Annotated in this window: 190 protein-coding genes, 5 tRNA genes, 6 pseudogenes and 2 riboswitches (1 of these 203 running past the window's edge); of the genes and pseudogenes, 114 read left to right on the top strand and 87 right to left on the bottom strand. The window is 59.7% G+C overall.

All coding sequences use genetic code 11. The annotated features are described in order from the left end of the window. From FYJ43_RS12340 to FYJ43_RS09760, 6 genes and pseudogenes are all read right to left on the bottom strand, one after another. Positions 1-147 (bottom strand): annotated as a pseudogene (locus FYJ43_RS12340) (PH domain-containing protein); its annotated part reaches 324 nt to the left of the window's first position; the annotation flags it as partial. Positions 148-297: 150 nt separating this feature from the next. Then, a pseudogene (locus FYJ43_RS12335) lies at positions 298-516 on the bottom strand (PH domain-containing protein); the annotation flags it as partial. A 239-nt stretch (positions 517-755) separates the two neighbouring features. Continuing rightward, positions 756-1,244, bottom strand: coding sequence for a PH domain-containing protein (locus FYJ43_RS09775; protein WP_326833535.1), 489 nt, complete (start codon positions 1,242-1,244; stop codon positions 756-758). A gap of 126 nt (positions 1,245-1,370) precedes the next feature. After that, the gene (locus FYJ43_RS09770; protein ID WP_154564262.1) at positions 1,371-2,357 is read right to left on the bottom strand and encodes a ribonucleotide-diphosphate reductase subunit beta; all 987 of its coding nucleotides are present in this window, start codon (positions 2,355-2,357) and stop codon (positions 1,371-1,373) included. Between the two features lie 34 nt (positions 2,358-2,391). Next, the gene (locus tag FYJ43_RS09765; RefSeq protein ID WP_154564260.1) at positions 2,392-4,956 is read right to left on the bottom strand and encodes a ribonucleoside-diphosphate reductase subunit alpha; all 2,565 of its coding nucleotides are present in this window, start codon (positions 4,954-4,956) and stop codon (positions 2,392-2,394) included. After that, complete coding sequence (locus FYJ43_RS09760) at positions 4,953-5,105, bottom strand: hypothetical protein (RefSeq protein WP_154564258.1); 153 nt, start codon at positions 5,103-5,105, stop codon at positions 4,953-4,955. The genes FYJ43_RS09765 and FYJ43_RS09760 overlap by 4 nt, the downstream gene beginning before the upstream one ends. Next, a riboswitch (cobalamin riboswitch) is annotated at positions 5,070-5,273 on the bottom strand. Its footprint overlaps the gene before it by 36 nt. A gap of 249 nt (positions 5,274-5,522) precedes the next feature. Here FYJ43_RS09760 and FYJ43_RS09755 point away from each other — a divergent pair. After that, positions 5,523-6,464: an alpha/beta fold hydrolase gene (locus FYJ43_RS09755; RefSeq protein WP_154564256.1), complete on the top strand. Its 942-nt coding sequence runs from the start codon at positions 5,523-5,525 to the stop codon at positions 6,462-6,464. A gap of 66 nt (positions 6,465-6,530) precedes the next feature. Here the strand turns inward: FYJ43_RS09755 and FYJ43_RS09750 are convergent, their stop codons facing one another. The 3 genes from FYJ43_RS09750 to FYJ43_RS09740 all read right to left on the bottom strand — a co-directional run bounded on the left by FYJ43_RS09750 (position 6,531) and on the right by FYJ43_RS09740 (position 9,397). Continuing rightward, complete coding sequence (locus FYJ43_RS09750) at positions 6,531-7,631, bottom strand: NADH:flavin oxidoreductase/NADH oxidase (protein WP_154564254.1); 1,101 nt, start codon at positions 7,629-7,631, stop codon at positions 6,531-6,533. A gap of 69 nt (positions 7,632-7,700) precedes the next feature. Further along, positions 7,701-7,988 carry a YciI family protein gene (locus FYJ43_RS09745; RefSeq protein WP_154564252.1) on the bottom strand — a complete coding sequence of 96 codons (288 nt, stop codon included), beginning with the start codon at positions 7,986-7,988 and terminating at the stop codon, positions 7,701-7,703. A 215-nt stretch (positions 7,989-8,203) separates the two neighbouring features. Beyond that, a complete protein-coding gene (locus tag FYJ43_RS09740) occupies positions 8,204-9,397 on the bottom strand; it encodes a MarP family serine protease (protein WP_154564250.1) in 1,194 nt (397 codons plus the stop codon). Positions 9,398-9,532: 135 nt separating this feature from the next. Between FYJ43_RS09740 and idi the strand changes: the two genes are divergently transcribed. After that, on the top strand, positions 9,533-10,126 hold the full coding sequence (idi, locus tag FYJ43_RS09735; protein WP_154564248.1) for an isopentenyl-diphosphate Delta-isomerase: 594 nt from the start codon (positions 9,533-9,535) through the stop codon (positions 10,124-10,126). Positions 10,127-10,134: 8 nt separating this feature from the next. Here the strand turns inward: idi and FYJ43_RS09730 are convergent, their stop codons facing one another. The 5 genes from FYJ43_RS09730 to FYJ43_RS09710 all read right to left on the bottom strand — a co-directional run bounded on the left by FYJ43_RS09730 (position 10,135) and on the right by FYJ43_RS09710 (position 14,868). After that, on the bottom strand, positions 10,135-11,049 hold the full coding sequence (locus FYJ43_RS09730) for an isoaspartyl peptidase/L-asparaginase family protein (protein WP_154564246.1): 915 nt from the start codon (positions 11,047-11,049) through the stop codon (positions 10,135-10,137). Between the two features lie 127 nt (positions 11,050-11,176). Next, complete coding sequence (locus FYJ43_RS09725) at positions 11,177-12,553, bottom strand: sensor histidine kinase (RefSeq protein WP_154564244.1); 1,377 nt, start codon at positions 12,551-12,553, stop codon at positions 11,177-11,179. A 50-nt stretch (positions 12,554-12,603) separates the two neighbouring features. Continuing rightward, a complete protein-coding gene (locus FYJ43_RS09720) occupies positions 12,604-13,296 on the bottom strand; it encodes a response regulator transcription factor (RefSeq protein ID WP_326833557.1) in 693 nt (230 codons plus the stop codon). Between the two features lie 2 nt (positions 13,297-13,298). Continuing rightward, on the bottom strand, positions 13,299-14,309 hold the full coding sequence (locus FYJ43_RS09715) for a type 1 glutamine amidotransferase family protein (protein WP_154564240.1): 1,011 nt from the start codon (positions 14,307-14,309) through the stop codon (positions 13,299-13,301). Positions 14,310-14,346: 37 nt separating this feature from the next. Next, positions 14,347-14,868: a low molecular weight protein-tyrosine-phosphatase gene (locus FYJ43_RS09710; RefSeq protein WP_154564238.1), complete on the bottom strand. Its 522-nt coding sequence runs from the start codon at positions 14,866-14,868 to the stop codon at positions 14,347-14,349. Positions 14,869-15,006: 138 nt separating this feature from the next. Here FYJ43_RS09710 and FYJ43_RS09705 point away from each other — a divergent pair, with 138 nt between their 5' ends. After that, entirely contained in the window at positions 15,007-16,977 is a 1,971-nt protein-coding gene (locus FYJ43_RS09705; protein ID WP_326833534.1) for an ABC transporter ATP-binding protein, read from the top strand. Further along, positions 16,970-18,862, top strand: coding sequence for an ABC transporter ATP-binding protein (locus FYJ43_RS09700; protein WP_326833533.1), 1,893 nt, complete (start codon positions 16,970-16,972; stop codon positions 18,860-18,862). Before FYJ43_RS09705 ends, FYJ43_RS09700 begins: the two co-directional genes overlap by 8 nt. Before the next feature lie 98 nt (positions 18,863-18,960). Here the strand turns inward: FYJ43_RS09700 and FYJ43_RS12495 are convergent, their stop codons facing one another. The 3 genes from FYJ43_RS12495 to hemG form a co-directional block, all read right to left on the bottom strand. Further along, a complete protein-coding gene (locus tag FYJ43_RS12495) occupies positions 18,961-21,066 on the bottom strand; it encodes a bifunctional metallophosphatase/5'-nucleotidase (RefSeq protein ID WP_154564236.1) in 2,106 nt (701 codons plus the stop codon). 281 nt (positions 21,067-21,347) lie between these two features. Beyond that, a complete protein-coding gene (locus FYJ43_RS09690) occupies positions 21,348-22,637 on the bottom strand; it encodes a TIGR04053 family radical SAM/SPASM domain-containing protein (protein WP_154564234.1) in 1,290 nt (429 codons plus the stop codon). Then, positions 22,634-23,986 (bottom strand): protoporphyrinogen oxidase, encoded by a 1,353-nt coding sequence (gene hemG / locus FYJ43_RS09685; protein WP_229771732.1) that lies wholly within the window; start codon positions 23,984-23,986, stop codon positions 22,634-22,636. Before hemG ends, FYJ43_RS09690 begins: the two co-directional genes overlap by 4 nt. 298 nt (positions 23,987-24,284) lie before the next feature. Between hemG and FYJ43_RS09680 the strand changes: the two genes are divergently transcribed. The 7 genes from FYJ43_RS09680 (at position 24,285) to FYJ43_RS09650 (ending at position 32,265) form a co-directional block, all read left to right on the top strand. Then, positions 24,285-25,340 (top strand): thiamine pyrophosphate-dependent dehydrogenase E1 component subunit alpha, encoded by a 1,056-nt coding sequence (locus FYJ43_RS09680; RefSeq protein ID WP_195839973.1) that lies wholly within the window; start codon positions 24,285-24,287, stop codon positions 25,338-25,340. Beyond that, complete coding sequence (locus FYJ43_RS09675; protein WP_154564230.1) at positions 25,340-26,338, top strand: alpha-ketoacid dehydrogenase subunit beta; 999 nt, start codon at positions 25,340-25,342, stop codon at positions 26,336-26,338. Before FYJ43_RS09680 ends, FYJ43_RS09675 begins: the two co-directional genes overlap by 1 nt. A gap of 41 nt (positions 26,339-26,379) precedes the next feature. Next, a complete protein-coding gene (locus FYJ43_RS09670) occupies positions 26,380-27,783 on the top strand; it encodes a dihydrolipoamide acetyltransferase family protein (protein WP_195839972.1) in 1,404 nt (467 codons plus the stop codon). Positions 27,784-27,990: 207 nt separating this feature from the next. After that, entirely contained in the window at positions 27,991-28,725 is a 735-nt protein-coding gene (locus FYJ43_RS09665) for an ABC transporter ATP-binding protein (protein WP_154564226.1), read from the top strand. Next, on the top strand, positions 28,725-30,086 hold the full coding sequence (locus FYJ43_RS09660) for an ABC transporter permease (protein WP_154564224.1): 1,362 nt from the start codon (positions 28,725-28,727) through the stop codon (positions 30,084-30,086). Before FYJ43_RS09665 ends, FYJ43_RS09660 begins: the two co-directional genes overlap by 1 nt. Then, positions 30,083-30,787 carry a hypothetical protein gene (locus FYJ43_RS09655; RefSeq protein WP_154564222.1) on the top strand — a complete coding sequence of 235 codons (705 nt, stop codon included), beginning with the start codon at positions 30,083-30,085 and terminating at the stop codon, positions 30,785-30,787. The genes FYJ43_RS09660 and FYJ43_RS09655 overlap by 4 nt, the downstream gene beginning before the upstream one ends. Positions 30,788-30,993: 206 nt before the next feature. Continuing rightward, entirely contained in the window at positions 30,994-32,265 is a 1,272-nt protein-coding gene (locus FYJ43_RS09650; RefSeq protein ID WP_154564220.1) for a threonine/serine exporter family protein, read from the top strand. Positions 32,266-32,275: 10 nt separating this feature from the next. On the opposite strand, the gene FYJ43_RS09645 is transcribed toward FYJ43_RS09650, so the two are convergent. Next, positions 32,276-32,959: an EcsC family protein gene (locus FYJ43_RS09645; RefSeq protein ID WP_326833532.1), complete on the bottom strand. Its 684-nt coding sequence runs from the start codon at positions 32,957-32,959 to the stop codon at positions 32,276-32,278. Between the two features lie 50 nt (positions 32,960-33,009). Further along, positions 33,010-33,423 carry a hypothetical protein gene (locus FYJ43_RS09640; protein WP_154564218.1) on the bottom strand — a complete coding sequence of 138 codons (414 nt, stop codon included), beginning with the start codon at positions 33,421-33,423 and terminating at the stop codon, positions 33,010-33,012. A 96-nt stretch (positions 33,424-33,519) separates the two neighbouring features. Here FYJ43_RS09640 and FYJ43_RS09635 point away from each other — a divergent pair, with 96 nt between their 5' ends. Continuing rightward, positions 33,520-34,506: a nucleoside hydrolase gene (locus tag FYJ43_RS09635; RefSeq protein ID WP_154564216.1), complete on the top strand. Its 987-nt coding sequence runs from the start codon at positions 33,520-33,522 to the stop codon at positions 34,504-34,506. Positions 34,507-34,572: 66 nt separating this feature from the next. Here FYJ43_RS09635 and arsA read toward each other — a convergent pair whose 3' ends face one another. Next, the gene (gene arsA, locus FYJ43_RS09630) at positions 34,573-36,348 is read right to left on the bottom strand and encodes an arsenical pump-driving ATPase (RefSeq protein ID WP_154564214.1); all 1,776 of its coding nucleotides are present in this window, start codon (positions 36,346-36,348) and stop codon (positions 34,573-34,575) included. A gap of 27 nt (positions 36,349-36,375) precedes the next feature. Beyond that, positions 36,376-36,855: an arsenite efflux transporter metallochaperone ArsD gene (gene arsD, locus FYJ43_RS09625; protein ID WP_154564212.1), complete on the bottom strand. Its 480-nt coding sequence runs from the start codon at positions 36,853-36,855 to the stop codon at positions 36,376-36,378. 116 nt (positions 36,856-36,971) lie between these two features. Between arsD and FYJ43_RS09620 the strand changes: the two genes are divergently transcribed. Together FYJ43_RS09620 and FYJ43_RS09615 are read left to right on the top strand one after the other, a co-directional pair. Beyond that, positions 36,972-37,319, top strand: coding sequence for an ArsR/SmtB family transcription factor (locus tag FYJ43_RS09620; protein ID WP_154564210.1), 348 nt, complete (start codon positions 36,972-36,974; stop codon positions 37,317-37,319). A 26-nt stretch (positions 37,320-37,345) separates the two neighbouring features. Continuing rightward, entirely contained in the window at positions 37,346-38,719 is a 1,374-nt protein-coding gene (locus FYJ43_RS09615) for an FAD-dependent oxidoreductase (RefSeq protein WP_154564208.1), read from the top strand. A 1,701-nt stretch (positions 38,720-40,420) separates the two neighbouring features. On the opposite strand, the gene FYJ43_RS09610 is transcribed toward FYJ43_RS09615, so the two are convergent. The 3 genes from FYJ43_RS09610 to FYJ43_RS09600 all read right to left on the bottom strand — a co-directional run bounded on the left by FYJ43_RS09610 (position 40,421) and on the right by FYJ43_RS09600 (position 42,522). Continuing rightward, positions 40,421-41,062, bottom strand: coding sequence for an MBL fold metallo-hydrolase (locus FYJ43_RS09610; RefSeq protein ID WP_195839952.1), 642 nt, complete (start codon positions 41,060-41,062; stop codon positions 40,421-40,423). 24 nt (positions 41,063-41,086) lie between these two features. Then, positions 41,087-41,716 (bottom strand): hydrolase, encoded by a 630-nt coding sequence (locus tag FYJ43_RS09605; protein ID WP_154564205.1) that lies wholly within the window; start codon positions 41,714-41,716, stop codon positions 41,087-41,089. 617 nt (positions 41,717-42,333) lie between these two features. Further along, positions 42,334-42,522, bottom strand: coding sequence for a hypothetical protein (locus FYJ43_RS09600; RefSeq protein WP_154564203.1), 189 nt, complete (start codon positions 42,520-42,522; stop codon positions 42,334-42,336). A gap of 306 nt (positions 42,523-42,828) precedes the next feature. Here FYJ43_RS09600 and FYJ43_RS09595 point away from each other — a divergent pair, with 306 nt between their 5' ends. From FYJ43_RS09595 to FYJ43_RS09565, 8 genes and pseudogenes are all read left to right on the top strand, one after another. Continuing rightward, complete coding sequence (locus FYJ43_RS09595; RefSeq protein WP_154564201.1) at positions 42,829-44,115, top strand: hypothetical protein; 1,287 nt, start codon at positions 42,829-42,831, stop codon at positions 44,113-44,115. Between the two features lie 671 nt (positions 44,116-44,786). Further along, positions 44,787-45,026: pseudogene (locus FYJ43_RS09590) on the top strand (recombinase family protein); the annotation flags it as partial. A 39-nt stretch (positions 45,027-45,065) separates the two neighbouring features. Continuing rightward, positions 45,066-45,227 carry a hypothetical protein gene (locus FYJ43_RS09585; protein ID WP_154564197.1) on the top strand — a complete coding sequence of 54 codons (162 nt, stop codon included), beginning with the start codon at positions 45,066-45,068 and terminating at the stop codon, positions 45,225-45,227. Continuing rightward, the gene (locus FYJ43_RS12610; protein WP_154564195.1) at positions 45,224-45,457 is read left to right on the top strand and encodes a recombinase family protein; all 234 of its coding nucleotides are present in this window, start codon (positions 45,224-45,226) and stop codon (positions 45,455-45,457) included. The genes FYJ43_RS09585 and FYJ43_RS12610 overlap by 4 nt, the downstream gene beginning before the upstream one ends. Positions 45,458-47,296: 1,839 nt before the next feature. Then, the gene (locus FYJ43_RS09575) at positions 47,297-48,184 is read left to right on the top strand and encodes an alpha/beta hydrolase family protein (protein WP_154564193.1); all 888 of its coding nucleotides are present in this window, start codon (positions 47,297-47,299) and stop codon (positions 48,182-48,184) included. 260 nt (positions 48,185-48,444) lie between these two features. Beyond that, a complete protein-coding gene (locus FYJ43_RS12635) occupies positions 48,445-49,056 on the top strand; it encodes a class III lanthionine synthetase LanKC N-terminal domain-containing protein (protein ID WP_456064355.1) in 612 nt (203 codons plus the stop codon). 722 nt (positions 49,057-49,778) lie between these two features. Further along, on the top strand, positions 49,779-50,660 hold the full coding sequence (locus tag FYJ43_RS09570; RefSeq protein WP_154564191.1) for an ABC transporter ATP-binding protein: 882 nt from the start codon (positions 49,779-49,781) through the stop codon (positions 50,658-50,660). A 41-nt stretch (positions 50,661-50,701) separates the two neighbouring features. After that, a complete protein-coding gene (locus FYJ43_RS09565) occupies positions 50,702-51,460 on the top strand; it encodes an ABC transporter permease (protein WP_195839950.1) in 759 nt (252 codons plus the stop codon). 670 nt (positions 51,461-52,130) lie between these two features. On the opposite strand, the gene FYJ43_RS12490 is transcribed toward FYJ43_RS09565, so the two are convergent. Beyond that, entirely contained in the window at positions 52,131-53,042 is a 912-nt protein-coding gene (locus FYJ43_RS12490) for a GIY-YIG nuclease family protein (RefSeq protein ID WP_326833531.1), read from the bottom strand. Positions 53,043-53,597: 555 nt separating this feature from the next. Here FYJ43_RS12490 and FYJ43_RS09555 point away from each other — a divergent pair. From FYJ43_RS09555 to FYJ43_RS09545, 6 genes and pseudogenes are all read left to right on the top strand, one after another. After that, positions 53,598-53,804 carry a hypothetical protein gene (locus tag FYJ43_RS09555; protein ID WP_154564187.1) on the top strand — a complete coding sequence of 69 codons (207 nt, stop codon included), beginning with the start codon at positions 53,598-53,600 and terminating at the stop codon, positions 53,802-53,804. A gap of 90 nt (positions 53,805-53,894) precedes the next feature. Beyond that, entirely contained in the window at positions 53,895-54,524 is a 630-nt protein-coding gene (locus FYJ43_RS12315) for a recombinase family protein (RefSeq protein ID WP_326833530.1), read from the top strand. After that, positions 54,524-54,790 carry a hypothetical protein gene (locus FYJ43_RS12310; RefSeq protein ID WP_229771728.1) on the top strand — a complete coding sequence of 89 codons (267 nt, stop codon included), beginning with the start codon at positions 54,524-54,526 and terminating at the stop codon, positions 54,788-54,790. Before FYJ43_RS12315 ends, FYJ43_RS12310 begins: the two co-directional genes overlap by 1 nt. Further along, positions 54,765-54,860 (top strand): annotated as a pseudogene (locus tag FYJ43_RS12485) (hypothetical protein); the annotation flags it as partial. The gene FYJ43_RS12310 and the pseudogene FYJ43_RS12485, both read left to right, overlap by 26 nt. A gap of 45 nt (positions 54,861-54,905) precedes the next feature. Then, positions 54,906-55,532, top strand: coding sequence for a recombinase zinc beta ribbon domain-containing protein (locus tag FYJ43_RS12085; protein ID WP_326833529.1), 627 nt, complete (start codon positions 54,906-54,908; stop codon positions 55,530-55,532). Continuing rightward, entirely contained in the window at positions 55,529-55,924 is a 396-nt protein-coding gene (locus FYJ43_RS09545) for a hypothetical protein (protein ID WP_154564185.1), read from the top strand. The genes FYJ43_RS12085 and FYJ43_RS09545 overlap by 4 nt, the downstream gene beginning before the upstream one ends. A 188-nt stretch (positions 55,925-56,112) precedes the next feature. On the opposite strand, the gene FYJ43_RS09540 is transcribed toward FYJ43_RS09545, so the two are convergent. The 8 genes from FYJ43_RS09540 to FYJ43_RS09505 all read right to left on the bottom strand — a co-directional run bounded on the left by FYJ43_RS09540 (position 56,113) and on the right by FYJ43_RS09505 (position 65,257). After that, positions 56,113-56,186 (bottom strand) — tRNA-Gly (locus tag FYJ43_RS09540). A gap of 61 nt (positions 56,187-56,247) precedes the next feature. Next, complete coding sequence (locus tag FYJ43_RS09535; protein WP_326833528.1) at positions 56,248-56,856, bottom strand: hypothetical protein; 609 nt, start codon at positions 56,854-56,856, stop codon at positions 56,248-56,250. Between the two features lie 305 nt (positions 56,857-57,161). Then, a complete protein-coding gene (locus FYJ43_RS09530) occupies positions 57,162-58,460 on the bottom strand; it encodes an alpha-L-fucosidase (RefSeq protein WP_229771693.1) in 1,299 nt (432 codons plus the stop codon). Then, a complete protein-coding gene (locus FYJ43_RS09525) occupies positions 58,454-59,395 on the bottom strand; it encodes an ROK family protein (protein WP_154564181.1) in 942 nt (313 codons plus the stop codon). The genes FYJ43_RS09530 and FYJ43_RS09525 overlap by 7 nt, the downstream gene beginning before the upstream one ends. Further along, positions 59,392-61,446, bottom strand: coding sequence for an ABC transporter ATP-binding protein (locus tag FYJ43_RS09520; protein WP_154564179.1), 2,055 nt, complete (start codon positions 61,444-61,446; stop codon positions 59,392-59,394). The genes FYJ43_RS09525 and FYJ43_RS09520 overlap by 4 nt, the downstream gene beginning before the upstream one ends. Position 61,447: 1 nt before the next feature. Then, the gene (locus FYJ43_RS09515; protein WP_154564177.1) at positions 61,448-62,389 is read right to left on the bottom strand and encodes an ABC transporter permease; all 942 of its coding nucleotides are present in this window, start codon (positions 62,387-62,389) and stop codon (positions 61,448-61,450) included. Next, complete coding sequence (locus tag FYJ43_RS09510; RefSeq protein ID WP_154564175.1) at positions 62,386-63,345, bottom strand: ABC transporter permease; 960 nt, start codon at positions 63,343-63,345, stop codon at positions 62,386-62,388. The genes FYJ43_RS09515 and FYJ43_RS09510 overlap by 4 nt, the downstream gene beginning before the upstream one ends. Before the next feature lie 115 nt (positions 63,346-63,460). Then, entirely contained in the window at positions 63,461-65,257 is a 1,797-nt protein-coding gene (locus FYJ43_RS09505) for a peptide ABC transporter substrate-binding protein (RefSeq protein WP_154564173.1), read from the bottom strand. A gap of 190 nt (positions 65,258-65,447) precedes the next feature. Between FYJ43_RS09505 and FYJ43_RS09500 the strand changes: the two genes are divergently transcribed. Both FYJ43_RS09500 and FYJ43_RS09495 read left to right on the top strand, forming a co-directional pair. Continuing rightward, complete coding sequence (locus FYJ43_RS09500) at positions 65,448-66,641, top strand: ROK family transcriptional regulator (protein WP_154564171.1); 1,194 nt, start codon at positions 65,448-65,450, stop codon at positions 66,639-66,641. Then, a complete protein-coding gene (locus FYJ43_RS09495; RefSeq protein WP_154564169.1) occupies positions 66,641-68,161 on the top strand; it encodes a M81 family metallopeptidase in 1,521 nt (506 codons plus the stop codon). Before FYJ43_RS09500 ends, FYJ43_RS09495 begins: the two co-directional genes overlap by 1 nt. A gap of 487 nt (positions 68,162-68,648) precedes the next feature. Here the strand turns inward: FYJ43_RS09495 and FYJ43_RS09490 are convergent, their stop codons facing one another. From FYJ43_RS09490 to FYJ43_RS09475, 4 genes are read right to left on the bottom strand one after another with little or no spacing between them, the layout of a single operon-like run. Continuing rightward, positions 68,649-69,464 carry a carbohydrate ABC transporter permease gene (locus FYJ43_RS09490; RefSeq protein ID WP_154564167.1) on the bottom strand — a complete coding sequence of 272 codons (816 nt, stop codon included), beginning with the start codon at positions 69,462-69,464 and terminating at the stop codon, positions 68,649-68,651. Next, positions 69,461-70,363, bottom strand: a complete 903-nt coding sequence (locus FYJ43_RS09485) for a carbohydrate ABC transporter permease (RefSeq protein ID WP_154564165.1) — start codon at positions 70,361-70,363, stop codon at positions 69,461-69,463. The genes FYJ43_RS09490 and FYJ43_RS09485 overlap by 4 nt, the downstream gene beginning before the upstream one ends. 5 nt (positions 70,364-70,368) lie before the next feature. Further along, on the bottom strand, positions 70,369-71,679 hold the full coding sequence (locus FYJ43_RS09480; RefSeq protein ID WP_154564163.1) for an ABC transporter substrate-binding protein: 1,311 nt from the start codon (positions 71,677-71,679) through the stop codon (positions 70,369-70,371). After that, positions 71,676-73,766 carry a glycoside hydrolase family 36 protein gene (locus FYJ43_RS09475; RefSeq protein ID WP_229771691.1) on the bottom strand — a complete coding sequence of 697 codons (2,091 nt, stop codon included), beginning with the start codon at positions 73,764-73,766 and terminating at the stop codon, positions 71,676-71,678. The genes FYJ43_RS09480 and FYJ43_RS09475 overlap by 4 nt, the downstream gene beginning before the upstream one ends. Positions 73,767-73,950: 184 nt before the next feature. On the opposite strand from FYJ43_RS09475, the gene FYJ43_RS09470 reads away from it, so the two are divergent. Genes FYJ43_RS09470 through FYJ43_RS09460 form a run of 3 tightly spaced genes read left to right on the top strand, consistent with a single transcriptional unit; the run spans position 73,951 to position 77,753 of the window. Beyond that, positions 73,951-75,333, top strand: a complete 1,383-nt coding sequence (locus tag FYJ43_RS09470) for a glycoside hydrolase family 16 protein (RefSeq protein WP_229771690.1) — start codon at positions 73,951-73,953, stop codon at positions 75,331-75,333. Next, positions 75,309-76,328 (top strand): LacI family DNA-binding transcriptional regulator, encoded by a 1,020-nt coding sequence (locus FYJ43_RS09465; protein ID WP_154564161.1) that lies wholly within the window; start codon positions 75,309-75,311, stop codon positions 76,326-76,328. The genes FYJ43_RS09470 and FYJ43_RS09465 overlap by 25 nt, the downstream gene beginning before the upstream one ends. An 18-nt stretch (positions 76,329-76,346) precedes the next feature. Beyond that, positions 76,347-77,753 carry an amidase gene (locus tag FYJ43_RS09460; RefSeq protein WP_154564159.1) on the top strand — a complete coding sequence of 469 codons (1,407 nt, stop codon included), beginning with the start codon at positions 76,347-76,349 and terminating at the stop codon, positions 77,751-77,753. 203 nt (positions 77,754-77,956) lie between these two features. On the opposite strand, the gene FYJ43_RS09455 is transcribed toward FYJ43_RS09460, so the two are convergent. The 4 genes from FYJ43_RS09455 to FYJ43_RS09440 all read right to left on the bottom strand — a co-directional run bounded on the left by FYJ43_RS09455 (position 77,957) and on the right by FYJ43_RS09440 (position 82,496). Next, positions 77,957-79,471, bottom strand: a complete 1,515-nt coding sequence (locus FYJ43_RS09455) for an acetyl-CoA hydrolase/transferase family protein (RefSeq protein ID WP_154564157.1) — start codon at positions 79,469-79,471, stop codon at positions 77,957-77,959. A gap of 255 nt (positions 79,472-79,726) precedes the next feature. After that, positions 79,727-80,515: an aldose epimerase family protein gene (locus FYJ43_RS09450; RefSeq protein WP_154564155.1), complete on the bottom strand. Its 789-nt coding sequence runs from the start codon at positions 80,513-80,515 to the stop codon at positions 79,727-79,729. 16 nt (positions 80,516-80,531) lie between these two features. Continuing rightward, entirely contained in the window at positions 80,532-81,389 is an 858-nt protein-coding gene (gene serB, locus FYJ43_RS09445) for a phosphoserine phosphatase SerB (protein ID WP_154564153.1), read from the bottom strand. A 102-nt stretch (positions 81,390-81,491) separates the two neighbouring features. Then, entirely contained in the window at positions 81,492-82,496 is a 1,005-nt protein-coding gene (locus tag FYJ43_RS09440) for a class I SAM-dependent methyltransferase (protein WP_154564151.1), read from the bottom strand. Between the two features lie 274 nt (positions 82,497-82,770). Here FYJ43_RS09440 and FYJ43_RS09435 point away from each other — a divergent pair, with 274 nt between their 5' ends. The 4 genes from FYJ43_RS09435 (at position 82,771) to FYJ43_RS09420 (ending at position 89,024) form a co-directional block, all read left to right on the top strand. Then, positions 82,771-83,655 carry a pyruvate, water dikinase regulatory protein gene (locus FYJ43_RS09435; protein WP_154564149.1) on the top strand — a complete coding sequence of 295 codons (885 nt, stop codon included), beginning with the start codon at positions 82,771-82,773 and terminating at the stop codon, positions 83,653-83,655. Positions 83,656-83,938: 283 nt separating this feature from the next. Then, positions 83,939-86,590, top strand: coding sequence for a pyruvate, phosphate dikinase (gene ppdK / locus FYJ43_RS09430; RefSeq protein ID WP_154564147.1), 2,652 nt, complete (start codon positions 83,939-83,941; stop codon positions 86,588-86,590). A gap of 170 nt (positions 86,591-86,760) precedes the next feature. Continuing rightward, the gene (locus FYJ43_RS09425; RefSeq protein ID WP_154564145.1) at positions 86,761-88,152 is read left to right on the top strand and encodes an FHA domain-containing protein; all 1,392 of its coding nucleotides are present in this window, start codon (positions 86,761-86,763) and stop codon (positions 88,150-88,152) included. Positions 88,153-88,307: 155 nt separating this feature from the next. Beyond that, positions 88,308-89,024, top strand: coding sequence for a ThuA domain-containing protein (locus tag FYJ43_RS09420; RefSeq protein ID WP_154564143.1), 717 nt, complete (start codon positions 88,308-88,310; stop codon positions 89,022-89,024). Positions 89,025-89,032: 8 nt separating this feature from the next. Here the strand turns inward: FYJ43_RS09420 and deoC are convergent, their stop codons facing one another. From deoC to FYJ43_RS09405, 3 genes are read right to left on the bottom strand one after another with little or no spacing between them, the layout of a single operon-like run. Further along, the gene (deoC, locus tag FYJ43_RS09415; RefSeq protein ID WP_154564141.1) at positions 89,033-89,707 is read right to left on the bottom strand and encodes a deoxyribose-phosphate aldolase; all 675 of its coding nucleotides are present in this window, start codon (positions 89,705-89,707) and stop codon (positions 89,033-89,035) included. Positions 89,708-89,761: 54 nt separating this feature from the next. Further along, the gene (locus tag FYJ43_RS09410; RefSeq protein WP_326833527.1) at positions 89,762-91,270 is read right to left on the bottom strand and encodes a sensor histidine kinase; all 1,509 of its coding nucleotides are present in this window, start codon (positions 91,268-91,270) and stop codon (positions 89,762-89,764) included. 10 nt (positions 91,271-91,280) lie between these two features. Continuing rightward, positions 91,281-92,012: a response regulator transcription factor gene (locus FYJ43_RS09405; protein ID WP_154564139.1), complete on the bottom strand. Its 732-nt coding sequence runs from the start codon at positions 92,010-92,012 to the stop codon at positions 91,281-91,283. Between the two features lie 411 nt (positions 92,013-92,423). Here FYJ43_RS09405 and FYJ43_RS09400 point away from each other — a divergent pair, with 411 nt between their 5' ends. From FYJ43_RS09400 to FYJ43_RS09360, 9 genes are all read left to right on the top strand, one after another. Continuing rightward, positions 92,424-93,569 (top strand): inorganic phosphate transporter, encoded by a 1,146-nt coding sequence (locus FYJ43_RS09400; RefSeq protein WP_154564137.1) that lies wholly within the window; start codon positions 92,424-92,426, stop codon positions 93,567-93,569. Further along, positions 93,566-93,799, top strand: a complete 234-nt coding sequence (locus FYJ43_RS09395) for a hypothetical protein (RefSeq protein WP_154564135.1) — start codon at positions 93,566-93,568, stop codon at positions 93,797-93,799. Before FYJ43_RS09400 ends, FYJ43_RS09395 begins: the two co-directional genes overlap by 4 nt. A 244-nt stretch (positions 93,800-94,043) precedes the next feature. Continuing rightward, positions 94,044-95,897 (top strand): molecular chaperone DnaK, encoded by a 1,854-nt coding sequence (gene dnaK, locus FYJ43_RS09390; protein ID WP_154564133.1) that lies wholly within the window; start codon positions 94,044-94,046, stop codon positions 95,895-95,897. Positions 95,898-95,981: 84 nt separating this feature from the next. Further along, positions 95,982-96,614: a nucleotide exchange factor GrpE gene (grpE, locus tag FYJ43_RS09385; protein ID WP_154564131.1), complete on the top strand. Its 633-nt coding sequence runs from the start codon at positions 95,982-95,984 to the stop codon at positions 96,612-96,614. A 76-nt stretch (positions 96,615-96,690) separates the two neighbouring features. Next, positions 96,691-97,833 carry a molecular chaperone DnaJ gene (gene dnaJ / locus FYJ43_RS09380; RefSeq protein ID WP_154564129.1) on the top strand — a complete coding sequence of 381 codons (1,143 nt, stop codon included), beginning with the start codon at positions 96,691-96,693 and terminating at the stop codon, positions 97,831-97,833. 1 nt (position 97,834) lies between these two features. After that, positions 97,835-98,296 carry a heat shock protein transcriptional repressor HspR gene (locus FYJ43_RS09375; protein ID WP_154564128.1) on the top strand — a complete coding sequence of 154 codons (462 nt, stop codon included), beginning with the start codon at positions 97,835-97,837 and terminating at the stop codon, positions 98,294-98,296. Between the two features lie 99 nt (positions 98,297-98,395). Beyond that, positions 98,396-99,334, top strand: coding sequence for an SGNH/GDSL hydrolase family protein (locus FYJ43_RS09370; RefSeq protein WP_154564127.1), 939 nt, complete (start codon positions 98,396-98,398; stop codon positions 99,332-99,334). A gap of 330 nt (positions 99,335-99,664) precedes the next feature. Then, a complete protein-coding gene (locus FYJ43_RS09365; RefSeq protein WP_154564126.1) occupies positions 99,665-100,708 on the top strand; it encodes a zinc-binding dehydrogenase in 1,044 nt (347 codons plus the stop codon). 175 nt (positions 100,709-100,883) lie between these two features. After that, positions 100,884-102,461: an aspartate:alanine exchanger family transporter gene (locus tag FYJ43_RS09360; RefSeq protein WP_154564124.1), complete on the top strand. Its 1,578-nt coding sequence runs from the start codon at positions 100,884-100,886 to the stop codon at positions 102,459-102,461. Between the two features lie 3 nt (positions 102,462-102,464). Here FYJ43_RS09360 and FYJ43_RS09355 read toward each other — a convergent pair whose 3' ends face one another. The 5 genes from FYJ43_RS09355 to FYJ43_RS09335 all read right to left on the bottom strand — a co-directional run bounded on the left by FYJ43_RS09355 (position 102,465) and on the right by FYJ43_RS09335 (position 109,282). Beyond that, positions 102,465-103,829, bottom strand: a complete 1,365-nt coding sequence (locus FYJ43_RS09355) for an amino acid permease (RefSeq protein WP_326833526.1) — start codon at positions 103,827-103,829, stop codon at positions 102,465-102,467. Positions 103,830-104,080: 251 nt separating this feature from the next. Beyond that, the gene (locus FYJ43_RS09350; protein WP_154564122.1) at positions 104,081-106,498 is read right to left on the bottom strand and encodes an ABC transporter permease; all 2,418 of its coding nucleotides are present in this window, start codon (positions 106,496-106,498) and stop codon (positions 104,081-104,083) included. Further along, on the bottom strand, positions 106,495-107,235 hold the full coding sequence (locus FYJ43_RS09345; RefSeq protein WP_154564120.1) for an ABC transporter ATP-binding protein: 741 nt from the start codon (positions 107,233-107,235) through the stop codon (positions 106,495-106,497). The genes FYJ43_RS09350 and FYJ43_RS09345 overlap by 4 nt, the downstream gene beginning before the upstream one ends. A 139-nt stretch (positions 107,236-107,374) precedes the next feature. Beyond that, a complete protein-coding gene (locus FYJ43_RS09340; RefSeq protein ID WP_154564118.1) occupies positions 107,375-108,049 on the bottom strand; it encodes a response regulator transcription factor in 675 nt (224 codons plus the stop codon). 30 nt (positions 108,050-108,079) lie between these two features. Beyond that, positions 108,080-109,282, bottom strand: a complete 1,203-nt coding sequence (locus tag FYJ43_RS09335; RefSeq protein ID WP_154564507.1) for a sensor histidine kinase — start codon at positions 109,280-109,282, stop codon at positions 108,080-108,082. Between the two features lie 229 nt (positions 109,283-109,511). On the opposite strand from FYJ43_RS09335, the gene FYJ43_RS09330 reads away from it, so the two are divergent. The 3 genes from FYJ43_RS09330 (at position 109,512) to FYJ43_RS09320 (ending at position 112,595) form a co-directional block, all read left to right on the top strand. Then, entirely contained in the window at positions 109,512-110,702 is a 1,191-nt protein-coding gene (locus FYJ43_RS09330) for an Nramp family divalent metal transporter (RefSeq protein WP_154564505.1), read from the top strand. Positions 110,703-110,822: 120 nt separating this feature from the next. Beyond that, entirely contained in the window at positions 110,823-111,767 is a 945-nt protein-coding gene (locus FYJ43_RS09325; protein WP_195839949.1) for a fructose bisphosphate aldolase, read from the top strand. 75 nt (positions 111,768-111,842) lie between these two features. Beyond that, positions 111,843-112,595 carry an HAD-IIB family hydrolase gene (locus tag FYJ43_RS09320; protein WP_326833525.1) on the top strand — a complete coding sequence of 251 codons (753 nt, stop codon included), beginning with the start codon at positions 111,843-111,845 and terminating at the stop codon, positions 112,593-112,595. A 6-nt stretch (positions 112,596-112,601) separates the two neighbouring features. Here FYJ43_RS09320 and brnQ read toward each other — a convergent pair whose 3' ends face one another. Next, positions 112,602-113,957, bottom strand: a complete 1,356-nt coding sequence (gene brnQ, locus FYJ43_RS09315) for a branched-chain amino acid transport system II carrier protein (protein ID WP_154564114.1) — start codon at positions 113,955-113,957, stop codon at positions 112,602-112,604. 162 nt (positions 113,958-114,119) lie between these two features. Between brnQ and FYJ43_RS09310 the strand changes: the two genes are divergently transcribed. The 4 genes from FYJ43_RS09310 (at position 114,120) to clpB (ending at position 120,193) form a co-directional block, all read left to right on the top strand. Continuing rightward, positions 114,120-115,100, top strand: a complete 981-nt coding sequence (locus FYJ43_RS09310; RefSeq protein WP_326833524.1) for a carbohydrate ABC transporter permease — start codon at positions 114,120-114,122, stop codon at positions 115,098-115,100. After that, positions 115,097-115,996, top strand: a complete 900-nt coding sequence (locus tag FYJ43_RS09305) for a carbohydrate ABC transporter permease (RefSeq protein ID WP_154564112.1) — start codon at positions 115,097-115,099, stop codon at positions 115,994-115,996. The genes FYJ43_RS09310 and FYJ43_RS09305 overlap by 4 nt, the downstream gene beginning before the upstream one ends. Positions 115,997-116,078: 82 nt before the next feature. Next, positions 116,079-117,437 (top strand): ABC transporter substrate-binding protein, encoded by a 1,359-nt coding sequence (locus FYJ43_RS09300; RefSeq protein ID WP_326833523.1) that lies wholly within the window; start codon positions 116,079-116,081, stop codon positions 117,435-117,437. A 182-nt stretch (positions 117,438-117,619) separates the two neighbouring features. Next, positions 117,620-120,193, top strand: a complete 2,574-nt coding sequence (gene clpB / locus FYJ43_RS09295) for an ATP-dependent chaperone ClpB (protein WP_154564110.1) — start codon at positions 117,620-117,622, stop codon at positions 120,191-120,193. Between the two features lie 40 nt (positions 120,194-120,233). Here the strand turns inward: clpB and FYJ43_RS09290 are convergent, their stop codons facing one another. Together FYJ43_RS09290 and FYJ43_RS09285 are read right to left on the bottom strand one after the other, a co-directional pair. Then, positions 120,234-122,354, bottom strand: a complete 2,121-nt coding sequence (locus tag FYJ43_RS09290) for a LamG-like jellyroll fold domain-containing protein (protein ID WP_326833522.1) — start codon at positions 122,352-122,354, stop codon at positions 120,234-120,236. Positions 122,355-122,545: 191 nt separating this feature from the next. Beyond that, positions 122,546-122,923 carry a YchJ family protein gene (locus tag FYJ43_RS09285; RefSeq protein ID WP_154564108.1) on the bottom strand — a complete coding sequence of 126 codons (378 nt, stop codon included), beginning with the start codon at positions 122,921-122,923 and terminating at the stop codon, positions 122,546-122,548. A gap of 103 nt (positions 122,924-123,026) precedes the next feature. Between FYJ43_RS09285 and FYJ43_RS09280 the strand changes: the two genes are divergently transcribed. The 3 genes from FYJ43_RS09280 (at position 123,027) to FYJ43_RS09270 (ending at position 125,516) form a co-directional block, all read left to right on the top strand. Beyond that, the gene (locus FYJ43_RS09280) at positions 123,027-124,067 is read left to right on the top strand and encodes a glycine betaine ABC transporter substrate-binding protein (protein ID WP_154564495.1); all 1,041 of its coding nucleotides are present in this window, start codon (positions 123,027-123,029) and stop codon (positions 124,065-124,067) included. Then, positions 124,064-124,861, top strand: coding sequence for a spermidine synthase (locus tag FYJ43_RS09275; RefSeq protein ID WP_154564106.1), 798 nt, complete (start codon positions 124,064-124,066; stop codon positions 124,859-124,861). Before FYJ43_RS09280 ends, FYJ43_RS09275 begins: the two co-directional genes overlap by 4 nt. Positions 124,862-125,030: 169 nt before the next feature. After that, positions 125,031-125,516, top strand: coding sequence for a hypothetical protein (locus FYJ43_RS09270; protein WP_195839970.1), 486 nt, complete (start codon positions 125,031-125,033; stop codon positions 125,514-125,516). Positions 125,517-125,542: 26 nt separating this feature from the next. Here the strand turns inward: FYJ43_RS09270 and FYJ43_RS09265 are convergent, their stop codons facing one another. Then, positions 125,543-126,271, bottom strand: a complete 729-nt coding sequence (locus FYJ43_RS09265; RefSeq protein ID WP_154564104.1) for a VTT domain-containing protein — start codon at positions 126,269-126,271, stop codon at positions 125,543-125,545. 113 nt (positions 126,272-126,384) lie between these two features. Here FYJ43_RS09265 and FYJ43_RS09260 point away from each other — a divergent pair, with 113 nt between their 5' ends. The 3 genes from FYJ43_RS09260 to fbaA all read left to right on the top strand — a co-directional run bounded on the left by FYJ43_RS09260 (position 126,385) and on the right by fbaA (position 128,731). Continuing rightward, complete coding sequence (locus tag FYJ43_RS09260) at positions 126,385-126,972, top strand: TrmH family RNA methyltransferase (RefSeq protein WP_195839948.1); 588 nt, start codon at positions 126,385-126,387, stop codon at positions 126,970-126,972. A gap of 141 nt (positions 126,973-127,113) precedes the next feature. Beyond that, positions 127,114-127,596, top strand: a complete 483-nt coding sequence (locus FYJ43_RS09255; protein WP_326833555.1) for a hypothetical protein — start codon at positions 127,114-127,116, stop codon at positions 127,594-127,596. A 109-nt stretch (positions 127,597-127,705) separates the two neighbouring features. Further along, positions 127,706-128,731, top strand: a complete 1,026-nt coding sequence (gene fbaA, locus FYJ43_RS09250; protein ID WP_154564102.1) for a class II fructose-bisphosphate aldolase — start codon at positions 127,706-127,708, stop codon at positions 128,729-128,731. Positions 128,732-128,785: 54 nt separating this feature from the next. On the opposite strand, the gene FYJ43_RS09245 is transcribed toward fbaA, so the two are convergent. Both FYJ43_RS09245 and FYJ43_RS09240 read right to left on the bottom strand, forming a co-directional pair. Continuing rightward, positions 128,786-129,217 carry a hypothetical protein gene (locus FYJ43_RS09245; protein WP_326833554.1) on the bottom strand — a complete coding sequence of 144 codons (432 nt, stop codon included), beginning with the start codon at positions 129,215-129,217 and terminating at the stop codon, positions 128,786-128,788. Positions 129,218-129,730: 513 nt separating this feature from the next. After that, positions 129,731-130,576 carry a sulfurtransferase gene (locus FYJ43_RS09240; protein WP_154564098.1) on the bottom strand — a complete coding sequence of 282 codons (846 nt, stop codon included), beginning with the start codon at positions 130,574-130,576 and terminating at the stop codon, positions 129,731-129,733. 130 nt (positions 130,577-130,706) lie between these two features. On the opposite strand from FYJ43_RS09240, the gene FYJ43_RS09235 reads away from it, so the two are divergent. The 4 genes from FYJ43_RS09235 to FYJ43_RS09220 are packed head-to-tail and all read left to right on the top strand — an operon-like array spanning position 130,707 to position 134,437. Next, positions 130,707-132,200, top strand: a complete 1,494-nt coding sequence (locus FYJ43_RS09235) for a methylmalonyl-CoA carboxytransferase subunit 5S (RefSeq protein ID WP_154564096.1) — start codon at positions 130,707-130,709, stop codon at positions 132,198-132,200. A gap of 15 nt (positions 132,201-132,215) precedes the next feature. After that, on the top strand, positions 132,216-133,790 hold the full coding sequence (locus FYJ43_RS09230; protein WP_154564094.1) for an acyl-CoA carboxylase subunit beta: 1,575 nt from the start codon (positions 132,216-132,218) through the stop codon (positions 133,788-133,790). A gap of 26 nt (positions 133,791-133,816) precedes the next feature. After that, positions 133,817-134,059: a hypothetical protein gene (locus FYJ43_RS09225; RefSeq protein ID WP_002550299.1), complete on the top strand. Its 243-nt coding sequence runs from the start codon at positions 133,817-133,819 to the stop codon at positions 134,057-134,059. Positions 134,060-134,074: 15 nt separating this feature from the next. After that, positions 134,075-134,437, top strand: a complete 363-nt coding sequence (locus FYJ43_RS09220; protein WP_002550326.1) for a biotin/lipoyl-containing protein — start codon at positions 134,075-134,077, stop codon at positions 134,435-134,437. A 169-nt stretch (positions 134,438-134,606) separates the two neighbouring features. Here the strand turns inward: FYJ43_RS09220 and FYJ43_RS09215 are convergent, their stop codons facing one another. Both FYJ43_RS09215 and typA read right to left on the bottom strand, forming a co-directional pair. Further along, positions 134,607-134,960 carry a L,D-transpeptidase gene (locus FYJ43_RS09215; RefSeq protein ID WP_154564487.1) on the bottom strand — a complete coding sequence of 118 codons (354 nt, stop codon included), beginning with the start codon at positions 134,958-134,960 and terminating at the stop codon, positions 134,607-134,609. 1,305 nt (positions 134,961-136,265) lie between these two features. After that, entirely contained in the window at positions 136,266-138,128 is a 1,863-nt protein-coding gene (typA, locus tag FYJ43_RS09205) for a translational GTPase TypA (protein ID WP_154564092.1), read from the bottom strand. A gap of 398 nt (positions 138,129-138,526) precedes the next feature. On the opposite strand from typA, the gene FYJ43_RS09200 reads away from it, so the two are divergent. The 5 genes from FYJ43_RS09200 (at position 138,527) to FYJ43_RS09180 (ending at position 143,399) form a co-directional block, all read left to right on the top strand. Next, complete coding sequence (locus tag FYJ43_RS09200; protein WP_154564090.1) at positions 138,527-139,048, top strand: DUF3151 family protein; 522 nt, start codon at positions 138,527-138,529, stop codon at positions 139,046-139,048. 133 nt (positions 139,049-139,181) lie between these two features. Beyond that, positions 139,182-140,813 (top strand): MFS transporter, encoded by a 1,632-nt coding sequence (locus FYJ43_RS09195; protein ID WP_154564088.1) that lies wholly within the window; start codon positions 139,182-139,184, stop codon positions 140,811-140,813. Further along, entirely contained in the window at positions 140,810-141,712 is a 903-nt protein-coding gene (locus FYJ43_RS09190) for a DUF4862 family protein (protein ID WP_154564086.1), read from the top strand. Before FYJ43_RS09195 ends, FYJ43_RS09190 begins: the two co-directional genes overlap by 4 nt. Then, positions 141,709-142,677 (top strand): dihydrodipicolinate synthase family protein, encoded by a 969-nt coding sequence (locus FYJ43_RS09185; RefSeq protein ID WP_154564084.1) that lies wholly within the window; start codon positions 141,709-141,711, stop codon positions 142,675-142,677. Before FYJ43_RS09190 ends, FYJ43_RS09185 begins: the two co-directional genes overlap by 4 nt. Positions 142,678-142,709: 32 nt before the next feature. Next, complete coding sequence (locus FYJ43_RS09180; protein ID WP_154564082.1) at positions 142,710-143,399, top strand: N-acetylmannosamine-6-phosphate 2-epimerase; 690 nt, start codon at positions 142,710-142,712, stop codon at positions 143,397-143,399. A gap of 145 nt (positions 143,400-143,544) precedes the next feature. On the opposite strand, the gene FYJ43_RS09175 is transcribed toward FYJ43_RS09180, so the two are convergent. Continuing rightward, the gene (locus tag FYJ43_RS09175; RefSeq protein ID WP_154564080.1) at positions 143,545-144,309 is read right to left on the bottom strand and encodes a FadR/GntR family transcriptional regulator; all 765 of its coding nucleotides are present in this window, start codon (positions 144,307-144,309) and stop codon (positions 143,545-143,547) included. Between the two features lie 69 nt (positions 144,310-144,378). Here FYJ43_RS09175 and FYJ43_RS09170 point away from each other — a divergent pair, with 69 nt between their 5' ends. From FYJ43_RS09170 to purB, 6 genes are all read left to right on the top strand, one after another. After that, the gene (locus FYJ43_RS09170; protein WP_326833553.1) at positions 144,379-145,338 is read left to right on the top strand and encodes a GNAT family N-acetyltransferase; all 960 of its coding nucleotides are present in this window, start codon (positions 144,379-144,381) and stop codon (positions 145,336-145,338) included. A gap of 122 nt (positions 145,339-145,460) precedes the next feature. Next, entirely contained in the window at positions 145,461-146,759 is a 1,299-nt protein-coding gene (locus tag FYJ43_RS09165) for an adenylosuccinate synthase (protein ID WP_154564076.1), read from the top strand. Between the two features lie 84 nt (positions 146,760-146,843). Then, positions 146,844-148,040 (top strand): LLM class flavin-dependent oxidoreductase, encoded by a 1,197-nt coding sequence (locus FYJ43_RS09160; RefSeq protein ID WP_154564074.1) that lies wholly within the window; start codon positions 146,844-146,846, stop codon positions 148,038-148,040. A 1-nt stretch (position 148,041) separates the two neighbouring features. Next, positions 148,042-148,698 carry an NAD(P)H-dependent oxidoreductase gene (locus tag FYJ43_RS09155; RefSeq protein ID WP_154564072.1) on the top strand — a complete coding sequence of 219 codons (657 nt, stop codon included), beginning with the start codon at positions 148,042-148,044 and terminating at the stop codon, positions 148,696-148,698. A gap of 108 nt (positions 148,699-148,806) precedes the next feature. Then, positions 148,807-150,114, top strand: a complete 1,308-nt coding sequence (gene purD, locus FYJ43_RS09150) for a phosphoribosylamine--glycine ligase (protein ID WP_154564485.1) — start codon at positions 148,807-148,809, stop codon at positions 150,112-150,114. After that, complete coding sequence (gene purB / locus FYJ43_RS09145; protein WP_154564070.1) at positions 150,111-151,544, top strand: adenylosuccinate lyase; 1,434 nt, start codon at positions 150,111-150,113, stop codon at positions 151,542-151,544. The genes purD and purB overlap by 4 nt, the downstream gene beginning before the upstream one ends. Positions 151,545-151,629: 85 nt before the next feature. Here purB and FYJ43_RS09140 read toward each other — a convergent pair whose 3' ends face one another. The 3 genes from FYJ43_RS09140 to ahpC all read right to left on the bottom strand — a co-directional run bounded on the left by FYJ43_RS09140 (position 151,630) and on the right by ahpC (position 154,810). Further along, positions 151,630-152,568 (bottom strand): hydrogen peroxide-inducible genes activator, encoded by a 939-nt coding sequence (locus FYJ43_RS09140; protein ID WP_326833521.1) that lies wholly within the window; start codon positions 152,566-152,568, stop codon positions 151,630-151,632. A gap of 6 nt (positions 152,569-152,574) precedes the next feature. Next, complete coding sequence (ahpF, locus tag FYJ43_RS09135) at positions 152,575-154,149, bottom strand: alkyl hydroperoxide reductase subunit F (RefSeq protein ID WP_154564068.1); 1,575 nt, start codon at positions 154,147-154,149, stop codon at positions 152,575-152,577. A 97-nt stretch (positions 154,150-154,246) separates the two neighbouring features. Next, positions 154,247-154,810 (bottom strand): alkyl hydroperoxide reductase subunit C, encoded by a 564-nt coding sequence (gene ahpC, locus FYJ43_RS09130; protein ID WP_154564066.1) that lies wholly within the window; start codon positions 154,808-154,810, stop codon positions 154,247-154,249. Positions 154,811-154,943: 133 nt separating this feature from the next. Between ahpC and FYJ43_RS09125 the strand changes: the two genes are divergently transcribed. Both FYJ43_RS09125 and purQ read left to right on the top strand, forming a co-directional pair. Continuing rightward, a complete protein-coding gene (locus tag FYJ43_RS09125; RefSeq protein ID WP_154564064.1) occupies positions 154,944-156,122 on the top strand; it encodes a phosphoribosylaminoimidazolesuccinocarboxamide synthase in 1,179 nt (392 codons plus the stop codon). 2 nt (positions 156,123-156,124) lie between these two features. Continuing rightward, positions 156,125-156,799 carry a phosphoribosylformylglycinamidine synthase subunit PurQ gene (gene purQ, locus FYJ43_RS09120; RefSeq protein ID WP_154564062.1) on the top strand — a complete coding sequence of 225 codons (675 nt, stop codon included), beginning with the start codon at positions 156,125-156,127 and terminating at the stop codon, positions 156,797-156,799. 59 nt (positions 156,800-156,858) lie between these two features. Here purQ and FYJ43_RS09115 read toward each other — a convergent pair whose 3' ends face one another. The 7 genes and pseudogenes from FYJ43_RS09115 to FYJ43_RS09085 form a co-directional block, all read right to left on the bottom strand. Next, entirely contained in the window at positions 156,859-157,812 is a 954-nt protein-coding gene (locus FYJ43_RS09115; RefSeq protein ID WP_154564060.1) for an N-acetylglucosamine kinase, read from the bottom strand. A gap of 164 nt (positions 157,813-157,976) precedes the next feature. Further along, positions 157,977-158,243 (bottom strand): hypothetical protein, encoded by a 267-nt coding sequence (locus FYJ43_RS09110; protein ID WP_154564058.1) that lies wholly within the window; start codon positions 158,241-158,243, stop codon positions 157,977-157,979. A gap of 360 nt (positions 158,244-158,603) precedes the next feature. After that, positions 158,604-159,233 carry a hypothetical protein gene (locus FYJ43_RS12080; protein ID WP_229771688.1) on the bottom strand — a complete coding sequence of 210 codons (630 nt, stop codon included), beginning with the start codon at positions 159,231-159,233 and terminating at the stop codon, positions 158,604-158,606. After that, positions 159,230-159,373: a hypothetical protein gene (locus tag FYJ43_RS09100; protein ID WP_154564056.1), complete on the bottom strand. Its 144-nt coding sequence runs from the start codon at positions 159,371-159,373 to the stop codon at positions 159,230-159,232. The genes FYJ43_RS12080 and FYJ43_RS09100 overlap by 4 nt, the downstream gene beginning before the upstream one ends. 45 nt (positions 159,374-159,418) lie before the next feature. Next, positions 159,419-159,844 carry an adhesin gene (locus FYJ43_RS09095; RefSeq protein WP_229771687.1) on the bottom strand — a complete coding sequence of 142 codons (426 nt, stop codon included), beginning with the start codon at positions 159,842-159,844 and terminating at the stop codon, positions 159,419-159,421. A 287-nt stretch (positions 159,845-160,131) separates the two neighbouring features. Then, complete coding sequence (locus FYJ43_RS12075) at positions 160,132-160,716, bottom strand: adhesin (protein WP_195839947.1); 585 nt, start codon at positions 160,714-160,716, stop codon at positions 160,132-160,134. After that, positions 160,713-162,627 (bottom strand): annotated as a pseudogene (locus FYJ43_RS09085) (PKD domain-containing protein). The gene FYJ43_RS12075 and the pseudogene FYJ43_RS09085 overlap by 4 nt, the downstream one beginning before the upstream one ends. 449 nt (positions 162,628-163,076) lie before the next feature. Then, a riboswitch (cobalamin riboswitch) is annotated at positions 163,077-163,139 on the bottom strand. Positions 163,140-163,457: 318 nt separating this feature from the next. On the opposite strand from FYJ43_RS09085, the pseudogene FYJ43_RS09080 reads away from it, so the two are divergent. After that, positions 163,458-164,935: pseudogene (locus FYJ43_RS09080) on the top strand (acid phosphatase). 53 nt (positions 164,936-164,988) lie between these two features. Here FYJ43_RS09080 and FYJ43_RS09075 read toward each other — a convergent pair. Both FYJ43_RS09075 and FYJ43_RS09070 read right to left on the bottom strand, forming a co-directional pair. Next, complete coding sequence (locus tag FYJ43_RS09075) at positions 164,989-166,389, bottom strand: dihydrolipoyl dehydrogenase family protein (protein WP_407643736.1); 1,401 nt, start codon at positions 166,387-166,389, stop codon at positions 164,989-164,991. Between the two features lie 509 nt (positions 166,390-166,898). Continuing rightward, positions 166,899-168,251, bottom strand: coding sequence for an MFS transporter (locus FYJ43_RS09070; RefSeq protein WP_154564052.1), 1,353 nt, complete (start codon positions 168,249-168,251; stop codon positions 166,899-166,901). Between the two features lie 552 nt (positions 168,252-168,803). Between FYJ43_RS09070 and pepN the strand changes: the two genes are divergently transcribed. Then, a complete protein-coding gene (gene pepN / locus FYJ43_RS09065) occupies positions 168,804-171,338 on the top strand; it encodes an aminopeptidase N (RefSeq protein WP_154564481.1) in 2,535 nt (844 codons plus the stop codon). 19 nt (positions 171,339-171,357) lie between these two features. Here pepN and FYJ43_RS09060 read toward each other — a convergent pair whose 3' ends face one another. Beyond that, the gene (locus FYJ43_RS09060; protein ID WP_154564479.1) at positions 171,358-172,656 is read right to left on the bottom strand and encodes an MFS transporter; all 1,299 of its coding nucleotides are present in this window, start codon (positions 172,654-172,656) and stop codon (positions 171,358-171,360) included. A gap of 141 nt (positions 172,657-172,797) precedes the next feature. On the opposite strand from FYJ43_RS09060, the gene purL reads away from it, so the two are divergent. Continuing rightward, positions 172,798-175,050, top strand: coding sequence for a phosphoribosylformylglycinamidine synthase subunit PurL (purL, locus tag FYJ43_RS09055; protein WP_326833520.1), 2,253 nt, complete (start codon positions 172,798-172,800; stop codon positions 175,048-175,050). A 31-nt stretch (positions 175,051-175,081) separates the two neighbouring features. Here the strand turns inward: purL and pabB are convergent, their stop codons facing one another. Further along, complete coding sequence (pabB, locus tag FYJ43_RS09050; protein ID WP_326833519.1) at positions 175,082-177,154, bottom strand: aminodeoxychorismate synthase component I; 2,073 nt, start codon at positions 177,152-177,154, stop codon at positions 175,082-175,084. Between the two features lie 99 nt (positions 177,155-177,253). On the opposite strand from pabB, the gene FYJ43_RS09045 reads away from it, so the two are divergent. The 9 genes from FYJ43_RS09045 to FYJ43_RS09005 all read left to right on the top strand — a co-directional run bounded on the left by FYJ43_RS09045 (position 177,254) and on the right by FYJ43_RS09005 (position 187,384). Beyond that, the gene (locus FYJ43_RS09045; RefSeq protein ID WP_154564048.1) at positions 177,254-178,597 is read left to right on the top strand and encodes a dipeptidase; all 1,344 of its coding nucleotides are present in this window, start codon (positions 177,254-177,256) and stop codon (positions 178,595-178,597) included. 182 nt (positions 178,598-178,779) lie between these two features. Then, positions 178,780-180,021: an MFS transporter gene (locus FYJ43_RS09040; protein WP_154564046.1), complete on the top strand. Its 1,242-nt coding sequence runs from the start codon at positions 178,780-178,782 to the stop codon at positions 180,019-180,021. A 102-nt stretch (positions 180,022-180,123) separates the two neighbouring features. Further along, a complete protein-coding gene (gene purF / locus FYJ43_RS09035) occupies positions 180,124-181,611 on the top strand; it encodes an amidophosphoribosyltransferase (RefSeq protein WP_326833518.1) in 1,488 nt (495 codons plus the stop codon). After that, positions 181,608-182,675, top strand: coding sequence for a phosphoribosylformylglycinamidine cyclo-ligase (gene purM / locus FYJ43_RS09030; RefSeq protein ID WP_326833517.1), 1,068 nt, complete (start codon positions 181,608-181,610; stop codon positions 182,673-182,675). The genes purF and purM overlap by 4 nt, the downstream gene beginning before the upstream one ends. 135 nt (positions 182,676-182,810) lie before the next feature. After that, positions 182,811-183,014, top strand: coding sequence for a DUF3073 domain-containing protein (locus FYJ43_RS09025; protein ID WP_195839969.1), 204 nt, complete (start codon positions 182,811-182,813; stop codon positions 183,012-183,014). A gap of 15 nt (positions 183,015-183,029) precedes the next feature. Next, positions 183,030-183,986: an alpha/beta hydrolase gene (locus tag FYJ43_RS09020; protein ID WP_154564042.1), complete on the top strand. Its 957-nt coding sequence runs from the start codon at positions 183,030-183,032 to the stop codon at positions 183,984-183,986. Between the two features lie 145 nt (positions 183,987-184,131). Further along, complete coding sequence (locus tag FYJ43_RS09015; RefSeq protein WP_154564040.1) at positions 184,132-185,439, top strand: ABC transporter substrate-binding protein; 1,308 nt, start codon at positions 184,132-184,134, stop codon at positions 185,437-185,439. Between the two features lie 152 nt (positions 185,440-185,591). Continuing rightward, positions 185,592-186,491, top strand: coding sequence for a carbohydrate ABC transporter permease (locus tag FYJ43_RS09010; RefSeq protein ID WP_154564038.1), 900 nt, complete (start codon positions 185,592-185,594; stop codon positions 186,489-186,491). After that, positions 186,488-187,384 (top strand): carbohydrate ABC transporter permease, encoded by an 897-nt coding sequence (locus tag FYJ43_RS09005; RefSeq protein WP_154564036.1) that lies wholly within the window; start codon positions 186,488-186,490, stop codon positions 187,382-187,384. Before FYJ43_RS09010 ends, FYJ43_RS09005 begins: the two co-directional genes overlap by 4 nt. 188 nt (positions 187,385-187,572) lie before the next feature. Here the strand turns inward: FYJ43_RS09005 and FYJ43_RS09000 are convergent. The 4 genes from FYJ43_RS09000 to FYJ43_RS08985 form a co-directional block, all read right to left on the bottom strand. Then, positions 187,573-187,646: transfer RNA gene (locus tag FYJ43_RS09000), tRNA-Phe, on the bottom strand. A gap of 61 nt (positions 187,647-187,707) precedes the next feature. Beyond that, positions 187,708-187,781, bottom strand: a tRNA-Asp gene (locus tag FYJ43_RS08995). A 316-nt stretch (positions 187,782-188,097) separates the two neighbouring features. After that, positions 188,098-188,173 (bottom strand) — tRNA-Glu (locus FYJ43_RS08990). A 159-nt stretch (positions 188,174-188,332) separates the two neighbouring features. After that, positions 188,333-189,514, bottom strand: coding sequence for a C40 family peptidase (locus FYJ43_RS08985; protein WP_154564034.1), 1,182 nt, complete (start codon positions 189,512-189,514; stop codon positions 188,333-188,335). A 478-nt stretch (positions 189,515-189,992) separates the two neighbouring features. Between FYJ43_RS08985 and FYJ43_RS08980 the strand changes: the two genes are divergently transcribed. Continuing rightward, positions 189,993-190,066: transfer RNA gene (locus FYJ43_RS08980), tRNA-Lys, on the top strand. A 161-nt stretch (positions 190,067-190,227) separates the two neighbouring features. Continuing rightward, positions 190,228-191,007, top strand: coding sequence for an HAD-IIA family hydrolase (locus FYJ43_RS08975; protein ID WP_154564032.1), 780 nt, complete (start codon positions 190,228-190,230; stop codon positions 191,005-191,007). 55 nt (positions 191,008-191,062) lie between these two features. Here FYJ43_RS08975 and FYJ43_RS08970 read toward each other — a convergent pair whose 3' ends face one another. After that, entirely contained in the window at positions 191,063-192,565 is a 1,503-nt protein-coding gene (locus FYJ43_RS08970; RefSeq protein WP_154564030.1) for a patatin-like phospholipase family protein, read from the bottom strand. A 28-nt stretch (positions 192,566-192,593) separates the two neighbouring features. Next, positions 192,594-193,559 (bottom strand): L-lactate dehydrogenase, encoded by a 966-nt coding sequence (locus FYJ43_RS08965; RefSeq protein ID WP_154564028.1) that lies wholly within the window; start codon positions 193,557-193,559, stop codon positions 192,594-192,596. Between the two features lie 159 nt (positions 193,560-193,718). Here FYJ43_RS08965 and FYJ43_RS08960 point away from each other — a divergent pair, with 159 nt between their 5' ends. Both FYJ43_RS08960 and FYJ43_RS08955 read left to right on the top strand, forming a co-directional pair. Then, a complete protein-coding gene (locus tag FYJ43_RS08960) occupies positions 193,719-194,654 on the top strand; it encodes a cation diffusion facilitator family transporter (RefSeq protein WP_326833516.1) in 936 nt (311 codons plus the stop codon). 77 nt (positions 194,655-194,731) lie between these two features. Further along, positions 194,732-195,190, top strand: coding sequence for a deoxycytidylate deaminase (locus FYJ43_RS08955; RefSeq protein WP_154564026.1), 459 nt, complete (start codon positions 194,732-194,734; stop codon positions 195,188-195,190). A gap of 68 nt (positions 195,191-195,258) precedes the next feature. Here FYJ43_RS08955 and dhaM read toward each other — a convergent pair whose 3' ends face one another. From dhaM to FYJ43_RS08935, 4 genes are all read right to left on the bottom strand, one after another. Beyond that, entirely contained in the window at positions 195,259-195,684 is a 426-nt protein-coding gene (dhaM, locus tag FYJ43_RS08950; protein WP_154564024.1) for a dihydroxyacetone kinase phosphoryl donor subunit DhaM, read from the bottom strand. Further along, positions 195,677-196,333 carry a dihydroxyacetone kinase subunit DhaL gene (gene dhaL / locus FYJ43_RS08945; RefSeq protein WP_154564022.1) on the bottom strand — a complete coding sequence of 219 codons (657 nt, stop codon included), beginning with the start codon at positions 196,331-196,333 and terminating at the stop codon, positions 195,677-195,679. Before dhaL ends, dhaM begins: the two co-directional genes overlap by 8 nt. Next, positions 196,321-197,322: a dihydroxyacetone kinase subunit DhaK gene (gene dhaK / locus FYJ43_RS08940; protein ID WP_154564020.1), complete on the bottom strand. Its 1,002-nt coding sequence runs from the start codon at positions 197,320-197,322 to the stop codon at positions 196,321-196,323. The genes dhaL and dhaK overlap by 13 nt, the downstream gene beginning before the upstream one ends. A 90-nt stretch (positions 197,323-197,412) precedes the next feature. Continuing rightward, a complete protein-coding gene (locus FYJ43_RS08935; RefSeq protein ID WP_154564471.1) occupies positions 197,413-198,690 on the bottom strand; it encodes an MFS transporter in 1,278 nt (425 codons plus the stop codon). 209 nt (positions 198,691-198,899) lie between these two features. On the opposite strand from FYJ43_RS08935, the gene FYJ43_RS08930 reads away from it, so the two are divergent. From FYJ43_RS08930 to FYJ43_RS08915, 4 genes are all read left to right on the top strand, one after another. Further along, entirely contained in the window at positions 198,900-199,787 is an 888-nt protein-coding gene (locus FYJ43_RS08930) for a 1,4-dihydroxy-2-naphthoate polyprenyltransferase (RefSeq protein WP_154564018.1), read from the top strand. A gap of 134 nt (positions 199,788-199,921) precedes the next feature. Continuing rightward, complete coding sequence (locus FYJ43_RS08925) at positions 199,922-200,224, top strand: hypothetical protein (protein ID WP_154564016.1); 303 nt, start codon at positions 199,922-199,924, stop codon at positions 200,222-200,224. Continuing rightward, the gene (locus tag FYJ43_RS08920) at positions 200,218-200,916 is read left to right on the top strand and encodes an ABC transporter ATP-binding protein (protein ID WP_326833515.1); all 699 of its coding nucleotides are present in this window, start codon (positions 200,218-200,220) and stop codon (positions 200,914-200,916) included. The genes FYJ43_RS08925 and FYJ43_RS08920 overlap by 7 nt, the downstream gene beginning before the upstream one ends. Position 200,917: 1 nt before the next feature. Further along, positions 200,918-203,203: an ABC transporter permease family protein gene (locus FYJ43_RS08915; protein WP_154564014.1), complete on the top strand. Its 2,286-nt coding sequence runs from the start codon at positions 200,918-200,920 to the stop codon at positions 203,201-203,203. Positions 203,204-203,305: 102 nt separating this feature from the next. Here FYJ43_RS08915 and FYJ43_RS08910 read toward each other — a convergent pair whose 3' ends face one another. From FYJ43_RS08910 to FYJ43_RS08900, 3 genes are all read right to left on the bottom strand, one after another. Next, entirely contained in the window at positions 203,306-205,093 is a 1,788-nt protein-coding gene (locus tag FYJ43_RS08910) for an ABC transporter ATP-binding protein (RefSeq protein WP_154564012.1), read from the bottom strand. 108 nt (positions 205,094-205,201) lie between these two features. Continuing rightward, a complete protein-coding gene (locus FYJ43_RS08905; RefSeq protein WP_326833514.1) occupies positions 205,202-206,953 on the bottom strand; it encodes a TM0106 family RecB-like putative nuclease in 1,752 nt (583 codons plus the stop codon). Position 206,954: 1 nt separating this feature from the next. Continuing rightward, the gene (locus FYJ43_RS08900) at positions 206,955-207,710 is read right to left on the bottom strand and encodes a demethylmenaquinone methyltransferase (protein WP_326833513.1); all 756 of its coding nucleotides are present in this window, start codon (positions 207,708-207,710) and stop codon (positions 206,955-206,957) included. A gap of 96 nt (positions 207,711-207,806) precedes the next feature. Between FYJ43_RS08900 and ccmA the strand changes: the two genes are divergently transcribed. Both ccmA and FYJ43_RS08890 read left to right on the top strand, forming a co-directional pair. Continuing rightward, a complete protein-coding gene (gene ccmA / locus FYJ43_RS08895) occupies positions 207,807-208,460 on the top strand; it encodes a heme ABC exporter ATP-binding protein CcmA (protein WP_195839946.1) in 654 nt (217 codons plus the stop codon). Further along, a complete protein-coding gene (locus tag FYJ43_RS08890) occupies positions 208,457-210,178 on the top strand; it encodes a DUF6297 family protein (RefSeq protein WP_154564008.1) in 1,722 nt (573 codons plus the stop codon). The genes ccmA and FYJ43_RS08890 overlap by 4 nt, the downstream gene beginning before the upstream one ends. Positions 210,179-210,214: 36 nt before the next feature. On the opposite strand, the gene FYJ43_RS08885 is transcribed toward FYJ43_RS08890, so the two are convergent. Continuing rightward, positions 210,215-211,399, bottom strand: coding sequence for an isochorismate synthase (locus FYJ43_RS08885; RefSeq protein WP_154564463.1), 1,185 nt, complete (start codon positions 211,397-211,399; stop codon positions 210,215-210,217). Positions 211,400-211,592: 193 nt separating this feature from the next. Continuing rightward, on the bottom strand, positions 211,593-212,078 hold the full coding sequence (roxP, locus tag FYJ43_RS08880; protein WP_154564006.1) for an oxygenase RoxP: 486 nt from the start codon (positions 212,076-212,078) through the stop codon (positions 211,593-211,595). Positions 212,079-212,345: 267 nt separating this feature from the next. On the opposite strand from roxP, the gene FYJ43_RS08875 reads away from it, so the two are divergent. The 16 genes from FYJ43_RS08875 (at position 212,346) to FYJ43_RS08800 (ending at position 230,674) form a co-directional block, all read left to right on the top strand. Then, the gene (locus FYJ43_RS08875) at positions 212,346-213,608 is read left to right on the top strand and encodes a geranylgeranyl reductase family protein (protein WP_326833512.1); all 1,263 of its coding nucleotides are present in this window, start codon (positions 212,346-212,348) and stop codon (positions 213,606-213,608) included. A 99-nt stretch (positions 213,609-213,707) separates the two neighbouring features. Continuing rightward, on the top strand, positions 213,708-214,091 hold the full coding sequence (locus tag FYJ43_RS08870; RefSeq protein ID WP_154564004.1) for an NADH-quinone oxidoreductase subunit A: 384 nt from the start codon (positions 213,708-213,710) through the stop codon (positions 214,089-214,091). Positions 214,092-214,186: 95 nt separating this feature from the next. After that, complete coding sequence (locus FYJ43_RS08865; protein ID WP_154564002.1) at positions 214,187-214,744, top strand: NuoB/complex I 20 kDa subunit family protein; 558 nt, start codon at positions 214,187-214,189, stop codon at positions 214,742-214,744. Then, positions 214,741-215,565 (top strand): NADH-quinone oxidoreductase subunit C, encoded by an 825-nt coding sequence (locus FYJ43_RS08860; protein WP_154564000.1) that lies wholly within the window; start codon positions 214,741-214,743, stop codon positions 215,563-215,565. Before FYJ43_RS08865 ends, FYJ43_RS08860 begins: the two co-directional genes overlap by 4 nt. Beyond that, entirely contained in the window at positions 215,565-216,866 is a 1,302-nt protein-coding gene (locus tag FYJ43_RS08855; protein ID WP_154563998.1) for an NADH-quinone oxidoreductase subunit D, read from the top strand. Before FYJ43_RS08860 ends, FYJ43_RS08855 begins: the two co-directional genes overlap by 1 nt. Beyond that, entirely contained in the window at positions 216,863-217,648 is a 786-nt protein-coding gene (gene nuoE / locus FYJ43_RS08850) for an NADH-quinone oxidoreductase subunit NuoE (protein ID WP_154563996.1), read from the top strand. The genes FYJ43_RS08855 and nuoE overlap by 4 nt, the downstream gene beginning before the upstream one ends. Then, positions 217,645-218,979, top strand: coding sequence for an NADH-quinone oxidoreductase subunit NuoF (gene nuoF / locus FYJ43_RS08845; RefSeq protein ID WP_326833511.1), 1,335 nt, complete (start codon positions 217,645-217,647; stop codon positions 218,977-218,979). The genes nuoE and nuoF overlap by 4 nt, the downstream gene beginning before the upstream one ends. Continuing rightward, positions 218,976-221,414: an NADH-quinone oxidoreductase subunit G gene (locus FYJ43_RS08840; RefSeq protein WP_154563994.1), complete on the top strand. Its 2,439-nt coding sequence runs from the start codon at positions 218,976-218,978 to the stop codon at positions 221,412-221,414. The genes nuoF and FYJ43_RS08840 overlap by 4 nt, the downstream gene beginning before the upstream one ends. Next, a complete protein-coding gene (nuoH, locus tag FYJ43_RS08835; RefSeq protein ID WP_154563992.1) occupies positions 221,411-222,733 on the top strand; it encodes an NADH-quinone oxidoreductase subunit NuoH in 1,323 nt (440 codons plus the stop codon). Before FYJ43_RS08840 ends, nuoH begins: the two co-directional genes overlap by 4 nt. Next, on the top strand, positions 222,733-223,329 hold the full coding sequence (nuoI, locus tag FYJ43_RS08830; protein WP_154563990.1) for an NADH-quinone oxidoreductase subunit NuoI: 597 nt from the start codon (positions 222,733-222,735) through the stop codon (positions 223,327-223,329). Before nuoH ends, nuoI begins: the two co-directional genes overlap by 1 nt. Then, positions 223,326-224,180, top strand: coding sequence for an NADH-quinone oxidoreductase subunit J (locus FYJ43_RS08825; RefSeq protein ID WP_154563988.1), 855 nt, complete (start codon positions 223,326-223,328; stop codon positions 224,178-224,180). The genes nuoI and FYJ43_RS08825 overlap by 4 nt, the downstream gene beginning before the upstream one ends. Further along, the gene (gene nuoK, locus FYJ43_RS08820) at positions 224,177-224,476 is read left to right on the top strand and encodes an NADH-quinone oxidoreductase subunit NuoK (RefSeq protein ID WP_154563986.1); all 300 of its coding nucleotides are present in this window, start codon (positions 224,177-224,179) and stop codon (positions 224,474-224,476) included. The genes FYJ43_RS08825 and nuoK overlap by 4 nt, the downstream gene beginning before the upstream one ends. Positions 224,477-224,486: 10 nt before the next feature. Further along, positions 224,487-226,373, top strand: a complete 1,887-nt coding sequence (gene nuoL, locus FYJ43_RS08815) for an NADH-quinone oxidoreductase subunit L (protein ID WP_326833510.1) — start codon at positions 224,487-224,489, stop codon at positions 226,371-226,373. A gap of 17 nt (positions 226,374-226,390) precedes the next feature. Next, a complete protein-coding gene (locus tag FYJ43_RS08810) occupies positions 226,391-227,884 on the top strand; it encodes an NADH-quinone oxidoreductase subunit M (RefSeq protein ID WP_154563984.1) in 1,494 nt (497 codons plus the stop codon). Continuing rightward, on the top strand, positions 227,881-229,497 hold the full coding sequence (gene nuoN / locus FYJ43_RS08805; protein ID WP_326833509.1) for an NADH-quinone oxidoreductase subunit NuoN: 1,617 nt from the start codon (positions 227,881-227,883) through the stop codon (positions 229,495-229,497). The genes FYJ43_RS08810 and nuoN overlap by 4 nt, the downstream gene beginning before the upstream one ends. Before the next feature lie 202 nt (positions 229,498-229,699). Further along, positions 229,700-230,674, top strand: coding sequence for a polyprenyl synthetase family protein (locus FYJ43_RS08800; protein ID WP_326833508.1), 975 nt, complete (start codon positions 229,700-229,702; stop codon positions 230,672-230,674). Positions 230,675-230,686: the final 12 nt, after the last annotated feature.

Below are 230,686 nucleotides of genomic sequence, written 5' to 3'. Positions count from 1 at the left end.
TTTCCATGCCGTGTCCAGCTGCTTCCAGACCACGCCGACGATACTGACAAGCACCGCAAGAATGGCGGCTATGCCAAGGGGCTGATCTGCAGCGATGCTTAAAACAATCGAGGCGATGAAAAGGGCTGCTTGAATGACAAAAGTCATTGACAAGAATCCTGCTATGAGAGCACGGCTTGCCGTGATGCTTACGATTTCTTGGTCGTCGGATCGTCGATCCCACCACTGGGATCCAATCCCGTCTCCTGTGAGGTGCTCCGTTGCCTCGCGGTGGGCACGTGAGATGAGTAGGTCGCGCAGTTCGTAGGCGTCACGACGCTTGAGGAACTCGAGCTTCTTGGAATCAGATGCCCCGACATCAATACTTAGACGTGCTAAACCAACAATCCTTGCGGCAAAGGGTTGGATGACGTCAATACCCTGGATTTTTGACAAGGATAACCGATCAGACTCGTGGGTAATGAACCGGTGTTCAATGCAGATTTCGTTGTCGTCAATTCGGAACCTGGTAGTCATCCAGACAAAGGTTCCAAAGACGATTTGTATAATGGCGACTACAACGACGATACCGCCTGCAATCCCAAGATCGCGAAACGACATCGAGCGGATGTTGCTGGTATTCCCGAGTATCTCTCGCAACACAACGACTGTCGCGGCGGCAATAATCATCCAACCCCGTACCAGGGGAGTCGCCCAGTGGGGCCGCTGATCGACAACCTCCTCGGCATCCCGCGCTTCGCTGACGTTGTCCTCGGTCATAGCGCGGCGTCCTTGTCCCCAGCCATGTCGGTAATGCGGTCGCGCAGTGCGCGGGCTTCTTCGACCGGTAGTCCATCAATAGAGGCACTCGTGGCTGTGGCAGCAGTGACGAGTTGAACTGACGCCACCGCCCAATGCCGGTCGACGGGGCCGGCATTGACTTCCACCGCTTGCATGCGACCGTAGGGGACGATCACCATCTTACGGAACCACGGTCCGGAACGAATGCACAGATCGCTCCCACGCTCGCACCACCCCATCGCGGCTACCACGGCGGGCATCCGGGAGCACCTCCATCCAGTGAAGGCCACGCCGACTATAGCGGCGAGGATGCCTACCCACCACGTGACGAAGAATCCCAGCGCAATGCCGATAACGACTGTCAGGACGCCCCAGGTCAACAAGACCATGAGCCGCTTGATGGTCACATAGTTCTTGGAGACTGGATGCCACTCGCCTCCGGGAGGGGTAAAGAGCTCGTCCACGGCAATGACTCTAACAGCGGACGATGTCGGCCCCAAAAGTACTTTTGGGGCCGACATGAACGTGCATGGTGTGGCGACTCCCTGCACGTTTCCTTCACGCCACGGCTATCGTTCGAATCGTGTGCTTTACCGATTACCGGTGGCGTGGGCATTGACCTCATATGAGGTATTGGTAGCCTCGAAGAAATTCACAAGTTGCAGAGTGTCATTGGCTGTAGCCATCCACTTAGCGGGGTTAGAGGCATGGTATTCCGGCTCGAACCCGAGCTCTTCGAGACGACGATCTGCCAGGTATTTGACGTAGTCATTAACGTAATCAGCGTTCATCCCGAGGATGCCCCGAGGAAGCATGTCGTGATTATACTGCGCCTCCATCTCGACCCCTGTCACGATCATGTCGTGGATTTCTACTGCGAACTCGTCAGTGGCGATCTCGGGGTTTTCTTCGAGCACCGTTAAGATGAGATTCATCCCAAATTTCAAATGTAAGGATTCGTCACGGACGACCCAGTCTATGAGGGAACCAAAGTTACGAAGTAGATTCCGCTGACGGAACGACAATGCGACCATGAACCCGGAGTAGAACCAAATCCCCTCGAGGATGATGTTGTACGCAACCAGGTTGCGCACGAAATCTTGCTTACCCGCCACGGTTGTGATGTCGAGAGTTTGCTCGGTCATCCGCCTAATAAACGCGACTTCGAATGCCTCTTTGCGGGCCATGGAATGGACGTGAACGTGGGATCGGTAGGCCTCGTCACGGTCAATCGGGAACGTCTCAAGGACGTACTCGAAAGCCATGCAGTGGTTTGCTTCCTCCCACATTTGCTTGGCCAAGTATAAATGACATTCCGCAGCGTTGACGTAGGGATAGACGCCGAAGGCTAGGGCCTTGTTGACAAGCAATTCATTGGGGTTGAAGTAGCTCATGAGGTGAGTCAGAGCATGGTGCTCGTCCGGGGTCATCCGTGCGAAATCAGCGAGGTCCTCATCAAGCTGGATCTCGTTAGGGAACCATGTGTTCGCCACAGCCTGGTTGTAAAGGTCATAGGCCCAGGGGTAAGTGACGGGCTTGAGTAGTAACCCCTCTTGAATTCCAGAGCCAAGAATCATAGGTGGTCTCTCTTTCAGCGGGCGGTAGAGATGGTCACTGACAGGATTCGCACTGCTGACGCTCTTGCGGGTCGACAGGGCACGCGGTGCCGTCGATGAGATCGAGGGAGACTGGCTCAAAACCATCGAGCTCCTCGGTGACCTCTTTCTGGATCTGTGCAGTGCGTGACGACCGGCGCACTGCGGTAGCGAATCCGCGACGCGGGCCACTGCGATGTCCAGCGGCCTTGTTGACGGCCACCGTCGACTGCTCAGCAGTATGGCGAGGCAGCATATGCAGGTAGTACGTCGTCTTGACGCCCATTCGCCACGCCGCGGTGTATAGATCCTCCATATCGCTGACCGACCTTGAGGCCAAATAGATATTGCGGCTAATGGCCTGGTCGACCCATTTTTGCGCCCGGGCAGCTACGTTGAGATAGGCAATTGGGTCCAGCGTGAAAGAGGTGCGGTAGAGGCGTCGCAAAGATGCCGGAATGCCCTCGATCTCACTGGGATCACCCTGGCGGCGCAGTAATTCTTCACGCACCGATTCCCACAATCCTAATTCCTTGAGGTCGGCGACGAGATTGCGATTAACTTCGAGGAATTTCCCGGCTGAGGTGGCTCGGGAAAACATCTGGGAAAACTGCGGATCGAGGCCGGGAGTCGTGCCTGCGATGAGCCCGATTGACGCCGTCGGGGCGATAGCCATCACCGTGGCATTGCGCATACCTGCCAGTACCTTGGCTCGCAGCGCATCCCAGTCCATCCGCGTCGTCCGGTCGACGTCAACGGGGATGCCACGGTCATGTTCAAGAGCCGACAACGTGTCTATTGGAACCATCCCGCGTGACCACCCCGACCCTTCAAATTTCGGGTAAACCCCACGCTCAGTGGCTAAGTCGGCGGAGGTGTCGATGGCATGCCAGCTGATGAACTCAATGACCCGGTCGACGATCTCGCAAGCTTCTGGGGAGTCGTAGGGCACTCGGATCTGCTCCAGCATGTCCGTTAGGCCCATAACCCCTAGACCGATTGCGCGGTTCTCATCGTTGGAGCGTTGAGCTTGTGGCACGCCAGAGGCGGTGATGTCGACGAGGTTGTCGAGGTGACGCACCGCCAGACGCGTCGTAGCCGCCAATTGTCCCCAGTCCAGACGGCGCTTGCCGCGCGGGCCGACGAGGTGGGCCGCCAAGTTCACCGATGCGAGGTTGCACACCGAGGTGTGGTCGCGGTCCTGGGGCAAGCAGATTTCGGTACACAGGTTTGACGAGTGGATCGTCCCGGTGTTGGTGTTTAACGCCCGGGTATTGACGCTATCTTTCCACGTCAGCCACGGGTGCGACGTCGTCTGAAGGCTGACGAGGATAGCTCGGAACTGTTCCCGGGCAGTCGTGCGCCGAAAACGCTTGATCTTGCCCGCCTCTGCTTGTTCAACATACTGGGCGTAACGCTTGGAGAAGTCCGATCCGGTGAGCTCGGTGAGGTCCGGGGTTTCGGCAGGATCGAAAAGGTACCAGTCTTCGTCTTTAGCGACTCGCTTCATGAACTCATCGGAGATCCATACCGCTGTGTCGGCAGTGCGGGTGCGTCGGTACGGGTCACCAGAGTTTTGCCGCAGATCAAGGAATTGCGGGAAATCCAGATGCCAGTTTTCCAGGTAGAAACACAGAGCACCGAGTTTCTTGCCACCTCGAGAAACCGCACGCAACGTGGAGTCGATGGTGTGCATGAAGGGGATCGGCCCGGTAGATGTGGTGTTGTTCGAGCGGATGGGGGAGCCTTCGCAGCGCAGGTCCGACATCGACAAGCCGATGCCGCCGGTACCCTTGGTGATCCACATGACATCCCGGATTGTCTGGGCGATGTGCTCTATATCGTCCTCGGTGCGCATGACAAAGCAGTTCGACAGTTGTCCCGATGGTGTGCCCGCATTGACGAGAGTGGATCCCGCCGCCAGGTGACGCAAATTACTCATAGAGTCATAGAGGGTTAGCGCCGACGACGTGGGGTCATCCTCGGTCAGGCTCAAGCCCATTGCCACACGCATCCAGAAATACTGCGGCACCTCTAATGCCCGCATATCGGGTGTGCGCAGGAGATAACGGTTAACCATGGTGCGTACGCCGGTGAACCCGATGAGGTCGTCGCGGGCGGGGTCGAGGGCGGCGGCAAGGGCGTCGAGGTCGAACATGCGCCCCAGCCGCTCGTCAAGGTGACCACCGGCGACCAGCCTGTCAATTGTGCGCGGGAAATAGTTGCGGTGCAGGTCGCGCACACGTTCCGGATCGACGTCACCCAGATCGTCATGGGTATTGCCGAAGACCTCTTTGTAGAGTTTCTTGACGGCAATCCGGCTGGCAATGGTGTCAAACGCCGGATCGTCCTTCGCGTTACCCAAAGCTACCTGAATGACAGCTTCGTCGAGGGCGTCGGTGGCTATGCCGTCGAAAAGAGTGATCTCCACCTCTGCTTGCAGCAGGGTTGCCCGAGCGACGGCGTCATCGAGCCCACGGGCTGAGTCGATGATGGAGGCGGCGACTTCGTTGCCGTCGTAGGGAGCCAAGGAACCGTCGCGCTTACGGACGCGGATAGTAGAGATGGGGTCGGCGCTCATTGCAATTCCTCCGTGCGATGCCGTAGGCACGCGACCTGGCGGAATGCGGCAGGGGCAACAGTCCCCACTGAACGCTGCGATACTTCCCGCGAGATCGCGAACCGGGCCCCGCGGTCGCGGGACCACACCTGGCAGGTCTTCGGACTCACGAGCTCGTCCTCGTCGGACACCTACTGGCCGTCGCTTCCCATGCCGAAGCACAGTGCGTCATGACGGCGGTCGTTCTCGCATACCGCTGCGGGGCAGCTCCGGATTCGCACCGGATTCCCTCTTGGCCTGACCCCTGGAGGTCAGGAACCACGTGCATCGTCAGTGTATATCGACGTCACCAGATCATGGAAGCTCGCACCGAGGTCACGCACATATGCCGGTTAGGAAGGCCGTATGGGTGCGTCGGCGGAGCTCCACGCGCACCAATAACCATTGTCTATGACGTGGCGTGCACGCTTTTGCGCACCGGTGGGCATCAGCGGTATGAGCGAATAGCCTCACTAGGTACGGGCCGACTGACAATGACGCGTCAGCGTTCCCCGTCCGACAATGTTGTGCATGATTAGGAGGCCGCCATGGCGCTCATCGAAACTCCTTTTGCCTCGCGAAACGATCGTGACGAGATCCAGGCGTGGATTTATACCCCGGCAACGACGCCGCGCGCGGTCGTCCACCTCATCCATGGATTGGGTGAGCATTCCCGTCGCTACATTCATCTCATTAATGCGTTCTTGGACGCCGGATTCATCGTCGCCGCAACTGATCATGCCGGCCACGGGCGCACTGCGGCCCTATCGGGGGTATGGCAGGACGCTGGCGATAATGGTGACATTGTCGTGCGCGACGACGAGCTTCAGCTTGCCGAGGTCGTCTCACAGCGGTTCCCCGGCCTGCCCTACGTGGTATTCGGACACTCGTGGGGGTCGATTATTGCCCGCGACGTCGCGAGCGCCAGGCCCGATCCACTCGCCGGACTCGCGCTGTGTGGTGTGGCAGCACAAATCCCATCCTGTGATGACCCCGACATGCTGGCTGCTGTCAATAAAGCCATTGCAGAACACGGAGATCAGTCCATCGCTCCCGACGACCTCGTGAATCGCTTGTTCGGCAGCTTCTTCGAGCGCATCCCCAACCCACAGGCCGCCAACGAGTGGGTTGCCTGCGATCCGGGCGTGTGCCAGGACCATGCGACAGACCCGTTCAATAATTTCGGGGCCCCCATGACCCTGCGGTTCTTTAAGGCCTTTCTTGAGTCGTATCTGCGCACCAATGATCCGTCGTGGATCACACCACTGCACAAAGACCTTCCGGTGCTCATCTTGTCCGGTTCGGAGGACCCGGTCAGCCACTATGGTGAGGGCGCGTTGCATGTCGCCAACGACCTGCATCATGCTGGCCTGCACGATGTGCGCTCTCTCATTATTGCGGGTATGCGTCACGAAGTGCACAACGAACCGGAGTCGCGCGCTTTCGTTGAGCAGGAATTGGTCACCTTTGTGGAGCACTGCATCGGCTGACGATGCGAACTGGGCCCGGGCTCAACAGCCCGGGCTCTTTTCAGCTGCGGTGGGCGACGCCGACCGTCACCGCCAGGCACCACGGAACCTCGCCGGGTGCCACGGGGCATCCTCGTTAGGCACGCCGAGTTCGTGGGCGGCACGTAGCGGCCAGTTGGTGTCACGCAGGGCCGCCCGACCAACCATGATGGCGTCGGCACATCCCTTCGTCAGCAGTTCCTCGGCTAGCTCCCCGGTCCAGATCATCCCGACAGTGGCGGTGGGAATGCCAGCTTCGGCGCGCACGCGAGCTGCTAAGTCAGCTTGGTACGCCGGGGCCACCGGGATGGGGGCTGACGAATTCCCGCCGGAGGAGGCGTCGATCAGGTCCACGCCGACCGACGCGAAACGGCGCGACAACTCAATTGAGTCTGTGACGCTCCAACCATCGTCGCGCCAGTCAGTGACCGAGAGGCGGGCCAGTAGAGGCATGTCGTCAGGGATGGCTCCGCGTACCGCCTCGGCTACCGCCAGCGGCAAACGAACCCGTCGATCGTAGTCGCCTCCCCAGTCGTCGGTACGGGTATTCGATAGCGGCGAGTAGAACTGATGCAGTAAGTAGCCGTGGGCGCTATGGATCTCCACGGCATCGAATCCTGCGGCCACGGCTCGCGACGCCGCAGCCCGAAAATCGTCAATAACCTTGGAGATACCGTCCTCGGCAAGGGCGGTGACGGGTAATCCGGCGTATTGCTGACCGTCAGCGGGTTCAGTAGTCGGACCGACGGGAATCCAACCGCCCCGCTCGGGAGGAATGACCTCGCCATGGAAACCTGGCCACCATTTCTGTGTGGAGGCTTTTCGACCCGCGTGGCCTAGCTGGACAGCGATCTTGCCACCTAGCTCGTGGACAGCGTCCGTGACGGTGCGCCAGGCGGCCACCTGGTCGTCATTCCACAATCCGGTGTCACAAGGGCTGATGCGACCTTCTGGGCTCACCGCCGTGGCCTCGGCCACGATGAGGCCGAAACCGCTGGCAGCGAAGGAACCGTAATGGACGAGGTGCCAGGTGCCGGGAATCCCGTCGTGAGAATCCACTGCGTACTGGCACATCGGCGGTAGCCAGGCACGGTTGCGAACCGTCAATCCACGAAGGGTGAGGGGTTGGAAAAGCAGAGGTGACGTCATGGCTCCATGACACCACGCTGGTCAACCCCTCACCTGCAACCGTCAGGCTATGAGTCGGTAAGCCGGGCTTCAGAACTGGTGGTCATGGTGGTGGTAATTCGGCTTCCACTCACGCACGGAAGCCACGCGAACAGCCGTCTTGGGGTAGGGATCAGCCTCCAATAAGCGATCGAGGACGTCACGGTCAGGCACGGTGTAGATGAGCACTGCACCGCTGCCGTCGGCTAACGGGCCGGCGTTAACCAGTTGGCCACGCTCTCGCATGACGTCGAGGTTTTCGAGATGGGCAGGGCGTGCAGCCATGCGCTCGGCGGAATGGGTGGGATCGTAATGGGTTTCGACAATGAAAACAGCCATGCAGGGCATCCTAATCGCGTCCCGGGAGCGTGTGGTGGCCATGATGTTCCCCACAGGTTGGCATGCCACCCTACGTTGCAAGTAGGGCCGGTTCGAACCGGATTGCCACACCAATGAAAAGGCCTTGTCAACTATGATTTGGGGCGGTTGGTGGGCCAAGCGTGCGCGACGTCACGGGGCATTCTGGTTGGTTGGGTGGCCAAGGTTTTTCGAACTCAGCCGACACTGCACCGTCCCGTTGACGCTACCGTGGAATCATAGCTGCCCGATGTTATGAGCTGACGCGTTTCTCGATTGGTGAGGGCATACCCGGTTTGCAGCTGCGATGTGGATCGGGCGAAGATCGTGCCTGCCACTTTTCCGTCAGTGGTCAGCAGCGGGCCGCCAGAGTTGCCCGGCTGCACGGTACCGCGCAAAGACAGAATCTCGCGAACGACGACTTTGTCGCCATAGATGTTCTCGCCGCGAGCAGTCATCACCCCACGCACTCGCGCAGCTCCAACGGTGTACGGCCCATCGAGGGGAAATCCGGCGATGACGGTCGATTCACCAGTGCGTACCGATGAGGCCATTGTCAGGGCGGGGGCTCGGAGTGTGGGCACAGCGAGCACAGCTAGGTCGAGATCGGGGTCGTAGACGACGACCCTCGCGGGCAGGCGGGGTCCGTCGCCACCCACCTGCACCGTCACTTCGTCAGACCCGGCGACAACATGGGCGTTTGTCACCACACGGTGTGGGGAACTCACCCATCCGGTGCCCTCCGAGGCTCGATCACATTGGCGAGCCAGCGACCTCACCTTGACGATGGATCTGGCAGCCTGCTGGGTCCCAGAGCCACTGGTGGCGGAGTCGTCGGGAACGTCACTGGGTAGACCGGGGTCCGTGCCAGTAAAGACCTTCGGAAAGGTATCGGCCACCTGTCCGACAAGTCGCGCTGCGCCGTGAGTGACCTGTGGCGGAATTGCGCGGTTGGTGGTGCCAATGATTGCTGACTCGTCGATAGCTTGGGTCCAGCGGGGAGGCAATATAGGGGCCAAGGCTGATGCCCCTACCGCGACGACTAGGGCGGTAGCGGCAGCGGACAACACCATGCCGCCAAGCCGATCGAGGACCCCCATTCCAGCTTCATCGGAGGTCTGGCGCATCTGGCCGGCGAATCCAACACACAAACCATGGATGATCTCGGCGACGACGAGGACGACACTAATGCGCAGCAGTCCGGTCACAAACCACGACGATGATCCGCGAGCCACCCGGGGAACGATTTCTCCCGATGTCCACAGCCCCACCCAGACTCCGCCGATTAAACCGAGCAGGCTGGCGACCCCGGCAATCGCACCCCGTCTCCATCCGTGTAGGGCGCGCAAGATGAGAATTACCGCGAAGATGATGTCGAGGGTGTGCGTCATGGCTCTCCCGTCAGAGGTGGATGGACGAAATGACACATGCTCCTCATGGTGCCTGTGAGGCGGCGTTAAGCCAATGGTGGCAAGCCTGAGTGCATTTGACTTCGCTGAACTTGCGGTTATTGGTAACTTGACATTATGAGTCATGGCGAGGCAGAAGACACGAGCGCGGGTTCCGGCCACGATGATCTCGTCATCCTGCTCGACGACAACGGCAACCACATCGGAACTGCCCCCCGGGCCACTGTCCACAGCCAGAACACCCCGAGGCACCTCGCCTTCTCGTGTCATGTTCTTGACGTCGGAGGCCGAGTGCTTCTGACCCGTCGCGCCCTGACAAAGGTGGCCTGGCCGGGGGTGTGGACCAATACCTGTTGCGGACATCCGCGCTTGGGGGAGACGACGATTGACGCCGCCGTGCGTCGCACCCATCAGGAGCTTGGGCTCGACCTTGATCCGCGTCGAATGCGCGTCGTCCTGCCAGATTTCTCCTATCGGGCCACCGACGCCGGAGGCATTGTTGAAGACGAGTTTTGTCCGGTCGTTGTGGCGCGGCTATCTCTGCCAGAAGAGCTCGTCGAACTCAACCCAGACCCTGATGAGGTAGAAGAGGTTACCTGGGTGGGCTGGCAGGACATGTACGACTTGGCCCGGTCGATGCCGGCTCTGCTGAGTCCGTGGGCCGTCGAACAGATATTGGAGTTTGGCCCCGATCTTCCGATAGTGCGCTGAGTATCGCGTTACACCGAGGTAAGCACGTCGCCGTGGTCTGGCCACGCAGCCAGCATCGACGCTGAGACGTGGCACACCACCAGCCGTCCGCAAGAATCGACGGCGATGAGACCGCCAGTTGCCGGGGCGTCGTCAGTACAGCGCGATGACACTTCGTCGGTGAGCGCACCCAGGGCGGCATGGTCAACGGGTTGCCCTGCCAGTCTCATGCGTGCGTCGACTTCATGGGCCACAGCTCCTTGCAAAAATGCCTCACCGTCGCCGGTACAGCAGACTGCCACGACTCCGTTGCGGGCGAATGTGCCAGCTCCAATGACTGGGGAATCACCGATGCGGCCCACTGATGAAGCGACGATCCCGCCGGTCGAGGTGGCTGCCGCCAGATGGCCGTGGCGATCTCGGGCGACAGCCCCGACGGTGCCGTGCCGTGGTGCGCGTTGCCGTCCAGCTAGCACCCGTTCCAACTGAGCACGGCGGGCTGAGGTGACGAAGTATTCCGGTGGCTCGACGTCAAGACCCCACTCCCGACACACCTGCGCTGGGGGGTCACACAGCAGTACATGAGGCGAATCGGTGAGGACTTTTAGAGCCAGCTGAATCGGGTTGCGGGCGTGATGCGAACAGCACACCGCCCCGGCACGCCCATCCCCAGTCATGATGGCTGCGTCGGCTTCGACGGTTCCGTTTTCGGCAAGAGCCCCACCCCGCCCGGCATTGAACAGTGGGTCATCTTCCATGGCCATGACGGCTGCGATGACGGCGTCGCGAGCACTAACGTCGAGGGCTCGCTGACCGGCGGCAAAAGCCTGACGCAGGGAGTGGCGGAAGTTCTCGGCTTCCGTGCCGGTGCGGGATGGGACATTTCCAGCTCCGCCGTGGATGACGAGGGTAGGGCCGGGCTGGTTGACGACGTGGCTGGTCATATTTCCATGGTAAGGACGGCTACTTGTCCACCGGCGATAGCCCCACCTGTGGGAACGACATGGATGTGTTTTCCCCAGCCACGCGGGTTTTCCACAGGCATCTTGTGGAAAACCCGCATGGCTACGATCATGAAGACGCCGTGGATTCCTCACCTGGAGGTTCGGCCCGCGGCAAATACATGGTGAACATGGCACCGCCGCTGGGAGCGCGCGACGCCTTGATCCAGCCTTGGTGGCTGGTGACGGTATGCGCCACAATTGATAAGCCGAGACCAGTTCCTGGGGTGTTGCGGGCGCGATCAGAGCGGTAGAACCGGTCGAAGATATGAGGCAGATCGGCCTCCGCTATCCCGGGCCCTTCATCGCTGACGACAACAGTGTCGCCTTCCATCGTCACCGTCACGGTGCCTCCAGCGGGGGAGAACTTCACCGCATTGTCGAGCAGGTTGGTGACAGCTCGCTCTAAGGTTGCCTCGTCACCAAGGACAAGGTGGGGTTCCACATGAACATCGAAATTCAGGTTCGGGCCGCGTCGGCGTCCTCGCTCGACGGCTTTAGATACCGCATCTGACAAGTCGAAATACTCCGGACGCGGGGGAGGGGCGTCCTCGCGTGAAAGCTGGACGAGGTCACCAATCAGACTGGAGAACTCACCGAGCTGGGCGGCAACGTCGTCAAGGATCTCTCCGCGTGCTTCGTCTGGAAGCATATGGCTTTGTTGATCGGCCATGAGTAACTCGACGTTCGTGCGCATCGAGGTCAGCGGGGTCCGCAATTCGTGGGAGGCGTCAGCAATGAGCTGTTTTTGGCGTTCTCGGGAATTCGACAACGACGACAACATGTTGTTGAACGAGACGGCAAGGTCTCCGAGCTCATCATGGGAGCGGATCCGGATGGGCGTCAGGTCTTCGGTGGTCGTGACGTTGTGAACAGCCAGCGAGAGATCGCGCAACGGGCTTGTTGCAGAGTTTCCTGCCACGTACCCGGCGATGGCGGTGAGCACGATGCCCACGACACCGGTGCCGACGAGAACGATCCACAGCGACCCTAGGGTGGCCCGGGTCCCGGTGAGGTCTTGGCCCGTGACGAGGGCGTAATGGACGCCATCTGAGGTGAAGGGGATCGCGACGATGCGCACCGGGACGCCTTGGGAATCGATAACAGTGTGCGCCTTAACCCCGATCCCAGTGCGGGCGACGGCGAGTTCTTGAGGGCCTGTGGTGACGGTGACCTCAGCACCAGGGGCGGTCGTAACCTGACCGTCAGCGCGTACCAAGATGAGGGTGGTGTTCGTGGCTGCCAGTGAACTGGCCTCTAAACCACCGAGGTTTTGGGGATCGGCAGCGACACTAGGTGAAATGGTGGTCGCCATCCGAGTGAGCTGCTCGTCAAGCTCGCTGTACAGCGAAATGCGTGTCATAAGCCAGGCTGACAAGGACGTGAGGGCGACCGCGACGACGACAGACGCCGATACCAGGAGGCTGACCCGGCGCCCCATGGTCATACGTAAAGGGCGCGGACGCCAATCGAGTAGCCTCCGCCACCAGCGACGGATCACGAATTCGCTTCCCGCAGGACGTATCCAACACCACGAACGGTATGGATGAGACGGGGCTCGCCATTATGTTCGGTCTTGCGGCGCAAATATCCGATATACACCTCAAGAGAGTTAGCGGTAGTCGGAAAGTCGAATCCCCACACTTCGTGGAGCAGCCAGGACCGCTCCAGCACCTTCTCCGGGTTTTGAAGGAAGACAGTCAGCAGGGCGAATTCAGTGCGCGTCAAACTGATGCGACGATGCCCGCGAGTGACTTCGCGGGAACCCGGATCAAGGGTGAGGTCAGCGAAGGACAACTGCTCGGGGGCTTCGTCGGGCTCCGGCTCGGGGCGGGAACGTCGAGTAAGGGCGCGTAGTCGCGCGAGGAGCTCGTCGAGGGCGAAGGGCTTGACCATATAGTCATCGGCACCAGCGTCGAGGCCATCGACCCGGTCGCCGACAGCGTCGCGGGCGGTGAGGATGAGAATGGGGACGTCATTGCCATTACTGCGCAGCATCCGGGTGGCCTCCAAGCCGTCCAGACGCGGCATCATGACGTCCATAATGACCGCGTCGGGGTGGCTCCCGGACAAGTGGGCAAGAGCCTCGACGCCGTCGGCGGCGCTATCGACCTCGTAGCCACTGTATTGCAGGGATCGGGCGAGAGATTCGCGCACCGCGCGGTCGTCATCGACAACGAGAATATGCATGCTCATAGCCTGACCTCCTCGTCAGGAGTTTGCGAGGCGGGGTTGGCGTCGTCGGGGGCCGCGTCGTTGGCCACAGCAGGCCGTGTGGTGTCGGGTTTTTCCTGCCGGGCGCGGCGTCTTTGTTCAGCGCGTTGCCGGGCAGCCTTTTCACGTTCCTCTTTGTCGTGAGCGGCACGGGTGGCGGCGGCCACCTTGGCCAGGCCCTCGAAACGGAGCCTTGGTGGGGGAGGAGCTGATGCTGGGGTGACAGTGTGCTGGGAGCGGACCAGGATGCCGTTGACCTCGCGGGTGAACCACCGAACCAGTCCCTGTCCCATGACGTCGGTATGGCCGGTCGAAGCGTCGACCCGTAGGCACGTGGCCTCGTCAACAGCGACCGCAGCGGGCACCATCCCATTCTCAATAGCCGAGATGAGCAGACCGTCGCCAGAAAGGGTGTCGTTGTGGGTAGTGACAGTCAGGCTGATGAGTCCGAGGCCCTCCATAAAGGTGACATCGTCACGTCCTTGCGCCCCGGCATGTTGACCAGCCTGACGGCCACGTAGCTTCCAGCCGCCCGCCAAGGCCGTGACGCTTGGGGCCATTGCTCCGGCCGAGAAGCCGAGCCACGGGGCACCCGCGCGCACCAACATGGATAATTGTTCGGCTGCCGGAGCGAGACCGTTGATGTAGCTGGCAACGGCACCGCCGCCGACGACGATTCCCGCCAGCGTGTCGAGGCCGTCAGGAAGGCGGAAAGACTCGTTGTCAGACCACAGCGGCGTTGCCGGGTCACCGGTGGTAGGGGCGGTGCCGGGGCCATCGAGGAAAATCGTGAGGATGTTCGCGTCAGCCCACCGAGAGGTGACGATGCGCGTCAGCTCTGCGGCATAGTCGCTGGACTCAGAAGCTGGACCAGCTACGACCACCGCAACTGGAGCGTTCGCATTGTGATGGCGAGCTTGAGAGACGAACTCGTCGTAGACTTCTACCAGTGAGTCGTCGCACCCTCCGCCGACCAAGAACAAACTCATGGGGACAGCCTATAGTGCCCTGCCCTCATGGCTCGGGTTACCGGACCGATGAGCGAGCATCCGTTCGGGATAGTGAGCGCACTGCGTCGGTGATTCCAGGCATCGCGGCTTCAATAGCGTCGAGGGTGTCCTCAAAACCGTCGGCGGATCCGTACCACGGATCAGGCAGTGAGGTTCCGGGGTTGCAGGAAGGGTCGTAGTCTCGAAGGAGATGCAGGTTATCTGCGTCGGGAGCCATCCGCTCCATCATCTGAATGTGACGGGGCTCAGCGGCGATGACGAGATCAGCCGCCATGATTTCGGCTTCGTCAATCTGGTGGGCGCTGTGACCTGAGCAGGGGTAGCCATGGGCTGTTAAGACCGACTGTGCTCGCGAATCCATGGGGCCGCCGTGCTCTTCATCGCTGACCCCGGCGCTGGTGATGTGGGCATCCAACCCCTCGCTGGCGAAAACCTTTTTGGCGACGTACTCGGCCATCGGTGAACGGCAGATATTGCCCCAGCACACGAAGATGATCGAAGGGATGATTGCTTTGCTCACGGTGGGGTTCCTTCCCATGGACGGTCGGGTCCAGTGTGCCCGATGGGGGCGGGTACCGCGGCGGGGCGCTCGCTGTTGGAGTATTTTTGCGCTCCCGGTCTCGAATTTCAGACTGTCGGCTCAACCTGCAGTATTCTCAACGTCATGAATTCCTGAGTGAGGAACATCGCAGCCCCGCTTTCGCGGGATGGCCAGCACATCAGCCAACTCACCGGGAGATTTATGCCCATCACAGCGTCACATAACACCACAGCGGATCCTTCCGTCGGCATCAGCGACGAGGTACGCACCCTCTACGCCGACGCGCTCATCCGCGAACCAGCCCTCGCCCCGCCTTCGAAGCACGCCAACAGATTGGTCAACCTGTGGCGTGCTCGCACATACATGCGGCCTTATATAGGTCGATTCAGCGTCATGGTGGTTTTTGCGTTCCTCTCGACGATCGCTGGAATCCTCGTTCCTTTACTGACGCGGCGCATCATCGACGGTCCCGTTGCTCACTCCGACCACCGTGGCTTGTGGCTTTTGGGCAGCGCTGCGATCGGTGTCGGAGTCGTCGAGGCTGTTTTCATGTTCTTGCGGCGGTGGGTGGTGGCCCGAGCCACCCTCGGCGTCGAGGCGGGTATCCGGTTAGATATGTACGCCAAATTGCAGCGTCTGCCGCTCGGATTCCACACTCAGTGGGAGTCCGGGCAGTTGCTCAGCCGCATTATGAACGACCTTTCGACGGTCCGCCGTTTCTTGGGATTCGGGCTGCTGTTCATCATCATGAACACGTTCCAAATCATCGTCGTCACCATCCTGCTACTACGGATGTACTGGCCGCTGGGCATCGTGGTGTTGGTTTCTGCGGTGCCGATCGTGTGGCTGTGCCTGTGGAACGAACGCCGTTACGTCACCATCTCGCGCACCATCCAAGATCAGACCGGTGACGTCGCCTCGGCTGTCGAAGAAGCAGTGCATGGGCTGCGTGTCATCAAAGCTTTTGGGCGTTCGGAGCACGTTTATCAGGGATTCGACGACAAATCGACCACGCTGTGGCAAACCAGCCTGGATAGGGTGAAATTGGTATCAGCCTTCTGGACCTTCCTTGAGGCCATCCCCACCCTCACCCTTATCGTCGTGCTCGCTATCGGTGCCTACGCGGCGGCTCACGGCCACCTCACCTTGGGTACCCTGGTGGCCTTCATCACCTTGATGCTGAGTCTCATCTGGCCGATCTCGTCGCTGGGTTTTCTGCTCTCAATGACCCAGGACGCTATGACGGCCGCTGACCGTATTACCGAGATTTTTGACGCCCCCGAGACCATCCATGACGGTCCTCGCCACATTGATGACGCCCGTGGTGAACTCGTTTTCGACGACGTGTGCTTCCACTACCCCGATTCCGACTCCGACGTCTTACGCCACGTCAACCTCACCATCGCCCCAGGAGAAACCATCGCCTTAGTCGGCGGTACCGGCTCGGGCAAAACGACCCTGACTGCGCTCGTCCCGAGGCTGACCGACGTCACCGGGGGTGCCATCCGCATCGACGGGGTTGACGTGCGCGACCTCGAAGTAGAAAACCTGCGCAGCATTGTCGCGACGGCGTTTGAGGACGCCACGCTGTTTTCGATGAGTGTTCGCGAAAACCTCACGTTGGGTCGCCCACAGGCCAGTGACGACGAGATCGCCGAGGCCATCGAGGTCGCCCAAGCTGGATTCGTGTGGGATCTGCCGTGGGGTCTAGACACCCGGATCGGTGAACAGGGGATGAGCTTGTCGGGCGGTCAGCGTCAACGTCTGGCTCTGGCAAGGGCAGTCCTCGTCAATCCGCGCATTCTCGTCCTCGACGACACCCTCTCGGCTCTCGACATGAACACCGAGGCCCTCGTCGAAGCGGCGCTGAAGCGGGTGCTCGTCAAGGTGACGGGAATCGTCGTCGCCCACCGAGCCTCCACCGTCTTGCTAGCTGACCGCGTCGCTTTACTCGAAGAAGGGACGATTACCCATGTTGGCACCCACAGCGAGTTGTTGGCCACAGTCCCGGAATATCGGGAGCTGTTGAGCGCCGACTACGACGCCGAGCAGGGAATGTCGGGCGAAGTTGTGGATTTTTCGGGAGAGGAGGCTGATCGTGCCTGACGACAAGGTAGAGCACGGCAAGACTCCCGCGATTGCCACAGCCAGCCAGAAGCGCGTCGCAGATACATCCACCGCCCAAGACTGGCGCGGCGTCGCCAACGAAGAGGCCAACGAGGTCTCGGCTCAAGCCGCTGGGTTACTCAAGGCTCGCTCCCGAGCCCTGCTGTGGTCCCTGCTTCGGCCTTACAAGACTGTGGTATGGGTGTTGCTGGCGGCCATCATTGTCGAAAACATCGCCCGGCTGGCATCTCCGTGGCTGGTTCGTCGTGGCATCGACCTGGGTATTCCCCCTCTCATGCATGGCGGATCGGCGAGGAACCTCATCGCTACCGTCGTGGCGATGCTCGTTGTGCTTGCCGTTCAGGTAGCGACCCGCATTTACTTCCTGCGGGTGTCGGGCCGAATTGGCCAAGATGTGCTGTTGGAGCTGCGTCGTCGGGTTTTCCGTCACTTCCAAGCCCTCGACGTCACCTTCCATGACACGTACACCTCGGGGCGAGTTGTCTCTCGGATGACAAGCGACATCGACGCTATTGCCGAGCTCATGGAAGAAGGGTTCGACGGTCTCGTGTCGGCTGTCCTCACCCTCGTCGGGACCGGCGTCATGCTGCTGGTGATGGACTGGCGTTTGGGCCTCGTCTGCTTGACGTCGCTGTTCTTTGTCGCCTTGCTGGTGAAGTGGTTCTCGTCGGAGTCGAGCCGCACCTTCCGCAAGGTGCGCAACGCGTCGGCCCAGGTCATTACGCAGTTCGCGGAGACGATGACTGGCATTAAGGCAGTGCAGGCATACCGTCGTGAGCCGCGTAACCAAGAGATCTTCACTGAGCTAGCCGACCGCTACCGTGGCATCAACGTGCGGTCAATGAGGCTCTTCGCGATCTTCATGCCCGGCATCACCCTGGTTGGAAATCTCACTGTCGGCCTCATGTTGCTCATCGGTGGTTACTTTGCGCTGCGTGGCTGGACGACGATCGGCGTGCTGACGGCTTTTCTGCTGTACCTGCGTCAGTTCTTCGAGCCCCTCAAAGACATCGGCCAGTTCTACAACACTTTCCAGTCAGCGTCGTCTGCGCTGGAGAAGCTTTCGGGTGTGCTGGAGCAAGAACCGGCGGTCGCTGAACCGAAACAGCCGGTTGGTTTAGGAACCGTTGACGGCACGGTAGATTTCAACCATGTTGCGTTTGGATATACATCCGAACGTGAAGTCCTGTCCGACCTCGACCTACACATCCCCGCAGGCCAGACGGTTGCTTTAGTGGGGACGACGGGTGCGGGCAAGACGACGATCGCCAAGCTCATCTCGCGTTTCCACGACCCGGAGCGCGGGACAGTTCGGCTGGATGGCCACGACCTGCGTAACCTTTCCGACGCGGACTTGCGGCGAGCGGTCACCATGGTGACTCAGGAAAACTTCATCTTCGCCGGGACCATCGCCGACAACATTTCGTTTGGTCGTCCCGACGCCACCCGCGCGGACGTCGAGGCTGCCGCGCATGCGGTGGGCGCCGACGGGTTTATTAGCGCCTTCCCGGACGGGTACGACACCGATGTTTCTCAGCGCGGTGGGAGACTATCGGCTGGCCAGCGTCAGTTGGTGGCTTTTGCCCGGGCTTTTCTAGCCGACCCAGCTGTACTCATCCTTGACGAGGCAACCTCCTCATTGGATATTCCCTCGGAGAGGTTGGTGCAACGAGCGCTACGAACGATTCTGGCTGACCGCACCGCCATCATCATCGCGCACCGGTTGTCGACAGTCGAGATCGCCGACCGGGTGCTCGTGCTTGAGCACGGGCAGATCCAGGAGGACGGTTCACCGGCTGAATTGGAGGCTCGGGGCGGACGCTACGCCCAGCTACATCAGGCATGGCTGGAGTCGCTCGGCTGAGCTGGCGTAGAGCCCGCGGATGCCCAGCCTTGGCCTGATTCAAACACGACACAACCCCGGCCTGCTAGCCGGGGTTGTGTTGACGTCGGGAGCAGTCGTCACACGCCGGTGCTGGGGAGTCCAGGCCTGTTGCTGCGTGAGCTGTCACCAGGGCCGGTGACACCAGAGGTGACGCCACTTCGGGTGGCATCAGAGCCGCCGGGGGTCGAGACGCCACCAGGCGTTGAGTTCCCAACAGTTGGTACGGAGATCACGGCGGCGAAGCGCACTACGGTGCCCGAATCCGGGAAAGTGAACAACACAGTGGCGGGTCCGCTGACAAGGCCCTTATCGGTTGGCACTGTGACGGTAACCGACGACGAGCCATCCTTCACCGGTGCGGTGGCGACGTCGACGGTTGTGGTGCCCTGGACGATCTGAGCCTTCATGGTTGTGTTGGCTACCGCACCCTTGGACGTGAAATCCACAGTGTCGGGAGCGACAGCCTTCGCAGCGGGCTTCCCGAGGGTGAAGGTGGCGTCCTTCGACATGCCCTCGTGCAGCGAGGTCGTCAAGGAGACAGCGCGTTTGGCGAAGTCGGGCTTGAGGGTCTTGTGGGCCTTGATCCAATCCACCCACGCGGAGAGGTCGATCTTGCCGCTATCGACGGGCTTGGAGCCCTTGGCAAGCTCGGTGAAGTTGTCACCTCCGGCGATCAGGAAGGAACCGGAGCCAACGGTATAGGTGGCGTTGGGATCCATCGGCTTGCCGTTCACCCACACAGAGGTGATGCGGTCGCCCTCCTTGCGGGACTCATCGTAGGTGTAGGTGACGTTTGAGGACACCCCGAGCTGTAGGTACGGACGCGACGGGACCTCGCCGTTTTCGTCACGCTGCCACTGCTGCTCAAGGACTTTCTTGAACTGGGCACCGGTGATCTTGGTGGTGGTCAACGTATTCGCGAAGGGGAGCACCTGGGCTGCCTGCTTGTAGGTGATGTCGGTGTCGAGCAGAGAGGCGCGGGTCCCGCCGGGGTTTTGCAGACCGATGAAGTTCGGATCGTCCTTGCCTAGGGTGTCCTTGAACATGTCGGCGACCATATTGGTCATCGTCGATTCTCGGTCGCGGACGTTAGCACCGAACTCTTGGTCGGACTCGTTGGACGGGGTGGTGATCGGGGCGCTCGCATGGCCAATGACGGTGGCGCCAACACTGTCCGACTTGGCCTTGGCGTCGTCGTATATTGAGGAAATTTTGGCGATCGTCGGGTCGTCGGCCGGAGTTTTAGCCGGGTCGATGATTGAGGCGTCAGTGGAGCACAGTTTCTTTTGCTGCGAATCCCACGCCACCTTCACTTTGGCCAGATGCTGGCCGTAAGAGCCGGCCTGTAGTAGCGGGGCGCCGGCGTTGTCCTTCCACGAGTACACCTGGTGGGTGTGGCCGTTGAAGACGAGGTCGACGTCGCTAGATGTGGTGGCGTAGATCGGCGCGAAGTTGCCGCCTTGGCTGGCAGCATCACCGGACCCGTCGGCGGCACCCTCATGGTATTCGGCAATGACGATGTCAGCCAGGCCTTCACTCTTGAGGCGCTTGGCTTCGGCGTTGACGGCCTTGACTGGGTCACCAATGGTGAGGTTAGAGATGCCGGCGGGGGAAACTAAGGAGGGGAGGTCGTGGGTGACGGCACCGACGACACCAATGCGCACCCCATCTTTGACGATGACCGTTGACGCCTTGAGGGGAGCCGCTACGGTCGTCGTGCCCTTCTCATAGACGTTGGCACCTAAGTAGGGGGTACCGATGTGCGGTACGACGCGGTCGGCTAGATCCTTCCAGCCCTTGTCGAACTCGTGATTGCCGACGGTATTGGCCTCGACTCCCGCAGCCTTGAGCATGTCGATCGTCGGCTCGTCGTTGAGAGACCCAGACTCGAATGTTGAGCCACCGACGTTGTCGCCAGCATTCAACAACAACACCTTATCGGCTCCATTGGCATTGCGATCCTCGACGACCGGGGAGAAAAGGTTGGCCCCGGTAGCAATGCGACCGTGGAAATCGTTGAAGTTGAAAATGTCGACGTTCTTGTCCCCATTGCACGACGCGGCCGCCGGGGACGGGGTGTCACTGGTGCTCGGTGCCGCGATAGCTGGATTGACAGCAAAGCTGCCGACGGTCACGCATAGCACCGACACGCCAGCAATGTGAGCCCTGCGTCGGTGATTCATGGGTCCTCCCTGGACTTGTCCTATACCTCAGGCATCCAGCTTCGCTTATGCGTGGTCGGCCCTGCAATGGGTTCGGCGAATTTCGCCATCAAGAATTCACTCGATGGACACCATGACGTGAACGTGGCTATCAGCGTGACGCATCGCGGCGACGGACGTGAGGCCGTGCCACATCGTTTCCAAAACGCGGCAGACGCCGTAATGATGCAGGTGCCGTAATGATGCCCACGTTGTCATAGTGCAGACGCCGCGACGATCACGGCGTCTGCGATGGCTCGCCATTAGACCCGAGGAATCCCCTCGACGGGGACCCCGTCGGGGAGTTCGCCGTCATAACCCGGCGGCACATAGGCGCAGGAAGGGTCGGAGGCGAGGTAATCACCGGTCATGGCGTACGCGGTAGAACGGGACCCACCGCAGAAATGGTTGAAATTACATGCGCCGCACTTACCAGAGAATCCGCTGGGATTTCGTAGGTTCCGGAAAACGGGAGATTCTCGGTAGATCTCGGGGAAGGGTTTCTCCTTGATCGACCCGCAATGAATAGGCAGGAACCCTGAGGGGTAGACGTCGCCGGTGTGGTCGATAAACGCGAACCCGGACCCGGAATTGATCGCCATCGGGGTTCGCGGCGGGCGCGGATCTGCAATGGTCTCGCCCAGGAGCTCGTTAGTCTCGCGGGTGAGCCACTCGTAGAGCTCGCCGTGGCGAACCGGTCGCTCTGTGCCCTGACGGACGGCTTCGCGCTGGAAGGCAATGCGTCGATACTGAGGGGCCTCAGTGGTCTTAATCGCAATGCGGGTGGAATTATCGTGCAGCCAGTAGAGGACGTCCTCGCGTTCCAAGGGTGAGAGCATATCGAGCTGGGCGCCGCGCCCGGTGGGTACCAGCATGAAGGTGTAGAACATGAACGCCCCCAGGTCGATGGCGTTCTTGAGCATCTGCGGGGCTTCATGGATGTTCTTGGCGGTGAAGACCGTATTGAGCTGGAACTTCATCCCCATGTCGCGAAGCATGTGACAGGCCTCGACGGTGCGGTCAAAAGTGCCTGGGAAACCGCGGAATGCGTCGTGGGTAGCGGCTGAGCCGCCGTCGAGGGACATTGACATGACGGAAACGCCGGCATCCTGCACAGCCTTCACGCGATCGCGGGTAAACAGCGGCGTTACCGACGGCGAGATCGACACGTGCAAGCCCTTGCTGACGCCGTACTCGATGAGGTCAACAAGGTCCGGACGTTCGAAGCAGTCACCACCGGTGAGGACGAGCATGGGGTAGGGCTTCTCATAGCTAGTCAGCTGGTCAATGAGGTCGTGGCCCTGGGCGTTGGTGAGCTGGCCGGGAGCGGCATGATGCTGGGCTTCCGCGCGACAATGCTGACACACTAGGGCGCAGGCACGGGTGACCTCCCAGATGACCATAAAGGGCTTGTCATTAAGGTCGTGCTTGATCTCGCGGACGAGTGGGCTGTGGCCTGGATGACCTCCTGGATGGCCGCCTCCGCCGAGACCTTGTTGTGCAGGCGCAGTGCCAGGCTGGGTTCGGTGGTCAGGACGCGTAGTGATGGTCATGAGTTGTCCTCCTTCGAGGTGATGCGGCGTGCAAGACGGCGGCCAGCAACGATGGCAGTGCCGACTCCGGCGCCGTCGATACCGGCACCTCCAACATGGAGCCCGGTGCCGTCGAGGATCGTGGCGAGCTGGGTCATGCGCTCGCGGTGACCGGGAGCCGGTTGCGGCATGGCACCACGGTGACGCTCAACGACGTAGTCGCGGGGGGTAAGAGTTAGCCCGAGGCGTTTCAGCTCTGCCACGGTCATGGTGACGAGGTCGTCGTCAGAGACGTTGTCGATAGGGGTTCCACCCTGTCGACCCATGGTGATCCGGAAGGTGGGTTCAGAAAGGTGCCACTTCGTCGAGAGATTGGTGACTTGGCGTACGAGGGGCGACCACGCCGAACCGATAAACCAGGTCTGGGATGTGGCGATCGGATGGTCAACAGGGTCAGTGCGCATCACCAGTGTGGCAACCGTGGTGCTCTCGCATCGCAGCAGCAGGTCAGACGCCGGCGGGGACGCGATAGCGAGCAGGGCAGCCGCAACCTTGGCCGGGGTGGCGATGATGACCTCGTCAACAGCAACAGATCCGATGCCGTGTGGGCCAGTGACATCGATGACCCACTCGTGGCCAACCTGACGAATGCCAGTGGCACGGGTATTGGTGTGAACGGTGAGCGTTTCGGCCAGCGCCTCCGGCAATCTCACTAGGCCGTGCCTCCATGTGGCCATGGCGGGAGTATGCAGATTGGAACGCTGTGAACGATGGCGAATCCGCGACCACCATCCGGTGGCATTGCGCTTGAGAGTCCCGGCGATGATGGAGTCGCCCTTCTTGACGGTTTGTGCAAGGGCGGGGGCGGCTACGGCCAGCGAGAACGTGTTGAGGTCAGCGGCATGGATACCACCCAGCAGCGGGTCGACGATGGCGCGTCCCACTTCGTCGCCAAAGCTTTCGGTAATGAATTGACCGACGCTGACGTCGTCGGGGTGGGGGCGAGTATTGAAAGGTTCGAGCCCGGCTCGTAGCAGACCGGCGGGGGAGAGGATGCGCGACGTGATAGTGGGGAGGAACTTCGTGGGCCCTACCGGAGTCACCCCGGCTGGCATCTCGACGACTCCGCGTCGGCTCGATAGCAGCGTGCGCCCAGGGGCAGGGTGGCGCATGGAATCCGCCAGCCCCAGTTCCTCAACGAGCGCAGCAACCCCGGGGGCGCGCAGGGGTACGGCCTCGGCTCCCATTTCAACCACGTTAGAGCCAAGACGACGCGACCTCACCTGGCCGCCGACGCCCTGCCCCGATTCGAGGACGACAGGTCGGTAGCCGTGGCTTTGTAGATGGTGCGCGGCTGTCAGACCCGTCATCCCGGCACCGATGACCGCCACTGTTTTGTTCACGGTTTGAGGGTACGCACGTTCTGACGTCAACCGAAGCTCGGGGTAGGAATGGTGGATAACCTACGGAACGGTAACCTCGTTCTTGGTGGCTCCTTACGGAACCGTAGGTTGCGTTTGGAACTGGACTTGGCGGCGTCCAGAATTGAGGGACGGAGCATTTGACCAGGAGGAAGATGTGACCGAGATTATTTGTGCTGACGAGGCAGACGCGGACCCGTTCGTCCTTCCGGCGCGCCAACACCCCGTCAATCGTCCAGATCCTGCAATGGTGAGGATCCTTGACGAGCACGGGCATCTGACACCGCACCCTAACTTTCCTGCTGGGTTGGGCGACGACGACCTCGTCAAGGCTCTCGAGATGATGGTGATGACGCGACGCCTCGACGTGGAAGGCACTGCTTTGCAGCGTCATGGCGAGTTGGGTTTGTGGCCACCCCTCCTGGGGCAGGAGGCGACCCAGGCGGGTGCGTGGCTGGCGCTAGGGGACGACGATCAGGTGTTTCCTACCTACCGAGAGCAAGGGTTGGCACACGCTATGGGCGTCAGCGTGGTCGACATTCTGGGGGCGTGGAATGGCACCGCTCATTGCGGCTGGGATACCGTCGCTACTCATTTCAGTGCGTACCCTGTAATGATCGGGTCAGGAACCCTACACGCTGTCGGCTACGCGATGGGTGTCCAGCGCGACGTCGAGGCTGGAGGTACTCCGGCGGCCGTACTGGATTTTCACGGTGACGGTGCGATGAGCGAGGGAGACACGAACGAGGCGTATGTCTTCGCGGCTTCAATGAATGCCCCGGTGGTCTTTGTATGCGTCAATAACCAGTGGGCGATTTCAGAGCCGACTAGCGTACAGTCGCCGACGTCTCTTTTCCGGCGTGGTCTCGGTTTCGGTATCCCCGCTGTGCAAGTCGACGGCAATGACGTGATCGCGATGGCAGCCGTGCTGCGATCGGCTCTCGAACATGCCCGTAGCGGACAAGGTCCGGTGTTCGTTGAGGCGTGGACGTACCGGATGGGCGCTCACACCACTACTGATGATCCGACCCGCTATCGCACCGCAGAAGAAGAGTCGACGTGGGATAAGAGTGACCCCATCATCCGGTTGCGTACCTATCTGCAGGATCGCGGTGTTATCGACCAAGCATGGCTCGACGACCTCGCTGAGCGTGAGGAGGCCTTCGGCGCCGAGGTTCGCGCTGCCGCCCACCAGGCTCGGGTGCCCGTGATGGCCGATCTCATGTCAGATGTCTACGTCGAGCCGACTCCTGATGTGTTGGCTGAGGCTGAGGACATCGCCTCATGGCAGGAGGATAAGTGATGAGCGAGAATGTGAGCGCGCGTCCGCAGGGGGAGACCACCCTTGCCAAAGCCATCAATGCCGGGCTGGCTGACGCTTTGTCTGCCGACGATCACGTCGTCGTCATAGGAGAGGATGTTGGCACCCTTGGTGGTGTCTTCCGCATCACTGATGGTCTCAAAGCCCAGTTTGGTGGCCGTCGGGTCATTGATTCGCCACTGGCTGAATCAGGCATCGTCGGAACCGCGATTGGTATGGCTATGCGCGGGTACCGACCGTGCGTGGAAATTCAGTTCGACGGCTTCAGCGCCCCAGCCTTTGACCAGATCGTTTCGCAGTTGGCCCGGTACCGGGCTCGCGTCGGCGGTCGGTGGTCCCTGCCGGTGACGATCCGTATTCCTTTCGGCGGCGGTGTCGGCTCGCCAGAACACCACTCCGAGTCGCCGGAAGGGTTCTACGCGAATACGCCTGGTCTCAAGGTGGTCACCTGCTCCAACCCTGACGACGCCTACTGGATGGTGCGTCAGTCCATCGACAGCCCTGACCCGGTGATTTTCTTTGAGCCGAAGCGTCGGTACTACACCCGTGGCGAGATTGCGCAGACACCCGAGCTGGGGCTGCACCAGGCCCGGATCTCGCGCCCAGGCAAGGACGCCACTGTGATTTGCTACGGGCCAATGGTCGAGACCTGTTTGGAGGCGGCGAAAGAGGCGTCTCAGGAGGGGCGAGAGCTTGAGGTCATCGACTTACGCAGCCTCTCCCCGATCGACATGACGGTCGTCTACGAGTCAGTGAGCCGCACAACGCGGGCGATTGTGGTGCAGGAGGCGCCGCGCACCCAGGGCATTGGTGCAGAGATTGCAGCTCGGCTGGGAGAACAGCTGTATTACGTTATGGAGGCCCCAGTACTGCGAGTCACTGGATGGTCGACCCCATACCCGCCAGCCAAGGTTGAAGGGGAGCACATCCCGGACGTCGACCGCATCCTCGACGCCGTCGACCGCTCCCTGGCCTTCTGACCACCGTCCTCCCGAGAGGTATTCATATGAAGAGCTACCGCATGCCCGACCCAGGTGAAGGACTCACGGAAGGAGAAGTTGTCTCTTGGCAAGTGTCTCCCGGTGACACCGTGAAGATCAACGATGTGCTGTGCGAAGTCGAGACGGCTAAGTCGATTGTTGAGTTGCCTAGCCCGTTTGCCGGTACCGTGGCGAAACTGTGTGCTGAGCCTGGTGAGACGGTGGCTGTTGGGGAGCCGTTGGTCATGATTGACGACGGTTCCGATGACGAGCCGGAGTTCCTCGTCGGCCACGTCGCGGAGGAAACCGGACGTCGACGTCGTCGCCGCAGAGCAGTTGCGGTGTCGGCGCAGCGAGCGCCCGAGGAAGGCGGCTATCCGGTAGAACCAGAACCTCACTATGACGCCGGGGATGCACACACTGACGCCGAGATCGCGCCGCAGGAGCGTTCTGCTGAGCCTCGTGCTCGCGAGGATCCCCCGCGGATGGACCGCACCGCGCACGTCCTTGCCAAGCCGCCTGCTCGACGACTGGCCGCCGACCTCGGTATTGACCTGGCGCAGGTTAGCGGTACTGGTCCGCAGGGGGCGGTGACCAGGAGTGACGTTAAAGCAGCAGCCGAGGCTGGGCATGATGCTGCTCGGGATACCGGCGTTTCTCGTGGTGACGCCGAGCTGGCGAACATGTCGGTGATGTCTCGGCGTCTGCTCGGCGGCGCCCCGACAGAACCCGACGGTCACACCCGCAAGGTGCCGGTGCGTGGGGTGCGTAAGGTTACAGCGAAGGCTATGAAGGACTCGCTGGATACCAAAGCCCTCGTGACGGCCTTCCTCACCTGCGACGTCACCCCGACGATGGAGCTGGTCAACCGGCTGCGCGCCGACCGCCGTTTCACAGGCCTGCGTGTCTCCCCGCTGACGGTGTGGTGCAAGGCGGTGTGTCTGGCGATGGGCAGGACCCCGGTTATCAATGCTGCGTGGGATGACGCTGCCGACCAGATCGTCTTCCGTGACCGGATCAACCTTGGTATCGCTGCGGCGACCCCGCGCGGGCTCATGGTGCCGGTGGTGCGTGACGCCCAGGACATGACGATGCTTGAACTGGCTACGGAAATCACCCGGATTGTCGCGATCGCCAAGGAAGACCGGTTGCAACCGACTGACTACACCGACGGCACGTTTTCGATTACCAACGTCGGGGTGTTTGGCCTTGACGCCGGGACTCCGGTCGTCAATCGGACCGAGTCGGCGATCCTGGTGCTCGGCGCTATCGCTCGACGGCCATGGGTCGTTGGGACCGGTGATGACGAGCGCGTTGTCCCCAGGTGGGTGACGACGATGAGCCTCGGGTTCGATCATCGTCTCATTGACGGTGAGGAGGGCTCGACCTTCCTTCACGACGTTGCGGAAATCCTGTCGGATCCGGCGTCGGCAATGCTGTACTGAGGTAGACCTTGTGGACGGGATGATCCGACAGGAGTGGGAGTGTTCCGTTTGTGTGTCCGGATGACCGCATAGCTATGCTGTACAGATGACCGCATAGCTATGCGGTATCGTGTGTCGACGGGTTTGGCTGAGACGGAATCTCGCAAGAAACCCGTCGACCTTATTCGCTGACATGGCGGAATCCATCTTTACTCGGGGCACACTGAATTGATAGAAATTGAACACCTCTCGCACCGCTACCGTCGTCGTAACAGTCTGGTTGATATTTCTTGTGAATTTGGTATTGGTCTGTGGGGGCTGCTCGGCCCGAATGGGGCCGGAAAGTCGACACTTCTCAGTATCCTCGCGACACTGCGTGAACCGGAGTCCGGCCACGTTCGGGTGAATGGTGTCGATGTCAGCGATGACGTCGACACCATCCGTGCTTTGGTCGGATTCCTGCCCCAGAGGTTTTCCCTCCCCTCGCGCTTTCGTATCCGGCGGGCGGTGGAATACGCGGCCTGGGCGCGAGGCGTTGAACCGAGCGAATGCCGCGCGAGGGCGCGTGCGGCCCTCGATCGTGTTGGGCTTCTCGACCGCGCCGATGAGCGCGTCCAGTCCCTGTCGGGTGGAATGCGTCAGCGACTTGGAATCGCGTGTGCGATTGTCGGCGATCCGGCTGTATTACTGCTTGATGAGCCGACGGTAGGCCTCGACCCGGCATCAAGGATTGGGGTGCGATCCCTCTTCGGTGAGCTCGCCGAAGATCGGACGGTCATTGTGTCGACTCATCTGCTTGAGGATCTCCAGGGCTTCGTGTCGCAACTCGTCGTCTTGTCTGAGGGAAAGCTGGTCTTCGAGGGCTCGTACTCCGAACTGGAATCTGTTGGCCGAGGGCATCCAGTCCGTAACGCCAACGACGCTGAGGCTGGGTACCTCACCCTTCTCGGGGAGGCGGCGTGATGCCCAGGTCGCCCCATGATATGCGTCCGTTGCGTGGTTTTCGCTGCGTGGCATTCCCGTTCACGCCATGGTATGTGGTTCTCGTAACGGTCGGTGGTGCCATGTGCAGCCTTGTGGCGCTGCGAGGCCGATGGGCCTGGGGTGTGTGGCAGGTGCAGGACGTTGTCGTCACGCTCCGGGAATCCAGTATGCTGTGGGCGATTGTGGCTGGCCTTATGGGGGCGAGCCTCGCGGAACGTATGGCACCCTCGGACATGGTTGTGGGGGTTGCTCCAGCGCGGTCCATTCTCGGCATTCACTGGTGCTGGTTCTGGAGGCAGACGGTTGCCTTGCTCACCGGGACGGTCATCGTGGCCGCCCCGCTGGTCGTCAAGGCGTGGCTCAATGCGACTCCGACCGTCGCCGAAGCCTCCGACTTAATCGTCATCCTGCTGTCGTTCGCGGCTCTAGTGGCTGTCGCTCACCTTGTTGCTGCAATGGTCTGCCACCCCATCGTGTGGGTGTTAGCGCCTCTTGTGTGCATCGTCGTGGTCGGATTACCCGTCCTCATGAACGGTCATATCCTCGCCAACACCGGGTATAGCTCGGTGGCTCTCGGATGGTCGCTCGGAATGTCGGAACCAGGTGGCACCCACACTGTCACGCCCGAAGCCGTGGTGGTGCGAGCCCTGTTCTTTCTTATCGTCACTATCTCGTGCATTCTGGCATCCGCCCGCTGGTCACAAGTCCGTTCTGGTGGGTTGACATGGCGTCGAGTGATGCCCTGTGTGGCCTTGATCGCCCCACCGCTCATCATCGCTGCCGTGGGCGTCGTCATGCCGGTACCGTTGTTTCGAAATGCGCCACTAGCTTTTGAGTGTTCGTCGCACGAGGGCGTACGGGTATGCGTCACGCCAGCGCATCGCAGTCTCGCTGCCTCCTACGCGAAACCGGCTCAGCGCGTCGCGTCCGTCATGCCGCACGCGATGGCTTCCCGAGATATCCTGCTTGCCGAGGCTGGATACCACGTACACGGCCAACAACTCGTCATTGATCTCGGAGAACCGACTTCATACCGCTCCGCGCAACAATTATCGGATCTGACGGGTGAGGGGCTGGCTCAATCATTTTCAGGACGGGACGCATGTGCCTTTATGTCCACCTCTGGAGATATGACGTCCCAGCAAATGGAGGCTCTCGGGGCTGTCGATACCGTGGAACGTACCATTCTTCGGTTGGCTGGACTCCCGCACGATGAGCCGACGAGTTCGCAACGAAATAGCCTTGACGGCATGGATGTAACCGCATTCCGTCATTGGTATACGGCGCATCATCGCGCGGTAAGCACGTGTTCGTTGACCTCTAGAGATCTCCACCGATGAGAAGCATCGCGGCTTTCCTGAAGGGGCGCCACGCCATGGCCCTTGTCATCGTGCCGGTGGCGGCCTTCGTCGTGGCCTTTTTCCTGTGGAAGACGAGTCTGTCGCTGGCACCGGGAGATCTGTGGGATCGCCCTGCGACTGGTCCCGAGCTGATCGTTCTGGTGGGTTGTGCCACCATCATGTGGTGTGTCGCATCGGCCATGGATTGGGTCGAGAGGACATCGGTTCGGTCCCTCACGGTGGGGTACGCGTCGATAGGGCTGTGGATATGCGGCTGCGCGGCTGGTCTCCCATTGCTCATGGGATGGGTACTGCGGTCATTGCCCGTCGAGGTCATACCTGATGGTGATTCCGTGCTCATACCGCAGATGCCGACACGGTTTCAGCTGCCGTGGCCGCCATTTATGGGGCTCTCTGTTACGTGCGTGCTGTGTACCGGTATCGCACTATGTGTTACCGGAGTGGTATCGCGGCGGGGTGGGCCGCTGTGCGGTCTTCTAACCTACCTCGTTGTGGTCGTCGCGCAGTCGCACACCTTCCTGCGATTCCTGCCAGGAGGCTATCCAGGGAAAACGGCCGCAGTTGAGGGCAGTGCACCGACAGTGTCTACCGTGGCCGTGGTGTGTGCTGGTGCCTGTGCCCTGCTAGGGGTTATCGGGTATGCATGGGGGCTGGCCGGGGGAAAATCCCTGCGTCCCTGACGACCTTGCGCGAGCGCGCGCCGGGTGGTTGACGTACACCTTGACGCCGCCAGGCCCGACGGTGGTTGCGAGCGACCCCACGGTCGGCCGATACGCGCGCTAACGACGGCAATCACAACTGTCTGCGATGGCGTACGGATGGATGTTCGGTCAGCGGGCGTGCTAAAGGCGCACAGGTGCGCGACTATTGATCCACGGTATCGACGATGGGATCTGACGTGGACGAGCTCGACGACAACGGTGTCCGCCGCCTATTGGCCTATGTAGCGGCGGCGGGGATCGCCGGTGGTCAGCCGGTGCACGAGGTGGAAGCTGATACCCGTAGCGTCGGTCGGTATCTCGGATGTTCCGACGTTCAAGTACAAGGTTGGCCTACGGGGGTGGTGGTGAGTTTGGGAGGTGGCACCCCAGCCACGTTCGAATCGGTGGAAGGGACCATCCGGCTGGATCAGAGTGCTACCACTGCTCGGATCCGTCAGGAGCTTCTTGACGGCACCATCGGCCCAGCTGAGGCCCTTGAACAATTTCGCAGCCTGCGGTCTATCCCGCCGCGCTATCCGAGGTTCGGTCTACACGGCGGCATGGTGTGCGTGGCCTCCGGTATTGCCCTCGTATTGCAGCCGCTGTGGCCCAGCGTGCTGTTTTCGATACTTGCCGGTCAGATCACAGCCGGATTCATGTGGTTATCGGGCAAAAGGAAAGCCCTGGCCGTCCTCACCCCGTTCGTCGCTGCCTTCGCCGTCGCATTGTGTGCCTTCTGGGCGGCCCGACTTGGGCTCATTGAGGGGCCGCTGCGCAGTCTGTTGCCGCCCATTGCGGTGCTACTGCCGGGTGCCCTCATCGTCACAGGAGTCGCGGAACTAGCTGCCGGAGCGATGATGGCAGGTGCGTCGCGACTGGCATTTGGTACTGCGCAATTGGCTATGTTCACGGCGGGTGTGCTCGTCGCCGCGTGGCTCATGAAAGTCCCCGTCGATCAGCTGGGAAACCAGATCGTGCCTTGGCGTGGGCTGTGGGTACCTTTCCTCGGCGTCCTCCTCTTGACTGCTGGCATGAGCCTGATGGAGTCGATACCGGGGCGGCTCATCCCCTGGGTTGCGCTGATGCTGGCCATGACCTTGGCCTTCCAGATCATTGGTCAGACGATCGCTGGGGCGACGTGGGGTGGCGGATTGCTGGGAGCCGTCGTGGCCAGTTTCGGGTCTTCAATAATCGAGATATACCGTCCGCGCTTGCCGCGCCTCGTGCTCTTTCTGCCCAGCTTCTGGCTGCTGGTTCCCGGCTCGTTGGGGGTGGTTTCCCTTACCCAGCTCGGGGCAGGAACTCCAGTGGCTGGTGCGACGGCGTTGGAGTCTGCAGGGATCATCGGCGCGATCGCCTTGGGGCTACTTATTGGAACGACGGCGGCTCGGGCGGTAGGGCTTGTCCGCCGCAGTCGTACCCGTCGGCCCGGAGGGCGTCGTCGACAGACGTTCTGACGCGGACCTATTAGCTTCGAGGACGCCGGGTGGGGAACTGTTTGCGCGCGTAGCGGGCGACACTCCACGTCGTGAACCCATCAGTGGTGGCACCGACTCCGCCGCCCAGGACAGGAACGCGTTTGGAGACGAATACCGGCAACTTCTTGCCGGCAACCTGCCCCATGAGGACATTGACGAGATTGCGGGCAACGACCTTTTCGAGATCGGCGTCACTGACCGGGGCGGTAGCGATACCCATCGGTGTCGTCGGTAGCTTTTTCTCGTGGATGAGACTGTCCACCTCGCGCTGACCCATGAGAGTGGCGAGGATGGCGGTGCGGACCCGCTGGTCGTCGAGATCGTACCCGCGCAGGTGAGCAATGGCCGCCACCATGCGGGCCTGCACGATCGCGACACCGGAGATGTTGGCGGGGATAGTCACAGCCAAGGTGACGAGGCCGCCAAGGTTGGACACAAATCCCTGAGCCCCGGCCATCGCTATGTGCTGATTGACCAAGGAGTTGATTGCCAGCTCGACATCGCCGTCATGCTTTGTGAGGGTCTTACCGGCGGTCTGGCGCGCTCCCGGCACACCCGAGACGCCGTCGATGGCGAATCCGAGAATGCTGCGCAGCAGTGAGACAGCCGCCCCAGGAGCTATGTCGGGGGCTTGGGCGAGCAGTGCTTTGCCGATGTTGCTTCCGATGCCCACGCGGGTCTCCTCTCACTCGACTGTGTTCCAGGGTAGCCGCAGGCGACGGATCAGGATCTCTTCCTGGCGTCGAAAATCTCTTTGGCCAAAATCGCCACGATCCCCACCACCATGACCCATGCCATGTCACCGGTAGCGCCGTACCACGGTTGGATGAGAGCAGTCGCCGCGAGAACGATGAATGCCCAGCCGATAAGGATGAGGGCTGATACCAGCACAGGCCAGCCGCGAGAACGTCCTATTCGCGGCGTGCGGTGCGGCCACAGCTGATTCCGGCTGACGAGGTCCGTCATGATCTCTCCGGGGATGCCAATAAGCAGTACTCCGACGTATATCCGCAGCGACCACCTCCAGCCGACGAAGATTGCCACGATCGCGAACACCAAGGCCATCCATAGCGTGAAGGCGACCACAGCGGCGAGGACCTTTTCGCCGCGAGATGGGGTCTTCTGCGTGTCAGTCATGCTTCCACACATACTCCTTGGATCGTTCAAAGCGCCTTCTTCCCCATCGTGCCTCACCTGACGTCTTCGGGTGGCCCGGTCTCGTAAGGTGCTGTCATGGCCAACCTGACATCATCTACAGCCCTGCCTGTCTTGCTGGATTGTGATCCCGGCATCGACGACGCCTTCGCTCTGGCCTACCTGGCCTGTCGCGATGACGTTAAGACCGTCGGGGTGGTGACGACTGCTGGCAACGTCAGCCAAGACGACGTGTTGCGTAACGCGCTCGGGTTGACCGAGTTGCTCGGAATGAATGCTCCGGTAGCTCGAGGGGCAGACGCGCCGCTCGTCGAGCCCCTCATGACCGCCGAAGAGACCCACGGGCCGCACGGGTTGGGCCACGCTGTGCTGGAGGAATGCGGGCGTCCGGATTCCCGTAGCGGGGCACAACTGTGGGTCGATCTCGCGCACCAGTACCCGGGGAGGTTGGTGGGTATCGTCACCGGGCCGTTGACGAACCTCGCACTGGCGCTGCGGGAAGAACCAGAGTTGCCGCGGTTGTTGCGGAGACTGCACGTCATGGGCGGGGCGATCAATCATCGTGGCAACACCGGGCCGACAAGTGAATGGAACATCGCGGTGGACCCGGAGGCTGCACACGAGGTGTTCGAGGCGTGGGGCAAGGCGTCCCAGCGGGTTGTGCTCGGTGCGCTGCAGGCTACCGAAGCCGTCCGTCTCGACGAGAAGCATCGTCAAGCCGTGGCACAACTGAAAGATCACCCGGTTGGTGCCGTGCTTGCTGACGCCCTGCAGTTCTACTTCGAGTTTCACCAGGCCGACGGTCTGGGATGGTGCGCGTATCTGCACGACCCGCTCGTCGTCGCCAATGCGGTGACGGGCCAGTTTGCCAAGACGAGACCACTGGCCGTCGACGTTGAGCTGACAGGCACGCTGACCCGTGGGCAGACGGTCGGCGACGAGCTGGGGCGCTGGGGCAAGGAGCCCAACGTCGACCTACTGTGCGACGTCGATGCTGAGGGGTTCATTGAGCATCTTTTGACGACGTTGGGTGGTTGGGTTGAAGGCCCATCGTCAGGTCATTGATGCCGTTGTGCACCTGCCGTTACGGCGTCATCCTTAGCCGTGCTGTCGCCGGTGTTGAGTCTGGGGCTAGCGGCCTGCGGCGCGCCCATGGCTGAGTGCCATGAGCTGCTGGCGGCCGACAGGTTCGCGGGTTTGGGTGGGGATGACGGCCATACGGCTACTCATGGCAGCCACCGCGTCGAGCTGCTGCTTTTCACAGCGGGCTCGGGTGGCTAGCAGCGGGCTGGTAGGGCGGGCCGCTGCGAGGGAGTTGTTTACCACCCAGGCCCACGGATGGATACCGGCACGCTCGAGATCAGTCGTCAGTGCCTGCGCTTCAGTCACCGGCGTGGTTTCGGGCAGTGTGACCACGATGATTTTGGTGTAGTCGGGGTCTTGGAGCCGCATGAGCGGGGTCGTGACGTGGTCGCGCTGGTTGCCGTCAAGGTGGCGGGTGATGTCGCGGTGGTAGGAGCCCGTGGCGTCCATGAGTAGCAGCGTGTGGCCGGTGGGGGCGGTGTCGATGATGACGAATTGGTTACGCGCCTTGTTCACTGCACGGCTGAACTGCTGGAATACAGCGATCTCCTCGGTGCAGGGGCTCATAAGGTCTTCGGCGAGCGCGGCGCGACCGACATCGTCGAGCTTGGCCCCCTTGGAAGCCATGACATGATCGCGGTATTCCAAGACGGCTTGATCTGGGTCGATGGCGCTCACGTCGAGGCCGTCCACGTCGTTACCGAGGGTCGTCGTTAGGTGTGCGGCGGGGTCGGTGGTGGTGAGTAGTACCTTCTTGCCACGTTGCACTAGGGCGATGGCGATGGCCGCTGCGACGGTGGTTTTACCAACGCCGCCCTTGCCCATCGCCATGACGAGCCCATGGTCAGCTTCGGCGAGCTGGTCCACAAGGGTGCCAAGGTCGGGCTGCTCCTCCATGGTCAGTTGTTCGGTATTTCGTGCCTCGGTATGTGGAGCATCCTCGTCGTGAAACAGAGTGGTGAGGGCATCCAGGCCGACCATGTTGACGCTTTTCAAACTCACCTTGTCGCAGGGGAGGGCTGACAATGCAGTCGGCATGGCAGCTAACGTCGCCTGCTCGCGGTCGTGGATGGCGCATGAGAGTTCGTCGGTTGTGGATGCGGCTGGCAGTATGCCGTTGACGACGAGGTTCGTGGCGTGGATGTCGAGTTCGGCGAGTTCGTTCAGCGTGCGGGCAACCTCGCGCAGCGTGGAGTGCTGAGGCCGGGCGACGAGCACCAGACGAGTGCTGCTGGGGTCGGTGAGTGTCTCGACGGCGGTGCGGTAGGTGGCGCGATTTTTCTCTAGACCGCTCATAGGTCCCAGGCACGATGCGTCGCCTTTACCGTTGTCGAGGTAACTCGTCCAGCTTCCGGGCAGTTGCAGTAGGCGGATGGTGTGGCCAGTGGGGGCGGTGTCGAAGATGACGTGGTCATATCCGGCGGTGACGTGGGTGTTGGCGAGCAGATCGGTGAACTCGTTGAATGAGGCGATCTCGGTGGTGCAGGAGCCCGATAGCTGCTCGGTGATAGCTTCGATCTCTTTGGCGGGCAGAATGGTGCGGACGGGCGCAAGAATCTTGTTGCGGTAGGCCTCTGCGGCCTCGTCAGGGTCGATCTCCAGCGCATCGAGGCCGGGCACCTGCTCGATCGCGGTCATCTTGTTGCCGATGGTCGTGTTGAAGACCTGCGCAATGTTGCTCGCAGGGTCGGTGCTGACTAGCAACACTCGCTTGCCCTGGCGAGCGAGGTGCACAGCGGAGGCACACGCGATGCTGGTTTTGCCGACACCGCCCTTTCCAGTGAAGAAAAAATGCCGGGGAGGGTTGTCGAGGAACTGTGGCATCACGATCTCCTGGGGGTCCGAGGCGGCTCAGCAGCAGCCGGTGCTGGAGGCTTGTCCACAACAGCCTGCTGATGGTGCCTCGGCCGCCGAATTCGAGCTACAGCAGCTCGTAGATGTCATGAGGGTAATGGGCTGTGGGTTGCAGCAGGCATCGGAGGTGGACTGTCCTGCGGCCGGGTTACAGCACTGAGAGTCCTGGGCGGGCGTCAACCCGGCGTAACGCTCTAGCTCGTCGCGGCGGGGGTGGCGGCCAGTGAGGACGGTGACGTCGTCAACCAGGGTCAAAGGTAGACCTTCGGAACCGGCTGTTTGGAGGAATTGAGCTACCACGGGGTGCTCGGCGAATTGTGCCGGCTCGGTGGCCAGATTGGCACGCTGCACGTCGATCCCTTGTGCCCTGAGGGCATTCACGGCGGCTGTGAAATCGACGAGCTCCTGATCGATGTTCGGGCCGCACACCCCGGTGTTGCAGCACAAAGCGGGCTCGAAGACGCGGATGACGGGCATAAGGGAACCTCCGGACTGGCGTGCCGTGACAATCACAAACACATTGATGACCATCGATATGAATGAGCGTGGCATACATATCGACGGGTGTCAATATGACTGGGTAGAGTATCTGCATGATCGAATTGCTAGAAATCCCGACGAGCGCAACCGACGAGTGCGCGCCGGGCGGTGACACGATCTCGGTGGAACGGGCGGAACACGTGGCGCGTGTCACCAAAGCTCTCGCTGATCCAGTCCGGCTGAGGATTTTGCACCACATCGCGGCTAGCCAGTGCTCGAGCGTGTGCGCTTGCCACCTGCCTGAGGTGTTCGGGGTGACTCAGCCCACGCTGTCCCACCATCTGAAGAAGTTGGTTGAGGCAGGCTTGGTGAACAAGGAGATGCGCGGCAAGTGGGCGCACTTCACCCTTCGGCCTGAGGGATTGGCTGAGCTGCGCGACTACACCGCCATGCTGGCCTGACCTATCGGAGAACTGGAAGGTATCCCATGCACGTGGTGTGCGTTGGTGGCAGTGATGCCGGCATATCTGCGGCGCTTCGCGCCCGCGAACTCGACCCGTCCACGCACGTTACCGTGGTGGTAGCTGACGCGTATCCGAACTTTTCTGTCTGCGGAATCCCTTACTACATCTCCGGTGAGGTTAGCGAATGGCACCGCCTCGCGCATCGCACCCGCACAGACTTGCAAGATGCCGGCCTGCAGCTGCTGCTCGGCACCCGTGCTACCCGCATCGACGTCGATGGACGTGAGCTTGAGGTTGTCAGGCCTGACGGTGGTACGTCGCTCATCAGTTACGATGAATTGGTGGTCGCGACCGGTGCCCAACCGGTGCGTCCACCGATTACCGGACTTGACGTCCTCGGTGCAGCAGATGGCGTCCACCTGCTGCACTCGATGGGCGACATGTTCATCCTTTCTGAGTCGTTGAAGCGTCTGCGGCCGCGCACTGCAATGGTTGTGGGTGCCGGCTATATCGGTTTGGAGATGGCTGAGGGGCTGACCGCTCGCGGCATTGACGTCACGCAGGTCGAAGCGGCCTCTGAAGTGCTGCCCACTGTCGATGAAAAGCTCGGTTCCTTGCTGCATAAGGAGCTGGAACACCACGGAGTTGACGTCCACACTGGCACGAGCGTTACCGGCATCCAGAGGCGTTCTGACGGGCTACACGTGACCGGTCAAGCCGCCGGTGGCGGACCCCTGTCGTGGAATGTGGAACTGGTCCTAGTCGCGGTGGGTGTGCGACCGGATGCCAGTCTGCTTCTGCAAGCGGGCGTCCAGAGCGGGCCCCACGGCGCGGTAATAGTTGATGACACAATGGCTACCGGTGTTCCGCACGTGTGGGCCGCAGGCGACTGCGTGGCCACTCACCACCGCCTGCTCGGCACGACCTACTTGCCGTTGGGCACCACCTCTCACAAACAAGGGCGGATCGCCGGCGAGAATGTGCTAGGCGGTACAGCCCGGTTTGCCGGTAGTCTCGGCACCCAGGTAGTCAAGGTTTTCGATCTAGTAGCGGCTCGCACCGGGCTGCACGACCGCGAGGCGATAGCTGCGGGCTTCGATCCTGCCAGCACCACGACCTTCCCAGACGACCACAAGGCGTACTACCCAGGGGCCCATCCCATCGCTGTCCACGTGACCGGCGACCGCGTTACAGGCCGCCTGCTGGGGGCACAGCTCGTCGGGCACCGCAGCACTCAGGCTGCTAAGCGCGTCGACATCTACGCCACTGCGATCTTCCACGGTATGGACGTCGCCAGTATCAGTGACCTTGACCTTGCCTACACCCCTCCGTTCGGTTCGACATGGGATGCCGTACAGATTGCCTCTCAGGCCTGGGTTGCCCAGTATCAGAGCTAACGCCTAGCGTGGCTGGCCTATTCGGGCGCCCTGCATGATCCGGAGCAGGTCTGGAAAAGGGTAGTACTGCGTAGGTTGGGTTCGGGGATAGTCCTCGCCAATAGGCCATAGGCAGGGGGCTTAGTGTGAAGTCAAAGACTAAGGAGCGAAATTGTCGCCTAACCTACTCTGAGTAGGTGTTTTGTTGTCTCTGGTGCTGGATCCTGGTCCTCCTGCCCATGATCCGGCTGAACTGGGTTGAGGCGGTAGGCTATTTCCAGTTAAGGAGGCGGGTTGCCTGGGCAAGTTTAGAATGAGGAGGCTTCGCCTAGGGTCGTTGAGGCGGCTGGAGCAGGCGCAACGTTTCGATGCCGCGTTGGTTGAGCACATCGACGATTGTCAGTACGGGTTTCGTGCTCCTCCGCTAGTGGTGGGCTTGCTTGGAGAGTGCGACCGAAGGTTCTGAGATGCTTGATGAGTGTCGATTCGTCGCGGGGTCTATTGGGCTGTCTGTCCAAACCTCTTCGTTTCTACGAATGATGATGGTCATCTCGCCATAAGGAAAGAGGTGTACATGCGGTTCCGAGTCAGAGGTAGGGGTTGAAGGAACTGGAGAGTTGGCTCGCGCAGTTGAATGCTTCGATGAAGTCATACTCAACCCCACTCTGTGTCCTTTCACTAAGTTTGCTGGCGTATAGCTGGCGACCTTAATAATGTCCCTACACAATAGGTGACTAACCTTGATTTGTTAGAAAGTGCGAAGACCTGAATAACTAGGATAAATCAATCTCTACATATGCCGATGTGGTTGAAACCGTGCCCATTCCTGGTGAGGGTGGGTATGCGGGTGTGATGCAGCGCGCGTACATGGGATGGATCATGTTATTTCTGAAGGTTTGGCGTACCTAGCTGATGCTCAAACCGACACCATTGCTCAAATACCTAATGAAATCATGTCACAACATACCGTTCAGTCATCAATAAGAATTATCGAAAACCTGTGAGTCATTGACGCAACCAATGAAGTGATCGAGACCTATATTCAAGTTTATGGCACACAAGTCGTGCAGATCGTGGCGACTAATGAAAAGATTTAATTTCCGTCGGAGCTGATCTGAATACCGTGTGGTGGGTAAAGCATGCTTCCTCTTGCCTCGCAAGAACTGCTACCTTGGTTGCGTTCGGTTCCGCAATAGTCGCAACGATATCCGTGAAAGTGTACAAAATTCTGAAAATCAGAAAGATAGTTAAGCTCTATTCTTCTACGGAAAATGGACCTACTTGGGGAAACGAATAGCACACGGTTTTCTGCACTATTAAGCCATGAGAAGGACTTTGCTGGGCGCATTGTTTCCACTAAGAATAATTTCAAGATGGAGTGGGTTCAGATGTAAATCATAAACGCAGGAGAGCAAGCGAAGAGACTTATACTCAACGTCGATGGGGCTGCCAGTGTCCTTGAAAGATTCCGCTGCTTGTTGCGATACTTTCGTTAGCTGGTTTCCACACAGCTGCTTTGGGGGAGCTAACCATTTAATTCAATCTCTATGCTCTGGCATTCTGATCTTGGTAGCTGCATCGATGTCGCCCTCGGTCGTGAGACGGTGGTGATCGAGCCGCTTGAGGTGTCAGGAGCGGGACTCATGGTGGGTAAACGCTGAGCATCCGGCCACGTACTCGGTGATCTGCCCACCGCCTGGACAGATCACCGAGCCAGGGTCGTCAGTGCGGTAGCGTCACCGATTCTCCGGGATTGAGGCTGATAGCCTCACCTCCGTAGCTGCTGGCGATACGGGCGAGGGTCTTCTGGCCAAAATTGCGACCGAGATCGTTGAGCGTGCCGTCGTGGAGCCCGATGACGCGCGCGGGCGTTACCACGCGCAGGTACTCCTCGAGTTGCGGGGTGCTCTGCCATGGGGCTGCTAGAGCAACGATAAGGGTGTCGAGGTTCTTGATGACCGGTCGGGCATCCCCCGGGTGGAGGACAAGGCCCCCGATGAGGTATCCGACGTTGATGATGACGTCGTCATCGATGCTGGCCGTGGCTTGCTCGCGCCCGATAACGCTAACACTCACGTCGCCAACCATGAACTCGTCTCCCTCGCTGACGAGGGTCTGCCGATCGACGTTAGCCTCAAGGCTGAGGTGGGTCGGAGTGTAGACGTGAAGGCCAGGGTTGTCCTCCAGAGCGACTGCAAGGGCCGGGACGTCGACGTGATCAAAGTGATCGTGCGTCACAAGCACCGCGTCAGCGTTCGCAACAGACCCGGGAAAGCCAAACGCACCGGGGTCTACGACGAGTGTTGTAGACCCCGATGTGATTGTGAGCGCGGCGTGAATGCCGCGTGTTAGTGTCAGCGTCATCACGAGCTATTGCCGAGAGGAGTCTTACTCGCCCTTGATGGAGTTGATACCGTGCTCACCGAAGAGGATGTCGGCAAATTGCCCGGCTGTGTCCTGGCGTGCCCAGTCGCGCTGAAGCTCGCAGGCGAGCATAACCCAGCTGATCGGTTGCGCGCCTGCCTCGCGCATGCGCGCCACGGCAAGGTCGTGAGCTTCCTTAGAGGTGCCGCCGATAGCGTCGGCGACCGGGTACACCTCGTACCCGTCATTGAGAGCATCGAGCGTGGGGAGCATCACGCACGCTTCCGTCCACAGGCCACCAATGATGATCTTCTTACGACCGGTCGCCTCGACTGCTTCCTTCAGCTCCTTGTCCTCCCACGAGTTGATCGAAGTGCGGTCGATCGGGACGACATCGGAGCCGAGAACGTCTGTGATTTCGGTGATCGTGGGCCCGTTCTTGCCGGTCTCCACGTTGACCGTTGTGAGCACGGTCGGAATGGAGAAGAGCTTACCCAAGCGTGCCACGTTGGCAATATTGCGCACCATGACCTCTGGGTCCATTGACTTGATGGAGTTGACCTGGGTGGGCTGATAGTCAATGAGGACGAGTACAGAGTTCTCGCCCGTGAGGAGGAAATCCGACTTCTGGTCGCGAATGGGAAGGCTGGTCATGGTTACTCTCCTTTTGATGGCGCTCAGGGTGGGCCGTGGGAGATCCCGCTCAAAGCGAGGTCATTGCGCGGCGAGCATTGCCCCGAATGTATCACCGGCACGGGTACACAGTGAGTGACCTGGCTCAGGTTTGCGCACGGCGGAAGCTGGCAGGAGTTGGGGAGGTGTCAAGCGTGGTTGGCCCGTGGCGGTTCTGGGTGGGGACGTGTGTCACGGGCCGGGGCGGCCTCACTGTGCTCGCGGCACGGTCGGTGGGCTGCATCGTGTTCTCACGGACCTGATATAAATTGCGTGGCGCGCGGGGAGCGACATGCTCGAATTGGGACGCTGCCTGAGAGAACGGACCCTGTGAACGACCTGCCCGCCCTCCTTGTTGTTGACGCCCAGGTTGGCATCCTCCGCATGCTCGACAGTTGACGCTTACTACTCGTTGCGAACGCTTTCATAATGCTGACTTCCCTGTCGTGTGCGTTTATGCGACGAGTATGTTCCCGTGGAAGACTGAACGGCTGAAGCCATTGGGTGAGCCGCTAGGTGACGGCCTGCGCGTCCGAGAGCCCGTCTGGATTGCTGTCAGAAACACTGGGATCGCGTCCCCGCGTTTGGACGACAGGGCGTTAAAGAGTTCGGATGATGACGCTCAGGTGTCCCGTGGTCGCCGCCTCGTGGGTGTGTTCGGCAGTCTTCATGGCGGCACGCGCGATAGTGATGCAGGTCCCGCCGGTACATTTCCGGTGACTGTTCAACGAGGGGAGGCGGTCGACCGCCGCATCCCGGGCCACGGCGAGGAGATCAACGGTCAGCATGTCGGTCATGGTACATATGCCCCACGCGGCGGAGATGATGAAAGACGGACGCAGTCAGCTCGGCACATCGAGCCTCGTGTGCCGCGGAAGTTGTGGGGAGAGGCCGCTACTTCAGTGGGTGAGACGGGGGTGGATGGCGAGGAATCACAGCATGTTCGTGAGCGCAGGAATGAGACTCCCTTGAGGTAAAACCGGGAGTTTGCTGGGAGCGTTGAGAATATAGAACGCGATGTTCATTCCCCTCAATAGGATGACCTCCTACGGTTTAATATCATTGGGAATCCAGCTCGGCTCAAGGAAGTAATGATGAGTGCAATCACAGTGTCAAGCGCAGACGAACTTGCGAAAGCCATCGCAGATGGTTTCATGGACATCCGCGTCGAGGGCACCATTACCGGTTCGCCATCCATCACCCTCCCCGAGGGCGCCACTCTGTCGGGCGGAACGCTTGAGTTCACCGGGAAGGGTGTTCGACTGACGAGGAATAACACGCTCAATGACATCACAATCACGACAGTCGACTACGAGGTTGCCGTTTATAACGACACGAGTCTTGCCAACGCTGGAACTCTCGTCCTCCGCAATGTGACGACCGTTGGCCAGGTCTACCTCGTGGCTGACGATAACCTGCGCATGATTCGCGTGGAGGCGGATCAGGTGCACGTCAAAGCCGCCGATGTGCGCGGACGTTCGCGCCAGCCACACGGCTTTGGAGTCGACGTGCTCCAAGGCGGCTTTACGTTGTGGAATCTGCAGCCGGATGCTGACACGGAGTTCACGGCTACCCTCAAGGGCATCAGCATCGGAACGCCGTTGACGCCGGTCCGTGGCTCGGGTGTATTCCTCGACGGCTACACGGATCGCGAGGGCAAGCTGACTGGCGGCTCCCTGCGGGCCGACTTGCTCGAGACCGACACGGTTATCACCGACGGTGGCATTGTCCAGGGAACGGGTGACAAGATCACCGGAGCCGTGTTCGTCCTCGGTGGTGCCGTCGTCGATCGCGTTGAAAACACTGGTGCGACTACCACCCACGGCGCGAATGACATGGCGCTCGACCTGTGGGGTAAGACGGCGGAGTGGGTGGCGCACGCCCCAGTCACGACCACGGGTGCTTCCGGCATCGGTTTCGTCAACTTTGGCGAGATGGGCCGCCTCGAGATTAACGCCCCAATCGCGACGACGGGCCTGGGCGCTCGCGGATTCAACGTCTACGACGGCTCCGTCGAGTCTGCTACTTTCGATTCCATCACCACCCATGGCGACGGTGCCATTGGCATCCAGGTCTCGAAGCCGACGGGCCCGATCGAGGTGCGTGGCGACGTGCGCACGACGGGCGGCGAGGGTATGAGCCTCGTCAAGGGTGTTCAGATGAAGCTCAAGGCCACGGCGGTCTCCATCAAGCCCGGCGGTGAGGTGACCTCCCTGAAGGTCGGCGGGATAGTGACGACCGGGGGAGCCGATCTTGTGACGCTCGAAGTCCTCGAGGGTGGCTCAATCGGGGAGCTCTCGCTTGGTGACGTGACCGCGACTGGATCTGGCTCTATAGCGACGAGGATCGAGGGCGACGTCCCGGAGAATGGCAGCAAGTAGGGCGGGAAGCAGTTAGCGACTGCTTCATGCCACGGAACGCATTGATGATCTGACCGTGTCAGATCATCAATGCGCGTGTGCTTAGGGGTAGCGTCTTTCTCGTTACCGTTCTTTCGTTCGTGAGTTTGCCCGGCGTAGAGAAGTCCGTCGCCGGTTTCGGTGTCGGTGCCGAACAGTAGGTAGATGCCGGTCTGTGTGGGCTCGGGGCGGTCCTTGGAGTGGGTGATCTCCGTGCGGGGGATGAGGTAGACCTTGCCCACTCAGTTATTCAACGAGCATTTGATTCGCCTGTTAGGTGAGTCGTCCATCAAGAATAATTGCACAGTCCTTGGTGCCGTCACGAGCCACCTCTATCGTTATGTTGAAATGGGCGTGAATACACCTCAAGAGTATCTGTCGCCGTGCTGAGGGGCGCATATTGCTGTCTTGCTTTGTTGGGGTTAAACAAAAACGGGGCTCCTCGACGGTGGGGGCATCTGATGGTGAACTGCTGCAGGTCGGCGAACGTGTAGCAGTATACGCTGGGGTGTCCACAGTATTGGACGAGCGCCGATCCATGCCCAGGTCGGCTGCTACATAGCTACATCAGCGATCACGCAGGCTGGCAGCTCGTCGGTATATACACCGGCGAAGGCATCACCGGAGTATTAATGAAATAACGTGAAGGCTTCACACAAATGATTACCGATGTGCTGGCAGGCGAGATCGATCTCATCGCCACTAAATCGGTGTCCCGGTTCGCCCGTAACGCTGTTGACACGCTTGCCCACGTGCGGTTGCCGATAGATCGGGGAGTGGAGGTGTACTTCGAGATGGAAAACGTTTGGACGCTGGATTCCAAAGGCCAACCATTCATCACACTCATGAGCTCGTTGGTCAGGAAGAATCCCGATCCATCTCCGAGAACGTGACGTGGGGTCACCATAAACTCTTAGCTTGTGGGGGGGGTCATGGTGCCGTATAAGTCCCCGCTTGGTTACAAGAAAGGCTTGGACGGCAACCTTGTCATTGGCAAAGAGCGAGCCCCTGTAGTGCGCGAAATCTATGGCTTGTTCCTGGCCGGGAAATCCGTCCGAAAAATCAAAGATGTTTCGAGGCCGAAGGGTATTTGACGGCGCGCGGGACAACCACATGGCGTGTCGCTACGATCCGTTCGATCCTGTCTAACGAGAAATACACAGGCAATGCTGCGCTGCAAGGAGCGTGCACTGTTGATTTCTTGACCAAGAGCATCAAACTTCACCAACGAAAAGTCGCCCAGTACTACGTCACTGGCTGCTACGAGCCTTTCAACGACCCTGAGGTGTGGGATCAAGTTCAATACGAACTGGCCACGGGGTAGGCAGCGGCTCGAAGCTCTACCTTTTCTGCCCGAGGACCTCGCGGCGGAGACTGCCGCCTACGACTAACTCTTAGGTGCGCCGGTCAGCACGTTCCGGGCAACCCGCTAGACGGCCCTGATCAACCATGCCGTTGTCGACGTGGGCAGCATCGAGTTCTATTTCCGCGACGGATGCGCAATCGACGCCGACCTGGTTCCACGTCGCCTGGCCCGCTTCATATGTGGGCCGGCTTTCGCGCAGAATAGGTGTCTGACTTCGCGAAACGTCAGCACGCCAACGTTGGGCGGAATCCAGGTCCCTAGGGCATATTTGCCAGACGCAACCTGGGCCTTATCAAATGCGAGGTCATAGTGGAGCGGGCGACGGGAATCGAACCCGCGTGTCCAGCTTGGGAATCGGGGCGTGCGTGGTCCCCTGATGGCGCTGTGATGTGACCGCTGGTGACCGGCGTCGGCCGGTGGAATGGGCACGCACGTCGGGCGAGTGTTCGATTAATTGGACGGCACAGCGATGGTCTCGCGTGGTGACGTTGGCAGGGGAGTGTTGAATGGGTGTCGGACGGCGGGTCTGATGCCCTGTCGCTGAGCCCCGCGCGGTTCGTCGGGCTAGGCGGCGTCAGCCTTGAGTCAGTAAGGAAAGCTCTCACTTGCAGAGTCTAGGCGTCTCAGGTTGGGCTGGCCTCTCTCCGTGTGGTATAATAATTTTTGGTTGAAGTTTGGCGAGGACCTTGACATCGCGGTTACCGCGCAGGAAGACTCTTTGGCGTGACCAACGGTGGTCACCAATTTGAGGAGGTTGATCCATTAATCAGGATCGGTTCGTTAGTGCCATGCTCACTGACTTCAACGTTGTCTCGGACTACTTCAACGATCCCGAGGGCACCGTTGCACGTTTTGGTATGGGAGCCCAGGAGAGTGCTGCCTTTGCCGCTAGGGATTTAGACGCGCTCGCGCAGCTCGGTATTGACGGGAATTGCGTCAGCGCAGCCCTCTCGGGCGCGCACAGCCAGACTTGCCCTACCGCAGGGTAAATATTCCAGGCTAGACGGGGGTGCCTGCCTATACCCGCGTCGGTGTAGGCACCCTGCACTCAATCTGGAAATGATCTTGAACATCTTAAGTGCCATCAGTTTCGATCCGGAAGGTGAGTCCACTCTGCTCTGTCAGAGCGGCGGGGCAGCGCATCTCTGTCGCGTTGCTGTTGGTCGTGCCGCCGTGAATGATGCTTACGGATGAGCTATTCACATGGGTATGCAAATTGATGGGCCGCTTGCGGTTGATGCTTCTGGGGACCGATTTATAGCACCTAGAGATGGGTCGCTGTGCGTGTGCGAGTGGACCGGAACTGAAGTCTTCACATTGCGTGTGGGCGCAGAGGTAAGGCCCTTGGCGGTAGTGGGTGATGAGAGGATTCTGACTGTTCATCGCGCTGAAACGGGATTCCACTTGGTATCGAGAAGCCCCGTTGGGGCCCGTACACTGCTCACCTCCCCCTTTCCGCCTGAGCGGGCAATTGCGTCCCCGGCTGGTAGATTAATTGCTCTGTCTATCCGGTGTAGTGCGCCACCTTTCGCTAACGAGTGTGTCGTTATTAGTGAGATGGGTGAGATTTTGTGGCGTGTCGCCGCCATCCCGTCGTCATGGATAGGTGAACGGTTCCTGTTGGCTGCGGCGCAGGCGGCGCCGAATTAAGTGCAGCTTATCGACTTTCAGGAACAGCGTTTGCTAAGGCGATTAACGGCTCCAGCTGAAGTCTCTCGAACGTCCATCTATGCCGGAAACAACGGTCAAATCACACTTCAAAATAGATGCACAGTCTATTTGGGGGAAACTGGCTATATGTCTGGCTATCTGCATTTTCCGTCAGCTCAGAACCAGTTGCGGTTGTGGTCATGCTTTGCCTCCGTTCCGCGCTTGCAATACACAGAAATACGCGGGAATGAAACGCTCGAATCGAGTAGTGATTACACCTTTTGGCATACCTCAGCCGGGACGGTGCGCGGCCTTTTGATAGGACGAGGTGATATGCTTGTCATATTTCTCCCGGGAGGTCCGGACCAACCTGTTCTCGATAGATACACAGCTGCATTTAGTTGGCTGGGCCAGCCGACGGCAACGATGTGGATGCCGGGACCAAGCGGAGCCGACGGTCTGGGGACCGTACACAGAAGGCGGATTGTCGGCGCGTGGGGTGTTCAGGACCTTCGCGAGTTGCGTGCTCTTATTGGCCTGTCTCACGAGCGAGAGTTTTCCTCAGTTCTCTTGGTCAGACATAGCTACGGTGCATACTTAGCGTTGCTTAGTGCTGATGCGCCTCTGGAAGGGATTATCGCCGTTGCCCCATTTGTAAATGTCGAGGATCTGTGGAAAAGCATCGCATCTTCGCGGGTACCTCCGACTGAATGGGGACTCGATTCCCCCAAGAAGCGCTCTATGTGTGGGAAAATCGTGTCGCCCAGTGAACGAAAGACTCGCCATATGTGCGTGATGTGGAGTCCACAAGACACGGTAACCCCGCCAACTAAGGAGCTCCGAACCTATTTGTCTGAGCTGTGTATTATGCCTGGTGATATTTTAGAAGAGCTGTCGTTTGATCATTCTTTGGTCAAGCACAACGATGCTTTATCGGTGCAGCAAGCTATGCAGGAGTTCTTCGATAAAAATTTCGGAATCCGAAGCAGTAGAGATCCAGCATCGAGTCGACGGCACTTTTTGGTGGCTATTTGAGGAATTCGTGCTCGAATGTAATTCAAACGAGTTCATGAGCGCACGAGCATGGCATTTGCTCTATCGGATGATCATTCGTGGATTTAAGTGCCCAAAAGGCGAGAGATTCCGGACCTCGGAATTCGCTCTACTGGCTTCATATTATGGCGTCCCTAGGCTCGGTGATCTAGTAGTTTCTTACAGTCATTGTGTGCTCTGTATTGCCGTGAACGCCGGAAGAGAAGTCTTTGGCAGTGGTCTTACGGTGTGAGTGCAGAGTTATGAATTATGATGAGGCATGTGCGGAAGTAATTAGCTTAGAGAAGGGCTGTCAATCACTCTCGCATACTGGGGTTTGGACGCAAATCGGTGATACTGACGATTTGCCGAGCTTTGGTTTCAAAATACACGTTTCAGCAGGCTTGGACAGCGCTGGGCATGTGTTACTTCTTGTGGCAAAAGCACTTGACGGTGGAGTGACGTTCAAATTTGCACGAGACATGAAAACACTAGCATCCCTAAACATGGGGTTACTTGGTGTCACACAGGCGAGGAAAGTGATAACTATTTACCCTCAGAGTCGCGATCACTTCTTGCGTCTTGTGGAAGTCTTGAAGAAGGCGCTCCGAGGGGAATCTGGGCCGCGCCCACTGAGCGATTCGTCCGTCCCTGAATCGGATTGCTTGTATTTCCGGTACGGGTCATTGCTTGGGCGATCTCACAGGGGCCGCGCTGGTTCCAATGAATTGGATGAGCGTTCCCCCGGGCGGACACTACCCGAAGGAGTTGAGGATCCCTGGGGTAGAAGGGGAAGCGGTGAGCCCGAGGGAGCGGTCGCCCAGACACGACTGTTCGCCGGACGATACTTGGTGCTCCGGGCGCTTTCGATGTGAGCTAAGGGCGGCGTTTTTGAGGCACTTGACTTCTCTGAAGTCCCTGGTTCATGTCTTCCTCGACGGGTCGTACTTAAGGAAGCGAGGGACTTCGCTGAGCGGGATGCCCACGGGGTTGATGCCGTGTCGCGACTGATGCGGCAAAGACGGTTCTTGGGGCTACTTGGTGACCTACCGGGGATGCCTACGGTAACCCATGGGTTCACTGTGGATTCCTCTCATTTTCTTGTGATGGACTTCTTGTATAAGACAGGCAGTCTCCTCAAGGCGGTTTCTGAGCCACCCTATGAGGTTCTCTTTGTTGAGATTGAAGGATTAGTGACGAGAATTCTGAGAGACCTTGTGAATCCTTCTCATGATCGAGGAATAGTCATAAATGACATTTCTTGCGGTAATATCCTCATAGGCGCGGGTACGAGAGATGTAAGTTTCTGTGATTTAGAAGTGGCTAGCTTGCGTACAGGTGCTGACGTCGCCTTTACACCTCCTGGCACCCCTGGGTATGTTAGCCCAGCTTGGTCTGGTCCTTCTCGAGAGCGGGATTTATTTGCTTTAATCAGGACCGGTTTGCTGGCGACGCACCCTCGCTGGCATGCTAGTATCTTGCGGGACGGAACCGGAGGCTGGTGGAAGCCGAAATACTCTTCGAGCGATGCGATTCACAGAATGTGTCGGAGGATTTGTCGAGAAGGAGGATTGGAAATGCGAGAGGTTTTCTGTCTATGATCCCGGCTATCCGCATCGAGCGGTTGCAAAAGCGTTATGGTGAAAAGCTGGTTTTAGATATTCCCCATCTCGAAATCTGCAGTGGCCGGGTTGTCGGCTTATTGGGAGAAAATGGGGCAGGAAAGTCTACGCTGATTGATTTGCTTGGTGGTGTGTCTGAGCCTTCACAGGGGTGCGTTGATACTGCAGATGCACGCGTTGGATGGTGTTCGCAGCGGTTGGTGATTGACTGGTTTGTCAGTGGTTGGATGAACGTCTGGCTTGGCGCCTGTCTTGCTGGGTTGAAGGGAGACCGGGCCAATCTTATAACAGATCAAGCCATAGCCCAGGTCGGCTTAGGTGATGCCAATCTCAAGGCCACTCCTGAAGTTCTGTCAGGAGGGCAGCAGCAGAGATTGATGATCGCGCGGACTTTCGCCATGCAGCCAGATATCTATTTGCTCGATGAGCCCACGGTGGGATTAGATGTACAGAATCTCGAACGTTTTGCGGATCATGTGCGAGACGTCAGGCAGAGTGGTGCGACAGTTGTGATTTCCTCACATGAATTCGAGGCTGTAGAAGATCTTATTGATGATGTCATTTTCCTTGCGGATGGTGTCGTCAAATTTTTTGGCAGTAAGCCGGATTTTGTGGAGCGATTCGTTACCAAAGAGACTATTCGAGTTGTCTTGGATCGGGCTGTCTCGCCAGATGATTTGGGGAAGGTCGAGGGGTTCTCTGTGGAGGTGCAAGGATGCAGCATTATTCTGGATGTGCCACGTGGTACCGACTTCAAGACAGTGTTGGGAGTCTTGCCATCGGGTGTGGATGTCGTAGAATATTCCCGTCAGGCGGTGGGACTTCGCCAAGCAGTAAAGTGGGCTGCTCAACATTAACTTGTACGGTAGCGGGGAAGCGATTTTGAGGAGTCCTGAGGGTGTCTCTGAACTGGGGTACTTCGTTTAATTCATTGCTTCGACTTGAAATTTCCAGCGCTGGTTTAAATAGTTGGCGGCACTGTCTTTCGTTGTGTGTCTCACCGCTTGCTTATTTTTGTTTGCTCGGGTTGGGACTGTCTGGTGTCCTCGGAGGCGGGGACTATTTGCGGTTCGTGGGTCCTGGAATCATCGTAATGCAGGCCTTGTCTGCCTTGTCACAGATGATCTACCGGGTGGTAATCGAGCGGCGCTGGGGCCTTGCTGCGATGAAGCTACAAGCAGGTGTTCCTATGTCCGCGTATGGTGCGAGTCTTTTGGCTCCGCGCTTAATCGTGTTTGCCATACAAGCGTGCGTTGTAGTCATTTGCATGCTTATTGTTGGTTCTGGATTCTCTGTGGTTCCGCTCTTTCTCGGGGTTCTTGCAGGTGCTGTTTGTGCGATTTTTTGGAGTTTGATTGGCATCACGATCACGGGTTTGGTGTCGAACTACCAAACAAGAGACTTTATCGTCAATATTATGATGCTTCCGTTGAGCTTTTCAGCTCCAGTGTTTTACCGTCTTGATGGAGCCCCCGTGTTTGTGCGCATTCTGGCTAGAATTAACCCATTGAGTTATCAAGTGCAGTGGGTACGTGGGATTTTTAACGGAGAACTGCGTCTGTGGGACTTCCTGGTGGTTCTAGCCCTGCTCGTCGTCGCGGGTATCTTTTCTCTTGCGGCCGTCAGGGGTCTTCGTATCGCCAGCTTTGAGGGATAAGAGACGCGGTGGTTCTACTTGTTGCCCTCTCACTCCGACGGTTTAGGTGGGGATCAGAGTTCCGAGATCTGTGCAGCGATTGAGCTCGTCGAATCAGGCTGCCATTTACCTGCGGTATCGCTGTAATCGAGAGTGTTGTGCACACTAGGGTCTCTTCACACTCCAGCGTGTAGGCCGCGTCTGAATCCGCAGGCCTCGAGTAGGGGTCTGGTGAGGCTGCGTAGCCCGAGGGTGGTGGCGCTCAGGTGTTCGAGCTGGCCATTGATAACCTCGGTCGGGCCGTTGCTGGAGCTGTGATGATTTGACGAATGTCAGGATGTCGCCCCGCCCCTTCTCTAGAGTTCGGCCAAGCTTGGCGATCTTCACCGAGACTGCTGGGATGGACTTGATGAGCGCGTCTATCAGGCGTGCCATCACCTGTCGGCCCTCGACCATGCCATCGGAGGTGGTAGCGCGGATACGGGGGCTTCGGTGAATGACGAGCACGGGCTGCTGGTGCTGTGACCTAAGTTTGCTGCGGAAAATTCGTAAAGTATAGCCGGGCTTTTATGCTGCGACTCGCTCCAAGAAATTCATGCTCATAAAACCACTCCGCTGATATCTGATTTCTCAGTCCAACAAACGGGGAGCAGCTCACCCTAGGAGGCGATGTCGGGGCCAATTTTCGCGCTTATAGGTTGGTGGTAGTGGCTTTGAGTTCTGCTTGTTCGAGGTCGCGCAGTGTGATGCCGTCACTGGTTTTCCACAAGACCTTGCCTGAGGTGGATGAACCGGTGAGGAAGTCTGAGGCAGCAGACGGTGAGGTGAAGAGGGTGTCGCGGATCAGCTCACCGCTGTCGCTGATGCGGTCAGCGAATTTTTCTCGGTTCTTGCGTGCTGATTCTGGTGCTGAGTGGGTCATGTCTGCGCGCAGCTGTGCACCCTTCAGGATGACGAATCCGTCGGTGGTTTGCCGTCCGCTACCAGTTGCGCCAGCCGAGTTCAGGAACAGCAACGGTTCCGCACCCGGTGAAGCTGAACGGGACGAAGCCTGTGTGACGGATTTTGCGTCATCGACGGCATCGAAAACCCGGTGCCCCAGTGAACCGATGAGGATTTTTGCCGTCGAGATGAATTCATCGAGGGCGGCTTTCTTTTCCTCAGTTACGTTGCCCGGGGACGGGTCGTTGCTGTTGACGGCCTTGACTCGGTCAGCTGCCAGTGCTTGCTGGTAGAAGGCGTTTTCCAGATAGGAGATTTCGGTGGGGCCGAAGGAGTTATCTGAATCGATGATCAAAATCGCGTGGGTGAAATAGTTCAGTTTCTCTTCACTCAGATGTTCAGCTACCCGGGCCAGCACGCCGTTACCGTTCTTCCGTTCGCGGGCCTGCCCGGCGTAGAGAAACGCGTCGCCGGTTTCGGTGTCGGTGCCGAACAACAGGTAGATGCCCGTCTGCGCCAGTTCAGGGCGGTCTTTGGAGCGTGTGATCTCCGTGCGGGGGATCAGGTAGACCTTGCCCACCCAGTTATCTAACGAGCATTTGATTCGCCCGTTAGGTGAGCCGTCCATCAAGAACAACTGCACAGTCCTTGGTGCCGCCACGAGCCACCTCCTTGTCGCCAACGCACACGGATACACCTCAAGAGTATCTGTCGCCGCGTCGTGGGCGCATGTCGCCGCATTTCTTGGGGCTAAACAAAACGGAGCTCGTCGGCAGTGGAGTGAAGGGACTGTGCTATTAGATGACTCCACTGGCAATCCGACGAATCACTAACCTGCGAAACGCGGGCTGGGGATATAAGTCCATCTCCGAGTTTTGCGGGCTGACCCGAGACCAGGTGCGCTCCTATTGCCAACGACACAACATCACAGCCAGCCCCGACGCCAGCGAATCCGTGTGCGCCTGGTGCGGCTAAGCGCTCGAAGGACGCACATCTCGGGCGAAGTATTGCGCCCCGCATGCCGCTGGGAAGCCTGGTGCCAATCCGTGAAAGCAGGCGGCTCTCGAACAACAATGTGTGCGGGCTGCGGGGACGAATTCACGGTAGTCAAGACGAGCCAAAAGTATTGCTGTCACGCCTGCTATGTGCTTGCTCGTTTCGGTACTCGTGGGGGCCGTAAATAATCGCCCACCAACAGCCTGCGGTTCGTGACGCGATGGCTAGCCCGGATCGTTTCATCAGCGAGCTGCACGCCATCAAGGTCGGCGACATTCTTACCTGCCTGGTGGCTGCGGACCTGCTTCCCGCCAAGGCAGCGTTCGAGATCTACACCCGGCACATGCTCGCTGCGCCGCCGGTGTATCAGTCGCGCCAGTTCTTGGCCACAGCGACTGGATATACACCCGCTTTAGAGCGTGTATAGAACCATGACAATCAATCAAATCCCATTACAAAAAGCCCCACCAGGGCTACGGGTTATCCCTGCGCGACCGGCCCACCTACGGTGGTGCGGGTGGCGGCCTATGCCCGGGTCAGTGATGATTCGGGACGCCTACCGGCATCCTTGGCTGCGCAGGTCTCCCATTATTCGCGGCTCATCCAAGCCACACCCGGTTGGGAATACGCCGGAGTGTTCTCCGATCTGGGCATCACTGGCACGTCGACCAATCGCCCCGGTTTCCAAGACCTCATAACCACAGCACGCGCAGGCCTGATCGGTAGCGTGCTGTGCAAGTCAATCTCGCGGCTTGCCCGAAACACCGTCGACTTACTAGAAACCATCTGCGAACTAAAAGCCCTGGGTGTGGCGGTACGGTTCGAACGAGAAAGCACTGACACCAATACCGCCGATGGTGAACTGTTGCTCACGCTGCTGGCGTCGTTTGCCCAAGAAGAATCCCGCCCCCTGCAACGCAACGTGAAATGGGCGATCCGAAAGCGCTACACGCAAGGCGGCACGAACTCGTTTTGGATCTATGGCTACGACTGGGCCGGGAACGGCTTCGTTATTAACGACGACGAAGCCAAGATCGTGCGCCTGCTGTTCGCCGACTACCTAGCCGGTATTTCGCCGGAGAAGACCGCAACCTGGCTCAATGCGGGCACCGGTCGCGTGGCGGAGGCAGATTCTACGGGTCGGTGATGCGGCGCATGCTGGAAAACGAACGCTACAAAGGCTGCCAGATGCTGCAAAAGACGTTTGCGCCCCGCATCCGCCATTGGCAACGAGTACCGGCGAACTACCTAAATACTGGGTCGAAGGAGCCCTGCCCGCGATCATCGACCCTGAGCTGTTTGACCAGGCGCAAGCCGAGATCGCCCGCCGTCGAGAAATCGGCCCGGCAGCGACCCCGTCGAAAACACCGGGTGCTTCACTGGCAAGATCACCTGCCCAGCCTGCGGGTGTAACTATCAACGCAAAACCCGCACACGCGCCACCGTGCCTGACTACAAATTCTGGCGCTGCTGGAACGCCTGCAAAGGACACGGCAACCCGTGCGGGAGCCACAATCTACGCGAAACCGTGCTCGAAAACCTCATGGCCGACATCCTCGGCCTCGAGCGTTTCGATGAGGATGCCGTCGCAGAGCACCTCGACGTGATCCACGCGTATCCCGATCGGCTCGACATCACGCTGAAGGATGGCACCACCGTCACAGCCATCCCGGCCACCAGACCCCTTGGAGGTGGCGCATCCGAGGGTGAGGCGCTTCAGGCAGTCCTATCTAACGAGAAATACAAAGGCGACGCCCTCTTACAGAAGACGTACACTGCTGATTTCTTGACCAAGACCATCAAGCGTAACGATGGTGAGGTTGCCCAGTACTACGTCACCGGAAACCACGAGCCGATCATCGACCCTGGCGTGTGGGATCAAGTCCAATACGAAATAGCCACCCGTCACGGGGAAGGAAGCGGCTCGAAACTCCACCTGTTTTCTTCCCGCCTGAAATGCGCCGACTGTGGCGGCTGGTACGGATGGAAAACCTGGTCATCGACCACGAACAAACACACCGCGTGGCACTTCAACAACAAACACGCAGGCGACCACGTCTGCCCTACGCCAACGCTTCGTGACCACCAAATCAAGACCGCCTTCCTGGCCGCGCTGTCACAACTCAGCTACCCTCGAGGATCCGGGCCTTCGTGAAGACCTCGCAACCGTTTTTGACACAAACGAGCCTTGAAGCTGAGCGGGAGCACGTGGCCGAGCGGCAGGCTGAACTAGAGGCCGCGTTCACAGCGATGGTGGCACACAACCAGCATGTTGCTACCGACCAGGACAAGTACGCCAAGCAGATCAAACGCATCGAGACCGACTACAACCACGTCACCGACCGATTGAAGAACCTGGAGGGGCAGATCAACGAGCGCCAAGTCAAACACAACGCGCTGCTTGCCGCATACGACCAACTCTCAGCCGCGCCGGTCAGCACGTTCCAGCCAACCCAGTGGACTGCCCTCATCGACCACGCCATCGTCAGGGAAGAAGCCATTGAGTTCTTCTTCCGCGACGGACGTGCACTCACCATCGACCTGTAGAACTGTTCCGCGTAGCCGAGCCCGGCTCATATGAGGGCGGGCATTTTCATGCCCGTAACTAGCTGATGCTCAACTCGCCAACGCGCTGACCAGGGTAAACGTGAACTCGCCAACGCTCGCCGGAATTTAGACCCCCAAGGGCATACTCGCCAAACGCAACCCGGGCCTTATCAAATGCGAGGTCATAGTGGAGCGGGCGACGGGAATCGAACCCGCGTGTCCAGCTTGGGAAGCTGGCGCTCTACCATTGAGCTACGCCCGCAACGTCAAAAGACTTGAGACAGTTTAGCGCACAACGCCAGAGCTGTGCGACCCGGGATAGCTCAATAGTGTTGCGGAACCCTACCGTAACTCACTGCGGCAGTCGGATGCTCGGTTTTGTGGCTAGCCGGGTGCAATGAATCCATCCAACGGCGTACTGACGGCAACCAGACCATGACGCCGGCGGCTATAAGGAATGGCATCCCGATCCACGACACCCAGTTGAGGGTGACAGCTGCGCAGCCGACCGCGATTCCGCCGATGGCGCCCCAACGTACCCACCGGCGTCCAAGCCAGGTACTGACAGCCAGGATTCCAGGCATAGCCACCATCGCGGCGGCGATGGACATCATGGCGGTAGCCAGGAGCACTGATGCCAGGGATCCGGGGCGAGGGTGGGTCCACGTCATGAGGTTCGTCGCTTGGGTAAAAGTCTGCATGTGGATGGACTGCCACCATGCGGTTAGGAGTGCAGCGGTGGCAGTCACTGCTGCAGCGAAATAGAGCCCAGCGGCGGTCTGCCCTGCTCGTGCCGACGATGCGACTTCTTTGGGGTCTTCAGGTGGAGGAAGAGTGGCAATTGTCTCAGCGCTTGCATGCGGTTCTACGCTCGGGGAGACGTCCCCTGGCTCTGCATGGCGGGGCTTTGGGTGCATGGGCTGCTCGGTCACGATCCTCCTACGGGTTGTTCCAGCCTAGACGTAGCGGCCAATCTCGTGAATATGAGTAGTCGGCATGGCTCGCAGGATAGCTTGCCGCGTCACGCCCCATTCTTATGCATGAGTACGAGGTTGCAACGGCTGGGCCCCGGGGGACACGCCCTCAAATACTGGAACCGCTGCGTGCGGACGAACGGGTTGCGCTTCGGTGACTTTTCAGGTTTGGCTTCACCAGGGTCGAACTTGCCGGTTCCATTGCCCTCATCACTAGGAGGTTCCCTCGGGGTCAGTATTGACCACATGATTGGGATCCATCCTCACTCGGTGAGCCTCGCGACCTTGACTGGCTGGTTAACGATCTCACACGGCACAGAGGTCTGCCTGCTCTGGCTGCCGATCCAGCTGACGTCGAAGCCCCTGAGTTCGTCAGGAAGGTGCAGTGCGTCCCCGTCGAGCAGATGGACATAGACAGTTTTTCCACGCTTGACGATGCGCTGGTTACCGTAGATCCCGTTTCCCCAAGGCCGGGTACCCCGAATGGCTTCACCATGGACCCTCATCCACTGCCCAAGTTCCGCCATTGCGGCGGCCTGAACGTCAGGAATTGACCCGTCGGCGCGTGGCCCGACGTTAATGAGCAAATTCCCATTTTTCGCGACGACGTCCACGAGATACCTAACTAACTCAGTGCCACTAAGACTCTCGTCTGCTGATTCTTCCTGGTTATATCCGAAGGAACGTCCTAGTCCGCGTGTTGACTCCCACGGCTCGTTAATCTTGGCGTCAACGTCACGATATTCCCGAGTAAGGAATCCGTGGTGGGGTACTCCCCAACGGTCGTTGAGGACCCCACCAGGTACCTGCTTCAGATAGTGGCTGAATAGGCTGGCGAGTCCGTAGGACTGGCGCCCTTTGCCCGCATCGGGCCACTCGATGTCATTCCAGAGTATGTCCGGTCGGAACCGTGCGATAAGTTCAGTAAGCTGAGCCGCGCAGTATTTGGCGAAGTCAGGGTCATTGCGACGGAAGGTGAATAGCTCGGTATCGGAGGTAATCGCCCCGAAGTCTCCAACATGCCAGTCGAGCGCTCCCGAATAGTAGATGCCGAATCTAAGTCCTGCTGCTCGTGCTTCGTCATGCAAAGCCTTGATGAGATCTTGGTGCGGTCCTCGCTTGGCGGCATTGAAGTTGGTCGTGTCGGTATCCCACAGACAGAATCCGTCATGGTGTTTCGTCGTCGGGATGACATACCCTGCTCCGGCGTCAGCAATTCGACGGATCAGCGCGGCAGGTGCATCTAGGGCGGGGTTCCACCGGTCGGCGAGGTCCTCATAGCTCGTTCCGAGTCCGTATACCTTGTCGTGGTGTAAGCGGGTGGGGGAATTGGGGATGCGCATCGTGTTCGCGTACCACTCGGCGTAGCGGTGATGGGCGTACTCTTGCTCAAGGGGCACCGAGTCGGGACCGGTGGTCGCCCAGGCGGGAATCGAATACAAGCCCCAGTGGATGAAGAATCCGAGTTTGGCATCTCTCCACCATTGAGGCACGTGGGCCTGCGGCCAGTGCGGGGCGTTCACTCCCTGATCCGGGCCGGTGCGTTCGTCGAAGTTTAGCATGGCTTCTTCCATTGGTCGCCGCAGGCTCCAAGACTTGCTGCGCCCATGAGGACCGCGCGCTCACTTAGTGAGGCAAGACGCACCCGCAATTCAGTTCCGGAGATCAACGGGTAGGCCGCCAATACGTCGTGTAGGCCGGGTGAAAGCCACTGCCACGCTCTTGAAACGCCTCCCCCAACGATAACCGTACTCAGATCGAAGAGGGTTGCGGCTTGGACAAGTGCGATTCCTAGGGCTTTTCCAGCTTCGGCGAATATGCGCGGAGCCGCAGCATCACCGTTCGCCGCCCGGCGGGCAACCTCGCGGGCGCCATCGACGGTTTTGGGATCCCGTCCAGTGGCCGCGGCCCAGCGTCGGGCTATGGCTCGTCCTCCAGTGAGCGACTCGAGGTGCCCGGGAACGCCACAACTGCATCGATCGTTTCCTAGCACGGGCATATGTCCGATTTCGGCCGCGGCCCCGCGCCGACCGCGGATCACCTGTCCGTCGAGGATGACGGCTCCGCCGACACCGGTACCAAGCATGACCCCAAGGCAGTCTCGCTCCCCGGTCGCTGCGCCGAACCGTCGCTCACCAATGAGAAAGGCGTTGACGTCGTTTTCTACTTGGACCTTTACCCCTATGGCCTGCTCCAGGCGTTCGCGCAGTGGGTATCCGGTCCACCCCTGGAAAGAGTCGGATGCTCTGCCGATGGAGCCACTGACAGGGTCGACGACTCCTGCAGCCCCTACGCCGATTCGGCACGGATGAGGCCAGCGGGTCTCGACAAGCTCACGTATTCGGGTCACCACTTCGTCGCCATGGATTCGCGCGGGGCTGTCTATTGTCACTGGGTCTCGTACGCTTCCGTCGGAACGAACTTCGGCGATAGTCAGCGTTGTGCCGCCAATGTCGATGGCGATGACCGGTCGATGATAGGCGCCGGGGCCGCTCATGATGCTTCCAAGGCGTCGTGTGGGAGCGGAAAGTGGCAGGCCACTTGGTGTGTGTCGCCGATTAAAGTGGGTTCCTCGGCGCACTTGTCGGTGGCAAATGGGCATCGATTCTTGAATCGGCATCCGGGAGGTGGGTCGATGGCACTGGCTGGCTCACCCTGCAGACGGACGATCTCTTCCACGCGATGAGCTGGGTCGGCAACGGGGATCGCCTCGATCAGTGCCCGAGTATATGGATGACGTGGGTGGTTGACGACCTTGTTAGCTTCACCTATTTCCACGATTTTGCCTAAGTACATCACGGCAATTCGATCCGACATGTATCTGACGACAGACAAGTCGTGGGAGATGAAGATGTAGGTGAGATTCTGCTCCTGCTGCAGCCTGCGCATGAGGTTGAGTACTTGGGCCTGGATTGATACGTCCAAGGCACTGACTGGCTCATCGCAGACAATGAGATGGGGTTCCAACATCAGCGACCGTGCTAGGCCGATCCGCTGTAATTGACCGCCGGAGAACTGGTGCGGGTACTTCGACAAGGCGTTGTCGGACAACCCGATCTTGTCTACGAGATTGTCTGCGGCATCGGCACGCGAGCGCCGGTCTCCGATTTTTTGGATGCTCAGAGGCTCGGAGAGGATCTCGTCTATTCGCATGCGCGGGTCCATAGCGGCGTAGGAATCCTGAAACATCATCTGTACGTTGCGGTGCAAGAGGGTGCGTTCCTTGCGTGACGCCTGGGAAATGTCCTTGCCATTAATGCACACGGAGCCTGACGTCGCCGGTTCCAATGCAGTGATGACGCGGCCTAGGGTCGACTTACCACAACCGGATTCACCGACGATTCCCAGTGTCTCACCCTCATAGACATCAAAGCTGACACCGCTGACGGCCTGTACCCACCCGATTTGACGCCGGATGGCGCCGCTGCTCATGGCGGGGTAGCTCTTGTGGAGATCTTGCACTGAGCACACAACGGGGTGGCTGGACAGGGCTCTCTCCGGCCGTAGGTCGTGTCGGTGCTTCAGCGGTGGCCCTGCCGGATGGAAGCAAGTGTGTAAGTGGTTGGCGGGTTCGTTGCCGCTATTCGGCCCATCAGCTTTACTCAAGGTGACTATGCGTGGACTGGACTGAGTGCAGATCTCAGTGGCCAGCGGGCAGCGGCTAGCAAAGGCGCAGCCCACGATTTTTTCGCGCAGATCCGGCGGCATCCCCGGGATGGTGTAGAGCTCCTCACGGGTATTGGTGGCCTGCTCAGGCAGTGCGGCAATGAGCGAGCGCGTGTACTGGTGCTGGGGATTGATGAAAATGTCTGTGGACGATGCCACCTCGACAATCTGACCCGCATACATGACGGCTACGCGGTCGGCCCGTCCCGCGACCACTCCCAGATCGTGTGTCACCAAGATGATGGCGGTGTTGGACTCCTTCTTGAGGCCGTCAATAAGGTCGAGGATCTGCCTCTGGGTTGTCACGTCCAGGGCTGTTGTCGGCTCGTCCGCGATCAGAAGGCTGGGTGAGCAAGCAAGTGCCATGGCGATCATAACTCGCTGACGCATGCCACCGGACAGCTGATGTGGATAGTCATTGACGATCTTTTCAGGACGTGGCATTCCCACCTTGCGTAGGAGGTCGATAGAGCGTTCCCAAGCCTTCTTCTTCGAAGTCACCTTGTGGATTCTCAGCGCTTCGCCCACTTGGTTACCGATTTTCATCGTCGGGTTGAGTGAAGTGAGTGGGTCTTGGAAGATCATCCCGATGTCCATGCCACGAATACGGCGGGTCTCGTCAGGCGGCAAGCTAGTGAGATCTCTGCCGTTGAAAACGATGGATCCTCCGGTAACCCGTCCACCGTGGGGGAGTAGGCCCATGATGGATAGCGCGGTCATCGTCTTGCCGGATCCAGACTCGCCGACCAGGCCGATCGTCTCACCGCGTCGTACCTCCATGGAACAGCCCCGCAACGGAGTGACTCTGCCACCGCGCACGTCAATAGTGACTTCTAGATCCTGCAAACGCAGCAAGATGTCTTCGGGCTGTGACACATTCATGTCATCTACTCCTCAGCCGAACCTCGAAGGCGTCCCGTAATCCATCACCGACGAAATTAAACGCGACAACCAGAATGATGATTAGTACTCCGGGCGGATATAGCAGCCACCAGTGACCCGAGTAGACCTCGGCGAGCCCGTCGGAAAGCATGCCGCCCCAATTGGCTGCTGGTGGGGGAACCCCGAGGCCGAGAAATGACAGGTATGCGACGTAGAGGATGGCGTCTGCCACTTGAAAGGTTGCATTGACGATGACGGTGCCGATGGCATTACGCACAATGTGAGTGCGTACGGCGCGCAGCGAGCGACCGCCCATGCCACGCATAGCGACGATGTACTCTCGGCTTCGCAGAGCCAGCGACTCACCGCGGATGAGTCGAGCTGGGTTGAGCCAAGCGAATGCGCCAATGATGATTACCAATAAGGGCACGGTCGGTGTGACGATCGTGGCGATGAGCATGAAGAGAAACAAGGCCGGGATAGCCATGAGTGAGTCGACGATTCGCATCATCGCAGCGTCCACCCATCCTCCGACGAATCCGGCTGTGGCGCCCCAAATCGTCCCGATGGTGGTGGCTAAAATGCCGGCTGCCAGGCCGACGATGATGGACGTCTGGCCGCCGAGCATGAGCCGTCCCAGTTGATCGTAGCCCACTGCGTCCGTACCGAGAGGGTGCGTGCCGGAGATGGGTAGGTAGGCATTGGGCAGCTGGGTGTGGACCTGATCGGTTCGCCAGATCGATGGCCCGATGAAGCATAGAGCGACGATGATGAGCAGGGTAACGAATCCTATGAAGGCCAAACGGTTCTCGAAGAAGACCTCCACTCCCTGTTTGAAGAGACTGGTGCGTCTGCTGGTCCGTCTCCCTATGCTGGAACGCGTGGGATGTGCAGGTTTAGAACCTCGGTTCTGAGGATCGGGAATAGCGATCTCGGTGCTCATCGGTCTGCTCCTCCGTAGCGAATCCGCGGGTCGACGACGGCGTAGAGAACGTCTGCAATGAGGGCGCCGAGCACGGTGGCCATTGAGATAATGATGGTGACGGCTAGCAGGATGGGGTAGTCGCGGAACTGGGCCGCTTGCCAGAACAACAGACCCATGCCGGGGTAGTTGAACAGCGACTCCACTACCAGTGCACCGGAAAACAAGGCAGGCAACTGCATGCCGAGTAGGGTGATGATCGGAAACAGCGAGTTGCGCAGGGCATGGACGATGACGACTCTTTTCTCGGTAATTCCTTTGCTGCGGGCGGTGCGGATGTAGTTTTCCTCGAGGTTGTCAACCATTGAGGAGCGCATGTAGCGCGCGTATACGGCCAGCGTGACAATGGCGAGTGTCGTCGTGGGGAGCACGAGCGATTTCCCTTGGCTAAGAACTTCTCCGACACTGAACCCTTGGGGCGCTTCTGGCGGGAAGATCGGCCACACCTGTGAAAAGAGAATGATGAGAACGAGGCCCAGGAAGAACAGTGGTGTGGAATATGCGAGCATGGCGATGACGGTGAGAGCGTAGTCAGCTGCGCGGTTGCGCTTGACGGCTTGGATAGCGCCTATAGGGATCGCGAGGATGATGGCGATGGCTGCCGATATAAGACTGAGGACAATCGTTTTCGGGAGCCGCTGACCGATCGCATCGGCAACTGGCATGTTGAGCCGATAGGAGTGTCCGAATTCCCCGTGGGAGATCTGGATCAGATAGTCGAAATACTGCTTCCATAGGGGTTGGTCGTAACCCATCTGGTGGTTGTATGCGTCGATCTGTGCTTGAGTGGCATCCAATCCCAAAGCCGAGCGAGCTGCTCCGCCTGGAAGTGCGTGAAGGATGGAGAAAGTGATAAGCGTGACGAGTAGCAGCACTACGAGCGCCTGAAAGACGCGCTGCACGATGTATCGGGTCATCCTTTGCTCCCTCCTGAGGTGGGTGGTCGGGGCGTTGGGGTGGGGTCACCGGGGTGTTCCGGTGACGCCGGCTGGAATAAGGCGGGACCAGTAAGTTGGCCCGACCCCAGTGAAGTCATTTGATGGTCCAGTCCTGCGGGTACACGTAAAGCATGGGGTCCTGTGGATCGATGCCCTGGATGTTGGATTTCCATGCCGAGACGCGATTGACCGGGTTCGGCATCCATAGCACAGGTAGGTCTTCTGCCAAGTAGTCGTTGTACGCTTTGAGAGCTGCTCGATCGTTCGAACGCATGGACGCATCAATAAGCTCGTCAGCCTTCTTGTCGGAGTAACTGCCCAGGTTTACCGGGCCACCGCTTTGGAAGAGCCGTTCACCGGACGCGTAGACCGGGTAGTACCACGACGACTGTGAACCGAAGAATGACAGGTCCCACTTGCAGTTCGTGTCGTTGGGTTTGCAGGCTTGCGACTCAGCCACTGAGTCAGGAACTTCTCGGATCTCCAGGTTGATACCGACGTTGGAAAAACTCGACTTGAGCTCGGCGAACATGTGGGTGGTCGAAGTGAAACCGGACTGGGAAATTACGGTGAAAGAGAGCTTGGCGCCCTGCTTGATTCCTTTGCCGCATTCGCCTTCGCCCTCCCCGGCTTTTTGGCAAGTAGTGACTCCGTCCTTAGTGACATTCCAGCCGTGGTCTTTGAGGAGTTTCTCGGCTTTCGCAGGGTTGTAGTCGTATGCGCAGCCTTTGGAGCTTCCGACGGTGCCCGGCTGTTGGGGTACCGGACCGCAGGTGGGAGATGCAGTCTGGTTCCAGATGACCTTGGAGATTCCCTCCTGATCGATGAGGTATTGCATTGCCTGGCGGATATACTTTTGAGCGAAAATCGGGCCGGACTTCGGGTTGTTGAAGTTAAGCGGCATGTAGGTTATCGACCAGCCATACCACGGTTTGACGGTGTAACCCTGTTTCTCGATGTATTTTTGCTGACTCATCGAGCTGGGTGGGATGAAGCCGTAGTCGATGCTCCCGGAACGCAGAATGTTGAACTCAGCGTCGTCGCTGGTGTACGGCTGCATGGTAAAGCTCGAGATATTCGCCTTGTCTTCACCGTCGTAGCCAGGACTGGCGACGAGCTTGGCCTCACCGTTTGGGGTGTACTTTCCGAGCTGGAAGGGTCCGAGAGTCGTCTTCCAGAGTTTGTTAGTGCCGTAGTTCTGTAAGTCTTCTGAGGCTGCACTTAGATATTTGAAGATTGCCTTGGCTCCGGCCGGGGTGCGGTCCTTTTCGCCGGGCTTGTCAGAGTCGCTGGTCTTAGACCAGGCGTGGGCTGGCATTGGCGCAAGTCGGTTCAGTTGGTTGTTGATGAACCACGCCGGGTTGTACTTCTCAGTCGTGGTGATGGTGAAGGTCTTATCGTCAATGATCTTGAAGGCTTTGACGTTGTCGGGGAACTGGCCTTTGCGGTAAGACGCCCATTTGTCGGTGTTATTGGTGACGATGTTCCACCAGAACTCCATGTCACGCGTAGTGAGCTCGACGCCATCGCTCCATGTGCGGTCCTTGAGGGTGATGGTGTAAGTGAGTGAGTCGTCGGACACGGTGGGAAGTTTGGCTACCGAGTGGCGTTCATCGATGTTGAACTCGTTCTTGGCGTCGAGTTTGTAGGAGAACAAGGCGGGGTAGACGAGCTGGGTGAGCATGGCGTTCTCACCCTGTGTCTTTCCAGGCGCGGACACCGGGAGGATCCAGTTAGGCGTGGCGGTGGCGAAGGATACGTTGTCGCCCTGTGTGCTGCCGCTTGCCTCAGATCGACCGGGGTTGCCATTGCCGTACGAGCACGAGGCAACCAACAGAGTTGCTGCCATCGCTGCGGTCATCACTAACAGTTTCTTTCGTGGTTTCTTCATGAGTTCCCTCAGCCTCCGTTGCCTGTTGGGACGAGCCTCTACTACCGCAAGATTAGCTCAAGTTGGCTACTTTGAGTGTTTTGGATGGAAAATAGTCTAACTTTTATTACTTTTGCTACACATGGTTGTAACAACGGGCATACTGTGGGCCGGGACGGCGGGCAGGCGTGATGACAGATTGAGGAAGCTGATGACAGATATTGAGCTCACCAACTTTGGCGCAACGGGTATGAACGAGCACGCACATGATCAGCTGGTCAGCGCCCCTGAGCAGCGAGTCGTTAAGGTTCTCCGAAAGACGCCGGGTCTCACTCGTGCCGAGATTGCCGAGAGCACTTCTATGCCGCGTTCCACGGTGAGCGCGGCGGTGCGGCACCTGCTTGAGTCGCGAGTCGTTGAAGAGTTTGAGTGCGCCGACTCTACCGGGGGTCGCCGTCCCACTAAGTTGCGCGTTGCACCAGCAGTTGGTAATGCCTTTGTTGCAGAACTTGGCCAGCATCATGCCCGGTTGGGGATAGCGTCTCGTGAGGGTGAGCTACTAGCTACCGACGACATCAAGATAGACATAGAGATCGGTCCGGAGAAGACGATCAAAGCCTTGGCAAAGGGGTGGCGAAGGCTTCGTGACGAAATCCCTGGAGCGTTGGTTTCAGCCGGTCTGGCGGTACCCGGCCCGGTCGACGGTAGTGGTCACGTCGTCGGGGCAGCACGGATGCCTGGATGGAGTGGAAAAGACATTGCCGGCATGCTGGCGCAGGAACTCGCGGTGCCATCAGTTATCGAGAATGACGCTCGCGCCGCGGCAATCGGGGAGTGGAACTGCCGCGGACGACACCTGGACTCCTGCATCTACGTCAAAGCTGGCACCGGCATAGGTGCTGGTTGGGTCAGCGGTGGTGTCGCCTACCGAGGCTCGCGCGGTCTTGCCGGCGACATCACCCATCTGCGGGTGCAAACCGATAACCCCCTACCGTGCACCTGTGGTAACTCTGGGTGTTTGGAGACGGTGGCATCGGGGGCTGCGATCTTGCGGCGGCTAGGCCACTTGGGTTCGTCCATTTCCACAACTTCGCAGTTGGTGACTGCCGAAAACAGCGGCGATCCCCAGGCGGTTTCCTTAGTGCGTGACGCCGGAATACGTCTTGGTGAGGTGCTTTCTAATCTTGTCAACTTCCTCAACCCAGTTCGCATCGTGTTGGGCGGTTCAATGTCGCAGATGAGTTCTTTGCTCGCAGGCGTACGCAGTGAACTGTACGAGCGCTGCTTGCCCATGTGCACTGAACATCTCGTTATCGAGACTTCGGCGTGCGGAGCTAATGCTCCGCTTATTGGCATGTCGATACTTGACTCTCATATGCCCATCTCACAGGAAGGCAATCACTGATGATACGTATAGCCATTTGTGGGCTTCATATCGAATCGAGTACTTTCACCCCCTACATGAGCACGGCCGCTGACTTCACGCAGCGTCGTGGCCAGACACTGCTGGAGCGATACCCGTGGATCACTGAGTCCCCGATCCCCGGCATAGACCACGTGCCCCGGGCCATTGCAGGTGAGGAGTGGGATGTGCCGGTAAAACGTCCGTGGAACCGTGGCGTTGAATGGGTGCCGATCCTGCACTGCTCAGCCCTGCCAGGAGGCCGCGTGGAGCGTTTGACCTATGAGAAGTGGCGCGTTGAAATCTGTGACGGGCTGGCGAAGGCTGGCCACTTGGACGGGATCTTCTTCGACATTCACGGAGCGATGAGCGTGCCAGGCTACGACGACGTTGAGGGAGATCTCATTAACGCCATCCGTGACGTGGTTGGCCCCGAGCCGATGGTGAGCGCCTCGATGGATCTGCACGGAAACGTCTCTGAAAAGCTCTTCGCGGGCTGCGATCTACTCACCTGCTATCGGATGGCACCGCACGAGGATGCGTGGGTGTCACGGGAGAGAGCAGCTCGGACATTGTGCGAGCGACTACGTTCCGGGAAGGGGAAACCGATTAAGGCGATGGTCACAGTGCCGATTCTGTTACCCGGCGAAAAGACATCCACCAGGCTCGAACCGGCGGCGTCACTCTACGGCATGGTGCCTGAGGTGGCGGCTCGTGACGGTGTTACCGATGTCGGGGTGTGGATTGGCTTTGCCTGGGCGGATCAGCCCCGCTGCACGGCAGCCGTCGTCGGGTTCGGTGACGACGAGAACAGCGTACGCGACGGGGTGCGTGAGATTGCACAATTCTTCTGGAAGGTGCGTCACGAATTTGCCTTCGTCGCTCCCACAGATGGGATTGAAGAAGCGGTAGATAAGGCGGTGGTGTCATCGCGGCGACCGTTCATTATCTCTGACTCGGGAGACAATCCGGGCGCTGGAGGTGCTGATGACGTGACGATTGCGCTATCTGTATTGCTGGCCCATCCCGAGATCACTGGCGGGGATCTCTCCGCGATCTATGCTTCCATCTATGACCCAGAGGCCGTGAAACTTGCTGACGAAGCGGGCGTCGGGGGCGTCATCGAGGCGGATTTAGGTGGACATGTCGATACTCGTATGCCCGGCCCTGTCCACCTAAGTGCCCAGGTGCGCTGCCTAGTTGATGATCCGGGCGGCCTGCGTACGGCAGTGCTAGGAGTCGGGGGGCTTAGCATTATCGTGACGACTCGGCGCAATCAGTACACGACCCTTGAACAGTTTGAACGGGTACAACTGGACCCTCGGACGACTGACATTGTCGTGGTGAAGATCGGATATCTAGAGCCGGATCTTTATAGCTTGGCCGCTGATTGGATCATGGCGCTCACCCCTGGCGGCGTAGACCAGGACCTTATGCGTTTGGGTTATAACCATCTGCGTCGTCCAATCTTTCCCTTTGACGAGGACATGCAGGATCCAGACTTCACTGGCATTACAGGGTGAGCGCTGTGGAGATTTCGCCAATCAGATCGAGGCGTGCAATCACGCCTCGATCTAGTCGGGTCTATTCAGCTGAGGATGGAGCCTGGCAGTTGTTGGATACTCCCTGGAGTACGAGTTTTTCGTTGGTCTGATTTTAGTTTGTGATTCGGATAAGGTCCGTGAAACTTTGCTGTGCTACCTATTCATGCTTGCTTTAGAGAGCCACTTCCTTGAACCAGCTGATTGACTTGTTGACGCGTCATATCTCTTCGGAGAGTCATTAGCTAGTGTTACTGCGAACTCTGCTGATGAGTGCTGTTGGGCTGAGATGATAACTCTGCGCACCATGTTCGTCCGGTACTTCACTAGTGGTATCTAAGCATGATGTCGCCGGCTATGAGGAAGAGCATTGCGATCGTCTTGGAGCCGGCATGCCGTGGGGTTTGGTGAGATGCTTTCTGTCGAGCATCAGCGAAGGACGGTCAAAGGTCGCAGGCGGTAAGAGGGGTCACTTGACCGCACCCGAAGTGATACCTGAAATAATGCTGCGCTGGAACACAATGAACAGCGCAACAATCGGCAAGCTCATAAGCAGTACGTAGGTGAAAATGAGATGCCAGTTATTGAGGTGTACCCCAGCGCTGGCGACTGTAAACAAATTCAGCGGCAAGGTGTCCATTCGACCGCCTACGATAAAGAAGGCATAGAAGACGTCGTTCCACACGTAAAGGCTGATGAGAATCGTGGCAGTTGCCAGCACTGGTCGCAGCAAGGGAAGGATGACCTTTACAAATACGCGCATAGGTCCAGCTCCATCGATTCGGGCTGCCTCCTCGAGGGATTCGGGTATCGTGCGGACGAATCCTGTGACGAAGAAAATCACCGTCGACAGATACATTCCGACATAGGCACAGATCATTCCAGTGGGGCGGCCAGCCAATCCCAACTGGCGCAGCAGCAATACCAAGGTGACGACTGCTGGAGGTAGGATAATGCCCGAAATTCCCAACGCGTAGATGACGGAGACGAGCTTGCCTTTGCGCCGAGCCAGCACCCACGATGCCATCGATCCGATGACTAAGACGACGACCACCGAGGGTATTAGCAGGAATAACGAGCCCAGATACGCCCAGCCGATCCTTGTCTGGTCGGTGACAGTGGAGATGTTGGTCAATAACTGCCAGTGGTGTGGCAATGACATGTCCGGGGTGAGTGCGTCGGCCTGGGACTTCCCCGCGGTGACGATGACCGTCCACAGTGGTATCCCGACGACGATCAAAGCTAGCAGTGCCGCGCCAATTGGTTGAATGATGCGTTTGGTCATGACATTTTCCCTTCACGGCGACGAAGCATCCCGATCACGGGGAATGCCAAGATCACAACGGCCACGAAAAGCACCAGGCTCATTGTCGTTGCCTGAGCGTAGAGGCCCTGGCCGAAAGTTCGGAAGATGAAGAGATTGAGTAGTTCGGTGGAGCCGCCGGGGCCTCCGCCTGTCGTCGCCTGAACAATGTCAAAGGAGTTCATCGACCCCAGTAAGGCGGTGGCGACGTTGAATGTCACCGCTGGGGCGACGAGAGGTAGGCGGATATGGTGGAATGCCGCCCACCGTGACGCTCCGTCGATGCGTGCCGCTTCGAGCACTTGGGCGTCGATCGTCTTAAGCCCGGCCAGGTACACGAGCATCGACATGCCCATCCACTTCCATGAGTGAATGACGATGCACACGAGCAGAGTCCACGTCGTCGAACCCAGCCAGGAGACTTTCACCGGAGACCCTATGAGCATTCCGAGCATTTGGTTGAGCCCGCCGTCGGGGCGCAGCAACGCTTGAAAAATGTAACCAGTCGCTAGTGCCGAGAGGATCACGGGGATAAAGAAAATTACCCGGACGATCTTGTTGACGAGGGTGTCGCGCTCCAACATCACGGCCAGCACCAGTCCGAACAGATTCTGCAAAACGGCCACGCCAGCTGCGTAAATAAGGGTGATGATCAGGGATTTCCGTAAGCTCCCTGATGCGATGAGATCGGAGAAATTGCTCCAGCCTACTGGGTTGATGGCCGTTTTGAAGCTCGACCAGTCTGTGAAAGCGTAGATGAAGTTGTAGATCGTTGGTGTGAGGAAGAACACCGCGAGCACGGCGAGCGCGGGTACGACGAATCCCCAAGGGTGCGACTGGTTTGCATTGCCGTGTCGCGGTGCGGCTTCCATCGAGGGCATACGGATCAGAATCCCTTCGCGCCGATCGCCTTGGCGAGCTGGGCGAACTGGGACTGAGTCTCTGAAGCCACTTGTGCCGGGGTTTTCGTGCCAGCGATCATGTCACCGAGGTTTTTTGCCAAGTCGGGATTAGCGATGGCAAGAGACTGCATCGAGCCGACTGAGTCTTTGAGGGTAGCGTTCGAGTCGATGAGGGCTTTGGGTACGGAATCGGGCGTTCGAACACCGTTAATGATGGAAACGGTGTTTTGTCTCTTGATGAAGGACGCGTAGCCGTCGGACAACCAGTAGGTGATGAACTGACGTGCCGCAGTCTCCTTCTTGGCATCGTTCGACTTGAAGGCAACCACTGCGTTGGTCTGGTCGGGGATTGACGTTGCCACAGTTCCCGATTTAGAGATGGGGAAGAACCCGATCTTCTTGTCGAGAGTGGCAGTGTCGGTTCGGGCGGCCATGTTGCCCAATAGGCTCGTTACTTGAATGGCCATCGCTGCTTTCCCGTCGAGCAGTGCCTTGGCTTGGTCGTTGAAAGTTCCGGTCTTTATGTCCGAATTGAACAGGCCGTCCTTGATCATGGTGTCGTAGGTGTTGATAGCACCTTGGATCTCAGTGCCGGTGAACTTATCCTCATTTCTGTTGACTTTGTCCCATAGACCGGCCTTGGCGGTGTCGGCCAGCTGTACCTGAACCGCCCACTGGCTGGCCCACCACTCTCCGCCCATCTCGTAGAACGGGGTCTGGCCAGCAGCCTTGAGTTTCTTGGCGATGGTGAGCATCTCGTCGAAATTTTTCGGCACCTGGACGCCGTTCTTGGTGAAAACTTCTTTGTTGTACCAGACGCCCATGACTGAGGGTGCTGAGACGAAGGCGGCGTAGCGGTGCCCGTTCAATGAGCTACCGGCAGCCAGGACGTTCTTGTCAGTTTTCGACTCCCACGGGGCGTCGTCGAGCACCTGCAGATGCTCTTTGGCCCCCAGGCTGGTCAGCATCGACGTCGTCGGTTGCCACATGGCCAGGTCAGGGACGTCACCGGTGGCGACTTTGGTCTGGACACTCTGCTCGTAGGGGTCGGGGAGAGTGACGATCTTGATTTTGGCTCCGGTAGCCTTACTGAAGTCCGCAACGACCTGCTTGGGGATCGATGCCGACGACTGGGCGGCCCACATCGTCAACTCCACATCGTGGAGATTGGTGGTTGCTGACGGCCATGACTCTGATCCTGAGGATTGCGGTGAGCCTGAGCCTGGATCGGAGCAGGCAGTGAGGCACAGCGTCGCGATGGCTCCTACTGCGACAGCCTTGAAGGGGCGATTCATTTCTTCTCCATTTCTGCGACGTCGGTGACGCAATCGTGAAGGTCCCGGACGCGGAAGACCCGGCCGGTTGGTTTGGGAGACGGGCAACTAAGTCGAGGAGAACCCGATGAGTCAGCAATATGAATTCCTGGGTCGGGGACTAGAGAGGCTGGTGGATAAAGAGGCACGAGGTGGGTCCCAGCCAGATCAGGTAAGTCGAGAATTGTCGATTCGGTGCCAGGACGATGCCAGACGATGATCACCCCGTCACGAGACGACTTTTTTCGACGCCCGGTGACGATCCATTCGTCATTCCAGCCGGCAAGGCCGTTCGGCCACCACGGTATCTGGCTGGTGAGATCTGACCGTAAGGCCTTAGCTACCTCCACGCCAGACTGCACGAGAGCCATCTGGTGAGCATTCATGCGATCGACATGACCGGACAGGTAAAAGGTGCCAGCTAAAGAGGTAGTGACAGTAAAGACGATTTGCTCGTCGTCCATGTCCGGCTGTGGATAAGCCCAGTTGGCGGCCTGTTCGGGCAAAATCGTCATTGGTGAATTGGCGGCGATGGGCGGGTAACGCACCGAATCTTGGAGGTCTGATGTCGACTGGATGGCTGCTCGGGCCAACAGGGCATAGTCGGTGGTCATCCCCCCAGATGCGCAGTTCTCGACGACGAGTCCAGGGTGACGACGAGAGAGGTCGGTAAGCCAGGAGGCCCAAGCGCGGCAATGCCCGAGCAAACCGTCACCAGGAGAATCTGCGTCCTCATCGGGGCCAGAACCGACAGAGAAATTGTCATCAATCTTGAGATAGCCGATGCCGTAACTGACCATCCTGTCGATGACGGAATCTAGGTGAGAGCGAGCTTGCGGATTGCGCATGTCCAGACGCACCCGATTCTGTTCGACGATCGGAACTCCTGCACGGCGCATGAAAGCCTCCGGTGGTAGATCATTGACGAGGGGACTGCGCAGACCGACAGCCAGCGGTTCAATCCACAGGCCAGGCGTCATGCCGTAGGAGAGAATGAGATCAAGGGTGCGGCGGAGCCCGCCAGGAAATCGGCGAGGCGAGGGCTCCCAACAACCGACGTCGTCCCACCAGTCTGTGTCGTCGGAGTGCCATCCGGCGTCGATACAGTACACCTCGGCTCCGGTGCGAGCCGCGGCTGGGATGAGCGCCGAGAGTCGTTCGGCTGTTGGATCGGCCATGAGGGTATTCATGTAGTCGTTGAAGACGATCGGAGCTGCTGTGCCACTGCTGCCCCTCAACACGCGGCGGTAGGTGCTTAGTTCGGCTGCCGCGCCCTGCCAGCCGTTATCAGATACCGCTAACGTCACCGTGGGGGTAGTGAAAGTCTCGCCTGGGTCGAGTTGGTGCATCCAGTGGTGCTGAAGGTCAGTCGGCCCGAAGAGGCAGAGGCCCAGGGTCGAAGAGCGCCGGGCTAATTCAACAGTCCAGCCACCGTTGTGCTCAATCTGCCAGCCTACGGTGCGTTCAGAGGCCGGGTCAGTAATAAAGCCGACCGGTTCCCAACGTCCCGATGACCAACCGGACTCAGAGGATAGGATGAAGCGGTCGCGTGGGGATTCTCCATGCAACTCGGTGCCGACGGCCACCAGAAGATCGGACAGGTGGTGATGGGCCCACCGTTGCTCGGCCATCCACGCGCTGGGTGCGATGAGCACATCCAGGTTATCGAGCTCGGCTCCAGACAGGAGGCTGGCGCACATCGCAGAGACGGCAGTGAGGTGGACCGGGAGCTTGCCGTCATTCTGTACGGTTGTTTGCCCGCGCAATGTCCCTGAGGTGGGGTGCCAAAGATCGACGGTGACGGTGAGTTCGGATCTTGGATCATGCTGGGTGATACGGGTGCCGGGCCACGGCGAAGTGAGCGGTTCGCGGTGAACAGGACGAAGACCGGCCCCCACAGCAGTCTGGGTGAGTCGATGGTCGACGAAGCATCGGCCATGTTCGAGGGTGAGGCATTCGACGAGGGGAAGCGCTGCCGTGCCGTCAAGAGCTCCGGCTGCCAAACCGATCGGTTGGTCGGGGGCCATCGCGAGCCGGTACGGCTGGATGACTTGGGTGACGTTGTGCATAGTGGTGAGCTCCTGGTCGGCCGGCATTGGCCGTTGTTCTTGATGCGGTTCACCCTAGGATCCAAAGAAGGGGCCGTCCACAGCGCATGAAAAAGCTGTTTTCACGCGCTCGTGGAGACGAGGGTCATTTGTCGTAGGCTGCATGGCATCCCTCAAGGGGTGACGATGTTGCATAGGAGCACACATGACACTGATCACACGTAGATCAGTCCTCGAAGCTGCCATTCTCACGGCGGTTGTTCCGGTGGTTGTCGGCCACGATCGAGCTGTCGCCACCGGAGCCGATATCGACCTCGGCGACTGGACCCTCCTGGGCGTTGGAGACGAGTTTTCCGATCCGGTCCGCAGTTCGGTTCAGTGGCATCGCGGCCTGTGGTACTCACACTCGGGAAGTGGCCTCTTTCGAGACGCGAACGTGTCCTTCTCTGACGGGCAGCTCCGTTTATCTGCCCGTGCCGAGCGGGTCGATGACTATTCCTACACTTTTGGTGCCGTCGAATCAGTCTTTGACTTGCCGGGCTTGTGCACCTATGTCGAGGTGCGCGCCAAGGTGCTGCCCTCGACCGCCCGGGTACTGTCGGCCATCTGGATGCAGTCATCTGCCCTTGACGGTGGCCCCCTTTTGCTGACCGGCGCCGAGCCAAACCCAGAGCTTGACGTCGAGGAAACTTTTGACTACATGAAGATGAACATTGCGACGCATGTGTGGCCTGATAACACGGAAACCACGCACCGGCGTTTCGGCGGCCACGCCTACCCGGTTGACGTCGACATTTCGCGGGATTACCACACGTACGGTGTCGAACGTCGCGACGGTCGGCTCCGATTCTATTTTGACCGTCACCTGGCGTGGGAAACGAAACCTAGTGACGCTTCTCTGTGGCGGATGTCGCGGCACATGGTCCTCAGTCTCGAAGGGCATTTAGGGGCCCCAGTCGTCAGTCAGCTCCCGGCTAGTTTTGACATTGATTACGTGCGCGCCTGGTACGCCCCGAACCCGACACTAGAGGCTGGCGACTATCGGCTGGCTAGTTTGGACGGGCGATTCTTGGGACTTGACGGCAGCGTCCTTACCTTGCAGACGAAGCCTCAGACTTGGCGTGTTGTCCAGCACGACGACTGCACTTACAGCCTTTCGACTCCTGGCGGTGCTGTCCTCGGTGTCGACGCCGAGGACGGTAAACATGAGGTCGTCGTCGGATCCGGACGTCGGACGACGTCGGATGCCGGGGGTAGTCTCAATCGCTGGCACATGCTTGCAGATGGGGCCGGGCGTACCCTGCACTCAAAGTTCACAGGCTTGCCGATCGTCGTAGCTGATAACAGGGTGATCGAAGGTTCGGATTCGGCCATGGCAGCGGTCTGGACGCTCACCGCTGCGGTTCCCTCGCCCCTTCCCAACCGATCGGCAATATCGATTCCCGTTCCGTCTGCGCCGGCTTGTTCCACCTCAGCAGCCCCCAGATGCGTCCCCGTCGCGCCCTGGTCTCCTGCGGATGCGCCTGCCGAGGGCCGGAGTGTGAACCCGGTATTGTCCAGTACATGGAACGTGACCCGGCCATGGTGAGGCGGCCCTGGTGGCCCCCGCGATTAGCTGACGTCGCCGAGCGTTCCGGCGTCTCCTTAGCAACGGCGTCGCGTGCCTTGGCGCGTCAAAGTGGTGCTGAGGGCACCCTTCCGCGCGCCACTGAGGAGATTCTCACTGCGGCCACCGAGCTGGGGTATCGGCGTGCTGATCCCGACGTCGCCCGGTTGCACGTTCTCGTTTCCGACATCGGCCGCACCGGTTACTGGGCGACGCTCTCGGGTGTGCTAAGCGCGGCCCTGGACCTCGGCGTTGAGACCTCTTTACATGTGCTGGCTGGGTCGCCGATGCAATGCCGTTCCACCGTGCGATGCGCCTTAGACGCTCGAGCCGATGGGGTTGTCGTCCTCGAGTTTGATTCCCCCAGCGTGGCTCTCCTGCCTGGGTTGCCCGTCGATCTTCCGGTTGCTATTGCCGGGGGAAGACCCGAAAAGGGCGAACCCTGGTCTCGTGCGTGGACCGATGATCATGCAGGTGCAGTAATAGCCACAGAATACTTGGCGGGTTTGGGTCACCGTCGCATTGCCTATGTCGGAGTTCCGCCTGCTGGACACCCTGATCCGCGATGTGCGGGGTGGCGCGAAGTCCTGTCTGCTCGAGGCCTCCCATCGCTCGAACCGTTGGCAACTGGGTGGTCAGTTGAGACGGGTATGCACGTTGCACGGGCGGTACGAGCGCACAGGGTGACGGCAGTCTTGTGTGGAAACGACGACTTGGCGATCGGCCTCTTGACAGGGCTTGACAGGCTGGGATTGAGGGTTCCCGAGGACGTCTCTGTCGTCGGCATGGATGATCATCCACACTCGGTGGCCACTCGGCCAGCGCTTACGACGGTGCGGCTTGATTTTGCGGCCGTGGGAGAAGCTGCGGCCCGCCTTGCCCTTGGAACGGATCCCAGCGGAATAGTCGAGATCCCTACGGCCCTGATCGTCCGGGCTTCAGCGTGCCCTCCGGTGGATGACCCCGCCGACCCTTAACGTCGGCATGGTAGGACCATGACTATGGACCCACTGACCGCCCTGGAAACCTCCACCCGCATCGCCGCTGGCGACGTCGGGGTCCTTGAGGTTATTGATACCGCCCTCGAAGCGGCACATGCCGACGAGTGTCACGCGTGGACGTGGATCGATGACACCGGGGCTCGGAACACCGCCCGCGAACTCCAGCATCAGCTCGATGTAGGACAGGTCCGTCCGGGCCCCTTGTTCGGCGTTCCTTGCCCGATTAAGGATCTCAACGCCTTGAGCGGAGCGCCTCGTGCCGTCGGTAGTCAGGCCGTCGGCGGGACGCTGGCAGACTACGACGATGGCATCGTCGCTCGACTCAAATCGGCTGGTGCTATCCCGATCGGGACGACGGCCGCACCCGAATTCGGGCTCCCCTGCTATACCGAGCCGGACGGGCGGGCGGCTACCGTCACCCCGTGGGACCACACCCGGATGGCGGGAGGGTCATCCGGTGGTGCAGCGGCCGCCGTCGGGGCCGGGGAAGTGCCGATCGCCCAGGGATCCGATGGCGGAGGATCAATACGCATTCCGGCGTCATGCTGCGGGGTCGTCGGCCTTAAGCCCAGTAGGGGCCGGGTCTCGTCAGGGCCTTACGGGATTGACGGCCCGGGGCTGGTGAGCAGCGGGGTGCTGACCCGCACAGTGCGCGACACCGCAGCTGCCCTCGACGTACTATCCGGGCCGTGGCCGGGCGACCCTTACTACGCCCCGTCGTCGACAGGGACCTTTCTGTCGGTCTGTGACCGTGACCTGAGACCGCTACACATCGGAATACTGCGCGATCCGGTCATCGCCGATACCCAGGTACATCCGGATGCCCTGACGGCGCTCGACCGGACGGCAGCCACCTTGGAGTCGATGGGCCACATCGTCGAGCAGACGAGTGCCCCCTTTGGCCCTCCCGAGTGGGAATCTTTCCGATGCGTGTGGGAAGTCGGGGCCGCCGCGATTCCGGTTCCGCCCGACCGTGAAGAATTCTGCACACCCATGTCCAGGTGGCTGCGCGACCAGGGCCGACGTCGCAGCGGAGTCGAGCTAGCCGACGCCTTGGCCGGTATCCAGATGGTGACCCGCCGAGTCGGGCAGCATTGGCACAGCTTCGACGTCATCGTCAGCCCGACCCTAGCCCAGCCTCCCTTGCCGATAGGAGCGCTGCGGAATGATGACGATCCGGCGGCTGATTTCGACGCGCAATGCCGTTTCACACCGTGGACCAGCCTATGGAACATTACCGGGCGCCCAGCAATGAGCCTGCCATTGCACACAACGATTATTGACGGCGTAGAACTGCCCATCGGCATCATGCTTGGCGGTCGGCTGTACGGCGAGGCCACTCTGCTGGCACTCGGTTGTGCCCTCGAAAGCGCTCGGGGGCATGAGCGCAGTTTCCGATAACCAAAAATCCCGACTCGCCTACGGTGGCAGCACTGACGTGCCTGTCTCCGGGGCGGGGCGGGATTTTTTGCATGCCTACCGGCGCGCAGTCATGGCTGTGACTACATGGCGTGACGAAAATCGTCACCTCGCGCGGTTACCGCACATAATGATCGCTCCAGAACCGAAACGGCCCTGGAGCGATCATGCAGGATGGTGATAGCTCAGGAGAGCTTCATGGTGCCGGTCTCCAAGAACCGGGTGTGCCACGAATATGCCTCATTCAGCAAATGCGGGGTGTGCTTGAACTTGCAATCACGCAGCGCACGCTCGTAGTAGTCGAGCAGCATCGGCCGGAAATCCGGGTGGGCGCAGTTCTCAATGATCTTCGGCGCGCGCTGGCGGGGGGCCAGGCCGCGCAGATCAGCGATGCCCTGTTCGGTAATGATAACCATGCCGTCGTGCTCAGTGTGGTCGACGTGGGAAACCATCGGGACGATCGCTGAAATGGCACCGCCCTTGGCCGTCGACGGGGACACGAAGGCCGAGATGTAGGCATTGCGGGTGAAGTCGCCAGATCCGCCGATGCCATTCATCATCCGCGAGCCCATGACGTGGGTCGAGTTGACGTTGCCATAAATGTCGGCCTCGATCATGCCGTTGGCACCGATGACACCGAGGCGGCGAATGACCTCGGGGTGGTTCGAGATCTCCTGCGGGCGCAAGATGATGTGGTCGCGGTAGAAGGCCGCGTTCTCGTTCATCTTGTGGGCGTAATCAGGCGACAGCGAGAAGGCTGTGGCGGACGCGACGTCGAGCTTGCCGGCGTCAATGAGGTCGATCATGCCATCCTGAATAACCTCGGTGTATGAGGTCAGGTGCTCCAGATCGGAATGCAGCAGGCCGTCAAGAACGGCATTCGGGATGTTGCCGACACCCGACTGTAGGGGCAAAAGGTTCTTGGGTATACGGCCCTGCTTGACCTCGTTGTCGTAGAAGTCGAGTAGGAATCCGGCAATCTTGCGGGAGTCGTCGTCGATCGGCTTGAACGGGGTGTTGCGGTCAGGGCCATCGGTCTCGATGATGGCCACAACCTTGTTCTGGGGGATGTGGAGGAACTTGTCACCAATCCGGTCACCGGGGTGGGTGATCGGGATGGGCACGCGGTTCGGGGGCAGTGCGAAACCACCGTAGATGTCGTGCATTCCTTCGAGGTCCTCGGACTGCCACGAGTTGACCTCGATGATGATCTTGTCAGCGACCTCGCAGTAAACCGCGTTGTTGCCAACCGATGATGTGAGGACGACGTCCCCGTCTTCGGTGATCCGGGTGGCCTCGATGACCGCGAAGTCGACGTTGCCAAAGAATCCCTGACGCACCATCATGCCCGACTCCGACAGATGAATGTCGGTGTAGAAGGAGGTGCCGTCGTTGATCTTGTTTCGCATCTGCGGATCGGACTGGTACGGCATGCGCCAGCCGATGCCGTCAACGGCGGCAAGGGCGCCGTCGAGTTCAGGAGCGGTCGAGGCTCCAGTGAAAACGTTGACGGTGAACTTCTCTCCACGGTCGTGAGATTCCTGGATGCGCTTGGCCAGTGCACCCGGAAGCGCCTTCGGGTAGCCCGACCCAGTGAATCCACCGAATCCGATCTGGTCACCGTCATGGATGAGGGCAGCTGCGTCGTCTGCACTCATCACTTTCTGACGCAGGGCTGCGTTGGCAATCCGCTCTGACATCTGTCCTCCTGCCGCCGTGCGGCTGGTTGTCGGTGACGGCACACAGCGCTACCCGTGAGCCGTCGAAGAAACACTGTCTCGTTCCCGTCGAAGGCGGTCCGAAACCGTAACATTACTTTATATGGCGACTTGCCAGACGGGGTGGGCCACCCCTGCTATTTGGGATCAAGAGAGCACTGTTGCTCGTCATCAAGGTGCGTGCACGACTCGACGTTCGTCGGGCGCTTCCTTACTGTTGCCGGGCCATGACCATGATCACAATGTCTCGACGCTGATCTGTGTGGACAACGTGAGGCTGCTTCCTGGCAGGAGGCTCACCGCATTCTCCTTGCACATCCCGGTCTCAACGCATACAAAATCGCGCCATGCGCTGGCCGTTGGGTTATCGCTGTGTGCCGACGAGGAGCGTGGGTTCCACACTACGGCGCTGGGACACCGCGTGGTCTCCAGATGGATTCGGCGGTCCCACACCGGATCGACGAGGTCTATGGCTGTGCCCACTCCTTGGATGACGGTGTCGGTGTCGGGGGCGATGGCCAGTTCGTCGCAGTCGAAAGATCCCCGCTCACCGGTTGCGAAATTGTGCCACTCGGTGCCTTGAATTCCCCTGACTCGCGCCTGCGTAGCGTCTGCGACGCGAAAATAGCTATGCCACATTCCCTCGACGGTGCGCGGTGTGTGATCATGGTTGGTGAGGGTGAGCGTCATCTCTAAGGCTGCGTCGGTCATGACGACGTCGTGACGAATCCCGATCGACGCTGTCTCAGCAACTCCGGTGACGCGGAACGGCTCCGTGACTGTCACCTCGAAGGTGGCCCGGCGGGCCAAGCCATGCTGAGGGTCTTGATCATTGTTGGGCCCGTGACCAAACCACGGGGCACACAGCGGGATCCCTCCTCGGATCACGGCTTCGGATTCATCGGCGTGCTCGGGGTCGAACCAGATCACGGGCGTGTCTGCAGGTTGCCAGGAGAGGACCTGACAACCATGTTCTGCCACCTGCCAAGCGCCATCACGCGCTGTATGAATGATTCCGGTGCTCATATGTCCATGATCATGGTTAGTGAGTCCATACGGCGCGGACTGCGTCTATCCGCTCACACCTGATGGTGTTTCGTGCAGCCTCGACGGCTACCGGTTTCGCGCAGAATGCGATTGGTAACCCAGCGATCGCGAACATGTCAAGGTCATTAGCGCCGTCACCGACGGCGATCGTTCGCTCAAGATCGGTTCCGCGCTCTGAGACCCAGCGGCGCAGCCAGGTTGCCTTCGCGGCCCGGTCGATAACGTTACCCGCTACTCGCCCGGTGAGGTGATCGTCAACGACCTCAAGTTCATTGGAGGCCGCGAAATCAGCCCCGATGTGGTCGAGCAACGGGTTAACGAAGGCTGTGAACCCGCCAGACACCAATCCGACGGCGGCTCCAACCTCATGCGCGGCGGCTACAAGCTCAGCCGCTCCCGGTGTGACGATGGTGGCCTTGCGCGCCTCCTCTAGCGCCCCGATATGCAGCCCTTCCAGACACCTCACCCGGGCGTGCAGCGATTCCGTGAAATCCAGTTCGCCAGCCATGGCGCGGGCGGTGATCTCGTGCACTTCGTTGGCCTTCCCGGCACATTCGGCGAGCAGGTCAATGGCCTCAGTGCGCGTGATGGTGGAGTCAACGTCACAGACGATGAGACTAGGTGGCTCGGTGGCCAGTGCACCGTGGGGATGCAGCACGCCGACCCCGTTCGCGGCGGCTATGTCACGCACCTGCGTCATATTGCCCTCAAAAGACATGGCGTATTCGAAAATGTGGGCAGCCCATTCACCAGTGTGCATGCCGCGCATACAGGCGGCATCGGGCCACAGCAGGCTGCCGGGGGCGCGGAGGCTGGAGCGATCGTCGCTGACGAGGATGACGCGAGAGTTCATGAGACCACGGTAGGTGTGTTTGACCGGTTTCGGTGGAAGTCCCGGTCCTCGGCCCGGTGCGAATCGTAAAAGGCGAGTTGTGACAGTCGTCGTGTCTGTGGCTCATCGACGCACTGCCCTTACGACGGTATAGCGACGATTCCGCCCAACGCGGCTAATTGGCCCCACAGTGCGCTGTATGTGCGACGCCCATGGTAAGTGGTTGTTATATACGCACCACAGTGTTCCCGCGGGGCGCAACACTCGCGCTGTGTCGGCCAGCATGGCCAGCGTGGGTGCGTGATCTTGAGCGGTGCCTCTGTGAAAGGGAGGGTTGGTGACGACGACGTCGACGCTCTCATCGGGGATGTCGGCTAGTCCGTCACACCAATGAGTGACGACGTTGAGCCGGTTTGCCTGTGCGGTGAGGGCAGTGGAATCGACGGCCTGCCACGACACGTCGGTGGCGTGGATCGTGGCGTGGGGGAGCCGTCGCGCTAGATGAGCAGCAATAACACCATTCCCGGAGCCTAAATCGACGGCCTGCGAGCCGACGTCGGCTGCGATGGCGTCGAGGTGATCGAGCAGCAGAGACGTTCCGGCGTCGAGCCCGGCAGTATGGAAGACCCCGCCGTGGGCCCGGATTATCAGTCCGTTGACAGTGCTGGTGCGCGGCCATTGCCCGCTAATGGCCGGACGTTCCCGAGGTGACGAGATGTGTAATACGCGCGCTTTGCGCACCCCGAGACTGGCGTGGACGTCGTCAAACCACCGGCCTGCGACGTCATTCATGGACCGGGTCATGTGCTTGATACGCCCACCAGCGACGATGTGGGTCTCGGGTCCGAGGACGCGCCACAGGTTCCCTAGCAATTCATCCAGCTCGTCAAGGCTTGTCGGCAGTCCCATCCACACGACGGGACCACCGGCAGCTTCGTTTGCGGTCAGGGGGTTGAGGCGGATGTTTTCAGGAATATCGGCAAGATCACGGCAATCATCGACCCACGCCCTGCACCTTGTCCCAGCCACTGGCACCAGGGACGGACGTCCCAACACCCACACCGAGTCAGTGTGCGGCGATTCAGCGGTGATGAGCTCGTCTACAGCGTTCTGGGGGGCAGCGTCCATGGCGGCAGTCTCGCAGATGGGGGTTGACGATGCTGGGTGGTCAACAACGTCGTCGGTGCGAAAAATGTCGGTTATGGCGCTCCCAGTGCAGTTTTAGGGCACATGTGGGCAGGTGTGGGTAGAAATAGCACGGCTACAGCAGCCGGCGGTGCGGTGACCCGACGCGGTGGTCGTCATGCTCTCACTGCCGCCAACGGGTGACTCAACGCGGCGGGTGACGCCCGAATAGGGTGGGGAAAGGTGTCTAGCGCAGCGGCAGCTCTAGGATGGCGACATGGCAGAGTCGCCCCTGGAAATTCACGTCATCGCCGATTCGACGGGTGAGACCGCCGTTCGTCTGGCTCGGGCTGCCCGTAGCCAGTTCGAGGGGGTCCATTGGCATATCGTGCGCCATCCGATGATTGGCACTGTTCCGGATATGGTTTCAGCTCTTGAGGCTATTTCTGAGGCTCACGAGGCAGGGCAATGGGTATGTGTCGTGCATACCTTGGTACTACCTGATATGCGCCGAATGGTCTCTGATGCCTGCGAGGAGATGGGGATTCGTGAGGTCAACCTCATGGGCCCGATGCTTGACGCAATGGAGGAGGCGTCGGGCTTAGATGCTGACGCGGTTCCGCGTCGCCCAGTGGGGGTTGAAGCCGACTATTTCACCCGGATCTCGGCGATGGAATTCGCAGTCCGCAATGACGATGGTGCTATTCCGGATCGTTTGACAGAAGCAGATATTTGCCTGGTGGGTGTGAGTCGTTCTGGGAAAACCCCACTGTCGATCTACCTAGGATATTTGGGCTACAAGACGGTCAACGTTCCACTGGTTCCCGGTATTGCGCCGCCAGCCGAGCTTGCTGCGGTGGATCGGTGGCGAATCGTCGGCTTGACGATCGACGCGCAGCGACTGCTGGAGATTCGTGGACGTCGTGTGCGCGGACTGGGCGGTTTCGGTAATGAGGACGGGTACGCTGACCTGGCTGCAATTTATGACGAGCTAGACGAGGTCGGCAAAATTCAGCGCCGGCTGGGCTGCCCCATCATTGATACGACCGGTTTGGCGTTGGAGGAATCGGCGACGAAGGTTATTGACGTGGTCGATCAGCGAGCTAAGACGGCTGGAACTAGGCTGCGCAGGCCGGCCGGTTCATATCGCATGCGCCCGTGATGACAGCTGGATCCGGTGAGGCCGCGGTAGCGGTGTGGCACGCGACGATATTCCCGCAAGTGTCCAAAAATGTCGCCATAGGGCGAACGATTGGTGCAATGCGACGACGGTTTAGTGTTACTCGTCACTCTTAGCCGTTCTCCTCATGAAAATGCGCCGCGAGCGTGAAAGAATGGCCACGCCGACCCAGTTAGGGGCCGGGCCTTGGGCTCGCGGCGTAGTCGCACGGGTCCGAACGCCGTGATTTGATGAACAGGCTGACACAGATCGAAGGAGATCAGTCATGACTGACCGTTACGTGTACGACTTGTCCGAGGGCAGTGCGGAAATGAAGCCGCTGCTCGGCGGCAAAGGCGCAGGAGTTGCCGAGATGAAGCGTCTCGGCGTCCCGGTGCCCGACGGGTTTACCGTCACCACCGAAGCCTGCGTGGACACTATGACGAGGAAGGGTGAGTGGCCCGAAGGTCTGGAGTCCCAGGTGTGGGAGGGCCTTAAGCGACTCGAAGAGCGCACCGGACGCGCCCTCGGCGACAGCACAAAACCGCTGTTGGTCTCTGTGCGGTCGGGCGCAGTGATCTCGATGCCCGGCATGATGGACACCATTTTGAACCTTGGCATCTCTGATGACACTGTTGAGGCCATCGCCAAGGAAGCTGACAATGAGCGGTTTGCGTGGGACTGCTACCGCCGTTTCATCCAGATGTACGGTGAGGTCGTCGAAGGGATCGACGCTCACGTCTATGAGGATGCTCTGACTGCTCTCAAGGAGCAAAAAGGTGTCGAGTCCGACACCGATCTGAGTGCCGACGACCTCAAGGGTCTGGTTGATACCTTCAAGAGGCTCTCGAACGAGCAGCTTGGCGGCAACTGGACGACCGATCCGCGTGAGCAGTTGATGCGTGCCGTCGACGCCGTCTTCCGTTCCTGGCTTAACCCGCGTGCCTTCGTCTACCGCAAGGCCAACAAGATTCCCGATGACTTGGGCACCGCCGTCAACGTGATGCAGATGGTGTTTGGTAACCGTGGTGACACCTCCGCGACTGGCGTTTGTTTCACCCGTAACCCCGCCACCGGAGCCAAGGAGCTCTACGGTGAGTTCCTCGTCAATGCTCAGGGTGAGGACGTCGTCGCTGGTATTCGTACCCCGCGCTCCCTTGCCGAGATGGAAGAAGTGCTGCCAGAGGCCTACCACGACCTCATCAACACCATGAAGAAGATGGAGTCGCATTACCGCGACATGCAGGACATGGAGTTCACTGTCGAAAACGGCAAGCTCTACCTGTTGCAGACCCGAAACGGTAAACGTACTGCGGCTGCGGCCCTCAAAGTAGCTCGTGATCTCGTTGATGAGGGTGTTATCACCAAGGAAGAGGCCCTCATGCGGATCGAGCCTGCTCAGCTCGATCAGCTATTGCATGAGGCTATTGACCCCGACCACACTGAAGAGCCCGTCGCTGAAGGTCTTCCGGCCTCTCCGGGTGCTGCCGTCGGTGAGGCTGTCTTTGACGCCGACGTCGCCGCCGAGCGTGGCGCTAAGGGTGAAAAGGTCGTTCTCATCCGGTTCGAGACCACTCCTGACGACATTCACGGCGTCATCGTTAGCCAGGGCGTCCTGACCGCCCACGGTGGTATGACATCTCACGCCGCCGTCGTCGCTCGTGGTATGGGCAAGCCGTGTGTTGCCGGTGCCCGCGGCATCAAGATTGACGCCAAGGCGGCCACCCTGACCATCGGCGACATTGTCATTCACGAGGGGGACATGATCACCCTCGACGGATCCACCGGCGAGGTCTTTGCTAGCGGCCTTAAGCTCATCCCGCCGCAGATCAATGAGGACTTCCAGGAGGTGCTCTCGTGGGCTGACGAGGTTCGTCGTCTGGGTGTTGAGGCCAATGCTGACAACGCTACCGACGCTGCCAAGGCTCGTGAATTGGGTGCCGAGGGCATTGGTCTGTGCCGCACCGAGCACATGTTCTTCGGAGCTGATCGTCTACCGGCGATGCACGAGATGATTACCGCCGAAACTCCGGAGGAGCGTCAGGCTGCCGTCGACAAGATCCTGCCCATGCAGCAGGATGACTTTGAGGGCATTTTTACCGCGATGAAGGGCCTGCCTGTTACGGTCCGTCTGCTTGACCCGCCGCTCCACGAGTTCCTGCCGAACCTCGTCGAGCAGTCTCTGAAGGTCCAGAAGATGGAGGATCAGGGTGCTGACGCCGGTGAGCTTGACAAGGAGCGTCGTCTGCTAGCCCAGGTCAAGAAGCTGCACGAGCAGAACCCGATGCTCGGTACTCGCGGTTGCCGTCTCGGCATGCTCTACCCGGAGATCCCCGATATGCAGGCTCGCGCGATCATTCGCGCCGTCCTGTCAGTGCTCAAGAAAGAGGGAGAGACTGTTCAGATCCACATCATGATCCCTCTGGTCTTCACCCCTGTCGAGCTGGAGACTCATCGTCGGATCGTCCAGCAGGCCATCGACGAGGAATTCGAGGCTGCCGGTACCAAGGTCGACGTCAAGATCGGCACCATGATTGAGTTGCCACGCGCCGCCCTCATCGCCGACAAGATCGCCGAGGTTGCCGACTTCTTCAGCTTCGGCACCAACGACCTGACTCAGACCACCCTGGGTATCAGCCGTGACGACGCCGAGAATGGCTTCCTTACCGAGTACTTGCGCACCAAGGTCCTTAAGAATAATCCGTTCGCGTCGATCGACCAGGAAGGCGTTGGCCAGCTCGTCGCCGGGGCGGTTGAGAAGGGCCGCAAGACTAACCCAGAGCTGTCCCTGGGCGTCTGTGGTGAACACGGTGGCGATCCGGACTCGATTCACTTCTTCAACAAGACCGGGCTCGACTATGTGTCTTGCTCCCCGTTCCGCGTACCGATTGCTCGGTTCGCTGCGGCTCAGGCTGTGATCTCCCAGCAGGAAAAGTGATCTGAGTCAGATCGCGTCTGACGCGACGTTGCGGCCTCTTCACTGCGATGGAGAGGCCGCATTGCGTCGATGGCGTATCGCTAATTCGTGTCCGATTGGGGGTTCGGTCGACGTGGGGCCCATGATCGCGGAATAATGGCCCCAATCGTGCCCCGACTTCTGGAGGATCAATGTCCCAGACTTTCGGTGCCTGGCGTGCCACCTACACCCCTGGCTCCTGGGTGGTATTGGCCGGGCCGAGTAGCCTCGTCGTCATGCAACCGGCCGCGCCACGCCACTCCGGACTGGTGTCGTCTATCTGGCGGCAGGTAGCCGAGGCTGAGGATCCCGAGTCGCTTGTTGAAACCCTCGCGGCGATCGGACTAGCAAAGATGCCAAGTCTGGGACTGTTCTTCTGGGTGGACGGACAGATGTACTCCATGGCGCGTGGCCAGGTCGTCGTCAAGGATGCATCTACCGGCGAGGTCGTCAACTGTGACGACGGCTTGCTGACCTGGAGCGAGAAGAAGCTCAATCCGGCAACTGTCGTCGTCGAGATGGAGCAGGCCGAGCAGAGGTTGTCGATGCCGCTGTTGCTGGGGGTTGCTCAGGCGAGCAAGCTCATCATTGATGCCACCGGAAACGTTGAGCCTTTCGTCGTGCCAGAAGCCGACGAGATCCATCGCCCACACCTGGGCAGCGACGATGCGGCTAAGCCGTGGACTTTGGCGGGTCATGACGCTGACGACGTCGCTGAGGCTGGCGGGGAGGCCGAATCAGGCGAGATTTCCGACGATGAGGACCACAGTCTCGGGTTCGTGGAGGTTCCGGCACCGGGCGAGGTCACCGAGTCGTCCACCGAGCCCACCACTGACGGCGGCTGGGAGTCTGACGGCGGTGATGGGGTTGGCGCAGACGAGCCCGTCAGTCCCGTGCCGGCGCGTGCTGCCGAACCGGAATCCGTGGAGACCGCTGCTGCCGGGGATGATATAGCCCCGGTTCGTGCGCAAGATGAGGTCGGCGTCGACGAGTCCCGCAACGAATCAGCGCGCGGTGACGGTGATATTCATACTGGTGTTGAGCCCGTGGGAGTGCAGCCGGAATCCGCGGACGTCGTTGCAGCCCTCGCGCCTGGTACCGCCGCTGGCCAGCCCGATATGCCCCGCCAATTCGAGCAGTCCGATTCCCGCCTCCGTGATTGGCGCGTCTCGTCGGGTTCAGCGATCAGCCAGCTGTCGACGCGGTCGGATGCCGCCGTCGCTACCCTGGTCTCTAGCACTGGCGAGGTGACGCACCTTCAGCGTCCTGTTCTCATTGGGCGCGCTCCGCGAGGCGAGAATGGCGAGGACACCATGCGGGTGCCATCTCCGGGGCAAGACATCAGCCGTACTCATGTCATGATCGCTCCTGGACAGTGGGGTATCGAGGTCACGGACATGCATTCGACAAACGGCACAGTCGTTCATCGCGGCGGTCAAGAGCCGCTGCGGTTGGAGAGCGGACAGACTATCGACCTGTCGATTGGTGATTCCGTTGATCTTGGTGACGGTGTTGTTATCACCATTGAGGCTTATCAGGGGTGATGGTGCATTCGGGACGAGAGTACTTAGAAACGTCTCTGCCCTGGTCTCAGGAGGAGCTTTCACCAACAAGCTGTGATGCCAGCTGGTTCGCCCTTTACGGGGTTAGTCTCCTAGTGTGATCCTTAGGGTTCACCGGGGACCAGGAAGGACATCCGATGGGACACATTCTCGTTTTGTCGGGAGCTGGGCGTTACGCAGACGGCATCCACGATTTCGACGCGACCTCCGAGGCTGTTTCTCAGATCTTGACCGAGCGGGGACACCAGGTGGAAGTAAGACGTTCGGAGCCAGAAGCTTTAGACCACCTCGCTGACGCGGATCTGCTCATCGTCAATACCGGTGGTGGTGATCCGGAAGAGGAGTGGGACTACATTCCACAATGGTCTCGTGCTCACAACAAGATCTTGGAGCACCATGAGGCTGGTAAGCCGATTCTCGGGCTACATACCGCGTGTAACACCTTCTGTGACTGGGACTTGTGGCCGTCTATTCTGGGCGGTAAATGGGTACTGGGAGTGAGCGGACATCCAGAAAGGTCCTACGCCGTTTTTGAACCTATGCCGGAGGCAGCGGATCACCCCATTCTGCGTGGTGTCGAGCAGGTCATGGTCTATGATGAGCGCTACTGCGACTTGGAAATCAGCCCACTTGCGACGCCGCTGCTGTTCCACGAGACCGGCGAAGAATTTCACACCATGTGCTGGGTGATGGGCAACAGTGTTGTCTATGACGGTCTGGGGCATTCGTCGCGGTCGTATTATTCGGCGTCGCGACGCCAACTGTTGTGCAACGAGGTCTCGTGGCTGCTCAACTGGAAGCGTCGCGAGGCGTCTAGTGCGGCTCGGGTCAACCCGGAATCACAGCAGGCCTGAGGCCGACGTCAGGCCTGAGGCGCTCCGGCAAGGATCGTGGCGGTCGAGGACACTCCCAGCCGTGTCGCCCCAGCATCGACCATCGCACATGCCGTCTGGTAGTCGCGGATGCCCCCTGACGCTTTGATCCCCAAGCGCCCACCAACCGTGTTTGCCATGATGGTGACGGCCTCGACACTTGCCCCGCCTTTCGGATGGAACCCCGTCGAGGTTTTGACGAAGTCAGCTCCAGCGCCCTCAGCGGCCTTGCACGCCCGTACGATTTCGTCGTTGGTCAATACTGCCGACTCGATGATGACCTTGAGGATCTTTGGATCGGGAACAGCCTGCTTGACGGCAGCGATGTCAGCGGTGACGTCGCCCCAGCGGCCCTCCTTCACGAGCCCGAGGTTAATCACCATGTCGACTTCGTCAGCCCCAGCGGCGATAGCTTCGCGAGCCTCAGTAGCTTTGACGGTGCTGGTGTGCTGTCCTGACGGGAACCCGCACACGACCGCCAGGTGGACGTTGCCCATGTCGAGGTCTAACGGCAGCATCACTGGCGACACACACACCGACCACGTACCGTACTGTTGAGCTTCGGCAATGAGCGTGGCAACGTCGTCGTGGGTCGCCTCGGGCCTCAGCAGGGTGTGATCGATCATGGCAGCCAGCTCAGTGGCAGATAGCGGGGCACGGGACATGCCAAACTCCTAATCCTGATTGAGTGCATCCACCTTACCGGTGATGCCTTGGCCTTAACGTGCCAACGGCAGGGTTAACGTGACGGTTGTTCCGGCCATGGATGAGTCAACTCTTGCGGTGCCGTGATGGGCAGCCATGACGGCCGCGACAATGGACATTCCCAATCCCGTTGAGCCTTCTTTCGAGCTGGTTCGGGCCGTGTCTGCCCGTGAGAATCGTTCGAAGATGACGGGGCGTACCGATTCGGGGATCCCTGGGCCGTTATCGGCGACGACGACGATGGCTTGCCCTTTCTGGGTGGAGACGGTGGTGTGGACGGTGACCCCCGCTGGTGTGTGCTTGCGGGCATTCGATAGCACATTGACGACGACTTGCATGAGGCGGTCGGGATCCGCCAGCACCGTGATTTCCTCGTTGGGAAGATCGAGAGTCCAGGTGTGATCCATACCGGCAGCTCGTGAATCTGAGACTGCATTGAGGACGATTTCTACAAGATCGACCGGTGTCAACTCGAGTTTCTGGTTGTTACCCAGCCGGGTCAGCAGCAACATATCCTCGACGAGAGCACTCATTCGGGTTGCTTCGGCTTCAATGCGATCTATCGCGAATTGTCCTTCCGGGGACATCTCGTCGCGGCGTCGCCTCGTCAGCTCGGCGTAGCCACGGATAGATGCCAGCGGGTTGCGCAGCTCGTGAGATGCGTCGGCCATGAACCGGCGTATTTTGACCTCTGATTCCTGGCGTGATGTCAGGGCGTCCTCAACGTTGTTGAGCATGTGGTTGAGCGCGTGCCCGACTTGGCCGACTTCGCTGCGAGGGTCGGCGAGTGGTGGATCGACTCGAATCGGCAGGTCGACCTCGCCACTGCCAAGGTCCATTTGGGAAACTATCGTCGCTGTTGAGGCAAGTCGATTGAGGGGCCGCAGCGACTTCGTGACCACTGCTCTTGTGGCGAAAAAACTGACGACTAGGGCCAGTGCAGTGATGGTGGCTTCGAGGATCAACAATCGTTCGATGGCATGGATGAGCCTTGTGCGCGGTAGCGCGACGACATGAGTGACGTTATGGCTGGTCGAGGCCATGGCCCGGTACTGTCCGCCGCCGTCGACATCAAAGTTGTGGGGGCGTTGGTCGCAGCGGACGTCGAGAAGTATGTGTGCTTCGGTACTGCAGTTCTTGGTGATGACGGCACCTTCGGTGATTGTTGACTGAAAACAGGCCTCGCCTGTCTTGATGACCAAAACGGTGCCTGCCTGGATGCCAATCACATCATTGGCACGTGGCCCTATTAGCCCAAAAGGGTGCTTGGCCTGACGCTCAAATGCTGCTGTCACCTGTTCGTCAAGATCGTCGGTGAGGATTTGATGAGTGCCCCAAATCGTCAATCCGCCAACTGCAACAGCTAGCAGACTGATAATCGCGAGTACTCGGATGACGAGCTGGCGTCCCAAAGTATGAGGGCCTAAGGGGTGCTCGAGCCAGATTGCCGACCTCAGCTCAGAAGATTCGTCGCAGCACGGTTCCAGGGGGTGGTTACCTGTGGGTGAGTTCGGAGTGATCACGTGGACATTTTCATCTCGTGGGTTTCAGGACGTAACCTGCTCCGCGCATGGTGTGGATCATCGGTTTGCGTCCCTTGTCAATCTTCTTGCGTAAGTAGGAGATATACAGCTCAACGACATTAGCCTGGCCCCCGAAATCGTAATTCCACACTCGGTCGAGAATTTGGGCCTTGGATAGCACGCGCCTGGGATTGCGCATGAGGTAACGCAGTAGCTCGAATTCGGTGGCTGTGAGTTGGATTTCCTCACCAGCGCGGCGCACCTCGTGAGAGTCTTCGTCGAGGACGAGGTCTCCAACGATCAGCAGAGAGTCGAACTTGGGCTCGGTGGCTCCCGAACGGCGCAAAAGGGAACGCAATCGGGCGATGACTTCTTCGAGGGAGAATGGTTTAGTGACGTAGTCGTCGCCGCCAGCGGTGAGGCCAGCAATGCGGTCACTCACCGCGTCCTTGGCAGTAAGGAAAATCACCGGGACATTGGGTTGATTGGTTCTTATCCTCCTCATGACCTCGAGCCCGTCGAAATCAGGAAGCATCATGTCGAGGACGATGACGTCAGGATGGATGGCTTTTGCCTCGCGAACTGCCTGCGCGCCGCAGTCTGCGGTGGTGACGTCCCACCCTTCGTAGCGCATGGCCATCGATAGCAGCTCAGTAAGGCTCGGCTCATCGTCAACGGCAAGGACACGGATAGGGGATCCGTCGGCGCGCGTCAGTCTGGGAGGTTGCAGGGGGATTGCCATGAGCTAAGGGTTCCACGCGAAAAGGCCACTTTGCTTCGTGATGTACCTGTGTGCTTCCTGTGAAGATAAAGAGAGGGGATACGCGCTATGGTCAGGGTCGATGCGAAGTCACGGTGAACTCTCGGCGAGCGGGAGAGCGAGCAATGTGGCGGTGACGCGCACGCTGTGGTGTCAAATAGCTTGTGAAGTCCATACATGCGCTGTGGAGCCTTACGACAGATGGTAGAGAAGCGGGCGAACTGTTTACTTCGATGTCACTCGGACTGATCCCGGCGCGCGAAGAGGGGGCCATTGGGCGTAACGTGTCAGCCGGCCGGAATTGCTCCCGGGTTCTGGTTGGCCGTCCTGTGAGGGGGCGGTGGATCTCCGTTCGCCATCCGGGGGCGTTACGACCCGCACGAAGGATCTTGCATGAGTTCGACTCTGTTAATCGTGGTTATCGTCGTTGTGACGGCGTTGGCGTTCGACTTCACTAATGGTTTCCACGACTCAGCCAACGCCATGGCGACGTCGGTGGCAACAGGAGCGCTCAAGCCTAAGGTGGCCGTCGTTATCGCTGCCGTGCTTAACGTCATTGGCGCATGTTTGTCGACTGAAGTCGCCAAGACAATCTCGGGCGGTATCGTCAACGACCGCCTCGTTACCGCTTCTATGGTCTTTGCTGGCCTTATCGGTGCCATCATCTGGAACTTAGCGACATGGCTATTCGGTCTGCCGTCCAGCTCTTCCCACGCTCTGTTTGGTGGTCTTATCGGTGCTGTGTTAGTTGAGGCCGGTATGAGCGGCATCAATGCCGGCAAGATCATGAGCAAGATCATCCTGCCGGCTTTGGTTGCCCCATTCGTCGCTGGTATTGCAGCGTTGGTGGCCACCTGGCTGGCTTACCGCATTACCGACCACACGGCTCATCACTCCTCGCGGATGTTCCTCAACGGTCAGCGGGTCTCAGCTTCTATGGTTGCTCTTGCCCACGGCACCTCTGACGGTCAAAAGACGATGGGCATTATTACTCTGGTCCTCATTTCCGCTGGGTATCAGGCTTCGGGTACTGGCCCGGCATGGTGGGTCATTCTGGCCGCAGGTTGCGCCATCGGCCTAGGTACTTATTCGGGTGGTTGGCGCATCATGCGAACAATGGGTAAGGGGCTGTGCGACATCGAGTCTCCGCAAGGTTTCGCTGCGGAGACGGCCTCCACAGCCGCAATCCTGGCTTCTTCGCACCTGGGCTTCGCGCTGTCTACTACTCACGTTTGCTCGGGTTCGATCCTGGGTTCGGGAATTGGTCGTCGTACCGAGGTTCGCTGGTCGACTGCCGGGAAGATGGTCATCGCGTGGCTTGTCACCTTGCCGGCTGCCGCTTTGGTTGGTGCCGTCACCTCAGCCATTGCTGGTGTCGGTATCTGGGGCGTCATTGTCGATCTCGCCTTGCTAGCTATCATGGCCGCACTGATCGTCCGTCAGGCCAACCAGCACAAGGTTGACCACAGAAACGTTAACGATTCCACCCAGGTGGGTGTCCGCAAGGGCTCCGCCGTTGCTCGAGGGACTGCAGCATGAATATCGACTGGACTTCGTTAGGCCTGGTATCCATCGTCACCGTCGCGGCCACCGTCCTCATCGTCTCCATTGTTTCAGGCGGGGCGTTGATGCTGGATCGCGCGCATGCGCGCACGGAAGCTGGCAGTGACGGTGCCGCCGGGCTCGTGGCTCTGGGGTGGACGGCTATTGGTGTAGCAGGCGTCATCGTCTTGTATGGGTTGTACCTGCTCATCCCGTACTTCCATTGAGGTGAAGCGCAGAAGGTGCCGGACGGTGAACCGTCCGGCATTTTTCATGGCGCGACGGGGTTGTGCGGTGATACCCAGGGCTCGGAATACATCCAGCAGGCCGCTGATTGAGTCTAGCTAACTCAATTTCGGCAAAAATTGGCCAACGTCAACTTGAGTGTTGAGGACTCAGGGTCTAGAGTTGAGTCGAAGTCGCTCAAGGGGACATTCCCCAGACCGTTTGTCCATCAGGAGGAAATCAACAATGGCCCGTTCAGTCGGTATCGACCTCGGAACCACCAACTCGTGCGTCGCCGTCCTCGAGGGCGGCGAGCCAACCGTCATCCCGAACGCTGAGGGTGCTCGTACTACCCCGTCGGTGGTCGCTTTCACTAACTCCGGTGAGACCCTCGTCGGCGAGGTTGCCAAGCGTCAGGCTGTGACCAACGTTGACCGTACCGTCCGTTCCGTCAAGCGCCATATGGGCGAGACGTGGACCATGGGCGTCGACGACAAGACCTACAAGCCCCAGCAGATCAGCGCGTTCATTCTGCAAAAGCTCAAGAGGGATGCTGAGGCTTACCTGGGTGAATCGGTCACCAACGCGGTCATCACCGTCCCGGCCTACTTCTCCGACGCTCAGCGTCAGGCCACCAAGGAGGCTGGCGAGATTGCCGGCTTGACTGTCGATCGCATCGTCAACGAGCCCACTGCGGCTGCTCTGGCCTACGGACTCGACAAGGCTGACAAAGAGCAGACTGTTCTGGTCTTTGACCTTGGTGGTGGCACCTTCGACGTTTCTTTGCTCGATATTTCTGACGGTGTCTTCGAGGTCAAGGCCACTAATGGCGATAACCACCTCGGTGGTGACGATTGGGACCAGCGCATCGTCGACTGGCTCGTCACTCAGTTCAAGAACGCTAACGGCATCGACCTCGCCGCCGACAAGATGGCTAAGCAGCGTCTGCAAGAGGCCGCCGAGCGTGCCAAGATCGAGCTGTCGCAGGCTTCCGAGACCCACATCAACCTGCCCTACATCACCGCTGGCGCCGCCGGACCGCTCCACCTTGATGAGAAGTTGACTCGTGCCGAGTTCCAGCGCATGACCTCTGACCTCCTCGAGCGTTGCCGCACCCCGTTCAACGCGGTCATGAAGGACGCCGGTCTCAACGTTTCACAGATTGATGAAGTCATCCTCGTTGGTGGCTCGACTCGTATGCCCGCCGTCACCGATCTCGTCAAGGAGCTGGCTGGCAAGGAGCCACACAAGGGCGTTAACCCCGACGAGGTTGTGGCTCTCGGTGCTTCCCTGCAGGCTGGTGTGCTGAAGGGCGAAGTCAAGGATGTGCTGCTGCTCGACGTCACCCCGCTGAGCCTTGGTATCGAGACCAAGGGCGGTGTCATGACGAAGATCATCGAGCGCAACACCACCATCCCGACGAAGCGTTCAGAGGTGTTCACCACCGCTGAAGATAATCAGCCATCGGTGATGATCCAGGTCTTCCAGGGCGAGCGCGAGTTCGTCCGCGACAACAAGTCGCTCGGCAACTTTGAGCTGACCGGTCTGATGCCGGCTCCGCGCGGCATCCCCCAGATCGAGGTGTCCTTCGACATCGACGCCAATGGCATTGTCCATGTCCACGCTAAGGACATGGCCACTGGCAAGGAGCAGTCCATGACTGTCACCGGTGGATCCGCCCTGGGTAAGGACGAGATCGACCGGATGGTTAAGGAGGCCGAGGCCAACGCTGAGGCTGATAAGAAGCGTCGCGAAGCTGTCGAGATGCGTAACGAGGCCGACGCCTTGGCCTTCCGCACTGAGAAGCTGCTCGACGAGAACGCCGACAAGATCCCCGAGGACACCAAGGCGCCGGTGACCGAGGCCATCGCCAAGTTGAAGGAGACCCTCAAGGGCACCGACAACGACGACGAGGTTAAGGCTGCCATGGATGACCTCAACCAGAAGGCGTCCGCCATGGGTCAGGCGATCTACGCTGCCGCTCAGCAGGCTCAGGCCGAGAACCCACAGGACCAGGGCGGGGAGTCGGCCACGTCAGAGTCCGGCGATGACACCGTCGTAGATGCGGAGATTGTGGACGACGAAGACGAGAAGAAGTGACTGGGGCTCGGGCCTGACCCCAATCCCACCGCCGGGTCGCCATGACGACGGCCCGGCGGTCGGCACTCACGTGGAGGAACACAGATGACTGATAAGAACGTCAATCCCGACGACAGCGACGAGAACCGCGACGACAATGTCGACGAGCGCTTTGCCGACATCGTTGATGACGTCGACATCGACGCTGATCAGTCGGCTACTGATTCGCAGGCTCCCGAGGAGCTGTCCCGAGAGTCCCAGCTGGAAGCTCTGCTAGCCGAACGCACCGAAGACTTGCAGCGGCTACAGGCCGAATACGTCAACTACAAGAGGCGCGTCGATCGTGACCGTGCGCTGTCGCGTCAGTCTGGCGTCGACAAGGTTATTACTGACCTCATGCCGGTGCTCGACTCCATTGCCATGGCTCGTCAGCACGGCGAGGTGGAAGGCGGATTCAAACTCGTCGTCGACGAGCTGGAGAAAGTTGCCGATAATCACGGGCTGACCAGCTTTGGTGAGGTTGGCGACGCCTTTGACCCCAACCTTCACGAGGCACTCATGCAGATGCCGATGGAGGGAGTCTCCGTCACCTCTGTGAGCCAGGTGATGCAACCCGGCTACAAGCTCGGCGATCGCGTCTTGCGACCGGCTCGCGTTGCCGTTTCGGATCCCGATCCTAACGCCACCGCGACTAATGAGCCCGGCCAGCCGGACGATGAATCCGGTGACGAGGAATAACAACTGACAATGGCTGAGGCCAGATGAGGTGGCCGCGACTGTAAAACCCGACAATGACCAGGGAGGGAGGAATTAGATGAGTACCAAGGACTGGGCCGAAAAGGACTATTACAAGATCCTCGGTGTCTCTAAGGACGCGAAGCCCGAAGAGATTAAGAAGGCGTTCCGTAAGATTGCCCGGGACAACCATCCCGACTCCCATCCTGGTGACAAGGCGGCTGAGGCTCGCTTCAAAGAAGCCTCAGAGGCCAACGACGTGCTGTCGAATGCCAAGAAGCGCAAGGAGTATGACCAGGCTCGGAGCCTGTTCGGATCGGCAGGTGGATTCCGGTTTCCGCGAGGCGGCGCGCAAGCCAACGTTAACGTCGAGGACATCTTGCGCACTGCCTCAAACGGGGACGGATTCGGTGACCTGTTCGGGAACCTTTTTGGAGCGACCGGGGGACGGCGTACCGCGTCCCGATCGCCACGTCGGGGTGCCGACGTTGAGGGGGAGACGACGATCTCCTTCAACGACGCCGTGGCAGGCACCACCGTCACTATGGATACGGTCTCTCAGGCGCCCTGCCAGGCATGTCGGGGGACTGGAGCTAGAGCTGGCACCGTGCCACGCGTGTGCTCGACCTGCCAGGGATCGGGTATGCATGCCAGTTCGGCGGGCGGCGTGTTCGAGATGACTGAGCCCTGCCCGGATTGCCACGGTCGCGGCATGGTCGTTGAGGACCCCTGCCAGGTTTGTCATGGATCGGGGCGGGCTAAGTCCGCTAAATCTATGCAGATCCGCATCCCTGCCGGAGTAGAGGATGGCCAGCGCATCCGTATCAAAGGCAAGGGGTCTCCAGGCGAGAACGGCGGGAAGGCCGGTGACCTGTACGTGAAGGTCTCGGTGCGTCCGCATAAGATCTTTGGCCGCGATGGCCATAACCTCACTGTCACCGTACCGGTGACGTTCCCAGAGGCCACGTTGGGAGCCGACGTAGAGGTGCCGACTCTGGCTGGGACGACGGTTCGGTTGCGGATTCCGGCTGGCACGCCGAACGGTCGCACCTTCCGAGTGCGAGGACGCGGTGTGCCGCGTTCTGACGGGAGTAAGGGCGACCTGTTAGCAACTGTCGAGATCGCTGTTCCAGACAACCTTGACAGCAATTCGCGTCGGGCAGTGGAGAAGCTTCGCGACGCTATCGGACAGCCTATTCCGCGACCATGGGAGGTGAAGTGAGATGGTGCGGCGTAACAGGAATCTCTCTGACGCCGTTGACCTTGCCGTGATTGACAAGGACGCTGCGATCTTCGCCATCTCGGTGGCTGCGGAGCTTGCCGGGATGCATCCTCAGACCTTGCGCACCTATGACCGGCTGGGACTTGTGGTGCCTGAGCGCACCCGAGGTCGTGGACGTCGTTACTCGATGCGTGACGTCGCTGCGTTGCGGATGGTCCAGCATCTGTCCCAGGACGAGGGAATTAACCTCAACGGGATCCGACGGATCCTCCAGATGGAGCGTCAGATTGAGCAGCTGTCGGAGCAGGTGGATCAGCTCAGCGACACCGTGCGGGGGATGCAAGCGGCGCGTTATGAGGGCAGCGAGGATCCAAGGATCTTCACTGCGGAGTCGACTGGCCGTGTCCATATGGGCCGAACCGTCGTCCGCGCCCAACTGGCCTTACCTGCCCACCACGGCTGATCTTTGACTGCGTAGACGTGCCGTGAATTTGCTGAAAGCAAACGGGATTCTAGACCCTAGGTGCAGACAGCTGAGGGGCGGACAAGGCATCATGAATGTATGAAGAGAATTCTCAGGATTCTCAGTGTTGTGGTCGTCGTGGTGGTCGTGGCAGGAGTCGCGATCGGATTGCGGCCCAATTCCCATGCTTTCGGGTCGGTTTTTCGGGTTCGACATACATCCCGCTCCGCGAGCGTAGCGGATCCCGGCACTCCCGCATCGCCTGCGGGCGCGCCGACATGGTCTCCGGACGCGTCGGCATCGTCTGCTGATTCCCCGACGGTGACGACGACACGCGCGGTATCGGAGGTCGGGCGAGTGACAGGCCATGGTGGGACACTCACGACGCTTGGTCTGGGTGATTCGGTGCCACAGGGTGGTCCATGCACGAACTGCACGACGTTCGTCGAGAGGGTCGGCACGGATATGGCGCGTCACGCCGGGGTGAAGGCTGCAGTGCGTAACGAGTCGGTAAGCGGATACAAAACTGCGGATGTGTTGACCCAGCTTGAGTCCACGAGTGCGCAATCCCTGTTAAAGACGTCTGACCTAGCCATCGTGACGATCGGGGCAAACGACTTTGACTTAGACGCACTCGTGAGTCAGTGTGCCGATTCAGAGGAGTCGTGCGTAGCTGGCGATGTCAACGATGTGACCGATCGGGTGCGCACGATTCTGGAGCGCATCAAGGCCGGGATGACCACGCCGGGAGCAACCATTGCCGTCACCGGGTATTGGAATGTCGGGCTTGACGGCAAGGTTGGCCGTGACATGGGGGCTGACTACGTCAAGGTGTCCACCATGGTTACCGAGGCGTTCAACGCTAACGTCAAGAAGATCGCCAACGATGTTGGAGCGGTATACGTCGACGTCCGTACCCCATTCAAGGGCGCGGACGGCCGCCGTGATGACACCGCACTGCTCACAGACGATGGCGATCACCCATCCGATGAGGGGCACAAAGTGTTGGCTGAGGCCGTGGAGGCCCAGCTGTCTTGACCGGTGTGAGGCCCACTGGCCCTGACGCGACGGGGTTCGTTTTCGCGCTCAATGCCAGCATATCGGCAGGACATATGAGTAGGGCATATCGGTGCCACGTGCGCTTCATGACAAACCCGCGTTCCCATGGCGGCCCCGTGTCGTGGCACTGCCGTCACTCGGCCGATGGGGTAGGCGGGAACGGCGCGCAGGAGCGAGTTGCGCCCATACCGAACATCACGCCGTCGTTGAACTTTCACCTGACGTTTATGTGATGGATTGCACTATTCGTATTACTCTCAGTAACAGTAGCGTCGGCAAGGAGGTCGGCGCGCTGACAAGGGATCAACGATGACAGAAACTATGCTTGCTGAACGGTTCCACGCTGCAGATCGCTCCATCACCCTTGAGGACATCCCCATTCCGCATCCGGGACCCGGCGAGGTGCTTATTAAGGTCGCGTATTGCGGAATCTGCCACTCTGACTTGAGCCTCATTAGTGGTGCGTTTCCCGCTTCTCTGCCCGTCGTGACCCAGGGACACGAAGCTTCTGGAACCATCGTTGAGCTTGGGGCTGGCGTCACCGGGTGGAAGGAGGGCGACCGAGTCATCCCATCCGCCGGTCGCCCCTGCCTCAAGTGTCGCAAGTGCCGTCGTGGTGCTTTTACCGACTGCTTGGATCTCAACTTAATGGCGTTCGCCTACGACGGTGCATGGGCTGAATACCACGTTGCTCAGGCGTCTGGTATGACGAAGATTCCCGACAATGTGCCGTTGGATCAGGCCGCTCTACTTGCCGACGCTGTATCTACCCCGTATGCCGCCGTCGTTCGCACCGGCAAAGTCCATATGGGTAACGCGGTGGCCGTCTGGGGAGTCGGTGGTGTCGGAACGCATCTCGTCCAGCTAGCCAAACTCGCCGGTGGCGTTCCCGTCATCGCTATTGATCTCAACGACGCTGTCCTTGAGCGTGCCAAACGACTCGGTGCCGATTACACCTTGCGTAGCGATGACCCCGAGCTCATGCAGAAGATCGAGGACATCACGAATGGCCGCATGATCGACGTCGCCTTCGACGCCGTCGGCATTAAGCCGACTCTGCGCGCCTGCGTCGATTCCCTTGACGTCGATGGCAAGGCAGTGTCGGTCGGGCTGTCTGCCCAAGATATTGATGCCGGGCCGTTCCTTGACTTTAACCTGCATCGCAAGCAGGTTCTCGGCCATCTCGGCTACAAGTCTCAAGACATCGCAATGCTTGCCGAAATGCTGTCGTACCACCGTCTCGACCTCACCGAGTCGATTTCTAAGGTGGTCCCGTTGAGCGACGTCGAGAGCGGTATCGAAGAGCTTGAGTCGCATAAGGGTAACCCGATTCGCATTCTCGTCAAGCCCTGACGTTTCAGGCAGGTGCCGCCGCACGTCGGCGGCACCCTCGCGTTAGGTCGAAGTGGTCGCGTGGCGTCGGAGTTCAGGCTTACAATCTGCCAGTAAGGCCCCGGACTAACCGGGATTGCTGCGACGACGCATCCTGCCGTCGTGGCGGGAGCGGCGGCACAATGCCAGGAGCTTCATGACAGTACTGACCGACTTCCTCGCCACGCATCAACTACTGACGATCCTTATCGTCTTGGCCTCAGGCGCTCTGCTAGGCCAAATCAAGTTCGGCCCGCTGAGATTCGGTGCCGCCGGTGCCCTGTTCATGGGGCTGGTCGTCGGGGCCTGTGACCCCCGTTTTGGCCAAAATCTCGGGATGATTAAAGGCCTGGGCGTCGTGCTGTTCTGCTACACCGTCGGATTGGCCGCTGGGTCAACATTCCTGTCTGACCTCAAACGCCAGTGGGGTCTCATGCTTGCCGGAGTCGTCGGGTTAGCGGCGATGGCCGCAGCGGGGCTTGGCTTGGGGCGGCTATTCGGCTTAACCCCGGCCCATGTCGCGGGTCTGTACGCCGGTGTCCTCACCTCGCCGGCGATTGACGCTGCATCGACGGCCACCCACGGAGCTGGCGACACTCTGGTGGGGTATGCGTTGTCCTACCCGGTGGGCGTCGTCGTCGGGCTCATCATGGTCGCCTTTATCGCTCAACGACGCTGGCCGGCCCGCAAGGACAACACGTCGATGGCCGAGGCTGGGTTGACCTCGGTGTCCACGGTCGTCGACCGCGAAACGTCGATCCGGGAAACTCCTGGCTTTAACGACGACCACATTCGGATGTCATATCTACTGCGCGACGGTGAGATGCGGTTAGCCGCCCCAGAAGACGACCTTCACATTGGCGACCAGGTGCTCGTGGTCGGAAACCCTGACGACGTTAGCCGTGCCGTCGAGCATCTCGGGCACGTCTCCGAGCGCACCCTTACCAGCGAGCGACACGAGATTGATTTCCGACGCTTTCTGATATCCAACCCCGCTCTGGTGGGTCGGACTCTCGGCAGCATTGATGTGCGCGGACGCATCAGCGGCAAGGTGACGCGAGTGCGTCGCGGGGACCTAGATATGCTCGCCCGCGACGACATCATCTTGAGACCGGGAGATCGGGTGCTGTGCGTCGTGCCCGCTAACCGGCTATCCGATGCCGCAGACCTCTTCGGTGATTCTGAAGCCCGCGTCTCCCAAGTAGATGCTTTGTCTTTAGGACTAGGTGCCGCACTCGGTCTGCTGCTCGGTGCCCTCATGGTGGCTCTGCCAGGGGGCTTGCAGTTTGAGCTGGGAACTGCTGCTGGGCCTCTCGTCATGGGCATGATCTTGGGCTCGATTCACCGCACCGGGCCCATCCGCTGGCACCTGCCACATGCGACGAACGCGATCTTGCGTCAGCTCGGTCTTATGATCTTCCTGGCGTGTGTCGGGTTGGCTTCTGGGCCGGCATTCCTATCTCAGGCAGTGAGCTGGACGGGACTAGCGGTGATCGGCGTCTCGGCAGTGACGCTGGTCCTCGGTGGTGTGATCGTCATTGCGGCGGCCTGGTTCATGAAACTATCGGCCCAGCGGGCGACAGGCGCTTTTGCAGGCTTCGTTGGCCAGCCAGCCATACTTAGCTACGCCAACTCTCTGGTGAACGACGAGCGAATCGAGTCAGCCTACGGTGCGCTCTTCGCGCTGGGGACCGTCGTCAAGATTCTGCTAGTGCAGGTGATCGTACTGGTGTGAGCCCTAGTGGCTCGAGGGTTGCCGACGCCGTGACAGCCACCACCCGAGGGCTAGCACAGCCAGCCAGATCGGACCGATAGCTACGGCGATCCGGTAAGGCGGCATGACCATCATCACGACGACCATGAGCACCAGGAAGGCCAACACGATCCAGTTGGTTACTGGGGCGCCTGGCATCGTGAATGCCAGCTGGGCTCGGGAGTCGGCGTCGAGTCGGCGGCGGAAGAACATCTGAGTGATGATGATGGTCGCCCAGTTGATGATGGCGGCGATCATGGCGATCGACATGATGTACATGAACGCCTGCTCGGGCAGCAGCCCGACGACGACCACCGCAATAGCGGTCACGGCGCTCGATAGCAACACCCCAGCCCACGGCGATCCGGCCTTGTTGACTTTCCCGAGGAAGGCCGGGGCGTCCCCCTGATGGGCTAAGGCATGAAGCATCCGTCCGTTGGCGTAGAGGCCAGAGTTATACGCCGAGATCGCTGCGGTGAGGACGACGAGGTTCAAGATAGCCGCCGCTCCCGGGATCCCGACGAGGTCGAAAATCTGGACGAAGGGGCTGGCCTCGCCGTCGATCTTTGTCCACGGGACGATCGCCACCATGACGACGAGAGCACCGACGTAGAACAGCAGAATGCGTCCAACCACCCGGTTGATGGCTTTGGGAATGGAGTGCTGCGGGTCCTCAGCCTCACCGGCAGTGATGCCGATGAGCTCGGTGCCACCAAACGAGAACATGACGACGATAATCCCAGCGAGCATGCCGGTGAGGCCGTGAGGCAAGAACCCGCCGTTGCGCCACAAGTTGCCGATGCCGGTTGCCGGGGTGGAGTGGGTGCCGAAGACCATGATCCACAAGCCCAAAACGATCATGGCAATGATCGCGATGACCTTGACGATAGCGAACCAGAATTCCACCTCGCCGTAGGCGCGGACGTGCAGAAGGTTGACGGTGGTGACGATGACAAGCAATACCGCCGCTGACACCCATCGTGGGACGGCTGGGAACCAGTAGTTGATGTAGATTCCGACCACCGATAGCTCGGCCATCGACACGAAGATGTAGTTGAACCAGTAATTCCAGCCGGAGATAAACCCGGGGAGGTCTCCCCACCATCGGTGTGCGTATTCACTGAAGGCGCCCGACGTCGGATTGTGGACGCTCATCTCACCGAGGGCTCGCATGATGAGGTAAATCACGATGCCACCCACAAGGTAGCTGACGATGACCGCTGGTCCGGCGGCGGCGATAGAGTCGGCTGCTCCGTAGAACAGGCCAGTCCCGATTGCGCCACCCAACGCTATGAGCTGGATGTGTCGGTTGCGCAAACTGCGATGCAATTGCTGGTCGGGTTCAGTCACGACCTGTGAGTTTAGAGGTAAACGTCGCAGGGAACCGGCGCTGATCGAGGGGTGAGCGCCTCCTGATGTGAGACTGGCCTCCCCGCCCACACAACGCGAGCCGATCCCTTTGACGGAAACAGCGGTAACCGCCTCGTGGTTCCCGCCCACACAGCGCGAGCCGATCACCGGCCAGACCCCGCTGCTGCGTGACCGGGTTATCCCGGCCTTGCAGTAGCGGGGGCTCGCCGTCAGTCCCGAACGGTGTCAGCTCATTCCTCAGCGAGTGCGACGGCTGGTTTTATGGTGGCTCCTCGACGGCCTGGGATCACAGATGCCAGCCACCCAGACAGCATGGCGATAACAGCGATGATGAGCATCTGCAACCACGGTACGGATGTCTGAACGGCCATGAGGGGCCCATAGAGGGCGTGGGATCCTGCGATGCCGTAGCCAATGCCTAAGGCGATACCCACGATCGCTGAGATGCCGGAGAGGATGAGCGCCTCCATGCCAAACATGGATTGCACCTGTCTGCGGGTCAGTCCGAGAGCACGCAATAGCCCAATTTCGCGGGTGCGCTCCACGACCGATAGGCCCAAGGTATTTGCGACGCCGACCATCGCGATGATGACTGAAATCACGAGTAAACCGACGACCATCCCAAGCATGATGCCGATGACCTTGTCCAGCTGGGCCTTCTGGTCAGCCGTTGAGGCCACCGTTACTCCCGGATGGGTTGATATTGATCGCGAGAGGGTCTGGGTGACGGTGGATTGGTCGGTACCGTCTTTGTAGCGCACCTGTACCTGGGTGGGTTTGGCGTGGGGAGCTAGCGTGGCACCGACCTTCTGGGTGACTATGAGACCTTGTCCATCCTCGCCGTGGCGCACCAGCGTCAGGTTAGTCTTTTTCCTGCCCACAGTGATGGTTATTGTGCTGCCGTCGTCGACCCCCGGTAGGGCACCGACAGCATGGTTATCGTCGAGTCCCTGCACAGCTGAGTCGTCGCGGACGACGTCGCGAAATGTGGCAGACACACTCTGGATATCGACCTTGGTGGCATCGCCGCCGGCCTCAACGATTCCTGGAATTGTCGTCACGGTGGCGACCCGAGACACGCCGTCAGACTTTTCGACGTCGTGAATCGTCGCTGCGTCAAGTGGACCTTGGGCACTAACGGTGGCGTCGACAGGGAAGTGTCCATTCATCATCGTGTCGATGGAGGCCCGACCAGTGGCTGCTCCGGTGGCCACAGTCGCGATAAGGGTGACCCCAATGAGTAGGGCAGATGCCGTCGTAGCACGCGGGTTGCGTTGGATGTTTTCGACGGCTAGTTCCCCAGGGACTCCGCCGAAGCGAGCGCTGCCGATGGCACGGCTGAGGCTACCGATGAGGACAGGAGCGAGGACGAGTACTCCCGCGAAGCTGATGAAACCGCCGCCGGTGCCGCACATCACAGCATTCTTCGTTGTCATGTCGCCGGTGGCGGCGATGATGACGAGGGCAGTGCCGACGCCGAATAGCAGCGCCCCGAGCACGATGCGGATCCGTCCGATCCTGCGGGTGGGAGGCTCGATAACTGGCTGCAGGGCTGCCACGGGGGCAACCTTGGTCGCTCGTAGCGCTGGACGCAGGGCGGCCAAGGCTGTGACGACAACACCCACGAGGATCGGAATGATGCAGGACCTCACGGTAATACTGATTGAGGTGTCAATTGGCGATCCGGCAGCCTTGAGACCCATAAGCATGAGCTGGGTGACGCCGATGCCTAGGGCAGTCCCGATGGCCGATCCGATGAGACCGGCAACGAGGGCCTCCCCGAGAACCGAACGTCGCACTTGCTTTCGGGTAGCACCGATGCATCGTGCCAGGGCGAGGGCGCGGGTGCGCTGCGCGACGAGGATCGTAAAGGTGTTGACGATCACCATTGCGGCTACAGCTAGGGCAATCACGGCGAAGGCGCCCATGAAAGCCGTCATGACTGTGAATCCCTGGGAGGCCTGCTCGGCTTGGTGGGTTCGTTCGTCGTCGGCGGTGCGCACGGTTGCCGTGGTGCCGACAACCTTCGAGACATCCTGCACGACCTGCTGAGCGGGACGGTCAGAGTTTACGTACACAGTATCGGCACCGGGCCGGCCGCTAATGAGCCCCAGCGATGTGGCGGGCAGGTAGATTTCCGCAGAGGTGGGGTTCGTCGTCGTGCGGGCGTCCGGGTTGAGCACACCGACGACGGTGAGGGTAACCGGCTTCGCATTGTCGCGAGACAGGGCATTGACGGTAATTCGCGCTCCGATCCCGGCGTTGTTATCGGCAGTGGTTTGGTTGACGGCCACCTCGTTGGGTTTGAGGGGCGCGCGACCCTTAATGAGTCGGGGATGGGCCGGAAGTAGGTGACCATTGACATAGTTAGCCCGACCGTTGTCGGTGCGCTGCAGGGAAACGTCGCGGGTCTGTTCGACTGTGGTGATACCGGATATGGTGGCAATGGTGTTGACGGTTGCTGGCGCAATAGGCTTCGACGCGTTCTTCGAGGTCACCACGGCGGTGGCGTCTCCGACAGCTGCCGCTTGGGTGCGTAGCGTGAATGCTTTCACCGAGTCCATCAACATTAGCGTGCTAGCTGCGAATGCCACACCGATAATGATGGCGATCATCGTGGGTACGAGACGACGGTGTTCGTGAATCATGCCAGGGTCTCCTGACTGCGGGTCGTCGAGACCTGGCCGTCGGCGACGGTGACGATGTCGTCGGCCCTGGCGGCGGCGTCACGATCGTGGGTGACCATGACGACGGTCTGACCGAGGTCATCAACGCAGTGACGCAAAAAGGTGAGTAAATCGTCACTCGCCTCGGAGTCGAGGGCACCGGTTGGCTCGTCAGCGACGATGACGTCGGGATGAGTTACCAGAGCTCGGGCGACAGCGACGCGCTGCTGTTGCCCGCCGGAGAGTTCCGACGGCTTGTGGCTCAAGCGTTCGGTGATGCCTAGCATTTCGGTGATGTGGTCGAACCACGCATTGTCGACCTTGGTGCGTGATAGGCGCAGCGGCAGGGTGATGTTGTCGGCGGCGCTGAGGGTTGGCATGAGGTTGAAGGATTGAAAAACAAACCCGACGTGTTGACGACGCAGTTTGGTGAGGGCATCGTCATCGAGGTGGGTGATTTCGGTGTCGCCAATCCATACTCGGCCTGAGGTGGGGGAGTCGAGCCCGGTAATGCAGTGCAACAGGGTTGATTTTCCCGACCCTGACGCTCCCATGATCGCGGTGAATCGCCCAGCCGGGATGGTGAGGGTCACCGAGCGCAGGGCTCTCACAAGAGTCGCTCCAGACCCGTACGTTTTCGTGAGATCGAGAGTGCGTACCGCGGGGGACGCCGTGGTGACCGCGGCCGTCGCTGAGGCAGACGTCGCTGAGGCAGACATGGGAACTCCTGAATCGAGGTTTTACAACGGCCTCGACACTAGGAGTGTTGTCCCTCGTCACACATCGGACCGGAGAGTGGTTGCGGCCCTACTACTGCAGGAGGATATTGCCGGTTCGCGGGCGGATCGCCCCGAGGATTTACCGGCCTGGACGCACTAAACCGGCGTCGTAGGCTGTGATGACCATGGAGACGCGGTCGCGCAGACCAAGCTTCGACAAGATGTGGCCAACGTGGGTCTTGATAGTCGTCTCGGCCAGATACAGGCGTTCGGCTATTTCAGCATTCGTCAACCCTTCTCCAACGTAGGTGAGCACTTCGCGCTCCCGGTCCGAGAGGGTCTCGACGAGCTTCGGGTCGGTCATGGCAGGGCTCCCCGCACCCTGGCGAGGAATGAACCTCTCAATCAATCGGCGGGTGGCCGACGGGGCGATGATGGAGTCACCGTCGTGGACGGCGCGGATACCGGCTAGGAGTTCGGTCGGCCCGGCGTCTTTGAGCATGAACCCCGACGCGCCGGCTCGCAGCGCAGAATGGACGTACTCGTCAAGGTCGAAGGTTGTCAGGACAAGGATCTTGGCCTCGGGATGGCTCGTCATGATCTTCTCGGTGGCGCCCAAACCGTCGAGGACGGGCATCCGAATGTCCATGAGGATGACGTCAGGGGCCAATTGATCGACGAGCTGTACGGCTTCGGCACCGTCATTGGCTTCCCCGACGACGGACATGTCTGGCTGGGCGTCGAGGACAAGGCGGAACCCGGCGCGCACCATCTGCTGGTCGTCGGCCAGAAGGAGTCGAATCGGGTCGGTCATGGCGTGGTCCTTCGGGGCTCAAAGCGATGATTAATGGACAGGGATGACGGCGTGGACACGGAACCCGTGGTCCGGGAGACTCCCTACCTCCAGAGTGCCACCCCAGGCGGACACCCGTTCGCGCATCCCCACCAAGCCGTGTCCTGCCCCGTCGGCGCGCTCGATGCCGGCGACGCCAGCACCGCGCCCGTCGTCGACAATCTCCACAGTGACGTCATCGCAGTGATGGCTGATGGTGACCTGGGCGGTCGCCGCTGGGCCGCCGTGCTTCAGAACATTAGTGAGGGCTTCCTGCACGACGCGGTAGCAGACAAGTTCGGCACCCTGAGAGAGCGGTTCGTGGCAGTCCGGGCTGCCCTCGATCGTCAAGGTGGTGTCTAGCGTCCCGGTCATCTCCTTGATAAGGCCGGGGATGTCATCAAGGCCTCGGGTGGGGGCGAGCTCTGGGCCGGAGTCGTTGTCACGCAGCACACCGACGAGGCGACGGGTCTCATCAAGGGCGTGACGGGCCGTCGTGGCGATCGTGTCTAGAGCTTGCCCGCTGGCCGCCAGGCGGGTCTCGACGTCTCCGGTCTCGTCATGGTGAGCCAGGTAGGAGCCGCCGTCGGCCTGCACCACAATGACCGACAACGAGTGGGCGACGATGTCGTGCATATCCCGGGCGATCTTGGCTCGTTCCTCTTGGGTTGCCAGCCTGATGCTCTGATCGCGTTCGCGCTCCAGGTCGATGGCGCGTTGGCGCAACGCATCCATGGTTTGATGCCTGCCTCGTGCGGCGCTACCAGCAAACCATGCTGCTAAGCAGCAGGCCATGCACACGATGGTGATGACACAGAAGTAGATGAGGTGGCCTCGGAAGCTAGTGTCAGCGAGCTGGGCGGATGGGGAGAATCCCCAACTAACCCCGGCAGCAATGGGACTGACGACACACATAGCTAGCCACAATGTGCGCCGCGGTGGGCCAGTTTTCAGTGACACTTGGTACAGGATGAGAGGTACCAGGAGGTTTTGCGGTGATGGGGACGGGTACACCGCTAGTTGCAGAATGTGAGAGGCGACGAGTACTGCTGCGGTCACGTCCGGTTTGGTGCGTGCCCATATCCAGGATACGCACACAGCTATCACCCATAGCGCTATCCGCACCTGGTGAGCGGTGCTGAATATGGTGTCGTGATCTGATGACGTGAACGCGACGACGAGCACAAGAAAGGCCATCACTGAGTCGAGGATCATCGGACGGGTGTGCAGCCACCGATAACCACGGCGCAGACGCCCCGGAGTGCGTCGGGTGGGTGTTGAGATGCTGCTCACCTCCCCGACCCTACGGCTGCTCGTGGTGCGGAGCATCCTTCCATCGGTGGATTTTTCGACGGCTCAGCCCAGTCTCGGGGCAGCTGACAGATGTGACGCCTTTGTGTGAAGGAGACATGATGGCGTTGTGAGCAGTCGGGTGATACGCCTTATGGGGCCAGCTTTCGTTGCTGCTGTGGCGTACGTCGACCCGGGGAACGTCGCCGCGAACCTCGCCGCAGGAGCTGGCTATGGCTATCTGCTGGTGTGGGTGCTCGTCGCTGCCAACATTATGGCGATGCTGGTGCAGTTTTTGTCTGCCAAGCTAGGGCTGGTTACCGGCCATTCCCTACCGGAACTTGTCGGTGAGGCACTGCCTCGGCGTGGTGGCCGTCTGGCTTACTGGTTTCAGGCTGAGCTCGTTGCCGCTGCCACCGATGTGGCAGAGATCATCGGTGGGGCCGTGGCCCTGCAACTGCTGTTCGGACTTCCGCTGCTCGTCGGCGGAGTGATTACCGGGGTGTTGTCGCTAGCGATTCTGGCAATCCCGTCACGTCATGGTCAACGCGCCTTCGAGATCGTCATTATTGGGATGCTTGTCGTCATCACCATAGGGTTTACCGCCGGTCTTGCCTTGTCGCCGCTGTCGTGGAGCGGGGTAGCGTCAGGCCTAATTCCCCGGTTCGAGGGCACCGAAACTGTCATGCTCGCCACGTCGATGTTAGGTGCTACCGTCATGCCGCACGCGGTGTACATGCACTCGTCTCTGGTGCGCGATCGCCATGGGGCTGACGGCAGGCCGCGACGGATCGCCACGCTGCTGCGGGCAACGCGATGGGATGTTGCGGTTTCCCTGGTGTTGGCTGGATCGGTGAATATCGCGATGCTGCTGTTGGCTGCGGCAAGTCTGCAAGGTGCCGAGGGTATTGACGGCATAGCTGAGGCCCATGCCGCTTTGAGTGACTCTCTGGGGCCGGCGGTGGGGCTTATTTTCGCGGTCGGGCTGTTCGCGTCGGGTTTGGCCTCCACCTCTGTCGGTGCCTATGCCGGAGCCGAGATCATGGCCGGACTTCTCCACATGAGGGTGCCGATGCTGGCCCGGCGACTCGTGACGATTATGCCTGCGTTGATCATTTTGGCATCAGGGGCAAATCCGACTCAGGCTCTTCTCTGGAGCCAGGTGTTGTTGAGTATGGGGTTGCCGTTCGCTTTGGTCCCGTTGGCCCGGTTTACTGCCAATCGGCGTCTGATGGGCCGGTGGGTGAATGGGCGCGTCATGGTTGTCGTAGCGTGGACCGTCGTGGCAGCAATCTCGGCTCTCAACGTGGTTCTCGTCGTCGAGACGGTCATGGCCGATCTCTAAATGACATTATCTAGCGGCACTCGAGGCCCAGAATTGTCATGCGTCGGGATAGATGAGGATTGTTCGGGGTTGGTACGAGATTCCTCGCAAAACCTTTCATGACCCACGTTTTCAGGTACGTTGGATTATGCCATCGAAGTCGAAGGAGATGTCGTCATGACAGCTACTGACGTGCGCGCCCAGCAGACTGAACGCATGGGCACTGCTCCCGGATTCATTGCCGCTCTGGACCAATCCGGCGGTTCGACGCCGAAAGCCCTCAAAGCGTATGGGGTCGAACCTGAGGTCTACGGAGACGATAAGGCCGCAATGTTTGATCTCGTCCATGAGATGCGCACCAGAATTATCACCAGCCCATCATTTACCAGCGACCACATTCTTGCAGCGATTCTGTTCGAGATGACGATGGATCGCGAAATTGAGGGCACCCCTACAGGTGACTATTTGTGGGAGAAGAAAGGCATCGTTCCCTTCCTCAAGATTGATAAGGGCTTGGCTGATGGGGATTCCCACGTACGCCTCATGAAACCGATCCCCGGCCTTGACGAATTACTGGCGCGTGCCGTCGAGGAGAAACATATCTTTGGCACCAAGGAGCGCTCCGTCATTCTTGATGACGATAAGGCCGGCATCGAGAAAATTGTTGACCAGCAATTCGAGCTTGGTGAGCAGGTTCGCGCCGCAGGCCTTGTGCCTATCCTTGAGCCCGAGGTAGACATCCACGCTCCGAATAAAGAAAAGGCCGAGGAGAGGCTGCACAGCCTTATCCGTGACCATATTGACTCTCTGCCGATCGACGCCAAGATCATGCTCAAATTGACGATCCCAAGCGCCGACGATCTGTACGCCGACTTCATCGCGGATCCGAAGGTTCTTCGCGTGGTCGCCCTATCTGGCGGATACTCCCGCGACGAGGCCAACATGAAACTGGCCCGTAATAAGGGGCTCATCGCGAGTTTCTCACGTGCTCTCGCTGAAGGGTTGAGCCACGATCAGTCTCAGGGGGAGTTCGACCAGACCCTGCGCAATTCGATCGATTCGATTTACGCTGCGTCGGTGTCCTGATCCTTGGACAACTTGATCCTTAACGGGCCCGCGAGGAAACTCACGGGCCCGCTGTCGTGCGTGTACAGTTCAGGCGTGATCTCCGAACTTGTCGCGTTTGATCTCGACGACACTTTAGCTCCCTCAAAATCTCGCCTTCCCGAGCAGATGGCCCGCACCGTAGCTCGCCTCCTTGACCATACGAGCGTGTGCGTCATCTCGGGTGGCCAATTCGGGCAATTTCGGACCCAGGTCGTCGAAGCTCTCGACGACGTCAACGCCTCCCGGCTGGACCGACTGCACCTACTGCCCGCCTGTGGCACCCAGTACTACCGCTATGGTGACGGTGAGTGGCAGCGCATTTACATCGAGGCCTTGACTGACGATGAAAAGTCCCGCGCCACGGATGCCGTTGAGACGTGCGCCCGCGCCCTCGGGTTGTGGGAGGAACACACCTGGGGCCCGGTGCTGGAAGACCGCGAGTCGCAGATCACTTTTTCCGCGCTAGGGCAGCAGGCACCGGTTGAGGCGAAGAGGGCGTGGGATCCCAGCGGCGAGAAGAAACTCAGATTGCGTGAAGCGGTTGCTGCGAAGCTCCCCGACCTCGAAGTGCGTGCCGGGGGATCGACCTCTGTGGACATCACCCGAGTCGGTCGTGACAAATCGTTCGGCATCGCCAAGCTGCTTGAAATGACGGGCCTTTCCAAGGCGGACGTGGTGTTCTACGGCGATCGGCTAGACGAGCACGGCAACGATTACCCCGTCAAGGCGATGGGGGTTCCGTGCGTCGCGGTCACCGACTGGCACGACACCCTGGCCAAGCTCGAAGATCTGCTCTCGCACGCCTAAAGCTCCTCAGCTGCTGGTACCCCAACGGCGCGAGCGTCCCGAAACGAGGCTGACTGCCCACCCGACGGCAAGACCAATAATGGCGGGAAGGGCCCAACCGAGACCGTCGGAGGCCCAGGGCAGGATCGCGTCGGCGGCACGGGTCATGGCGCGGGTTGCCGCCCCCTGGACGGGCAAGGAGCGCGCAAGATCGGGCAGGGCGGCCAAGACGACACATCCAGTCATGACGCGGTGGGGAATGCGGCTGCTGCCTAGCCACGGATCAAGCAACCCCAAAATAATCGTCGTGATCGCTAACGGATAAAGGAACATGAGGACCGGGGTGGACCAGGCGATAATCGTCGTCAGGCCGGCATTGGCGATGACAGCCGACCCCACGCTAAAGATAACCACCCAGAGTCGAACCGATGGCCCGGCCGGGAACATGCGGCGAAAAATCTCGGCACACGCCACGATCAAGCCGATCGCTGTCTTGAGACAGGCGACCAGCACAATTGCAGCTATGAGAGCTTGACCTGCCGCTCCGTAATAGTGACGTGAGACCCCGGCTAAAACGGCACCGCCATTGTCGGCGTGCGGAACAGCGACGGTGGATGTGCGACCAAGCCAAGCCAGGGACACATAGACGAGGGTGAGCGGGATGGCGGCGATGAGCCCGGCACGGATTGTCATGCGGGTGACGTCGTGGCGGCTCGTCAAGCCACGTCGATTGATCGCCTCAACGATGACGATGGCGAATGCTAGGGATGCTAGCGCGTCCATGGTGTTGTAGCCGTCCAGAAATCCCCGCATGAAGACCTGGTGATCGTACGGCGGCTCGGGAGGGCGCGCGGTGGTTGGCATGGGGTAGATCAGGGTTGCCGCGATGAGGATAGCCAGTAGGGCTAGAAAGAGTGGCGTCAGGTAGCGCCCTACCCAGTCCATCAGCTTTCCGGGTTTGAGCGCGGCGACTAGAGCGAGGGTGAAGAACGCGACGGTGAAGATGGGCAGTGCCACGCCGTCGCTGTGGAGGACGGGAGCCACACCGACTTCGTAAGAGACGGTGGCCGTCCTCGGGATGGCGAATGCTGGACCAATCGTCAAATACAGCAGGCAGGTGAAAATCGTGGCATATGTAGGGGACACCCGCGAGGTCATGTCATGGACACTTGAGCATCCCGACACCGCAGAGGAGATGATGGCCACGATGGGGATTCCGACTGCGGTGACGAGGAATCCTGCGCCAGTCACGGTGGCGTTGGGGCCAGCGAGACGCCCGAGCTCGACGGGGAAGATGAGGTTTCCCGCACCGAAAAACAGCCCGAATGTCATCAGCCCGATGAGGAGGGCCGTATGTGTGGGTGCGGTTCGCAGATCGGACATAGGCAATATCTTGCCAGGGTGGTGCACATCGCTGTCGCGGTGGCCTTTCCCACACATGCGGATGAGAGTTCATCTGGCCGACCGATTCGCGTCATCTCGCACTCGGAACGGGGTCATGTCGCCCTCCTAACCTCCTCGTGTTGCCCACATGGAGGGACTGGGGTGAATATCGGAGTTGACGATGCCGTACCGGCAATTTCGTACACCGCGACGGCTTCGGCCACACGTCGGGCGTCAGACCACACAGCTGCCATTCCGCCCTCAACCCGGCGGTCAAGAACGCGGCGGGAAGCTCTCCTGTTCGTGGCTTTTGTGGCTCCAAACGCGATTCTTATTGCGCTATTCGTCTACCGGCCATTCTTTCTCAATATCTACTATTCCGCCCTTGACTGGACCCTTGGTTCTGCCAACGCGACGTGGGTAGGCCTCCAGAATTACAAGGAGTTTCTCACCCGAGACGCAGGGACGGTCCTGACGACGACTGCTATCTTCACGGTCGCCACTGTGGGGCTATCAATGCTCATCGGCCTGGGATTAGCCGTCGTCCTCAACCGTCAGCTAGTGGGACGCAATGCCGCTCGGGCGATCGTCTTCGCCCCGTACGTGCTTTCGGGTGTCGGCATCGGCATGGTGTGGACGTTCATCTTTGACCCGGTCACTGGCGTGCTGTCAGCGATTCTGCGGGATGCACGGCTGCCAGTTCCCCAGTGGTTTAACAGCCCGCGGCTGGCCCTTGTGATGGTCATCATCGTCTACGTCTGGAAGAACCTCGGCTACTGCGCTGTCATCTACCTGGCAGCATTACAAGGGGTGCCGCGTGACCTGCTTGAAGCGGCCGCCCTCGATGGTGCCTCCCGTCATCGCACGTTCACGTCGGTGGTGTGGCCGCTGCTGTCCCCGACGACCTTCTTCCTCACCTTGACGACGATGCTGTCGTCCCTGCAAGCCTTCGACATCATCAAGATCATGACTCCGTTGGGGCAGGGCACCTCAACTCTGATGTATTCCTCGTACATTCAGGCCTTCGGGACGTACAACCGTGCCGGATATTCGGCTGCCCAGTCGACAATCCTCGTCGTCATTTTGCTCATCTTGACCGTCATCCAGATGCGTTTTCTCGAAAGGCGGGTCCACTACTCATGAGCCTAAACGCTGCTGTTCGTCGCGCGGCGATCACTCGACCACGCCGCGTCGACGAGTCTGTTGTTGGGACGCAGAGTGGCGTCGCCAAGGTATTTACCGGATATCTTCCAATGACTGTTGCAACCCTTATCGTGGTGCTTCCGCTGTTGTGGATGGTGTTGGGATCGTTCAAAACCCCTTCCGAGATTGTGGCTCAAGATGTCGTTTGGTGGCCTCACCATTGGGCTTTTGATGCTTATCGTCAGGCGTCGCGCGCGATCAACTTTCCACGGTTATTCCTCAATACCGTCATTGTCACAGTCATTGGTGCGACGGTGAAACTAGTCCTTGCCTGCACTAGTGCCTATGCGTTTGCCTTCCTGCGCTTCCCAGGACGCAACATCATCTTCGTTCTGGTTCTGGTGGCCCTTATGGTTCCTGCACAGGTCTCGTTGGTCCCTAATTACGTGCTCATTTCCCAGCTGGGCGGCGTCAACAGCTATTGGGGCATCATCGTGCCCGGGCTTGGCACGGCGTTCGGCACGTTTTTATTGAGGCAGCATTTTCTGTCGCTGCCCGTCGACGTGATGGAGGCAGCCGAGATGGACGGTGCTGGGCACCTCACCCGCCTATGTCGGATGGTGATTCCGATGTCTACTCCGGCGATTGCCACCGTCGCGCTGGTGACGATTGTTGATGAGTGGAACAACTACATTTGGCCGCTCGTTATCACCTCTGATACCTCACGAATGGTGTTGCCGGTGGGGTTAACTGCGCTACAAGCGGTTGACTCCGACGCTGGTGTCTACCCCGTTCTCATGGCAGGTGCGGTGTTCGTGATTGTGCCGATTTTGGTCGTTTTTGTCTTACTCCAGCGATATCTCGTCGCCGGTCTTACCCAGGGGGCAGTCAAGTAATCCCTCAATCACATCCGACTCGTCACACCTAGATCGATCTAACCGATTCACACAAACCGATCCGTGCAAGGAGAGCATTACTGTGTCTGATCTCAACCCCATCAGCCGGCGTCGGCTGATGACCATGGCGGCCCTTGGAGTCGGGGCCCTTGGTCTGGCAGCCTGTTCGGGGCCTTCATCTGTCAATTCTCAGGGGAGCAGTACGGGCGCTTCCGCGATTGACTTTTCGGGTGTCAAACCGGCTTCCGAGATTACGTTCTGGACGAATAACCCTGGCGGATCCGGTGACGTCACATCGAAGATCTGCACCGACTTCAAGGCTAAGGAGGGCATCGCCGTCAGGATCGTGCCGGCTGGTTCCTCATATGAGGAGGTCGCGCAGAAATTCCAGACTGCCCTCACCGGCCAGGACACCCCAGACGTCATCATCGGATCAGATGTGTGGTGGTTTCGCTACTACATGCAAGATGCCATCATCCCTCTCGACGATGTGCTAAAAGCCGCCAAGGTTGATGTCACGGCCTACCGCAAAGGGCTGATTGACGACTACCGGTACAAGGACCATCTGTACGCTCTACCTTTCGCACGCTCAACGCCGTTGTTCTACTACAACAAGAGCCATTTCAAGGCTGCTGGTCTGCCTGATCGTGCTCCCCGAACGTGGGATGAGTGGAGGACCTGGGCTGGCAAGCTCCAAAACGCCAAGACGGGTGCTCAGTACGCCTATCAGTTCCCATCGGTGACCGATTACGCCGGTTGGACCTTGCAGAACATTTTGTGGGGCTACGGTGGTGGATGGTCCAAGAAAGATTCGTTTGACATCACCTGCGATTCTGACAACTCCATCCAGGCCCTAACCTTCGTGCGTGACGCTGTCCTCACCGACAAGTGGGCCGGCGTCTCCTCTAACGAGTCCACCGATGACATGGCAGCCGGTGCGTGCTCTGCCACCATCGGCTCCACAGGATCGTTAGTCGGAGTGCAGAAAGCCGTAGGCAACAAGTTCGAGGTGGGTGTGGGCTTTTTGCCCGGTGGCCCTGTCACGACTCATTCGGTCTGCCCGACCGGCGGTGCCGGCGTAGCGATCTGCTCTCGCTCCAGTAAAGACAAGCAGCTTGCCGCCGCGAAGTTCATTGGCTTCCTCACCAACGCTGAGAACACTATTGATCTTTCCGCTGCAACTGGCTATATGCCGGTGTGCACCACCTCTGACACGTCGAAGCTGCTTAAGGAGAACCCGCTTATTGGCCAAGCCATTAAGCAGCTCGACGCTACCCGGCCGCAGGATTACGCCCGCGTCTTTGTGCCCGGAGGAGACCAGGAAATCGCCAAAGCCGTCGCCTCGGTGATCCAGCAGGGTGGAGAGCTCAAACCGACGATGTCGAAGCTGCGAGCGACCCTAGAAGGGATCTACACGAGTCAAGTTAAGCCGCACGTGTGAGTCACCGGGAGTCCAGCCATGTGCCCGTCTTGGTTGACGTGACTGGACTCTTCGGTGACTTTGCGGTGGGAGTGGAACAGCCTCGCTGGGATAGTTGAGTCGCAGTCACTCAACTTCACTTGACTGTATCCCGTTAGGGTTCATACTTGAGTCATAGCAACTCAACTTCAGTGAGGCATGTAATGGACACCAATCTCACCACAATGAGCCGTGACGCGGTCACCGCCGCTACTCGGCACGCATTGGCCCACGGGAACCCGTCCGTGGAGCCCTCGCATCTTCTTCACGCCCTCTTCACGATTCCGGACAACACTGTCAGCCCGCTGGTGGCTGGTTTGGGGATTGATCCCCAGCGGATTGACGCCATCGCCACCGCAGCGATGCGTTCCCTGCCCTCAAGTAGCGGTGCCTCGGTCACTCAGCCACAGCTGTCGGGGGCGTTCGCCCGAGTCATTGCCGATGCGCAAAACCGCGCCGAGGCCATGGGGGACGCCTTCGTTGCGACCGAGCACCTGCTCATTTCTCTTACAGCGGTCCCTTCTGATGTACAGAACGGCCTGACCGGGCTCGGCCTCAAGCCCGATTCCCTGACGGCAGCCTTTAACGAGGGGCGCGGAGACCGTCGCGTCACGTCTGAGGAGTCCGAGGGCGGCGAGTCGGCCCTCGCTAAGTATTCCGTTGACCTCACTGAGCGCGCCCGTGCCGGCAAGCTCGATCCCGTTATTGGACGCGACCAAGAGATTCGCCGTGTCGTCCAGGTGCTGGCGCGGCGCACCAAGAACAATCCGGTTCTTATCGGGGAGCCTGGCGTCGGTAAAACCGCCGTCGTGGAAGGACTGGCCCAGCGCGTCGTCGCCGGGGATGTGCCCGACTCTCTCAAAGGGCGACGCGTCGTTTCCCTGGATCTGTCGTCGATGGTCGCTGGCGCCAAGTATCGCGGCGAATTCGAGGAGCGCCTCAAGGCTGTCTTGAACGAGATTAAAGATGCCGAGGGGCAGATCATCACCTTCATTGACGAGCTGCACACTGTCGTTGGTGCCGGGGCCAGCGGTGAGGGTGCCATGGACGCCGGCAATATGCTCAAACCGATGCTGGCACGCGGGGAGCTGCGGATGATCGGTGCCACCACCCTCGACGAGTACCGCGAACACATTGAGAAAGACCCGGCCCTAGAGCGTCGTTTCCAGCAGGTCTTTGTCGGCGAGCCGTCAGTGGAAGATACCATCGCCATCTTGCGCGGTTTGCGTGAGCGCTACGAGGCCCACCACAAGGTGCGTATTACTGACGGTGCCCTCGTTGCGGCCGCCAGCCTATCTCATCGGTATATCACCGCTCGCCAGCTTCCTGACAAGGCCATTGATCTCATCGACGAGGCTGCATCTCGGCTGCGTATGGAGATCGACTCCTCCCCAGAGGAGATCGACACCCTGCGTCGCGAAGTCGACCGCATGAAGATGGAAATCTTCGCCGTCGAGAAGGAGGACGACCCGGCTAGCAAGCAGCGTCTAGAGAGGCTGCGCGCCGAGATGGCTGATAAAGAGGAGACCTTGCGTGGTCTGGAGGCTCGCTGGGAGGCCGAGAAGGCCAGCCTGAACGAGGTCGGTGAACTCAAGACGCGCATCGACCAGCTGCGGACTACGGCTGAGAAATACCAGCGTGAGGGCGATTTCGGTAAGGCGTCTGAAATTCTCTACGGCCAGATTCCGGCCTTGGAGAAGGAAGCCGAGGCGGCGAATAAGGCCGAGGAAGAGGGGACCCGGATGGTCTCTGAGGAGGTTGGCACCTCCGATATTGCTGAAGTCGTCTCTTCGTGGACTGGTATCCCCGTCGGGCGGATGATGCAGGGCGAGCAGGAGAAGCTGCTGCACATGGAAGAACGGCTGCACGAGCGCCTTATTGGCCAGGACCAAGCCGTCAAGACAGTTTCTGACGCGGTGCGCCGCTCCAGAGCAGGTATCTCTGACCCGAACCGTCCCACCGGGTCCTTCCTCTTCCTCGGCCCCACCGGCGTCGGCAAGACTGAACTGGCGAAGTCTCTAGCCCAGTTCCTCTTTGACGACGAGACCGCCATGGTGCGCATCGACATGAGCGAGTACATGGAAAAGCACTCCGTTTCGCGTCTGGTTGGCGCCCCTCCGGGTTATGTCGGGTATGAAGAGGGCGGCCAGCTCACCGAGGCCGTGCGACGCCGCCCATATTCGGTCATCCTGCTTGATGAGGTGGAAAAGGCTCATTCTGACGTCTTCAATATCTTGTTGCAGGTCCTTGACGACGGCCGCCTGACCGACGGACAAGGACGGACGGTGGACTTCCGTAACACCATCTTGGTGTTGACAAGCAACTTGGGTAGCCAGTTCCTCTCAGACGCGAACCTCGACGACCAGGCCAAGCGTGAAGCCGTCATGGCTGCGGTACGAAACGCGTTCCGCCCCGAGTTTTTAAACCGGCTCGACGATGTGGTGATGTTTGACCCGCTGACGATGGCCGATCTGGGGCGGATCGTCGAAACGAACCTGGCCAAGCTCAATTCTCGGCTGGCCGAGCGGCGGATGACCGTCGCCCTTACTGACGCCGGCAAAGACTGGTTGGCTATGGCCGGTTTCGATCCGGTTTATGGTGCCCGGCCGTTGCGTCGATTGATGCAGACGACGATGGAAGATCAGCTGGCACGACAGGTGCTGTCGGGGCATGTGCAGGAGGGTGACACGGTCACCTTTGATCTCAATGAGGTGGGTGACGGCTTGGTGATTCTGTGAGGTGCGAGTCCGCCCCGGCTCGACCCATCGCTGCACCGGCTCAGCGGCCGGTGTGCGGCAATGCGGTGGGTCGATGTCGGCGGTGTACGGTGCGCCCGCGGTGGGCCGAGGCTGCGCCCGCGGAATCCGAGGGAGCGGTTGCAGTTGCCGCCGGGGCTGTTTTGGACGGGATCGAGGTCGCCGATGTTGAGGGGGCCGGTGTGCTCTTCACTGCGCGGGCCGTCAGCCACTGCGTCGGGGTGGTTGGGTGGTCGATGAGACGGGTCTCCCCGATAAGTCCAAGGAATCCCTTGTCCATCGTGCCCGCGTAAACACTGCCGCCGATGATCCATGGCTTGTCGTCGAATCCGTTGATGCCGTGTGCCGACCCTTGTGTGCCGTAGGTATTGCGTAGCATCGGTACGCCGTTGACATACATGACGACCGAGCCCTCGGTCGGATCGTCGACGATGGCGATGTGGTACCACTTGCCGAGGTCGACATCACCGGACCAATTAGAGTAACCGAACCCAATCGGGCTGATGGTGGTGAACGCCCACTGGAACTCTTTAAGACTCGAGACGGCTCCGGCCATCGGTGGCTCGTCACGGTCGTCGGTATCAGTCCCAGGCACGTTGAAGTTGGGCAGCTCTTCACGCCTGCCCCCACGACATACAAAGGCGCACCAATAGTTGTCTGAGCTGTACTTTTTGTCGATCATGACGAAGGTTTCGAAGGTATACCCGTGCGCCAGACGCTCCTTATTGACGGGGGCATCGGCGGCTGTGGCGAAGTACGAGAAATTTCCCTTCGACGCCGGGGTGAGTTTCACTGCGTAACCCCCGGAGCTGTATTTCATGTGGCTGTCGACCAGGGACGCAGAGTTGGGGGCATGTCCGGCCACGACGAGGTGCATGTCGTTGTGGTTGCCGGAGATGTCCTTCTCGATGAGTCGACCGTCAATGACCATTGGCCGCCAGTGGGCGACGGTCCCTGGCACCGTGGGGTAGTCCTCCTCGTTGGCTGGCTCGATCAGTGGTAGGGCGGCGACAGGGGTGAAGCTGCTGCGTAGGTGCTCGCGAAGGGCCGTGGTGGCTGAGGGCACTGAGCCTTGGGGGTGGAAGTCGGCTCCGAAGCTGGCGAATCGGGACGCGAAGTCGAAGGTCGTCGTCCATGTGTCGCCTGGCCCTTCCAGTAAGGCGCGGTCCAGGGAGTTCGCTTTGGAGCCCTTGAGTGGTACCCACGGAGAGAAGGCTGTCTGCGACAACTGGTTGTGGGTGAAGTCGAACTCCATGAGTGCCATGAGGCCGTTGCCACCCTGGTAAGCCATCTGGTAGTCGAGGAGCTGCTGGAACACTGGGTGACCTGCGTCATTGGTGAGGATCCGGTTTGTGGCTCCGTGGTGGTGGCCGTTGATGGTGAGAAAGACCTGGTCGTAGGAGCGTATGAGACGGTCCCAGATCCGCTGGCCAAAGTCGGTCGACAAGGCGGTACCGTCGGCAGAGATGTCGATGATCTGGTGAGTCGTGATGATTGTCGGCACGGTGCGATGGGCCTGCAGCACGCTTTCGGCCCAGTCTAGGTCGGCGGAATCGGACCCCCATGGCAGGTTGACGGCCATCATCGGCACACCGGCGACGTCGAACTGGTGCCAGTTTGATAATCCGCTGGGTCCCATTCCCCGGAAGCTCGGTGACGTCTTCTGGCGAGACGGCGGAAACCAGGCACGGTAGTAGGTGAAGTCGTCAGCGACGTCGTGGTTGCCGGGAATAATTGAGTACGGCGTTCGGGCGTCGTCCATGATCTTCATAGCGCGGGAGGCGACGACGTACTGGTCCTCGTGACCCTTGCCAGATTGGTCAGCCACGTCACCAAGGTGGTGAGTCATTGCGATCCGATACTTCTCAGTGTTGTCAACGATCCACGCGGTCTGGCAGTCGTAGGGGTTCGGTAGGCCGGGGTATTGCTTGGCGAATAGGTCGGCGCCGGCGACGCCGTAACGGGAATAGAACTGTGTGTCGGGCAGCACAGCGATGCATCCGCGGGCTCCAAGCCGCCCGTCGACGCTGCCGGTGGTTGTGTACGGGGCCGCGCCGGCTGGCCATCCCTTGACGGCGGCCACTCCGGTCAGGGTAATGAAAGCTCCACCCAAGATGAGGCGGCGACGACTGAGTGACGGCACTGTAGGGCTCCTTGACGCTGGTAGCTAGACGTTTCTTTGTACCTTCGATCGCCATCACAGCGGTGCCACAGGACGGTGACGCCACAGATCCATGAACGCTGGATGGCGAAAGGACGAACAGTTGGGGGACTAGTTCGGTCCAGGTGTGGCCCATGAAAAAGCGGTAGAGAAAAACCCCGGGACGTGAGCGTCTAGTCAATATCTCCGTCGACGTACATCCAGCGGCCTGCGCGACGCTGGAAACGGGACACTTCATGGAGGACCTCGTGGCGTTTACCTACTTGATATGAGGCGCGATATTCCACTACTCCTGTGGTATCGCCTGGCTGGCCTTGTGTGGTGGATAGGATTTGTAGCTTCGTCCATTTCAGGCCCTGTGCGTCAACGACATCAGGGCGGGTTCTCGGGTGCCACGTAGCCCACAGGTGGTTCCACCGTCCCAGAGCGTTTGCGGTGTAGCGCGACCTCATGAGCGCTTCAGCGGTCTCGGCGCGACGAGGGTCGTCGAGGATCGGTCCGCAGCATTGGTCATAATTTCGTCCTGATCCGCAGGGACACAATGTGGTCATGACTCAAGCATCCCAGGCCGGGCGTCGAGGGGTGCGGACTACAGTCAGGACGGGCCTTCCGGGGCAGCTCGGTGGGCCCGTGTCGCGGGAGGATGGGAGATGGATGATGCGTAGTGCGGTAGCTAAGGTGCTTATGGCAGGCCTGATTGGGCTGGGGATTGCTGGGTGTTCCGGTGCTGCTGGGGCTTACAACAGCAGCGAGGAGGCGGCCAACGCATCGAAGCCGGGGGCTGAGTCGACTCCGGTAGCCCATGCTGGAGCTACGCCTGACCAGAAATGGACCCACTGCGCCCCGGGCGCGCGTTCCAAGGACATCACGGCGATGAAGCCCGATACCAACACCACGCTGACGATCGGTGCGTTCAACGGCTGGGACGAGTCGTGGGCGACGGCAGGGCTCATTAAACAAGTTCTTACAAAAGATGGATACACCGTCACTATCAAAGGATTCGACGCCGGAGTTGGGTATCAAGCAACTGCTGACGGCGACATCGACATCATCACTGATTCTTGGCTTCCAGTAACCCAGGCTGGTTACATTCGCAAATATGGACCGCAGTTGGAGAATCTTGGATGTTGGTACGATAACGCGAAACTCACCATTGCTGTGAATAAGGATTCGCCAGCGCATTCTATCGCGGATCTAAAGAAAACTGGTAGTGCTTATGGAAATGTCATTTATAGCATCGAACCAGGCGCTGAGATGACGAAAACTATAGCTAACCAAACACTGCCGATGTACGGGTTATCGAATATTAGCCTCAAGACCTCATCGACGCCGGCAATGCTTGCCCAACTTCAAAAATCGACCAAGGCGGGCAGTAACGTCGCGGTTACACTGTGGCGGCCTCACTGGGCCTACGATGCCTACCCGGTACGTGATCTTGATGATCCCAAGAATGCTATCTCTAATGCCGAACTCATTTACAGCTTTGGTCGGCCCGGATTTGAGAAGGACCATCCTAAAGCTGCCCAGCTCGTCCAGAATCTCGCAATCGACGACGCCCACCTATCGAGTCTTGAGCATCTTATGGTCGATACCACTAAGCGCGGTGGCCAGACCGACACTGCCATATCGACATGGATGGCTGACAATCCGGACTGGGTTAAAGGCTGGCTGTCCGGAAAACTGAGGTCTCGATGAATCGGCTTTTCCCCGACGCCGACGGGGCATGGATCGTGCGCGTTGATGGCGCGGATCAATCGTGGATCGATCTGGACGATCCCACTCGCTTGGAATTCGACTACATGAAGCGTATTGCCGACCATCTCGACGTTCACCGTCCAGCGGGTGAAAGGATGCGCGTCATCCATGTAGGCGGGGCTGGTATGTGCTTAGCCAGATATGTTGCGGCTACCCGTCCGACCAGCCCGCAGATCGTCTGTGAGCCTGATACTGAGCTGACGGCAGAGGTCCGCCTCAAGGCTCCGCTACCGGCGCGTTCCGGCATCAAAGTGCGCCCGGTAGATGGCCGGTCAGGGGTCGCGGCTATGCGCGAGGACTTCGCTGACGTCGTCATCCTTGACGCTTTCAAGGGTGCTCAGGTTCCTGGTGACCTCGTCACTGTCGAATTCTTTGCCGATGTATCTCGTATTCTGCACTCTGATGGCCTGGTGGTGGCGAACCTGGCTGATTCCGCACCCCTCACATGGACTAAACGAGTCGTGCGATCTGCTGAAACGGTCTTTTCCAGCGTGTGTTTGGCGGCAGAGTCGTCGACTCTCAAGGGCCGTCGTTACGGAAATATCATCCTGGCAGCATCTCACGGGCCACTCCACGATGAGGAGTTGGTGCGACGCTATAGCGGCGCGGCTTTCCCATTTCGGCTTATTACTGGTGATGCGCTGGCGAAGCTGTTAGCAGGTGCTCGTCCCTTCTGCGACGACGACACCGAGTCCTCGCCGGGTCCGCCGGGAGGGGCGACATTCTTCTCCTGACCGTCAACTGGTGAGCGGTGTTGATCTACGTTGCGAGCTAGCCAGACCCCTGCTGTCGTCATCGTCGGTTGTCGTCGTCGCGGTTGTCGTCAGGTGACATGATGTGACCATGACCCATTCGGCTTCTGAGGACACAGCTAGCTATCGCCACCTGCCGCCGCTGCCCGACATGCCTAAATCTATCGTCGCGGTACGGGTTATCGTCATCGGTTTATCGGCGATGTGGGTCGTGGTCGTCTGCGCATTGTGGGCGGCTGGGCGCAGCGAGAGCCAATCGACACTTGGGCCTATCCTTACCTCGTTCACGCTGGGGATGGATTCGGGAAGCTGGGCCGGTCATGTGCTTATGCCGGTGGCGGGTTGTGTCTTGACGATGACGATGGGTCGTGGCCACGCTATCGACCGCTATCTGTTCACGGTGCTCTCCCTCGGGTGGATGTGGTGGCTTTCTCGTGGCTCAGAGCTTATGGGAGGGCTTGGTGTCGTTGGGATTATGGCGGTCGCTGCGGTATTAACGACCGTCTGGAGCGCCCCTGTTAACAAGTGGATCAAGGCGATTGCTGAACGCGACATCGTCATCGCCAGCCCACCAGAGGAGGGCTGGCTGGAGCCGGGTCAGGCCCAGCCATGGCAAGCTGTAAGCCGTCCGCAGTGAATTGATTCCTCGAGGCGGTTTGGGTTTCACTCGGCGCGAGACCGTCGAGCGGCTTGTGGCTGGCTTGCCTGACCTTTGCGTCGTGCCTTCAGCCATTCGACACCCATCGGAAGCACCGACACGACGATGATGAGAATCAGAGCTGCCTCGAAGTTGTTCCGAACGACGGGGACCTGGCCAAGGAAATAGCCGGCCTGGACAGCGATGAGCACCCACAAGACGCCGCCGATGGCGGTGTAAGTGATGAACTTCCGGAATGTCATCCGCCCAACTCCAGCGATCATGGTGACGAAGGTACGCACGATGGGTACGAAACGGGCCAAGATGAGGGCGACGGAACCATGCTTGCGGAAGAATTCGTGAGTGGTGTCCACGTGTTTGGGGGAGAACACCTTACCCATGAATCCGTCCCGCTCCCGGAAAAGCTTCGGACCAACCAGATATCCAATCCAGTAGCCACAGATATTTCCCGCCACAGCGCAGATAATGAGGACTAGATTGACGATGATGAGGGTCGTCGCTGTAGACCCGTAATGGATCAAAGGGACGGTTGAGTTGACGCCAACGGCCGCAAACATTCCCAGCGCAAATAGCAGAGAGTCTCCGGGCATGAAGAACACGGCCAGGCCGCACTCGGCAAAGACGATGAGCGCGACGATCCACAATGCCGCAGCGCCGGCGCCTTGGATGATGGCCTGAGGGTCCATCCAGGCGGGGGTAAGCAGGGCGGGGAGGGTCATGAGGAGACTCGGCATGGGGCCAAGACTATCTTTGATCTGTGTGTGATCCGTCCCCTGATGAACTCGCTGACGCCCCTTCACTGCAGATTCCCAGCCATTTAGGGACTACGGTCGTAGGTGTCGGGCCGATGCCCAAACCGTGGCCCGATGATCCGAGACTCGATCCTGAACTGTTGGCCTCAGGGGACCGGCGCAATGTCATTGATCGGTATCGGTACTGGACGATGGAGGCGATCGTCGCCGACCTTGACGCGCAGCGGTGCCGGTTGCATGTGGCGATCCAGAATTGGGAACACGACTTCAACATTGGGTCGGTGGTGCGTACCGCTAATGCCTTTAACGTGTCAGCCGTTCATATCTTGGGGCGGCGTCGCTGGAATAGACGTGGAGCGATGGTAACCGACCGCTACCTGCACGTGTACCACCACCCTGACGTCCCCACCTTCCTGCAGTGGCTTGACGAGCACGGCGTCACACCCGTGGGAGTAGATAATTTGCCCGGATCGGTGCCACTTGAGACAGCTGAGCTGCCGCAAGATTGCTGCCTCGTGTTCGGGTCAGAAGGCCCCGGTCTCACCGACGAGGTCGTCGAGGGGTGCCAGCAGTTGGTAGCAATTACTCAGTACGGGTCGACGCGCTCCATGAATGCCGGCGCAGCTGCCGCGATTGCGATGTACGCCTGGACGACACAGTGGCGAAGGTCACCCACTGCCTGAGTGGGAAGAACCGGGACCCCCTAGGCTCGTGCTATGAGCACACAACCCAGCGAGGAACCACCGCAACTAGTCGTGGCCTTCAATCCAGTGCCTAGCGCCTCTCGGGTTGCCCATCACCACGCCACGAGATTTCGCTTGGCGGTGCAGACTCTCATCGTCGTCATCATTGGTGGCCTGCTGTGGGCACTGACGGCAGACGCTTTCAAGGTGTCGACGGTGATGTGGATGCTAGGGGCGTGGGTGGTGCTGTTCGTCGTGCTTTTCGTCATCCAGAATGTACGGCTGCACGCTGCCCGAAAGGATCTTCTCGATGTTGGGGAAGGCCCAGCGCTCATGGTGTGTTCGAGTGGTTTGTACCTGAGACGAGCATTGCGTTCGGGGTCGAAACAGTCCACGACGACGACCATGGATGAGGTTCACTGGGACGCGTTATCCGAGGTCAAGGTGGGGGGCTCGTCGATTGGGTCTGGCCCCAGCTTGGTCGTCAATGCCCAGGATGGCCGTCAGTGGGATGTTCCACTGTCGTGGCTCGATAGCCGGCAAACTGATATCGACTCCGCCATTGCAGCAGCGTCGGGCGGTCGCATTCGGGTGGAACAGGACGGTTCTGAAATCGCCGACTGAGGTGTGCTGCGCAGCACCTATGAGCGTGCTCGGCGCTGAGACTGACATCGAGAGGTGTCTGCGGAACAATGGTTCTTGTCAGCGCGAGTTCATAGAGGAAAGGCCAAACATGCCCATCGCAACACCCGAGGTCTACGGCGAGATGATTGACCGCGCGAAGAAACAGGGCTTCGCGTACCCGGCCATCAATGTGACCTCCTCCCAGACCCTCAATGCTGCTCTGCAGGGGTTCACTGAGGCGGGTTCCGACGGTATCGTCCAGATCTCTACCGGTGGCGCTGAGTACGCGTCCGGGCAGACGGTGAAGGACATGGTGACCGGCGCGGTTGCCCTCGCGGAATACGCCCACGTCGTTGCTAAGAAGTACCCAATCAATGTGGCTTTGCACACCGACCATTGCCAGAAGGAGAAGCTGGATAAGTACGTCAACCCGCTCATTGCTATTTCGCAAGAGCGCGTCGACAAAGGCCAGGATCCGCTATTCAACTCTCATATGTGGGACGGTTCGGCTATTGAGGTCGAGGAAAACCTGCAGATTGCCGAGGAGTTGTTGACGCGTACCTCGAAAGCCAAGCTCATCCTCGAGATTGAGGTTGGTGCTGTTGGTGGTGAGGAAGATGGCGTTACCGGCGAAATCAACGAGAAGTTGTACACCACCGTTGCCGACGGTATGCGTACCCTTGAAGTGCTGGGTCTAGGTGAAAAGGGGCGTTACACCACCGCCCTGACTTTCGGGAATGTCCATGGTGCTTATAAGCCGGGTTACGTCAAGCTGCGTCCGGAAATCCTCAAGGAAATCCAGGACGAGTGCGGCAAAAAGTACGGCAAGGAGAAGCCGTTCGATCTGGTCTTCCATGGTGGGTCGGGCTCAACTGCCCAAGAGATTGCCGATGCAGTGTCCTATGGCGTCATTAAGATGAATATTGACACTGATACCCAGTATGTGTTCTCGCGCCAGGTTGTCGAGCACATGTTCAAGAACTATGACGGCATGCTCAAGATCGACGGCGAGGTCGGCAACAAGAAGATGTACGACCCGCGTTCATGGGGCAAGAAGGCTGAGGCCGGCATGGCTGCCCGTATCGTTGAGGCATGCGAGCAGCTTGGCTCGAAGGGCACCTCGGTCAGCGCCTGAGTATGCCTGTGCAGAATCCCGGCCAGTCCTATGGTGAGGATTGGCCGGGATTCTTCATCGGTGCGATGGCAGTGGTGGGGGTGGAGTGCTGTTGGCCCGCACTGTTGCGTTCCAGTCGACGAGCCACTTTTCATCAACAGGGGTCATGATGACGGTCATGATTGGTTCTGCTGTCGAACGTGAATAGATGTCCGCTGATCGTGTTGGAAGAGGCCCCGCGGAAATAAGGATTCCTTCGTTTGGTCCGGCTTTGTCATCGTGGTAGGCCTTGAAAATGGCTTGGCCCCACTGCTCGGCTTTCTTGGAATGATCATCCCAGCCGGTATTGGGTGCGATGAGGCCCTGAATGCGGTTGTTGTCAATGGTGTCAGGGGTTGATATGGCCTCGGCGAAGTAGGCCGCTATGGCGACGTCATTTGGCTGAAGTTCGTCATCATGATGCTGCACTAGAAGCGTGCCTCCAATCCCGGCGGCAGCGGCCAGGATGGCACATAGAAGATGCGTTAAAACAGATTTCATGTTCATTGATCTGTCCAAGTTGTAGCTGAATTCATGCCAAGTGAAGTGTCCATGTTGCCCGTCCTAGGTGCTTCTTTTTCCCAGCTGAATTAACTTTCTATTGAAGCGCAAAGAATGGTATGTTGTGGGTGTCGGGGGAATGGGGCTAGCGTCAGCGTTGGCGGCATGAGCAGTAGCTATTGAGGTGGCTACCGTGAGGGCGAGGAAGGTTCTTCTGTGGATGGCCACTGCATTCTCCCCTCTGGAGTCGGAGTGTATCCCATGATGGGTATTAGTAGTATACAAGGAAAGACTAACGTGTGCTGCATATCGGGTGCTGCGTGGTGTTATTGATATGAGGATTTGGGGGTGTGCGATCACACTTTCCAGCCTGATGAGACGTCGGGTGGTGAACGTCAGTGCGTGGCGCTCCGCGATTGCGGTTGACTGGTGAGCCGTCATCTCGATGAGGGTGGTGCCCGAAGCAACCGTGGCGGTGACTCACGCGTCGGTGACGACTGGGGTATTACCAGGTCGCGCCCACTCGCTCCATGAACCGTCGTATATGCCGATGTCCTCGCGGCCGACCAAGGTGGCCGCCAGAGCAATAATGCAGGCCGTCACGCCCGAGCCACAGGTGGCAACGATCGGGCGATCTCCGGCGGCTCCGTCAATCAACTGCCGCAGTTCCTCAACTGGGCGAATTCGTCCATCAGCAATGATGTCGGTGTAAGGCAGATTTGTGGCAGTCGGCATGTGGCCCGATCGCAGTCCAGTGCGAGGCTCCGCAACCTTGCCCGCAAACCGTTCGGCTGACCGGGCGTCGACGATGCGAGGAGTAGTTGGGTCGTCGTTAGCGGCGATGATGCGCAGTACCTCATCTCGATCAATGATCGCCCCTGGTAGCGCTGTGAGGGTGACGGTGCCGGGCTCTGGGGCTGGAGTGATGTCAGTCGTGAGTCGTCCGCCGGCGGCGACCCAGCCGGCGTTTCCGCCTTCGAGGACGGACGCGTTGTTAAAACCACAGGCGTGCATCATCCACCATGGCCGGGCCGAGGCGAAGAGAAAATCGTCTTCGGTAACAATGACGTGGGAGTCATTGTTTACTCCCAATTTTCGTAATCGGTTCTGAAATTGCAGCAGTGACGGCATGGTGTGCGGAAGGCTCGATGACTGGTCACTCATCGAGCCATCAAGGTCGAAGGGTAAGGCGTGCGGAATGTGAGGCACTCCGGGCCGACATGGGGATACGTCGACGATGATGATGCGGTCGGCGTCGGGGCCGTCGACCAGTTCTGCCAGAGTCTTTGGGTCAACTACCGGGGTAGGGCATAAGGTCTCAGCCATGGTCGCATCATGTCACCGCAGCGAGGACCTGGAACTCTCGCGATGGGTGATTATTCAGTTGAACATTGTTCAGATATGAAAAACGGACCCACGTGGCCCCTGTGCGTTCGTCTCGTGGAATCATGGACCCATGAGTCCGCGAAAGATTGGCGTTACCGAGCTCGTGCTCCGCGACGCGCATCAGAGCCTGCTTGCCACCCGCATGGCCATGGAGGACATGGTCGATGCCTGTGCTGACATTGATGCAGCAGGCTTCTGGTCCGTTGAGTGCTGGGGTGGAGCTACCTTCGATTCCTGCATCCGATTCCTCAACGAAGACCCCTGGGAGCGTCTGCGTACCTTCCGTAAGCTGCTGCCGAACTCGCGTCTGCAGATGTTGCTGCGCGGCCAGAACCTCCTGGGTTACCGCCACTACAACGACGAGGTCGTCGACAAGTTCGTCGAGAAGTCGGCTGAGAACGGTATGGACGTGTTCCGCGTGTTCGACGCCCTCAACGATCCTCGTAACCTTGAGCACGCGATGGCCGCCGTCAAGAAGACGGGCAAGCATGCCCAGGGCACCATTTGCTACACCACCTCCCCGATTCACACTCCTGAGAGCTTCGTCAAGCAAGCCGATCGCCTCATCGACATGGGCGCTGACTCGATCGCCTTCAAGGACATGGCTGCCCTGCTGAAGCCTCAGCCCGCATTCGACATCATCAAGGGCATTAAGGAAAACCACCCGGATGTGCAGATTAACCTGCACTGCCACTCCACCACGGGCGTCACCCTGGTTACGCTGCAAAAGGCCATTGAGGCGGGCGTCGATGTCGTCGATACCGCCATTTCGTCGATGTCGCTTGGCCCTGGCCACAACCCGACTGAGTCGCTGGTCGAAATGCTCGAGGGCACCGAGTACACCACCGGGCTTGACATGGATCGCCTGCTCAAGATCCGCGATCACTTCAAGAAGGTCCGCCCGAAGTACAAGAAGTTCGAGTCGAAGACGCTGGTGAACACCAACATCTTCCAGTCCCAGATCCCGGGCGGAATGCTCTCCAATATGGAGTCCCAGCTCGAGGCTCAAGGGGCTGGCGACCGCATGGATGAGGTCATGAAGGAGGTGCCGCGCGTTCGTAAGGACGCCGGATACCCGCCGCTGGTCACCCCGTCTTCTCAGATTGTCGGAACTCAGGCCGTGTTCAACGTCCTCATGGGCAACGGTTCCTACAAGAACCTCACTGCCGAGTTCGCTGACCTCATGCTTGGCTACTACGGCAAGCCGATTGGTGAGCTCAACCCCGAGATCGTCGAGATGGCTAAGAAGCAGACCGGCAAGGAGCCGATCGATTGCCGTCCTGCTGACTTGCTTGAGCCCGAGTGGGATCAGCTGGTTGAGCAGGCCAAGAGCCTTGAGGGCTTCGATGGCTCCGACGAAGATGTTCTGACCAACGCCCTGTTCCCGGGAGTTGCTCCTAAGTTCTTCAAGGAGCGCTCGCAGGGCCCGAAGAGCGTCGCGATGACCGAAGCACAGCTGAAGGCCGAAAAGGAAGGCACCGGCGCTGCTGGCATCGCCGGACCGGTCAACTACAACGTGACGGTCGGTGGCAACAGCCATCAGGTGACCGTCGAGCCTGCGTGAGGATGATCGCCAACTATGGCTGAAAAGAAACCAATCAAGCTGGCCGACACCATGGCCGGCCGGATCGAGCAGCTTGCTGACGAGCGTCACACTGTGGAACTTGGCGGCGGCGAGGCTCGACTCGAGAAGCAGCGCGCCAAGGGCAAGCAAACTGCCCGTGAGCGCATCGACAATCTCGTTGACGCCTACTCCTTTGACGAGGTCGGTGCCTTCCGCAAGCATCGCACCACTCTGTTCGGCATGGACAAGGCCGAGGTTCCCGCCGACGGTGTCGTCACCGGTCGTGCGACCATTCATGGTCGTCCGGTGCATGTCGCGTCCCAGGACTTCACCGTCATGGGTGGGTCGGCTGGCGAGACTCAGTCAACCAAGGTCGTCGAGACGATGGATCAGGCCCTGCTGACTGGCACCCCGTTCCTGTTCTTCTACGACTCGGGCGGCGCCCGAATCCAGGAGGGCATCGACTCGCTGTCCGGGTACGGCAAGATGTTCTATGCGAACGTCAAGCTGTCAGGCGTTGTGCCGCAGATCGCCATCATTGCTGGCCCCTGCGCCGGTGGTGCCTCTTACTCTCCGGCGCTGACCGACTTCATCATCATGACGAAGAAGGCCCACATGTTCATCACGGGCCCTGGAGTCATTAAGTCGGTCACCGGTGAGGAGGTCACCGCTGACGATCTAGGCGGCGCGGATGCCCACATGTCCACCTCGGGCAACATCCACTTCGTTGCTGAAGATGACGACGCCGCAGTGCTCATTGCGCAGAAGCTGCTGAGCTTCCTGCCGCAAAACAACACTGAGGATGCCCAGATCTACAACCCCAATAATGACGTTTCACCGCAGCCCGAGCTGCGTGACATCGTTCCGTTGGACGGCAAGAAGGGTTATGACGTTCGTGACGTCATCGCCAAGATCGTCGACTGGGGTGATTACCTCGAGGTCAAGGCTGGTTGGGCGACCAATATCGTCACTGCCTTTGCTCGGGTCAATGGTCGCACCGTCGGGATCGTCGCCAACCAGCCGAAGGTCATGTCGGGTTGCCTCGACATCAACGCCTCCGACAAGGCTGCCGAGTTCATCACTTTCTGTGACTCGTTCAACATTCCGTTGGTGCAGCTGGTTGACGTTCCCGGCTTCCTGCCCGGTGTCCAGCAGGAGTACGGCGGCATCATCCGCCACGGCGCGAAGATGCTGTACGCCTACTCCGAGGCCACCGTCCCGAAGATCACTGTGGTGCTGCGTAAGGCCTACGGCGGCTCCTACCTGGCCATGTGTAACCGTGACCTAGGTGCTGACGCCGTCTATGCATGGCCGAGCGCGGAGATTGCGGTGATGGGTGCAGATGGCGCTGCCAACGTCATCTTCCGTCGTCAGATCAAGGAATCCGAGGATCCCGTAGCCACCCGTGCTGCGAAGATCGAGGAGTACCGCAACGCCTTCAACACGCCCTACGTGGCTGCCGCCCGCGGGCAGGTTGATGACGTGATCGATCCCGCCGACACCCGTCGCAAGATCACTGCCGCTCTGGAGACGTACGCCACGAAGCGTCAGTCCCGTCCGGCCAAGAAGCACGGCGTCATGCCGTGCTGAGCGAATAAGGCTGATGGGAGGACAAGATGAGTGAAAATAATGAACTCGTCATCGAGACGCTGAACAAGCGACTCGCGGCGCTAGAGGCTGAAGTTTCCCGGCTGAAGAAGACGAGTAAGGACGTTCCTGAGGACGTGCTTGCCGCCATCTGCGCCGCCGTTTCGGCTTACCTGGGCAACGACGGAAAGGTTCAGGCCGTCCGTTTCGCCCCGAGTGAGACCTGGGTCCGTCAGGGGCGCAGGGCTCAGCAGAACCATTCGATTCGTTGACCTGGAGAAACTGACATGAAGCTCAAGGTGACCGTCAATGACGTCGCATACGACGTGGACGTTGACGTTGATAAGACCCCTAATGCGCCGATGGCGCCGATCCTTTTTGGCGGCGGCTCCGGTGGCCCGATGAAGGCATCTGGTGGTGGCGCTGGTAAGGCTGGCGAGGGTGAAGTTCCCGCGCCGCTGGCCGGTACCGTTGCCAAGATCCTCGTGGCCGAGGGTGACGCCGTTAAGGCCGGTCAGGTGCTTCTGACCCTCGAGGCCATGAAGATGGAGACCGAGATCAATGCTCCGGCGGATGGAACCGTCAAGGGCATCTTGGTGGCCGTTGGTGACGCCGTTCAGGGCGGTCAGGGCCTGGTGGCCCTGGGCTGATCCTCGGATCAAGACCACACCGGCGCCGTACCTCGGTACGGCGCCGGTGCTATGTCATAGGTAGATCGTCGTATCTAGGCCTTCGCCGCTGGCGAGTGCGGGACCATCGCCAGCGGTGGAGTGGGCATGAGTATGGCCCGCATCCAAGGATGCGGGCCATACGTCGTCGTCACTTAAACACGATGATCTTGCGGCCAGTTGGGGTGTGATCCCACAGCCACTTCAGACCAGTCATGTTGCGAATGTTGATGCAACCGTGGGACGCGCCATTCCACCCGTTGCGGGAGAAGTCCGACGAGTAGTGGATGGCCTGACCCTTGTAGAAGAACATCGAGTACGGCATGGGAGAGCCGTAGCTGCTCGAGATGTGGTTCTTGTCCTTCCAATACACCGAGTGGACGCCCTCGGCGGTCGGCATGCTGGGCCGCCCAAATCGGGCATCAAGGGTGATGAGAATGCGGCCGTTTTGCACCATCCAGAGCTTGCGCTGATTCTTGGATGCGCAAATAACGGTGCCGGTCATGCAGCGGCGATCGAGGCGAACACCAGAATTCGAGATCGGCAGCGTGGTTGGCGGGGCGGCGACACGCTTAGACGACAATGATGACGCGGGGATCCACGTCTGCCTATTGTTGAATAGGACTGGTGCCCAACCTTTGTAGTTCGGGCCGCGGCGCACGACACGATCGCCTTGGTGTGCGGTACCCATTGATCGCGCCGATGCCGAAGCGCCGGTGCGTATCGTCTGATTTGTCTTTACCCAGTAGGTTTGGGGACGAGTAGACGTGAGGGTGTTCCCGGGCAGCCAGGCTTGCTTATTTTGGTAGTACACCGGTGCCCAGCCTTTGTAGTTCGGGCCGCGGCGTACCAGGATTGTTGTGGCATGGGTCTTTCCCATGGACCGGAAAGACGTTCCAGCGCCGGTGCGTAGGTCAGAGGAAAGGTAGACCCACTGGGTTTGAGGGTGCCAGCTGGTGAGGGTGTTTCCGGGGACCCAGCCTTGCTTGTTCTTGTAGAGCACCGGTGCCCAGCCCTTGTAATTCGGGCCGCGGCGTACCAATGCATGAGTGGTGGCGGTCTTTCCCATGGACCGGAAAGACGTTCCAGCACCAGTGCGTAGGTCAGAGGAAAGGTAGACCCACTGGGTATGAGGGCGCGACGTGGTGAGGGTATTCGCGGGCACCCAGGCCTTGGTGGTCTTGTAGAGGATCGGAGCCCAACCCTTGTAGTTTGGGCCGCGACGACTCACCTGAGCGGTAGCCGGTACCTTCCCCATGGATCGGAAAGTAGTTCCAGCGCCAGTGCGCAGATCGGTGGCGATGTACATCCACAGTGGTGCGCTTGGATTAACAGATTGCGTCGTGGCCTTAATCGGAGCGGAGGCCGACGGCGTCGACGTTGAAGCCTTCGGTGCTGGCCGTGAGCTGATGGCTGCCGACTCGGTTTGCTGAACAGCCGACTCAGGTGCGTGGGTAGTCGGCTTGGGTGCCTGGGTAGCCTCCGTAGAAGAGTCTGCCGTGGGGTCGGAGGCTGCGGATGCGCTGGTAGTGGCAGTGGTTGACGATGCTGGGTCGGTCGAGGTAGTCGGCTCTGCATTCGCAACGCCGACGACCCCGGCAGATAGCGACATCGCCAGTACGGCTGCCAGGCTGGCAGCGCGGGAGGAGTGCATGAATCAATACCTTTCAGGACGTGGACGACATGATGCTACGCCCTTTCGTCGACAACGTTGATCTAGCCTCTGTTCCTGAGCTCGCGACGGTATCTCGACATGACAAAGGCGCTGCAGCACCCCTCGCCAGCGGGAATTGCAGCGCCTTGTGCGTGGTCAGCTATTTTTTGCGCGTGTGCGGGCCTTCGCCCGCTCGTGAGCATTGAGTTCGGTTTTGCGGATACGCACGACGTCCGGAGTGACTTCCAAGCACTCATCCTCGCGACAAAACTCGAGCTGCTGCTCCATCGACAGCTTGGTTGCCGGGATGAGACGCTCCAACTCGTCACCGGTAGAGGACCGCACGTTGGTAAGATGCTTTTCCTTGGTGGGATTGACGTCCATATCGTCGGGGCGGGAGTTTTCGCCAACGACCATGCCTTCGTAGGTATCCTCGCCGGGCGAGACAAACATCGTGCCGCGCTCCTGCAGGTTAAACAAGGCATAAGAGGTGACGACTCCCTGGCGGTCGGCGACCATCGAGCCGGTCTGACGGGTGCGCAATTCGCCCACCCACGGCTGGTAGTTTTCGAAAATCTGGTTCATGATGCCCTGACCGCGGGTCTGAGTGAGAAACTCGGTGCGGAAGCCGATGAGACCACGGGCTGGGACGACGAACTCCATGCGCACCCAGCCGGAGCCATGGTTGACCATATGCATCATCTGGCCCTTGCGCAGTCCCATCATCTGCGTAACAGCTCCCATGAACTCTTCGGGGGCGTCAATCGTGACGCGTTCGAAAGGCTCGTGCAGCTTGCCGTCAATGGTTTTGGTGACAACCTGTGGTTTGCCGACGGTGAGCTCGAATCCCTCACGACGCATCTGCTCGACGAGCACGGCCAGCTGCAATTCGCCCCGGCCTTGCACCTCCCACATGTCGGGACGGTTGGTGTCGGCGACCTTGATCGACACATTTCCGATGAGCTCTTGATCGAGGCGCGCCTTGAGCAGACGAGCGGTGAGCTTGTCCCCGGAGCGGCCCGATAGCGGCGATGTGTTGATGCCGATCGTCATTGACATGGAAGGCTCATCGACGTGGATGAGGGGGAGAGGGTCTGGATTCTCGGGATCTGAGAGAGTCTCACCGATGGTGATGTCGGGGATACCAGCTATGGCGACGATATCGCCGGGGCCAGCTTTTTCTGCGGGGACGCGCTCAAGCGCCTCGGTAATGAGTAGTTCGGAGAGCTTGACGTTTTGTACCGAGCCGTCACGCTTACACCAAGCCACCGTCTGACCCTTGGTGAGCTCACCGGAGACGATGCGGCACAGAGCTAGTCGGCCTAGGTAGGGGGAGGCGTCAAGGTTGGTGACGTGGGCGCGCAGCACCCCGCCTTCCTCGTAGGAGGGGGCCGGAATGTTCTCGAGGATGCAATCGAACAGTGGCTGGAGGTCGGGGGAATCGGGCAACCCGCCGTCCTCGGGCTTGTTAAGGGAGGCCCGGCCAGCTTTAGCTGAGGCATAGACGACCGGCACGTCAAGCAGGGAGGCATCGTCGTCGTCGGAAAGGTCCATGAAGAGGTCGTAGGTTTCCTCGACGACCTCATCAATGCGGGCGTCGGAGCGGTCAACCTTGTTGAGCACGAGGATGAGTGGCAGCTTCTTTGCTAATGCCTTGCGTAGGACGAAGCGGGTCTGCGGTAAGGGCCCCTCAGAGGCGTCGACGAGCAGGATGACGCCGTCAACCATCTCCAAGCCGCGTTCGACCTCGCCGCCGAAGTCTGCGTGACCAGGGGTGTCGATGATGTTGAGGGTGATTTCCTCGCCATCACTCATGACGTGCTTGACGGCGGTGTTCTTGGCGAGGATCGTGATGCCCTTTTCGCGCTCAAGATCCATCGAGTCCATGACGCGTTTTTCGACCTCGGCGCCCTCGCGGAAGGCTCCCGACTGCCACAACATCGCGTCAACCAAGGTAGTCTTTCCGTGGTCAACGTGAGCCACGATGGCAATGTTGCGCAGATCCTTGCGTACGGGCATGCAGAACTCCGGTTTATAGATCGAGGATGGGATACCGCGACGGGGGTCACGGGTGATTGGCGGGCAATAACACGCCACCGCAAAGTCTAGGTCAGGGCAGGGTTGCGCCACGAATGGGCGGGTCAGCGCCCCTTTCAGGAGCGCGAATGCTCTGCCTGATGCGTAGCTTTTTCAGCAGGCGTGTGGGTTCCGTCGCACCACTGAGAAGGCGGTACCTGTGCCTTGACTTGGTCGATGTGTTCGCCGCATCCGGCCCACGTCGTCTTGCCACAAACGTCACATCTGACGGGTCGGCACATGGTGATCATCCTTTCTTTGGCTGTCACAAGTTTATGTCATATGGCCTTATTGACTGTCTGAGTAAGCGCTGTGAAGCGTTTCGCCCTAGGCTGGGACGCATGGCTGAGGAGCAAAACACCGATCCGACCGCAGAGATCGAGGGGCAGGACCACGGCGTGCGGTTGCCGCCCGACCCGGCCATTCGCAAACTTGCCAAGCGTGGACGTGGCGAGTTCATGGCGGTCGTCAAAGAACATCCATCGTCGACCCTGTGCTGGGCGCTGCTGGCTGAGGGGTCATTGCTGACCGGCACGGATGCCGCCGACATCGCCGCATACGCCTATGCTCGCACCGGTCGCGACCTTGGGTTTGAGCAACTTCGCGATGCCGGATGGGACGGTGACGGGCCAGTTGACTGGGGCTACCTTCCTAACCAGGGCGTATTCCGTTGCCTTCATGCGCTGGCTATGGCAGCCGAGCGGCTTGGATTTGGGGATGAGTCTGACGACGCCGACACCCTTTTGCGGGAATTGAGCGACGAAGCTTGGCACGCACTGCGTGGCGACGAGGTGCCATCTGATGGCGCTGTCGATGTTGAGGTGGATGAGGGGTTTGGGGACGAGCAGACGTCTGATCATTAGGAGTGACGGTTTTCCGTCACTTCGACGCCATTAAGTTGACAACAGGATCTCGTCGGCTCATCCTTGACATAGGACATCCAAGGTCCAATGTATCGCGACGGGTTATCCCCGACCAATCAACGGAGATGGGCGTATGAATAGCGTCGATGCCACTGTGGGCAAGAGAACATGGCGTGACGAGCTGACCAGCACGCAATGGAAATCATTTTGGGCAGCATGGATTGGGTATCTGTTAGACGGATTTGACTTCGTCATGATTACCTTGGTCCTCGCCGAGATCGGGCGTACTTTTCACGTCGGGGCGGCTGCCACTGCAACATTGGTGTCTGCTGCCTTTATCGCACGGTGGTTTGGTGGCCTGCTTCTGGGGGCAATTGGAGACCGTGCTGGTCGCAAAGAGGCAATGGTCATTTCGATCTTGCTTTACGCTGGTGGATCGGTCGTCTGCGCCGTTGCTCCATCATTCTGGGTTATCTTCGTTGCTCGGGTCTGCATTGGCATGGGGATGGCCGGTGAGTACGGATCGTCAGCGACCTACGTCATCGAGTCGTGGCCGGTCCGACTGCGTAATAAGGCTTCGGGATTCCTTATTTCTGGGTTTTCCATCGGTGCTGGAATGACAGCCCAAATTTACGCTCTCATTGAACGCGTCACTCGGGGCACAACGGCTGAACCGTATACGTGGAGGATTCTCTTCGCTCTAGGTATTATCCCGATCGCGCTGGCGCTGTGGCTGCGACGTGCCTTGCCCGAGACGGCCGATTTCGCGAAAATGCGCGAAGAACAGGACGCTCGCGTTGCTGCTGGTGAAGTCGTCGAGAAGACAGATATGTTCACGATGCTCTTCGCTCGCACCGCAATGCGCAGCGTCATTAATATCATTCTTGCTCTGTCGGCGTTCGGGTGTCTCATCGTTATCTACTTGTTCAAGAGCGGTGTTTCTGACTTCGTCCTCGCCCTACTATGGATCATTGTTGCAGCCGTCATGGTGTGTTTCATGGTGCAGTTTGAGGGTCCACGGTGGCCAACTGGTGTAGCCGTGATGATTACGGTCTTTGTCGCTTTTCTATACTCGTGGCCGCTCCAGGCTCTTCTGCCCACGTACTATCGCCAGACTTTAGGGTTGGCTAGCGACACCGCTTCGAACCTCGTGACCGCAACTTCGTTCGGTGCTGCAGCTGGTTGCATCATGGCCGGGTTTATCGGCGACAGGTTTGGCACCCGTAAGGCGTACTGGGTGTCTCTCGTTATATCAGAATTCCTCGTGCTTCCGGTGTTCCTCGTTGATCGTGATATGGTGCACTCCTCAGTGATGTGGATCGTTTTACTTGGCGTCTTCATCTTTATCCAGCAAATGTTTGGCCAGGGAATCGCAGGCCTGCTTCCGAAATTCATCTCAAATTACTTCCCAGTTGAGAAGCGTGCTGCTGGTCTTGGTTTCTCGTACAACGTTGGTGCTCTTGGTGGGGCTATTGCTCCGGTCCTCGGCATTGCTCTAGCCGGAGATCCTGCAACTGGAGTTGGTGGTGCGTTGCCTTCGAATTGGGGTTTGGGATGGACGCTGTTCGCTTTGTCGTTTGCCTTCACGGCGGTGATCATCATTCTGATCGGTATTAACTTTCCCTACCGAATGCAGAAATTACTACGCCCGGACTATGTGCGTCCCTCCGACTTGATGGAACACGGTGATGAGGAGCTCGCGATTTCCCAGGGTTCTCATACTGACGTCGCACCATCCGCAGGAGAGAAAGTGAGCATCTCATGACGGTTCCCACCATTGTTGGCGCGTACGCCGCGATGCCGCAGACCATTGCTGATCGGGAGGATTTCTACCAGCGGCTCGGCGAGACTGGCTGGGTTGACGGTATCGAGATTCCTTACCGCGACGGTCTTGACGCCGATCCGCGCTGGCTGGCGGGCCAGTTGCGTGATCGCTTCGCCCAGTGCGTCGTGACCGCTATCCCAGGGACGATGGGACGCCTGGCTGATGACCCTAACTTCGGGCTCGCCTCCCCTGATGAGGAGGGCCGTCAGCGGGCCATGGACTGGGTCACCGGTCTGGTCAGCGATGTGCAATCCCTGCATGAGATGGTCGGGCACCGCGTTGTCCGCTTCGTCGAGATTCATTCCGCGCCCAGCAACCACGCCGAGCCGACCGCCCTCAAGGCTTCCCTGGCCGAGCTTTCTGGCCTCTTCGCAGGTGCCGGACTCACTCCCGTCATCGAACACTGTGACGCGGCTGGCGGAGTTGGTCCAGGGGAGAAGGAGTTCCTCAGCCTGGACGATGAGATCACAGCCGCGTCTGACAGTGGCGTTCATTTAGCGATCAACTGGGGGCGCAGCGTTGTGGAATCCCATGATCCAGATTTGCCGGCTCGTCAGGCTGCTCGGCTCGCCGGTGCTGGCCTGCTCGGAGCAGTGATGGTTTCGGGTGCTGGACCGCAAGCCACCCAGTACGGCCCGGCCTGGGGAGACGCCCACCTCCCACTACGAGACGACGAACCTACCAGCCTGCTGACCACTGATCGCGTGAGGTCTTTTATGGACGCGGCTCAAGGTTTGCAGGCCTACCAAGGCATCAAGATCCAGACTCCCGCTGACGCCACTGTCGAGCAGCGTCTAACCATGATCACCTCAATCCGTGACGCTATGACCTCAGCATGACGTCGATTAACGCACTTGTCACAACCACTACGAAGGACAACACCATGACCATGAAGTTCCACGGCGTCATTCCCCCCGTCGTCACCCCGTTGACGACTGACGGTGACCTCGACGTGCCGTCCTACCAGAAGCTCATTGACCGGCTCATCGACCAGGGCGTGGACGGGCTCTTCGTCCTCGGATCCACATCAGAAGTTGCTTTCTTTGACGACGAGATGCGCGGACGAGTGCTGGCCGAAGCCAAGCGGATTATCGACGGTCGGGTTCCGCTGTTGGCAGGGGTCATCGACACCGAGACCTTGCGCGTCATCCGGCATATACGCCAGGCCGAGGACATTGGCGTCGACGCTGTCGTCGCGACTGCGCCTTTCTATGCGATCACCGGGCCCACCGAGATCGAAAACCACTTCCGGGCGCTACACGAAGCCACCGCTTTGCCGTTGTTTGTCTACGACATTCCGGTGTGTGTGCATGTCAAGGTTTCCGTCGACCTGATGATGAAGTTGGGACGCGAGGGCGTCATCGCGGGGTGCAAGGATTCCTCAGCAGATGATGTTTCGTTCCGCCGTCTCGCCTTGGCTAATCGTGCCGCAGGTTCTCCGTTGGCTTTGTTTACCGGTCACGAGGTCGTCGTCGACGGGGCTTTCATGTCAGGCGCTGACGGTGTCGTCCCCGGTCTGGCCAATGTTGACGCAACCAACTACGTCGCCATGTATAAGGCGTATCGTGAGGGAGATTGGGAACGAGTTCGCACCGAGCAAGACAAGGCTGCTGAGCTCATGGAAATCGTGTTCGCACCGCAGGGTGTTGTCGGCCCGGCTGCCGGTGTTGGCGCGTTCAAGACGGCTTTGCAACTTTTGGGCGTCATCGAGACCAACACCATGACTGTGCCGATGCCGACCCTCGCCGGCGACAACGTTGAGAGAGTGGCAGAGGTGCTGCGTCGCGTCGGCGAGCTCGCGTGACGAACAGATATCAAGCTGAGGAGGACTCAAGCATGAGCAGATTCACCGACAAGATCATCGCCTCCATGGCGGGAGGGCTTGTGGTTTCCTGCCAGGCTTACCCAGGGGAGCCGCTTCGTCACCCCGAGACGATGGCCCAGATGGCGGGTGCTGTCGTGACCGGGGGAGCGGTGGCGGTGCGCGCCCAGGGGCTCTCCGATGTTTCCGCTGTCAAAGGGCGGGTTAACGTCCCCGTTATCGGCATCTGGAAGGAGGGTGACGAGGGCATTTACATCACCCCAACGCTGCGCCATGCCCGGTGCGTGGCAGCTGCTGGTGCCGACGTCGTCGCCCTCGACGGCACTCGGCGGGATCGTGCCGACGGACTCTCCTTGGCCGAGACGATCAAGGGCCTCAAACAGGAGTACGACGTCGTTGTCATGGCCGATTGCGGCTCGGTGGACGATGGCCTGTTCGCTGCTGAAGCGGGAGCCGATCTCATTGGGACGACGCTGTGTGGCTATACCGGGGAGCGTCCGAAGACTGACGGTCCCGATTATGAGGCCATCGAGACTCTCGTTGACAAGCTCGATGGCAGCCGTCCGGTCATTGCTGAGGGTCGCATCCACACCCCCGAGCAGGCCCGTCGTGCGATGGACCTGGGTGCCCACGCCGTCGTCGTGGGGACCGCGATTACCCACCCGACCTCGATTACCGGGTGGTTCTGCGACGCTTTGAGGTGACGCTCACCTTCTCACACCGAGGCCCCGCCACTCTCTTTGTTATACGTAAGGGAGGGCGGGGCCTTTGCTCGTGGTCAAAGACCTGACCGGTAGGCACCTGGCAGTGGACATGGCGGAAGGTCTATCTCAGGCGAGCACGTCAACGTCAGGCTGACGGGTGGGTGTGAGGCGCGCGACCCGAGCTATGGGGTGTCCCTGCCAGCCTTTCCCGGATGGCGGCAAAGTGATCCCACATGGCCTGACGGCTGGCCTGGGGGTCATGGCCGGTGACGCAGTCAGCGATGAGGTCGTGTGCCTGTCGGGTGGCCACCATCGTATTGGCGGGTGGAAGCATGAACCCAGCAAGATTCAAGGAGTCCCAAAAAACGTCAATGAGTTCTCGGGCAAGCTGGTTATCCATATCCGCATATAACAGGCGGTGGAATTGGCGGTCTGCGGTGGCGGAGCGTTCGGGGTCGTCCATCTGAGCCGCCAGGGCATGTAGGGCACGTCCGGTGTCGTCGCCGATGTGACCGGTCACCTCGGTGACAAGCGAGCATTCCATAAGGGCACGGACCTCCACCATTTCCCGCAGCCCAGTGAAGTCCTTGGTGCCGGTTTCGTCGCAGGTGACCTGTTTGACGCTCCGGTACACGAGGCTGGGCCTGATCGTCGACGCGGATGCCGTCGATAGGTATGTACCCAGACCGCGACGCACCTCGAGGATTCCTAGCGCGCGCAATTCGCGCACTGCCTCACGGACAGTGCCACGGGCCATTCTAAACTGGGAGGCGAGCTCCTGCTCGATCGGAATGGGGTCCCCGGGGGCAAGGTCTGAGGAGAGAATCCATTCGAACATCCGCTGAGCCGCCGGATTGAGATTATCGGCTAAGTGGACGGCGTCGTTCGCATCTGACATGCCGTTAATCATGGCATGGACGCCATGGTGACGACACCAGATAAGCAGCTTAGGCGGCGCGCGACGGCAAAAGACGGAAGAATAGAGGCACAGCGGTGCCACAGGCGTGGCCAGACCCAGGAGGGCGACATGAGCGAGCACGTTGTTTTCCGCGATATGCGGCCAGAAGACGTCAAGGTGATCACGTTTGGAGAGCCTGGCTCCTTGATTGATCGCATAGACCGCCCGGACGTTGTCGCCAGGGTTGCTCTACACGAGAACCGAATCGTCGGATATGCGGTTTCGTGGTTGGCAGTCGTCCACCGCACTCGTCGTTTCATTGACGTTGAGGTTCATCCCGACTCTCGGGGCCGTCAGATTGGTACCCGGCTGGTACGCCAGATCCAGCAGCGAGTGCACCGTCCGCTGGCAACGAAGGCGATCGCTGGCTCTGATGCCGAAAGCTTCATACTTTCCCTTGGCGGAGAGGTTTACGCATCCTGCCCGCCCTTTGAATTGCCTCGCCGCCATTTTGGCCGAGCGATTGAGGAGTTGGCGGAGGTCAGTCTCGGCCCGGGTGGTGCCATTTCGGGCGCGGCCCTGGCCCCCGGCGTACTTGAGACGCTGTGGGAGCAGATGTACGTGTGGATGCATGAATCGTGGTCGCCGGTCGACGATAGCGAGGCGGCTCACGAGGCGCTGCGCCAGGAGTTGGAAGACCTCGACGCCGAAGCTACCCGTGTCGCACTCGTCGATGGTCAACCTGCGGCGGTGGCTTTCGTATTTGTCGACGAAAACCCGACGGTCGTGGCGGAAACCGTGCAGGCTGACACCCCTTCTGGGGACGAGGCCGTTGCCTCAGCAATGTCGTCGGTGATCAGCTGGGCCGACGATATCGGATATAAGCGCATCAATTTCGACGGTCACCGTAGCGACCCACACTTCGGGCCGCTGGCATCTCGTCTTCCGCTGGAGGGAGCCAGCCTGAATCTCATGGAGCTGTCGGCGCTGCCGCCTGACGACGATGACGGTGAAGTAGGTGGCGGCGCAATCGGAGCCTGAACGCCACCACTGATCGCTCGGGCTGGCATCTTTCGTGTCGTGAGGGACACGTAGAGTGTGCCTGGTTGTGCAGTGGCATGACCCGGCGCAACCAGAGGTAACCCGCACAATGGTGCGAGGAAATGGAGGAATACATGCCTGGAATCGTCGTCATGGGTACCCAGTGGGGTGACGAGGGCAAGGGCAAAGCCACCGATCAAATGTCCGAGCGCGTCGATTACTGCGTGCGGTATTCGGGAGGCAATAACGCTGGACACACTGTCGTCGTCGGTGACGAGAAGTTCTTCATGCACCTGCTTCCCTCCGGGGTTCTCAACCCGAATTCCACAGCCGTACTCGGCAACGGAGTCGTGGTCAACCTTGACGTGCTCGCCGATGAGATTGACGCCCTGCGAGGCCGCGGCATTGATATCCCGCATCCGCTTATCAGTGCCAATGCTCACCTCATTACCCCGTACCACCAGACCATCGATAGGGTCACTGAACGTTTCCTTGGTAGTCGCCGGATCGGCACGACGGGTCGTGGCATCGGGCCGGCCTACTCTGACAAGATCAACCGGATGGGCATCCGCGTCCAGGACCTTTTCGACGAGTCGATTCTGCGCCAGAAGGTTGAGGCCTCGTTGAACCAGAAGAACCAGATGCTGGTGAAGATCTACAACCGCCGCGCTATTGATCCAGATGAGGTTGCTGACGGTTTGCTCGCCCATGCCGACCGGATCCGTCCCTACGTCGTGGATGTGGCCCGCGTTCTCAACAAGGGTCTTGACGAGGGCAAGGTGGTGCTTTTTGAGGGTGCCCAGGCTCATCATCTCGACGTTGACTTCGGCACGTATCCGTACGTCACCTCCTCCAACCCGATTGCTGCGGGGGCGTGTACTGGTTCAGGCGTTGGGCCGACTCGCATCGACCGCATTGTTGGCATCGCTAAGGCCTACACCACCCGCGTCGGCGAGGGTCCGTTCCCGACAGAGCTATGTGACGATGACGGTGAGCGCTTGCGCAGCGAGGGTGGTGAGTACGGCGTCACGACGAAGCGGCCACGTCGCTGCGGCTGGTTCGACGCGTTGATCGTGCAGCAGGCGAGCATGATCAATTCAGTGACTGACCTCTTCCTCACCAAACTTGACGTGCTGTCGGGCTGGGAGAAGATCCCGGTCTGTGTGGCCTATGACATTGATGGTGAGCGCACCGACGTCATGCCCGTGACCCAGTCTGATTTGCACCACGCCAAGCCTGTTTATGAGTTTATGGATGGCTGGAATGAAGACATTTCGTCTGCCCGTTCCTTTGATGATCTGCCGCGTAACTGCCAGGCCTACGTGCGCCGTTTAGAGGAGCTGGTGGGCACGCGGGTGTCCGGGATCGGCGTGGGGGCCGGACGCGACGAGTCGATCGTTATTAACGACCTCATCGACTGAGGTTGGCGGGAATAGACGGAATCGGCGTCACGTTAGGGTAGGTGTCACATCAACTATCAGAGTCGATGATTAAGGAGCGCACGTATGAGCACCGATGCCCAACCTCACGCCGACACCGCGTCCGCCAACGCCAGTCGGGTGCCTGTTCAGATCGGCATTTTTAGCATCGGGGACGTGACGACCGATCCGACCACAGGTCGTACCCCCACCGAGCACGAGCGCATTAAGAACACCGTCGCTCTGGCTCGCAAAGCCGAGGAGATCGGTCTCGACGTCTTCGCCACCGGGGAGCATCACAACCCGCCATTCGTGGCTCCGGCTAACCCGCCAGTGCTGATGGCGCACCTCGCCGCAATGACCCAGCGGATCATCTTGTCGACGGCGACCACGCTCATCACCACGAACGATCCGGTGCGGCTCGCTGAGGACTATGCCTATGTCCAGCACCTTGCCGAAGGCCGGATCGACCTCATGCTGGGGAGGGGAAACACTGGTCCGGTGTATCCCTGGTTCGGTCGTGACATTCGTGACGGCATCAAGCTAGCGATAGAGAACTACGATCTGCTTCATCAGTTATGGCGAAATGACGTCGTTAACTGGAATGGACAGTTCCGCACCCCGCTGCAGTCATTCACGTCGACCCCGCGTCCCCTTGACGATATTCCGCCGTTTGTATGGCATGGTTCGATCCGCTCTCCGGAGATCCCTGAGCAGGCCGCCTATTACGGTGACGGGTTCTTCCATAACAATATTTTCTGGACGATGGACCACACCCAACGGATGATTGAGAGATACCGCGTCCGGTATGCCCACTACGGTCATGGTCGCCCCGAGGACGCCATCGTTGGGCTGGGCGGCCAGTTCTTTATGCGCAAGAATTCCCAGGATGCGATACGTGAGTTCCGTCCCTATTTCGACCATGCTCCGGTTTATGGCCACGGCCCGAGTCTGGAGGAGTTCACGTCGGCCACGCCACTGACTGTCGGTTCGCCGCAACAGGTCATTGAAGAGACTTTGTCGTTTAAGGACCACGTTGGTCACTATCAGCGCCAACTGTTCCTTGTCGACCATGCAGGGTTGCCGCTGAAGACGGTCATGGAACAGATGGACCTGCTGGGTGAGATCCTTCCCGATTTGCGCAAGGGATTCGCTGAGGGTCGTCCAGCTGACATCCCTGACGCCCCCACCCATCGCTCCCTTCTAGCAGCACGCGGTGAGCACAGCGACGAATACCGTTTCACACCCGGCGACGAGGTCACAGGAACGTCCGACAGGAATTGATATGAAGATCATTGCCATCAGTGCAGGCCTTGGACAGCCTTCGTCCACTCGAATGCTGGTTGATCGTCTCGGCGCCCAGATCACCCAAGAGCTTCCCGACGCCGAGATTGAGATCATTGAGGTGCGCGATCTGGGTCACGACCTCCTGAATGCCGAGTTCACTGGTGTGCGCTCGGCGAGTGTCACTCAGGCCCTGGACTCCATCGCTCAAGCCGATGGTGTGGTAGCCGTTGCGCCCGTATATAACGCCCATGCTGCGGCAGTGTTTCACCTGCTCTTCGAGGTCCTTGACGAAGGGGTATTGGAGGGCAAACGGGTGCTCGTCGGAGCCACGGGAGGGACGGCCCGTCACAGCCTCGTCATGGACCGCGACGTGGTTGCGTCACTGCATTACCACCACGCCCTCGTCTCGCCAGTCTCGGTGTTTGCTGCCACGGAGGACTGGGGCAATCCGTCGGCTTTAGACCGGAGGATCGAGCGGTCGGCCCGCACCTTTGTCCGGATGCTGACAGGTTGGAGTGGCGCCGCAGAGCCCGACGCGACCGCGAGCGACGACTCCGGCGGACGCGAGTCGACTGCCGGAGTCGAGTCGGCTGCCGATGATGGACTCGGCCCCGTCCAGGAATTTGCGGACATGCTCAAAGCCCTTGGTCATTAGTCGTGGCAGTGCGGGATGTCGCGTTCGCGCAGCGGCGGCACCTGAGCGTCGGTGGTGCACGGCGTCGCCGTGTCGTGGTCACCCTCTACTCTGGGTGTCGTGTCCAGCATGACTGTTCTCGTTCTCGGGTCTGGTGGCCGCGAGCACGCCCTCGCCTTGGCCTGTCACCGTGACCCAGATGTTGTTGCCGTCCATGTCGCTCCCGGTAATCCGGGCACAGCGGCTTTTGCCACGAATCACCCCGTGGATCCGTGTGATTGTGACGCCGTCGTGTCCCTTGCGCGTGAGTTGAAGGTTGACCTCGTCGTCGTCGGGCCGGAAGCTCCCCTGGTTGCCGGGGTGGCCGACGCTCTGCGTGACGCCGGAATCGACTGCTTCGGCCCGAGTGCCGAGGCCGCGCAATTGGAGGGGTCGAAGGCCTTCGCTAAGGAGGTGATGGCTGCGGCTGGCGTGCCGACGGCGGCGTCGCGGTCGTGCGATGATGTCGACTCTGTCGTGTCTGCCCTCGACCAGTTCGGGGCACCTTATGTGGTCAAGGACGATGGTCTGGCTGGAGGCAAGGGGGTCGTCGTCACCAAGGATCATGCCGCCGCCCTCGCCCATGCCAGGCATTGTCTCGACGCTGGTCACCGAGTGGTCATTGAGGAATACCTCGACGGCCCCGAGGTCAGCCTGTTTGCCATGTGTGATGGCAGCCGTGCTCTTCCGATGCAACCGGCCCAGGATTTCAAACGCGTCGGGGATGGGGGAGTCGGCCCGAATACTGGCGGCATGGGTGCTTACACCCCGCTGCCGTGGGCCCCAGACGATCTCGTCGAGACAGTGGCGGCCACTGTCATCTCACCGACGCTACAGGCCATGGCGGATCGCGGTACCCCGTTTATCGGCTTGCTTTACGTGGGTTTGGCGCTCACCTCTACAGGCCCTAAGGTCGTCGAGTTCAACGTGCGCTTCGGTGATCCCGAGACCGAGCCTCTGCTGAGTATGGTGGAGTCTCCCATGGCTCGCATCATGGCCGCTGCAGCTCGCGGAGATCTGTCTGGCATTGATGGGCTACGTTTCCGTCGCGGTGCAGCTGTCGGCGTCGTCATGGCTAGTGAGGGGTATCCCGCGTCTCCGGTGAAAGGGCGTCGGGTCGTCGCTCCAGTCGATGACGAGGACGTTCTACACGCCGGCACCCGTATCGAAGGCGACGGTCTCGTCACCAGCGGTGGACGGGTCCTTGTTGTGCTTGGCCATGGCGAAACCTTGGCCGGAGCCCGCACTGACGCCTACAACAGGGTTGACGAGTTGGAGGTCAGTGGCGGGTTCTATCGCACCGACATTGCCCGTCACGCAGCCGAGCTTGAGGCTGCTGACGAACTCGCGCCGCAGTCCACTAGTTCCGCCCACGTGACCGATGGGGAGTTTTCATGAGCGTACCCAATATCCTTGCCACCCGTTATGCCTCCGCGGCGATGCGATCCATCTGGACACCAGAAAACAAAATCCGTGCCGAGCGCAGGCTGTGGTTAGCCGTCATGGAAGCTCAGGCCGATCTCGGCGTCAGCTTCGGTGGCGACGATCCCGAAGAAGTGCTGGCTGATTATCAGGCGGTCCTCGACGACGTCAACCCCGACTCGATCGCAGAGCGTGAGGCCGTTACCCGTCATGACGTCAAGGCCCGGATCGAGGAGTTCAACGCTCTAGCCGGCCACGAGCACATCCATAAAGGCATGACGAGTCGCGACCTCACCGAGAACATTGAACAGATGCAGGTGCTTGAGTCGCTGCGATTGGTACGCGACAAGATGGTTGCCACGCTCAATCAGCTGTCGCGATTGGCCGCTCAGTACTCTGACCAAGCTATTGCTGGACGCTCCCACAATGTCGCAGCCCAGGTGACGACCTTGGGTAAGCGTTTCGCCACCGCTATCGACGAGATGCTAGTGGCGTGGGATCATCTCAACGAGCTTATTGAGCGTTACCCCGCCCGCGGAATTAAAGGCCCGATGGGAACCGCCCAGGATATGCTCGACCTCCTCGGCGGCGATGATGCCAAACTCGACGATCTCGAGCATCGCGTTGCCGATCATCTAGGGTTCAACCAGGTGCTTACCTCGACCGGTCAAATCTACCCAAGGTCGTTGGACTTTGAGGTGATTTCGACACTAGTGCAGGTGCTGTCGGGTCCGTCTAACCTAGCGACGTCGATTCGCCTTATGGCCGGTAATGAGCTCGTCACCGAGGGCTTCAGGCCTGGCCAGGTGGGTTCCTCGGCGATGCCGCATAAGATGAATGCTCGTTCTTGCGAGCGAGTTAACGGTTTCCTCGTCGTGCTGCGTGGCTACTTGACGATGGCTACCGGATTGGCGGGTGTGCAGTGGAATGAGGGAGACGTCTCGTGCTCGGTCGTGCGTCGTGTGGCGCTGCCGGATTCCTTCTACGCCATTGATGGAGCCTTCGAGACTTTCCTGACGATCCTCGGCGATTTCGGGGCCTTTCCCGCTGTCATCGAGGCTGAGCTTGAGCGTTACTTGCCCTTCTTGACGACTACCAAGGTCCTCATGGCATGCGTGCGTGCTGGAGTCGGTCGGGAAGACGCCCACGAGGCTATTAAGGAACACGCGGTAGCTGTCGCGCTCGACATGCGTGAGACAGGTCGCACCGACAACGACCTCTTCGCCCGTCTGGCTGCAGATCCGCGGATTCCGCTCACCAAAGAACAGCTACGCGGTTTAGTCTCGTCGCCGCTGGATCTTACCGGTGGCGCTCAAGATCAGGTTGAAGCGCTGTGCGCCAAGGTAGAGGACATCGTTCGGGAATACCCAGAGGCTGCCAATTACTTGCCTGGCCTGGTGTTGTGATCGGTTGATTTATCACTGGGGTCAGCTCGATGGGGTGGCCCCAATGTTGCTGCCCAATCTTCTCCGCGCGTCTGCGCTAGGGCTCTCACATTCCGTGGGAGCACAACGAAGCCCCGGCAACACCGAGCGGCTCGACGACGTCGGTGGGTAGTTGTCGCAGGATGGTGACGAGGGATTGCACTGCCGGGCGGCTCATTGTCGCAGCTCTGCCACACGCGACGATGTCGCGGTGAGGCCTGGGATGGGTGAATTCGCGCACCGCGAGGCGCGGGTCCGCATGGAGTGGTGCCGTGATCGCACTGCGCGGCATGAGAGTTCGACCGGCACCCACCGACACCAGTTCGCGAAGCGTGTCGAGGGAGCCAGCTGTCAGGGTGTCTCCAGACAGTGGGCGGCTGCACACGTCTAGCACCTGATCCCTCAGGCAGTGCCCCTCTGACATGAGGATGAGCCCTTCCGTGGGGACGTCGTGCGGATCGATGGGGCCGTCCACTCGGGCTAACTCGTCGTCAGCCGCCGTCGCGAGTAAAAACTCCTCCCGAAAGACCGGAATAGTTACCAAAGAGTCGTCGGTGACCGGGGCTGCCACCACGGCAACGTCTAACTGCCCATCGTGGATCGCATCCAGCAATTGGGCCGTGCGCTCCTCGACGATGTGGATATTGACGTCGCGTTCGTGCTGGTCAAATTGGGCGATCACCCGAGGCAACACAAACGGCCCTAAGGTAGGAAATACCCCGACCCTCAGCTGGAGGGTCATCCGGTCAGACTCTTCGCGTGCCATCGTCCGGATGTCGTCGGCGAGCACCATGATGTCGCGTGCAGCTTGGGCAATGCGTTCACCCACCGGGGTGAGGTCAATGCGTCTGCCCACTCGCACCGCCAGCGTCACGCCGAGCTCGTCTTCAAGCCGGTGGATTTGGGTCGAGAGGGTGGGCTGGCTGACACCGCATGACGCCGCCGCCCGGCCGAAATGGTGTTCTTCGGCCAGAGCGACGAAATACCTGAGGTCGCGGAGATTCACACGTCCTCAGTCCTGTGTCGGATTTTGACGGATGAGGTGGTCGAATGCCCCCAGGGCGGCAGTAGCGCCGGCCCCCATCGAGATAATGATCTGTTTGTATGGCTGAGTGGTGCAGTCCCCGGCGGCAAAGACTCCTGGCATCGAGGTGGCACCGCGCTCGTCGATGACGATTTCTCCCCGCTTGTTGCGCTCCAGGGCACCGTCGAGCCACTCGGTATTGGGCAGCAGACCAATCTGGATGAAGACGCCCGCTAGGTCGATGCTCTTCACCTCACCGTTGGTGCGGTCTTCGTATTCCAGCCCGGTCACCTTGGATCCGTCGCCAAGAATCTGGGTGGTGCGGGCCGAGGTGATGACGTCAACGTTCGGCAGCGAGTTCAGGGTGCGCAGCAAGACGTCGTCGGCCTTGAGCACGTCGAGGAACTCAACCACAGTGACATGGTTGACGACGCCGGCAAGGTCGATAGCTGCCTCAATACCAGAGTTTCCTCCCCCGACGACGGCGACCTTTTTGCCCCTGAATAGCGGGCCGTCACAGTGCGGGCAGTAGGTCACGCCTTTGGTGCGGTATTCCTCTTCGCCGGGCACGCCGAGGTTGCGCCAACGTGCACCAGTGGCCAGGATGACTGAGCGTGCCCGTAGGTCGCCGTCGGTCAGATGCACGGTAGTCATGTCGTCGGTGGTTTGAAGAGCACTGGCGGTCTGACGCTCAATGACGTCAATGGTGTAGTCGCTGACGTGGCTACGGAGGGCGTCGGCTAGACGCGGCCCGGTGGTGTGTGGCACAGAGACAAGGTTGTCGATGGCGTCGGTGTCGAGCACTTGACCGCCGATTCGGGACCCAACCATGGCGGTGCGGATGCCCTTACGAGCCGCGTATATTGCGGCGGCTGCACCGGCAGGACCGGCTCCCACAACGAGCACGTCGTAGGGGTCGCGCTGCGAGAGGTCTTCTTTGGCTCCTTGGGCGGCGTCGGCGTCGAGACGCTCAAGGATCTCGGCCATATCCATGCGCCCGGAGCCCCAGTCCTCGCCGTCAAGGTAGATGGCTGGTACTGATGCGATTCCCTTGGATTCCACCTCATCGGTGTAGGTGCCACCCTCGACGGCGGTGTGGTGAATGTTGGGGTTCAAGACAGCCATCGTGTTGAGGGCTTGCACCACGGTCGGGCAGTTTTGGCAGGTCAGCGACATGTAGGTGACGAAGTGATATTCACCCTTGACCGCGCGCACGGCGTCAATGAGGGATTGTTCCTCCTTGACGGGGTGGCCCCCGACCTGGAGCAGAGCGAGTACCAGAGAGGTGAACTCGTGGCCCATCGGTAGGCCGGCGAAGCGGATGTCGATGGGGGTTCCAGGACGGGTGATGGCGAAGGACGGGGTGCGTTCGTTGTCAACGGGGTCACCGATGCTCACCTTGTCAGACAGGGCGGCGATTTCGGAGAGCAGTTCGTCCATCTGGGCTGACTTCGACGACTTGGTGGCGTCGTCACCTTGGTAGGGGGAAGGCACGAGGACAATCGGCTCGCGCACCATTTCGAGGTAGGTCTTGAGTTGGGTGGTCAGGGCGTTATCAAGCATGGTTCTCCTGGAGGGGCGGGGACGGGGAACGGGCGTATCGGTCCGGGGATCCGCAGCAGGGACGGGTTGCCCCTGCGGCAGATGCTCGGGTCGGAACTCAGATCTTGCCAACGAGGTCGATTGACGGGGCGAGGGTCTCTGCGCCTTCTTCCCACTTGGCGGGGCAGACCTCGCCCGGATGGGTGTAGACGTACTGGGCGGCCTTGACCTTGCGGACCAGCTCAGTGGCATTGCGTCCGATGCCTTCAGCGGTCAGCTCGTAGAACTGGATGACGCCGTCGGGGTCGACGAGGAAGGTGGCGCGGTCGGCCTGTCCTGCTCCCTCACGCTCGACGTCGAAGTTGCGCGTCAGCTGAAGGTTCGGGTCGCCGATCATTGTGTAAGTGACTTTGCCGACGGTGTCGGAGTCACTGTGCCAGGCCTTGTGTACGAAGTGTGAGTCGGTGGACACCGAGAACACCTCAACGCCCATGGCCTGTAGCTCCTCGTAATGGTCGGCGAGGTCGCCCAGCTCGGTCGGGCAGACGAAGGTGAAATCGCCGGGGTAGAAGAAGAACACGGCCCACTTGCCGCTGATGTCGGAATCGGAGACCTCAATGAAGTCTCCGTTGCGGAAGGCGTTGGACTTGAACGGAAGGATCTTGGTGTTGATGAGACTCATGTGAGACCTCTCTAATCGACGGCGTGATAGGTCGAAGCTATCACGCATCCAGTGTCAATAGCCAATGACTATATAAAACGCGAATCGAGCCTCCCGGTGTCACCAGGGCCCGCAACCGTGGCATGATGCCCCCATGGTCACTCCGCACCTCGATCTTCCGTTGCTGGCTGAGGGCAAGGTCCGTCGGCTCTACCGCCTTCCCGATCAGCCGGGCCGCCTTCTTATGGTTGCCACTGACCGCATTAGCGCCTACGACCACGTCCTTACCCCCGATGTTCCCGGGAAGGGAGCCATCCTGACGAATATGTCGTTGTGGTGGTTCGACCACTTGGCAGACATCGTCGACAACCATCTCGTGAGCTTGGATGTCCCCGCTGAGGTCACCGGGCGAGCCATGGTCGTTGAGGAACTCGACATGTTCCCGGTCGAATGCGTCGTGCGAGGCTACCTCACTGGTTCAGGATGGGCTGAGTACCAGCGCAGCCACTGCGTGTGTGGAATCCAACTTCCTGACGGGCTGCAAGATGGCTCTCGCCTCGAGGAGCCTATTTTCACTCCCGCAGCCAAGGCCCCGCAGGGAGAACATGACGAGAACATCGACTACCTCCATCTGGTCAAGCTCGTCGGCCCCGAGGTTGCTGCCCAGTTGCATGATTTGTCGCTGCGTATTTACCAACGGGCAGAAGAGATCGCACGAGAGCGGGGCATTATCCTTGCCGATACCAAGTTTGAATTCGGGCGTCGAGCCGACGGCACCATCGTGCTAGCTGACGAAGTGTTGACCCCGGACTCTTCGCGGTTCTGGGACGCTGAGACGTGGCGGCCCGGCCAGGGCGCAGATTCATTCGATAAGCAATATGTGCGCGACTGGCTCGCCAACGAGTCTGGCTGGGACCGCGCCAGTGACCAAGAACCACCCGCCCTTCCGGACGACGTCGTCACGGCTACCAGCCGTCGGTACGAGGAGGCCTGGGCGCGTTTGACCGGTGGCGAGGGTTTCGTCGAGGAGGATGCACCGGCAGCCCCCGATGTCCCTGACGAGCCAGACTCCCATAGTGCCGATAGGATTGGGGCTATGTCACGTGTAGTGGTGGAGGTCATGCCAAAGCCTGAGATCCTGGATCCCCAGGGCAAGACCATCACATCGGTGCTTGCTCGGCTCGGTCATGACGGCTTGACGGTGCGTCAGGGCAAGCGTTTCGAGATCACTGGTGAGGGTTTGGAGAATCGCCTCGACGAGATTAGCCAGGTGGCCTCCGAGCTGCTAGCTAACACCGTCATTGAGTCGTTCGATGTGCACGTGGAGGACTGACGATGGCGCGCATTGGAGTCGTTACGTTCCCTGGCACTCTCGACGATCAGGACGCGGCCCGGGCCGTTCGCTTGGCCGGGGCTGAGCCCGTGGCGCTGTGGTACGCATCGACCGACCTGGCCGGGGTTGACGCCGTCATCCTTCCGGGCGGATTTTCTTACGGTGATTATCTGCGGGCGGGCGCCCTTGCTGCTGCGTCGCCGGTGATGTCGTCCATTCGCGGAGCTGCTGACGCAGGTTTACCAGTGCTTGGAATCTGTAACGGATTTCAGGTGCTGTGTGAGTCGCATCTGCTGCCCGGCACGCTGATGCGCAACGAAAAGAGACGCTTCCACTGCTCAGTGCAGCAACTACAGGTTGCTAGCGTCGACACGGTGTGGACGTGCGATTTTCGCCCTAGCCAGCGCATCCATATTGCTGCTAAGCACGGTGAGGGTAACTACGTCGCCGATGCTGTGACCTTAGCTGGGCTGGAGGCTAATAACCAGGTCGTCTTCCGCTACACCGCCAATCCGAATGGATCGGTTCATGACATCGCGGGCATTACCAACGAGGCAGGCAATGTTGTCGGGCTGATGCCGCACCCCGAGCATTCTGTCGAGGATCTCACCGGCGCCGGAACTGACGGTTTGGGTTTCTTCCGCTCGTTGCTGACGTTTTTGTCCGCTCAGTTGTAACCCCGCTGTGTGAGGTAGGCAGCTGTGTGAGGTAGGCAGCGTCCCAGGTGGGCCAGCAGTTACTGGGCGACGTGGATACGCTGGCTAAGCGGAGAATCGGCACCGACGGTCGGTAGGGCAGCGGCGCCGTCGAGTCCCTCGCCGAGAGGCTCGACGATTCGCGCTCCCGGCATCGCCGCAGAGATTTCCCTGGTAATCGCGGCGTGGATGAGCTGAGACTTCATAACTCCGCCTAGCAGGCCGACGGCGGGGCTGTCGGCGTCGGTGAGCTCGGTCTGGCGTAGGCCAGTGACGGTGGAGTGGGCTAACTCATGGGCTGCGCGTACACAGATGTCATGGGAGACGTGGTCGCCTTCTTCGGCTGCAGCAGTAACTTTCGCTGAATACGCGGCGATCCGCGACACCATAAGCGGGTCGGCGTGGAGGTCCAGGTAGGCGGCCTCGATGTCGTCGAAGTCGCTGCCGATGGTCTCGCTGAGGACTGTCGGCTCGCCGCGGCCATCATGGGCGCGCATCACAGCGTCCAGGCCATGACGGCCTAGCCAGAAGGCCGATCCGGCATCACCAATGACGTATCCCCAGCCGTCGACTCGGGCCACGCTGTGGCGACCCACAGCCAGAGTGATGACACCGGTTCCCGACGCCGTGACGACGCCCAGTTGGTTACCGAGGGCACCGAGGTAAGAGGTGACGGAGTCGTGGGCGAGTAGTACTCGACTGACGCCGAAGGGTTTGAGAGCGTGCAGGACGGCAATGGGGTCCTCGTCGTCGCGTGCCCCCGATGATCCGATAGCTACTGTGCAGTCGGACCGGGTGATTTCTGGGTGAGCCGTCGCGACGTCGCGCATGACGGTCGCAAACTGCTGGGCTAGTGGGAGTGCCGTGCGCACCCCTGACGAGGTGACGATCCAGCCTGCGCCCCATGGCCCTGGCTCGCATCGCACTCGAGTACTGGACTGCCCGGCGTCGACGGCGAGGATGGGGGAGGAATCACTGCACACGGCATTGCTCATGTAGCTAAGGGTATGGCGGGAGGGGGTGGCGCGCCCACCAGGGCATCCGGGCCGATCACGAGGGCCGATCGAACAGTGGGTTCTGGTTCTGTGATAGCTGTGAAGTTGGCGCCCGGCGGTAATTAGGAACATTGTAGCCACCGCGACTGGGATAGCTCCCAAGATCACTGCCGCTGGTAAGGATACGTGCCAGCATAACTATATCCATCAAATTCAAAGAAAAACACCGACAAAAGTATGTATAAGTAGAACCAAAGCACCGCAGCCATAAATATTACAGTTACTGTAACAATGCTCATGCTGGGAATAAATGGAGCACTGCTGTTCTTGAGTTTAATTCCGATGATGCTAAGAATCAGGCCAGCAAGAGGAAACACTATGAGAAGGACCATGTGAGCCGTCATCTCCTTGCCACTCAAAGTGTAAACCATATCTAAAGGGCTCGAGAGAAAAACATGAATACACCGGCGAAGGTGGCCATGACAGCGCCAATGATCTTAGCTCTGCGTCTGCGTTTCTTTGGGTCATCACATGCGTACACTCTTCTTTCCCATAAACTCGTGAGCCACCCTACTAAGGGAAAGATGAGCGACATGAGAATGATAGACGGATATTCCTTGGGATCTATCGCTGACGTATAGTATTAAAAATACCGTAGCCCAGGCGGCTCCAACGATCGCACCGGTGGTCAGGCCGTTGAGGGGTGCGTGGCGGTATTGCTCTTCAACCGTGTTTTTGTGGGTGGTCATTGCTGCCTCTTGAGTAGCGGTATAGAAGACCATAGGCGTCCCCTATTTCGTCGTGGTCGGTGTGGGTTGTTGCAGGGGGTGCGTTATTAGGAACACGCTCAAAATTCGAAAAAAAAATAATACTTCTATAAGTAAACTCGTGGTAAACCAGAAAGCCACAGACAGGAACAGCATTACACCCGCCATGATACTCATCTTAGAAATGATCCATCGAGCATCATGGATATTATTTGCTCGCACACCCCCGAGCGCCCACCCGGCACAAGGAAACATCATTAATGGAAGCAGGTACAGGATAAACGCCTTAGTGCTATATGCGGCACGAGCTGGCGCATGGAGGGTATGTTGACTTGCAACTAGCGTATAAAAAGTGACTGCCATTATAATTCCGATTGCAGTCATCATTGCGGCACAGATTACCTTAATTCTATGTTCTATTTGTGCTGAATATCTACGGGAGGTAAAGGACCGTTCCCATGCCCCGGTAATCAAGCCAAGAATAGGCAACACTAATGCGACAAGATCCATCCTCGCTCGCCTCGAAGGGTCATTCGTGAATAAACCAGGAATCAATAGCACAAATACCCAGGCTACCCCGATGATGGTGCCTATGATGAGGCCATTAACGGGTGCGCGCCGGTACTGCCCCTTCGTGTTCTCATGGGTGGTCATCGTGGCTCCTTTTCGGTGGTGGCGTGGAGGTCGCAGGCGTCTCCGATGCCGTCGTGGTCGGTGTCGGTTTGATCCGGGTTGGCCATCGTGAGGCAGCCGTTCCAGCCATCAACCACGCTATTGCTAACATCGACAGGCATAATCACAACCTAATTTCACGCCCCCAAGATGAAGATTCCGACACATCAAAAACGAAAGAAAAAAATCAAGCTAAGACTTGCTGTAATATAGAACCAAGCGATCACCGCTACAAACACAGCAGCGACTGTTACGCAACTCATCCGAATGATGGCAGTCCCGTTATTGTGCAGGATATTAGCCATGGCTGTGCCGAGCGACCACCCGACAATAGGGAAAACAATCAGGGGGGCAAGGTATACGATAACAGCTTTGCCGCTAAAAATTGCATCTCTGGGTATATAATTACGCCATGCAATAAAATGCTCGTGAATCGCCACGATTAACCCAGTAAGAGTTGCCATCACGGCACCTATAATCCTGATTTTGCGTTTCTTCATTGCAGGATTCTCGCAAGCGCCAACCGTTCTCCCCCACAGCCCAGTAAGCCATCCGACCACAGGGAAAACAACCGACATGAAATAGACGGACATGAAAAAGTTTCCCCGTGCACCCCAGAGCAAGAATACGAGCGCCCAGACAGCTCCAACGATGGTGCCGATGGTCAGGCCGTTGAGGGGTGTGTGGGGCGGTATTGCTCGTCGTCTGTATTAGTGCGAATGCTCATTGTTTCCATCTCATGGTGGAGGGATGTCGTTGTGTGCTAGCTGTGAAGTTGGTGCCATGTGTTAACATAGGGATACCGTAGCCTCCCGCGGTTGGGGAAATTCCCCAAGAATACCGCCGCTGCTAAGAACTGTGCCTACATAACTTACGTCCATCAAAACGTGAAGAAAAATGCCATGCCTAGAAATCCCGAGAAACAAAGCCATGCGATCACGCAGGCAAGCAAAGTCGTGATTGACGCGAGGCTCATCTTGGCGATGATAAAACGATCCTCGGATGTTAAAGCGCCTCTGAAAAGACCAAGGGCATACCCTGCAATAGGAAAAACTATAAGCGGGGCAAAATAGACGATGAAAGTCTTCGCGCTAAAGGCGGCAATTCTGGGTATGCCACGGTCTTCAGGTTTGTCAAGGACAGTGTAACAAACGGTTGTCATGATGAGCCCGGTGATGGTGGCCATGACGGCTCCAATGGTCCCAATTCTGCGTGCCTGCTTTACCGGAGTCTTGTATGGACAAGTACTTTTTTCCCATAAGCCCGTGAGCCACCCTACTAGGGGAAAGATGAGCGACATGAGAAGGATAGACGGGTATTCCTTGACGTCTATCACCTTCCATGAATTGACGTATAGTATTAAGAATACCGTAGCCCAGGCGGCTCCAACGATCGCACCGGTGGTCAGGCCGTTGAGGGGTGCGTGGTGGTATTGCTCCTCAATCGTGTTTTTGTGGGTGGTCATCGGGGTGTCCTGGTGGTGTGGGGGTCGCAGGCGTCTCCGATGCCGTCGTGGTCGGTGTCGGTTTGGTCTTGGTTGGCTATGGTGGGGCAGTTGTCTTGTGTATCGGGTACGCCGTCGCCGTCTCGGGTGACCTGGATTGGGAAGGTGAGGGTGTCACTGGTGCCGGTGGTGTCGGTGATGCGCAGGTGTGCCTGGTATGTTCCGATGCGGGTGAGGGTGCGGGTGATCTCAGGTGTAGCGCTATCGATTTCGTAGTGTCCGTCACCGTTTAAGTCCCATTGCCAGCGCCGGATATGGCCGAAGGCCGTATACGACGAGGACGCATCTAGGCTCAACGGGTTACCCCGGCGTACCTGGCTTTGACCCATCACAGCGGCACGCATCCGTACCCCCGGCACCGAGGCCACCTGCGCAACACTCTCAGACAAGCTCGCACTCCTGACCGTTCTCGACAGGAGCGCATCATGAACCAGCTCAGCAATCTGTTCATGACCAATCACATTCGGATGATAAAAATTGCTCATATCTTGACTCGGATATGGTTGAGTTAATCCGTCTTCGTTTCGATGCCCAGCGGTCTCGACAACGCCGTTTATCCATCTATACATATTCTGTTGATGGCCTGGACTTGTTGATACCCACATCGGTGTTTCAGGTTCATGATTCGTGAAGAGAGCGGTGGTGGGGGTGTAGGTCACTTTGAGGGCATGGGATGTGTTCCAGGCCTTGATGGTGGCGGCTTGTTTGGTGCGGAACTCGTCCTCGGCGGCCCGCACCCGAGTAGACGGCAGATCTCGGAACACGTCGCGGTCTGCCTGGATGAGGTAGGGGTACCCGATCAGGATGACCCGTGTGTGAGCCGGATCGGTCAGCCGCTGCTGAATATGCGACAACAACGTCGTCGTCTTCGTCATCGTGGCATCAATCTTCTTGCGGTGACGCATCAACGGCGTCACCGCAACTAGCCATAGCCCATATCTTGACAAGAAAACACTTTTCGACGACGCCGATGAAGTCTAGGTCGTTGCCTCCGGCGGTCATGAGGACCACATGTGTGTGGGGATCCATTCCGTCGGCCTGACTAACAATACTGTGGTCCCCGGTCGTGATTTGGGCGCCACTCCAGGCCCGCACATCAGTCTGAAACGTGGTATCGACCCCAAACTCCCGATTCAACCGACGCGTAAGCACCGAACCATAATTCTTAGGACTGCGATACGAATGGTCAGTTGGATATTCGTAATCCCTTAGCGTTCCATTGCCTGCCGAGTAGGAGTCTCCCAGCACAGTCATCTTCACCAACCGGCGAGGCGGCACCCACCCCTCAACAGGTACTGTCCGGGCTCGATGAGCCCCAATAGTGTCCAACGACTGCACACCTCGTAATACGGGGATAACTTTGAGCGTGGCCCAGGTCGGGTCCCACCACGGGAACGCACCGTCACTGCGCTGGAGGCTGGCCAGCCAGTTTTGGGCCAGCGTAGCCTGTTTGAGATGAGATGGGTCACCGAGGCGATGCAACCCGGCAGCCACGAGCGACGTGGTAGAAACATTAGCCTGATCATGGGGCCAATCACTCCAGCCTTGCCCCCGCCTAGCCGTATCGAGGAAGCCCTGCAACTTGGTAACCACCGTAGTGATGGTTTTCTGCTGGGCTGTAGTGGCTACTACATGCGATAAAGCCACCAACATGAGGCCAGCAGTGTCAGGATCCTCCCAGTCTGATGTTGTCACTGCCGTGAACAAGGCGTTCGGGATCGGCTTGCCCAGCCGCTCCAACGCGATCATGTCAAGGGCAAGATTATAGGGATGCTCGTGCACAGCGGCAGCCGATAACGACGTCACTGGTGCGGCGTAATCAACCCCGCCATAGGTGGGTGACTCGCCAGCCGCCAGCAAAGTGATCGTCACTTTCGCACACCCGCCCACAGTGTGAGGGGTGCAATAGGCTGGCCCCTGCGTCTTAATGTTGGCTTTGAGTGTGCCAAGCGTGGTCATTGTGGCGTTGTCTTTCCTACCCGAAGCCACTAACGCTAATACCCCATCCAACTGCGGGCCTAAGCCACCGGTGGCCACTTCTGCCCGGTGCGCGTTCACATAGTCGACCGCTTTACTAGCCTGGCCGGCATAATCAGAAGCAGGCTTCGGGCCAGCCGCCTGCGCCGCGACCGTCACCGTGGCGGTCACCACCGCAGCCGCCACCAGCGACCCCAACACTCGCTTGCACGTCATCATAACTGCCATATCGCTCCTCCCCGGAAGCATCTTTTCCGAAGGGATTCCCAGACAGCACTAGCGTTTTAGCGTCGGTGTTGACTCCGTAACCCGCGACGGAACCTCATACCACTCCCACGTGATCTGGTACCCCGACTCCCACACATGGTCACGGTTGCGCGACAGCGCCGGATTCACACCGGCTTCCCCACATCACCTAGGCATCAACCCACCCCAGTGAGCCGACAGCGAACACACTACTGCCCACCAGGGTCACAAACGCCACACCACTCACAGCACCACCACGAGGTGCCGGGGCCACGCCCGAGACCGTGACTCCGCGGGGCCGTCAGCCCTGAACCTGCCGCGTGAATGCCCTCGCGGAAACTATCGGACAGCACACCTATGACGTGTGGGTAACTCGTCACCTTCTGGACCGCTGCCCGTCACTTCGTTCCCATACCGTCAACTCGTGACAGTTCTGTGGTTACGTCTGAGCAGCCCATTACCACGCTAGGAGTCAACTGGTGAAAATTCTTCGTACCTCTGTCCTGGGCCTTGCCTGCGTGACGGCGTTCGTCAGTAGTGTGGGAGCCAGTTCCGCCCAGGCGGCCCAACCCGATGAGCTCGCAGATCCGCACGTTGCTCTCTTGAGTGAGTACAACCGCTACTGGACTTCTAAACCGTTCGACAAGCAGAACTTCGACACTGCTTTTCGCGGTGACGTGACCCCTCAAGGCTCGAAGATCTTGGCTCGCAACGACGAGGGCGTTGAGCAGATCAACAAGGCCGGAGTTGACGAGGTGGGCCAAGCCGCTGACCGGCAGGGCAGATCCCAGCAGTGGCGTGCTCTGCGCGATGCCACGATGTTCACGGACCCGTTGCAAGAAGATAACGATGCCCTAGGCCCGGTGCTCGGTAAATACCTAGCTGAAGGACTCGCGCAGTGCACTCCGGTGAATCTCCACGACTGCAGACTTACCCGAGTTGCCCGGTTTATTTGGGCGACCGGCGCTCAGGAAGTGACGACGAAGTGCACCGGGGCTGCCAAGAAGTACTTCAACTACCCGCGTCCCTATCTTGCTGACCGCAGTTTCGCCGATTCCGGGAATCCGAACAATTTGCGTGGTCTTAAGAAGAGCCTTGCCATTGCGCGGGTGCCAAGCCGGATCGACGTGAATCACAAGAGGGGTGGACGGGCCCTCCTTACTGCCGGCTACGACCTGATGGACGGCTCCTCTGGCACCAACCTGACCGTCAGCCAGGCTTTCCCTTCGGGCCACACCACCGCCGCCTATGCTTACGGCCTGGCGATGGCTGAGATCTTGCCTGAACTTGGTCCCGAGATCCTTACTCGCGCATCCGAGGCCGGTAATAATCGCGCCGTGCTCGGCGTGCACTACCCGATGGACATTATGGGTGGGCGCATCGAGGGCCACAGCAACGTGTCCGCCGCGTTGGCCACGGATAAGTTGTACGCTGCCTCCCTCAAGGCTGCCCGCACCGAGTTGACGGCATATCTCACTCGCCGTTGTGAGGCCGACGGTCATGGTGACACTGTGCAGGCGTGCATCGGAAATGTGGGTGCTAACGACAAGAATGGCTACTACAACACCTTCACCGACTCGGTGTCCACGATGCCGGTGGTCGATCGCGCCTCGGCTCTCAAGGCCTATCGCGCCCGCATGACCTACGGTTTCAGCAAGGCTTCCGCTTATGGTGGCCCGGCTCCCGTCACGACCGATCCGGTCGTCCCGGCTGGTGCCGAGAACCTATTGGACACTGCCTTCCCGACCCTTTCCGATGCCCAGCGTCGGCAGGTGCTGGCGCCGCCACCGAGATTGATGCCGGGTACGCCCTTGACTCATCCTCAGGCGGATGGCAGCGCATCAATGTGGCCGCAGCCATGAGTGCCAAGGTGACAGTTGACAGGGCCGGTCACGTCGTCAAGGTCGAGACTGGAAACCTCAAACCTGAGGTCGTCTCGGCACCTCAGGCATCCTAAAACCGATTGACGTCCGGTTTGACCAGGTAGTCAAACTGGACGTCAACCATTTTTCACGCAAGAGGCGTGAGCGTCCCAAGCACCTCATTGAAAGCTTCGGTGGACGACGGGTGAGTCCAGATTCCGTCACGCAACGTCTCATAGCGCGCTCCTAACCGCATGGCCAGTGAGACGAGGTTGACGAGCTCCTGCGAATCTATGCACCACAGGGTTGCCCCCAGGATGGTGTGGTCGTCGGCATTGGCGAGAACTCGGATGAGGCCCTCGGTTTGTCCGACGATCTTGGGTCGCGGCATGGCGGCGATCGAGGCGACGTCCTTGGTAGCCACGAGGACATTGAGCCCGGACTGCCGGGCTTGGCGCATCGTCATGCCCACCTGCGACAGTGGCGGGTCGAGGAAGGTCGTCGTCGGGACGGCCACCCGATCGTTGCGACGACGCGGCCCGTCGTGAAGGGTGTCCCACAGCACCCGGTTGTCGTCGAGGGAGACGTAGGTGAACTGCGGTCCACCGTTGACGTCGCCGACTGCGTACACCCCATCAACATTGGTGCGCAGCTGATCGTCGACGGTGATGTAGTCTCGCTCATCGGTGGCCACCCCGGCAATTTCAAGGTGGAGGTCCTCAGTGGCGGGGAGTCGGCCCGCTGCCACCAACACGGCATCGGCGGTGAAAGTCCGCTCACTAGTGACGACGTCAACCTGGTTGCCGGTGTCGTGAAACGAGGTGGCGCGCGCACCCGTGACGACGGTGACCCCTTCACCCTCAAGCATGTTGCGCACACGCTCGGCGATGTCGGCGTCAAGGGCGGGGGCGAAGGTTTCGCCGGCCTCGAGCAGGGTCACCTGGGAGCCGAATCGGGCGAACATCTGAGCGAACTCCAGCCCAATGAAACCGCCACCCACGATAACCAGTCGTGACGGCAAGGGATTGATGTGCTGGATCGTGGTGGAGTCATAAACTCGGGGGCCATCGGCACCGGGAATCGAGAGGGTTGCTGGGTGAGCTCCGGTATTGATGATGATCGTCTCGGCGTGCACGGCGATCTCGTCGTCGCCACCAGAGACGGTCACAGTGTGAGGCCCGGTGAAGCTGGCCACCCCGTCAAAAAGGAGCGCCTTGCCTTCCAGCATGGCGTGGTTGGCATGGTTCAGTTTGGCAATGAGGGTGTCGCGGTCGGCGACGGCTGAGCTGAAGTAGGGGACGGGGTCGCGGCCGTCGCGCTTGGATGCTGAGTCGATGAGGTCTTTGGTGGGTACGCAGGCGATGTTGATGCAGGTGCCGCCATACATCTGTGGTGACCTTTCGACGAGGGCGACATTGCGGCCCTCCCCGGCGAGGCGTCCGGCGATCGTCTTACCGGCTTTGCCCCATCCGATGACAAGAACATCGACTGTGAACTTTAACAATGGTTCACCCTTTCGTGTATACCCGATTGGTAGTCGATGCTCTATCGCATCGCCAGTGATGTCATCTTGTCACGGTGCTTGGCTCGGAGAGTCTCTTTTCGCCTAGCGCGCATTGACGCCAATACGCGCTGGTATAAATATCGGGTTTTTGCTGATGGCCACGTTGGTGTGTTGGCTATGTAATAGCCATTGACGCGGACTATGTGTACGCCCTCGGATCGAGGAATCCGGACAATCGTGCTCGTGTGGGAAAATGGGCTTCCTCGGTCGCGTGTCCGGTGTGCGACGTGGCCCATGGGGTGACGCTCCAGTAGGTTGACTGCCTAAAGGAATCGCTGGCTGAGTTGCCGTGATGCCGCTTTTGGCCGCCAGCTCGCCCCGCCAACAGTGAACACGAGACACCCCGATCGGCTCAGTCCCCAGGGGTCTGGCTGCCATCGCCCGCTCTCTACCCGAAGAGGGCGGATTCAGACCCCAATTGCACCCGAGATTGCGATGATCCAAAATGACCGAATCACGCACAGTATTAATGGGAAATCGAGGCATGAATTTCTTTATTCGAGGTTCGCAGGTTGTACGCGTCTGAGATAATATAGGGCTGCGGCGGCTAAGCCCAGAACGATCAACCAAGATGCTCCGTAAGGAATGCTCGAGGTGAGCTGTTTGTTGGTGAATGCCATTGCGACAATTGACGAGGTCAGTGGGACGAACATTGTTGAAGACAGCGATTCAACAATGACTGACGAGCTTGCCATTTCTTCAATGGTGATTCCGTCGGGAATATCTGGGTCTTCAAAGAAGATATTAAGCGTGTCAAGGTAGGTTAGCCCCATGCCTATTCCGGTAACCGTCCATAACGCTACAAAATATAACGTTGGGTAGGAGAGGCGCCATTCGTTCAAGGTAAGAAGGCTAATCGCAAGAGTAGAGGCGATTAACAAGGCCAAGCCAATGGTGGATCTCGTTCGGTAAGTAGCCAGGCTTTTTGTGGGCCTCATTCCGCAAAAGACCCCGAGCAAAGCCCATGCGAGGCCACCTCCGGTAAGGATATAGCCAAGCGACTCGGCATCGGCGTGGTAAATGTCATGTGCCGTCAGGCTGACGAGTTCATTGGCGGAGAAGTAGCTGCCAGTTAAGAAAAACATGCCAGCCAAAGCGGCCCTTCGAGGCGTTCTCTGGGAGAAGGTGTGTGTAGGCATCAGCAAAATAGCAACTCGTCCCAAAAATGCAATGCCAACGAGGAGTAAAACAACCTTAGCTATTCCCCTTAGGGGAAATATGGTGGCGGTTACGCCGAAGATGATGAGAGCAAGGGCCTCATAAGAGATCGGAGTGTCCTTCGTGTTGTCCTCGGACTTCAGGCTAAAAGTAATGGCGAATCTGGCGACCAAAAGCAAGGGTAAGTAGAGCAGCATAGCCCACCGCCACGACAATAGATGTGTGACCCACGCAGCATAGGCTGGGCCAACTATAGAGGCGATAACCCAGCTGGCTGAAGCGAACGCCAGTGTAAGCTGTCGTGCCCGCCCCGATAGCCCGAGTGCTACTGCGCCGACTGACGTCATCGCGAGAATAGAGCCAGCTACGCCCCGTAAGGCTGACCCGATCATGAAAATGAAAATGTTCGGCGCAAGGGCACTCATCAGCGCCCCGAAGACCAGTACTAGAGTGGCGCTAACCAAAAGCTTGGACAGCTGCACCCGGGTGATCGCAGCCGCACCTATTGGCAACCCGGCCATAGTCGCAATGGACGAAATTCCGAGAATCACGCCATAGAGGTTTTGGCTGTTCAAATCCTTCGCCAGGATGGGCAGAATTAACTGGCTCAGATAGCTTTGCATGCCGCCAATCAGTTCAAGGGTGATGACAGCTATAGCAATAAACATGCCAGATTTTCGCGTGCTCAATGCTACGTCCTAACAATGAGGAAGGAGGTTACAGTTGATCTGGCCGATCTGTGTTGGGGCGGAACTGTGACCCAATAATACTGGTTCGTACTGAATGGTTCCCTTTCCAAGATGAAGATCCCCTACCGCGAAGGTGGGTACAACTACGTCGGGTTAACACAGGACGAGGCACCACCAGGCATCCAGCCCGGTAGTGCCTCGTCCAACCCTCGTAGCAAGAACTACACCCACACTCAGCTGTAGGGCTGTATGTGCATTTGTCCTGTCTGTTGGTGATCGGGGAGCGGCCTGGGCCTAGAGGCTGAGCTTTTTGAATTCTTTATCGAACTGGCTGGTGGTTTCGATCTGCCGAGTGTAGGAGGGTGTAGGCGTCCGGCACGCTCGTGCCCAGTCGACGACGTACCCGGCTAACAGTGGTGGAGGCTTTTCATCACAAGAGGCCCCCACCCATGAGTCCACACTGAACGGCGAAGGGCGGCTCTACCCAGACGAATTACTGCCTCTGGATGCTCACGACTCGCGGCGCTGCCCTAGTCTGGTGGCGTGAGTTCGATGAATTTGACCCGCGAGGAAGCCCGTCACCGTTCCGAGATCATCACGGTCGAGAGGTACCACGTCCGCATCGACGTGCGCGGTGCTGACGTTGATGGGGCCACCCACTTTACCTCCAGCACCAGGGTGCGGTTCTCGACCAAAGAGCCCGACACCTTCCTGGACTTGCTCGACGGCGAGATTGAGTCGGTCATCGTCAATGACGAGGAGGTCGAACCGGAGTACGACGGATCGCGTATCCAACTTCACGGACTCCATACCCACCGTAAGAACCTCGTCATCGTCACAGCCAAGCTGCCGTACCAACACACCGGGCAGGGTTTGCACCGTTTCGTCGATCCGGCTGATGACAAGGTGTACCTCTACACCCACTTTGAGGCTGCCGACTCGCGCCGGATGTACGCAGTGTTTGAGCAGCCCGATCTCAAGGCCCATGTCGACTTCGACGTCGTCGCCCCGAATGAATGGCGGGTTGCCTCCAATCAGGTTCACGAGGACCTTCGCCAGGTCGACGGCGGTCTGCTGCACGACTTCGCCCTCACTCCGAGGATGTCAACCTACCTCACCGCCATCGCTGCTGGTCCCTATGTCCGTTTCGAAGACGAGTGGCACTCACATGATGGTTGTGAATCCATTCCGTTGGGCATCTTGGCCCGTGCCTCGCTGGCTGAGTACGTCGACCACGAGGAGATCTTCAAGATCACCAAGCAGGGGTTGACGTTCTACCACCGCGCCTTTGATTACCCCTACCCGTGGGGTAAGTACGACCAGATCTTCGTACCGGAATACAACCTTGGTGCGATGGAGAATCCGGGCTTGGTGACCTTCACCGAAAATTACATCCACCGCGGACCTGCTACTCGGTCTGAGCTCGCAGGCCGCACCAACACCATCCTCCACGAAATGGCCCACATGTGGTTTGGCGACCTCGTCACCCCCAAGTGGTGGGACGATCTGTGGTTAAAGGAGTCTTTTGCCGAATACATGGGCGCTCACGCCTCAGTTGCCGGCACTGAATACCGCGAGGCTTGGACGAACTTCGCTGTCGGACGCAAAGCTTGGGCCTACACTGCTGATCAGCAGTCGACGACCCATCCGATCGTTGCTGACATCGTCGATTTGGAGGCTGCTCGTCAGAACTTTGACGGCATCACCTATGCCAAGGGGGCCTCTGTGCTCAAGCAGTTGGTGTCCCATGTTGGCGTTGAGCAGTTCTTTGGTGCAGCCCGTCAGTACTTCCGCGAATTAGCGTTCTCGTCAGCAACCCTCGACGACCTCATCCGGCACCTTGAGAAGGCTTGTGGACGCGATTTGAAAGCTTGGGTTAACGCATGGCTCAAGACCGCTGGCCCCGACGTCCTCTTGCCGGAGCTGACGATCCGTGACGGCGTTGTGTCCGAGCTGGCCGTGGTGCGCGATTCGGTCGACGTTCGTACCGGCCACGACGTCAATCGGCCCCACACCCTGCGCGTCGGTTTGTACTCTTTGCGTGGTGAGGATCTGGTGCGTACCGACCTTATTGATCTGACCATTTCTTCCCCGCGCACTCCGGTTCCTCAAGCTGCCGGTAAGCCAGCTCCCGACCTCGTGCTCATCAACGACGACGACCTCACCTACGCCAAAGTGCGACTCGGCGCTGCGGGTACGAAGACTGCCCTCGCCCATCTATCGGGTTTGGCCGATCCGTTACCCCGCGCGCTGGTGTGGTCGATGCTATGGAACGCCGTGCGCGACGCCAAACTCAGGGTGCAAGAATATGCCGACGCCGTCGCCTTGCACGGCCCCAAGGAGACCGAACCGGCGATCCTAGCCACCGTGTTGCAGCAGCTTCGAATGGCCGTCGAGACATACTTGCCTGACTCTGCCCGCGACGCAGCACGCCGCGCTGAGGCGGCGCGGGCGTGGCAGGGGCTTGACGAGTCTGAGCCCGGCAGTGACCTGCAGCGCATCTGGGCGGGTCACGCCCTGGCCTTGGCGGCTGCCGATCCTGAGTCGGTGCAGAGGGTTTGTGCCCTGCGTGACGGTGATGTTGCCGGCCTGGTGGTTGACCCGGAGATGAGGTGGCAATCGTGGATGGCACTGGCTGCTGTGGGCCACGCCAGCATTGAAGACCTCGATGCTGAGCTAGAGCGCGACCACACTAAGACCGGTGTCGCTCACCACATGGCTGCCCTTACTGCCCGTCCCGACGATGCTGCCAAGCAGGAAGCCTATCGCCGCCTGCGTACCCCGGGGGAGCTGTCCAATGAGCATTGCTTGGCTCTTATTGACGGTCTGCGTACCCCGCTGGGTGCCCACACGTTTGCTCGTCTCAACGACTCCTACTTCGATGACCTCGAACAGATCTGGCAAGAGTTCCCGATCGAAATGGCTCAACGTTTGGTCGTCGGGTTGTTCCCTGATGGTGACGTCGCGGAGTCTGCCGACCGCTGGTTGGCGAGTCATCAATTGGCGTCGGGTGGTTTGATCCGGATGCTCAAGGAGCGTCGGGACGCGGCGTCTCGTGCCGAGGTTGCCCGTGACTTTAATTGCTGAGAAGGCTCAGGCGGGTTGTTTAGCGGCGACGCTGTGCGACAACCCGCCATTGTCTTGCCAAGGCCTCGTGCCAGGTAGGTATCGTCACCCCGTTGTCCGCCATGATTCGGTAGAGCCGTCGCTGGTTGGTTTCTAACCCAATCAATCCGATGGCGAAAATGATGAGCTGGGTTGACATCGCCCAGCGGAATCCGCTGAGGGTGTAACGCCCGCCGGGGCACAGGACGTCGAGTAGTACGCCGATGATCTCGATTTCCACCAGGCCGAAAATGAATCCGCCGGTAATTGCTACACCCGTGGCGGTGGCCAGCCGGTTGCCGGGCTGGAAGGTGCGGGCTACGTCGAAACCGACGTTGCCGCCCGGTAGAGAGATGCCCAGGCAGATGGTAAGAAGGAAAAGCATCCACAGCGGAGCTGGGCCCGGCCACACCAGAACGACCAACCACGCCAACGCGGAGGCGGCAATCATTCCTTCGATGAGAGTGCCACGCCGGATGGGGTGTCGACTGGTGAGGATGCCCGCTGTCGGTCCGGCAATGGCGTTGGCGATGACGTAGACCGTCATGAGGGTCGAAGCGGTGGCTGTTGAGCGTCCCTCAGCGTGCGTGAGATAGGGCATACCCCACATCAGCGAGAACACGATACCGGCGAAATTTGACGACATATGAGCCCAAAAGGCGAGCCGCGTCGAGGGATGCTTGACGACTTCGGCGACCTGGTGGGGGAGTTGTGTGACGCTGGTGTCGGTACGTTCCGGCTTCACTCCCGGTGGGCTGTCACGGATGAAAAGAACAGCCAACACAGCCGCTAGTGCAGCACCACTCGCTGCCAGGAGGTAGGTGTAACGCCATCCGGCGTCGTTGACCATGGCCACAAGTCCCACCGCTGAGACGACCTGTCCGAACTGGCCGAGCAAACCGGTGAGTTGGGTTAGCAGGGGGATCTGTTTAGCGGGGAACCAGGCTGGCACTAGTCGCACAGCAGCGCCGAAAATGAAGGCGTCACCGCATCCGACGAGGACGCGAGCTAGTACTGCACCGCTGACGCTCCCGGCTAGCGCCATGACGACCTGTCCGATAGTCATAACGATTGATCCGGCGGTAATGACGATCCTCGACCCTAATCGGTCGACGGTGATACCAGCCGGAATCTGGAGCACAGCGTAGACCGCTAGTTGCAGCACCATAAAAGTAGCGACGACGGAGGCAGGGGCGTTGAAATGCTCGGCCGCCGTCAACCCCATGACCCCTAGTGAGGTCCGCTGCATGACCGCAAACCCGTATGCGATCACGGCTGTTACCCACACCACCCATGTCATGGCGACGCGACGATGAGGGGTCGATGGGGTGGTACTCACGTGGCTCATGGTAAGACGTTCTTTTGCTGCGGTTTTCCCCTGAGGAAGGTCTCATCTGTGGTCGAGGCGGCAATGATGACGCTCAACGGCTAGATTTGTCCTGTGGCAGACACAGTGGAGAACGCCGTCAGCACCCCCGACGTCGAGCAGCCTTGGGCTGAGTTGGGGCTGTCCGCCGACGAATACCAGCGCATCCGGGAGATCCTGGGACGCCGCCCGACCGGCGGTGAGCTCGCCATGTACTCGGTGATGTGGTCGGAGCATTGCTCGTATAAGTCTTCGAAGAAGTACCTGCGCCGATTCGGTGATCTTCCTCAGCGGACGCCGCTTGGGCCGCTGCTTGCAGGCATCGGAGATAACGCCGGTGTCGTCGATATCGGCAACGGGCTAGCCGTCACCTTTAAAGCGGAGTCCCACAACCACCCCTCCTATGTTGAGCCTCACCAGGGTGCCGCTACTGGGGTCGGCGGCATCGTCCGCGACATCATGGCGATGGGGGCTCGCCCGGTCGGCGTCATGAATGCCCTTGCCTTTGGCCCGTTAGACGCGCCGGATACCGCACGTGTTCTGCCCGGCGTTGTTTCTGGAATCGCCGACTATGGCAACTGCCTCGGCTTGCCGACGATCGGCGGCCAAACCCTCTTCGACCCCACCTATTACGGCAATCCGCTCGTCAACGCCCTGTGCGTGGGTGTGCTGCGCCACGAAGACCTGCAGTTCGCCAAAGCTTCGGGTGTAGGCAATCTCGTCGTTCTTTTTGGGGCGGCTACGGGTGGTGACGGTATTGGCGGTGCGTCGATTCTGGCGTCGGAGTCCTTCGCTGCGGGAGGCGAGTCAAAGCGACCCAGCGTCCAGGTGGGCGACCCGTTCATGGAGAAGCTCCTCATCGAGTGCACCCTTGATCTTTTTAACGCTGGGGTAGTTGAAGCGCTGCAGGATTTCGGAGCTGCCGGTATTTCGTGCGCTACCTCGGAGCTGGCCAGTGCCGGTGACGGTGGCATGCACGTCGAGCTCGATCGCGTCCCGCTGCGCGACCCGAACCTCGCCCCTGAGGAAATCCTGATGAGCGAGTCTCAGGAGCGGATGGCAGCGGTAGTACGGCCCGATCAGCTCGATCAGTTCATGGAAATCTGCGCCCATTGGGGTGTTGCTGCCACTGTCATCGGTGAGGTCACTGATACCGGTCGCCTTCACATCGATTGGCATGGCGAGCGGATCGTCGACGTCGATCCGCGGACGGTTGCCCATGACGGGCCGGTCCTCGACATGCCAGCTGCACGCCCGTGGTGGATTGACGAGCTCAACCAGAACGACGCTAATGCGTTGCCACGCGACAACTCCGGTGAGGGCCTTGCTGGGGCGCTACTGGCCCTGGTCGGTTCAGCCCAGCTCTGTGACCGTTCGTGGATCACTGATCAGTACGATCGGTTCGTGCGCGGCAATACCGTGCTCGCCCAGCCCAACGATGCCGGCATGATCCGCATCGACGACAACCTCGGTATTGCGCTGTCGTTGGACGCTAATGGCCGGCAGACCACCCTCAACCCGTACCTGGGTGCCCAACTGGCCCTCTGTGAGGCTTACCGGAATGTGGCGGTTTCGGGCGCCACTCCGGTGGCCGTCACCGACTGCCTGAATTATGGCTCCCCGTACGATCCCGACGTCATGTGGCAATTTGACGAGACCGTCCTTGGCCTGGTTGATGGGTGCCGTGAGCTCGGGGTGCCTGTGACGGGGGGTAACGTCTCCCTGCACAACCGCACCGGGGATGAGTCGATCCGTCCTACGCCGTTGGTTGGTGTGCTCGGTGTGATTGACGATGTGCACCGTCGCATTCCGTCGGCGTTTGCTCATGACGGTGACGCCGTTGTGCTGCTGGGAACGACAAAGCGCGAGTTCGGCGGGTCGGTTTACGAGGACGTCATCCACGCGGGCCACCTCGGGGGTATGCCTCCGATGCCCGACTTGAACGCCGAGAAGGCGTTGGCTGCGGTCATGGTTGAAGCGTCGAAGCGTGGTTTGTTGTCGAGTGCGCACGATCTGTCTGACGGTGGTTTGGCCCAGGCTCTTGTGGAGAGCTGTTTGCAGGGGGGGCTTGGCGTATCAGTGAGCCTGCCTGACGGTGAGCCTTCGGTGACGTTGTTCTCTGAGACTCCGGCACGGGCGGTCGTCTCACTGTGCGGTAATGGATACCGCGAATTCAAGGAGCTGTGCCAGAAACACGGCGTGCCATGTGAGCGTATTGGTGAAGTTATCGATCACGGCGAATTTGAAGTCAACGGTTTATTTAGTCTTCCTCTTGAGGAGATCGAGCGAACCTGGCGCAAGCCGATTCCGGCGGTGATGGGGGAGTAAGGGGAGCGTCTGCCGTCTGGGCGAACGTGTGTTAATCGGTTGTCGTCAGGCGGCCCTGAACGGCTTGTGCGAGCGCAGCTAGCGGTGCTGCCGCTTTGAGGTTCTTCTCACACCATTCCTCATCGGGCGCAGATGCGGCGACAATTGCGCCGCCGGAACCGACTGATACCTGCGACCCGGCCACGACGAGGGTCCGGATCACGATACTGAGATCGGCGGTGCGATCGAATCCGAGATACCCCAGTATCCCCGAGTAAATACCCCTAGCACCGGCCTCCACATCGTCCAGGATTTCCACGGATCGTTCTTTAGGTGCCCCGGTCATCGATCCGCCAGGAAACGTCGCACGCAACACGTCGACCAATCCGACGTTCTCGCGCAGCCGTCCACGTACCGTGGTCACCATTTGGTGCACCGTCGCATACGATTCGATGGCCATGAGAGCTGGCACGTCCACCGTGCCTGGTTCGCACACCCGTGATAGGTCATTGCGTACCAGATCGACGATCATGAGGTTTTCGGCACGGTTTTTCGCATCGGTACGTAGATCGACGACGCGTTGGGCGTCTGCTACCGGATCGTCACAGCGAGCCATCGTTCCCTTGATCGGCTTCGACTCGGCCACGCCATCGCGAACCGTCAAGAAGCGTTCGGGTGACGACGAACACACCTCCACATTCGAGCTCCTGAACCGCAGATATGCCCCGTAGGGTGCTGGGTTTCGACGCCGTAGTGCGCGGTACAGCTGCCAGCCGTCTACCTCGCATTGTGCGGTCCACGTGTCGGTGAGACAGCCCTCGTACGAGTCGCCGAGCGCCAGCGCCCGCTGAATTGCGAGGATTCGGTTCTGGTATGCCGTTGTGCTGAGCCGCCACGACCCTTCCACGGGTGTGACGGCTGGTGGTACCGGCCCTTCGTCGCATTCTCGCCGTGCCACCAACGCAGCCTTGAGCGTGTCTAGCAAATCAGCGTTGCGGTTGGGTGTGTCGCGGTCCACCAAGGCCATGAGATAGGCGCGCTGCTGGTCGTGGTCGTACACGATCCAGCTCGCTGGACGCAGCCACATAGCGTCGGGAAGTTCACTGTCGTGGGTATTAGGGCCCAAGGTCAGCGCTTTGCATTCATAGCCGAGGAAGCCGACGTAGCCACCCGTGAACGGCACGTCGGCCAGTTCCGGGTCCGTGCGTGATAGTCCATCTGCAAGACGGCGTTCCAAGAAATTCAGCACATCACCAGACTGCGAGCGTCCGTTGACTGTCAACGTATGTGTGGTGACGTCGTAACTCACAAGCTCGGACGCTGTCCCCGACGTCGTGCCCATGACACTCCAGCGGCCCGTGTCACGACGCGTGGCAGCCGAGTCCAACCAGAAGCCGTCACCGTCGCCCGCGAGGCGGCTAAAAGTGGCTTCTTCGTCGAGGTTGATGTCTACCACTCGGTGGTGAATTTTCCACCGTGGCGTAGTCCGGGGACACTTTTGTGACTCGATGATGCTCGGTTCGTGTTTTTTATGCACGCGCGGCTGGCCGCCGATGGCCAGGAAGTTCCTCACTAACTGGTGCCCGACCTGCGTCATGATCGATTCTGGGTGAAACTGCACACCCCAGTGCGGTCGGTCGGCAACCTTGATTGCCATGACGGCCCCGTCCTCGGCGCGGGCCTGTTCGATGAGTTGGTTGCCTAATGCTGTCAGGCACAGCGAGTGGTAACGAGTGGCCTGGAAGTCTTGTGGCAATCCGGTGAAGATGCCGTGTCCACAGTGATGGATCTGGCTCACGATGCCGTGATGGGGCACAATAGCCTGCAATTGGGCACCGTGACGCACCCCAAGGCCTTGATGACCCAGACATACCCCAAGCAGTGGGAGCTCAGCAGAGGCGTCGATGATCTGGCCCGCAATGGCGAAATCCTCGTCGTTGAGAGGGGAGCCGGGGCCTGGCCCGATGACCACATGATCGAATTCGCCGTCGATCAACCGGTGGAAGATTCCCTCCCGCTCGACGTCCTCGGGCTGGACCACCACTGGCGCGACGCCGCCAACCTCGGCGAGCAGGTGTGCGAGGTTGAATGTGAACGAATCGTGATTGTCAATGAGCAGGATCACGTGGGTTTTCTCCCCCTGGGATTTCCGTACGGCTTTTCGTGGCGTCGTGAAGGATCTTTGGTGTCGGCAAACGAGGGCTCGCGCTCCTACACTTTGACCATGGATCCTTCGCATATTCTCAAAGATCTGTCTGCCAAGGTTGATGCTGGCTTCGACGATGCCGTCGAGCAGCTGACCCGCCATGTGGCAATCAGGTCGGTCAGCTCCCAGCGGCCCGACGACGTGAAGTCCGGAGCCGAGTTTATTGCGGCTGCGGCCAAAGATGCTGGCGCCTCCGACGTCACTGTCGTGACTGAGAACGACGGCCTGCCCGCCGTCATTGCTCACTGGCCGGCGCCTGAGGGCCAACCCACTGTCCTGCTGTACTCCCACGGTGACGTTCAGCCCACCGGAAACCTCGATGACTGGCACACTGATCCCTTCGCCGCCACGATGAAGGGGGAGCGGCTCTACGGCCGTGGCACCGCCGACGACAAAGGTGGCGTCGCCGCCCATCTAGCCGCCATACGTGCCTTGGACGGCAAACCCCCGGTAGGCGTCACCCTCTTTGTCGAAGGTGAGGAAGAGATCGGGTCATCGTCTATGGAGGCCATTATTGCCAACCACAAGGACGCGCTGGCTGCTGACGTCATCGTCGTCGCCGACTCGGTCAACTGGGAGCAGGGCGTCCCTTCTGTGACGACCACCTTGCGCGGTGTTGTCGACTGCGTCGTCGAGGTCTCCACGCTCGACCATGCCCTGCATTCTGGCCAATTCGGTGGCATCGTTCCTGACGCCTTGACTACCCTATGCCGCCTCATCGCAACCTTGCACGACGAGACTGGAGAGGTCGCCGTTGACGGGTTGCAAGGGTTCGCAGGCCCCGAACTGGATTACCCGGAGGATCGTTTGCGTGAGGAGACCGGCGTCCTAGACGGTGTCCAGTGGGTTGGGCAAGGCCGTGCAGTCGAAAAGATGTGGACTAAGCCGTCCGTGACTGTTATCGCTATTGACGCGACCCCGGTCAAGGACGCCATCAACGTTCTTCCCGCGAGCGCGCGGGCCAAAATCAGCCTGCGAGTTGCTCCGGGGCAAGACGCTGGTGAGGCCCTCGACGCCCTCGTCAAGCACCTGGAGTCTCACGTCGAGTTTGGCGCTCATATCACGGTGACTCGTGGCCAGTTGGGTCAACCGGGCGTGGTTCCTCTCACCGGTGACAAGGCAGAGGTTGCCAAGCAGGCGTTCGCACTGGCCTGGGGCCAGGAGCCTGTCGAGATGGGTACTGGTGGCGCTATCCCACTAGTGACCGACTTGCAGAATGCGTTCCCACAGGCGACGGTCTTAGTGACTGCCGTTACTGACCCGGATTCGCGTATGCACGGTATCGACGAGTCCTTGCATCTTGGAGATTTCCGTCGGGCGATCCTCACTGAGGCCCTCATGCTCGCCAGTCTCGCCGAGTGAGTAACGATCATTCCCACGGCGTTCCCGGGTAGAATGGCCCTGCCGTTGGCTAAGCCGACCGGCAGGGCCTGGGACGTCCAGCGGGGGAGCTTCCCCATATGCGTGACGATCATCGGGATTCGCGCCAGAAGGGTGGGCAGGCGCGGACGCAGCGTTGTCCCCGTCTTTGAGAGGTCTGCCCCATGCCCTCTGGTTCCGTGAGCTATCGAACCCTGTTTTCGCTGCCTGGCAGAACGTTCGTCACCGTCGCTGCTCTGGCCCGTTTGCCTCTCGCCATGAGTCAATTGGGCACCCTGCTTTTGGTGTCAAGCCCGCAGGTATCGGGACGATTGGGCCCCGGCGGGCTAGCTGCCGGCATGGTTGCGTTGGCGATCGCTGCCGGTTCCCCGTTTTTTGGCGCTCTGACCGACCGCTACGGTCAGCGCACGGTGCTGCTTGTTCAGTCCCTCATCGGAGGGGCCGTCCTTATCGCGGAAGGGTTGGCCGCGTTGGCGGGCGCTTCATGGCCGGTGGTGGCTGCGATTGGTGGTTTAGCGGGGTTTTTCTTGCCGCAGATTGGCACGATGGCCAGGGTGCGCTGGCGCGCTATCGGTGCGGAGAATCCCGCGATAGAGGCAGGGATCCTCGAGACCTCTTTTGCCTGGGAGGGCGCTGTAGATGAAGCCTCTTTTGCTCTCGGCCCGGCTGCAGTGGGAGTTCTCGCGGTGCTTGCCGGCCCCATTCCGGGGCTTATCGTGGCTGGCGCCATGTTGCTGGTCTTGGGGAGCTGGTTTGCCGTAGACCCAACGTCACGGCTGGTGCCGGGCCGTCGGCAAGAGGGTACTACCACACGATCGCGGCAGGGTCGCAACATTCCCGGCCCGCTGTTCACTGCTGGTGTTGTGGCCACCAGCGTTGGCATGGTTTTTATGGGCATGGTCTTCGGATCGGTGCAGACCGGTACGACCAGTCTTGCCACACAGGCGGGGCGTCCGGGTCTTGCGGGCCTCTTCCACGCCCTGCTGTCGGTGGGCAGCGCTGCTGCCGGACTGGCGCTGCCAAGGCTGGCTCATCATCTTGGGTTGGCGACGCGGTGGCGCCTCTTCGCCGCCGGATTAGCCGTCTTCGCCGTACCGTTGCTGCTTGTTGACCGCCTTGGACCGCTCGCGCCGGTCCTCATCATCCTCGGCATGGCAGCGGCACCGTACATGATCACCTTGTTCAGCGTGGCGGAGCGGTCGGCGTCTCCTGGGCGGATCGGAACGGTTATGACGTTGCTGGCCGCTACGAACAGTTTGGGATACGCCTTCGGGACGACTCTCGCCGGGCGTCTTGCCGACTGGGGCGGGCCGACGCCGGCCTATGGGGTGACGGTGGGAGTTGGCGTGGCGGCGACCCTGTTGGCCCTTCCGGTGGCCCGCAGGGTGGCTTCGACGAGGGACTGACGATGGGTTGACGCACCTGTACGGCCTAGGACGAGGCTCGGTGACCCGCACATTCTGTGAGCCCCGTCCCTCGATGTGCCCGATCTGCGGTAGCGTGTTCATGTGCTGCGCGCAGACGGAAGGCTTACCGCAGATCTCAACCCTCAGGACCACGGACCCCAAGACGCTTGTGGCGTTATTGGGATCTATGCTCCCGGTGAGGAGGTCTCTAAACTCACCTATTTCGGCATGTATGCCCTGCAACACCGTGGCCAGGAGTCAGCTGGCATGGCGGTGTCAGACGGTCGCCGAATGATGGTCTTCAAGGACATGGGGTTGGTGTCTCAGGTCTTTGATGAGGCCACCTTGAACTCACTTCAGGGGCATATGGCGGTTGGGCATACCCGATATTCGACGACTGGTGCGAGTATCTGGGATAACGCCCAGCCAACATTCCGTTCGCGTCGGGGGGGTGGTGGGCTGGCCTTGGCTCATAACGGCAACCTCACCAACACTGACGCCCTCGAAGCTCTCGTCGCTGAGCGTGCCCCCGACACCAAGGTTCCGCATAAGGATCGGATGGATTCCAGCAACGACACGTCGCTGATAACCGCCCTTATGACCACCTACGAGGGCACTCTTGAGGAGGTAGCTACCCAGGTCTTGCCGCACCTCCAAGGTGCCTTCAGCCTCGTCTTTATGGACGATCACACCCTGTGCGCCGCGCGTGACCCGCAAGGCATCCGGCCACTGGTGCTTGGGCGTCTGTCTAGCGGCTGGGTGGTTGCCTCTGAAACTGCGGCCATCGACATCGTGGGAGGCACCTTCGTCCGTGAGATCGAGCCAGGCGAAATGATCGCCATTGATGCTGCTGGGTTACGCACTAGCCGATTCGCTGACGCCCACCCCAAAGGGTGCATCTTTGAATATGTGTACTTGGCGCGGCCAGACACCGTTATCGCTGGACGACGCATCCACAACGTCCGCGTCAAGATTGGAAAGATCCTCGCTCAAGAACACCCTGCCGACGCCGATCTCGTCATTCCAGTGCCGGAATCTGGCACCCCAGCGGCTATTGGCTATGCCGACGAGTCCGGCATCCCCTATGGCATGGGTCTGGTCAAAAATTCCTACGTAGGCCGGACTTTCATTCAGCCGTCTCAGACTTTGCGCAATCTGGGTATTCGGCTCAAGCTCAACCCGTTGCGTGACGTCATTGAGGGCCGCCGCATCGTCGTCGTCGACGATTCCATCGTGCGTGGCAATACCCAGCGTCAGCTCGTCCGAATGCTGCGTGAGGCTGGCGCAGCCGAGGTACACGTGCGTATCTCGTCTCCGCCAGTGCAGTGGCCTTGCTTCTACGGCATCGACTTTGCCACCCGCGCCCAGCTCATCGCCCCAGGCCTTGACGTCGAGGACATCTGCCGGTCTATCGGAGCTGACTCGCTTGGCTATGTCAGCCTTGATGGCCTCGTCCGTGCCACCCACGTCGGCGCCGACAACCTTTGTCGGGCCTGCTTTGACGGCGTCTATCCCGTACAAGTGCCCGCATCGGCGCGAGCCGTGCTGGCTGACGCTACCCACACCAACCCACACCAGGAGCAGCAGTGAGCAACGAGTCCGCCTACGCCCGTGCCGGAGTCGACATTGAGGCTGGTGAACGTGCCGTCGACCTCATGAAGGCTCATGTGGCGGCCACCCGTCGCCCTGAGGTCCTTGGTGGCCTGGGCGGTTTCGCTGGCTTTTTCGACGCCTCAGCGTTACACACATACCGTTATCCGGTGCTGGCTACCTCAACTGATGGGGTTGGCACCAAGGTGGCTATTGCTCAGGCTATGGGCGTCCACGACACCATCGGGTTCGACCTCGTCGGTATGCTCGTCGACGACCTCGTCGTGGTGGGTGCCGAGCCGTGGTTCGTTACCGACTACATCGCGTGCGGTCATGTCGACCCTGACCGGATCGCCAATGTTGTCAAGGGTATTGCTGAAGCCTGTACCAAGGCTGGCTGTTCCCTGTTGGGTGGAGAAACAGCTGAGCACCCGGGTCTGTTGGCCGACGAGGAGTATGACGTCGCAGGGGCTACAACGGGTGCCGTCGAGCGCGACGAGATCCTTGGCCCGCAGCGAGTACGTGACGGTGACGCCCTGCTAGCTGTGGCGTCGTCGGGCCTGCATTCCAATGGTTACTCCTTGGTTCGCAAGGTGCTGCTGTCCGACGCTGGTTGGTCTTTGGACCGTCATGTCGACGAGTTGGGTCGCACCCTTGGCGAGGAGCTGCTGGAGCCTACGACAGTGTATGCGGCTGATGTGCTGGCTCTCATCCGTCAGGTCGAGGTGCACGCCATGAGCCACGTCACAGGAGGCGGGCTAGCTAACAACCTAGCTCGTGTCATACCTGACGACCTCGTTGCCACCGTCGACCGGTCCACCTGGACTCCCGCTGCGATCTTCGACCTCGTTCAGCAGGTGGGAAGTGTCTCACAACCTGATATTGAGGCGACCCTCAATATGGGGGTTGGGATGGTCGTCGTCATGCCTGACGCGAACATCTCCGCGGCCGTTGATCTGCTTGCGGAACGTGGCCTTTCCGCGTGGCCGTGCGGTCATGTTTCCCATCGTGACGGGGCAGATGAGCCGGGGGCTGTGCTGGTTTCGAGTCATCCTCGTCGCTGAAAAATTCCTCCAAAAACACAACTTGCGGTGGCTCACTTTGGTACGTAGGTCATCGCTCGGGTAGCCTGTGCTCCACGACAGTTGATGATTTTGGGCGGCAATGCCGCTATTGATGAAGCGAGGGGGTCGACCCATATGGGGCGCGGCCGTGCAAAGGCGAAACAGACCAAGGTTGCCCGCGATTTGAAGTATCGCTCGGTGAACATGGATCTCGAGTCACTGGAGCGAGAGCTGAGAGGCGAGAACCGTCAGCAGGAGGATCCTCATGACGAGGACGGCCTGTCAGACGAGTACGCAGATCTGGCTGAGAAGTACGCCCACTACGGCGAGGACGACTGAGTCGGTCATGCGGCCATGAGGTGGCTGAACGACCCCCTGCTCGACGGGTTTGAATATGCTCGCATTGGGCTCCCACATGCAGCCAAGACTGTTGGGGATCCTGACGGGCTTCTGACCGCGAGTGTGGTCCGCCGTCGTGAGCCACGTCATGGTCGCGCCATGCTCTACGTCCACGGCTGGTCGGACTGCTTCTACCAAGCCCACCTAGCCGAGGCAGTGGAGAGCTGGGGATACGACTTCCTTGGACTCGATCTGCGCCGGTATGGGCGAAATCTCGTTCCTGGTCAGATGGCCGGCTGGGTTCGTGACCTCGCCGAATACGACGAGGAAATCGGCGCTGCGGTGTCACTGCTGCGTGCCGATCACGACTCGGTGACGGTGATGGGCCACTCCACAGGGGGGCTCATTGTCCCCTTGTGGGTGAGTCGCCATCCGGGGCGGGTTGACGGGGTTATTCTCAACTCCCCGTGGATTGACCTTCAAGGGTCGTTCTTGACCCGGGCTCTGGCAGGACCGTTAGCTCGGTCAGTTCGTGTCGCTGAGCCTACGACCGTCCTTCCTATTCCGTCTCGGGATAATTTCGGTCACTCAATTCGCCGGGAGTTTGGTGGCGAGTGGGACGTTCCGCAGGTCAAGGACCCGCCATGGGCTCCTTTCCTCACTCGAGCCGGCTGGTTGGCGGCCATCCTTGATGGTCATCAGAAGGTGGCTCAGGGGCTTCATATTGATGTCCCGCTATTAGTGCTTATTTCCGCTCGCAGTGACCTTTCAGCGACGTGGAAGCCGCCGATGAAAACCGCTGACACCGTCCTCGATGTTGATCGGCTGGCTCGCGCATCTGTCAACCTTGGCCGTCATCTCACTCTGGTCCGTGTCCAGGGTGGACTCCACGACTTGGTGCTTTCCGCTCCGCCGGTGCGGGCCAGTGTTTTCGCGGAAATGGAGCGCTGGGTTGGTGGCTATCTGGCGTAATAGCTCACATCCGATGCGTTTTTGGACGTCGTTAACATTTTTGTGACACACTTCCAGTACTGGGCACCGTCGTCCAGCAGGTACAGATCGACACGGCATGGGCGCCGAGGGATGGCGGTCTGACCGAACCACACGGAGGTTTGGAATGTACGCGAAGAAAATCGCAGCTCTCGCGACGGCATCGATGCTTGTCTTGGCTGGCTGCACGTCCACATCGACTGACGAGGGTGGCAGCAACGAGTCGACGACGTCCTCGTCGACCCCCAAGGCTGGTGGTGCCGGCGGAGAGGTCGGCGTGTTCACGTGGTGGGCAGACGGCTCCGAGGCAAAAGGGTTGCAAGCTCTCGAGAAGTCGTTTGCTGAAAAGTACCCGAACGACACGTTCAAGAATCTCGCCGTTGCTGGCGGATCGGGGTCGAACGCCAAAGCCAAGTTGGCTTCCGATCTGAAAAACGGCAACCCGCCGGGGTCCTTCCAGGGCCACGCTGGAGCTGAGCTGACCGACTACATCGACAATGAGCAGATTGATCCGGTCGACGGGATCATCAAGGAACTCGGCGGCGAGTCGGTCTTCCCGAAGACGCTGACTGATCGCCTGACCGTCGATGGCCACATCTACTCGGTGCCAGTTGACATCCACCGCGCCAACGTGGTGTGGGCCAATTCCGCGCTGCTCAAGAAGGCTGGCGTCACTAAGACCCCGACAGACGTCAAAGGCTGGATCGCCGACATGGAGAAGGTGAAGGCCTCCGGCGTCGCGACCCCGTTGTCGATCGGCGGCACTTGGACTCAAACTGAGCTGTTCGAATCGATTCTGGCTGCCGATCTGGGGGCTGATGGCTACAACAAGCTCTTCACCCCTGACGGCGCATGGGACAGTCCTGAGGTGAAGGCGGCTATCGAGGATTACAAGAAGGTCCTCACTTTCACCAATACCGCCTCCGACGGTGACGACTGGCCAGCTGCTACCGACATGGTTGCATCCGGCAAGGCTGCCTATAACGTCATGGGGGACTGGGCGGTTGCTGAGTTCGATATGAAGGGTAAGAAATACAACACCGATTACACTGCCTTCCCGGTGCCTGGCAAGGAGATCGTCTACGACTTCTTGGCCGACTCTTTCACCCTGCCTACCGGTACCAAGAACCCAGAGGCCACCAAGGACTGGTTGCGCTTTGTTGGTTCGGCGGACGCACAGTCGACCTTTAACAAGATTAAGGGGTCTATCCCGGCTCGCACTGACGTCAAGCCCGACGGCTTCAGCATCTACCAGCAGGACGCCATGAAGGACTTCAAAGAGGTGCCGATTGTCTCGTCGATTGCTCACGGCGCAGCTGTGTCGTTGGCCTGGAGCTCCGAAATTAACACTGCGATGAGCAAGTTCTACCAAGACAAGAACACCGACAACCTGGCCTCCTCACTGGCGGGTGCACACGACAAGTACGGCAAGTGAGCTACGTGCCCCCGGCATGAGATTCGCGAGACGAGTCTCATGCCGGAAGGCATAGACCTTGACGCCGTCGTCGCGTGGGTGCACCCGAGGGCGCCACGTGTGTTACAGGGCACTATGTCGTGCCCGTCACCCCAGAATCGGGAGATTACATCATGAAAAGAGTGAGACGCTGGGTTCCGAGCTTTCTCCTCGTCCTGCCGTCGATTATCCTTGTCGGTATTTTTGTCTACGGTTTTATTGGCAAGACAGTATTCGCATCGTTGGCGCGAGTTAAGACCAAATCGGGACGCATTAAGGCTCCCGGCGGCTGGGCTAACTACTCGCAGTTATTAGCCGATGACCGGTATCAGCACGCTATGTGGAACCTGCTTGTGCTGACGGTGGTGTTCGTGGCAGGAACCATGATTTTTGGCCTACTATGGGCGCTCCTGTTAGAAAAGGGTGTCACCGGAGAGGGATTCTTCCGGTCGGTGTTCCTATTCCCGATGGCAGTATCTTTCGTGGCAGCTGGCGTCATCTGGCGCTGGCTACTGTCCCCCGCTAAAGATGGCCAGGCCACTGGACTTAACCAGCTTTTCGTCCATCTCGGGATGCCAGGCTTGCAGTCATCGTGGTATTCGTCAGGGAAATTTAATATGGCGGCGATGGCTATCCCTGCTATTTGGCAGTTGTCGGGCTACATCATGGCTCTTTTCCTAGCCGGGTTCCGCGGTATCTCTGAGGACCAGCGGGAGGCAGCTCGGGTTGATGGTGCGTCGGAGTTTAAGCTCTATTGGAACGTGCTCTTCCCGCAGCTGTCACCAATTGCTCTGAGCGCTCTCATCATTGTTGGACATATGTCAATGAAGATGTTCGACCTCATCTACGCGATTGCTGGGCAGAGCTCCTACACCGCTGAAGTTCCCGCGACACTGATGTGGACTCAAATGTTCCAGCTCAATAACCCGACGTCGGCAGCCGTCAACGCGACGATCCTGCTCGTCATTGTGGCTGTTGTCGTCATCCCGTACCTCGTGTACACCAATCGCACTGAGAAGGGAGGACGCTCATGACGAGCGCAGCGCTTCCCGTTGAGACTCTGACAAGCACCCCCAAACGCCGTCGACGTCGCACTCCGGCCCAAAAGACGATGAGCGCTGTGCGCTATGTCCTGCTGGTGGTCTTTGCCGTGCTGGTATTGACCCCTGCTTATGCCTTGCTCGTGACGAGCTTTAAGACGCCGTCAGGCTATGACCAGGCGACGGCGTGGAAGCTCCCGAGTGTGTGGTCAGTTGGAGGCTGGCAGGCCGCCTGGGAAGCCCTGGCGCCGGCTCTCGGGCGTTCTCTCGTGATGGCTGTGCTGGCTGCCGTTGTCTCGGCGATTCTGGGATCTCTCAACGGCTACGTTTTTGCGAAGTGGAAGTTTCCTGGGTCTCACGTCATCTTTGTGTTGTTCCTATTTGGGATGTTTATTCCCTATCAGGCCATCATGATTCCGCTGTCGGGCATGATGCTGGACATTCAGCAAGGAGCACCGTGGTTTGCTGGGATTCCGACCCTGGTGCTGTGCCACGTTGTCTATGGCATCCCGATTTGCACCTTGATCTTCCGCAACTATTACGCCACCGCGGTGCCCTCGGAGATCATCGAGGCCGCCAGAGTCGACGGTGCCGCCACGATATCGACGTACGCCAAGATCGTTTTGCCAGTATCGGTACCCGGCTTCGTTGTGACCCTCATCTGGCAGTTTACGAGTGCCTGGAATGACTTCCTTTTTGCGTTGTTCCTCACTAACCAGAACAACGGGCCTGTCACCTTTGGCCTCAACGCCCTGGCTTCTGGCCAAAACCCCAATTATCCGCAGATTATGGCTGGCGTACTCATTGCCTGTTTGCCGACTCTTGTGGTGTACATAGCCTTGGGCAAGTACTTTGTTTCTGGTCTTATGAGTGGTTCGGTCAAGTAAGGATTAGGGCCTCGTTGGTACAAGGGGCGTCGGCGTGGTTGTCGGCGCTCCTTAGTCATGCCCACCCACAACAATTTCGTCATGGTTGTTGGCGCCTTAGCTGCGCCATGATCAGATCTCGGGAATTAACGACGTGAGATAGGCGGAATGTTTTTATTGCGCTGAGATGGCGGGACTGTTCCGCAAGGTGGCCGGGACCGGGGTCGAACCGGTGACCTTTCACTTTTCAGGCGAACGCTACTACCAACTGAGCTACCCGGCCATCGTGTCCACGCAAAGGTCTGATGAACACGAAAGCGGTGATGAGTCCATCACCGCTTCAGCGACCCCGATGGGACTTGAACCCACGACCTCCGCCGTGACAGGGCGGCGCGCTAACCAACTGCGCTACGGGGCCTTTGCTCTTTCGAGCTTGACCACTGCCTCAGGCAGCTCGAAAAATATAGCAAGGATCTGGCCCTGAAGGGAAATCGAGATCCGGTGATGGAGTCAAAGTGGCTATGGCTAGGGGTTTTATGTGACCTGGTGGAGCCATCTTGTGGCTATAGTGAGTTCACTATAAGCGAACACTCACATGGGGTTGTGGCTGTGCCGCTGTGCGAGAGTGTGCTGGGTCGGCATAAAGGGGGTAGTGCTCAAAGGGGCATCGTGACCGAGCCGCAGCAGATCTGACCGGCTCAGATATAACCGAGGATCCTGCATTCGATGCAGGCTGGTATCCCGGACGGGATTCGAACCCGCGTTGCCGCCTTGAAAGGGCGGTGTCCTAGGCCTCTGGACGACCGGGACTCGGTGGCTGCCACTCATGGGTGGTAGCCACGTAGCTGGACCATCATATCCAGGTCGTATCGCTGGCGAGAAATCGTGGTGCCAGTGGGTGACGCTGACAGCCCCCAGAATGAGCGCATACCGCTGGTGCAGTATGGCAGACGTCTGGGGGCTGTCGGTTCAGTTCAGTATGGTCGAATCAATGCGAAGTGGGTACATCGAGGAGCGGATAGCGGTGAGTCGCACCCCAGCGCTCGGATTTGCTGCTTCCACGATTTTCCCGTCGCCAACGTAGATAGCGATGTGACCGCCACCTGGCTTGGCAAAAAGGTCCCCAGGCTGAATGTCGTCAAGGGAAATGCGATGGCCGCGCTCGATCTGAGAGCCCGAGTAGTGGGGGAGGTTAATCCCTGCCTGTTGGTAGGCCTTGAGTACTAGGCCAGAGCAGTCGAAGCTGTTCGGGCCTTCGCCTCCCCAGGTGTAGGCCTTACCGACTTGGGCCATTGCATAGCTGACAATGGCGGCTCGAGCGTCGCTAGGGGCCACGGCGGGCTTGGGCGTGGGTTTGGGCGCCGGTGCGGGTGCGGGCGCTGGTGTGGTGGTGTTTAGGTATTGGCTGGAGGCCCAGAGGGTGCGTCCGTGGTAGCTGATTTGGGTCCATCCGGAGGTGGTGCGTCCGGTGGTTGTCAGCGCGGTGCCGCGGCTGACTGAGGTGTAGACGGAGGCGCTCATGGCGGCGGCGGTGCGTAGGTTGAGGTTGGCTGTGGTGTAGACGGTCTTCGTCGCCGCGGGCTTAGGCGTGGGCTTGGGTGCCGGTGCCGGTTTGGCGGCGGCAGTGCTGAGGTAACGGGAACCGACCCAACGGTGAACTCCGTTGTACACGACCTCAGTAAATCCCTGCGAGGAACGGCCAGTTAGGCCGACCTTTTCGCCGGGAGAGAGCATTCCCACCTTGGCGGCTTGCATAGAGTGTCCTGCTCGAACATTGACGTACGTCGTTGCCTGAGCAAAGCCGACGGGAGAACTGGACGCAGAAGGGCTGGACGAAGCTGGGCGCCAGGCGACTGACGACAGGTAGTGGTGGTCGATGTAGGCGGTGTGGCCACGGTAGGAGACCGGAACCCAACCACCGACAGGTACGCCAGTCTGATTGAGCTGCTGGTCCCTCTGGAGTACCCCCAAGATTTTCCCGTGCGTGCCTGCCTGGGACCTAATGTTAACGGCGGTGCGTGCCGACACCCGGGCCTTGACTGCAGTGTTTGAGGCGTGAGCCTGAGGGGCGAAAAACTGACTGCCGCCGATTGCGAGACCAGCGGTGGCCAGGGTTGCGACCCCGGCGCGGAGCGGGCGCACTACACCCATGGGACTGACTCCTTCCGGCGTGTGGACCCGCCTCGGTATGAGGTGCTCCTGGCTCTTCCCCGGATCCGTCCACCGACCCAACCAGGAACGCCTCGCGTGATATGGGCAATTCAAGTTGTCAAAACCGGTTTCGTCCACCTGCTCGGCACAGTTTTTTCGTCGCTTGCAAGACGACACGCCGAGCAATGGCTGAGAATCTCAAAGATGTTATTTGGGGACTTATGAACGGTGTTCGGCGTCCTCTAATCGGCACTGACTAGGGGAAATACTGATTTCGGCAGCGATGATTCTCGCGATAGGGGTCGTGACGACGGCGAGTCTAAAATTTTCATGGCAACTCTAAAGTACGGGTTGACGCTTATGAGTAGGTATCGCTTCGCCGTTCAGCCACCGCTCGCAGGTGTCGTCGTCCGAGGTCAGAATCGCCCGATTTTCGGGCCGCTTCGCGCGCAGCCGCAACCCTCGCTACACTAGGGGGGCCCCCGTAGCTCAGCTGGTTAGAGCAGCGGACTTTTAATCCGCGGGTCCTGGGTTCGAGTCCCAGTGGGGGCACTTTCTGTCAGGCCCCGTCCGTCATGGACATAGTGGGCTGCCATATGGAATAGACGCCACAGCATCGACATTGTGCCGCGCACGTGGCATTCAGGTGCACAGGGGTTCCGTTTAGTGCGCATCGTTCTTGTAGATGCTCGCCTCTCGATAGGCTTAGTGCCATGAGAGATCCCGCAGACATCGAGTGCTGGCTGACCGACATGGACGGTGTGCTCGTCCACGAGAACCATGAGGTGCCTGGCGCCAGCGATCTCATTAATCGTTGGGTTGACACCTCGAAGCGCTTCCTGGTGCTGACCAACAACTCAATCTTTACCCCGCGTGACTTAGCTGCCCGGATGCAGGCTTCGGGCCTGACGGTGCCCGAGGACAACATCTGGACCTCTGCTCTAGCTACCGCGCATTTTCTGGCCGACCAGCAGCCTGGCGCGCGCCTATACGTGATCGGTGAAGCTGGCTTGACGACGGCTTTACATGAGGCTGGGTTTATCCTCACTGACACTAACCCCGACTACGTCGTCCTTGGAGAGACTCGTACCTACTCCTTCGAGGCCATTACCCGAGCCGTCCGATTCATCGTCGACGGCGCTAGGTTTATCTGCACCAATCCCGACGCGACTGGCCCCAGCAAGGAGGGGCCGCTGCCTGCTACGGGTGCCGTCGCCGCGATGATCGAGGCTGCTTCGAAACACAAGCCGTACATCGTCGGAAAACCGAATCCGATGATGTTCCGCTCGGCGTTGAACCGCATCGAAGCCCATTCCGAGACCACCGCCATGATCGGTGATCGAATGGATACCGACATGGTTGCTGGGATGGAAGCCGGATTGCTGACCGTTCTGGTGCTGTCGGGCATTACCAAGCGCGAGGACGTCGAACAGTACCCGTACCGTCCCAACATCATCCTTGATTCGGTGGCCGATCTTAACGAGCTCATCTGAGGCAGCTACGAGACGACTCGCCGTCGTGGGGACGGCCACCATGGCTTGATGGCTATCAGATTTGCCAGGGGATGACGACATCTTCGGGTGCCTGCGGATGGCCGTGCCTTTCCAGGACCCGTCCCCATGTCTCGACTCCGTCAGGAGCTAGATCCCGCGGCAGCCGAGCTGCGACGTCGCGCAGATGATCCTTGACGTGCTGCATCTCGTCCATCTCGTCGCGAGAGGCTTTCTCTTTCAGCCACGCCTGTTCGAGTTCCCAGCCGCGCACCCGAGTACGTACCGCATCCTTGACGAGCTCGTGGTCGTCGAGGCTTGACGTGACGTGCTTCTCTGCCGAACACATCCAGCCGTAATCGCGGTTGATGCGCAGTAGGCCAGGATCGACCGTCATGGAGTCGTGTACAGAGATTTCAGGCCCGATGACGATGGCACCTGCGTTGAGAGCGTAGGCCACCTCGTCACGTTCGGTCTCGTCGGTCAGAATCGACACCGACCTCATCACTAGGTCGAGCATGTTGCGAGAGCCGAAATCAGACTCTCGTGCGGCTCCTTGTGGCGAACACGTGACGACGTACGGGTTTGTGACGCCAAGGTGCCCGATGGCCATTTCAGCGGGCACATTTTCCCGCAGGCCACCGTCGACGTAATGCTCGCCGTCGAGGTCAACGGGGCGGAACACACCGGGGATGGAACACGAGGCGAGCACCCCGCGAGAGACATCGAAGGTTGAGGAGCCGATCGGGTTGTTGTCCCGGTCGACGAGCACGCCTGCCTCCGTCATGTATCGCAACTCTCCGGATTCCAAGGCGACCGTGGCAATGCGTACCGACATTCCTGAGGTTGCCAGCATCTCGGATTTGAAGAAGTCGCGATCGAGCAGTTTTGCCAAAATAGGTCCCGCGCGATACGTCGACGCCGAGGTCTCGGCTCCCCGCACGATCGTCGAAATATCGCCACCGTCGAGGCTCAATCGGGATAGGGCTGACAGTAGCTGCAGCACAACGCCGGGCGTCCAGGAATCAGTGGCAATGGGGTCGTCACGAGTAGCGATTTCTAGGGTCCACGCCTGACCAGCTAGACGGTCGTCGTCTCGGCCAGCAACGGGTTCTGCGGGATCCGGAATCTTCGTTTGGTTGGGGCCGCGATGGAATGGCAAGCTCATCCAGGGGCGCTGGCTCTTGGCTTTCGCGGCTTCCCGGTTAAGCAACGCCATCCATTCTGGGCCTTTGTCAAGCAACCGTGAAAACCATGCCCGCGGGGTGAACATGTCGGACTTGTCAGTCATGTCGAGCCACATGGTCTCTAGCTGACGCAGTGCAGCCGATTGTTTGGCTGGATCAGTCCATTGGGACAGTACGCAGGCCACAATTGATCCTGCTGACGTGGCCACCATCGACGTGGGTGCAATTCCGACGACGTCATAAAGGTGTCGAAGCGCCCCCATCTGGAAGGAGGCCCTCGACCCACCCCCGGCTAGGACGAGACCTTGCCTGGGGGCTCGGCTCCCTAATCCAAATGCGAGGGTAGGGATGCCGAGCCATGAGGGAAGTTCCATAACTCGATCCTACGGGTCCCGCGAATGCTCAGGATGCCGCCTCGACGGTCTCCTGAATGGCTGCGATGGTGGCGGCCAGGTGCTTTTGTTCCCAGGCGTCCAGTGGCACCTCGAGGATGCGTTCGACGCCCTTCGCGCCGATCACGCACGGCACGCCTAAGGACACGTCACCGTGGTGACCGTACTGGCCGTGCAATGTTGTACAAACCGGGTACACGGCATGTTCATTCAGGAGGATAGAACGCGCAATAGTGATCGCTGATTGGCCGATGCCAGCGCTCGTCCAGCCCTTCAGATTGAATACGGCAGTGCCAGCATCGTTGATGCGCCTGGTCAGCTCATCGCGGTCCATCGGATCGGCGTCGAAGAGCTCAGCTAAGCCGTCGAAACCGACACCGCCAACATTGACTCCCGAAAACATTGGGAATCCAGACGGGCCGTGCTCACCAATCATGTAGCCACGTACATAGTCGGGGTCAACACCGAGATGGTCAGCAATAACTCGGCACATTCTGGCTGAATCGAGGATCGTTCCAGTACCGAGTATCAGGCCTTGTGGGTGGTCGAACTCGGTGCTGGCGATGTGAACCAAGGCGTCGAGGGGGTTAGAGCAGATGATGATGGCTGCCTCGTGGTTGTGGCTGGTGATCTGCGCCATGGTGGAGCGGATGATCTTGCCGTTGGTGGCAGCTAGCTCACGCCGCGCCGCACTGGTGGCTGGGCCGTTGGACGCGTTGATAGATGGCCCGGCAGTCATAATGATGACGTCGGCGTCAGACAGGTCGTCGTAGTCGCCGGCATATACGGCGACATTGGCGACGTTAGGTAGTGCGGTGGCGTGATGCTGGTCGAGGGCTTGTCCAGCAGCCATCTTCTCGTTGACGTCAATGACGCAAATCTCACCGAAAAGACCGCTCATCATGGCGTCGGTGAGCACGGCGTCACCGACCCGACCGACCCCGATAATCCCGAGCTTGTGTGGCTTAATGGGCATGAAAACCTCCTATAGTCGTCTACTTGCTTACATACCCATCATTCACCCGGCACGTTTCACTTTCGCGACACCCCGACGTGACTTCGACGAGCTCGTCGACCCGGCAGAGCTGGACTCTCCCGTTTGGGGAGCACAGGCCTGCCTGGGACAATGCTTTGAGTGACGACGATTCCAGACATTCCCGCGGCTCCCTCGCGGCACCAGCCGCCAGAAGACCTCAGTCGGTTTGCATGGCTGTCGATCGCAGCGGCTACCGCAACGATCGTGCTCAAGACTCTCGCCTGGCGTATTACCGGATCGGTCGGATTGCTGTCGGATGCCGCTGAATCCCTCGTCAACCTGGTCGCAGCCGTCATCGCCCTGATCGCCCTCAAAGTGTCGATCCGTCCGCCAGACAAAAATCATCATTTTGGTCATTCCAAGGCTGAGTATTTTTCAGCTGGAGCCGAGGGCATGATGATCTTCATCGCGGCTGCAGTCATCATTTACACTGCGGTTCAGCGATTCCTCTACCCACAACCCATTGAGGACGTCGGCGTCGGCCTCCTCGTCTCGGTGCTGGCCTCGGTTGTCAACGGGTCGGTTGCGTGGGTGTTGCTCCGGAATGGTCGTCGGCGTCGATCAATGACCCTTATTGCCGACGGCAAACACCTCCTCACCGACGTGTGGACCTCCGTCGGCGTCCTAGTAGGAGTCGGATTGGTCTGGCTGAGCGGGTGGCAGCGCCTCGATCCGATCGTCGCCTTCGCGGTCGGGGTCAATATCCTCGTCACCGGGGCGAAACTCGTCGGACAATCGGGTACTGCTTTGCTTGACGTCTCGTTACCCAAGGAAGACAATGCGGCTATTCGGGATTTCCTCGATGCCCACTCCAACGACCACATCACATTCCACGCGGTGCGCACCCGAGAGGCTGGGTACCGACGGTTTCTGGAGTTCCATATGCTCGTTCCGGGCTCCTGGACGGTCAAGGAAGGCCACGACGCCATGGAAGACCTCATTGATGAGATTTTGAAGGAATGGCCTGAAATGAGGGTGAGTGGCCATCTGGAACCCATCGAGGACCCGCGGTCGTATGAGGATTTGGACGTCTGAGCCGGGTTAAGGTCGGACATAGTGATTCAGCCATTACGGCGTCTGGCAGGCGTGAAGACGAACGAAAGGAGTCCGAGATGGCCGAGGTGAAGGGCACCGTTGTCACTGTGCCCGATTGGGACGAATACTTCCTAGGCATAGCTGAGGCCGTCTCGGCGCGAGCCAAATGCACACGTCGTCGGGTGGGGGCGTTGCTCGTCCACGAACACCGCATCATCGCTACCGGGTACAACGGTGCTGCGCCCGGCCGCCCGGACTGCCTTGAGGGAGCGTGCCCCCGTGGGCGGTTAGGCTATGGCGAGGTGCCAGCATTCTCTGATTACGACGTGCCGGGGTCCCCTGGATTTTGCATAGCCATTCATGCCGAGGTGAACGCCTTGCTCTTTGCCACCCGAGATACTGCTGGTTCTACCGCATATGTCACCGATAAGCCGTGTGCTGGCTGCCGCAAGGCGCTGGCAGCAGCTGGCGTTGTTCGGGCTGTCTGGCCTGACGGTGAGCTGGGTGAAGACGACCTGGTCAACTGGCAGCTGTGACGGCGTCGCGGACTCAACTCGCGCCATGGTGTCTGGATGGGCCAGGCACCATAGCGCGTTTACGAGGTTCAGTCGTTGGAGAGCTGGGTGATTTTTGGATCCAGAGCTTTCTCTGCTTCAGCAGCGACGACCTCTAACTCCGCTCCCGTGGATGCCATGACAGCGGCTACGACAGCTCCCTCCACCAGCGGAGCAGTGGAGATCTTCACCTTGCTAGCGATATCGGCATCAAGGAAGTCCAGCGCCATTTCTGCCGACAGGATGGCTGATCCGAGATCGACGAGGACGAGGATTCCGTCACAGGCGCTCACTTTTTCGATCGCCGCGCTCACCGCAGTGGCGTCGGTACCCAATGTGGTGTCGTCAAGGCCGGCGGCAACCTCGATGGGTGGAGTGTCCGGACCAGGCAGCATCTGTGATGCGAGGTCGGCTGCAGCCCGACCCAGCGGTCGGCTGTGGGAGACGATGACGATTCCTACCCCTTGGTCACTCATGACTAGCTCCTGACAGGGAGTGTGCGACCGACACCACAAGTAGGGCCATCGAGGTGGCTCCTGGGTCCTGGTGTCCTTTGCTTCGCTCTCCAAGGTACGACGCCCGGCCCCGACGGGCCACCATGTCGATAGTCGCATCGCGGCCTTTGTTAGCGGCTTCGGCGGCCTTCGTCAGGGCCTCGGCGGCAGAACCACCATTAGCTGCAACCTTCTTCGCAGCGTCAACGGCGGGGGACAGGGCGTCAACTAGAGTCTTGTCACCGACCTCAGCCTTGCCACGGGCCACGATGCCAGCCAAGCCAGCGTCGAGGGCATCAGCGAGCAATTGAGCAGTGGGCTCGCCGTCGGTCTTGATAACCGTCGATAGCCGCAAAAAGAAGGTGCCATAAAGAGGGCCCGATGCACCACCGACGGTGCTGACGAGCGTCATCCCCGCCTTTTTAAGCAGCTCAGCGGCAGAGGTGAAAGACGCGGGGTCAAGAGCGGCGACTGCGGTCATCCCGCGAGCCATATTTGAGCCGTGGTCAGCATCGCCGATCTGTCGATCCAAGTCAGTGAGTTCATTCGCGTGTTCCGAAATGGCCGCCGAGTAGTCCTTGAGCCACTCGGAAACACTCGCGGCAGAAATGTTAGACATCAGCATCCCCATCGAAGTCCAGGAGTCTCCACCGGGGCATCCCACAACGTGAGGAGATCGTCGTCAGCGGAGAGCAAGGTCAATGAACATCCTGCCATCTCCAAACTCGTAATGTGATTGCCGACCAAGGTGCGGGCAACCGTGACGCCCTTGCCTGCCAGAATCTTGGCGATTTCTCCCCATACCAGGTACTGCTCGATGAGAGGCGTACCGCCCATGCCGTTAAGCATGGCGATAACTGGGCTTGCAGTGAAATCACGGTCAGCCAGAATAGGCTCAACGATCTGGGAGGCGACGTCGGCGGCGGTGCCCAATGTGGTGGTTTCGCGACCGGGCTCGCCATGGATGCCGACGCCCAATTCCATCTCGTTGTCACTGAGGTCGAAAGTGGGCTTTCCCGCAGCTGGGACGGTGCAGGACGTCAGTGCCACGCCAAAGGAACGACCGCCTTCATTGATGCGCTGTGCGAGGGCGAGCAGGGCGTCGAGATCGCGCTTTTCCTCGGCTGCTGCACCAAGGATTTTCTCGGCAAGCACCGTCAAACCGACTCCGCGACGCCCGGCGGTGTACAGAGAGTCTTGGACGGCAACATCGTCAGCGATAACGACGGACTCGACGCGGGTGCCTGCCTCCATTGAGGCCATTTCGGCAGCCATGTCAAAGTTCATGACATCGCCGGTGTAATTCTTGACGATGTGGAGAACACCGGCGCCACCGTCGACGGCCTTGGTTGCCTCGGTGATCTGGTCGGGGACGGGAGAGGTGAAGACCTCACCGCAGCAGGCGGCGTCGAGCATGCCGCGTCCGACGTAGCCCGAGTGCAGCGGCTCGTGGCCCGAACCGCCACCAGAGACTAATCCAACCTTTCCGTCCACCGGTCCGCTGGCGCGCAGCACGATGCGATGGTCAAGATCGACTTTCAGGGAGTCAGGGTGAGCGGCTGCAACACCGCGCAGAGAATCAACGACGACATCCTCAACAGCGTTGATGAGTTTCTTCATGCCACTAGTGAACCATCTTGACCCCAATTGTCCAGAGGGGGCCGACCAAATGGGGCACGGTATTCGTCCGCTAGTGCACAACTGCCTCATTCACTTCGTTTGTTGGACGTAGTCGATAGTCACCTTGCCACGTACCTGCCTCAACCATGGTGCCCGCTTGGACGGATCGAACACGATCCGAATGCGGTCGTTGTGCATAATAACGGCGGTAATAACCACGAAGGTAATGCCCAGGCTGATGGCCCCCCAGGCGACCGTAGCGCGGGGACCGATAGCGTTGCCTATCCACCCGACGATCGGGGAGACAAACGGGGTGCCGCCCATGACCAGAGTGGCCCACAGGCTCATCACCCGGCCACGCATCTGCGGTGTGACCGAGGTCTGCACCATGGCGTTTGCTGTGATGAGGGTTGAAATGGCTCCCCACCCGACGAAGATCTTGAGGATAGCGAAGGTGCCGTAGTTAGGTGCGAGTGCCGACAGGCCCATGCTGATGCTGTAGACCAGCAAGGCGAGTTCAACCCAGCGCAGCCGCGGTTTGCGTCGAGCTGCTCCCAGCGCGGCAGCCATCGACCCGATGCCCATGAGAGAACCGAGGAGGCCGTATTCTCCGGATCCTTTTCCGAAAGCCTGGGTTGCCATGACGGCGTCGGAAATGTTGAAGTTGAATCCGAAAGTGCCCATCATGAATCCGATTGTCAGCAAAATGACAAGATCCGGACGCCGCTTGACGTAGCGAATGCCGTCGCGAACTCGGGCTTTCTCGCGTGCTGGCGGGGACGTGTAAAGGCGGTCGGCCTTGATGAGCAGCAGGGTGGAGATGAATCCAATAAAGCAGAAGACGTTAATAGCCATGACCCAGCCGACGCCGACTGCTGCAATGAGCAAGCCGCCGAGGCCTGGGCCCAGCAACCGGGCACCATTAAAGGATGCCGAGTTGAGGCTCACTGCGTTGGGAAGGTTCTTCAGCGGTACCAGCTCAGAAACGAAGGCCTGGGTGGCCGGGCTGTAGAAGGCGCCGGCGACGCCATCCATGGCCGAGATGACGAAAACCATCCACAGTTGCACCGTCCCGGTGAGAACCAGGGTGGAAAGAATCGCTGCATCAATAGCCATGACGATCTGCGCCGTCACCATGATGCGACGCTTGGAGATTCGGTCGGCCAGAGCACCAGCCCACGGCGTGACGAGGAGGATCGGTGCGAAGTTGACAGCCATCACCCAGCCGAGCATCGCGGCATTGCCGTGAGTGAGGATGATGAGCACGAGCCATGACTGGGCGGTGCGGGCCATCCACTGACCCATATTCGCCATCAGGGTGCCTGAGAAGTAGATCCGATAGTTCGGAACGGTCAGGCTGGCGAACATGGTTCTCACGGTGAGATCTCCTGGCAAAACTCGGGCGGGCGTAAAGGGTATTTATGATTATCTATCGTTTTCGTGGCTTGTGCAGATGTGGGGTTGGATGTGCAGCGGCGATATGGTCGCCAGTGGTGTGTGTTCCGAAAAGATCTTCGGTCTGGCGTTCATCTGACGCACACACGTCGCGTCTCTATCACTGATTCAGGGAGTTGTCCATGGCCACAGCAGCCGAATGGCTCGAAGGGGCTCGTCCTCGCACCCTTCCTACTGCGATTTCGCCGGTGTTGGCAGGTACCGCGATCGCTATCTCTGACGGTGGTGCACGCTGGGGGCTAGCCGTACTGTGCCTAGTGGTGGCTTTGGGGCTCGTTATTGGGGTGAATTTCGCCAATGACTATTCTGACGGGATTCGCGGCTCGGACGGTGAGGATCGAGTTGGTCCACTGCGGTTAGTTGGGTCCGGGGTGGCTGAGCCCTCCCGCGTCAAGGCGGCGGCCTTTGGGTGTTTCGGTGTCTCGGCGGTGGCCGGTCTCGTCATCACCATCATCACCGGACACTGGTGGTTCATCATCGTCGGGCTGGCCTGCATCCTCGCGGCCTGGTTCTACACCGGGGGACCTCATCCTTACGGATATGCCGGGCTGGGGGAGGTTTTCGTCTTCGTCTTCTTCGGGCTGGTGGCCGTCGGTGGCACGGTGTACGTCCAGACCGATCACGTCGGTGCTGCCGGGTGGGTGACAGCTAGCCTCATCGGGTTCCTGGCGTGCGCGGTGCTGGTGGCCAACAATCTGCGTGACATCGACGGGGACCGCATCAGTGGCAAGCGCACTCTGGAGACTCGGCTGGGAGCCCAAGCGACGAGGGTGCTGTACCTGGTGCTGGTGTTTCTGGCCTGCGTCGGTGTCATCCTCGCCGCAGGGATGCAGACGTGGTGGTTTCTTTTGGGGCTGGGGGCGGTCATATTTCTGGCACCAACTGTGCGGGCCATGATTGATCGAGTTACCGGGATGTCCCTTGTCCCTGTACTGCGTAATACCGGGTTGGCCGAGTTATTGTGCGCCGTGGGATTTCTGGCGGGGGCGACGCTGGATAAGCTGTTGTGACCCACTCTTGACAGGCCGTCTTAGGGTGGGTTAACCTAAGTATCACGCGCCGCAGAGCAGCGGGCGATCAAGAATAGAGGTTTTAGCCATGTCCGTTAATAGGAAAATAGTTGGGGGGGGTCGTGGCGGCGTGTATGGGTGCCACTGTTTTGGCGGCAGCGCCGGCGCCGTCGAAGGCTGCGTTGGAAATGTATGCCGACTCGAATTTCCATGGTCTCATTGCGAAACAGACTAAGGTAGGTTACTATAACTTTAACAAAAATCAGAATGATTCTCTCAGTTCTGTAAAAAATCAGACTCCTTATGGTGCCGCATTTTGGTATGATGTAAACCAGAAGGGGCATTGCTGGGATTATAAGCCGTGGACGAATGATTCGTCGTTCTGGTGGAAAGATCATGATGAAGCCTCATCCTATGGATTGGGTCATCGGTGCTGACATCGCAACGACAAGGCCTTGAGGGGATGGCTCACCCCCTCAAGGCCAGTGATGTCCATGTTTCCTATGTTAAGGGTGACGAGGTACTCAAAGGTGTTGATCTTGTGCTGCACACCGGTGAGCTGATACTCGTTCGCGGAGTGAGTGGTTCCGGAAAGACAACCCTGCTCAATGTGCTCTCTGGGCTCCTGTCTCCATTGCGCGGGGCGGTGTGCATCAACGGAGTGGACATCACGAAAATCTCAGAATCACGACGGGACGCCATTCGTCTTCATGAAATGGGGATGGTTTTTCAGCATCATGGGCTCGTCCCCGATTTTACGTCCCGTGAGAATATTGAGCTTGTCCTGCGGGCGCGTGAAATTAAAAATTCTGCGGCCATTGCCATGGATGCTCTCAAAGAGGTGGGGGTCGCTGAATTGGCAGATCGACGTCCTGCTGAGATGTCTGGGGGTCAGGCTCAGCGGGTGGGGATCGCCCGTGCGATTGCTGGCGGTCATCGAATCGTGCTCGCCGATGAACCGACTGGCCAGCTCGACCGGGCCAATACTGACATGATCTTCAAGGTCTTGCGTCACATCGTCACCGACGGTGCTGATCGTGCAGTCCTGCTGTCCTCCCATGATCCGCGAGCCTGCGACTATGTCGACCGGGTTCTCGACATGGAGGACGGGGTTCTCGAGGAGGTATGAGATGTGGGTCGTCCACGTCACCCGGCTCGTCGTGTCGAACTGGCGGACGTGGCTTCGCGTCATTCCGCTGGCTCTGGTCGTTGTAGCTCTGACTGTCTCCAGCGGCATCACCAATGCTCGGCAACTGTCCGATGAACAGAAGAACATCGCGAGCTACGGCTCCACCAGCGGTCTCTTCTCGCTGCAGGAAGACGTGCCTCCAGGTACCCCCGTACCGATACCTCGTAATAACACGTTGCAGGCATCGGCGCCCTTTCCCCAGCTCTACAGCAATATCAACCTTGTACAGTACGATGACGTCGCCTACCAAGAGATGCCCATGGCCGGTTCGGCCACGCAAGGTCGCTATCGGCTGACCTCGGGTCGCTGGCCGGCGAAGGCCGGGGAGGTTCTGGCCACCAGTACTCTTGGCGCTGATGATGGATCGCGGTTGTCTGCCAAGGCAGGTGATCTCCACCTCACGGTCACCGGCCATGTCGAAGCCGTCTACGATCGGGCTGCGACCTTGGTTCTTGCGGCTCCAGGCACATGGCAGTCATGGCGGATTTCCCGCGATGACGCTGGACGTGCCGGTATCAGGGGCAATGGGCAAATTGGGTTCATCTCCCAGGAGCCCGGTGACGTATGCAGTCTCCTCGCCGAGACCCTGAAGCTTGCAGGTGACTGCGATACCACACAGACCCGTTCTGCCAGCGAAGCTCACGGGCTGACGCCGAAGGCATTCGTGGATCAGAACCTGGCATGGCTGGTGTTTGGCCTGCTGGGGGCAGTCGTGTCCGGCGCGGCACTGACGGCCCTACTCAGACGCATCGCATCCCCCCTTCTGGCTATCGGGGTACGCCGTCGATCGGTATCGGCCATGAGTAAGACGGTGGCCCTCCTCGTTGCAGAAACCGTCTCGCTGATGTCTGTGGCCCTGGGCCAGGCGGTGGTCGCTGCGGCGCGGTGGTACATGGCCCCCAGGGCTTCTGCTCCGTTGGGGCCTTGGCGATTCCCCACGGTCCCGTTGGTGATGGCATTGGTCATCGGGGTACTTCCTGCGGCCATGGTGAACATGGTTCCCTCCCGTCGTAAGACCGTGAAGCGGCGAGGGATCAACATGAACACGGCTCGTCGGCTGGGGTGGGCGGCTCTGGTACTGGGCTGCGCAGTGTGCCTGTGGGGTCTCCTGGGGGCTGACGCAACCTTCACCGCGGTCGCTGTGGTCGCTGGGATGTGTGCAGTGGCCGGTGGTTTGGGGGCACCCTTCGTGCTCTCTCGTCTGGTCCGGACACATCGCCCCGTAGGCCGGGCTCTTGCTGCTCATCGAGCTCTTTCCAGCCGGGGCGGGTGGCATTGCGTCTTCGCAGGTGTGGCGGCGGGTCTGGTCACCGCAACCGCTACCGGGCTTCTCATCGTTTCAGCGTTGTTCTCCCAGGCCAACGCGCAGACGAGCACCGGTATGCCCCCGGGGATGGCCTTGCTCCATGTCTCGATGGAGGGTGTGCCCGCCCTGGAGTCGGCTCAGGTCAAGCAGTTTTCCGATGCCCTGGAAGGCGCCAAAAACATCACCGTCCACCAGGTCGATGACGCCAACATCAGCGGATCATGGTGGTATTTCTCCAAGGTTGACGATGTTGCGGTCGTCACAAAGCTTGACGACGCCCAACGTGACGTCCTTGTATCAGGCGGGTACTTGACCAATGATCCCTCCAGGGCCGACCCGGCACACACCGTCGGGCTGACGGATGATCTGAGCTGGGTCAAGCGCATCTCCGTGCGTCCGAAAGCAGGAATACCACGAAGCGCTGGATCGGCGATTCTGTTCACAGGGCTGACCCCCGATCAGGACCGACTGACCAACGAGTGGGCGCAGGCGCACGGGTTGGGGGAATTTTATGTCATGGCCCCCCGAATCCTCGGTGATGTCCCGCTGCCAACGATCACCATTGTCGCAACCGTCACCTTCATCGTGTTGTCGGCCATCATGGCTGGTCTGTTGGCGAAGGAGGAGAGGGCCGCCAACAGTGATCTGGTGACCAGCCTCAAACGCATCGGGTTGGGCAGGCGTTGGGTGGACCAGGTCATCCTTGTGGAGGTGGCCACCACAATGCTGGCCGCTCTGACGTGCGGGGTGATCTCCTCGGTTGTCGCGGTGTGGCTCACGGGCAGGATCCTGTCGGGAGCCCTGGACCTGCTTGGGGCCGCGTGGTGGGTCTTCGGTGCGTTGGCCGCCGGGATGTTCGGTGGATCCTTGCTGGGGGCCGCCATCCATCGCCGTTACCACTTCGACATGAGAGCTACCTGATCCACGACCCCGTGACACCGCTGCGGCCCGGCCCAAAACGCGTCGGGACGATTCGCCGTTCGTGACGCGGCTGCGTCGGTGCCATCGTCGGCGCGGTCCTCATTACAGTTTGATGCCGAATCGCTCCAGCCTCTTGCGGTCGGCCTTCGAGCTGGATGCCTGCAGGGCCAACAACTCGGCGTAGATACCTCCGGAGGCGGCCAGCTCGGCCGGGGCGCCGATCTCGTCGACGCGACCGGCGTCCAGGGTGACGATCCGGTCGACGCTGGAGATCGTCGAGAGGCGGTGGGCGATGATGAGGCTGGTGCGGTCGGCCATGAGGGATTCCAGACCGGCCTGCACCCACCGCTCGGACTTGGTGTCCAGGGCTGAGGTGGCCTCGTCGAGAACGAGGATCGGGGCGTCCTTGAGCAGGGCCCTGGCAATCGAGATGCGCTGCTTCTGGCCACCGGAGAGCTTGATACCGCGCTCCCCGACGAGGGTGTCGTACTGCTGGGAGAATCGCTGAATGAAGCGGTCAGCGTAGGCGCGGTGGGCTGCGTCGCGGATTTGCTCGTCGGTGGCCTCAGTGCCGTAGGCGATGTTCTCCCGGATTGATCCGGAGAAGAGGGCTGGGTCTTGAAAGACCACGCCGATACGGCGTCGCAGGGCGTCGGGGGCAACCTGGGCGATGTCGTTGCCGGCCACCATGATTTTGCCTTCGGTGACCGGGTACAGGCCCAGCAGCAGGTTCACGAGGGTGGACTTTCCACCGCCAGATTCGCCCACGAGAGCAACTTTTTCACCAGGGTTGACGTCGAAACATACCTGGTCGATCACCCGATTGACGCCGTCGTAGCTAAAGACAGTGTTGTCGAAGGAGATCATGGGGACCCCCGGCTCTGGCTCGCGGATAGTCGTCGTGGCGGTCTCGGGTACGTGGATTGGACGGGTTTCCATCACCGAGAAGTAGTCCTTCGACCCGGCAACCGCGCGCTGGGCGACGTCAATGATGTAACTCATCATTTGCACCGGCTGGCGGGCCATCGTCATGAGCTGGATGAGGAGGATCATGTCCCCGACGCTGAAGTACCCCTTCGCAGTACGCACGAAAATGATGGCGTAGATTCCAAAGAAAATGACGTTGAGGACGACTCGACGCGCGGTGTCCATGACGTGCCAGTGATTTGACTGTTGGCGGGTCGCAGTGACGGTGGCGTCGTAGTGGTCGTTGAACTGCTGTTGTTCACTGGCCTCAGTAACGTACGATTTGACGACCCGGATTTGCGAAACGACCTCTTGGAAACGCCCGCCAGCCGTGTCGATGTGGTGGTTGATGACGTCCTGGTGAGTCTGCCAATTGCGTGACGTCAGCGCTGTCAGCCAGACGTAAATCGGAAAGACAATCGCTAACAGGAGCGCCAGCGGCCAGTAATAGATTGCAGAGATCACTAGTACTGCCACCGTCGTCAATAGCAGTGTGAAGAAGTTATTTGAGAAGGCTTTGGCGAAGTCGGTGACATTGGTAATTGAGCGAGTGAGTTTCGAGGTAATTGAGCCGGTGAGCTCGTCGTCAAACCACGATTGTGGCAGCTCTAGAAGCTTACTGAAGTAGCGTGTCGACAAAATCTGGCGCATTTTCGCGCTCATGATGTCGCCCAGCCAGCCATTGACGTTGGTTAGTACGGAGTTGACGACGTCAAGGCCCAGAATGACGACCGCCAACATCATGATGTCGCGGATGTGGTGGTCGTTGCTGCGCACTCCCGCGACAGCTAGGTCAGTGGCCCGCGCGATGACAAAAGGCACCGTCAATTGAGTGAGGGCAACAACAACGGCAGAGACGACGACCCCGAGGTAGAACTTCCAAAGCTGAGAGGTAAACCGAAGGATTCGTGTCAAGGAAGGCATGGGACTCCAGACGGCCAGATACGATAGTGCGGGACGTGTCAACAAAAGGGTACCGCTGTGAGACCCTGGTTCGTCAACCGCCGAGAGCTGACCGAGAGTAACGCGCTGTTAGGCGGCAGACGTGCTGGAGTACTGATCGCGCAGCCAATGGCGCACCGCCAATGTGGCTCGCACATCATCCTCGTTGTATTCCAGCACTCGAGTCCTGGATGCCTCCCGAACTGTTGGATCCGGGTCGTGGACGGCGAGATTCCACCACGTCTGCGAGTTCAGTCCGCCTGGATCTGGGTCACGCCATGAAAATCCCGCCCCCGCAGTCGCGACAACTTTGAGTCCAATTCCGTTGACTCCAAAAAAATGAGCCCTAATCGTGGTGAAAAGGTCAACAAAACATCCCGAGTCAAGGAGACGTTGAACGGCTGAACTATCGTCTTCGAAAACTCGGCCAAAATGTCGTAGATGGACGATCTCATAGTCAGAATAGTGAACGACGATCGTCTCTGGGTGGGCAGCAATGACGCTGTCTAGCCACTGAATTGCGCGGGAAGCAAGCCGGTGCTCGGCTGCGTCATCCATGTCGGAAAAATCGCTAAAGGATACGTAATATGGATCGGCGTCCGTCGTCGAATCGAGCAGGCGCTCAGGATCGCTCACTTCAAACCCCCACAAATAGACGCGGCCATCAGGGGACGTCTCGATATCGAAGTCAATTTCTAGACGCGATGCCGGAACGTCAATCGGGTCATCGTCGTTGCGCTCCAACAACACACCCTCGCGGATGAGCCGAGCCCGCCTAGCTGCAGCTCGCAACCGTTGCTCCGGGCGGGGGCGGTGCTGCACCTCAGGTAGGTAGACCGGCAACAAGTCATCGAGGTTCGCGTCGGCAAGATCGTCAACCGTCGCCACCCCGAGACGACGCAGAGTTGAGATTTCCCGGACGTCCAGCGGAGCCTTCGAGATGCGCAAAGACAGGTCATCGTCGTCAAGACGCGGCTCGCAGACGGCCCACCACTGACACGACTCGCACTCCGGTACCACGATCGGAGCGACCATCGGCTCGCCCCCGGCGAGGGCATGCTCAGCTACTGAGACCCGGAAAGTCTGCTCGTGGTCGTAGCGGTCAAGTACGCTGCGGCGACGCCATCCCGAAGCAGCCGACCGCGAGAACGTACGGATGAACTTGTGGTCGAGGTCTAGCCACGAGACTGCCAGAGCGTCATCCAAGACGCCGAGCTCGTCATGACCGACGAGCCCGACGAGACGACGATGGTTCGGGCACTGATCTGGTGTAGCAACCAGACCAAGGTCGTCGAGCAAGCGCCAATGATGGGCAGCCTGGATCAAGGCCCGCTCCCGACTGGGGCGAAACGTCTGGTCGAGCGACATCGTGGCATGACGAGGATCCGGATCATCGAGCGGAGAAACCCACGTAAACTCGGCCAACGTGTGGTGGCTCTCTAACACGAGGTAATCCTTCACAATGACTGGTAAATACCCCGGGCCTCCATCAGCACGGGTGCCAGCCAGGATGAGAGCATCGGGAGAACCAGAACGGTGTCCGTGAGGAGACGACGGCAGCTCTGGGCAGACGATAACGGGAGCCCCAGCATCTGTGGCCCGATGAGTCGCGGCTCGACGACTAGCCGAACTAGCCCTGGAACGTACATCCACCGCACTGGGGATAGCCGCAAAGGCGTCACAAACCGCCGTCACATGAGCCTGCGCGCCCGAAAAGAGCTCGTCGTCTCGGGGATGACCGACAGGTTCGGACAGGTGCGGGTCGAAGGCATTCTGGGTCTTGACCGGGCAACTGCGAGCTGCCCAGGCGTCAAGGAGAATAGGGGAGGAAGGGCCTCTCACCTCAGGCCATCTCCTTCATACCAGTGGAATCGTTGCGACGGTGGCTACCAGCGTCGGCATTGCCCTTCCAGCCACGATGGAGAGCAACCACCCCGCCACAAATATTGCGCCACGCCACAGCCTGCCAACCAGCCTCGGCCATCATGTCAGCCAAGTGGGTCTGATCCGGCCAGGCAAGGATCGACTCAGCCAGGTAGTCATATGCCTGTCGGTTCGACGATGCCAACCGCGCCATAGCTGGAATCGCAGCCAGTAGATACTTGGTGTATATATGACGGAAAGGCGCCCATGTCGGGTACGAGAACTCGCAAATAACGACGCGACCGCCCGGCTTAGTGACGCGCAGCATCTCGCGCAGTGCCAGGTGAGGATCCTCGACGTTGCGCAGGCCGTACGAGATCGTCACCGCGTCAAAAGAATTGTCGGCATATGGCAAACACGTGGCGTCCCCGGCCACGAAATGAAGGTGAGGCTGACGCTGTTTGCCTACCGCCAGCATCCCGGTGGAAATATCGGTCGGATAAACCTGCGCCCCCTGTGCCGCGAAAGTAGCTGACGACGTGCCAGTTCCGGCCGCCAAATCGAGAATGGTCTGGCCAGGTTCCGGTTCCACTGCTTCAACGACGAGATCGCGCCACGTGTCAACCGCCCCCAGCGTCATAATCTGGTTCATAAGGTCATAGCGCTTCGCCACTGCGTCGAACATTGATGCGACATCGGTGTGGTGCTTGTCCAGGGTGGCTCGGGTTGTCAACACGTGTTTATTGTAAGGGGGAGACGACTCCCCCTTAACCCCCTCGAGCGGGTACTTGTGGTTGGCGGTGGTTGAGGTAGGTCTTGCCCGTGCGCGAGAATGGCCAGCATGGCATCTCGCTCTACCGTCCTCGTCGCCAAGGACATTTCGAAGTCTTACGGCGACCGAACTATCGTCGATCACCTCTCCCTTACCGTTCACGAAGGGGAAGCCGTCGCTCTCACTGGCCGCAACGGTGCCGGTAAGTCGACGGTACTGAGAATGCTGGTGGGAGCCGATCGCCCCAGCTCGGGAACGATCGAGGTGCTCGGTAAGAAGGTGTCCGAGACGAACCCAGAGTTTCGTCGCAACGTTGCCACGGTCATTGACGACCTCGACTTTTTCCCTGATCTGTCAGTAGTGGAGCACCTCGATTTACTTGCTCGCGCTCACGGCCTCGTTGACGCCGACGCTCTCGTCGACGAGGTGCTTGAAGAGGTTCAGCTTGTTCCGCAGTCCGGACAGCTGCCTGGCACCCTCTCCTCAGGCCAGCGGCGCCGACTGGGCCTGGCAACCGCCCTCGTTCGCCCCCGCAAGCTTCTTGTCCTCGACGAGCCCGAAGCTCGCCTTGACGTTGAAGGTGTTGCCTGGCTTGGTAAGAGGCTGCGCGAGGAGATGAATCACGGCCTGGCGATCGTGATGGCCAGCCATGAACCGGCCCTCGTCAAAACCCTTGGTGCTCGAACCGTCGAATTGGGAGGCCCGCGCGGATGAGTCGGCGCAATAGTAAGCATTCCAAGCCCCGCCCCAAGGCATCCCAGCCCGAACCGCACATCGCCGAGAGTCAGACCCTCCCCGACCCTGAGCTCGTTATTTCCCACCGCCCCGACGACTTCTTCGGCGGTCAGGCTGACGAGCGTCAGCTTTCCCTCCTGATGGGCGACTGGCGCAAAGGCCGTACCACTCGCAACATTCGGCAGGCTATCGGCGACGCATACGTACTCGTGTTCTCGTTAGTCGTCGTCCTCGCCATGATTATCAGCCTCATCGTGCAGGCCCAGGGGCAGGCCTCAGGCTGCACCTCGACGGGATGCCAAACGGCGCGCGGTTTGCTGCCGTGGGCAGCATTGTGCGGAGTGCTGGCCTTCGCCCTAGCCGCTGCCCGAGTCTTCGGACCGGTACTCGCGTCGGCAGCCGAAGGATTCTGGCTCATGGATGCCCCCATCGACCGGGCCAAGTTCCTCGCCAAGCGCCTGCGCGCTGCAGTGCTTGTGTCGGTGCTCGGTGGTGCCGTTCTAGGAGCTTTGGTGGCCGCCCTCACCGGAGCCGCTGGGAAGGCCGTCGTCGCCTGGACCCTAGCGACTGCCCTGGGCGCTGGCGGGGTCGTCTCCTTTGCGGCTGCCGAGCAGGGGGCCGAACGGGCGTGGCCAGTGAAAGCCGTCGAGGCCTTGGCTGGATTGGCTGGTTTAGCGGTGCTGCTGGGAGTCATCTCGACGGCGTCTGGGTGGTATGCGGTACCGATGAGCGATACCAACCTAACAGCTGCGGTAGCTGTCGCTGGAGCGATACTGCTCGTCGTCACCGTCCTGCTGGCACGGCTGCGCCTCAATCGGATCCGACGCGCCCGTCTCATGGCCGGTGGCTCACTGGCATCCGGTATGCAAGGAGCTGCCTTCGCCCTTGACTTTGCTCTCATCCGAGACATCCTTCAGGAACGCGAGGCCATCGAGCGTGGCCACGTCCGTCCCACTCGCGGACGGGGCGAGGGCTTGAGGGCCCTGGTGTGGCGTGATGTACAGCGTGTTATGCGGTCTCCGAAGCCGCTGTTTGCCCTCATCGTGACGGCTGTGGTGCCTTACGCCGTCTCGGCCTTGGGATTCGGCGCCCTGACGGTCCCGGTGTCGGCCCTGGTCCTCGTAGCGGCATTAGTGCCCTTCTTTACCAGCCTGCGAGTGCTCACTCGCAGCAAGGGGTTAGTGCGCTGCTTGCCCTTTACGACGAGCCAAGTCATTTCAGCGGCGTCAGTGGTGCCAGCTGTGGCTGCAGTGGTGTGGGCAATTGCCGTCATCCCAGCCTTTCACGGCATCGGTTCTGCGACGTCACGGCCATGGGACCGAGCCATCATGTACGGCTTGGTGACGGCTGCCGGTGGCCTTGCCGGTGCCATTCGATGGGTAAGCGCGAAACCGGCCGATTACTCGTCACCGATGGTGGCAACCCAGGCGGGCGCAATGCCCCCAGGGCTGATGTTCAACCTCATCCGCGGGTTCGACATGGTCGCTGTTATCACCATTCCGGTGGTGCTGGGATGGTCGCCCTGGGTGTCGGTATTTATCGCCGTGGTGGTGTTCGGATTCCTGCGCATGGGGGGTATGAACCAGCAGGACCTCGCCGAAATGCGTGAGGAATCACAGCGTCAACTCGCTGAAGCTCGTCAGGAAGCCCGCGGCGGCAAGGTAGAAAAGAAAGTGATTGAGCGCAAGCGGAGGTGAGCATAAGCGGGGATTGAATCATCCCCACTCCGCGCGCTATGCGACGCCTCGACAGACGTCGACGGGAAAGAGATCCTGTAGCACATCAATGCGACGCTCCGCCTCGGTCGACAACATGTCCGCGTCGTCGTCGCGGCCGATGGGATGCCCCGAGAAGACATGCACAAGGGACGGATCGGTGGCGTCGATTTGGCCGCCACGACAGTCCGTAACCCACTGGCCATTGCCCAAGGAATCGACCCAGCCAGTGGGGCCGGAAACACGGCCACGGTCGACGTGCTCCACTTCAGCCAGCACAGACGTGGCGCGATGCGGCGGCAGCCCGGTGACGAAGGCCGGTGGGCACAGGGCATCCACAAGAGCCAGACACGATCCTTGGTCGGGGGAGTGAATACCAGTGACATCGGTAACCAGGTAGGTTGAGGCGTCACTATAGACGCACCCTGGACAGTCGGGAACGTGAACCGTGTCACAGAACTGCTCAAGACGCTTGCAGGTCTGCTCGACGATCTCGTCATGGTGGGCTGCTAGTGGTCCTCTGCCCTGAAGTGCAGATAGCAGTGTCTGATGGTTGACGTCGGTAGCGGGTGAATGGGTCATGACCCGAGACGTAATTAACGACTTGCTCACTCCGACGGTGAGCTTCGACGTGGTGCCGACAGATCCTTCAACAAGGTAGGTGTACGCGTTCGGGAATTGATGACGCAGGGTTTCGACGATCCAGCGGGGGTCGATAGGGGAGGCTGCTTTGGCCTCAAAATCACGCATAAGGACGATTTGGTCAAGGCTGCCCGGCGACATGATGTCTTGGACGAGTCGGGCCACCTCACGCCAACCTCGCTCAGTGACGACCCCATCGCGCAGTGTTACGGATGCCGGCGGTCGGGGCGCACTCTGTTGACGAGGAGCATCGTTGGTAATGCTGTCCCAAGAAAGTTGGGTGAGCCACGAATAGCCAGGCCAGCGTCCAATGATCGTTTGGGGAAGGATCATCACCGACCGTGACGACGACCTATCTGGATCAAACGTGAAAGATCCGAATGCGACCGGGCCGGTGGCCTCGGCGCCAGGCATCTCGGTCTCATGTTCAAGATCGTCGCACAGCGCCTCCCACCACACGTCGGCGGCTACCGGGGAATCCGTCTCGAATCGCGTGATCTCGCCGAGCCCAACCATGCCGTAGTTGCGGTGTAAAAAACACACCGAATCGTTTGGCGTCATGTACTTTTCGAGTGGACCAGGGTCCGGGATCGAGATGGTACGGGCGCGCAAGCGGGTTGAACCTGGGTCAAGGATCACGGTGGCAGGATAACTGAGAGACGTCCACATGGGCAGTGCCGTCTCATTGCTGTGAGAGGCGGCAGGGGCCGACAGCTGCCGCACGAGGGTGGTCTGCGGCACTGCCCATGATGACTCAGTTCTTGGCGGGATCTACCGTGAATGGTGCGACGCCGACCTTGGAGAGGCGCTCCCGGTTGCCGTCAACGTAGTGCGGGTAGGCGCAGTAGCCCAAGGTGCGGTAGGTAGTGCGCTGGCTGCCGTGGTAGTTGAAGGTGGCTGCCGCAGACCCGACGTGGAAGGTCGCGGTGCCACGGCCTGTGCCGCCGATGAGCGTTGACTCGTCGAAGGTTCCTGCCCACACCTGATGGCCTTGGTCGTCAAGGATGCGAGCCACGATGGATTCCTGATGACCGTCGCTGCTGACGCATGGTGCGCTCGGGGTGACCTTGACGGTGAGAGGGGTGGTTACAGCAAATGGTCCCGTGTGCTGTGAGATGTCCGTTACAGAAACCTGTGGTTCGGGGGAAAGGTGGTTGGTATTTATGGGGGTGACGGTCCCGGGTATTCCGAACGTCATGGCTGATGCCGCCGCAATACTGGCAGCAATCTGAATGAGCATGATGATCTCCTGATATGTCGTACGTATGATTAATTGTGAAAAACATTTAAGTTTTTCGCCGGGAGCGTAGCACTGCATAGTGTCATCGACGGATTGTGTCAGTGAATTACGGAAACATCGGACGTTATGGGGTCCCAGGTGGCTCGCCCGTTGGCGTCGTAAACCTGATGCGCTGGCATGCTTATTGTTGGCAACCCCCTAGACTCCCCCTTGCAGGCCGTCGGGGTTCCGGCGTCACATGTCATTGTTCATAAGGAGGGGCCGCGCGTGACGAGTCAGATAGAGTCCGACGTCGTCGTCGTCGGTGCTGGGCCTGGTGGTTCAGCGACTGCTACGCATCTTGCGCACCGGGGACTGCACGTCATACTGCTCGAGAAGGCGACCTTTCCCCGCGACAAGGTCTGTGGTGATGGCTTGACTCCGCGCGCCGTCAAGCAACTCATTCGGTTGGGGATCGACGTGTCCGAAGACGCCGGGTGGAAGCACACGCAGGGATTGCGAATCCACGGTGGGCGGATCGCCCCATTCAACCTTCCGTGGCCCGAGCTGGCTGATTTCCCCAATTTCGGTATGGTGTGCCGACGCTCGGTTCTCGACGAGAGGCTGGCCCGTCACGCCGCGTCACAGGGAGTCACCCTCGTGGAGGGGGCCAATGTCACCGATCCGATTCTGGCCCCTAATGGTCGTATTCGTGGTGTCCGAACCTCTGAGGGCACCGAGTATTCCGCACCCGTTGTCGTCGCCGCCGATGGCAACTCTTCCCGTCTCGGTTTAGCAATGGGCTTACACAAGCGTGACGATCGCCCTATGGGTGTGGCGGTACGCGCGTATTACCGTTCTGTGTTGTCTGAATCGGACAATTTGGAGAGCTGGCTCGAATTATGGGATGGCACCCCGCAAAAATCGGATCTTTTACCTGGGTATGGCTGGGCTTTTCCCGAAGGAGACGGGACGGTCAATATTGGTCTGGGAATGCTTAACTCCTCGGCCGCTTTCGGTCACACTGATTACCGCTCGCTGATGAAGCGGTGGTTGTCTCATCTGCCCGCTGAGTGGACTCTCGACGACGATCACCGGGAGGGGCCGATCCGCGGTGCCGCCTTGCCAATGGCGTTTAATCGTCAACCTCATTACCGCGACGGTCTGCTCTTAGTAGGTGACGCCGGTGGCATGGTCAACCCCTTCAATGGTGAGGGTATCGACTACGCCATGGAGGCTGGTGAGCTGGCGGCTGACGCGATTGCCGAGGCACATTATCGCGGTCACCAGACGTCGGCTTCCGAGAAGGCGCTGCAGGGGTACCCGCGGGCTCTCCAGCGCCACTTTGGTGGTTACTACCGGCTTGGCACGATCTTCGTGCGGCTCATTGGTGATCCGCGCGTCATGAAGATCTGCACGACGTACGGGCTTCCGCGCCGTCGACTCATGATGTTCGTCAACAAATTGCTGGCAAACCTCACTGATTCCCGGGCAGGAGACGTCGATGATCGTATTATCAACATTCTGACGAGGATTACCCCGTCGGTCTGATCTCATGGCCTGTAACGAAGCGCACATCAGGGCAGCAGGCCTGAAGTTAGGTAACCCGAAGTACCGGGATGTCAGACCAGAGTCGTATGGTCTGAGCGAATGGTGCTGACCAAAGGTGGTGAGATGAACGGATACGCTCCCCTTGTGGGGATGGTCATCCTCGGCGCGGTCTTCGTGCTGGCGACGATCGCAGTTAACGTCCTTCTTGCGGTAAAGCGGCCCAACCGCTCCAAGCATGAAATCTACGAGTGCGGTATTGAACCGACTCCACAGCCTGCAGGCGGCGGAAAATTCCCTGTCAAGTTCTTTGTTGTTGCGATGCTTTACATCGTGTTCGACATCGACATCATGTTCCTCTACCCGTGGGCGGTTGACTTTAACCACCTCGGCGTTTTTGCGCTGGTAGAGATGGTGCTGTTCGTGGCGATGGTATTCGTCCCGTACCTCTACATCCGTCGCCGCGGCGGCCTAGATTGGACTTGATGTTCCCGCGCGGCCTGAGGGTCGCGTGCAGCAATATGTTGAGTGGCTCGAACGTCACGTCGCTCAACGCTTAAGAAAAGAAAGGACGCGCGAGAATGGCTGAGTACGACGCTGACGTCCCAGCTGGCATCGTGATGACCTCAATGGAGGCCATCGTCGGATGGCTCCGCAAGACCTCATTCTGGCCGCTGACCATGGGCCTAGCCTGCTGCGCCATTGAGATGATTTCTTATGGTGGCCCCCGCGCCGACGCCGCGCGCTGGGGCCACGAGGTTTTCCGTGCCTCTCCCCGTCAGGCCGATCTCATGATTGTCTCGGGCCGGGTGAGCCAGAAGATGGCTCCGGTGGTCCGTCAGCTATACGACCAAATGCCGGAACCCAAGTGGGTTATCTCGATGGGTGCGTGCGCCTCGTCAGGTGGCATCTTCAACAATTACGCGGTCATTCAGGGTTGCGACCATATCGTTCCGGTGGACGTCTATCTGCCAGGCTGTCCGCCCAGCCCCGACATGCTCATCGACGCCGTCTTTAAGATTCGTGAGCAGATCCAGCATTGGCCGCTCATGGGCCACATGTCCGAGGTTGAGGCAGCCAAGGAGAAGCGCGCCCTTGAAGCTAAGACCACCCTCGAGCAGAAGGGGCTCATGCGATGAGTGACAAGCCGACCCCGAGCGGCGCTGCTGGCGGCTCAGATTCCGGAGACCGCATTCCTGACGGTCGTAACTTCCTCGATTCGAGCAAGCCCGATCAGGTTCACACCCCAGCGCAGGGTCGCGAGTGGGCAGATCGTCGCATTGATACTCGCAAGGGCATGTGGGGGGCGACGTCCGGCCCTGGTGATACCTCTGGTTATGGCGGTATCGTCCGCACGGTTGAGATTGCTGGCAGCTCTGAACGTCCCTACGGCGGATGGTTCGACGAGGTTGCCGATCGCATGGAAGAACTTGTCCCGGACTTTTCTGATGGCTTAACCGTGGTTGATCGCGGGGAAATTACGTTCTTCGTCCGCCCTGAGAAGCTCCTCGAACTCGTCAAGGTGCTGCGCGACGACGAGGCCCTGCGCTTCGAGAGCTGTTCGTGTTTGACCTGCGTGCACTATCCGAAGATGGCCGGTCGCGAAATGCACGTCGTGTATGACCTTCTGTCGATGACACATAATCGACGCATTCGCCTCGAGGTCGCTCTGGCTGATCCTGGCCAGGAGGACGTCGCCCGTACCGGACGCAGCGACATCGAGTCCCTCCCTCACGTGCCAAGCATCGTTTCGGTTTACCCGCACGCGGACTTCCAGGAACGCGAGGCGTGGGACATGTTTGGGGTTATTTTCGACGGCCATCCGGCCCTTACCCGCATCCTCATGCCTGATGACTGGGTTGGCCACCCGCAGCGCAAGGACTACCCACTCGGTGGCATCCCGATTGAGTACAAAGGTGCCGTCGTACCACCGCCGGACCAGCGCAGGAGCTACAACTGATGAGCGAGAACCACGAGTACTTGTCCCAGGGCGGTGACTGGGCCCAGATCGTTGATGAGGCCGCCGAGCGAGGCGACGAAACTGTCGTCGTGAACTTTGGGCCGTCCCACCCGTCCACCCACGGCGTGATGAGGCTCATCATTGAGCTTGACGGTGAGTCTGTGACCGACCTGCGCGTCGGAATCGGCTTCCTCCATACCGGCATCGAAAAGAACATGGAGTTCCGCACTTGGACTCAGGGCGTTACCTTCATGACGCGGTGCAATTACGTCGCGAACTTCTTTAACGAGTTGGTGTACTGCCTAGCCGTCGAGAAGCTGCTTGGCATCACCGACGACGTCCCCGAGCGTGCCCGAGTGCTTCGGGTCATGATTACCGAGCTGAACCGTATTTCCTCCCACCTCATTGCGGTTGGTACTGGCGGTCTAGAGCTTGGTGCTTCCTCAGTGGCCGAGGTTGGCTTGAGGGAGCGCGAGATTATCTTGGAGTTCAACCAAGCCGTTACTGGCTTGCGCATGAATAACGCGTGGATCCGTCCCGGTGGCGTCGCAACGGACCTTCCCGAGACCGGCCTGGATCAACTGCGTGACCTCATCAAGCGGATGGAGAAGTACCTTCCCGAGATCGGCCAGTTCTGCAACGAGAACCCGATCTTCAAGGCCCGCACCAAGAACATCGGTTACGCCGACTTGTCGACGTGTATGGCCCTGGGAGTCACCGGCCCTGCGCTGCGCGCCACCGGCTTGCCATGGGACCTTCGCAAGACCCAGCCCTACTGCGACTACGACACGTATGACTTCGACGTCGCCACGTGGGATACCTGTGACTGCTACGGGCGATTCCGCATCCGCCTCGAAGAGATGGACCAGTCGGTACGCATCCTTAAGCAGTGCCTCAAGCGCCTTGAAGACACTCAGGGCGATCGTCATATGGTTGAGGATCCGCATATCGCTTGGCCAGCTGAACTGGCTCTAGGCCCCGACGGTCAGGGCAACTCCAACGAGCACATCCGTCACATTATGGGCGAGTCGATGGAGGCCCTTATCCATCACTTTAAGATCGTCACCGAAGGATTCCGGGTGCCTGCCGGTCAGGTGTACCAGGCTATTGAGGGTGCCGGCGGTGAGCTCGGTTGTCACCTTGTCTCTGACGGTGGCGTCCGGCCCTACCGGTCCCACTTGCGTGATCCTGGATTTATTAACGTGCAGTCTCTGCCCGCCATGTGTGAGGGCGGAATGCTTTCCGACGTGGTGCCGTCTTTGGCATCCCTGGACCCTGTTATGGGAGGAGTTGACCGATGAGCGATCGCGAACCCGTCAATCTGGGATACCCCTACGTCGAGTCGTTCCACTCAGACTTCTCAGGCACCGGTGGAGTCGACCAAACCGACCGTTCCACCAATATCGACGAGCACACCATTGAGGAAATGCGCCAGATTGCCTCGCGCTACCCCGATCCGCGCTCAGCTTTGTTGCCGATCCTGCACCTGGTGCAGTCGGTGGACGGACGCGTTTCCCCGGTCGGCATCGAGACCGCAGCCGAAGTGCTCGGTATTACGACTGCCCAAGTCTCTGGGGTAGCGACGTTCTACACCATGTACAAGAAGCATCCCGCCGGTCAACATCACATCGGTGTCTGTACCACGGCGCTCTGTGCGGTCATGGGCGGCGAAGAAGTGCTCGCCCGCGTCGAGCAAAAGCTTGGCATTAAGGAGGGGGAGACGACCCCTGACGGCAAGTTCTCCCTTGAGCGTGTCGAATGCAACGCCGCCTGCGATTTCGCGCCGATCATGATGGTCAACTGGGAATATATGGACAACATGACCCCGTTGCGCGCCGAAGAAATCCTGGACGCCTTGGCCCGCGACGAAGAGGTTCATTCCACCCGTGGAGCGAAGATCACCAGTTGGCGTGAGGCCGAGCGGGTGCTCGCTGGCTTTCCTGACGGGCGGGCCGATGAGGGCCCCAGTGCCGGTGAAGCGTCGCTTCGAGGCGTTCGACTAGCGAAGCAGAATGGCTGGACGGCGCCAGACCCCAATAGCGTGCCCGCTCCTGCTGAGCCTGTGGAGGAGGAGAAGAAGTGACCGATCCACTGACGCCGGTTCTGTCGGCCAACTGGGACGACGAGCGTAGCTGGAAGCTGCTCAACTATGAGCGCCTGGGCGGATACACCGGTCTTCGGAATGCTTTGGCGATGCAGCCCGATGACGTCGTCACACTGGTTAAAGACGCTAACCTGCGTGGTCGTGGTGGTGCCGGATTCCCTACTGGCACGAAGTGGTCTTTTGTGCCAAAGGACAACCCCAACCCGACCTACTTGGTTGTCAACGGTGATGAGTCCGAGCCAGGCACATGCAAAGACATGCCGCTCATGATGGCCTCGCCGCACACTCTCGTCGAAGGTGTCATCATCGCTTCCTACGCCATTAAGGCGAAAATGGCCTTCATCTATATTCGCGGTGAAGTACTGCACGTGATCCGTCGCGTGCAGCAGGCCGTACGGGAGGCATACTCGGCTGGCTACATCGGCAAGAACATCCTCGGCTCTGGCTACGACCTTGACGTCGTCGTCCATGCGGGTGCTGGTGCCTATATCTGTGGCGAAGAGACGGCTCTGCTGGATTCCTTGGAGGGACGCCGTGGCCAGCCTCGTTTGCGCCCGCCCTTCCCGGCTGTTGCGGGTCTGTATGCCAGCCCGACGGTCATCAATAACGTCGAGTCGATTTCAACGGTGCCGTCGATCCTGCGTAATGGCAAGGAATGGTTCAAGTCGATGGGGACCGAGAAATCCGACGGCTTCACCATTTACTCGTTGTCCGGGCATGTGGCTCACCCAGGGCAATATGAGGCGCCGATGGGCATTACCCTGCGCCAGCTCCTCGATATCTCCGGTGGCATGCGACAGGGCCATGAGCTGAAGTTCTTCACTCCTGGTGGGTCCTCAACTCCCATTCTGACCAAGGATGATATTGACCTCTCACTCGATTACGAGGGGATGGCCGGAGCCAAGACGATGCTCGGTACCAAGGCCCTGCAGTGCTTCGACGAGACGACTTCGGTGGTCCGTGTCACGTTGCGGTGGCTGGAGTTCTATAAGCACGAGTCCTGTGGCAAATGCACGCCATGTCGTGAAGGCACGTGGTGGGCTGTCCAGATGTTGCGTCGCATTGAGGCTGGCGAGGGCCAGGAGGGTGACGTCGACAAGCTCATGGACATCGCTGACAACATCGGTGGCCGTTCATTCTGCGCTCTGGCAGACGGCGCCGTCGGTTGCTTGCGGGGGGCCATCGGCCACTTCCGCGACGAGTTCGAAGCTGGATGCCGGGGCATTCCCGCGTGGCAATACCTGCCCTATGAGCGCAGCTCGATCTTCAACGATGCCGATCGCCGAGTCCTGGAGGGGGCAGGGGCATGAGCGAAAACAAGCCCGTCGAACTTGTGACGTGCACTATCGACGGTCAGCAGGTGAGCGTACCTAAGGGAACCCTCATTATTCGCGCTGCCGAATCCATTGGCACCGCCATTCCGAGGTTCTGCGATCATCCACTGCTTGACCCCGCTGGTGCGTGCCGCGAATGTCTTGTCGAGATCCCAGATGCCGGTAACGGTCGTGGGTTCCCCAAGCCGCAGCCGTCGTGCACTATGCCGGTGGCCGAGGGGATGATCGTCAAGACCCAGGTCAGCTCCGAGATGGCCCGCAAGGCCCAAGAGGGAATGCTGGAGTTCCTCCTCATTAATCACCCGCTGGACTGCCCGATCTGCGACAAGGGCGGCGAGTGCCCCTTGCAGAACCAGGCGATGGCCAATGGGCGTGGCGAGTCTCGCTACGGCGGGGTCAAGCGCACCTATCCCAAGCCGATCAACATTTCGGCTCAGGTGCTACTGGACCGCGAACGGTGCGTGCTGTGCCAACGTTGTACGCGGTTCGCTGACCAGATCGCCGGTGACCCCTTTATTAACTTGCAGGAGCGCGGTGCCGTTTCCCAGATCGGTGCATACGCAGGAGACGACTTCAACTCCTACTTCTCCGGGAACGTCATCCAGATCTGCCCAGTGGGAGCCCTCACCAGCTCCGAATACCGGTTCCGCTCCCGTCCCTTCGATCTGGTCTCGACGGTCACGACATGTGAGCACTGCGCAGCCGGTTGCCAGCTGCGTACCGACCACCGTCACTACGAGGTCAAGCGTCGCAACGCTGGCAATCTGCCCGACGTCAATGAGGAATGGAACTGCGACAAGGGTCGCTTTGCATTCCGTTATGGCCGGGGTGACGACCGAGTCACGACTCCGCTGGTACGCCGCAATGGTGTGTTGGAACCGGCGTCATGGACCGAAGCTCTGCAGACGGCCGCTGCTGGCCTGACGAAGGCTGGCACGAATGTCGGCGTCCTGACTGGTGGACGACTCCCCGTGGAGACGTGCCTGTCGTGGTCGCGGTTCGCCCGCGTCGTTCTCGGCACGAACAATGTTGACTTCCGTTCCCGTCCCCACTCGGGTGAGGAGGCCGCCTACCTGGCTGCACGGGTGGCTGGACGAAGCCTTGAGGAGTCCGTCACCTACGCCGATCTTGAGGCGGCTTCACGGGTTGTCCTCGTCGACCTGGAACCCGAAGACGAGTGCCCGATGATCTTCCTGCGCCTGCGCAAGGCATGGCGCCGTCACAAGGTGGCGATCACCGCAGTTGGAACCCACCTGTCCAATGGTTCAGCGAAGATGGGAGCCGAGCTCGCGCGCTGCCTGCCCGGGCAAGAGCCCGAGGCAATTGCTCAGCTGGTTGCTGACGGCACCATCGGAGAGGGAACCATCGTCCTGGTAGGGGAGCGGGCCGCAACCCGGCCCGGCACGCTGTCCGCTATCAACGCCCTTGATCCGGCGGTGCGAGTGGCTTGGGTGCCGCGCAGGGCTGGCGAGATTGGTGCTATTGAAGCTGGCCTGTTGCCCCAGCTGCTGCCCGGCGGACGCCTCGTTGACGACGCCAAGGCCCGTGTTGATATCGCGGCCGCGTGGGGAGTCACTAACCTGCCGACTCAGCCTGGTCTCGACACCGCTGGAATGTTGGCTGCTGCCCAAGCCGGGAAACTCGATGCGTTGGTCGTCTCCGGCGTGGAACTGGCCGATATGCCTGACCCGGCTGGAGCCCGCGAGGCCGTCGAGAATTGCGGATTCGTTGTTTCCGTTGAGCAGCGTTTTTCCGAGGTCGCGGCGCGAGCCGACGTCGTCTTGCCGGTGTGCCTGCTGGAGGAAACGTCCGGCACCTTCCTTGACTGGGAGCATCGCCCTGGTCGAGTCAGGGTGGTGAACAAGCAGCCCGCGACTCCCATGAACGAGATCCGCGTCATCGACGCGCTGAGCGCCCAGATGGGCTCGACCTCCGGCCTTGCGACAGTGGCGCAGGCTCACAAAGCCTGGCAGGACTTGGGGCAGTGGCAGGGTGATCGCCCGACGATGGAGCCGACCTCCCCGCTCACTCCACAAACCCCCATGGTTGAAGCTGGCTCAGTTGGCCGAGTGCTGGAAACCTGGCGGCAGTTGTTGGAGGGCTCAGCGAGCCTGACTGGGGCGGACGCTCTGATTGCCACCGCCCCCGCGCCGGTGGCCGTCATCGACCCGGTCACGGCTCAGCAACTAGGCGTGAGCAATGGACAGCTCATTGACGTCTCTGGGCCCCTTAGTTTGCGACTTCCGGTCAAGATCGACGCGACGATGACGGCTGAAGCTGTGTGGATCCCGTCACTGCGTGGTGATTCCACTGCCCCGCAGGGCCGCACCACCGTCCCCGACGCTCCCGGAACCGTAGTTTCGTTGCGTGCCGTTGAACCCGATACTTCCCGAGAGGCAGGTGTGGCATGAGTCCCCTTGAGGCCACCATCGACCCGGTGTGGCTCATCATCATCAAGGTCGTCATCCTCTTCGTGATCCTGCTGGCCTGGACCATCTTCAACGTGTGGTTCGAGCGTCGTGTGCTGGCTAAGATGCAGAACCGCATCGGCCCGATCATGAACTCGGCGTGGGCTGGCGGTGTGTTCCAGGCTGTTGGTGACGGCCTGAAGCTCATTTTCAAGGAGATGCTCACCCCGAAGGGTGCCGACAAGATCGTCTTTAACCTGGCACCGGTCATTGCGGGCATCGCCTGCTTCGCGTCCTGGTCTGTGATCCCGCTCGGTGGTGAAGTGTCGATTTTCGGCCACACCACCAGACTTCAGATCACCGACGTGCCGGTCGCCGTGCTCTTCATCCTTGCGGTGGCGTCCATCGGCATCTATGGCGTCGTGCTGGCCGGTTGGTCATCGGCTGGTACATACTCCCTGCTCGGTTCGCTTCGCTCTAGCGCCCAGATGATCTCCTACGAGGTCGCGATGGGCCTGTCTCTGGTGACAGTGTTCATTTTCTCCGGGTCGATGTCGACGTCACAGATCGTCGAGTCGCAGGCTGGCCACCTCGTTGTCGGTGGATTTGACACTCATATTGCAGGTCATTATTGGCTACTGCTGATCCCGAGTTTCGTCATTTATGTCATCACGATGTTCGGTGAGTCGAACCGCCTGCCTTTTGACCTGCCGGAGTGTGAGTCGGAACTCGTGAGTGGCTATATCACTGAGTATTCAGGCTTCCCCTACGGCATGTACTTCCTGGCGGAGTACATCAACATGGCTACCCTGTCGGCAGTATGCACCACCCTCTTCTTGGGCGGTTACCGCGCTCCATGGCCGCTGAACTATTTCGGCGTCATTGATTCGGGCTGGTGGGGTCTGCTGTGGTTCTTCCTCAAGACCCAGTTCGTCATCTTCTTCTTCGTGTGGGTGCGTGCCGCGATCCCGAGGTTCCGATACGACCACTTCATGGATTTGGGCTGGAAGGTCCTTATCCCGGTGTCGCTCGGCTGGGTTCTGCTCGTCGCTGCGTGGCGCACGATTCTCAACCAAGGCTGGGGTCGTAACCCCGTGTTCATGGTGATCGTCGGCGTCATCGTTGTTGCCCTGCTCGTATGGGCATTCGCGGGCGGTAAGGACGATTCCGTGGACAAGGGAGCTCCAGACGAGCCCTTTGATGCCTTTGCCGGTGGCTATCCGGTACCGCCATTGCCACATCAGGTGCAAGCCCCATTAGCGGGGGCCACAACGGCCACCACGGTGGCTCGACGAGACCACGACGAGAACGGAGGTCTGTGATGGGAGCCTGGTCAGGATTCGGGATCACCTTCGAGACGATGTTCCGCAAGCCGTTCACCCAGGGATATCCGGAGAAGGGCAAAGAAAAGCCGATGCCGCCGCGCATGCACGGCCGTCACCAGCTCAACCGCTGGCCCGATGGACTAGAGAAGTGCGTGGGCTGCGAGCTGTGCGCGTGGGCCTGCCCGGCTGATGCCATCTACGTCGAGGGTGCCGACAACACCGACGAGGAGCGTTACTCGCCCGGTGAGCGATACGGTCGCGTCTACGAGATCAACTACCTGCGGTGCATTCTGTGCGGAATGTGCATTGAGGCTTGCCCGACTCGTGCCCTGACGATGACCAACGACTTCAAGTTGGCCGACACCACTCGCGCCAAGCACATCTGGACTAAAGATGAGCTGTTGGCCCCTCTCAAGGAGGGCATGGAGCAGCCGCCGCATCCGCGCCGACTCGGTGACGACGAGGACGACTACTTCAACGGTCTGCCGCCTTCCGGTCAGGACGATGTGCGGACCGGCCCAGTACAGGGTGACACCGCCCACCCAGGCGATGACACGACGACCCATCACACAGACGAGGAGGCTGCCCGATGACCCCGGGACTTCCCTTGCTCGTCACTCTTGCGCCCATGGTGACGGCATCACAGTGGGCGTTCTGGCTGTTGGCGCCGATTATGGTGCTCGCAGCTCTGGTGATGGTGTTCGCCAAGAAGCCAGTCCATTCGGCCTTGTCGTTGGCTGTGGTCATGATCTGTCTGGCTGTTCAATACGCCAGCCAAGAAGCGCCCTTCTTGTTTGTGGTGCAGATCATCGTCTACACCGGCGCCATCCTGATGCTCTTCCTGTTCGTCGTCATGCTGGTCGGCGTCGATTCCACCGATTCCCTCAAAGAGACTCTCAAAGGTCACAAGGTGGCGGCTATTATCGCCGCCCTGGCCTTTCTTGCACTGCTCATCCTCGCCGTCGGTAACGCGGTGACGACGGGCGTGATCGGCACCGATCAGCCGGTGGGCTTGACGCAGGCCAACGCGGCTGGCGGGGATAACGTCAAGTCGCTTGCCGAGTTGGTGTTCACTAAGTATGTCATCGTCTTTGAGGCGACCTCGGCCTTGCTCATTACTGCTGCCGTCGGCACCATGGTGCTGGCCCATGGCGAGGCCGACGAGAAGAAGAGCCAGCGCGAGCGTGTGGCAGACCGTATGGCCGCTTACGCTAAGCATGGCTCCCACCCCGGTGTTCGTCCCAATTCCGGTGTTTACGCCCGCACGAACCAGATCGGCGCACCGGCCCTGTTGCCTGACGGCACAGTGGCTCCTGATTCGATCTCGGGCACCTTGGCGACCCGCGGCGCCATCATCGACGCCGGTGAGCTGAAGGCTCCGACACATCGGGCGTTTGCGTCGATTAGTGCCGCCCGCCACGAGGTCCAAGGAGAACTCGAATGAATCCGAATGACTACCTGGTGCTCTCGGCGATCTTGTTCGCTATCGGCATCTTGGGTTTCCTCACGAGGCGTAATGCGTTGGTGGCATTTATGTCGGTGGAGTTGATGCTCAATGCCGCGAATTTGGCGCTGGTGACCTTCTCCCATGTGCACGGCGGTCTTGACGGCCAGGTCGGAGCCTTCTTCGTGATGATCGTGGCGGCTGCTGAGGTTGTCGTCGGTTTGGCGATCATCGTCACCATTTTCCGTTCCCGTCGCACCACTTCGGTGGACGACACCAACCTGTTGAAGTTCTGAGGGAGGTACCGTGACTGTCCTAGAAACTGGCTTGTTCAACGTGGCCTGGCTCATGATTGCGGTGCCACTGGTGGTTGCTGGCCTGCTGTTGGTGCTTGGACGCCGCAGTGACTCCTGGGGCCATCTGCTGGCCACCGTGGCTCCGATCGTCTCTTTTGTCATCGGGTTGGTCCTCTTCATCGACCTGCTTGGACGCGACGGCGCGTCTCGTGCCGTGGAAGTTGGGGTCTACCGGTTTATCGACGCTGGATCCTGGGATCTGCGAGTAGGACTCCTGGTCGATCAGCTGTCGATTCTGTTTGTGCTGCTCATCACCTTCGTGGGCTCCCTGATTCATATTTACGCCATCGGGTACATGGCCCATGACACCGACCGCCGTCGGTTCTTTGCCTACCTCAACCTCTTCATCGCCGCGATGCTAACGCTGGTGTTGGCGGACAACTACCTCATCCTGTTCGTGGGCTGGGAGGGCGTCGGTTTGGCGTCCTACCTGCTCATCGGGTTCTGGTTTGGTCGTCCCGCTGCCGCCCGCGCTGGTAACAAGGCTTTCATCATGAACCGCATCGGTGACCTCGGTTTGGTGATGGCGATCTTCACCATGCTCAGCCAATTCGGCAGTGTGCGTTTTGCCGACGTCTCGGCCAAGGCTTCCGGGCTGACGTCAAGCTGGGCCACTCTGCTCGGCTTCATGCTGCTCCTGGCTGCGTGCGGTAAGTCTGCACAGGTGCCATTGCAGGCCTGGCTGCTTGACGCCATGGAGGGCCCGACCCCGGTGTCAGCCCTCATCCACGCGGCGACGATGGTGACGGCTGGCGTGTACCTGGTAGTGCGCTCTCATGAGATTTACGCCCAGACGGGTGCGGCGTCGTTGGCTGTGGCGATCGTCGGCACCGTCACCCTGTTGTTCGGTGCTTGGATTGGTTCGGCGAAGAAGGACATTAAGAAGGTCCTGGCCGGATCAACGATGAGCCAGATCGGTTACATGATGCTGGCTGCAGGGCTCGGACCGGCTGGTGCCGCACTGGCGATTTTCCACCTGCTTACCCATGGGTTCTTTAAAGCGAACATGTTCCTCGGGGCTGGTTCGGTGATGCACGGTACGGGTGACGATACGGATATGTACCATTTCGGCGCGTTGTCTAAGGTGATGCCCATTACCTTCTGGACCTTCGCCTGCGGTTACCTTGCCATCATTGGTATTCCCGGTACTTCCGGTTACTTCTCTAAGGATCACATCATCGAGGCTGCTTTCGACAAGGGTGCAGTTTTTGGGGTGTTGGCCCTGATCGGTGCCGGAATCACCGCCTACTACATGACTCGCCTCATGATGCTGACCTTCTTGGGGACTAAGCGTTGGCGCGCGGACGTCCACCCGCACGAGTCTCCGGCAGTCATGACGATCCCTCTCGTCGTGTTGGCTATTTTGTCGATCCTCGCCGGTGCCTTTATGAACAACTGGATCGGCGACTGGTTGGCTCCAGCTACGGGCGCTGAGGTTGAGCACGTCGGTATGTGGCATATGGGCGTGATTGGGGTTGTCACCCTCGTCGTGGTGATCCTCGGCATCCTGGCAGGCTGGCTTCTCAATCGTCACGACGTGCCAAGCGAGGAGCCCGAGACTCACGATCCTCTGCTGGTCGCTGGTCGTCACGACCTCTTCGGTGACGACGTCAATGACACTGTTGTGGTGAAGCCGGGGCGCTGGCTTGCCGGTGGTGTAGCGGGCTTCGACCACTCAGTGGTTGACGGCCTGGTCAACGGCGCTGGCTCCGTCACCACAGCGTGTTCCCAGATCATCCGCAAAGTCCAGAACGGCTACGTGCGCAGTTACGGCCTCATGATGGTTGTTGGCGTGCTGGTTGTTGGACTCGTCGTCGTCCTGGGCCGGATGGCCTGAGCGCAGGAGGAGCTGACATGTCTTTCCCGATCCTCACAGTGATCGCGCTGCTGCCACTCGTCGGCGGCGTTATCACCATGATGCTGCGTGGGGCCGCGGCGCGAAGCACCGGAATGGTGTTCTCGCTGGTCACCCTGGTGCTGGGCGTTTACGCCTTCGTCGTCGGAGTTAATGGCACCGACCTGTCGGAAACCCATCGCTGGATCCGCGCTGTTGGAGCCTGGTATGCCCTCGGCGGTGATGGCCTTTCGCTGACGATGATTCTGCTGGTCGTGATCCTTGTTCCAGTGGTGCTGCTTGCCGAATGGCATGTGGGCGACGACGAGACGGCCCGCTGGTCAACGGGGGCGTTCTTCGGCCTAGCCCTCATGCTTGAGGGACTTGCGATCTACTGCTTCGCAGCCACCGACGTCCTGCTGTTCTACCTCATGTTCGAGGCCACCCTCATTCCGATGTATTTCTTGATCGCAGGATGGGGCGGCCCACGACGAGGTCGAGCGGCGATGAAGTTCCTGCTGTACTCGTTGGCAGGTGGACTGGTTATGCTCTTCGCTGTCATCGGCGTCGGGGTGCATGGCGGATCCTTCCTCCTGAGCGACCTGGCCACAGTGGATTTCTCCGGGACGATTGGTAAAGAGCTCTTCGTCGGGTTCTTTATCGCCTTCGCGATCAAGGCGCCAATGGTGCCGGTTCACACCTGGCTGCCTGATACCGCCGAACAAGCCACTGCGGGGGCGTCATCGTTGCTCGTCGGTCTGCTCGACAAGATCGGCACTTTCGGAATGCTGAGGTTGTGCCTGGGCTTGTTCCCGGCGGCGTCCGACTGGGCCACCCCCTTCGTCCTGACTTTGGCGATTATCTCGGTACTGTGGGGCGCAATGATGGCCGCCACATCGAGCGACCTCATGCGGTTCGTCTCATACACCTCCGTGAGCCACTTCGGATTCATGGTGATTGGCATTTTCGCTTTGACGACGACCTCGATCACCGGCTCGATCTTCTACATGTTTAACCACGGTTTCTCGACGGCTGCGCTATTCCTGGTACTCGGTTTCTTGGTGCGCCGGGGCGGGACGGCGAAGGTCGACGGTTACGGTGGTGTCCAGAAGGTCGCTCCGGTGCTCGCCGGAACCTTCCTCTTTGCGGGGCTGGCGACTCTGTCGCTGCCTGGCACCGGGAACTTCGTCAGCGAATTTATGGCATTGGCCGGGGCATGGTCACGTCATCCGATTTACGTCGCCGTTTCCACCATCGGCATGGTGTTGGCTGCGGTTTACGTTCTGGTGACCTACCGACGCACCATGACTGGCTCTGTGCAAGGCGTGTCTGAGCACGTCAGTGATCTCAGTGGCCGGGAGAAGTTGGTGCTTGCACCGCTCATCATTTTGTTGCTGGTGTTCGGGTTCTTCCCGAGGCCGATGTTGCACGCCATTGAACCGGTAGCTACAGCCACTATGACCCAGGTCCACGCCACTGATCCGGCACCCGTCGTCAAGGAGGGTCTCAAGTGAATCCCGCCCTGTTGATTACCGCGTCTGGGTTGCCAGCGCTCCTCGATGTCGCGGCACCGCACATCGAGTGGGGACCGCTGACGCCGGTCTTCGTACTCATGGCCGGGGCCTGCTTAGCCGTGCTGGTGGAAGCCTTTGTGCCGCGGCCAGCTCGACGACCGGTCCAGATCGCCTTGACGGTCGTTGCTTTGGGTGTAGCCGTCGCTTCGACACTGGTGACCGTTGCCCACGGTACAAGGATCGTTGCCGGACAGGGAACCCTGGCACTCGACGGTCCGACTCTGGCTACCTGGGTCATTCTGCTAGTGACCAGTCTTGGTGCCGTGGTGCTCTTCGCTGAACGCGTCGGGACCGCCCAGACGGCGTTTGTCGCCAGCGCCTCATCGGTGCCTGGATCGCCGATGGAGGCCAAGGCAGAGCAGGACCATCGTGAGCACACCGAGGTCTACCCGCTGCTGACGTTCGCAGTGCTGGGCATGATGTGCTTTGCTGCGGCTGACGACCTCATCATGATGTTCGTCGCTTTGGAGATCTTCTCCCTGCCGTTGTACTTGTTGTGCGGCATGTCGCGGCGTCGTCGACTCCTGTCCCAGGAAGCAGCGCTGAAGTATTTCCTGTTGGGTTCGCTCTCCTCGGCCTTGTTCCTGTACGGCATCGTGCTGCTGTACGGATGCGCCGGTAGCTTCAAGCTAGGCGACGTGGCCGCTGTGGGCGTCACCCAGGTCGGCTCGTCGAAGCTCATCGTTGCGGGCATGGTTCTGGTGGCCGTCGGCCTGCTGTTCAAGATTGGCGCGGTTCCGTTCGCGTCCTGGACGCCCGATGTCTACACTGGCGCGCCAACTCCGGTTAGCGGCTGGATGGCTGTCGCGACGAAGCTCGTTGCCCTCGTCGGCCTGATGCGCGTCCTGTACGTCGGTCTGGGTGCGCTGAGATGGGACTGGCAGATCGTGCTGGCCGTCGTGGCTGTCGCCTCGATGGGTGTCGGCGCGATTGTGGGTCTCGCGCAGACGGATATGAAGCGTCTGTTGGCCTATTCCGCCATCGCCCATGCTGGCTTCGTGCTCGTCGGTGTCGTTGGGGCATGGACGACCCAGACGGGCATGGTTGAGGGTCAGACGGGCTCGGTGTCGTCGGTTTTGGTCTACATGACGGCCTATGGTCTTGCGTCGATCGGTTTCTGGCTGCTCATCCTTATGGTGCGTCGCGCGGGTGGTGAATCCACCGAGATTGCATCCTGGGCCGGTATTGGGCGCACCCATCCGTGGATCGGCGTGCTGGTGGTCATCTTTGTGCTGAGTTTCGCGGGTATCCCGCTGACAGCAGGGTTCACCGGCAAGCTGGTGGTTTTCTTGGCCGGATGGCGCGGCGGATACGCCTGGCTGGTGTTGGTTGGGGTGCTGTTCTCCTTGGTGGCGGCAGCCTTCTACCTGCGTATCATCGTCGTGGTGTTCTTCCGGTCGCCGAAGGAGGGGGACGATCCCGTCGAGGTTGCTGAGCCGTCTGTCGCCGGATGGATCACCCTCATTGTGTGCGCGGTCTTCACCATCGTCATGGGTGTTGCCCCGCAACCCGTTATTGACCTGTTCAACCAGGCGAGCACGTTCCTGCGCTGAGTTGTGGTAGCGGGGGTTTTGTCTATTGGGCCGGGGCCACTATCCGTAAGGGTATGACCCCGGCCTAGCTACATCATGCGGAGCAATAGCTTCCCAGCAAGACGCGGGCACTAGGGAGCCAGTAATGTGGGAGTTGGCCGGGTCGCGTCGAGACGACGGCCGGACGAGTACCGGGCGGCCGCCTGGTCGGAAGAGGAGAACCGTGTCGTACAGCGCCAGCAGCGAGTTCACCGATTTGGTGAGCGCCAAACTTGCCCTCGTCGAGGACGAGCTAGGCCGTCAGGCCGGCGCCGAAACCCCCTTTGTGACCGAGGCTGCCAACCATATTATTTCCGCTGGCGGCAAAAGGTTTCGTCCGTTGCTGGTGGTGTTGTGTTCCCAATTCGGTGACGAGGTCCGTGATGCTGACCTCGTGCGTGCTGCCGTGGTGATGGAGCTTACCCACGTCGCGTCGCTGTACCACGACGACGTTATGGACGAGGCATCCAAACGTCGCGGGGCCCCCTCGGCGAACCTCCGGTGGGGTAACTCGGTGGCCATCATGGTGGGCGACTACTTGTTCTCCAAGGCTTCCCTCGCTGTGGCGGAGCTGGGCGTCGATTTCGTCAAGTTGCAGGCGCAGACGTTCTCTCGTCTGGTGCAGGGGCAGATCGCCGAGACCCGTGGGCCATCCGAGGGTGAGGACCCGCTGGCTCATTACCTTAAAGTCGTTGCCGATAAAACGGGGTCACTCATTGCCGCATCTGCTGTTTTCGGGGCGATGGTGTCCCACGCATCTGTGGAGACGGTGACTGCGTTGGAGCAGTTTGGTGAGGATATTGGCGAGGTGTTTCAGCTCGCTGATGACCTCATTGACATCACCTCGACGGTGACAGGAAAGACCCCAGGCACGGATCTGCGCGAGAACGTCCCGACCCTGCCGACTCTGCTGTTGCGCGCTTCTGATGACCCGGCAGACGCCGAGCTTAAGGGGATGCTTGATGCTGACCTGTCCGACGATGCTGTGCTCGCTGACGTATTAGAGCAGCTGCGTGCCAATCACGTTATCGAAGAGGCTCGTGTCGAGATCCAGCGCCGGGCTGATCGTGCCCGCACCCATTTAGCCCCGTTGCCGGACGGTGACGCCAAGCAAGCCCTTGCGGCCCTCTGCGATGAGGTTGTCTCTCGGTCCTCGTGACGCCCGGAACCA

The sequence above is a fragment of the Cutibacterium porci genome (assembly GCF_009696315.1).
Lineage (GTDB): Bacteria > Actinomycetota > Actinomycetes > Propionibacteriales > Propionibacteriaceae > Cutibacterium > Cutibacterium porci.
This window is presented reverse-complemented; position numbering and strand designations above follow the sequence as displayed.

Bases quoted from the DNA above. Each gene is read 5' to 3' on its own strand.
- FYJ43_RS09770 (WP_154564262.1), bottom strand. From the start codon at position 2,357: ATGATTCTTGGCTCTGGAATTCAAGAGGGGTTACTACTCAAGCCCGTC.
- FYJ43_RS09765 (WP_154564260.1), bottom strand. From the start codon at position 4,956: ATGAGCGCCGACCCCATCTCTACTATCCGCGTCCGTAAGCGCGACGGT.
- FYJ43_RS09755 (WP_154564256.1), top strand. From the start codon at position 5,523: ATGGCGCTCATCGAAACTCCTTTTGCCTCGCGAAACGATCGTGACGAG.
- FYJ43_RS09750 (WP_154564254.1), bottom strand. From the start codon at position 7,631: ATGACGTCACCTCTGCTTTTCCAACCCCTCACCCTTCGTGGATTGACG.
- FYJ43_RS09745 (WP_154564252.1), bottom strand. From the start codon at position 7,988: ATGGCTGTTTTCATTGTCGAAACCCATTACGATCCCACCCATTCCGCC.
- FYJ43_RS09740 (WP_154564250.1), bottom strand. From the start codon at position 9,397: ATGACGCACACCCTCGACATCATCTTCGCGGTAATTCTCATCTTGCGC.
- idi (WP_154564248.1), top strand. From the start codon at position 9,533: ATGAGTCATGGCGAGGCAGAAGACACGAGCGCGGGTTCCGGCCACGAT.
- FYJ43_RS09730 (WP_154564246.1), bottom strand. From the start codon at position 11,049: ATGACCAGCCACGTCGTCAACCAGCCCGGCCCTACCCTCGTCATCCAC.
- FYJ43_RS09725 (WP_154564244.1), bottom strand. From the start codon at position 12,553: ATGACCATGGGGCGCCGGGTCAGCCTCCTGGTATCGGCGTCTGTCGTC.
- FYJ43_RS09720 (WP_326833557.1), bottom strand. From the start codon at position 13,296: ATGCATATTCTCGTTGTCGATGACGACCGCGCGGTGCGCGAATCTCTC.
- FYJ43_RS09715 (WP_154564240.1), bottom strand. From the start codon at position 14,309: ATGAGTTTGTTCTTGGTCGGCGGAGGGTGCGACGACTCACTGGTAGAA.
- FYJ43_RS09710 (WP_154564238.1), bottom strand. From the start codon at position 14,868: ATGGGAAGGAACCCCACCGTGAGCAAAGCAATCATCCCTTCGATCATC.
- FYJ43_RS12495 (WP_154564236.1), bottom strand. From the start codon at position 21,066: ATGAATCACCGACGCAGGGCTCACATTGCTGGCGTGTCGGTGCTATGC.
- FYJ43_RS09690 (WP_154564234.1), bottom strand. From the start codon at position 22,637: ATGACCATCACTACGCGTCCTGACCACCGAACCCAGCCTGGCACTGCG.
- hemG (WP_229771732.1), bottom strand. From the start codon at position 23,986: ATGACGGGTCTGACAGCCGCGCACCATCTACAAAGCCACGGCTACCGA.
- FYJ43_RS09680 (WP_195839973.1), top strand. From the start codon at position 24,285: ATGGTGAGGATCCTTGACGAGCACGGGCATCTGACACCGCACCCTAAC.
- FYJ43_RS09675 (WP_154564230.1), top strand. From the start codon at position 25,340: ATGAGCGAGAATGTGAGCGCGCGTCCGCAGGGGGAGACCACCCTTGCC.
- FYJ43_RS09670 (WP_195839972.1), top strand. From the start codon at position 26,380: ATGCCCGACCCAGGTGAAGGACTCACGGAAGGAGAAGTTGTCTCTTGG.
- FYJ43_RS09660 (WP_154564224.1), top strand. From the start codon at position 28,725: ATGCCCAGGTCGCCCCATGATATGCGTCCGTTGCGTGGTTTTCGCTGC.
- FYJ43_RS09655 (WP_154564222.1), top strand. From the start codon at position 30,083: ATGAGAAGCATCGCGGCTTTCCTGAAGGGGCGCCACGCCATGGCCCTT.
- FYJ43_RS09650 (WP_154564220.1), top strand. From the start codon at position 30,994: ATGGGATCTGACGTGGACGAGCTCGACGACAACGGTGTCCGCCGCCTA.
- FYJ43_RS09640 (WP_154564218.1), bottom strand. From the start codon at position 33,423: ATGACTGACACGCAGAAGACCCCATCTCGCGGCGAAAAGGTCCTCGCC.
- FYJ43_RS09635 (WP_154564216.1), top strand. From the start codon at position 33,520: ATGGCCAACCTGACATCATCTACAGCCCTGCCTGTCTTGCTGGATTGT.
- arsA (WP_154564214.1), bottom strand. From the start codon at position 36,348: ATGCCACAGTTCCTCGACAACCCTCCCCGGCATTTTTTCTTCACTGGA.
- arsD (WP_154564212.1), bottom strand. From the start codon at position 36,855: ATGCCCGTCATCCGCGTCTTCGAGCCCGCTTTGTGCTGCAACACCGGG.
- FYJ43_RS09620 (WP_154564210.1), top strand. From the start codon at position 36,972: ATGATCGAATTGCTAGAAATCCCGACGAGCGCAACCGACGAGTGCGCG.
- FYJ43_RS09615 (WP_154564208.1), top strand. From the start codon at position 37,346: ATGCACGTGGTGTGCGTTGGTGGCAGTGATGCCGGCATATCTGCGGCG.
- FYJ43_RS09610 (WP_195839952.1), bottom strand. From the start codon at position 41,062: ATGACGCTGACACTAACACGCGGCATTCACGCCGCGCTCACAATCACA.
- FYJ43_RS09605 (WP_154564205.1), bottom strand. From the start codon at position 41,716: ATGACCAGCCTTCCCATTCGCGACCAGAAGTCGGATTTCCTCCTCACG.
- FYJ43_RS09600 (WP_154564203.1), bottom strand. From the start codon at position 42,522: ATGCTGACCGTTGATCTCCTCGCCGTGGCCCGGGATGCGGCGGTCGAC.
- FYJ43_RS09595 (WP_154564201.1), top strand. From the start codon at position 42,829: ATGAGTGCAATCACAGTGTCAAGCGCAGACGAACTTGCGAAAGCCATC.
- FYJ43_RS09585 (WP_154564197.1), top strand. From the start codon at position 45,066: ATGGTGCCGTATAAGTCCCCGCTTGGTTACAAGAAAGGCTTGGACGGC.
- FYJ43_RS09575 (WP_154564193.1), top strand. From the start codon at position 47,297: ATGTCTGGCTATCTGCATTTTCCGTCAGCTCAGAACCAGTTGCGGTTG.
- FYJ43_RS12635 (WP_456064355.1), top strand. From the start codon at position 48,445: ATGAATTATGATGAGGCATGTGCGGAAGTAATTAGCTTAGAGAAGGGC.
- FYJ43_RS09570 (WP_154564191.1), top strand. From the start codon at position 49,779: ATGATCCCGGCTATCCGCATCGAGCGGTTGCAAAAGCGTTATGGTGAA.
- FYJ43_RS09555 (WP_154564187.1), top strand. From the start codon at position 53,598: ATGGCTAGCCCGGATCGTTTCATCAGCGAGCTGCACGCCATCAAGGTC.
- FYJ43_RS12310 (WP_229771728.1), top strand. From the start codon at position 54,524: ATGCGGCGCATGCTGGAAAACGAACGCTACAAAGGCTGCCAGATGCTG.
- FYJ43_RS09530 (WP_229771693.1), bottom strand. From the start codon at position 58,460: ATGCTAAACTTCGACGAACGCACCGGCCCGGATCAGGGAGTGAACGCC.
- FYJ43_RS09525 (WP_154564181.1), bottom strand. From the start codon at position 59,395: ATGAGCGGCCCCGGCGCCTATCATCGACCGGTCATCGCCATCGACATT.
- FYJ43_RS09520 (WP_154564179.1), bottom strand. From the start codon at position 61,446: ATGAATGTGTCACAGCCCGAAGACATCTTGCTGCGTTTGCAGGATCTA.
- FYJ43_RS09515 (WP_154564177.1), bottom strand. From the start codon at position 62,389: ATGAGCACCGAGATCGCTATTCCCGATCCTCAGAACCGAGGTTCTAAA.
- FYJ43_RS09510 (WP_154564175.1), bottom strand. From the start codon at position 63,345: ATGACCCGATACATCGTGCAGCGCGTCTTTCAGGCGCTCGTAGTGCTG.
- FYJ43_RS09505 (WP_154564173.1), bottom strand. From the start codon at position 65,257: ATGAAGAAACCACGAAAGAAACTGTTAGTGATGACCGCAGCGATGGCA.
- FYJ43_RS09500 (WP_154564171.1), top strand. From the start codon at position 65,448: ATGACAGATATTGAGCTCACCAACTTTGGCGCAACGGGTATGAACGAG.
- FYJ43_RS09495 (WP_154564169.1), top strand. From the start codon at position 66,641: ATGATACGTATAGCCATTTGTGGGCTTCATATCGAATCGAGTACTTTC.
- FYJ43_RS09490 (WP_154564167.1), bottom strand. From the start codon at position 69,464: ATGACCAAACGCATCATTCAACCAATTGGCGCGGCACTGCTAGCTTTG.
- FYJ43_RS09485 (WP_154564165.1), bottom strand. From the start codon at position 70,363: ATGCCCTCGATGGAAGCCGCACCGCGACACGGCAATGCAAACCAGTCG.
- FYJ43_RS09480 (WP_154564163.1), bottom strand. From the start codon at position 71,679: ATGAATCGCCCCTTCAAGGCTGTCGCAGTAGGAGCCATCGCGACGCTG.
- FYJ43_RS09475 (WP_229771691.1), bottom strand. From the start codon at position 73,766: ATGCACAACGTCACCCAAGTCATCCAGCCGTACCGGCTCGCGATGGCC.
- FYJ43_RS09470 (WP_229771690.1), top strand. From the start codon at position 73,951: ATGACACTGATCACACGTAGATCAGTCCTCGAAGCTGCCATTCTCACG.
- FYJ43_RS09465 (WP_154564161.1), top strand. From the start codon at position 75,309: ATGGAACGTGACCCGGCCATGGTGAGGCGGCCCTGGTGGCCCCCGCGA.
- FYJ43_RS09460 (WP_154564159.1), top strand. From the start codon at position 76,347: ATGACTATGGACCCACTGACCGCCCTGGAAACCTCCACCCGCATCGCC.
- FYJ43_RS09455 (WP_154564157.1), bottom strand. From the start codon at position 79,471: ATGTCAGAGCGGATTGCCAACGCAGCCCTGCGTCAGAAAGTGATGAGT.
- FYJ43_RS09450 (WP_154564155.1), bottom strand. From the start codon at position 80,515: ATGAGCACCGGAATCATTCATACAGCGCGTGATGGCGCTTGGCAGGTG.
- serB (WP_154564153.1), bottom strand. From the start codon at position 81,389: ATGAACTCTCGCGTCATCCTCGTCAGCGACGATCGCTCCAGCCTCCGC.
- FYJ43_RS09440 (WP_154564151.1), bottom strand. From the start codon at position 82,496: ATGGACGCTGCCCCCCAGAACGCTGTAGACGAGCTCATCACCGCTGAA.
- FYJ43_RS09435 (WP_154564149.1), top strand. From the start codon at position 82,771: ATGGCAGAGTCGCCCCTGGAAATTCACGTCATCGCCGATTCGACGGGT.
- ppdK (WP_154564147.1), top strand. From the start codon at position 83,939: ATGACTGACCGTTACGTGTACGACTTGTCCGAGGGCAGTGCGGAAATG.
- FYJ43_RS09425 (WP_154564145.1), top strand. From the start codon at position 86,761: ATGTCCCAGACTTTCGGTGCCTGGCGTGCCACCTACACCCCTGGCTCC.
- FYJ43_RS09420 (WP_154564143.1), top strand. From the start codon at position 88,308: ATGGGACACATTCTCGTTTTGTCGGGAGCTGGGCGTTACGCAGACGGC.
- deoC (WP_154564141.1), bottom strand. From the start codon at position 89,707: ATGTCCCGTGCCCCGCTATCTGCCACTGAGCTGGCTGCCATGATCGAT.
- FYJ43_RS09405 (WP_154564139.1), bottom strand. From the start codon at position 92,012: ATGGCAATCCCCCTGCAACCTCCCAGACTGACGCGCGCCGACGGATCC.
- FYJ43_RS09400 (WP_154564137.1), top strand. From the start codon at position 92,424: ATGAGTTCGACTCTGTTAATCGTGGTTATCGTCGTTGTGACGGCGTTG.
- FYJ43_RS09395 (WP_154564135.1), top strand. From the start codon at position 93,566: ATGAATATCGACTGGACTTCGTTAGGCCTGGTATCCATCGTCACCGTC.
- dnaK (WP_154564133.1), top strand. From the start codon at position 94,044: ATGGCCCGTTCAGTCGGTATCGACCTCGGAACCACCAACTCGTGCGTC.
- grpE (WP_154564131.1), top strand. From the start codon at position 95,982: ATGACTGATAAGAACGTCAATCCCGACGACAGCGACGAGAACCGCGAC.
- dnaJ (WP_154564129.1), top strand. From the start codon at position 96,691: ATGAGTACCAAGGACTGGGCCGAAAAGGACTATTACAAGATCCTCGGT.
- FYJ43_RS09375 (WP_154564128.1), top strand. From the start codon at position 97,835: ATGGTGCGGCGTAACAGGAATCTCTCTGACGCCGTTGACCTTGCCGTG.
- FYJ43_RS09370 (WP_154564127.1), top strand. From the start codon at position 98,396: ATGAAGAGAATTCTCAGGATTCTCAGTGTTGTGGTCGTCGTGGTGGTC.
- FYJ43_RS09365 (WP_154564126.1), top strand. From the start codon at position 99,665: ATGACAGAAACTATGCTTGCTGAACGGTTCCACGCTGCAGATCGCTCC.
- FYJ43_RS09360 (WP_154564124.1), top strand. From the start codon at position 100,884: ATGACAGTACTGACCGACTTCCTCGCCACGCATCAACTACTGACGATC.
- FYJ43_RS09350 (WP_154564122.1), bottom strand. From the start codon at position 106,498: ATGATTCACGAACACCGTCGTCTCGTACCCACGATGATCGCCATCATT.
- FYJ43_RS09345 (WP_154564120.1), bottom strand. From the start codon at position 107,235: ATGTCTGCCTCAGCGACGTCTGCCTCAGCGACGGCCGCGGTCACCACG.
- FYJ43_RS09340 (WP_154564118.1), bottom strand. From the start codon at position 108,049: ATGACCGACCCGATTCGACTCCTTCTGGCCGACGACCAGCAGATGGTG.
- FYJ43_RS09335 (WP_154564507.1), bottom strand. From the start codon at position 109,282: ATGATCCTCGACTCAGTGATGGCCTTTCTTGTGCTCGTCGTCGCGTTC.
- FYJ43_RS09330 (WP_154564505.1), top strand. From the start codon at position 109,512: ATGGGGCCAGCTTTCGTTGCTGCTGTGGCGTACGTCGACCCGGGGAAC.
- brnQ (WP_154564114.1), bottom strand. From the start codon at position 113,957: ATGTCCGATCTGCGAACCGCACCCACACATACGGCCCTCCTCATCGGG.
- FYJ43_RS09305 (WP_154564112.1), top strand. From the start codon at position 115,097: ATGAGCCTAAACGCTGCTGTTCGTCGCGCGGCGATCACTCGACCACGC.
- clpB (WP_154564110.1), top strand. From the start codon at position 117,620: ATGGACACCAATCTCACCACAATGAGCCGTGACGCGGTCACCGCCGCT.
- FYJ43_RS09285 (WP_154564108.1), bottom strand. From the start codon at position 122,923: ATGACCACATTGTGTCCCTGCGGATCAGGACGAAATTATGACCAATGC.
- FYJ43_RS09280 (WP_154564495.1), top strand. From the start codon at position 123,027: ATGATGCGTAGTGCGGTAGCTAAGGTGCTTATGGCAGGCCTGATTGGG.
- FYJ43_RS09275 (WP_154564106.1), top strand. From the start codon at position 124,064: ATGAATCGGCTTTTCCCCGACGCCGACGGGGCATGGATCGTGCGCGTT.
- FYJ43_RS09270 (WP_195839970.1), top strand. From the start codon at position 125,031: ATGCCTAAATCTATCGTCGCGGTACGGGTTATCGTCATCGGTTTATCG.
- FYJ43_RS09265 (WP_154564104.1), bottom strand. From the start codon at position 126,271: ATGCCGAGTCTCCTCATGACCCTCCCCGCCCTGCTTACCCCCGCCTGG.
- FYJ43_RS09260 (WP_195839948.1), top strand. From the start codon at position 126,385: ATGCCCAAACCGTGGCCCGATGATCCGAGACTCGATCCTGAACTGTTG.
- fbaA (WP_154564102.1), top strand. From the start codon at position 127,706: ATGCCCATCGCAACACCCGAGGTCTACGGCGAGATGATTGACCGCGCG.
- FYJ43_RS09240 (WP_154564098.1), bottom strand. From the start codon at position 130,576: ATGGCTGAGACCTTATGCCCTACCCCGGTAGTTGACCCAAAGACTCTG.
- FYJ43_RS09235 (WP_154564096.1), top strand. From the start codon at position 130,707: ATGAGTCCGCGAAAGATTGGCGTTACCGAGCTCGTGCTCCGCGACGCG.
- FYJ43_RS09230 (WP_154564094.1), top strand. From the start codon at position 132,216: ATGGCTGAAAAGAAACCAATCAAGCTGGCCGACACCATGGCCGGCCGG.
- FYJ43_RS09225 (WP_002550299.1), top strand. From the start codon at position 133,817: ATGAGTGAAAATAATGAACTCGTCATCGAGACGCTGAACAAGCGACTC.
- FYJ43_RS09220 (WP_002550326.1), top strand. From the start codon at position 134,075: ATGAAGCTCAAGGTGACCGTCAATGACGTCGCATACGACGTGGACGTT.
- FYJ43_RS09215 (WP_154564487.1), bottom strand. From the start codon at position 134,960: ATGACCGGCACCGTTATTTGCGCATCCAAGAATCAGCGCAAGCTCTGG.
- typA (WP_154564092.1), bottom strand. From the start codon at position 138,128: ATGCCCGTACGCAAGGATCTGCGCAACATTGCCATCGTGGCTCACGTT.
- FYJ43_RS09200 (WP_154564090.1), top strand. From the start codon at position 138,527: ATGGCTGAGGAGCAAAACACCGATCCGACCGCAGAGATCGAGGGGCAG.
- FYJ43_RS09195 (WP_154564088.1), top strand. From the start codon at position 139,182: ATGAATAGCGTCGATGCCACTGTGGGCAAGAGAACATGGCGTGACGAG.
- FYJ43_RS09190 (WP_154564086.1), top strand. From the start codon at position 140,810: ATGACGGTTCCCACCATTGTTGGCGCGTACGCCGCGATGCCGCAGACC.
- FYJ43_RS09185 (WP_154564084.1), top strand. From the start codon at position 141,709: ATGACGTCGATTAACGCACTTGTCACAACCACTACGAAGGACAACACC.
- FYJ43_RS09180 (WP_154564082.1), top strand. From the start codon at position 142,710: ATGAGCAGATTCACCGACAAGATCATCGCCTCCATGGCGGGAGGGCTT.
- FYJ43_RS09175 (WP_154564080.1), bottom strand. From the start codon at position 144,309: ATGATTAACGGCATGTCAGATGCGAACGACGCCGTCCACTTAGCCGAT.
- FYJ43_RS09165 (WP_154564076.1), top strand. From the start codon at position 145,461: ATGGAGGAATACATGCCTGGAATCGTCGTCATGGGTACCCAGTGGGGT.
- FYJ43_RS09160 (WP_154564074.1), top strand. From the start codon at position 146,844: ATGAGCACCGATGCCCAACCTCACGCCGACACCGCGTCCGCCAACGCC.
- FYJ43_RS09155 (WP_154564072.1), top strand. From the start codon at position 148,042: ATGAAGATCATTGCCATCAGTGCAGGCCTTGGACAGCCTTCGTCCACT.
- purD (WP_154564485.1), top strand. From the start codon at position 148,807: ATGACTGTTCTCGTTCTCGGGTCTGGTGGCCGCGAGCACGCCCTCGCC.
- purB (WP_154564070.1), top strand. From the start codon at position 150,111: ATGAGCGTACCCAATATCCTTGCCACCCGTTATGCCTCCGCGGCGATG.
- ahpF (WP_154564068.1), bottom strand. From the start codon at position 154,149: ATGCTTGATAACGCCCTGACCACCCAACTCAAGACCTACCTCGAAATG.
- ahpC (WP_154564066.1), bottom strand. From the start codon at position 154,810: ATGAGTCTCATCAACACCAAGATCCTTCCGTTCAAGTCCAACGCCTTC.
- FYJ43_RS09125 (WP_154564064.1), top strand. From the start codon at position 154,944: ATGGTCACTCCGCACCTCGATCTTCCGTTGCTGGCTGAGGGCAAGGTC.
- purQ (WP_154564062.1), top strand. From the start codon at position 156,125: ATGGCGCGCATTGGAGTCGTTACGTTCCCTGGCACTCTCGACGATCAG.
- FYJ43_RS09115 (WP_154564060.1), bottom strand. From the start codon at position 157,812: ATGAGCAATGCCGTGTGCAGTGATTCCTCCCCCATCCTCGCCGTCGAC.
- FYJ43_RS09110 (WP_154564058.1), bottom strand. From the start codon at position 158,243: ATGGTTTACACTTTGAGTGGCAAGGAGATGACGGCTCACATGGTCCTT.
- FYJ43_RS12080 (WP_229771688.1), bottom strand. From the start codon at position 159,233: ATGACCACCCATGAGAACACGAAGGGGCAGTACCGGCGCGCACCCGTT.
- FYJ43_RS09100 (WP_154564056.1), bottom strand. From the start codon at position 159,373: ATGCCTGTCGATGTTAGCAATAGCGTGGTTGATGGCTGGAACGGCTGC.
- FYJ43_RS09095 (WP_229771687.1), bottom strand. From the start codon at position 159,844: ATGTCCGTCTATTTCATGTCGGTTGTTTTCCCTGTGGTCGGATGGCTT.
- FYJ43_RS12075 (WP_195839947.1), bottom strand. From the start codon at position 160,716: ATGACCACCCACAAAAACACGATTGAGGAGCAATACCACCACGCACCC.
- pepN (WP_154564481.1), top strand. From the start codon at position 168,804: ATGAATTTGACCCGCGAGGAAGCCCGTCACCGTTCCGAGATCATCACG.
- FYJ43_RS09060 (WP_154564479.1), bottom strand. From the start codon at position 172,656: ATGACATGGGTGGTGTGGGTAACAGCCGTGATCGCATACGGGTTTGCG.
- FYJ43_RS09045 (WP_154564048.1), top strand. From the start codon at position 177,254: ATGGATCCTTCGCATATTCTCAAAGATCTGTCTGCCAAGGTTGATGCT.
- FYJ43_RS09040 (WP_154564046.1), top strand. From the start codon at position 178,780: ATGCCCTCTGGTTCCGTGAGCTATCGAACCCTGTTTTCGCTGCCTGGC.
- FYJ43_RS09025 (WP_195839969.1), top strand. From the start codon at position 182,811: ATGGGGCGCGGCCGTGCAAAGGCGAAACAGACCAAGGTTGCCCGCGAT.
- FYJ43_RS09020 (WP_154564042.1), top strand. From the start codon at position 183,030: ATGAGGTGGCTGAACGACCCCCTGCTCGACGGGTTTGAATATGCTCGC.
- FYJ43_RS09015 (WP_154564040.1), top strand. From the start codon at position 184,132: ATGTACGCGAAGAAAATCGCAGCTCTCGCGACGGCATCGATGCTTGTC.
- FYJ43_RS09010 (WP_154564038.1), top strand. From the start codon at position 185,592: ATGAAAAGAGTGAGACGCTGGGTTCCGAGCTTTCTCCTCGTCCTGCCG.
- FYJ43_RS09005 (WP_154564036.1), top strand. From the start codon at position 186,488: ATGACGAGCGCAGCGCTTCCCGTTGAGACTCTGACAAGCACCCCCAAA.
- FYJ43_RS08985 (WP_154564034.1), bottom strand. From the start codon at position 189,514: ATGGGTGTAGTGCGCCCGCTCCGCGCCGGGGTCGCAACCCTGGCCACC.
- FYJ43_RS08975 (WP_154564032.1), top strand. From the start codon at position 190,228: ATGAGAGATCCCGCAGACATCGAGTGCTGGCTGACCGACATGGACGGT.
- FYJ43_RS08970 (WP_154564030.1), bottom strand. From the start codon at position 192,565: ATGGAACTTCCCTCATGGCTCGGCATCCCTACCCTCGCATTTGGATTA.
- FYJ43_RS08965 (WP_154564028.1), bottom strand. From the start codon at position 193,559: ATGCCCATTAAGCCACACAAGCTCGGGATTATCGGGGTCGGTCGGGTC.
- FYJ43_RS08955 (WP_154564026.1), top strand. From the start codon at position 194,732: ATGGCCGAGGTGAAGGGCACCGTTGTCACTGTGCCCGATTGGGACGAA.
- dhaM (WP_154564024.1), bottom strand. From the start codon at position 195,684: ATGAGTGACCAAGGGGTAGGAATCGTCATCGTCTCCCACAGCCGACCG.
- dhaL (WP_154564022.1), bottom strand. From the start codon at position 196,333: ATGGGGATGCTGATGTCTAACATTTCTGCCGCGAGTGTTTCCGAGTGG.
- dhaK (WP_154564020.1), bottom strand. From the start codon at position 197,322: ATGAAGAAACTCATCAACGCTGTTGAGGATGTCGTCGTTGATTCTCTG.
- FYJ43_RS08935 (WP_154564471.1), bottom strand. From the start codon at position 198,690: ATGTTCGCCAGCCTGACCGTTCCGAACTATCGGATCTACTTCTCAGGC.
- FYJ43_RS08930 (WP_154564018.1), top strand. From the start codon at position 198,900: ATGGCCACAGCAGCCGAATGGCTCGAAGGGGCTCGTCCTCGCACCCTT.
- FYJ43_RS08925 (WP_154564016.1), top strand. From the start codon at position 199,922: ATGGGTGCCACTGTTTTGGCGGCAGCGCCGGCGCCGTCGAAGGCTGCG.
- FYJ43_RS08915 (WP_154564014.1), top strand. From the start codon at position 200,918: ATGTGGGTCGTCCACGTCACCCGGCTCGTCGTGTCGAACTGGCGGACG.
- FYJ43_RS08910 (WP_154564012.1), bottom strand. From the start codon at position 205,093: ATGCCTTCCTTGACACGAATCCTTCGGTTTACCTCTCAGCTTTGGAAG.
- ccmA (WP_195839946.1), top strand. From the start codon at position 207,807: ATGGCCAGCATGGCATCTCGCTCTACCGTCCTCGTCGCCAAGGACATT.
- FYJ43_RS08890 (WP_154564008.1), top strand. From the start codon at position 208,457: ATGAGTCGGCGCAATAGTAAGCATTCCAAGCCCCGCCCCAAGGCATCC.
- FYJ43_RS08885 (WP_154564463.1), bottom strand. From the start codon at position 211,399: ATGACGCCAAACGATTCGGTGTGTTTTTTACACCGCAACTACGGCATG.
- roxP (WP_154564006.1), bottom strand. From the start codon at position 212,078: ATGCTCATTCAGATTGCTGCCAGTATTGCGGCGGCATCAGCCATGACG.
- FYJ43_RS08870 (WP_154564004.1), top strand. From the start codon at position 213,708: ATGGTGCTGACCAAAGGTGGTGAGATGAACGGATACGCTCCCCTTGTG.
- FYJ43_RS08865 (WP_154564002.1), top strand. From the start codon at position 214,187: ATGGCTGAGTACGACGCTGACGTCCCAGCTGGCATCGTGATGACCTCA.
- FYJ43_RS08860 (WP_154564000.1), top strand. From the start codon at position 214,741: ATGAGTGACAAGCCGACCCCGAGCGGCGCTGCTGGCGGCTCAGATTCC.
- FYJ43_RS08855 (WP_154563998.1), top strand. From the start codon at position 215,565: ATGAGCGAGAACCACGAGTACTTGTCCCAGGGCGGTGACTGGGCCCAG.
- nuoE (WP_154563996.1), top strand. From the start codon at position 216,863: ATGAGCGATCGCGAACCCGTCAATCTGGGATACCCCTACGTCGAGTCG.
- FYJ43_RS08840 (WP_154563994.1), top strand. From the start codon at position 218,976: ATGAGCGAAAACAAGCCCGTCGAACTTGTGACGTGCACTATCGACGGT.
- nuoH (WP_154563992.1), top strand. From the start codon at position 221,411: ATGAGTCCCCTTGAGGCCACCATCGACCCGGTGTGGCTCATCATCATC.
- nuoI (WP_154563990.1), top strand. From the start codon at position 222,733: ATGGGAGCCTGGTCAGGATTCGGGATCACCTTCGAGACGATGTTCCGC.
- FYJ43_RS08825 (WP_154563988.1), top strand. From the start codon at position 223,326: ATGACCCCGGGACTTCCCTTGCTCGTCACTCTTGCGCCCATGGTGACG.
- nuoK (WP_154563986.1), top strand. From the start codon at position 224,177: ATGAATCCGAATGACTACCTGGTGCTCTCGGCGATCTTGTTCGCTATC.
- FYJ43_RS08810 (WP_154563984.1), top strand. From the start codon at position 226,391: ATGTCTTTCCCGATCCTCACAGTGATCGCGCTGCTGCCACTCGTCGGC.